A 225,674-nucleotide genomic window follows, 5' to 3' on the forward strand; every position below is an offset into this window, starting at 1 on the left:
GGCTCTACCGGTCGGCTGCGGTGGGATCTCGCCAAATGCAGCCGACTGAAGTCGGCTCTACCGGTCGGCTCTACCGGCCGACGATACCTGCGGGCGATACCCGTCCACCCCGTTCCCTGACGCGCTCAGTACAGGTCCATCGGATCCACATCCAGCGACCAGCGCACTTTGCGTGCTTCCGGCAGGCCGTGCAGCAACGGGGCGACGTGGTCCAGCACGGCGTGCAGCAGCGGCCGTTGTGCGCTGGACAGCAGCAGTTGCGTGCGCTGGTATCCCGCACGCCGGGGCATGGGCGCGGGCATCGGGCCGAATGCTTCCAGATGCGGTTGCTCGCCCAGCAGGCCGCGCGCAGCCAGCAGGAACGCGTTGGCCTGCTCGACCTGCTGGGCTTCGGCCCGTAGCAGGGCGAGATGGGCAAACGGGGGAAAGCCCGCCGCGTGGCGCTGGGTCAGTTCGGCCGCCGCGAACGGGTGGTAGCCGCCGTTCACCAGGGTTTCCAGCAGCGGATGGCCCGGATGGTGGGTCTGCAGCCAGACTTCACCGGGATCGCGCGCGCGGCCGGCGCGACCTGCCACCTGGATCAACTGCTGGGCCAGCTTCTCGGTGGCGCGGAAGTCCGACGAAAACAGGCCTTCATCGATGCCGACCACCACCACCAGGGTCAGCTTGGGCAGGTCGTGGCCCTTGGCCAGGATCTGCGTGCCGACCAGGATGCCGGGCTGGTCGCCCAGCGTGGCCAGTTGCTGCTCCAGCGCGTCGCGGCGCGAGGTGGTGCTGCGATCAATGCGCAGCACCGGCACGTCCGGGAACGCCTGCAGCAGGTGTTCTTCCAGTCGTTCGGTACCGATGCCCTGTGGCTGGAGGGCCAGGCTGGCGCAGGCGGGGCAGGCCAGCGGCGCCGCTTGGCGGGCACCGCAGTGATGGCATTGCAGGCGGCGGCCGGCACCGTGCACGGTCATGGGCGCATCGCAGCGCTGGCAGGGTGCGGTCCACCCGCAGTCGTGGCACAGCAGCACCGGCGCGTAGCCACGGCGGTTCTTGAACACCAGCACCTGCTGGCCATTGCGCAGGTGTTCGGCGATGCCCTCCAGCACCTGCGGCGACAGGCCATCGCGCAGCGGGCGCTTGCGCACATCCAGGATGCGCACGCGCGGCGGCCGCGCCTCGCCGGCGCGTTGCTTCAGCCGAAGATGCGTGAAGCGGCCAGCGTGTGCGTTGTGCAGGGATTCCAGGGCCGGGGTCGCGCTGCCCAGCACAACCGGTACGGCCAGCGCCTTGCCGCGGACCAGGGCGAAATCACGCGCGTGGTAGCGGATGCCGTCCTGCTGCTTGTAGCTGTTGTCATGTTCTTCGTCGACGATCAGCAGGCCCGCCTCGGGCAACGGCATGAAGATCGCCGAGCGCGTGCCGACGATCACCCGTGCCTCGCCGCGCGCTGCGGCCGCCCAGACGCGCGCGCGCTCGTTGTCGTTCAACCCCGAGTGATACGCGTGCACCGCGATGCCGAGGCGACCGCGGAAGCGCGCGAGGGTCTGTGGGGTGAGGCCGATCTCCGGCACCAGCACCAGCGCCTGCCGACCCTGTGCCAGACACTGGATGATGGCCTGCAGGTAGACCTCGGTCTTGCCGCTGCCGGTCACCCCGTCCAACAGGAAAGGCACGAATCCCGTTGAGGTGGTGATGGCCTCGACGGCCGCCGCTTGATCCGGATTCAGCGTCGGGCCGCCCAGCGGGCTGGCCTGCATCGGCGCCACGCTCAGCGCGACACGTTCGGCCAGGCCGCGCTTGCCCAGACTGCGTGCGGCGGGGCGCCAGTCCTCCATCCGCGCACCGATCACGTCCTCGTCAACGATCGCGTCGGCCAGCAGTTCGGCCAGCTGCCGCGGCCGGCTGCCTGCGCGCAGGCCATCACGCTGATCGCGCCCGGCCTGCGTGAGCTGCCAGCCCCAGTGATGGGTGTCCGGCATTGGTTCGCCATGGCGCAGCGGCCCGGGCAGGGCCATCGACAGCACCTCGCCCAACGGGGCATGGGTGTAGCGGGCAAGCCATTGCAGGCTCTGCCACAGCTCGCCCTGCAGCACCGGCTGCGGGTCCAGCCATGCGATGGCCTGACGCAGGGAGGCGCCCTCTTCGGCCGTACCGTGTCCGGCCACGACCCCCACCAGTTCGCGGGGCCCGAACGGCACCCTGATGCGGCAACCCACGACGTCGCCCGCGGCCGCGCCATCGGGCGGCAGATAGTCGAACAACTGCGGCAGCGGGACGGGGAGGGCAACGCGCAGGGTGGGTGACAGAGCGACCATGCACTCAGTGTAGCGGCCGGTTCAGCCGACTCGCGACCCGGGTTCAGCGATCTCACACTTCAGTGAAGACAGCCTAAACACGAGCTAAATATAAGACTCCATTGGATATTCAGGGTTATCCACATCTTCTGTGGATAAGTCTGTGTGTTAGCGGCGGTGTAACGCGCCAAGTCCCGATGCCGACAGCCGCATTGTTCTCTTGGTCAAAAAATAGCCACACAATATTTGTCTTTAAAATCAACGTGATGAATGTAAAATGCCGTGGAAACATGAGCCGGGCTGCGTTTTGGCATCAGCGAACATGACGGTCCATGACGCTGTGCACAACCTGCAGCACGATCCCCGCAAACGCGCAAGCCCTCGGCGGCACCAGTGACGACCCGTTATCATTCCGCGTGAATTCCTGGAGTACCCGATGACGGCTGCGTCCGCCCCTGTTTCCCCCACTGCGGCCGGTGCACTGTCGGCATTCCTTCGAGGCGTCGAGCGCCGGGCGCTGGTCGTCGCTGAGCTGCAGACCGGCGACCCCGCGCGGGCCGAGCAAGCCCTCGTGGCGGTCATGCGGGCCTTCGCCGCCGTGGCCAGCGACCTGCCCATGGCACAGTGGCCGCCGCGCTTCTGGGCGCTGCTGGCGGCCCGCCAGGCCCTGCGTGACACGCCCACCGGCCGCTGGGACGGCGGGGTGGCCCATCTGGGTGAACTCGACCCGCTGGTCCGCTTGGCACTGCTGCTGCGCATCGGCGCAGGCCTGGATGAAGATACCGCCGCACGGCTGTTGGACACGGACGTGGATGGTTATCAGGAAGCGCTTGCCGCCGCCTGTCCCCGCGACGCGGGTGGGCAGCCCGACGCCCACGGCTGGCGGGTCCTGGCCGAAGAGGTGCAGCAGCGCATCCGGGAGCTGCCAGCGCAGCGGCTGAAAGAGCTGCAGCAACCGGTGGCGGGAGGCAAGAAGGAGGCATCGTCGAAGAGCTGGCGCGCGCCGGCCAACGAGCAGCGCAGCACGCCGGTGCCGCCGCGTCGTCGGCCCTCGCAGCAGCGCCGCTGGCGTGGCCCGGCGATCCTGCTGGCCACTGTACTGGTGCTGCTGGTGGCCGGACTCGGCTGGCGCGCGTGGCAGGGCCGTACCCCGGACGCCCCCGCGATCGTGCCGGAGGGTGCCGTGGGCGACGCCGGGCCGGTGAAGGTGGAGGCGCTGGACACGGATGCGCCCAAGGTGGCCCCCGCCGGCACCGACCCGATGGCCACCGAAGATGCCGCGATGCTGGCCGACCCCGATTTCCCGCTGCTTGCCGACGCGGACCTGCATGCCTGGTCAGCCGCGGGTGGCCCGCTGCCGGTGGACGAATCGCAGGCAAAACCGACCCGTCCGGAGCCGGTGGCTGCTGGGCTTGAAACGGCCGCGGCCGATGAATAAGTCGGTCGGGGGGCTGCTGCTGGTTGGGATGATGATGTCGACCGCAGCGCAGGCCGCGCCGGACCGCAATGTGCTGCCGCTTTCGTCATCGAGCGGCCCCGCCGGCGTCCCGGTCACGCCCGCGCCCGCGCTCCCGGCCTGGGACCAGCTCAGCCCCGAGCAGAAGCGTCAGCGTCGCAGTGACTACGCCGCGTGGCGATCAATGAGCGAATCGGAACGGCAACGCGTACGGCAGGCGGCCGGCCAGTTCTCGGCGTTGCCGCCGGCGCGCCAGCAGGCACTGCGGGACAGCTTCACTGCACAGGACCAGGCCTTCCGCGATGGGTGGCGGCTTGGCCCCTTGCTGGGTGAGCACTTTGGTCGGCTGCAGGGCATGTTCGGGTATGTGCCGGAAGATCAGCGCGACGCGACGCTGGCCATGCTGCGGCAGCTGACTCCCGCCCAGGTGTCGCAATTGACGCTGGTGGCACAGCGCACGCCGCCACAACAGCGCGACGCCGTGCGCAGCGAATTCCTGGCGGTCGCCCCCGCACAGCGCGACGCCTGGCTGACCCGCCAGGTAGGCCGGTAAGCAGCGCCTTCATCGCGCGGCCGCTGCGCTCGCCGAGCATGGCTCGGCGCAAGCGGTCTGTCCGTTTTCTGGTAGAGCCGGCTTCAGCCGGCTGGCTCCAGATCGCTGAAGAACAGGTAAGATGGCGCCCCGCAACCCGGTGCCTGTGCCCTTCGCGCGCAGCCGCAGTTGGCGACCTCCGCCGCATCCATGTCCATCGCATCCCCCGCCCCGCGCTTCAGCCAGGAAGTGCGCGCCACCGGCATCCTCGCGCTGCCGCTTGTCCTCGGCCACGTGTCCACCGGATTGATCTCGTTCGTCGACAACGTGATCGCCGGCCACCATGGCACCCATACGCTCGCTGCGGTCACCATCGGCACGGCCCTGCTGTGGCTGCCGATGCTGATCCCGATCGGAACCCTGATCTCGCTCACCGCGTCGGTTTCCCAGCTGCACGGAGCCGGCCGCGAGCGTGAGATCGGCCCGCTGTTCCGCCAGGCCCTGTGGCTGGCGCTCGGGCTGGGACTGATCATGTTCACGTTCCTCAGCGTGGTGCCACCGCTGCTGCCGGCATTCGGCATCGCGCCGGAGATCGTGCCAGGGGCCACCGCGTTCCTGCACGCGGTGCGCTGGGGTGGCCCGGCCCTGACGCTGTACTTCTGCATGCGCTATCTCAGCGAGGGCATGCATTGGACGCTGCCGACCATGCTGATCGGCTTCGGCGGGCTGCTGGTGCTGGCCCCGATGGGCTATGTGCTGGCCAACGGCAAGCTGGGCTTCCCGGAGCTGGGCGCGGAAGGGCTGGGCATCGCCTCGGCGGTGATGATGTGGCTGCAGGCGCTCTGCTTCGGCACCTACCTGTGGAAGACCAAGCGCTTCGAGCACCTGCAGCTTTTCAGCCATTTCGAGGGCCCACGCTGGCGCGCCATCTGGGAGCTGCTGCGTACCGGCCTGCCGATCGGTATCACCGTGCTGATGGAGGGTGGACTGTTCATCGTCACCGCGCTGCTGATCGGACGACTCGGCGCCAACGAAGCGGCAGCGCACCAGATCGCCATCAACGTGGCCCAGCTGTGCTTCATGATTCCGATGGGCGTGGCCGAAGCCACCACCGTACGTGTCGGCCATTCGGTCGGGCGCGGTGACGGCCACGGCGTGCGCCGCGCGGCCTGGGCGGGCTACGCGATCATCATGGGCACGCAGACCGTGTCCGCGTTGGCCCTGCTGCTTGGCCATGACGCCATCGTCGGTGTGTACACCAATGACCTTGCCGTCGCCGGGCTGGCGTCGACGTTGCTGCTGTACGCCGCGGCCTTCCAGTTCCCGGATGGCATCCAGGTGTTGTCCGCCGGTGCGTTGCGTGGCTTGAAGGACACGCGCGTGCCGATGTTCATTGCCATGTTCGCGTACTGGGGCTTGGGCATGCCGCTCGGCGCCGGGCTTGGGTTGTGGCTGGGCATGGGCCCGCAGGGCATGTGGATCGGCCTGATTGTCGGGCTGACGGCGGCGGCCATCCTGATGGGGTGGCGCCTGCACCGCAGTGGCGCCCGGGTGGGGCAGTCGCTGCCGGCCTGAACGCTCGCTGCGCCCACGTTCCTCACGCAGACCCCCTTACTTGTGTCCGATGCTGCGGACAACCACACCCGTTATGCTGATCCCGCAAATTCCTCGGCAAGATGCCAACCGGAGCACCCCATGAACCAAACCGTGCCACCGCTGCCCCCGGCGCGTCGCAATCCTATCGCCGCCTTCTTCGTCGGGCTGTGGGACGTGATGAACTTCACCCGCCGGCTGATCCTCAACGTGCTGTTCTTCGGCCTGTTGTTCTTCATTCTGGTCGCGCTGGTCGTGGCCGCCGGCATGGGTGCAGGCGCCAGCAAGTCGCTGCAGGACCGCACCACGCTGGTCATCGCGCCGGAAGGCCGCCTGGTGGAGCAGTTCAGTACCGACCCGGTCAGCCGTGCCTTCGCCAAGGCAATGGGCGATACCAATGCCGAGGAAATCCAGCTGCGCGACCTGATCCGCGCGATCGACGCGGCACGCGACGACAAAAAGATCGAGCGTGTCGTGCTGGAGCTGGACAAGCTGCAGCCGTCCGGCTTCGCGTCGCTGCGTGAAGTGGCCGCCTCGCTGCAGCAGCTGCGCGCGTCGGGCAAGCAGATCGTGGCCTACAGCGAGAGCATGGGCCAGTCGCAGTACCTGCTGGCCGCGCAGGCCGACGAGGTATACCTGGATCCGATGGGCGCGGTGCTGCTGGAAGGCCTGGGTCGCTACCGCCAGTACTTCCGCACCGGCCTGCAGGACAAGCTGGGCGTGGATGTGCACCTGTTCAAGGTTGGCGAATACAAGTCCGCCGCCGAGCCCTACGTGCTCGACGCCGCATCCCCGCAGGCCAAGGAAGCCGACCTGTACTGGATGAACGATGTGTGGCAGCGCTACCTCGGCGATATCGCCAAGGCCCGTCGCCTGGATCCGGCGCAGCTGGCCGCTGGCATCGATACGTTGCCGGAAGGCGTCGCCGCCGCCGGTGGTGATCTCGCCAAGTTCGCGCTCCAGCAGAAGCTGGTCACCGCGCTGAAGACCCGCGAAGAGTTCGAAGACCTGATGATCGAGCGCGGCGTTGCCGACGGCGATGCAGACGGCGGCTTCCGCAACGTCAACCTGGGCGCCTATCTGGGCCAGCTGGACGCACGCCGCAGCCCGGTGGATTCCCGTCCGCAGGTAGCGGTGGTGGTCGCGGCCGGTGAGATCAGCGGCGGCGATCTGCCGGCCGGTCGCATCGGCGGCGAATCGACCTCCGCGCTGCTGCGCGAAGCGCGCGACGACGACAACGTAAAGGCCGTGGTGCTGCGCGTGGATTCGCCGGGTGGCGAAGTGTTCGCGTCCGAGCAGATCCGTCGCGAAGTCGTCGCACTGCAGGCTGCCGGCAAGCCGGTGGTGGTGTCGATGGGCGACCTGGCGGCATCGGGCGGTTACTGGATCAGCATGAACGCTGACCGCATCTATGCCGATGCATCGACCATCACCGGCTCGATCGGCATCTTCGGCATGGTGCCGAACGTGGCCCGCGCGCTGGACAAGATCGGCGTGCACACCGATGGCGTGGGTACGACCCGCTTCGCCGGCGCGTTCGACATGACCAAGCCGCTGGATCCGGCCGTAGGCCAGGTGATCCAGTCGGTGATCAACAAGGGATATGCCGACTTCACCGGTCGTGTGGCCGATGCGCGCAAGAAGCCGGTGGAAGCCGTGGACGAAGTGGCACGTGGCCGCGTCTGGTCCGGCGCGCAGGCCAAGGAACGCGGTCTGGTCGACGCGTTTGGTGGCTTGAAGGATGCAGTGGCCGATGCAGCGGGCCGGGCCAAGCTCGGCGCCGACGACAAGTACCGCGTGCGTTACATCGAAAAGGCGGCCACGCCGTTTGCGCAGTTCGTCAGCAGCTTCGCCGGCACCCATGCCGGTGGCTGGATGCTGGCCGAATCCGGCGTGGGCCGGATGGTGCTGGCGCGCACGATGCCGGAAGTGAATACCCAGCTGCGCTTCGTCGAAGACGCCGCGCGCGAGCAGGGCAAGGGCACCCCGGTGAAGGCGCTGGCGTACTGCTTCTGCGGCTTCTGAGACACCCGATGGGGGTCGCGCCGATGGGGGTAGAGCCGACTTCAGTCGGCTTTCCTCACCGCTCGCGGCACACCAGCCGACGGGGTAGAGCCGACTTTAGTCGGCTTCCCTCATCGCTCGCGGTACACCAGCCGACTGAAGTCGGCTCTACCGTCGGCTCTACCCGTCGGCTCTACCGTCTGATCATTGTTCGGCGCGCTCTTCCTGGGCGCGCCGTTCTTTTTCTGCGTCATCCACTGTCTGCTGCACGCCGCGTGCCTTCTCCAACGGGGCCTGCACGCTGCGTGTGAGTGCCTTCGGTTCCGGCGGTTTGTCCTGCGCTGGCACCGGCGGCCGTTGGCAGGCGGCGAGCATCAACATCGCCATGGCAGCGGCGGTGATCTTCAAGACAGGCATGCGCGGATCTCCCGGACGGTGAAGTGCGGAGTGTGCCACGCAGAGGGCCGACTGCCGTGACGGGGGCAGCGGCGCTATGCTTGCGTCATCGTTACACGGGCATGGCCCGGCAGGAGATACAGACGTGACTGGGCAGCGTTGGCGGCTGGATGGACAGACCGCACTCATCACCGGCGCAAGTGCCGGCATCGGGCTGGCGATCGCCCGCGAACTGCTCGGCTTTGGTGCCGACGTGATGATCGTGGGGCGCGATCTCGACATGCTGGAAAGCGCGCGCGACGACCTGGCCGATGAATATCCCGCGCAGGCGATCCATGCGCTCGCTGCAGACGTATCCGATGACGAAGACCGACGCGAGATCCTCGACTGGGTGGAAGATCATGCAGACGGGTTGCATATCCTGGTCAACAACGCAGGCGGCAACATCACCCGTCCAGCGATCGACTACACCGAAGACGAGTGGCGCAACATCTTCGAGACCAATCTCTTTTCCGCGTTCGAACTGTCGCGCTACGCGCATCCGCTGCTGGCACGCCATGCCGCATCGGCCATCGTCAACGTGGGAAGCGTGTCCGGCCTGACCCATGTACGTAGCGGGGCGGTCTATGGCATGACCAAGGCGGCGATGCACCAGATGACCCGCAACCTGGCGGTGGAGTGGGCCGAAGATGGCATCCGGGTGAATGCCGTGGCGCCGTGGTACATCCGCACGCGACGCACGTCGGGTGCGCTGGCGGATCCGGATTACTACGAGCAGGTGATCGACCGCACGCCGATGCGGCGTATCGGCGAGCCGGAAGAGGTGGCGTCGGCTGTTGGATTCCTGTGCCTGCCGGCAGCCAGCTATGTCACCGGCGAATGCATCGCAGTCGACGGTGGCTTCCTGCGTTACGGGTTCTGAGCGGCATCATCGCGGGGCAGTGGCGTCGCCGACCCGGGAGGGTCGATCCCTGATCTCAGGGCACCGCGCAATCGCTGGCTTCAAGTACAGCCTGCAGCCGTTCGCGTTCGGCGGTGGCGGCGGTTTGTCCTTCGGCCAGGACGAAGCGCTCGCGACCGCGCGCGTCGCGCAGGCGCTGTTGCCACGCGCCACAGCGCTGGTCTTCGACCAAGGCGGTGCAGGTATCCCGCTGCACCTCGCAGCTCTCGGCATTGCCCGGCGCGAGGCTGCCGCCCAGACCCGTCAGTGCCAGCGGCGCGCAGCGCGGCGGTGCAGGTTCAAGCTCATGCAGGTACTGGTTGCCGTCCTTGCCCACGCACTGGTAGATCTCCGGCAACGGGGGTTTCGGCGGTTGGTCGGTGTTGGCCGCTGCCGCCGCTGCGCGCGCGCGGAACACATCGCTGTCCAGGATGGCGTCGTTGCCATCGCCTGTCGCGGGGGCGGCCTGCAGGGTCGGCAGCAGGTCGCTGTCGAGCACGCCGGCCGCCACGGGCGCCGGGTCGCCCAGCGCGGTGCTGGCGGTCGACGTTGCCGATGCCCCACGACGTTGGATGATCTGCGCGGTGCCAGCGGGGCAGGGGGTGTCCTGCACGTTCACTGCGCCGTCGGCGTCCGTGCAGCGGAACACCACGGCATCGTCGGCCGATGCGGTGAGCGACAGCGCCATCAACAGCACTACGGACGTCAGGAGTTTCATCCGCTGATTGTAGCGGCGTGGCTCAGTAGCGACCGCAATCCTGGTCCAGGCGTGCGTCGATGCCGCGCTGCTCGCGGCTGATGTCCTGGCGCTCGCTCTGCAGGGCGCTGTTATAGCGACGATCCAGGTCCCAGCGCTGGTCGCGCAGGCGGGAACAGACCTCGCGCGGTGGCAGCGCGTTGCAGGTGTCACGCACGAGGATGTTGCCGGCAGGGAAACTGACGCTGTGACCGATGCCGTGCGACGGCGGGTAATGACCGCCGGCGATTCCCTGTCCTTCCGCACGTACGGGGGGCAGGCCGGGACCGCCCTGCCAGGGGCGGTGACCGCCGCCGCCCGGGATCCAGCCGGTGGTCCACAGTGGCACCCAGCGTGGATTGCCTTCGTTGTTGTCGCTGATGTAGCGCCGGCCTTCTTCAGTCACGCATTCGTACATGGGCTGTGGCGGCTGGATGTAGACATGGCGGATCTCGCGCGGCGCTTGGGTGGACGGTGCCGCCGGCGTGGCGACGTCGGCCGTACTGGCGCTACGGGGGGGCGGATCCTGCGGCCGCTGCATGTCCCGGACTTCCTGCCGACCGCTGGTACACGGGCTGTCCTGCAGGGTCACCGCGCCCGTGCTGCCGACACACCGGTAGATCCGCACGTTTTCAGCGGACGCAACAGGCACGGCGTAGGCCCATAGGGGCAGCAGGGACAACAACAGGGCAGGGGGCAGGCGCATGCCCACATCGTGCGGTATCACCGCACCCGGCGCCAGTAGTGACGGCCGCTGGCCGTCAACCACCGCGGCCGTCGGCCCACATCATGAGCGCAGGACGTTGCCGCTCAATGCATCGCGGATGGGGGTGGGCTGCGCCAGTCCACCGGTATCCCCGTCCAGTACGCCGTCCAGCAGCGACAGCAGGCGCGGATCCAGTTCGTCGCGGGTGCGCGCCGGTGGCTCTCCGGCCAGATTGGCGCTGGTGGATACCAGCGGCCCACCCCAGGCGCGGCACAACGCGGCAACCAGCGGATGCGCACTGATGCGCACCGCCAACCCGCTGTGATCGCCGGTCACCCACTTGGGCGCACGCGGACCGGCAGGCAGTATCCAGGTATTCGCGCCCGGCCAGCTGGCCAGGACTTCGCGCTGTCGTTCATCGGGAAGCGCATCCAGGCGCGCCCATCCCTGCAGTTGATGCAGATCGGCGGCGACCAGGATCATCCCCTTTTCCACCGGGCGCTGTTTCAGCTTCAGCAGGGAATGCACAGCCATCTGGTGGCCCGGGTCGCAGCCCAGTCCCCACACGGCTTCAGTGGGATACGCGATCACGCCCCCTGCACTCAGGCGGGCAACGGCGGTCAGCAGGGTGAGTTCTTTCATACCGCCAGTATCCGCCTGTGCAGCACAAACGGATAGCGCCCGGCCCAGCCCGGCGAGTGCGCCACGCAGACGTCGATCTGCCGCGCAGTGCGCGGCGCCAACGCCCCCGTGTCAGCCCGCGGTCTTCTTCGCCGCCGCCTTTTTGGCAACCTTTTTCACCGCTTTCTTGGCGGTCTTCTTGGTGGCTTTCTTGGTGGTCTTCTTCACCGCGATCTTCTTGGCGGCCACCTTCTTGGGCGCGGCCTCCTTCTTCACGGTCTTCTTGGCCGCCTTCTTGCCGAAGCCCTTGCGCACCGGCTTGCCGGTTTCTTCCATGAACTGCTGTGCTTCGGCCAACGTCAGCGAGGCGGGCTCCCGATCCTTCGGGATCTTGCCGTTCATCTTGCCATCGCTCAGGTACGGGCCGAACCGGCCGTTCAGTACCTGGATTTCGCTGCCATCGAATTCCTTGATGATCCGGTTGCGCGCGATCTCTTCTTTTTCTTCAATCAGGAAGACGGCCCGATCCAGGTCGATGGTGTAGGGATCATCTTCTTTCTTCAGCGAGGCGTAGACGCTGCCGCGCTTGGCGAACGGACCGAAGCGGCCGATGCCCACGCTGACGTCCTCGCCCTTGTCCTGGCCCAGCGCACGCGGCATCAGGAACAGCTCCAGCGCGTCTTCCAGGCGGATGGTGTGCATCGACTGGCCGGGACGCAGCGAGGCGAACTTCGGCTTGTCTTCGGCGTCCTCGGCGGTGCTGCCGATTGCCGCGTAGGGCCCGAAACGGCCCAGCCGCACGCTGACCGGCTTGCCGGTCTTCGGATCCGTGCCGAGCTCGCGCGCGCCACTGGCCTCGGCGCGGTCCACCGATTCGTTCTTTTCCTGCACCAGCTTGTTGAACGGGTCCCAGAAGCGGGCCATCAACGGGATCCAGTCTTCCTCGCCACGCGACACGGCATCAAGCTCATCTTCAAGCTTGGCGGTGAAGTCGTAGTCCACGTACTGGGTGAAGTGGCTGGACAGGAACTTGGACACTGCACGCCCCACGTCGGACGGGCGGAAGCTGCGGCCTTCCATCTCCACGTATTTGCGGAACTGCAGGGTCTGGATGATCGAGGCGTAGGTCGACGGGCGACCGATGCCATATTCTTCCAGTGCCTTCACCAGCGCCGCTTCGGTGAAGCGCGGCGGCGGCTGGGTGAAGTGCTGGTCGGCGCTGATGCGGTCCAGTGGCACGCGGTCGCCGGGCTTCATCAACGGCAGCTTGCGGCCCTCGTCCTCGTCGTCGGCGCTCTTGGTGTCCTTGCCTTCTTCGTACACGGCCAGGAAGCCGGCCACCACGACGGTGGTGCCGCTGGCGCGGAACACATGCTCGCTGCCGGCCGACAGGTCCACGCTGACGGTGTTAAGCGTGGCCGGGATCATCTGGCACGCCACCGACCGCTTCCAGATCAGCTCGTACAGCTTGCGCTCGTCGTCGGTGAGGTAGCGCGCCACCTGTGCCGGCGTGCGCAGCGCGGAGGTCGGACGTACGGCCTCATGCGCTTCCTGGGCGTTCTTGGATTTGGTCTGGTAGGTATTGGGCTGGTCCGGCAGCGAGGCGATGCCGAAGTCGCGGGCGATCACGTCGCGGATTTCCGCCAGCGCGTCCTGCGACAGGTTCACCGAGTCGGTACGCATGTACGAGATCAGGCCGACCGTCCCTTCGTCACCGATCGCCACGCCTTCATACAGTTTCTGCGCGACCTGCATGGTCTTGCGCGTGGTGAAGCCCAGTTTGCGCGAGGCTTCCTGCTGCAGGGTGGAGGTGGTGAACGGCGGCGCCGGGCGGCGCTTGCGCTCTTTGCTGACCACGTCGGTGACATGCAGACTGCCCTGTGCGGCCTGCTGGATACGCAGGCGCGCCGCCTCGGCGGTGTCGCCGTCGGTGACGGTGAACTGCTCGAACTTCTGCCCATCGAGCTTGATCAGCTTGGCGCTGAAGGGCTGCGACGGGTGTGCGCACGCGGCGGCGATGGACCAGTACTCGCGGGCGATGAAGGCTTCGATCTCTTCTTCACGCTCCACGATCATGCGCAGCGCGGGGCTCTGCACGCGGCCGGCGGACAGACCGCGCTGCACCTTGCGCCACAACACCGGCGACAGGTTGAAGCCCACCAGGTAATCCAGTGCGCGACGGGCCTGCTGCGCATCGACCAGGTCGGCAGCGATGGCGCGTGGGTGGTTCATCGCCTCCTTGATGGCGCGCGGGGTGATCTCGGTGAAGACCACGCGCTGCATCGGCTTGTCGCCGACCAGGCCGCGTTCGCGCAGGATCTCGGCGATGTGCCAGCTGATGGCTTCACCCTCGCGATCCGGATCGGTCGCCAGAAAGATGTCATCGGCGCCCTTTGCGGCTTTGGCGATGGCTTCGACATGCTTCTCGTTCTTCTCGATCACGTCGTAACGCATCGCGAAGTTGTTGTCCGGGTCGACCGCGCCTTCCTTCGGTATCAGGTCACGCACATGCCCATACGAGGCCAGGACGGTGAAGTCCTTGCCGAGGTATTTGTTGATCGTCTTGGCCTTGGCGGGCGATTCGACGATGAGCAGGTGCTTGGGCATGAGGGTCGGGTTCTGTGCGCACGGCAGGGGTGAGGGCCGCTAGGGTGGAGCAAATGGCCGCATTAGTGAAGCGGCGGTGTCGAGATACATAAACTGAACGCCCGGGGGTGAGCCGGGCGTTCAGCTTTCTCCTTATTAGAGGAATCATGCCGTGAGCGCTCTGTCAAGCGCTGGACACGTCCCGCCGCCGGCTCAACCGGCCATTTTGGCGATCGCGCCGATGGCCACCACCATGGCCACCATCACGCCAGCGGTCAGGATGCCGCCCAGGATCAGGATGACGATGGTGACCGCGCCCAGCTCGTGGCGCTGGCGCTGCGGCTGGTCGGTGAAGGCCCATTTGTCGACGACTACGGTGTCGCAGATCATGTCGTGCAGGGCCTGCTTGCGCTCGGTGAACGCCGCCAGCAGGTAGCCGATCAGCAGGGTGAGGCTGCTCAGCAGGGTCGCGAAGTAGCGGCCGATCGAACGCGCCATGGTGATGCGGTCGCCGTCGCTGCGCACGACCTTGATGCCGATGGCCATCTTGCCCGGCGTGGCGCCGCCGCTGGAAGCGTGGAACCACGCGTAGTAGGCCAGGCTGATGCCGAAGCCGATCAGCGCGCCGATCACCTGGCTCATCACCCCGGCAGTGGTCGATCCGCCGCCCGCCAGGCTGGCCGCACCGCCGATGCCCAGGCCGACGATGGCACCGATCGCCATGGAAGACGCGGTCAGGATCACATAGTCGATCAGGTAGGCCGCGAGGCGCTTCCAGAAGCCGGCGTAGACCACTTCGGCGCCGTGTACCGGCATCGCACCGGCAAAGCCGACGTCCGAAGCAGGGGCGCTGTAGGGCGAGGCGCTGAGCGGCCCGGTGCCCGGCAGCGGCGCGGTGCCGTTGTCGATGGCCGCGTAGTCGCCGCGCAGGTTGAAGCCGGTCGCAGGTTCGGCCGCAACGGCCGCCAGTGACTGCAGCTGCAGCTCATCGACCACGCTGCGCAGTTCCGCCCATTGGCCCATGCCTTCGCGCCAGACCAGCGTGTCCAGGGTGATCTGGCTGCGCTGGAACAACTGGCGTATTTCGGTGTCCGGCACCGGACCCTGGCGCTGCTGGCCTTCGGCGTAATACCACTCGCTCATCGTTTTTCCCTGTCAAATCGTGTTGGTGAAAAGGGTTTTCCCCTGCGCCGGCATCAGCCGCGGCAGTTCACGGGAAGGTATTTATCGGTCGTGTCGCTGCTGCATTCCCAGGCGGAATCAGCCGGGCTGTATTCGAGCCACAGCAGGTCGCCGTCGAGTTGGGGCTTGCCCACGTCCAGCGTCGCTTCGATGCCGCAATGCGCGTTCTCGAACTGGCCCAGCTGCACGCTGGACAGCCCCTGTGCCGTGAACGCGTCGTGCGCCGGGAAGCCGGGGTCGCTGCTGCTCGGGCAGCGGCTGTGGATCTGGTGGAACTCCTGTACCTGCGCCTTCAGCGGCTGCAACGTGGCAATCGACTGCGCCACCTTGGCGCGGATCGTGTAGTCGTTGTAGGCAGGCAGCGCGATGGCCGCGAGAATCGCACACACCGGCACCACCACCAGCAAGGCGGCGCCGCCGATGATGGCCGTCAAAGCGCAGCCGGACAGCCCTTTCTTCGCAGGCTGCATGGCCATGGGCGGTACGCGGCTGACGCCGGGCCCGGCGTACGGGCTGCTGTCAGGCACGATCGACGCCGGCGAGACCGGTGGCGGTATCGTGGGATCAGGCGCCGGTGGCACGGGAGGGGGCAGCGGAGCAGGTGGTACGGCCGTCAGGCCGAGTTCGGCCACGACGCTGCGCAGGGGCTGCCACGCAGGCAAGCCCTCGCGCCACACCAGCGTGTCCAGTCCAATACGGTTGTCTCTGAACAGCGACCCGATTTCCTCACTGGAAACCGGGCCGACCTGCCGACTGCCCTCGGCGTGGAACCACTCGCTCACGTGAACGCCCCCTGTATGCGCAAGGGGTGCAGTGTACGGTCAGTGAAGGGGTTCTGGCTCGTCCATGAACATCTGGGTTTCCATCCACGCATAAGCGGCTTCCGAGCCTGGCTGATTGAACAGCACCATCAACACGACCCACTTCAGGTCGTCGAGATCCAATTCGTCCTGGTCCAGCGCCATCGCCCGATCAAGCACCAGCTCGCGCTGGTCCGCATCGAGGATGCCATGCTGTTCCAGGTACAGGATGAAGCCCCGGCACTCCACGTCCAGCTTGTCGAGCTCTGGACCGTGATAGATGCGCACCGGGCCGTCGACGCGGGTATGCGAAACGGCGGGTCGCTGGGCGGCCAGGGCATCCAGCCAATCAAACGCCTTGGCTGTCTCGGCTGGGCTGAAGCCCGCCTGGATCAGGCCGTTCTGCAGGGAATCGCGGTCACGGATGAGGTCAGCGTCTTCGCTGAAATAGTGTTCAAACAGGTACAGCAGTACATCGAGAATGCTCTCTTTCATTGCCCCTCGGCCTGCGTCATCGACGCTGTGGAGGTTGGGAAACCAGGGTTTCGACAGTAGCGGCCGTGTTCGCACACCACGATACCCGCCAGTTCCATGGCCAGCAGCATGGAGGACAGCCGAGCGGCCGTCAATCCGGACTGTGTGATCAATGAATCGGCAGGGGTTGGGTCGTGGTCGAGCAGTTTCCACAAGCACTGGTAGTCCGGGTCGGAGGCCAGTGTGGGCGGAAGGCGGGCTCGCCGTCCCTGTTCAGTGGGGGTGGCCAGATGCCTTTGCAAGTCGGGGACGGCGTCGGCCAAGGCGGGGGCGATCAGGGCCATGACCTCATCCGCCGACTCCACCAAGGCGGCACCCTCGCGGATCAGCCGATGGCAGCCGGCCGCGCGGGGATTGCGCACCGAGCCGGGCAGGGCGCAGACCTCGCGACCGGCTTCTGCCGCCAGGCGGGCGGTGATCAGCGCGCCGGAGCGGTTTGCTGCTTCGACGACTACCGTGGCCAGGCTGAGCCCGGCGACCAGCCGGTTGCGGGCCGGGAAATAGGCGGGCCGCGCCGGGGTGCCGGGCAGGTACTCGCTGGCCACCGCACCGCGGCTGGCGACGGCAGCCTGCAGGCTGCGGTGATGCAGGGGGAAGACATGGTCCGGCCCGTTGCCCACCACGGCGACGGTGATGCCGTCGTTATCCAGCGCGGCACGGTGCGCGGCGGCGTCGATGCCCGCCGCCAGGCCGCTGGTCACCGCCAGTCCCGCACGGGAGAACGCCGTGCTGAACTCTGCCGCAAGCGCCCGGCCGCTCGGTGTCGGCGAGCGGCTGCCGACCACGGCGATGGCCGGATGCCACAGATGGCTGGGGTCGCCGTCCACGAACAGCGCCAAGGGCGGTTCCGGTGCTGCGCGCAGCAGGGGCGGGAATCCATCATCGTCGGCGGCGATCAAGTGGTGGCCCGGCTGCTGCAGCCATCGCAGGGCGCGTTCGATGGCAGCGTGATCGGGGCTGGCCAGGTGTTGCTGCTGGGCGGCCGAACAGCCGGCCTGCCGCCAGGCGACGGGGCCCGCGTGCAATGCCGCAGCCAATGTTGGTCGGGCAGCGGCCAAGGCCCGCCGCGAGGCCAGGCTGCCCCCGGCCAGGATCAAGGTGAGCAGGGCTGGGGTGTGTTCGTCCATGGCCGCAGCGTGGCGCGGAAACAACAACGGCGCCCTAGGGCGCCGTTGGCATCTGCTGTCGGACGAATCCGGCAGCGGTTACTGCGTGGCGTCCGGGTGGCGCGCGCTGTAGCCCAGCTGCACCGGCTTGATCCCTTCCATCACCAGCGCGTAGCTGACGTTGTCGAAGGTGCGGAACACCATCGCATGCGCCGCGTACTCGTCCGGCAGGCTGACGCGGTTGTTGCCATCGGCACGTGCATCGTCCATCTGCGACGAGTTCGGCGCCTTCATCCGGTCCTTCACGTGGCTGCCGAAGCGCCACATCGAGAACACGGTGCCGTTGTCCACGCCCTGCAGGCGGCCGGCAGACAGCGCGATCACGTCACGCGGGCCGCCGGACAGGAACATGTCCGTAACCGCCAGTACGCGCACGTCCAGCCCTTCGGTGCCGGCAGCGGGCACATGCGGGAAGAACTGCAGGTCGTACGGTGTGGCTTCCACCGGCACAAGGCGGTCACCGGCACGTACTTCGCGGCCATCGCCACTGCCCTGCAGTGCCAGCGTCGCCACGTCCACGCGGCCGGAGGGCACCGCGGTGATGGTGCCGACGTTGACCTTGGCGAGCTCGTAGCCCAGCACCTGGTGCGGACGCTTGTTCGGGACGGTGAAGTCCTTCCACAGGTTCCCGCTGCCCGGCGTGACATGGCCATTGGCGGTCAGGTCCTCGGTCGCCTTCGGCAGCGCATAGCGGACGGTGGGACGCACCACCGCATAACGCTGGCCCACGGCGGCCTGGTCCAGCCCCTTCACATAGGCCACCTGGCCGGCCGTGGCCCGAAGACGGTTGTCTTCCAGTCCAGCGACGTGCGGCAGGTTGTCGATGCGATCGACGACGCTCAACTGCTTCAGGAACGGCTCGACTTCCGACAATGGAATGCCGGTGATCGGTGCCTCCTGGCGCGGCCCTGGCTGCTGGCTCGCGACGACGCGGTCCAGGTACGCCAGGCTGAGTACATCGCCCGGATAGATCAGGTGCGGGTTCGCCACCTGCGGGTTCGCCTGCCAGATTTCCGGCCAAAGCCAAGGCTTTTTCAGGAAACGCGCAGAGATATCCCACAACGTGTCGCCCTTCTGGACGACATAGGTGGTCGGGTGCCCGTTCATTTCAACGGCGGTAGCATAGGCGGCAACGGTCAACATCGCCGCGGCGACGACCGTGCGGATTCGTAGCAACATAAGAGTGGTCAGCCCTGATTCCCCAACAGGTTGCCGCACTATAGTCCAGAAACCGGGGCGCAGGGCAAGCGTTGGCGATAGAATTGCAACGCAGCCCGGCGTTGACCGGCCCCCACCAGACGATTACAGCCATGGCACTGCTTCCCATTCTCGAGTTCCCCGATCCGCGCCTGCGCACCAAGGCCGTGTTGATCGATGCCGCCGAGGTCACCACGCCGGCCTTCCAGACCCTGCTGTCGGACATGTTCGACACCATGTACGACGCCCCGGGCATCGGCCTTGCCGCCAGCCAGGTCGACGTGCACCAGCGCTTCATGGTGATCGACGTCAGCGAGGAGAAGAACCAGCCGATGGTCTTCATCAACCCGGAGATCGTCGCCCACGACGGTGGCCAGGTGTATCAGGAAGGCTGCCTGTCGGTGCCCGGCATCTTTGCCGACGTCACCCGCGCCAACCAGATCACCGTGCGCTTCCTGGATCGCCAGGGCCAGCCGCAGGAGCTGACCACCGAGGGTCTGCTGGCGGTCTGCGTGCAGCACGAAATGGATCACCTGGACGGCAAGCTGTTCATCGACTATCTGTCGCCGCTGAAGCGCGAGATGGTGCGCAAGAAGCTGGCCAAGCAGCGCCGGCACGTCGCCTGACCGTAACAACGGGGCGCCACCCGCGGTGGTGCCCACTGTCCGCCTGCCTGCCAGTGGCGTGCGCGGACGGACCCAGGGGCGCCGCACATCGGCGCCCATTTTCTGCCTGCAGGTTTCCACCTGCATAACGGGGTGACCATGAGGATTGTCTTTGCCGGTACGCCGGAGTTCGCGGTGTCGTCGCTGCGCGCGGCTGCACGCCATCACGAAGTGGTGGCCGTTTACACCCAGCCGGACCGTCCAGCCGGCCGTGGCCGTGGCCTGGCCCCTTCGCCGGTGAAGCTGGAAGCGGTGGCGCGTGGGATTCCGGTGTACCAGCCGGAATCGCTGAAGGACGAGGCGGCCCAGCAGCAGCTGCGTGACCTGCAGCCGGATCTGATGGTGGTGGTGGCTTACGGGCTGATCCTGCCGAAGGCCGTGCTCGCCATCCCGACCCATGGCGGTTGGAACGTGCATGCCTCGCTGCTGCCGCGCTGGCGCGGTGCCGCGCCGATCCAGCGCGCCATCCAGGCCGGCGATGCACAGACCGGCGTCTGCCTGATGCAGATGGAAGCGGGCCTGGATACCGGCCCGGTGTTGTTGCAGCAGGCGCTGCCGATCAGCCCCACCGACACGGGCGGACAGCTGCACGACAAGCTGGCCGCACTGGGCGAGCAGGTGCTGTCCGACGGCCTGGGCCTGCTGCGCGCCGGCCTGATCCCGGTCAAGCAGCCGCAACCGGCCGAAGGCGTGACCTATGCGCACAAGCTGGACAAGGCCGAAGCCCGGCTGGACTGGACGGCCGATGCCGACGCATTGGCGCGCACGGTGCGTGCGTTCAATCCGTGGCCCATCGCCGAAGCGCAGCTGGCGGGTGAGCGCGTGCGCATCCACGGCGCGGTCGCACTGGAGGACAACGGCGGCCATGCCCCGGGTACGGTGATCGCCGCTGCACGCGAGGGCATCGACATCGCGTGCGGCCACGGCGCGCTGCGACTGCGTGTGCTGCAGCGCGAAGGCGGCAAGGCGATCACCGCCGCCGACTACCTCAACGCACGACGCGACCTGCGTGCGGGAGCCTGAGCCGGTGAGCAAGCAAGCTGATCTGTCTGTGTCCAACGCCGCGCCGGGCGCTGCCACGCGCATGCTCGCTGCGCGCGTGCTGGCCCAGGTCTTCACCCGTGGCCGTTCACTGAAGGCCGAGCTCAACTGGGCGCTGCCCAAGCTGGCCGACACGCGCGACCGTGCGCTGCTGGAGGCGCTGTGCTTCGCCGTGCTGCGTCGTCGCAGCACCTACGATGCCGCCTTGGCAAGCTGGATGCAGAAGCCCCTGTCCGCACGCGATGCCGACCTGCGCACCCTGCTGATGGTGGGCTTCGCCCAGCTGGATGTGCTGGAGCTGCCCGCCCACGCGGCGCTGTCGGCCACGGTCGATGCGGCACGTGCACTCGGCCGTGGGCGCCAGGCCGGCCTGGTCAACGCGATCCTGCGCCGTGCGCAGCGCGAAGGCTTTGCACCGCAGCCGCCGCGCGATGCGTTCCCCGCGTGGCTGGCCGACAGCATCGAAGCGGATTGGCCCGGCCAGGCCGATGCCATCTTCGCCGCCAGCCTGCAGCCGGCCCCCTTGTGGCTGCGCGTCAACCGGCAGCAGGGTGACCGTGCGCAGACGCTGGCCGCGCTGGCCGCCGTCGGCATCGAGGCCGAACCCAGTCCTGTCAGCGCCGATGCCGTGCGCCTGGCCGCGTCCACGCCGGTCAACCAGCTGCCCGGCTTTGCCGAAGGCGCACTGTCGGTGCAGGACCTTTCGGCCCAGTGCGCGGCCGATGCGCTGGCCCCGCCTGCCGGCGCCCGGGTGTTGGATGCCTGTGCCGCGCCGGGTGGCAAGTCGGCGCACCTGCTTGAACGCGATCCGTCGCTGCGCCTGTTGGCGCTGGATATCGACGCGCGTCGGCTGGCGCGGGTCAAGGACACATTCACCCGCACCGGCGTCGGCGCCGAAGCACAGGTGCGTGCCGCCGATGCCAGTGATCCGCGTTCGTGGTGGGACGGAACGCCGTTCGACGCGATCCTGTTGGATGCGCCCTGTTCGGCGACCGGCATCATCCGCCGCCAGCCGGATGTGATGTTCCACCGTCGTGCCGAAGACATCGACGTGCTGGTCGGCATCCAGGCCCGCCTGCTTGAAGCGTGCTGGACGATGCTGCGCCCGGGTGGCGTGCTGGTGTATGCCACGTGCTCGATCCTGCGCGCCGAAAACGTGGATCAGGTGCAGGCCTTCCTGAAGTGGCACGCAGATTCCACTGCGGACGCGCTCGATGACGGGTTCGGCATGGACTGCGCAGGGGTTGGTCGCCAGCGGCTGCCGGGTGATGATGGCGGCGACGGCTTTTTCTACGCGCGTCTGCTAAAAAACGCCTGATCCCTTCCTTACCACTGCCGTGCCCATGCTGAAGACACGCGCTTCCCGCGAATCCTGGTTGTTGATCGTCATGGCCCTGCTGGTGCTCGGTGCGGGCCTGGGCCTGCGCGACCCGTGGCCGTCGGACGAACCGCGTTTCGCGCTGGTGGCGCGGCAGATGGTGGAAAGCGGCGACTGGCTGTTCCCGCATCGCGGCCTGGAGCTGTACTCCGACAAGCCGCCGATGCTGATGTGGTGGCAGGCCACGCTGTATTCGCTGATCGGCAACTGGCGCATCGCCTTCCTGCTGCCGTCCCTGCTGGCTGCGCTGGGCACGCTCTGGTGCGTGCATGACCTGGGGCGCCGGCTGTGGACCCGCCGGGTCGGCCTGTATGCCGCGTGGACCCTGCTGTTCGCGTTGCACTTCACTTTCCAGGCGAAGAAGGCACAGATCGATCCGTTGATCGTGTTTTTCATCACCCTGGCCAACTATGGCCTCATCCGGCACCTGTTGCTGGGGCCGGCGTGGCGCTGGTGGTGGCTGGGCTGGTTCGCCGCCGGCCTGGGGGTGATCACCAAGGGCGTGGGCGTGGTCGCGTTGCTGATGATCGTGCCGGCCGCGCTGGCATCGGTGTGGGGCTGGCGTGGCGTGGGCCTGAGCGTGCGCCGCTGGCAGTTCTGGGTGGCACCGCTGGTGTTCCTGCTGGCGATCGCCCTGTGGCTGGTGCCGATGGTGGTCACCGCGCTGTCCACCGGCTCGGCCGAGTACCGCGCCTACATGGACGACATCCTGTTCCGGCAGACGGCCAAGCGGTATTCGCAGTCGTGGGACCACCACCAGCCATGGTGGTACTTCCTCGCCACGATGCCCTCGATGTGGATTCCGGCGTTCCTGGCGGTGCCATGGGCGATCCCGGCCTGGTGGCGGCGCCTGCGTCGGCGCGACCCCCGTTATCTGGTGCTGCTGGGCTGGTGGGCGCTGATCGTGCTGTTCTTCTCCATTCCCGATGGCAAGCGCGATGTCTACATCCTGCCGTCGCTGCCGATGTTCTGCCTGGCCTTGGCACCGCTGGTGCCCGGCCTGCTGCGCAAGCGCAGCGTGCAGTGGATGCTGACCGGCTTCACCGCACTGCTTGCCGTGCTGACGCTGGGCGCGGGCATTGCCATGCTGACGGGCCAGCCGGGCTTTGAAACGAAGCTGATGGGGTCGCGCGGCATCGACAGTTCAGTGACCGCGTCGCTGGCCTGGGCGGCGGTAGCGATGGGCTGCTGGGCACTGGCCAGCCTGCTGGTATGGCAGCGGCCGCGCGCCCACATCGGCGTGGTATCGGCGCTGACGGTGATCTGGGTGCTGTACAGCCTGGTCGGCTACCCACATCTGAACGATTCCAGTTCGGCACGCGGCCTCATGCACCGTGTCGGTGAGCGCATCGGTGTCGACGCCGAGCTGGGCCTGGTGGCATGGAAAGAACAGAACCTGCTGATGGCCGACCGACCCGCCGCGACGTTCGGCTTCCAGAACAAATGGGACCTGCAGTTGCGCGAAGGCGTGGCGTGGCAGGCGCAGGCACCGGCCACGCGCTGGCTGCTGGTGCAGGAAGATGCCCTGCTGGCCTGCGTGGACCGTAGTCGAGCCGAGCTGGCCGGTATCGCCAATCGGCGTCGTTGGTGGCTGGTGCGGGCCGAAGCGGTGACCGCGCCCTGCGAGGCGACCGCCGAGGAGCTGGTGCGCGAGCATGCCATGCAGTCGCGGCAGGCCAACGAGTGAAGGTGACCGCTGACGCCGCCGCGCTGACCGCTGGTACTGCTGGACAGCGCGTGTTGGGCGTTCACTGTGCAGTATCCCTTTCCGTTGCCGACCTGATCCGATGATCCTGCCGTGAGCCTGCCGCCCTACGATTCCTCCACCCCTCGTGCGCTGTTGCCGCAGCCGCTGCGCGCGCGCTTCGCCCAGGGGCTCGGCCACCTGGGGCTGTTGCTGTTGCCGGCGCTGGTGGTCTCCACTCCGGCCAACCTGCTGCCGTTCGGGTTGCTGCTGCTGGTCAGCACAGTGATGGTGCCGGACCTGTTGTGGCGCGCCCGCGCCGATGCGGGGCGCAGCATCCGCGTGCTGGCCTGGCTGATGCTGGCCGTGCTGGCGGCCGGTTTGCTGTCGGTCGTGCTGTTCGAGCATGGATTCCGCGATGTGGACAACCGCTCGCGTTTCTTCGTGATGCCGTGGATCGCGTTGTGGGTGTGCGCGCTGGAACTGCGCCTGCGCTGGCTGTGGCGCGGTGCCGTGGTGGGCCTGCTGCTCGTGTTCGGGCTGTCGCTGCGGCAGGTGTTGGGCGGGGCGCCGCGTGCTGACCTGTTCACCAATGCCATCGTGCTCGCCGACATGGTGGTGATGCTGCTGGTGCTGGCCTTGTTCTGTCGTCCGCACGGCGTGCGGGGCTGGGCGTGGGGCCTGCCGGCGGCGGCGCTGGGCTGCGCCACGCTGGTGCTCACCGGCAGCCGCGGGGCGCTGTTGGCACTGCTCGCCGTGTTCCTGGTGATGGCGCTGACCCTGCGCTGGGGATCGCTGCAGCGGCGCCTGCTGATCCTGGCGGCGCTGCTGGGCCTGTCGGTCGTGGCAGTGGTGAGTGTGCCGGAGCTGCGCCACCAGGTGCGCCTGACCGAGCTGCACAGTGATGTGCAGCGGCTGGAACGCGGTGATGCGGATTCCTCCGCAGGGGCGCGCGTGGAGCGGTTGCAGGTGGCGTGGGACACGTTCCTGGACCACCCGCTGACCGGCGTCGGCGTTGGCCATTTCGACAACGCGATGCAGCGCCTGCCGGTGTGCCGTGACGATCCGCTCGAGCCGCGCTGCCACCTTGGGCACGCGCACAACGATCTGGCCGAGTGGGGCGCAACCCAGGGTGTCCTGGGCGCACTGCTGTTGCTGGCGGTCTACGGCGTGCCGCTGTGGCTGTTCCTGTGGCTGCATCGGCACAGCGGGCGGGCGACCTTCCGCGGTCCGGCGGCCGCAGGCGTGATGATCGTGGTCTGCTACGTGTTGTGCGGCCTGACCCAGTCGATGTTCGCGCACCAGATCACCGCCAGCTTCTATGCGTCCATCGTCGGCGTGCTGGCCGGTCTGTCCCGCGTGGAAGGCCTGCGTCACCAACGCAACCGGGCGTAACAGCGTCTCAACGGATCCGGTTTGCGATACCGTCGAGGTGGAAGGCAGCGCATAGTCCGGCCAAGCCCCAGCCGAACCACTGACATAACGCTGCAGGGCGATCTGTCGTGAGCGGGCGTAGTGGAACTGCTTGATGAGGGTCGTGCGCACGCTGGGCGCGGACCAGGCGCCACCAGGATGCAAGGCACGTGCGGCCGGTTGCAGCAGGCAGCGCCACCCCGCTTCCTGCATGCGCAAGCACAGGTCATCGTCTTCGTAGTACAGGAAGAACGCAGGATCGAACCCGCCGACCGCGGCGAACGCCCGCGCATGAGGCACGTGGTCGCGCAACTGGTGCAACGTGTCGTCGCGGCTGCCGTTGTCTCTGCGACTCCGCCGCACCGGTTACGGTGTCGGCGGGTCGGCCACCGGCTGGCCGTGCTGCAGCATCCACAGCATGATGGTCTTCTGCCGCACGTAGTTGGCGCGCACGTAGGCGTATACCAGCCCGTGCCAGCCATCGCGGAAGCCCCCTCGGAACACAAAACCACGCCAGAAACGCCAAGCGGGTGCGAGCACCAGCTTGGACAGGGTGGCCCGTTTGCCGCGCGCGAACTCATGCTCGGCCATCATCCGCGCGTACTTTTCTGTTTTCGCCAGTTGCTGCTGCAGGGAGCGATAGGGGTAGTGGATGAGGTCGCCACACAGGGTGCCGACGCGGCCGTCCACGCTGGCGGCTTCGTGGATCTCGCGCTTGCCGCGCCAGCCGCCATGGCGACGGTCGAACAGTCGCAACACGCGGTCGGGGTAGGCATTGCCATGCCGCAGGAAGCGGCCGAAGTACTCCGACAGGCGGGCGAAGCGGTAACCGTGGTGCTCCGCGAACCCGCCGTCGCGGGCCTGCTCGATGGCCGCGCGCAAGGCATCGCTGACCCGCTCGTCGGCATCCAGGCACAGCACCCAGTCATGGCGTGCCTGCTCTACGGCGAAGGCCTTCTGGCTACGGAAACCCTGGAACGGGCGCTGCAGCACGCGGGCCCCGGCCGCCTCGGCAAGGGCCACCGTGTTGTCGGTGGACTGGGAGTCGACCACCACCACCTCATCGCAGAATGCCAGCGAGGCCAGGCAGTCGCCGATGCGTCCTGCCTCGTTGAACGCGATAATGCAGGCCGAAATGCGAGGCCGTTCGTTGTGGGCGGTCGTGGAGGACATATGGCCGGGTACCTGTTGTTTGCGACGGAGCGTTACGCGCTGCCTATTCTCGCCCCGTTGGCCGAGGCCTTGCACGCATCCGGGCATGAGGTTGCCGCCTGGTTCGAAGATGGCGCCGCCGGCAGCCGGCTGCCCGGGGTGGCCAGCGTCGGCCTGCGCGAGGCCTTGGCGATGCGCCCGCAGGCCGTGTTCAGTGCCGCCAACTGGGTGCCGACCTTCCTGTCCGGTGCCAAGGTGCAGCTGTTCCATGGCTTCAACGTGCAGAAGCGGGACAGTGCACGGGGACACTTCCGGGTGCGCGGCATGTTCGATCTGTACTGCACACAGGGCCCGGCGACCACCGCGCCATTCCAGGCGATGGCCGCGGAGCAGGGTCATTTCGCCGTGGTGGAAACCGGCTGGCCGAAGCTGGACCCCCTGTTCCGCGATGACGCTGGAGCCAGTGCCGCACTGCGCGCTCCGGCGGCCGGGCGACCGGTGGTGCTGTTCGGCTCCACCTTCACCGAGCGCCTGAGCGCAGCCCCGCATCTGTACCCGCAGATCGCCGCCGACATCGCGGCGGGCCAGCGCTACTGGCTGCTGACCCTGCATCCCAAGTGCGCCCCGGAGCTGTTCGCGCAGTACCGCGCGCTGGCCGGAGCGAATGCCTGCTTCGTCGAGCCGGAGCAGGTAATGGCGGCGCAGCGTGCAGCCGACGTGCTGGTGTCTGATACCTCGTCGATCGTTTCGGAGTTCATCGTCCAGCACAAGCCGGTGGTGACCTTCCGCAACCGCGTGCCGCAGCCGCACATGATCGACTTCGATGAGCCGGCGCAGTTGCCGGCCATGCTGGAGCAGGCCCTGCACCCCACGGCCGCGTTGCAGGCCGAGATCACGCGGTATGCCGATGCGATCCACCCGTGGCGGGACGGACGATCCAGCGAGCGGGTGATCGCAGCCACCGACGCGTTCGTGTCCGGCGCGTTGGGGACGCTGGCACGCAAGCCGCTGGGCAGCTGGCTGCGCAATCTGCAGATCCGCAAGGACCTGGGCTATTGGGGCCCGAAAGGCTGACGCCCAAGGCAGGGTAGAGCCGACTTCAGTCGGCTGCTCCGCACCCCGCGCGATCCCTGCAGTCCGCCGAGCACGGCTCGGCGCTACGGCGATCATCCCGGTAGCGCCGACCCATGGTCGGCGAGCGCAGCGGCCGGCGCGTTACCCGTTCCCTTACCAACGCAACTGCCTCCGCGCCAGCGCGCGGCCCAACTGCTCCAATACTTCGGCGGCCTGCGCCTGCGGCAGGTAGCGCAGGCACAGCGCCACATCACCGCGCGCACCCGCGGTATCCAGCCACACGCTGCTGGTCCCCAGCAGGCGATCCAACGGCGAGCGTGACAACCGCAGCGCCTGCAACTTGTCCAGTTCCGCCCAGCGCCACCAGCGCCGCCACCAGCCGCCGCGCAGCGCGACGTAGCGATCATCCAGATGCCAGCCGATGCGCGCCATCTGCAAGCGCGCTGTCCACAGCGCAACCGGCAACCAGGCCAACACCAGCAGGCCCATCCCGCCCCAGCGCCATGTCAGGCCCGCCGCCAGCAGCGGGGCCAGCCACAGGCTGGTCACGCACAGCCGCCAGCTGCCGCGCAGCGCCACCGGATGCCAGAGCGCTGGTGGCCACTGCACGGTGGGCAGCAGGTGCTGCACCAAAGCGTCGCAGTCAGCCGGTGCGGCCAACGGAGCCAGCTCGCGCAGCCCGCGCTGCTGTTGCTCATCGTTGCCCTGGCTGGCTGCGCTATCGACGCTGAGCTGGCGCCGCCCGGCCCAACGCTGCAGCGTGGTCTCGCTCAGCGTCCAGGCTTGTATGCGGCGAAGCGCCACGCTGCTGCGCACCTTGCTCAGCAGGCCGGTACTCACCGTCAGCCGTCGTTGTTGTTCGCTCAACTCGAAGCCGTAATAGCGCAGCAGCGCCAACAGTACCGAGAGCACGCGCAGTGCTACCCAGCCGGCGAGGAGCAGCGCCGCCGCAATGACCAGCATGCCGGTGATGCCGGGCTGCAGACCGTTGGCGTAGCCGAAGGCCTCGCGCCCGCCGTACTCCACGAACGTATCCATGCGGTCGCGCGGTACCACCTGCACCAGCGCGCCGAGCGCGGCGGCCACCATCACCCAGCCACGGTTGGACAGCATGCCCAGCTTGATGACTTCGATGCTGCTCATGCGCAGCAGCACGTGGCGCGTGTCGGTTTCCGGCAACGGCGGGGGCGTGCCCGGATCGCCGTCCGGTGCGGGGTTCGCCATCACCGGGCCGCGATGGCGCACGCGCTGTTCCAGCGCCAAGGCCTCGTCCATCCGCAGCACCCGCATTTCCGCTTCCGGACGATTGCCGCCGGCGGACTCCAGCCGCAGCTCGGCCACGCCGAACAGCCGGTGCAACGGGTTCTGGTGCACGACCACGTTGTGGATGCGCGCGAACGGAATTTCGCGCCGGTTGCGCGCGAACACGCCGCTGCGGATCGTGATGCCGTCCTCGCCGATGCGGTAGCGGTAGCTCAGGTACTGCAGCACCGACGCCAGCACCAGGCAGGCGATGACAATCAGCGGGATCAGTTGCGCCCATAACGGATCGCGGTCACCGCGCTGGCCGAACACCAGCAGTGCCGCCAGCGGCAGCAGGTACTGCCGGAGCTGCATGATCAGGACGAACAACCAGGACCACGGATGCAGGCGGCGCTCGGTATCGGTGGTGGGAATCGGCGGTGGCACGCTGCTCACAGGGCGTCGGCGTCCTGGTCGAGCTGGCGGGCAAGCGTATCGCGCAGCCGCTCGGCGTCATCCTCGTCCAATCCATCCAGCACCACCGCGCTGAAGCGGCTGCCTGCGGTATGCACCACCAGGGTCGCCAGCCGCGCGCGTCGCTGCAGGGGGCCGCGGCGCACGTCGAGGTGCTGCACGCGTGATGTCGGCACGCGGGTGTCGCGCTGCCACCACAGATCGCGGCGCAGGCCCAGCCCGCTGTCATCCAGCCGCCACCAGGTGCGCCGCACGCGGCGCCAGCTGATGCGCGCGCCGATCAGCGCGCCGACCAGCAGCCACGCTGCAGCGGCGGGCACGCCGCCAGGCAGGTCCAGCAGCCACCACGCAGCAGCGAAAGGCAGTCCGGGGAAAAGGGCGCCCGCAGGCAGGCCGCCCAGTGCTGCGAGCCGCGCGGCGCGCACCGGCAACAGCTGCCAGCCGTCCGGCGTGGCGTCAGGGGAGGGCGATGAGGTCATGGGGGTGTCAGGCATGTGCAGAAGGTAGCAGGTGGCTTGTGTAGCGCAGAAGCTTGCCCGGTGGGGTCGATCCGCGAAGGGCCCGCTGCGCTCGCCGAGCGTGGCTCGGCGCTACGGATGGACGGAGGGCGCGTCGGTTGTCGGGGGAGCCCGCTGCGCTCGCCGAGCGTGGCTCGGCGCTACCGGTGGTCCGCTGGTTACTGTGCGGCCTGGATCAGTGCGTCCACGTCCAGCAGGTGGCCGGCACGTTCGGCCTTGGTGCGCAGGTACTGTTCGTTCTCCACGGTGATGTCGCCGGTCACCGGGATGCAGTCGACCACATCCATTCCCGCGTTGCGCAGGCGCTGGACCTTGGTCGGGTTGTTGCTCAGCAGGGCGATGCGGGCGATGCCCAGCCCTTTCAGCATCGCCACCGCGCTGCCGTAGCGGCGCTCGTCCGCGCCGAAGCCCAACTGTGCATCGGCGTCGATGGTGTCCAGCCCATCGTGCTGGTAGCCATACGCGCGCATCTTCGCGGCGATGCCGGTGCCGCGGCCTTCCTGGTCCAGGTACAACAGCACCCCGCCACCGAGCTCTTTCAACTTGCGCAGACCACGGCGCAGCTGGTCGCCGCAATCACACTTCAACGAACCGAACAGATCGCCGGTCAGGCACGAAGAGTGCACCCGCACCGGGACCACCGCTGCAAGGTCGGGCTCGCCCACGATGATCGCCACCTGATCGCGCTGGGCCACCCCGCCGCGGAACACCGCGAAGGTGGTCATCCCCACCTCGCGCAGCGGTACCGGCGAGCGTGCCACCAGCTCGTAATCGTGGGCGGCATGGGCGGCGCCTTCGGCCAGGTCGCACAGGGCGACCTGCGCGGCGCCGTCGAAACGTGCATCGTCGCTGGCCAAGGGCAGGCCGACCATCGCAGGCAGCAACAGGCCCAGGCGGGCCAGCTCCACGGCGCCGGCATCGAGTGCATCGCCGGGGTTCCACTGCGGCGGCAATGGGCCGGGCTCACGCAGGTAGCCCAGCTGCGGCAGGGCATCGAAGGGGATGCCCGCCAACGGAATGCGGACGCCCTGGGCAGCTTCGATGCCCTCCACCCCCAGCACGCGGGCACGGGTTTCAGTCAGGAACAGGTAATGGCGGTCGTCGGCCAGAACGGCGAAGGTCTCGAAACTACGCGCGGTTGCACTGTCCAGCGCAATCACGGCCATGCGCTGGCCGGTGTCATCGGTGATCACGACCGGCCGCCCGGAACGCAGTTCGGCCACCGCGCGCTCGCAGCGGATGGCCGCCGGATCACCGAACAGGGAGGAGGCAGCAACAGGCATGGCAGGACCGGGCAGGGGAGACATCGTGGTCAATCACATGGGGTTGAGTGCGACGGAATCAATGCGGATGGGTCGCGGTGGCGTACGGGTCGGCCTCGCCGCTGCCATCCGGACGCAGGGTGAAACGCTTGTAGGTCCACTGGTACTGCGCCGGGTCACGGCGCGCGATGCGCTCGATGCCGGCGTTCAATGCGGTGCCGGCGACCAGTGGATCCGGGTCGGCCAGGGCGGGCGCGGACGCTTCGATGTGCAGGGCGAACTGCATGCCCGGCCCGGTGCGCTCGCACCAGCCGTACAGCACGGTCGCACCGGTGCGCGCGGCCAGCCGGTTGACCAGGGTCATGGTCAGCGCCTGCATGCCGAAGAACGGCACGAACACCCCGTCGCCGGCCTTGGGCTGCTGGTCGGGCAGGATGCCGGTCGCACCGCCGTCCTTGAGCACTTTCAGCAACTGGCGCACTGCGGTGCCTTCGGCGCGCACCTGCTGCACGTTGTCACCGCCACGCACCAGTTGAAGGAACGCGTCGCCGGCGGCATCTTCCGGCGGCTTGTAGACGATCGCGATCTGGCCGCGGGACGCCAGCCACTGGTTCAACAGCTCCCAGTTGCCGAAATGCGGGGCCGCCACGATCACCCCTTTTCCCGAGGCCAGCGCGGCGTCGTACAACGCCTCGCCATGGCGCTCGCGCAGATGGTCGCGCAGGTTGTGGGCCGCCGGGCGGGTCCACAGGCGCAGCGTCTCCAGCGCCTGCAGGGCAGTGGAGCGCAGCACGTCACGTTGCAGGCGCGCGCTCTCGGCGCTGTCCAGCGCGGGATAGGCGAGCTCCAGGTTGCGCCGGGTAACCCGGCTTTCGCGGGCATTGAAGGTCATCCACAGCCACGCCAGGCCGTTGGCGAGGGCGCGCAACACGGGCCAGGGCAGGCGGGTGAGCAGGGTGGCGGCACGGTAGGCCAGCCGGGCTTTGCGGTGCGGGTTCATCCCGGCAAGTCTAGCGTGGCCGCTGCTAAGGTGGCCCGTTGCTCCCCTGATCGAGGTCCCCATGCTTGTCCTTATCCAGCGCGTCAGCCAGGCAGCCGTGCACGTCGATGGCCAGCCCATCGGGCAGATCGGTGCCGGTTTGCTGGCCTTGGTGGGCATGGAGCCGGGCGATACCGACGCGCAGTTGCAGCGGATGGCCGATCGGCTGCTGGGTTACCGTGTGTTCGCCGATGACGACGGAAAAATGAACCGCTCGCTGCGCGACACCGGCGGCGGCCTGTTGCTGGTCAGCCAGTTCACCCTCGCTGCCGACACGCGATCAGGCATGCGGCCGAGCTTCACCAGCGCCGCCCCACCGGCCGAGGCTGAACGCGGGTTCAATCGATTTGTCGAGATCTGTCGTGAAAAGCATGCAACAGGGGTGGAAACGGGGCGCTTTGGTGCCCATATGGTCGTCAGCCTGGTCAACGACGGTCCCGTGACCTTCCTGCTCAGGCCCTGACCCCCCGGGACCACCGCCCGGGCAGGCCGGGCGAGGGGCTGGTATAATGCTACGTTCCCTTTTCCTACTCCAGCCGGTGGCGCGAGCATCCATGGCCAACGAACGTCCTGCCCAATCCGAAATCAAGCAACTGATCAGCAAGGGCCTGGAACAGGGCTACCTGACCTATGCCGAAGTCAACGATCACCTGCCCGACGACATGGTCGATCCGGAGCAGATCGAAGACATCATCGGCATGATCAACGGCATGGGCATTGATGTCCATGAAGTGGCCCCTGATGCGGAAACCCTGCTGCTCAATGACGGCAACACCGGCAATCGCGAGGTGGATGACACCGCCGCTGAAGAAGCCGCTGCCGCACTGACCGCACTCGACACCGAAGGTGGCCGCACCACCGACCCGGTGCGCATGTACATGCGCGAAATGGGTACGGTTGAACTGCTGACCCGCGAAGGCGAAATCGCCATCGCCAAGCGCATCGAAGAAGGCCTCGGCCAGGTACAGGCCGCACTCGGTCTGTTCCCGGTGTCGGTCGAATCGCTGCTGTCCGATTACGAGGCCCACAAGGAAGGCAAGAAGCGCCTGGCCGAAGTGATTGTCGGGTTCAACGACCTGTCCGACGAAGTCCCGGCGCCGGCGGTGGTGGAAGACACCAGCGACGACGATGACGACGCCGATGAGGACGAAGAAGACGACGCCGACGACGCCGAGGAAGAAGCCGGCCCGACCGGTCCGGACCCGGAAGAAGTCGCCGCGCGCATGCAGGCGCTGGCTGATGCCTTCAACGCCTTCAAGAAAGCCGCCGCCAAGGGCGAAGGCAAGCACCTGCTGAAGCTCCGCGAGGAGATGTCGGCGGTGTTCGTCACCCTGAAGCTGCCGCTGCCGCTGACCGACGTGCTGACCCGCCAGCTGCGCGACACGATGGCCGGCATCAAGTCGCATGAGCGTCGCGTGCTGAATCTGGCTACGGTCACTGCCCGCATGCCGCGCAAGGATTTCATCCGCTCGTGGGAAGGCAACCAGACCAACCTGGAGTGGGTGGAAGACGCACTGAAGCGCAAGCAGAAGTGGTCCTCGGCCTTGCGTGACGTCAAGGACCAGATCATCTCCGAGCAGCAGGCTACGATCGATATCGAGAAGAGCACGCTGCTGAGCCTGGATGACCTGAAGGAAATCAGCCGCGCGATGGCCTACGGCGAAGCCCGGGCCCGCAAGGCGAAGAAGGAAATGGTCGAGGCCAACCTGCGCCTGGTCATCTCCATCGCCAAGAAGTACACCAACCGCGGTCTGCAGTTCCTCGATCTGATCCAGGAAGGCAACATCGGCCTGATGAAGGCCGTGGACAAGTTCGAATACCGTCGCGGTTACAAGTTCTCCACGTATGCGACCTGGTGGATCCGCCAGGCCATCACGCGTTCGATCGCCGACCAGGCACGCACCATCCGTATCCCGGTGCACATGATCGAAACGATCAACAAGTTGAACCGCATTTCCCGTCAGATGCTCCAGCAGTACGGCCGCGAGGCAACGCCGGAGGAGCTGGCGAAGGAAATGGACATGCCGGAAGACAAGATCCGCAAGGTGATGAAAATCGCCAAGGAGCCGATCTCGATGGAAACCCCGATCGGCGACGACGAGGATTCGCATCTGGGCGACTTCATCGAGGACACCAACGTGGAGTCCCCGATCGAGAACACCACCAACATCAACTTGTCGGAAACCGTGCGTGACGTGCTGGCTGGCCTCACCCCGAGGGAAGCCAAGGTGCTGCGCATGCGCTTCGGCATCGACATGAACACCGATCACACGCTGGAAGAAGTCGGCAAGCAGTTCGACGTCACCCGCGAGCGCATCCGCCAGATCGAAGCGAAGGCGCTGCGCAAGCTGCGTCATCCGAGCCGGTCCGAGCAGCTGCGCAGCTTCCTCGATATCGACTGATTCCGGTCGGTTCCTCGAGGATCTGAAAAACCCCGCCTCGGCGGGGTTTTTCTTTGCGCGGAATATGGATCTGCCGGCTGCGTCTGGTACGTCTGCGCTTGATGCCCCTCCGCTTGGTGCACCTGCGCTTGGTAGTGCGGACTTCAGTCCGCACCGCCCTCCGGGGCAGCCAATTCTGGTAGTGCGGACTTCAGTCCGCACCGCCCTCCGGGGCAGCCAACTCTGGTAGTGCGGACTTCAGTCCGCACCGCCCTCCGGGGCAGCCAACTCTGGTAGTGCGGACTTCAGTCCGCACCGCCCTCCGGGGCAGCCGACTAAAGTCGGCTCTACCGCCCCGTGCCCGTCCCGTGCCCGTGCCAGTGCCAGTGCCAGTGCCGCGCCCCGTGGCAGTGGCAGTGGCAGCGCCCATAGCCACAATTACGTAACATTATTCGTAACCAAATTCCGAAAATGCCATGCGCCGCAATAGGCTGTCCCCACCAAGCAAAAATATTACGTAACAAATCATGTAACACTGCGCGCATGCCCAAGCCTACACCCCCGACCATTCAGACCCTCTTGGCCCAGCTACCACCCGGTGATCCCATCGCAGCCGGCGCCTTGGCTGAGCGCTTGGGTGTGAACCGGATGGCGCTGAGCCGCTTGGTCGCCAAGGCCGGTGACCAGGTTGTCCGTATCGGCCAGACCCGGAGTACGGCGTACGCGGCACGCCAGGTGACACCCGCTGGCAGCCAGTGGCCGCTTTATCGGCTTCGCGCCGATGCAACGCTTGAAGCGCTGGGAGAACTGCACGCGCTGACAGGCGATACCTTCCATTTCCAAGCCAATGCGGTGCGGCCCAACCTCACCCGCTCGCCGGACGGCGACGTGCCTGCGTTTTTTCCCGGTCTGCCGTGGTACCTCGACGAACTGCGGCCGCAGGGCTTTCTCGGGCGCACGTTCGCACACCGCGCGGCGCGCTCGCTTGGCCTGCCGAACGACCTCAACCGCTGGCAGCTGAGCGATACCTTGCTGGCCTTGGTCAATGCGGGGGGCACCCAGTCGGGCGATCTGCTGCTCGGTGGAACGGCCGCGCAGCAGGCCCTTCAGGTCCTTGAGTCGCCACCTGACAGAATGGCGGTGAGTGAGCGCATCCGGGAGTACCCACGCCGCGCACTGGCTGCGCTGGAAGGCGAGGAAGTCGGGTCGTCTCCGGGCGGTGAGCAACCCAAGTTCACCGCAACGCTGGAGCAGGACGGCATGCGTCGCGCCGTGTTGGTGAAATTTGCCCAGCAGGGGGCCGGGGATGCAGCCGAGCGCTGGGCAGATCTGCTGGTCTGTGAGCATCTGGCGTTGGATACGCTACGCGCGGCGGGGGTGGCTGCATCGGCCACTTCGCTACTGACCACAGACACGCACACCTTCCTGGAAGTCGAGCGCTTCGACCGCACGCCCGACCTGCTCGGGCGACACGGATTCGTGTCGTTGTCCGCGCTGTCTTCGGCGTTTACGGGTGAGGCATCACAAGAGTGGACGGGTGCTGCCGGCCTGCTGCAGGCCCAAGGCTGGCTGACGACCGACACCGTGGCGGACATTGGACGCCTGCAGGCATTCGGCCGCCTCATCGGCAACACCGACATGCATCAAAGAAACCTGGGTTTCCATCTGGTCGATAGCGGCCCGCTGTTGCTGGCGCCAGCGTACGACATGCTGCCGATGTCGTTGGCGCCGCCGCGTACCGGCATCCTGCGTCCAGCGTCCGGGCTGCAACCGCCCGCGCCCACCACCAGCCGCGATCTGGTGCACTTGCAGTGGGCGGCACCGCTGGCAGGACAGTTCTGGGAGCGCGTGGCAGCATCCAACTTGATACGCTCATCCACGGTGCACGACCTGGCGGCGGAAAACGCCCGCCGGGTGGGCGTCTTGGGAAGGCAATTCGGAGGCTGAGCGCGTTCATCCTGTTCAGCAAGTGCCTATTAATTTGCCAAAAATGCGTGCTCCGCGTCACACATTTGGGGGTAATCTGCGCGTGACATCCATATCGGATGCAGTCCACAGGGGGACGTCAATGTTGGCTCGATTCACCGGCGACGAAGGTCGCCGCAACCTGCTGTATGCGCTGTCCGAACAGAAACTCGTTCGGGGTGACAGTGCACTTGCTGAAGCATTGGCCAGCAGTGTGACCTTGTTGGAGGCACAGGTCGGTGCCGCCGTCATCCATCAGGGTGGAGTGGACAATGACGTCTACCTCATCGTTACCGGTTCGTTCGATGTCTTCGTCAACGGCAAGCGCGTAGCGCACCGCAAAGCGGGCGAGCATGTGGGCGAAATGGCCGCCGTGCAGCCGACGCAGATCCGCTCGGCCACCGTGGTCGCGGCCGAACCCAGTGTGGTCGCGCGTCTCAGTGCGGCCCGTCTGGACGACCTGGCGCAGCAGTTTCCGCTGATCCATCGTCATGTCGCGCAGGAGCTCGCGCGCCGGCTGTTCCAACGCAATGACTACGTGGGCAGCGCACGCGAACGCACGAAGGTGCTCGTGCTTGCCTCGGCGCAGTCGACCGATGCCGCACAGGTGCTGCAGGAAACATTGGCCAGTGAAGGCTTCACCGTGCGCCTGTGGCAGGACGGTCTGGCGCGCAGTGGTGGGCTGGCGGTGCAGCGGCTGCAGGAAACCGCCGCCGGCGTGGACTTCGCGGTCGTGCTTGCGGGAACCGAGGATGCGCGCACCGCCGGTGATGCGGCATGGCCCGCATCGCGCGATGACGTGCTGCTGGAAGTGGGCGTGCTGCTGGGTGTGCTCGGCGGTGACCGGGTGGTGCTGCTGGAGAGCCACGGCGGTACGGCTGAGCTGGCGGGGGTGGTCAACCTGCGTTGGCAGCCCGATGCCAGCCGTGATCTGGAGACGGTGCTGACGCCAGCGTGCACGCGTCTGCGGCGTTACTTCGAGTCGCAAGGGCCGTACGCGGTCGCGTGATGTGCTGCTGCGCGTGTCGGCCTTGGTGGTCGGCACGCGTGGGCACGCGGCCTTTGACGCACAAGTGTCTGGAGCCCAGTGGCGGGCTTGCATTACACTGACGCCCGCAAGCGGGCCTATAGCTCAACGGTTAGAGCAGAGGACTCATAATCCTTTGGTTCCAGGTTCGAATCCTGGTGGGCCCACCACATTGATGTCTACAGGCGCCCAGCGAAGTCCACTTGCATCCACAAAAAAAGTCAGGCTGTGAGTCGAGGGCTGGCGCTCGCCTCCCTGACTTACAAATCGCCGACTCGAGCTGAAGCCAATAAGCGAGAGCACGCTCAATGCCGCACTCAGGAACTTGGGGTTCGACGGCTCAACGATCGTCGGGCACGGCTTCCGCGCCATGGCGCGCACTTTGCTGGACGAGGTGTTGGGCTACCGTCCCGACTACATCGAGCATCAGCTCGTACACGCCGTAAGGGATCCATTGGTCCGTGCTTACAACCGCGCGACGCACCTGCCGGAGCGCAGCAAGATGATGCAGGCAAGCGCGGATTGGACGGCTGGATGGCGGAGGCCATCGACAGCTCACTGGCTACGGGTGATGCCACGACGCGGCACATGCTGAAGAAGGCCCGCGGTCCGCGCTCTGAGTACGGGCGCCGCTTTGAGGGTGGTGCTGACTCCGACAAGTTAATCTCCGACCTGCTGGATGGTTCACGGACCACGGAAGCGCTGGTGAACATCGCTATGGAGGCTGGACAGGTCAGTAAGACCGGCGGCGTCCGTTTCATCAACCGGCTGCGGCTGGCGGCGAACGAGGATCCGGAGGTGATCGGCGGGTTTAGGGCGGCTCACTTCGCCCGGATGACTCGGGGTGCGGATGGCAGCACTCTTTCGCCTGCCCAGATCGTGCGGAGCTTCAAATCCACTGAGTACAGCAATGAGAGCGTGATCCGGGCCCTGTACACCCCGGGGCAGTGGAACGGGGTCCGGAGGTTCTCCGGCATCTTGGAGCCGATGGTGGCCAAGGGCGAATTTGCCCGGTCGTCAGGCAGCGGTGAGCGGGTGATCCGGGGCTAAATGAACCAGTTCGTTACCACGGTCCCGTTTGTTGGCGGTATGGCCCAGAGCTATAGGGCGGCCCGAGACGCCATCCAGTCGGGCAGTGCGATCAATGCGCCTGCGCGTCGGCCTGCTGCACCTCTGCCCATCCTGCCGGCCGGTACGGCTACCGCAGCTGACGAGCGGGCCCGCCACTAGGGATGGTCTGATCAGATCACCCGCAATACTGGATCCTTGATGTCAGTCATCATCACCTCCACCCGATCGCTGGACCGACGCTGCTGGCGCATCTCCCGCCACACGAAAAAGGGTCAGACGCGCCTTGGACACGCCTTGGTCACTGCTCTGCTGGATATCCGAGAACGTGACCAGGACCGTTCCATCAGCCATCCGATGAGCGGATGGAGCGAACGGGTTGTAGCTGATCGGGTCGGTCAACAATTGTTCCGGACCCTGTGCGCCATGCACATCAATGGCTCGCCTGTAGAGGTTGAAGCCCACCGGAAAGGGCGCCGAACTTCCCTTGAAGGACGGATAGACATAATAGACATCAACACCACCTTCCGGGCGTGGCAGCGCAAACCCGTCGTGCACGTCGGTCTTGTTCGGCGGCGTGGCGGGCGCGAGTTCGATGGGTTCAGCCCACGTCCTGCAGTCGGGGCTGACGCGATAAAGGGTGGTCATGTAGCCGCCCTCAGGAACACGTTGATAACTGAAAAAGCAGCCCCCCCCTCCCATTGGTACCACGCGTGGGTAGGCCACTGCCGTATCGACAAGTGTGGTGACGGCCGCGGGTGAGTGCCCACCGCGTAGGGACAGCCACTGCGGGCCGGACCCGCTGCCTCGGAATGTCAGAAACAGATCTTCACCTGCCCGCACCCAGCGTGGTGACTGCGTGAGCATCTTCAATCCCTGCACATGAGGCAGACGCTGCGGTTGCAAAAACCCTTCGCGGTTTACCTGGGCGCGCCAAAGCTTGAGATTGCGGTAGTCGCCCTCGCTAGCGGCGAAATAGAGCCACGCTTGATCTCCCGAACGAGCGAGTACCGGAGCGTCTTCCAACGTCGACCCGAACGACAACGGTATCGGAGGCGACACGTGCCGCCCGTCCGGAGACCGTATCTGCATCAGGCGGGATGAATCCATGTCGCCACCCGCGTACTGCGCATAGACCAGCAGGAACCCTTCATCATCTTGCGGCAGAACCGTAGCCTGACGGTCCACGCCAGCCGGCGCATCAGATGCCCACGTCGCATGCCGCCCCACGGGCAGTGATGCAGGCTCGGGAAGCGTGCTGGCCTCGGAGGAAGATGGAGCATCGGCACGCTGGGTGCTTGCCAATGCCATGGCAGGATTCGCCAGAATGCCCGCGACCATCCACAGGCGCAGGAAAGAACTGCTGGCTTTATTCATCCGCTGAACACCAGAGGTTGCAGGCATATTTCATACCGCGGATCACCGGCAGACTTCAAGCTTGCCGGCCAGCGCCCGGCACTGGGGCCGGATTTCGCGCATATTTGTTCAGACCATCTCTAGAGGGGAGAGACGTCCTGGCCTGCGCGCCGGAATGCTCTGGCACACCAGTAGCCGGCGACGAACCCTGCTAAGGCGGCTAGCACGATGGCGCCCCCCAGACCTACGTAAAGCAAACGGGAGACCACCATGTCGGAAGTCCGAATAGACGTCCCGTGGGAACTGCGGGCCACAGGCGCTGCTGAGGTCGGGGCGCTGCTCGGCTTGGCCGCGCGCACGGTGCTGGAGACCATCGCCTGCAAGCCTGACTTCCCGATGCGCGTCTCAATGCGGCCGGCCACCTGGGTTGCAGGGGAGGTCCTTGAATGGCGCGATCGGAACAGAGTCGCCATGCCGAAGGTCAGAGCCAAGAAGCCGCGAGACGACTAGCTGCCAGCCGGCCGGAGTTTATGGACGCCCTTACGCGCGAGGCCGCGCCTGAACTAGCGACGCTTACAGGCCGTCTTCTTCCGGCCATTCCCATCAAGCCCAAGTAGCTCAGCGAGGCGCCGGTCGGCATCAAGGTCGGGGATGACTAGCCGCGCAGGCGATAAAGCGATCGCTGTCGCAGGCTTGACCTTCGACCTCTCCCACCAGTCAGCCAGGTCAGCCGCGTGGATCCTGTCGGACTTAGCGCTTACGCCAAGTCTGCAGGCGACTAGCTGCCCCGCATCGATGGCCCTCCGCAGCGTCTTGGTCGAGCACGCCGACTGTTTAGCGGCTTCTGCCAGCGTCATCAGCTTCGGGTTGGAATCCACGCCCTTCTCCTCAAGTCGACCGCTTTCGCTTCGTCGCATTCCTGATCCTGTTCAACGTTGCCAACGCTGTCGGAGAGAGCCCCATTGTCGAGGCCCGGCTTGGCAGGACCACGTTCCCGCCCCACCCGGTAGCGCTGGAGATCGCGGCGTATAGGACTGACTTTTCATAGAGCTTCTTGCCCATGAACTGCCCCGGCTGCAGGTTGTATTCCGCCACCCTGGCGTCGAACTGGCTGCGAGACACGCCGCAGTAGTGCGCGGCCTCGTCCACGGTGAGCCAGTCCTTGCCCGAGAGGTTGATACGCAGGGTCGCCAGTTGCTGACGCAGGGCTGCGATCTCCTCTTCCAAGTTGCTTGCGGGCGAAGAAGTGTCCTTAGGTCCTCCTGGATGCTGTAGCCGAGACTACCGTGCCGCAGGCATGATTGGCAGACTCCCTCATGTGAGTTCACTAGATGGCTGGAGAGACCCTTTCTCGCGACGAAGTCGAAGAGCTCTGCAGGACGCCGATGAGGGTGCGTCAGTTGGCATTCTTCGAACGGAACGGAATCCGCTATCGAATCGACGAGTACAGCAACCGAATCATCGTCCTACGGCAACCGGTCGGGGCTCCGGTACGACCTGACTCGCCCCGTCCGATATGGCGCTCCAACAAGGCGGTAGTCTGATGCCAGACAAGCTCTGCTTGACACGCGACGAGATCAAAGCGCTGGCGCGCAGCCCGCGGAAGGATGGCCAGCTGAGTTTCTTCCGGCAGAACGGCATCCGGCACTACATAGACGGCAAAGGTTGGCCCGTGGTGTTGCTTATAGCTGTTGCATTCGCCCTAGCTGGCTGTGAAGGCGAGCGAGGCGTCCCCGACGAGAATGAGATCATGAGTCCAAGCGATGCGCACATGATTCCGGAGAAGGAGCGTGCATTGGTGGAGGCGGCCGCGAAGAAGGGCAATCTCGAATCCGTGAGGCGATTGATCGCGCACTATGAGGCGCTCTCGGGGAGCGACGAACTTGCCGAGAAGTGGAAGGCAACCGCTCGTGAGCTTGGTGATTCGAACGAGCTGTACTTCTACGCATCAAGTACTGTCTTGGCGGCAAGGCGGGAGAGCGATGCAGCGAAGCGACATGCAATGCTCCTTGATGCCTTGGAGGCGGCCAGGCGATCCGATGCAAGTAAAGCCAATGCAGCTGCACAGCAGCTCATTCTTGAGGTAAGGCGGCAAATGGAGGTCGAGCCGTAGATCCGCAATTGTCCGGCCGCGGCATGCAGAGTCTGCTGGTCAAAGGAACGATCGCGAGGCCTGACACAGAGAAGTCAGCTGTGATGGAAGCACAGGTGGAGCGCGGTGTTGGGGCTGTCCAGGGTCGAAGCGTCGGCGATGCCACGCGTTCCAGCGCAGCTTTCTGTCGCTAGCTTTGCCGCGATGGGTATGAAGGTTACCCCGGCGGGCATGCCTCGGCTCGGGTGCGCTTTGCCAATGAGCATGGACAGGACGTGCCATGGTGGTCGCTGGGCACTCCTCGCGTCCCTGACTTCGATGTAGGCTGTCATGCGGTTCTTGGCGCGCCGCGACCTCATCACCACGTCTTGGCAGACCGGAACACTATGACCACCAGAGTTATCCGAGTCCTGGGCATCGCCGCATTGCTGCTTTCGACCGGCTGCGCCTGGACCAGCAAGGAATCAGTGCTCTCGTCCGACACCTTGAAGGTCGTCGCGGTTACCGAGAGCAGATTGGACATCAACATCAGTGAGTACCGGCACTACACGACGTACGTGCTGTACCTCGATGGCGAAAAGCTGTCCGACAAGGCGTTCGCCTCGCTGCTGCAGGACCCGCAAGCCACCAACGATACGTTCGTGCACAGCGATGTAGTCGTGCTCGCCGATGATGCGATATTGCTGGCGTCGCACAATCGCGATTCGACGCGCTGCTGGACGACGCGACTGCTCGCGGGGAAGGGCAAGGCCAGGGTCGAGACGATCAAGAAAAGCTCGACAGACTGCTCCCCGAGTGAGACAGCGCCTGGCTGGCAGACACTCTATGACGAGGAAAGCAATGTGCTGCTGGTGCGCGAGCGGCCGTTCCATGTCTATCCGATAGCGGGGTACTGGTGGGTGCTTTGGATAGAGGGCGACGTCGTCGCGCTCTACAACGACGACTCGGATAGAGAGCGGCTGATCGTCAGGCTCGTGCGGGTATCCACCGATGAGCTGCTTGCCGAGCAACTGCTGCCCATGCAGACGTACGCCGAGGCCGACCTGCTTCATGCATCGCCCGACGTGCGGCGGAAGTGGCTGTTGGACAACTTCGCCGTCTCGATGAAGACGCCGGTGTCGCTCCAGCTACGCCCTGACAACCAGCTAGAGGTCCTACCGCCTGGCCGCTGGGCGGAATACCAGGAAACTGCACGGCAGAACAGCGAAGCGGATGCCCGTGCACGCGCCGCCGGTGAGGCAAAACTCGAGGCCTTGTACAGGGAAGTGCGGGAAGAAGAAGCCGCGCGGCAACCACCTGTGGAGTGAGTCCGGCAGGAAGAGGGGGACGGCAGCCGACTGAAGTCGGCTCTACCCGGGGCCTGGAAAGGGAGGCTCAGGCGAAATGCCAGAGCGTGGCAACGACGGTGCCCAGGATGCCCAGCACGATCAGAATGCCCATCAGCAGCCAGCAAGCATGTAACAGGAACTGACCTGCACGACCGATCACGTAGGTGCCTGCTGCTACGCCCAGTAGAGACAGGCTGAAGCGGATGGGTTTGGACCAGGCCGCGCCCGGCTCCACGGCGTAGTTGATCAGCGCCACGGCGAGCACGGAGACGAAGAATCCGATGACGGCCCAGAAAACGGAAAACTCGAACATTCCGGGCGCCGGTGGCACGTCGGCCCGCATGGCTTCTTCGGAATCATAGTAGGCGACCGTGCCATCGCCCCGTTGCTTTGAATACCCTCTTGCCATCGCGGCGTCGCTCCTTGCATGCCCTGTTCCGATGCACGACGTTACCCAACGGCGGACCGATTTTCCAGCGGTCCGGCTCGGGATTTCATGTTGGCTTCTCGCAGTGCTTACGGCACACGCTGCAGATTGGGCCCCTCGCGCTGCCGCCTCACTTCACCTGCGGCGGGCGCCCTGACAGACGCACGAGGATCCCACGTTGCTCCAGACCCTGCTCCACTACGCACCCCTGATCACCGCCGTGATGGCAGGCGTGACGGCCCTTATCTGGATCGTCTACCTCAACGTATTCCTGTCCAGCTACCGGCGGCAGCGGCGACCGTCGATCCTGATCACCTCCGGGGCAGGGCGGGGCATGAATGCGCACTGTTTCGTCACCAACCTTGGTCTGGAGCCGGTATTCCTTCTGGACATCATGTTCGACCTCACCCAGCCCGATGGCACCCGCATCCGCGCGATCATTCCCGAGCGTAACGAGCAGTGGGCCAGCGGTGACGAGCCCGATTCGGGCGATGCGCGGCGGGCGACCAACGTGGGGCCGCTGAGCAGTGGCGAGGAGATCGATATCGGGCGATTCTCCACGATGATCAACCGGGCCTGCGCGGAGAATCCGGATATCACTGCGGACATGCCGCTGGCCTCACTGGAAATCACGGTGGTGGTGATTACCGCTGCGCGGGCAGAGCTCTGCGCGGCGTCACGGGGTTACCGCGTGGAGGAAACTGCCGGGAACGGAGTCCGTCTGCGCCCGACCACCATCAAGGCGCGGCAGTTGCAGGGTTTCTTCGCGCGCCGCCGGCTGACGCGCCATCTGGTGCAGCAGCTCAGCCAGGAAAGCTGACCGCCGAAACGCATCAGGCCACCCGAAGGTGGCCTGATGCGATGCAGGTCTGCGATCTCAGAAGAAGATCGCGTACAGGATCAAGAGCGGAATCGGCACGCCCAGGAACCACAGCAGCAAGGTCTTCATGAAAGCTCTCCTTGGTGGGAAATGAAGTTACAGGTCACGGCGACGGCCGCCCCACGTGGCGCTGAGGCTGGCGAAGAACGCGCCGATCAGCAGGGTGATGAACAGCCACAGTGCGGCATAGGCAGATGCCTTGCGGGCGTCATCGGCCGCCTTCATGGCGGTGGTCTTGGCTTCTTCCAGCGCTGCACGCATGCGGGTCTGCACGTCGGTGACGCGCGCCTGTGCTTCAGCCTGGCTCATGCCGGTTTCGCGGGCAATCAGCTGGGCCAGATACTGCGTGTCGGCCGGATTCAGGCCTTCCGAACGCAGGCTGGACACGATGATGCGGTTCACTTCGCTGCGGACTTCGCGGCGATCTGCACCACGCTCGTTGCCCGGCATCGGACGCGGCGGCGGCGGGACGTTACCCGGCGCAGCAGGGGCCGCAGCGGTCGGCGACGGCATGGCACCCGGTGCCAACGGTGCCGGCGGCGGCGGCGCTGCCGGATCGTTCGATGCGTTGCGGAACAGAGAGTCGACCCAGTAATCCAGATCACCTTCCTGGGTGCCCATCGCGGCCGAGCCTGCACCTGCGGCGGCAACGCCGACGGTGGACGCTGCAGCGCCTGCAGTCGCACCGGCGACCTTCGCACCGGCACCGAGGATGCCGCCGATGGCGGAGGTCAGCAGCGCAGCGGTCAGCAGGGTGGCAACGGCCCACGACACGAAGCCGTGTGCGGTATCGCGGAAGTAGGTCTCGTCACCGTGCAGGCCCGCCCACTTGGTGCGCAGACGGCCGGCCAGATAGCCACCGAGCGCCGATGCCGCGATGGCGGTGAAGGTCAGCCACGCGACGCTGGTCCAGCCGAACGTTTCCTTCGACACGCCATCGAATGACCACGGGGAAACCGACGACAGACCGAGGCCGACGCCAAGGATCAGCAGGATCAGTGAGAGCGCGGCAGCACCGATAGCGCCGGCCAGGATAGCGCCCCAGGAGACGGCGCTTTCGTGCGTAGGGGCGACGATCGCCGGTGTGCTGACAACCGTTGCCACATCGGCACCGAGGGGTCTGCGATCTTCGTAATCGCTGCGGGTATTCATGGGATGACGCTCCGTATCTGTGCGCTGCCGATGCAGCGTGCGCCATGAGGCTGCGCGTTTGGTTGTGAAAGTTTTCGAAGGGCCGTTTCACGCTGGTTTCATGGAGTGGGACCGTGCAGCTTCAAGGCCTGTTGCCGTCTTCCACGTCGGCTGCACTGTCACAGCGCTTCTTCGGTGCACACAGCCGATCCAGCAGCGCCAGCGTCACGCCGTTGCTCCAGCCGAAGCCATCCTGCAGCGGGTATTCGCCGCCGCCACCACCGCCGGCGGACCCATCCACGACATATTTTTCCACCAGTTTCTGCTCGCCGTCGTAGACCGATTGCACGGTATGCAGGAAGCGCACACCGACCTGCCGCGCCAGCGTGTCCTGGCCATAGTGCTGAAGCCCGTCCACGGCGACCCACTGCAGCGGCGCCCACCCGTTGGGCGCATCCCACTGTTGGCCGGTCGTGACGGTCGTGGTCAGCAGGCCGCCCTGTTTCACCAACTGCTGTTCGACCGCATCGGCCGTGCGGCGTGCCTGCGGCCGGGTTGCCACCTTCAGCCACAGCGGGAACAGTGCCGCCGCAGTGAGGGCCGGGCGCGTCTGCCCACTGCGCAGGTCACGGTCGACATACCAGCCCTGTTCCGCGTCCCACAGGGCGCTGTTGATGGCGCGGGCGCGGTCGTCGGCCTTCTGCTTGAAGGCGCGGCGGCCCGCACGGTCACCGGCCGCGCCACTGGCACGCGCGATCGTGACTTCCAGGTGGTACAGCAGACTGTTCAGATCCACGGGCACGATATCGGTGGTGCGGATGCTGGACAGCGCCGACGGATCATCCAGCCAGCGCGAGCTGAAATCCCAGCCGGATTCAGCGCCGGCCCGCAGATCGCGGTAGACCTGTGACGGTGCACGCTGAGGCGCCTGCGCGGCCGTCGCCAAGTCGTCCGTCCACGATTCGGTGCGTGGCACCGCGCGGGCATCGTAGTAGCGGTTCAATACGCTGCCGTCGACCAGTTTCACCACGCGGATCTGCGCGGTGCCGGGCGCCATGGCCTCAGCGCCGGTCATCCAGAAGGCATGCTCCGCGCGCAGCTGGGGCAGGTAGCGTCGGTAGGCCTCGTCGCCTTCGTGTGTCGCCAGCAGATCCACCATCAGGCTGAAGAAAGGCGGTTGCGAGCGGCTGAGGTAGTAACTGCGGTTGCCGTTGGGAATGTGGCCGTAGGTATCGATCTGGTAGGCGAAGTTGTCCACCATGTCGCGTACCAACTGCCACTGCTGGCTGCTCGCCAACCCAAGCAGCGTGAAGTAGCTGTCCCAGTAATACACCTCGCGGAAGCGACCGCCGGGCACGACATACGGCTTGGGCAGGGGCAGCAGCGAGCCGTGCGGATCCACCGTGCCAGTCTGCCGGGTCAGTACCGGCCACAGACCGTCGATGTGCGCGCGCAGTGTCTCGCCCGCCGGCGGGGTGTATGCCTTGGCCTCGGCAGGCATCTCAAAGTTGTCGCTGACAAAGGTCTGCAGTGCGTAGCCCGGTTGGAGCTGCTCACGATGCCAGGCACCCAGCACGTCGGCAGGCGCACGGCGGGGTATCGCGTCAGCAAACGTCTTCTGGTCGGGAAACAGATGAGCGCCCTGGACCTGTTGAAACAGCGGCTGCAACTGTTGATCGGGTGGTACCGGATCGGCGGCAGCGGCGATGCCACTCCACAGCAGGGGGGACAGGAACAGGCCAGCCAGGCCGTGGGATGCGCGCATGGGCATGCCTCAGGATGAGCGTGGAAACCACTGTAATACGGGCTGCCGCCAGCGGCGGGTGATGACATGTCGCGCCTGCCGGGTAAAGTGGACAGGGATTGAATCAAGGACGACACATGCGCAGGGATCAACCGCCAAAGGGGCCGCTCAAACGCGCGCTCACCCTCGTTGGGCTTCTGCTGTGTGTGGTTGCCGCTGTCGTCTGGTGGTCAGGGCAGGGCACATCTTCCGTCGAACCCGCGAATGACGGGGACGTAGCGGTCACGAGATCGACTGGAGTGTCCGGGAGCCAGAGCGGTGCGTCGGAGACACCGCGCAGCAATCCAGCGACGGCGGCGTCGCGTGTGCTGGATCTTCGGCGCGACGCGGAAGCCGGCGACCCGGTCGCCATGCGCGAGCTCTCCGAACTGATCCTGACTTGTGGCTTTGGAGTCAACCGGGGGGGCGATTTCTGGAGGGACGTTGAATCCACGGCGTCGCGGTTGAATCCTGTCGATCAGGCCGCGCTGCGCGCTGCCGCAACCCGCATGGAAGCGCAGTGCGAGAACCTCCCACCTGGCACACGAACGGACCTGGCGCTGCGGTACCGTCAGCTTCTTGCCGATGCTGCCGAAAAAGGCGATCTTCTGGCGCGCTTGCGTCAACGCGGCCGCGCCAGCATGCCGGAGATGCAGGCGGCATTGCCGGACGATGCGGACACACTCATCGACGACGCACTGGCTTCCGACGATCCGCGCGCACTGCTTGAGTTGTCGATGATCTACTCACCGGTTTTGCCGAAGGCTCCCCCCCGCTTTGGTGTTGGCAGCAACCCGGACGACCACACGGCGCTGATTCTCTTGGCGTGCGAACGTGGCATGGACTGCGGCGTAGGATCAGCCCATCACGATGCGATATGTGTGGGCGGCCTGATGTGCAGCGATGATTATGAGGAAATGGTGCGCAAGCAGGCCCAGGGGGATGGTGAAATGGAGCGGGTGAATGAGCGCCTTGAGTGGCTGCGCAGACTGCTTGATGAGATGCATTCGGGGCGCTGATGCGGAGCGCGCGCTGCCGTCGAGCATGGCGCGGCGCTACCGGTGTCCGACCGTCTTGTGTTGGATCATCGATGGACTGTATGTGGAAAGGAAAAACTGTGAGCAAGGGAATGGGCCGTGTCGCTGTAAATCGATGGATGATGCTCTGGGGAGTGATGGACCTTGCTGCTCTTCTTTTCTATACGGTGAGCAGCGTTCTGCAAGGATGGATCCCGCTGGCCCATGACATCGCGTCGGGCATGGCGATACAGCAGCGCCACGGCAGCGTGCTGCCGTTACTTGTATCCATTCTTGATGTCACCCTAATGCTGTCGATGCTGGTATCTGGCATCTTGCTGGTGAAGCGGTCCAGGTTGGGGCGTTACGTCGTCATTGCCCAACTGCCTTTCAGAATACTGCTCGTGATGCCGTCGGTATTTTTTCTGGAACACATGGGTTGGACCGGTTTTTCGCCCGCAGTGCTGACGGTCTTGATGGCCCTTGGCGAGATTTTGAAGCTGTGGTCGCTATGGGGGAAAGGCCGTCGAAGCGACGGATCAGGTCGGGATGGCGGGTCAGGGCAGTGAGATGTCGGCGATCGATCTCAAGATTGCAGGAAGCCTGATAGCGGGAAGCGGCGGCGGCTGTGCACGATGACGGGGCTGGGGCCTTCGCTCCAGCCGGAATTGACGTTCCGAATCAAGTTGTTGTCGCTTACCTCTGTTGTGGCCCTCCGGGTACGGCGGAGAATGTACTGCCATGCCGGTTCTGCGGCAGGCGGTGCGCGGGGATCACCCGATCCGCCGGTTTTTCGGCGACAACTTGGCCGGTACGTCAACCCGCATCGCCTGCCACCCTGCGCTTCGGCGCGGGTGGCGCTTCCGTGCTGCGAGAGCCTGCCATGTCACGTCACTATCCGCCCGCCCACCGCCTGCATGCGCTGATCGGCGACGCCGTACTCGACCTGCCTGCGCGTGCCGTCGAGAAACTTGAGGCGCTGCTTGCCGATCACCCGGTGCTGGCGTGTCTGTGCGATCCGGCGGCGCGCGCTGCGTGGCTGCTTGCCGCATCAAGCCGGCGTGCGAACCCGACAGTGGAACAGCGCCGGCTGCATGGGCTGTCGGCCATTCTCGAAATACTCCACGCCGAACACCTGAGTCTGTACGACGGCGGCAGTGAGCCGATTCTTGGACAGGAGCTGGTGGAGGGACTGCTGGTGGCGAGTCGCGAGCTGGTCAAGCCGGTCGATGGGCGGGCGGGTGCTTGAAGCCTGCCGCCGGTCGCGGGTGGCGTCATGCAGAAACTGACGGCCAGCGGCCGTCACTACCCAATGCAGCTGTGCGGGCTCGTTCGGCGTTACGGCGGGTTGTCGTCAGTGGGCGTGCGCGGTGGCAACTGACTCACCGGCGAGCGCTTGTGCGAGATGCGCACGATGAACCAGACGAGCAGCGCGATACCGACCGGGATCGCAAGCAGGATCAACAGGATCAGGACGTGCCAGACGCTGAAACTTCCCATGGTGATCGTCCTTGAGGATGAGCGCCCGATGCTAGCATCCGGTGGTGAACGGACTTGATGCTTAGAAGAGGTGCGCGAGAACCTGCGGATGCGTGGCGAGATGCAGCGCACCGAGGCGCGCATGCAGATGTTCAGCGGGCTGTGAGGAGAGCGCCGCCGAGCATGGCTCGGCGCTACCGTGTGAATGTAAAACGTCGCCGTGCGGAAATAGTGCGCCGCAGAGCATGGCGGCAGGCGTGAGCCGCCGGGTGCTACCGCAGGCGCATGCCTTCGATGCCCGGAATGCTCTCGCGGATGGCATCCAGGAACAGCTGCAGGCGCGCCGGACGATGGCGACCCGCGGGAAACACCAGATGCACCGGCAGCGGTGCGGCTTCCCAGCCGGGCAGTAACTGCTGCAGGCGGCCGCTGCGCAGATCGTCGGCCATCAGCCAGGCCGAGCCGATGCCCACGCCCAGTCCTTCGCGAACGGCCTGGTGCAGGACGAACAGGTTGTCGGTCAGCAGGCGGGGCTGGATGGCGATGCGTTCGCTGGTCTTGCCGGTGCCTGCGCCCTGGCAGCGCTGCAGCTGCACGCTCTCGCGATAGAAACTGGTGAGTGATACCCACGGCAGGGCGGCAAGGGCGGCGGGGTGCGTTGGCAGCGGGTCCGGCATCTGCGATGCAGCGCAGACCACGATGCGCGGTACATCGGCCACATGGACGGCCACCACGTCCTGCTGCTCAAGGGGGCCTACGCGGATGGCGCAGTCCATGCCTTCGGCAACGAGATCAGACGGACCATCGTGCAGCCGCCATTCCAAACTGATCTGCGGGTACCGGCGCAGGAAGGCCAGCATCGGCGGCATCAACTGGGCCTGGCCGAATGCATGCGGGACCATCACCCGCAGGCGTCCGCTGGGCTGCTGGGCCGCGCCACGCAGGTCCTGCTCGATGCCCTCCCAGCTGTCCAGCAATTGGCGCGCGTGCTGCAGGCAACGCTCGCCGTCATGGGTCAGCTGCATGCCATGGGTGGAGCGCTGCAGCAGGCGCAGGCCGAAATGCCGCTCCAGTGCCTGCAGGCGGCGGCTGATCGTGGGCTGGGTGGTGCCGAGTTGGGCGGCCGCTGCGGAAAGGCTGCCGGCATCGACGATGCGCACGAAGGTGCGCAGCAGATCGATGCGGTCGGCATTGAGGGCGGTTATCGGCTTGGTCATGCGTCTGGCGTATGGGGCTGATGCGGCAAAGCCTACTACACGTCGAATCCAGGCAGGAGGAGACTGCGCGGCATCCCCTCCAAGGCATCTTCCCATGTCCACTGCGCATGACATCCCTGCTCCCACCCTGGGCTCCGTTGCACCGGCTTCCTTGCCTGCCATGCTGGTCCCGGTGATGGCCGCCGGCGCCGGTTTCAGCGTGGCGTCGCTGTACTACGCGCAGCCGATGTTGGGCGCGATGGGGGCCTCCCTGGGCGCAGGGGATGCGGCCATCGGCCTGGTGCCGACGGTGACCCAGCTCGGCTACGCCGCAGGTATTGCGTTGCTGGCGCCGCTGGGTGATCGCTTCGAACGGCGGCGGATCATCCTGGTGAAGTCGCTGCTGCTGGGTGCCGCGCTGCTGGCGGCGGGCCTGTCCGGCCACCTGCCGGGTGTGTTGATCGCCAGTCTGCTGGTCGGCTTGATGGCCACGGTGGCGCAGGACGTGGTGCCGGCAGCCGCTACGCTGGCCGCGCCGGAACATCGCGGCGCGCTGGTGGGCAAGGTGATGACCGGCCTGCTGCTGGGCATCCTGCTGTCGCGCGTGGTCAGCGGCGTGGTCGCCGAACAATGGGGCTGGCGGGTGATGTTCCTCGCTGCCGCCGTGTCGGTGGTTCTGATGGGGGTGCTGTTGCGCATCACCCTGCCACGTTTCGCGCCGACCACTACCTTGGGCTACGGCGCGCTGCTGCGATCGATGGGGGCACTGTGGATACAGCTGCCGCCGCTGCGCCGTGCGGTCTTGGCGCAGGCGCTGCTGGCGATGGGCTTCAGCGCGTTCTGGTCCACCTTGGCGCTGATGCTGCATGCCCGGTTTGGTATCGGCAGTGCGGGGGCAGGGGCGTTCGGTATCGCCGGTGCGGCTGGTGCACTGGCGGCGCCGTTTGCAGGTCGCTTCGCGGATCGCCTGGGCACCCAGCGCGTGGCACGCCTGGCCATTGGCATCGCGTTGATCGGCTTTGCCAGCCTGCTGCTGGATGGCGTGCTGCCCACGTCGCTGCGCCTGGTGCTGCTGGCAGTGAGTGCGGTGATCTTCGACTTCGGCTTCCAGGCAGCGCTGGTTTCGCACCAGACGCTGGTCTACGGCCTGCAGCCGGAAGCGCGCAGCCGCTTGAACGCCCTGTTGTTCACCGGCGTGTTCGTGGGCATGGCGGCGGGAGGCGGCCTGGGCGCGGTGGCCTTGGCGCAGGGCGGATGGCATGCGGTGGTGTTGCTGGCCTGCGGCACCAGCGCGCTGGCATTGTGGGTGCGGCGGTAAGCGGTCTCCGGCTGCATCAGGTTGCCGTGTGGGGATGCTTCATCAGCGGGCGAACTCGCCGCGTTGCAGCCGCTCTGCACTGTTGCCGGCGGCATCCTTGAGATCCAGGTCGGCGCCGTGGGCAGCCAACTGCTGCAGGATGTCGCGGCGCTGGAACAGGGCCGCATACATGGCGGCGGTCTGGCCGGCATGGTTGCGCTGGTCGGGTGAGCAGGCGGCACGCATCAGGCGCTGGGCGATGCGCAGCTCCCCTTTGAAAATGGCCCCCATCAGCGCGGTGTTGCCGCGCTTGTCCTGGGCACAGGGATCCGCACCGGCGGCCAGCAGTTGATCCACCGCTTCGGCATGACCGTGGTAGGCGGCGAGGATCAAGGCGGTATAGCCCTTTTCATCGCGGGTCTGCAGGTCGTAGCCGGCGCGGATGAACTCGGCCAGCATCGCTTGCTGTCCGCTGCGTGCGGCATCGAAGTAATAGGTGCGCAGTTGCGCCTGCGCGTCGGCGGCCGACGGTGTGGCCGTGGGTGGAACGGCCCAGGTGGGTGTTGCCAGCAGAAGGGTCAGCAGACCGGTCAGGTAGTAGCGCATTGTGGCTGTCCTTGTGGCCGGGCCCTTTGATGAAAGGGCCCGGCCTTGGCGTTGACGGTCAGTCCTGCAACTGACTGGCGAGCTGCTTTACGCGGTCCAGGTCACCGCCGGCCACGCGGGCTACCCGGGTGCCGTAATCCGGGTCTGCCTTGTACAGGAAGGACAGCATGATGTGCTTGCTTTCATTGTCCGCACCGGCCAGCGACTGGCCAAAGCTGTGCACCAGGTCCAATTGCTCGCGTCGGCTGTAGGACCGGTACAGATCACCGGCCTGCTTGAAATTCTGCTCACGCGCGATGCCTTTCTGCTGGGTAGTGCCTGACAGCGGCAGGTTGCTGTACAGCGCTTGCGCGCTCTGCGGACGCGGCTGCAGCCGGCTGGGCTCGTAGTTCACGCCGCTGTTGCTGTGGCCGGCATTCAGGGCGCCGTCCTGGTTGACGTCGTTGACGGCCACACGGGGCCGATTTACCGGCAACTGCAGGGCATTGGCGCCGATGCGGTACATCTGCGTATCGGCATAGGAAAACACGCGGCCCTGCAGCAGACGATCTTCAGACGGTTCGATGCCGGGCACCAGGTTCGACGGCGCCATGGCCACCTGTTCGGTTTCCTGGAAGACGTTGTCGACGTTCTGGTTCAGCACCATCTGGCCGATCTTCTGTTCCGGCACGTCAGGCCAGATCTTGGTGGCGTCCAGCGGATCGAAATCGAACGTGGTCAGCTGTTCCGGTGCCAGCACCTGGATGTACAGGTCCCAGCGTGGGTAGTCGCCCCGCTTGATGGCGTTCACCAGATCACGGGTCATGTGGCTGTAGTCCTTGCCCTGCACGTCCTCTACCTGTGTCGGATCGAGGTTGCGGGTGCCTTGCAGGCTTTTCCAGTTGAACTTGACGTAGTGCACCTCACCGGCGGCATTGACCAGCTTGTATGCATGCACGCCGTTGCCGTCCATGAAGCGGTAGCCCGCCGGTGTGCCCTCGTTGGAATACAACTGGGTCAGCGTGCGGGTGGCTTCGGGCACGTGCGAGAAGAAATCGAAACGACGGGCGTCGTCATCCAGGTTGGTACGCGGATCAGGTTTGAAGGAATGCACCATGTCCGGGAACTTGATGGCGTCGCGGATGAAGAAGGTCGGGAAGTTGTTGCCGACCAGGTCCCAGTTGCCTTCGCGGGTATAGAACTTGGTAGCGAAGCCGCGCGGGTCGCGCAGGGTTTCCGGCGAGTGGTTGCCGTGCACCACCGAGGAAAAACGGACGAACACCGGGGTGGTTTCGCCCGGGGTGAACAGCAGGGCGCGGGTCAATGCGGACACATCGGCACTGGCGGTGAACTCGCCGCGCACGCCCGTGCCGCGTGCATGCACCACGCGCTCCGGAATGCGCTCACGATCAAAGCGCTGCAGCTTCTGGATCAGCTGCACGTCCTGCAGCAATGCCGGGCCGGTGGCACCGGCGGTCTGGGAGTTCTGGTTGTCGCCCACCGGGGCGCCGTTGTCGCGGGTCAGCGTGGTCTGTGCAAGTAACGGGGCAGCGGGGATGAGCAGGGCAGCTACCAGCAGGCAGGCATGGCGCATAGGGAAGGACTCCGGGAAACGAGTCAGGATCATCCCTGTTGGAATGCGCCGAGGAACAATTGTTTTTTATAATTCAATCAATAGCTTGCTTTGATAATCTGACGCAGGCGTCGCGATTCATGTCGTAAGCGACAGCAGTTGTCAGGCTGAACAATCGGGCTGTCGCTTTTCTGAAAGCGAGGGTGTACAAATGTACACCATGGACCTCAACGACCTCCCTCCCCAACGTGCCGCCGTGCTGGCCTGGTTGCGACAGGCGCTGGCTTCCGGCCAGTCGCCGTCATTGGCCGATATCGCCCATGCCTTCGGTTTTGCCTCGCGCAATGCCGCGCAGAAACACGTGCAGGCACTGGTCGAGGCCGGGTTGCTGGCGCAGGCGGCGGGTCGCAAGCGTGGCCTGGCCTTGCCCGGCGAGCCGGCCGAGCTGCTTCCGCTGGCGGTGCTGGGGCGGGTGGCCGCGGGCCAGCCCATCGGCGCGGATATCGGCCTGGACCAGCAGCTCTGGCTGGACCGGCGCATGTTCTCGCCGCGTCCGGACTACCTGCTGAAAGTGCAGGGCGATTCGATGATCGATGACGGCATCCTGGATGGCGACCTGGTCGGTGTGCACCGCACGCCGAGCGCCCGCGATGGGCAGACGGTGGTCGCGCGCATCGATGGCGAGCTCACCATCAAGCGTCTGCAACAGGATGCAGATGGCGTGCGCCTGCTGCCGCGCAATCCTGCACATGCGCCGATCGTGATCGAAGCCGGGCAGGATTTCGCCGTGGAAGGCGTTTACTGCGGCCTGGTCCGGCAGGGCTGAGATGAACACCGCGCCCGACCTGCAGCAGATGCTGTCCAGCCAGACCCTGTGGCATGCAGGGCGAGGCAGTGCAAAGGAGGGCGTGGAAGGCGAGTCCACCGGGCATGCGGCACTGGATGCGTTGCTGCCGCAGCGCGGCTGGCCACGCCGCGCGCTGACTGAACTGCTGTTGCCGGCCGATGGGGTGGGGGAGCTGCAGCTGTTGCTGCCGACCTTGGCGCGGCTGAGCCAGACCGGCGCGGCGGTGGCGGTGATTGCACCGCCCTACCTGCCGTATGCCCCGGCGTGGCAGGCCGCAGGCGTTTCATTGCAGCACCTGCAGTTGATCGAGGCTTCGCCACGCGATGCCCTGTGGGCGTTCGAACAATGCCTGCGCAGTGGTGCCTGCGGCGCGGTGCTGGGCTGGCCGAAGCAGGCCGATGCGCAGGCACTGCGCCGGCTGCAGGTGGCCGCCGATACCGGCCAGTGCCTGGGCTTCGCGCTGCGCGACCGCAAGCACGCAGCCAATCCATCGCCGGCGGCCTTGCGGCTGGAAGCGGTGCGCGAAGGCCACGCCACGCAGTGGCAGGTGCGCAAGTGCCGGGGTGGCCCTGCGCCATCGCAGGCCTTTGCCCTGAGGGCCGGGTGAGGTACGCCGATGCTCTGGGCCTGTATCGTGCTGCCGCAGCTGGCGCTGGATGCCGTCCTTCGCCGTCACCCTGATCCGGACACGCCGCTGGCGTTGATCGGTGGATCGGCGCAGCTACGCACCCTGCACGCGGTCAACGTCGCCGCCGTCCAGGCCGGGCTGCAGGTCGGCATGCGGCTGACCGCCGCGTTGGCGTTGCTGCCGGATTTCCAGATGGTGGAGCACGATGCGCAGGCGGATGCGCGCTGGCAGCGCTTCCTCGCCGGCTGGGCGTATCGGCACAGTTCCCTGGTGAGTGCCCAGTGGCCGGGCTGCATCGTGCTGGAAGTGCGCGCCAGCTTCCAGCTGCTGGGGCCGTGGCCGGTATTGCAGGCGCGCCTGCGCGAGGAACTGCAGGCGCTGGGTTTCCAGCACCGCATCGCGATGGCGCCCACCGCACGGGCGGCGATGGTATTGGCTGGTATCCGCGATGGCATGGCCGTGGAAGACATCGCGGCCATGCATGCCCTGCTGGATCGCGTGCCGGTGCGCCGCGCGCGGCTGCCCGATGACCACGGTGCACGGCTGCAGCACATGGGCGTGACTACGTTGCGCGCCCTGCGTGCGCTGCCCCGCGATGGCCTGCGCCGGCGCTTCGGCCTGCCGCTGCTGGACCATCTGGACCGGCTGTACGGGCAGGCCGATGAAGCTCTGGCCTGGTATGCGCCACCGGACCATTTCGATTCGCGCGTGGAGCTCGGCTATGAGGTGGAAAACCACATGGCGTTGCTGTTCCCGTTGCGGCGCTTGATCGGCGATCTGTGCACCAGCCTGTCCATCCGCGATGGGGGCGTGCAGCGCTTCGTGCTGCGGCTGGAGCATGAGGAAGGCCATACCGACGTGGAGGTTGGCCTGTTGGCTGCCGAGCGCGATGCGACCTTGTTGTTCGAGCTCTCCCGCAACCGGCTGGAACGCGCCAGCATCGACCGGCCGGTGGTCGCGGTGCGCCTGTTGGCGCGTGAACTGCCGACTTTCGTACCGGCCAGCCGTGATCTGTTCGATACCCGCAACCAGCAGCAGCTGCCTTGGCCGCAGCTGCGCGAGCGCCTGCGTGCCCGGTTGGGCGATGCATCGGTCTTCCGCGTGGGCCCGGCCGGTGACCCGCGCCCGGAACGGGCCTGGCAGCGCTTGGAAGGGGATGGCATGGCCATCGCCCAAGCGCCTGCGCGGCCGCCACGTCCGTGTTGGCTGCTGCCCACGCCGGTGCCGCTGCGTGATGCGCGTGCGCGCATCGTGTCGGGACCGGAGCGGTTGGAGAGCGGCTGGTGGGATGGGCAGGAGGCACGCCGCGACTATTACGTGCTGGAGACCTCGCAGGGCCAGCAGGCTTGGGCCTTCGCCTTGCCGGGCCAGCAGGGTGACTGGATGCTGCACGGCTGGTTCGCATGAGCCGCATCGAACAACACGACGATGCGCCGTGCAAACGCATGCCGCGTGCGTGGGAAACCCGCGAGCGCCTGGCCGCGGCCAATGATGACCTGCCGCGCGAACAGGATCTGCCGGCCTATGCCGAGCTGCATTGCCTGTCCGATTTCTCGTTCCTGCGTGGCGCGGCCAGTGCCGAAGCCCTGTTCGTGCGCGCGAAGCAGTGTGGTTATGAAGCACTGGCCATCACCGACGAGTGCTCGCTGGCCGGCATCGTGCGCGGGCTGGAAGCCTCACGTGCCACCGGCGTGGCGTTGATCGTCGGTAGCGAGTTCGTGCTGGCGTGTGGGCTGAAGCTGGTGCTGCTGGTGGAAAATCAGCGTGGCTATGTGCACCTGTGCGAGCTGATCACCGCCGGACGGCGTGCGGCAGGGAAGGGCAGTTACCGGTTGGCGCGGCAGGATGTGGAGCGGGTGTTGGGCGGTGCAGCCGATGCCGAACTGGGGCTGTTCGCGTTGTGGGTGCCGGGCGCGCAGCCCGATGCCGAACAGGCACTATGGATGCAGCAGGTGTTCGTGCAGCGCACGTGGTTGGCCGTGCACCTGCACCGCGAACGCGACGATGCAGAGCGGCTTACGCAGCTGCTGGTGCTTTCCGCGCAGCTCGGGATGGAGGCGCTGGCCTGCGGCGATGTGCACATGGACGTGCGGCGTCGCCGTGTACTGCAGGACACCATGACGGCGATCCGCCACGTGCTGCCGTTGTCCGAGTGCGGTGGCTTCCTGTTCCGCAATGGCGAACATCACCTGCGCACGCGGCGCGCGCTGGGCAACATCCATCCCCCTGCCTTGCTGCATGCGGCCGTGGCGCTGGCACGGCGCTGCCAGTTCCGCCTGGACGAGGTGCGCTACCAGTACCCCGCTGAACTGGTGCCCGCAGGCCATACGCCCAGCAGCTGGCTGCGCGCGCTGACGCTGCGTGGCATGCACGAGCGCTGGCCGGATGGCGTGCCCGCAGCGGTGGCCACGCAGATCGACAGCGAACTGCTGCTGATCGCCGACATGAAGTACGAGGCCTTCTTCCTCACCGTGGAAGACATCGTGCGTTTCGCCCGTTCCCGCGACATCCTTTGCCAGGGGCGCGGCTCGTCGGCGAACTCGGCGGTGTGCTTCGCGCTGGGCATCACCGTGGTGAACCCCGCCGAGAGTCGCCTGCTGATGGCGCGTTTCCTGTCGCGCGAACGCGATGAGCCGCCGGATATCGATGTGGATTTCGAGCACGAGCGGCGCGAGGAAGTGTTGCAGTACGTGTACGGGAAATACGGGCGCGAACGCGCGGCACTTGCTGCGACCGTCATCCGTTACCGGGGCAAGAGTGCGGTGCGCGATGTGGCCAAGGCGTTTGGCCTGCCGCCGGACCAGGTGGCGCTGCTGGCGGAATGCTTCGGCTGGGGCAACGGCGAGACGCCGATGGAGCAGCGGCTGGCCGAGGCCGGTTTCGATGCGGCCAATCCGCTGCTGCAGCAGGTGATGGCGGTGACGGAACAGCTGCGCGACCATCCGCGGCATCTGTCCCAGCATGTGGGTGGGTTCGTCATCAGCGACGCGTCGTTGAGCACGGTGGTGCCCGTGGAAAACGCGGCGATGGCCGACCGCACCATCATCCAGTGGGACAAGGACGATCTGGAAACGATGAGGATGCTGAAGGTGGACTGCCTGGCGCTGGGCATGCTGACCTGCATCCGCAAGGCAGTGCAGCTGGTGGCGCAGCACCGGGGCCATCGCATCGACCTGGCCCGCCTGCCGGTGGATGACCCGCCCACGTTCGCGATGATCAAGGCTGCCGATACCGTCGGCGTGTTCCAGATCGAGTCGCGCGCGCAGATGAGCATGCTGCCGCGGCTGAAACCGCGGTGTTTCTACGACCTGGTGATCCAGGTCGCGATCGTGCGCCCCGGGCCGATCCAGGGCGGCATGGTGCATCCCTTCCTGCGCCGTCGGCAGGGCCACGAGGCGGTGACCTACCCGTCCGAAGGCATCGAGGAGATCCTGGGCATGACGCTGGGAATTCCATTGTTCCAGGAACAGGTGATGGAGCTGGTGATCCATGCCGGCTACAAGCCGCATGAGGCGGACCAGCTGCGCCGTTCGATGGCGGCATGGCGCAGCGGGGGCGACATGGATTCCCATCGGGAACGCATCCGCGGCCTGATGGAAAAGAAGAATTACAGCTCGGAATTCATCGACCAGATCTTCGAGCAGATCAAGGGCTTCGGTGCCTACGGATTCCCGCAGAGCCACGCCGCTTCGTTTGCCAAGCTGGTGTACATCAGCTGTTTCCTGAAACGGCACGAGCCGGCCGCGTTCGCCTGTGCCCTGCTCAACGCACAGCCGATGGGCTTTTATTCGGCCAGCCAGATCGTGCAGGACGCCCGCCGTGGCAGTGCCGAGCGGGCGGGCGTGCAGGTGCTGCCGGTGGACGTCTGCATCAGCGACTGGGACAACACCCTGGAGGGCGGTGATGCCTGCACGCAGCCGGCGATACGGCTGGGGCTGCGGCAGCTGACCGGCTGCAGCGAAGCGGCGGCGCAGGCGGTGATGGCGGCCCGTGCACAGGCCCCGTTCGCCGATGTGGCCGACCTGTGCCGCCGCGCGCGGCTGGATGGCAAGGCGCGACAGGTGCTGGCCGATGGCGGGGCGCTGGCCGCGCTGGCAGGCAACCGCAATGCCGCGCGCTGGGCCGTGGCCGGCATCGAGCGGGCCATGCCGCTGCTGCAGGGCAGCCCGGATGAGCAGGACATCGTGTTGCCGGCCCCGAACGTGGCCGAAGAGATGCTGTCCGATTACCGCAGCAGCGGGCTGACCCTGGGCGAGCATCCGCTGGCCTTGCTGCGTACCCGCCTGCAGCAGGAGCGCGCGCTGGACTCGCGCCAGTTGCGCGGGCTGGCGCACGGGCGCGGCGTGCACACCATCGGGCTGGTCACCCAGCGGCAGAAGCCGGGCACGGCCAACGGCACGGTGTTCGTCACGCTGGAAGACGAGCACGGCATGGTCAACGTGGTGGTGTGGTCCCACCTGGCCCTGCGGCGCCGCAAGGCGTTGCTGGGATCACGGCTGCTGGGCGTGCGCGGACGCTGGGAATGCGTGGACGGTGTCCGCCATCTGATTGCCGGCGACCTGCGCGATTACAGCCATCTGTTGGCAGGGCTGAACGCCCCCTCGCGCGATTTCCGGTAACACCGGCCGCAGGTCAGGTAGTGACGGCCAGCGATCGTCATTACTCCCTACACACAGTTGACATGGTTTTAAGGTAGGGTGCGCAATCCGCCGGCCCCAGCCCCCTCAGGCCAGGCCCGGCGGATTGTCCTTGGAGGGATGCATGAGCAAGTCCGCTACAGTGGAAACCACTCCCGGTCCGGTGCTGTTGTCCACCCCGGAAGTACAACAGGCACAGCACCTGCTCGCCCGCCAGCAGATCGCGGTGGCGATGGAGCGTGCACGTCATGCCGCCGACGCCGATATCGCCCAGCGCGAAGCCGTACTGTCGCGCTGAGGCCGGGACGACCTCCGGGTCGTCGCCCCCATCCGCATGCCTTGCCCCGTCCGCGCACCTACCGCGCGGCGAACGGATCTGCGCGTCTGGTTCCGCCTCACCCGGCGCATAACCCAGCGGGCTGTACGCCGCATGCGTGCGCGGCGCCCCCTGCGGGAGTATCCTGAATGGGGGGAAACGCTATTGCCCCCCTTTCGCGCTCGACTTACACGCATCGTCCTAGACTGAGGTGCAATTTTTGAATCGACCGGGTGAGCGTTCGTGGGTTCCTGTAAAGAGAGCAAGCATCTGCGGGCCCTGGACAACGTCGTGCGCGACGCTGACGTGTACGGTGCTGCGCCCTGCGCTGACCGTGCACCTGGACTGCGCGTTGACGCGAGGTAACCTGGATGAGTGAGACCCTTGATAGCGTCAGGCTGGATGCAGGCCTGGCGACGCTGCCGGGTGGTTCGCCCTTGCCGATGCCTGAGCAGGAACTGCATCAGGGCGAGTTGAAGATCCGTCGTCACCGCACATCGCCCCGGCTGATCGGCCTGCGCCGTGCCTACCTGTTCGGTGGCACCGCGCTGATGACCTCAGCGGCCACGATCATGATGTGGCGGGTGCTCTCCCCGAACGGGGTGAGCGTGCTGGAGGCCTGCCTGCTGGTCCTGTTCGTCGGCTTGTTCGGTTGGATCGCGCTGGCGTTCGCCAGTGCCGTCGCCGGGTTCCTGACCGCCGTGTTCGATCGGGGCTACCGGCTCGGCATTGATCCGGACGAGCCGCTGCCTGAGCTGCACACGCGCACCGCGCTGCTGATGCCCACCTACAACGAAGATCCGCGCCGCCTGCTGGCTGGCCTGCAGGCGATCTACGAATCGGTGGAAGCGACCGGCCAGATCGCCAACTTCGATTTCTTCGTGCTCAGTGATACCCGTCGCGAAGACATTTCGCATGCCGAAGAGCAGGTGTTCGCTGAACTGCGGGAGGCGCTGGGCGCGCACGACCACCTGTTCTATCGCCGTCGTGCCGACAACAGCGGACGCAAGGCCGGCAATATCGCCGACTGGGTACGCCGCTTCGGCGGCAACTATCCGCAGATGCTGATCCTGGATGCGGACAGCCTGATGACCGGTGACACCATCGTGCGCCTGGCCGCCGGCATGGAGCACAACCCGGACGTGGGCATCATCCAGACCCTGCCCGTAGTGGTCGGTGGCCGGACCCTGTTTTCGCGGATGCAGCAGTTCGGTGGCCGCGTTTACGGCCCGGTTATCGCGCGTGGCGTGGCGTGGTGGCACGGCGCGGAAAGCAATTACTGGGGCCACAACGCGATCATCCGCACCGTGGCCTTCGCCGAGAACGCCGGCCTGCCGGCGCTGCCGGGTCACGAACCGTTTGGCGGCCACGTCCTCAGCCATGACTTCGTCGAGGCAGCGCTGATGCGTCGCGGTGGCTGGGCGGCGCACATGGTGCCGTATCTGAAAGGCAGCTACGAAGAAGGCCCGCCCACCCTGACCGACATGATGGTGCGCGACCGTCGCTGGTGCCAGGGCAACCTGCAGCACGGCAAGATGGTCGGCAGCCGCGGCCTGCACTGGATCAGCCGCGTGCACATGCTGATCGGCATCGGCCACTATTTCACCGCCCCGATGTGGGGGATGCTGATGCTGATCGGCATCGCCATCCCGTTGTTCCAGGAAGGCATCGATCTCAACGGGGTGCTGCATCTTTCCCCCAGCACCTATTGGCGCACGCAGGACGAGATCCATGTCGTGCGGCTGTTCGCCGCCACCATGGCGGTGCTGTTGATGCCCAAGGTGCTCGGCTACCTGGCCACCTTGTTGGAACCGGGCGATCGCCGTGGCTGCGGTGGCACGGTCCGCATGTTCATCGCGATGCTGCTGGAAACCGTGCTGGCCGCCCTGATGGCGCCGGTGGTGATGTACGTGCAGTCCCGCGGTGTCGCCGAAGTGCTGTCAGGCCGGGATTCCGGCTGGGACGCGCAACAGCGTGACGATGGCGGCGTGGACTGGTTCGCGCTGATCAAGGCCTACGGTGGCCTCAGCCTGTTTGGTGCGTTCATGGGCCTGCTGGCCTGGGCCGTGTCGCCGGCACTGGCCGCGTGGATGGCCCCCGTGGTGATCGGCATGATGCTGTCCATCCCGGTGGTGGCGTTGACGTCCTCCCGCGGGCCGGGCAGCTGGCTGCGCCGGCTGCGGCTGATGGACATCCCCGAAGAGCGCGATCCGCCGCAGGTGCTGGTGCGCGCCGCGCAGCTGCGTCGCGAGGCGATGGAAAAGCCGCGGCTGTACTGAGTCGCGCATAATGCGGCCTCGTATTGAAGGAGCCGCAACATGCTGCAGACGGTGGAACAGGAAACCGGCGCATCACCCCAGTGGTCGATCATCTGGCTGCACGGGCTGGGCGCAGATGGCCATGATTTCGCGCCGATCGTGCCCGAGCTGGTACGTCCAGGCTGGCCCGCCCTGCGCTTCGTGTTCCCGCATGCACCGGTGCGCCCGATCACCATCAACAACGGCGTGCCGATGCGCGGCTGGTATGACATCGTCGGCATGGATTTCCGCTCGCGGGCGGACATGGACGGCGTACGCGCATCGGTGGTTGAACTCGATGCGCTGATCGATCGGGAGATCGAGCGCGGCGTGCCGGCCGAGCACATCTTCCTGGCGGGTTTCTCGCAGGGCGGTGCCGTGATCCTGACCGCGGCCCTGCAGCGCACCGCGCCGCTGGCCGGCTTGATCGCGCTGTCGACGTACCTGCCTGAAGCCGAGACGGCCCGTCGTGCTGACAATGCGGTCCAGGTGCCGGTATTCATGGCCCATGGCACGCAGGACCCGGTGATCCCCCTGCAGATCGCCGAACACAGCGCCGCCGCCGTGCGTGCGATGGGGCTGGAGCTGCAATGGCAGTCTTACGCGATGGCCCACCAGGTCTGCGCGGAAGAACTCACTGCCTTGGGCGACTGGCTGCAAGTACGGCTGCAGGCCGCCTGAGCCATGAATGCGCCCGCCGCCACGCCCTGGATGCCCGAGCTGTGCCGGCTGCCGCGGCTGGCGGCGATGTGTGGGCTGGCGCTGCTGGTGGTGGTCGTGTTGGCGCTGGCACCCGACGGCAGCCGCCACTGGAGCATGGCGCGGCTGGTGTCCGCCAGTGGTTTTGCGCTGTGGCTGGCATTGGCGGTCAGTGGGGCGTTGTGCGTGCTGCGCCGCGTGCTTTCGCGGTTGCCTCCCGTGGCCGGATCGTTGGCCGCCATCGGCCTGACGGCGGTGATTGCCGTGCTCGGCGCGGGCATCATCCATGCGTTGTACGCCGTACTCGGCGACAGCTTCACCCGGGGTATCGGGTTCTGGCGTTTCACCTTGGGCAGTGCGGCCACCACGGCGCTGATCAGCGCCGTGGCGCTGCGCTATTTCTACGTCAGTGATCGCTGGGCGGCGCAGGTGCAGGCCAAGGCCCGCGCCGAGGCCGATGCGTTGCAGGCACGGATCCGCCCGCATTTCCTGTTCAACAGCATGAACCTGATCGCCAGCCTGGTGCGCCGCGACCCGGTGGTCGCCGAGCGTGCAGTGCTTGATCTATCCGACCTGTTCCGCGCTGCACTGGGTGCCGGCGACGGCGATTCCACGCTGCAGGGCGAGTGCGAGCTGGCCGAACGCTACCTCTCCATCGAAACGCTGCGCTTGGGGGATCGGCTGCAGGTACGCTGGCAGCGTCCGGACGACCTGCCCTGGCAGCATCCGATGCCGCGTCTGGTGCTGCAGCCCCTGGTGGAAAACGCCGTATTGCACGGCATCTCGCGGCTGCCGGAAGGGGGCACGATTGAACTGGACATTGCCTGCGCGGAGGGGCTGCTGCAGATACTGATCCGCAACCCGGCGCCGGACCCGGAAGCGCCGTCGCTGGCACTGACCCAGGGCGCCGGCCATGCCCTGCACAACATCGCCCACCGGCTGGCCTGGCGCTTCGGTGCCGGGGCGCGGATGACGGCGGGTTGGAGCGGGGGCTACTATGAATGCCGCATCACCATACCGGTCCGTTGATTCCGGTCCACCAGAGGGGAGCCACGTGAGGGTAGTGATCGCCGATGACGAGCCGCTGGCGCGTGAGCGCCTGCAGTCGCTGCTGGCCGAGCTTCCCGGTGTTTCGGTGGTGGCCGAGGCGGCCAACGGTGAGCAGGCCCTGCATGCCTGCGCGGAACTGCAGCCGGACCTGGTGCTGTTGGATATCGCCATGCCCGGCCTGGACGGGCTGGAGACGGCGCGCCACCTGGCCACCTTCGAGCCACGACCGGCCGTAGTGTTCTGCACGGCCTACGACGCGCATGCGCTGTCCGCCTTCGAGGCCGCGGCAATTGATTACCTGATGAAGCCGGTACGGCCCGAACGGCTGGCATCGGCCGTGGAGCGTGCGCGTGTCTTCCTGGCTGGCCGGGGCGAGTCGCAGGGCAACGGCGATGGCCGTGCCCGCACCGTGCTCTGTGCACGGCTGCGCGGCGGCCTGCGGTTGATCCCGGTGGAAGACATCCACTACCTGCAGGCGGAAGAAAAGTACGTCGTGGTGCATCACGCGCGGGGCGAAGACCTGATCGAGGAATCGCTCAAATCGCTGGAGGAAGAGTTCGCCAGCCGCTTCATCCGCATCCACCGCAACTGCCTGGTCGCCCGCCACGAGTTGATCGAGCTGCGCCGCGGCGTCGCCGGCCAGGTGCAGGCGGTGCTGCGGCATGGCAAGCAACCGCTGGAAGTGAGCCGACGCTGCGTGGCGACCCTGCGGCAGGACCTGCGTCACCTGTAAGAACGTCAACGTCAAGGTCAAAAGCGAAGGCTGCAGGGCTGCTTGTTGGCAGGGCGGGGTGGCTTCGCGGGGGACGGCAAAATCCGCATCCTGCGTGCCTCGTTTCGCGCCATCCATGGCGCTCAACGCCCCCGCCAACCCACCCCGCCCCACCTTCGACAGGTCCATGGTGGCTGCGGAACCTGTCGGGGCATGTGGAACGGTAGCGCCGACCCATGGTCGGCGGAATGTTTCCCCCAACGGCCCGCTGCGCTCGCCGACCATGGGTCGGCGCTACCGCTTTTCTTCTTTTTTCATACGCGGCGGGCGGCCACGGAACCTGTCAGGGGCCCGGGCGGTGGGACTGGGCGGGGGCGTCGAGCGCCATGGATGGCGCGAAACGAGGCACGCAGGACGCAGTTTTTGCCGTCCCCCGCGCCGCCCCACCGCCCGGCCCCAAGCACGTAACCTGCTGTCAGAGCCAGCCGCGAGGGGGTCACACCCGTTCGCCCCATTTCCCGATGCGCGATAATGACGGCATGGAAACCCTTCGCATCGCTACCCGCAAAAGCCCGCTCGCCCTGTGGCAGAGCGAACACGTCGCCGAGCGCCTGCAGGCCGCCCATCCCGGCCTGCACGTCGAACTGATACCCATGAGTACCCGTGGCGATGAGGTGCTGGATCGCTCGCTGGCGGCCATCGGCGGCAAGGGCCTGTTCCTGAAAGAACTGGAGTTGGCCATCCTGCGCGGTGAAGCCGACTGCGCGGTGCACTCGCTGAAGGATGTGCCGATGGAACTCGACGCGCCGTTCGTGCTGCCGGCGATCCTGCCACGGCATGATCCCGCCGATGGCTTCGTCTCCAATCTGTACGCATCGCTGGATGCGTTGCCGCTGGGCGCACGCGTCGGCACGTCGTCGCTGCGCCGCCAGGCCCAGTTGCGCGCATTGCGCCCGGATCTGGAGCTGCTGGACCTGCGCGGCAACGTCAATACGCGGTTGGCCAAGCTCGACAACGGCGGCTACGACGCGATCGTGCTGGCGGTAGCGGGGCTGGAGCGCTTGGGGCTGGGGCAGCGCATCATGGCGCGGCTGACGGCACCGCAGTGGTTGCCGGCGCCTGCGCAGGGCGCGGTGGCGGTGGAGTGTGATGGCGGCAAGCCGGCGGTGATGCAGCTGTTCGCAGCGCTGGACGATGCCACCACGCGCAGCTGCGTCGAGGCCGAGCGGGCGATGAACCGCGCGCTGCACGGCAGTTGCCATGTGCCGGTGGCGGCCATTGCCGTGTGGCAGGGCGACGATCTGCATCTGCAGGGGCTGGTCGGCGGTGTGGCCGATGGCCGCGCAGTGCGCGCCGAGGCCGTGGGCCCGGGCGCCGACCCCGAGGCGTTGGGACAGCAGGTAGCGCAGATGCTGCTCGATGGCGGCGCAGGCGAACTGCTAGCGGTGTGATGTGGCGGGTCGCGCGATGTGTCCGGGTCGCGCGATGTGCCCGGGTCATGTGATGCCCCGGCCGCGCAATGCGCCGGTAGAGCCGACTTCAGTCGGCTGCTTCTGCCGCGCTGGAAATACCGATCCGCACGCATGCCGCGCTTCGCGCTCGCCGAGCATGGCTCGGCGCTACCGGGAACACCGGTCCGCACGCATGCCGCGCTTCGCGCTCGCCGAGCATGGCTCGGCGCTACCGGGAACACCGGTCCGCACGCAGCCCGCGCTTCGCGCTCGCCGAGCGTGGCTCGGCGCTACCGGGAACACCGATCTGCACGCATGCCGCGCTTCGCGCTCGCCGAGCATGGCTCGGCGCTACCGGGAACACCGGTCCGCACGCAGCCCGCGCTTCGCGCTCGCCGAGCATGGCTCGGCGCTACCCGAAATCGCAGGCGGGGCTTACTTGAACTTGTAGACCACGTTCATCGTGGTCAGCGTGTCGGTCTTCTGCTTGTCGATGCCGACGTCGCTGTTGTGGCGCGCCTGCCATGCTGCCTTCAGCGCCAAGTGTTCGTTCATGCTGACCGATACGCCGAAATCGTTCTGCGCGAAGGTGTTGTACGAACCCGATTCCACCAGCAGCGTATTGACCAGGTCGGTGTTGGGGGTCAGCGAATACTTGATGTCGAAGAAGCCACGGCCGATCAGGCCCGTGCGGGTTTCATCGTCTTCGGTGCTGTGGGTGCGACGCACACCGGGGCCGATCTGCGCATCCAGCGAGAAGCGGTCGTTGCCCCACAGCCGGGTGCCGTAACCCAGACCGAACGAGCTCTGCCGGTCGTAGGTGGCGAAGTCGTCGCGCTCGTAACGCACCGTCGCGGTGATCTGCCGGTGTTCGCCCAGCTGCAACGCGCTGCCGGCACTGCCGGTGTAGCGGTTGGCGGTGGTATTGCTGACCTTGGTTTCGGTGCCGTCGTCACTGGTCTGGATCGACTCGGAGCGCGAACGCAGGCCGAACAGGTCCATGCTGTGCACCCAGTCGTCGTCGGTGTAACGCAGGCGCAGCCGGCCATTGGCGCTTTCGGTGGTGCTGTTGCCACGTGCGGACGCGAAGCCCAGTTCGCCGCCACTGCCGCTCCACGGGGAGGTCATCGCCGCCAGTTCGGCGGGATCCTGGGCGAATGCCGCAGGGGCGACCAGCAACAGGGGAAACAGCAGGTAAACACGCAGGGACATCAGGATTCTCCGGGGGGCGGGCGTGGAACGCAGGGCGTGATGATAACGTCAACCCGCGCGCGTCTCGACCGCAGTCCAACGCGTGCTTCAGTCAGCGTTTCTGCTGTCGCCCATTCAGTGCCTGCACCCACCCGACGTCAGGGCAGGGGCACCTGCAGCGTGGAATCGTCCAGGCGCGAATAGCGCAGCGTGATCCGGTAGGGCTGGTCCTTGTTGAAACCATCGCGCTGCACCTGCCGCGGCAGGCCATCGGCGCCGATCCAGTACTGCAGGGTCTCGCCGCTACCCGTCGGCCCCTCCACCCGGTACAGGCGCGTGGCCGTGCCGTCGATATCGGCCGTACCGCCCGCTTCGACCGTCAGCCCCTGCAGGCCCGCCTCGGAAGGCAGCGGACTGCGCCACTGCTGCAGCAGGCCGTCGGGTACCGGCACCTGTTCGATGCGGCCCTCAGACTGCAGGAAGAAGGTGTTGCCGATGATCGTCTGCACGCCGCCGGGCCCTTCCAGCCGGTAGCGATCCGGGGCGACGAAGTCCATGGTGGTATGCACCACCTGGCCGGCCTGTGCGCCGTGCAGACGCATCTCAGCGTGGAAGCTGCGCAGCGCAGCAAACCGCTGGCTCGCCCGCAGCACGGCCTGTGCCGGGTCCGCATCCACCGCAGGCGCTTGGGCCGGCGCGGCGGGCACGGCGCCCGGGAGCGCAGCATCGGCAGGCGGCGAGGGCTGCTCACAGCCACTGAGCAGCAGCAGAGCGGCTGCCAAGGACGCGATGAGGGGGAGCGGAGCGCGCATACGGGGCCGGCCGGGGCGTGGGGGACCGACACGATAGCCGATCATGGCCGCCACAACGGCCGCGACTCGGACATAATCGGAGCCATGGACCGATACGAACGCATCACTGCCCTGCATCGTCTGCTGAAGTCTGCCCGCTACCCGGTGACGGTGGCCACGCTGCAGGACAAGCTTGGCTGTTCCCGCGCGACTGTTTACCGCGACCTGGCGTTCCTGCGCGACGCCCTGATGGCGCCGATCGAAGGTGACGGCGAAGCCGGCTTCCGCTACATGGCCGATGAGAGCGACCGGTTCGAGCTGCCCGGGTTGTGGCTCAGTTCGGAAGAACTGCATGCGCTGCTGGCCTCGCAGCACCTGCTGGCGCGTACCGGCGGCGGCGTCCTGTCGTCGGTGCTGGCCCCGCTGCAGCAGCGGATAGAGGGCCTGCTTGCCGCCCAGGCCGGCGTATCCACGTGGCCGGTGGACCGGGTGCGGGTGATTCCGCACCGGGTACGCAAGTTCGATGAAGGCAGCTTCCGCAGCGTGGCCTCGGCGGTACTGGAACGCCGGCAGCTGGCCTTTGAGTACCGCGCCCGCTCCACGGACCAGCCGACCCGCCGCATCGTATCGCCGCAGCGGCTGACCCACTATCGCGACAACTGGTACCTGGATGCCTGGGACCACGACCGCGAGGCGCTGCGCAGCTTCGCTGTGGACCGCATCAACAAGGCGCGGGTCGTGGATGCACCGGCCACCGATGTCGACGACGACGAGCTGGACGCCCAGCTGGGTGCCAGTTATGGCATCTTTTCCGGCGCGCCGAAGGGCTGGGCGACGATCCTTTTCAGCGCCAAGGCCGCCCGCTGGGTGGCCGACGAGCATTGGCACGCCAACCAGCAGGGCCGCTACCTGGCCGACGGACGCTATGAGCTGAAAGTGCCGTACAGCGTTTCCCGCGAATTGTTGATGGATGTGCTGCACTATGGGTCCGATGCCGAAATCATCGAACCGGTGATGCTGCGCGAACAGGCCAAGAGCCTGTTGGCGCTGGCACTCAGCAACTACGAATGACCCTCCCCCCGAGATACCGCATACGATGAAGAAGACCCTGTTGTTGTCCCTTGTCGCCGCGTTGGCCCTGAGTGCCTGTGGCAAATCCGGCGATGCGTCGCAGAAGCTGGTGGTGGCCGCGACGGCCGTGCCGCACGCGGAAATCCTGGACGTAGTGAAGCCGATGCTGAAAGAGCAGGGCGTGGAGCTGGACGTGCGGGTGTTCAACGACTACGTGCAGCCGAACGACCAGCTGGTGCAGAAGCAGGTGGACGTCAATTACTTCCAGACCGAGCCCTACCTCGATGCCTACAACCGCGACCGCAAGACCGACCTGGTCACCGTGGTCGGCGTGCACATCGAGCCGTTCGGTGCCTATTCGCGCAAGGTGAAGTCGCTGGACGAACTGCGTGATGGTGCCGACGTGGTGATTCCGAACGACCCCAGCAACAACAGCCGTGCGCTGATCCTGCTGCACAACGCCGGCGTTATCCAGTTGAAGGATCCGAAGAACGCGCTGGCGACCCAGCGTGACATCACCGCGAACCCGAAGCACCTCAAGTTCCGCGAGCTCGATTCGGCGATGTTGCCGCGGGTGCTGGACCAGGTGGATCTGGCGTTGATCAACACCAACTACGCGTTGGATGCGGGCCTGAACCCGACCCAGGATGCGTTGGCGATCGAGAGCAAGGATTCGCCCTACGTGAACTTCCTTGTCGCGCGCGCCGACAACAAGGACGACGCCCGCGTGCAGAAGCTGGCAGCGGCGCTGACCAGCCCGCAGGTGAAGGAATTCATCGCGCAGAAGTACAAGGGCGCCGTCCTGCCGGCGTTCTGATCGCACCATCGCCGCTGCGTGCGCCGGGCAGGGCTCGGCGCACGCGCGGCATCCGCCGTTACCAGGCCAGGGTCGCGTTGACGGCCCGCTGCCAACCGGCATACAGCGCTTCACGGCGCTGCGGATCCAGCGTCGGTTCGAAGCGCCGGTCCACGCCCCACAGCGCGGCGATCTGCTCTCTGCTTTCCCAGAATCCGGTGGCAAGGCCTGCCAGGTAGGCCGCACCCAGTGCCGTCGTCTCTGCCACCTGGGGCCGCAGCACGGGCACACCGAGCATGTCGCTCTGGAACTGCGCCATGAAGTCATTGGCGATGGCACCCCCATCGGCGCGCAGCTCCTTCAGCTCGATGCCGGCATCGGCCTGCATCGCAGCCAGTACGTCACGTGTCTGGTAGGCCATCGATTCCACCGCAGCACGGATGAAATGTTCCTTGGTGGTGCCGCGGGTAACGCCGAACATGGCGCCGCGTACGTCGCTTCGCCAGTACGGTGCACCGAGGCCGACGAACGCGGGCACCAGATACACCCCACCCGTGTCCGGCACGCGCTCGGCATACGCTTGGCAATCACCGGACTTGCCGAACATGCGCAGCCCGTCGCGCAGCCACTGCACCACTGATCCGGCGACGAAGATAGACCCTTCGAGTGCGTATTCGACCTGGCCATCGACGTTCCAGGCGATGGTCGTCAGCAGGCCATTGCGTGATGCCACCGCCTTGTTGCCGGTGTGCATCAGCATGAAACAGCCGGTGCCGTAGGTGTTCTTGGCCATGCCCGGTTCGAAGCAGGCCTGGCCGAACAGGGCGGCCTGCTGGTCGCCCGCGATGCCGGCGATGGGGATCTGCCGATCAAAGAAGAACTGCGCACGGCTGTGGCCGTAGATTTCGCTGCTGCCGCGCACCTCCGGCAGCATGGCCCGCGGGATGTCCAGCAGCGCCAGCAGTTCGTCATCCCAGCGCAGTGCGTGGATGTCGAACAGCAACGTGCGGGCGGCGTTGGTCATGTCGGTCACGTGCACCGCGCCGCCGGTGAGGTTCCAGATCAGCCAGCTGTCGATGGTGCCGAACAACAGTTCACCGCGTTCGGCACGTGCCTGGGCGCCCTCTACATGGTCCAGGATCCAGCGGATCTTGGTCGCTGAAAAATAGGCATCCACCAGCAGCCCCGTTTTCGCGCGGATCATCGGCTCGTGGCCTTCGGCTTTCAGGCGCTCGCAGATCGCCTCACTCTGGCGCGACTGCCAGACCACCGCATTGTGGATCGGTTGCCCCGTTGCCTTGTCCCATACGACGGTGGTTTCGCGCTGGTTGGTGATGCCGATGCCGGCGATGCGGCGCGGGTCGATCTGCTGGCGATTGAGCAGCTCGGTGATGGTGGTATAGACACTGGTGAGGATCTCGCGCGGATCGTGTTCAACCCATCCCGGCTGCGGGAAAATCTGCGCGAATTCGCGCTGTGCCGAACCGGCGATGCGCCCTTGGCGGTCGAACAGAATGGCGCGCGAGCTGGTGGTGCCCTGATCGATGGCGAGGATGAAATCAGCTTCCATGGCAGGCTTCCTGGTCGAGGCGCGGGAATGGGCGAGGGTGTGCTGGTTTCATTGTGCGCTGCTGTCCGTGCCGACGCCGTGCGCGTCGCGGGCGCGCTGGCGCGCGGGCAGGAACGGCAGGATCAGGCACTGGTAAGCCGCCCCACCGACCGCGCCGCCGGCCAGCGGGCCCAGGATCGGGATCCACCAGTAGTGATCTTCGGCAGGCAACGCGGCGGCGCCCCAGCCGTTCAACCACGCGAACACACGCGGGCCGAAATCGCGCGCGGGGTTGATGGCCCAGCCCTCCAGATAGCCCATTGAGGCCCCGATGCAGGCGACCAGCAGGCCGATCATCAGCGCACCGCTGTTGGCGCCCGGAGCGGCCTCGTTGTAACGCTCGGTGATGGCGAAGATGCCGAACACGAGCAGGGCGGTGAGGATGACCTGGTTGCTCAGCGCATGCAGGGGCGTGACGGCCAGTCCGGGTGCGGTGAAGAAGACGCCGGCCGCGCCCCCCTCCGCACGAGTGAGGCCGTGCAGCGCGTTGTAATGGTCGATCACCGGCGCGTACAGCAGGTAGACGATCGCCGCGCCGACCATCGCGCCCAGCACCTGCGCTGCCCAGTACGGCAGCACGCGCGACCAGGGAAAACCGCGGTAGAGGGCCAATGCGAGGGTGACCGCGGGATTGGCGTGGGTGCCGGAAATGGACGCGGTGGTGTAGATCGCCAGGCTCACGGCAAGCCCCCAGGTGATGCACAGCCCCCAGTAGGCGTTCTGATACGGGCTGGGATCGTACAGCAGGTACATCGCGGCGGCCGAACAGCCGATGCTGATGATGATCGCCACCGCAACGGCTTCGGAAATCAGTTCGCCGATCAACGGTTGTCGGGTCATGGTGTGCTCCTTGTCGTCGGGCCGGGGACGTCGAAGCGAGGGGCGGGTGTGGGGTCGCGCGCCACGCGGGCGGCTAGCCACTGCGCCACGTCGTGCTGCTGCACGGCATCCAGCGACAGCCCGAGCAGCGTGCGTCGCCACAGCAGATCGTCCACGTGGCGGACCCACTCATGCAGGTACAGGTACTCGACCTCGGCTTCATGCAGATCCGCACCGAAGTGCATGCCGAGCGCTTCCAGCGATTCCGCGTTGCCGAGGATGCGCGCCGCGCGGCTGCCATAGCTGCGTGCCCAGCGTGCAGCCAAAGGCGCTGGCAGCCACGGCCAGCGGGTGGCCAACCAGTGCCTCACCTGGGCCGGCGTGCCAAGGTCGCCGCCAGGCAGCACGGGCCCCTCTGCGGTCCATGCCGGCGCATTCGAACCGGCTTCGTGCACCAGCAGGTCCACCGCCTCTTCGGCCAAGCGGCGGAACGTGGTCAGCTTGCCGCCCAGCACGTTGAGCAGGGGAGCGCCCTCGACATCCAGGTCCAGGCGATAGTCACGCGTCACTGCACTGGCAGCGGCATGCGCATCATCCAGCAGGGGCCGCACACCGCTGAAACTCCACAGGACATCGTCTGCACCGATCTGCCGCCGGAAGCTGCGGTTGACCGCCGCGCACAGGTAGTCACGCTGCGCCGGGTCTATCCGCACACGCGCCGGATCTTCGTCGAAATCGACGTCGGTGGTGCCGATAAGGCTGAAGCGGTCTTCGAACGGAACGACGAACACGATGCGCCCGTCCGGCTGCTGCAGCAGGTACGCATGGCCATGGTCATGCAGCGCAGGCACCACGATATGGCTGCCCTGCACCAGCCGTAGCGGCGTGCTGCGACTGAGGCTGATGTCCTCGGTGAAGCGCGAGGCCCAAGGGCCGGTGGCATTGACCAGCATGCGGGCCTGCACGCTATGCAGCTGACCGCGCTCGTCGCGAAGATCGACGCACCATCCACTGGGTTCGCGCCAGGCCTGCAGGCAGGTGGTGCGGGTCCAGATGCACGCCCCGCGTTCGTGGGCATCCAGCGCGTTCAGTACGACAAGCCGTGCGTCGGCGACCTGCGCGTCGGCATACAGGAAGCCCCGGGTGACGCTGTCGCGAAGCGGCGCGCCGAGGGCAGTGCCGCGCAGTGGGACGCGCCGCGACCGTGGCAACGTATCCCCGCGCGGAGCCAGACGGTCATACACCATCAACCCCAGGCGGATCATCCACGCAGGACGCAGGTGCGGCTCGTGGGGCAGCACGAAGGGCAGGGGATGGACCAGATGCGGCGCGAGCCGCATCAGCACCTGGCGTTCGGCCAGCGCCTTGCGGACCATGCCGAATGCGCGGTGTTCGAGGTAACGCAGGCCGCCATGGATCAGCTTCGAGCTGGCACTGGAGGTGTGGGCCGCCAGATCGTGCTGTTCGCACAGCGCCACCTTCAGTCCGCGGCCGGCAGCGTCACGGGCAATGCCCACGCCATTTATGCCACCGCCCACCACCAGCACATCGAACATGATCGGGTGACCTTGCCTGCGCTCCGCCTTGGTGGTGCGAGCCTAACGCACCGGCGGTGGCAGAAACCTCCCATCCGATGGCCAAGGCCTGTACGCGGTGCGCATACGCGTGAGCGTGGCGCATGTGGTCCGGTGCCCTTGACGCGTCATGCCGCAGAAACGACAACGGGCCCCGAAAGGCCCGTTGCGTTGCGACGCTGTCTGGCAGGGAGGCTTAGAAGCGTGCGCCGATGCCGAAGCCGACGGTCCACGGATCCATCTTGGCCTTGCGGCCGCTGTCCACGCCGCTCTCGGTGACCTTCGATCGGGCATTCAGGTAGCGCGCATCAGCGCGGGCGAACCAGGTGGAGTTGATGTTCATGTCGACGCCGACGGTGCCCATCGCACCCTTGGCGGTCTCCAGGCCGACGTGGCCGACAGCACCCGGCACGGCGAGCTTTTCATTGCTGTAGTTCGACTCGAAGTAGCCCACGCCCACGAACGGACGGAACACGTTGTCGGCCTGGCCGAAGTGGTACTGGCCGCTCAGTGCGATCGGCTGCTGCTGCAGCGTACCGATGCGCGTGCCGGCCGGACCCTTCACGGTGTGGTCGAACTTGTCGGCAGCACCCCACAGTTCAACGGCCCAATTGTCATTGACGTAATAGCTGAGGCTGATGGTCGGCGCCGAGCCGCCATCCGTCTTCTGCGAAACGCCCTTGACGGCGTCATTCTTCGGCTGCAGCAGCGCAATGCCACCGACGACGGCGAAGTGCTTGCCGGACGCGGTTTCATTGGCGGCGACAGCGTCGGTGCCGGCCGGGCGCTCCACCGTGGTCGACGGGCTCTGGGCAAACGCCGCAGGGGCCATGGCGGCGCTGATCAGCAGGGACAGCGGCAGGGTGGTAATGGATCGCATGGGGTAGCTCCTGAATCTGGAAGTGGGTGAGCCCCCTTCTGCGGGGCGCGGCGAAAACGGTAAGCCGCGCAACATGAATCGATTCCAAGGAGGATTAAATTTTCGTTCCCCGTGCCGCATGCAGGGGTCAAAGCCGTTGCGCTGCAGGGCTTTTGATATATGACGTATATGGCTATGCGTCGCGGGCCACATCTCAGAAACGACAACGGACCCCGAAGGGTCCGTTGCGTTGTGACGCTTTACTACCGGAGGTGCTTAGAAGCGTGCGCCGATGCCGAAGCCGACGGTCCACGGATCCAGCTTGGCGTCCGCGCCGGTGCCCTGGCCGCCCACCTTCACTTCCGGACGGGAGTGCATGTAACGCGCATCCGCACGGGCAAACCAGGTGGAATTGATGTTCATGTCAACGCCGACGGTGCCGATGGCGCCCTTGGCGGTTTCCAGCCCGATGTGCTGGGTAACGCCCGGTGCGACCAGGTCTTCATTGCTGAAGTTCGACTCGTAGTAACCCACGCCCACGAACGGACGGAACACGTTGTCCGCCAGGCCGAAGTGGTACTGGCCGCTCAGCGCGATCGGCTGCTGTTCGACCGTGCCCAGGCGTTCGTTGCCGACGCCGCGCACGCGGTGGTTGAACTTGTCGGCTGCGCCCCACAGTTCAACGGCCCAGTTATCGTTGATGTAGTAGCTCAGGCTCAGGGTCGGCGCCGGGCCACCATCGAACTTGCGGATGCCGTCGATCGGGTCATTCTTCGGCTGCAGCAGGGCGACACCGCCGACGACGGCGAAATGCTTGCCCGACGCCGTGTCGGTGCCCGTGGTGTAGCTGCTGTCTGCCGGTGCAGCCGTGGTGGTGTAGTCCTGCGCGAACGCGGCCGGTGCAAAAGCGGCGCTGGTCAGCAGGGACAGGGTCAGGATATTGATCTTACGCATGGGGGTATCTCCTTCGATTACTGTTACAAGGCCCCCGTGGCGGGGTGGGCATCAACGTATTCCTCCGCACATGAATCAATTCCTACGGACGTTAAAAAATAGTTGGATGCGTTCAGCCAAGTCGCGTACAGCCTTGCAACTCCGTGTTTTCGGCAGTCAAGTCAGTTCATGCAGATGGTGGAAATGTGATTGAAATCGACGTCTGTACCGGCCTGTCCGCGCAGATCGGGGCGGATTGCCGGGTGCTGGTGCTCGGCTCGATGCCCGGTGTAGCGTCCCTGCGCCAGGCGCAGTACTACGCCCATCCACGCAACCGTTTCTGGCCCTTGATGGCGCTGTTGGCGGGTGTCGAGCCCTCCGCGCCCTACCCGCAGAGGCTGCAGCAGCTGCACAAAGCGGGCATCGGCGTGTGGGATGTGATCGGGGAGTGTCGACGCCGGGGCAGCCTGGATGCGGACATCGTGCGCGGCAGTGAAGTGCCCAACGCGCTGGGGCCGGCGGTGGCGGCACTGCGCGATCTGCGGTTGATCGCGTGCAACGGCGCTGCGGCCCATCGCGCGTTCCTGCGCTTCATCGTGCCGGTGGGTGGGACTTCGCATGTGCCCGTGTTGGCCTTGCCATCGACCAGTCCCGCCAATGCGGCCGCCTCGCTGGGCGCATTGCAGCAGGCCTGGCAGCCCGTGGCCGACGCTCTGCGGTAGCGCGGCTTGGCCCAGGCGAGCATCGAAAACGACGACGTCAGGGCATTGGTCGACTGGCTCGATGCGGACAATACGCCACCGACTGGTGGCGCCGTGCGGCGCGTCGCTGCGACGCAACGGCGCAGGCACAACAGCGTGTCCCGGGACAGTGCGGACTGAAAACGCCATCAACGGTTGGCGAGGGGGGCGTGCTGGCCGCACAATAGAGGATTCCCTACACCAGATTGCCGGAGTTATCCCCATGGCCGAAATCAAGGAAGCCCTCGTCCCCGATATCGGTGACTACAGCGATATCCCGGTAATCGAGGTGCTGGTCGCCGTCGGCGACACGGTCAAGAAGGACCAGGGGCTGGTCACGCTCGAAAGTGACAAGGCCACGATGGAAGTCCCCTCGTCGGTGGCCGGTGTCGTCAAGGAAATCAAGGTGAAGGTCGGCGACAACCTGTCCGAGGGCAAGGTCGTGGCGCTGATCGAAGTGGCTGAAGGCGATACCGCCCCGGCTGCCAAGGCCGCCCCTGCACAGGCCGCTGCCGCGCCGGCGCCGGCCAAGAGCGCTGCCCCGGCCGCTGCTGAAAGCGCGCAGGCCGCTGCGCCCGCACGCGCTGCCAGCGGTGGTGCCGTTGAAGCGCTGGTGCCGGACATTGGTGATTATTCGGATATCCCGGTCATCGAGATACTGGTGGCCGTGGGCGATACGGTGAAGAAGGACCAGGGCCTGGTGACGCTGGAAAGCGACAAGGCGACGATGGAAGTTCCGTCGTCGGTCGCCGGTGTGGTCAAGGAAATCAAGGTCAAGGTCGGCGACAACCTGTCGCAGGGCAAGGTCGTGGCGATCATCGAAGCCGAAGGCGCTGCCAGCGCTGCACCGGCTCCGACCCAGGCCAATGCCGCCGCCAACGAAGCCGCCGAAACCGCCACCAAGGTGGAGCCGGTGGCTGTGCCGGCAGAGCCGGACAAGCTGGCCCAGCGGGAAATGGCCAGCGCGCCGTCTGCCGGTGCGCCGACCAGCCCGCCGGTGCAGTTCAATGCCGACAGTGTGCTGCCGGCCAAGGTGCCTTATGCCACCCCGGCGGTACGCGTGTTCGCCCGTGAACTGGGTGTGGACCTGCTGCAGATCAGCGGCACCGAGAAGGGTGGGCGCATCACCAAGGGCGACGTGCAGAAGTTCGTCAAGGCCGCGTTGACCGGCGGTACTGCTGCCGGCGCCACTGCACCGGCCGCCGCCGGTGGTGGGCTGAACCTGCTGCCCTGGCCGAAGGTCGACTTCAGCAAGTTCGGCGAGGTTGAAGTCCAGCCGCTGTCGCGCATCAAGAAGATCTCCGGCGCGAACCTGGCCCGCAACTGGGCGATGATCCCGCATGTCACCCAGTTCGAGCAGGCCGACATCACCGATCTGGAAGCTCTGCGCGTGGCCCTGAACAAGGAAAACGAGAAGGCCGGCATCAAGCTGACCATGCTCGCCTTCCTGGTCAAGGCCAGTGCTGCGGCGCTGAAGAAATTCCCGGAGTTCAATGCCTCGCTGGATGCCAGCGGCGAGAACCTGACCCTGAAGAAGTACTTCAACATCGGTTTCGCCGCTGACACCCCGAACGGCCTGGTCGTGCCGGTGGTGCGTGACGTCGACAAGAAGGGTGTGGTGCAGATCGCGCAGGAATCCGGCGAACTGGCCAAGAAGGCCCGCGACGGCAAGCTCGGCCCGGCCGACATGAGCGGTGGCTGCTTCTCGATCAGCTCGCTGGGCGGCATCGGTGGCACGGCGTTCACCCCGATCGTCAACGCGCCGGAAGTGGCCATCCTGGGCGTGTCCAAGTCGTCGATCCAGCCGGTCTGGAACGGCAAGGAGTTCGCGCCCAAGCTGATGCTGCCGCTGTCGCTGAGCTACGACCACCGCGTCATCGATGGCGCACTGGCCGCACGCTTCACCACGTACCTGTCGCAGGTGCTGGCCGATATGCGCCGCGTGCTGCTCTGATCGAGCCCGCAAGCCCCCTCCGTGTGGCCGCCGCGATGCGCGCGGCCGCGTGACGAACTGCAGCAGACGCCCGCCGGCCTTCCCGCGCGGGCATGAAGGAAACCACCATGGCCACGATTGAAGTCAAGGTTCCCGACATCGGCGATTACAGCGATGTGCCGGTGATCGAAATACTGGTCGCCGTTGGCGACACGGTGAAGAAAGACCAGGGCCTGCTTACCCTGGAGTCGGACAAGGCGACGCTGGAAGTGCCGTCCTCGGCCGCTGGCGTGGTCAAGGACATCAAGGTGAAGCTGGGCGACACGCTGTCTGAAGGCGCGGTCGTGGTCGTGCTGGACGCCGAAGGCGAGGGCGCAGCACCCGCTGCACCGGCCAAGGCCGCCGCACCCGCCGCCGCCGCCGCACCGAACAGCAAGCCGCCGGTGACGCCGTCGCATCGTGCGCCGGCCGAGCCGACTGCACCGAAGCCGGCCCTGTCCTCGGGCAAGGCCGCCGACATCGAATGCGCCATGGTCGTGCTGGGCTCCGGCCCCGGCGGCTACACGGCCGCCTTCCGCGCGGCCGATGTCGGCCTGGATACGGTGCTGGTCGAGCGGTACACCAGCCTGGGCGGTGTCTGCCTCAACGTGGGCTGCATTCCGTCGAAGGCGCTGCTGCACGCGGCTGCGGTGATCGATGAAGTCGCCCACGCCGGTGATTTCGGTGTCGAGTTCGGCGCCCCGAAGATCACCCTCGACAAGCTGCGCCAGTACAAGGAAAAGGTCGTCGGCCAGCTGACCAAGGGCCTGGCCGGCATGGCCAAGCAGCGCAAGGTGCGCACCGTGCAGGGCGTGGGCCGCTTCGTGTCGGCCAACGAGCTGCTGATCACTGCCGAAGACGGCAGCACGCAGTTGCTGCGTTTCCAGCAGTGCATCATCGCGGCCGGGTCGCAGGCAGTGAAGCTGCCGAACTTCCCGTGGGACGACCCGCGCGTGATGGACTCCACCGACGCGCTGGAACTGGCCGAGGTGCCGGGCTCGCTGCTGGTCGTGGGCGGCGGCATCATCGGCCTGGAAATGGCCACGGTGTATGCCGCACTGGGCAGCAAGGTCACCGTGGTCGAGTTCATGGACCAGCTGATGCCGGGTGCCGACAAGGATCTGGTGAAACCGCTGGCCGACCGCTTGAAGAAGCAGGGTGTCGAGGTCCATCTGAAGACCAAGGCGTCTGGCGTCAGCGCCGACAAGACCGGCATCACCGTGACCTTCGATGCGGCCGCAGAGGGTGAGACGCCCGCGCTGCAGAAGGGCACCTTCGACCGCGTACTGGTGGCCGTGGGCCGTTCGCCGAATGGCGGCAAGATCGATGCCGACAAGGCCGGTGTGCAGGTGTCTGACCGGGGCTTCATTCCGGTGGACCGGCAGATGCGCACCAATGTGCCGCACATCTTCGCCATCGGCGACATCGTCGGCAACCCGATGCTGGCGCACAAGGCCACGCACGAAGGCAAGCTGGCGGCGGAAGTGGCTGCCGGCCACAAGAAGGAATGGGTCGCGCGGGTGATTCCGTCGGTGGCTTACACCAATCCGGAAATCGCGTGGGTGGGTGTGACCGAGACTGAAGCCAAGGCCAAGGGCCTGAAGGTCGGCGTAGCGAAATTCCCGTGGGCCGCCAGCGGGCGGGCCATCGGCATCGGCCGCACCGAGGGCTTCACCAAGCTGATCTTCGACGAAGAGACCCATCGGATCATCGGCGGCGCCATCGTCGGCGTGCATGCGGGCGACCTGCTGGCGGAAATCGGCCTGGCCATCGAGATGGGTGCGGAAGCCGAGGACATCGGCCACACCATCCATGCGCATCCGACGCTCAGCGAATCGGTCGCGATGGCATCGGAAATCTACGACGGCACGATCACCGATCTGTACATGCCGAAGAAGAAGTAGTCTCTCGTTTGATCTGCTCTTCGTCAAAAGGCCCGGGCATTGCCTGGGCTTTTTCTTTGGGCACGATCGCATTGGCGGGTGCCATTACACCATCCAGCGCGCAGGGGGTTGGGACACTCCAATTGTTGTCTTTGTCCCAAGCCCTGGAATTGCGCTCGATGCAGCACGTAATCGCGCGCACACGTCAGCGAAGGTCGCATGTCCATCCGCATGCTCGAAAAGGCGGGTGTCGTGATTCACGGAACATCACGAGGCAGTTTCGCCTACGCGGAATAAGGAGTGCCGAACACGCCCGGTACGGATCTTCCTTATTACGTCATGAATCGACTCAAACGAAGATGGATTCGCTGTCATCGCATGGCAGCCCATTCGTCAACTTGAGGCAGATATGATGAGCAAGTCAATCACCGTCGCGACACTCCTGGCAGCCGCATTGGCGCTTTCCAGCATTGCAGGTACAGCGGCTGCAGCCGCGGGCGGGGCTCAGAATCAGTATCCAGGCGGCCAAAATCAGTACCCGGCGGCCAGAATCAGTACCCGAGCGATCAGAATCAAGTGCCAGGATCCAAGCCTTGGCTATGTCAGGTATCAACCGTCAGCCATCTCGCGCCTTTCAACGTAGTTGTCCGGGCGCGGACTATGCAGGAAGCGATTGAGCGTGCGGCCGCGCGGGCTGGGGACGGTGCACGCGTTCATGGATGCGTGAACGCCAATCAGCACAGCCCTTGAGCACTTGGCGCGCGCTTTCGCCTGAGCGAAGCAGCCGTGCGGCGGGTAGGGCAGTCCGCGGCCTTCCAGCATGTTGAAGTCGACGAAGGCGATCCTGTCGAAAGGGGCTGCCTGGCAGCTGCGACCCCGCGACTGATATCCGACCAACACCCTGCACGCAGCATGCGGTAGAGTGCTCAAACGAAAAACCCCAGGCAGGCCTGGGGTTTTTTATTTCGCCAAACTATCGGATCAGAACGAAAGGCTGACGCCCGCGACCGGACCCTTGAACTCCTGCTTCAGACCGATCACGCCGTCGCTGCCGCGCTGATCGACGTCCAGCTTGAACCAGTCATAGCCAGCGAAGATGCCGAACGTATCGGTCAGGCGGTACTCGACGATCGCGTTGGCGCGGCTCAGGTCGCCCTTGTAGTCGTCGAAGTTGCCCCAGCTGGTGTTGAGGTACTGGCCCTGCAGGTTGATCATCCAACGATCCGCCGGATTGAAGGTCATGCGCGCGCCGACCACCGGGGCCACGCCGTTTTCTTTTTCATCCAGGAAGCGGCCGTTGTAGACGGTGCCCAGGTCCGCGAAGCCCTTGGCGCTGATCTGTGCCCACTCGGCACCGATCTGCAGGCCCAGGTCGAAGCGGTCGGTGTCGACGACGGAGTAGTCATACACCAGGGTGGCGACCTGATACTTCAGTTCGGCCTTGACGAAGCTGCCTTCCGGCACGTTGATGTCGCCGAACGCGATGCCGTCGTTCAGGGTCTCGCGGCGGTCTTTGTCCCACTTGAAGTAGTCGAAGATCAGGCGCTGGCGGTCACTGAAGCGGAACACGCCATCCACGCGCGGCTCCCATTCCTTGCCGCCCATGCCGAAATCTTCGTTCAGATTCACGTCCTGGCCGGCAATGGTGGTGCTGCCGCGGATCGTGTTGTCGGTATCGATGTTCATCGCACCCAGGCGCAGCGTGAAGCGGTCGTCGCCTTCAGCAGCGTGCGCGGTAGATGCGAAGCCGGCGCCGACGGCGACCAGCGAGAGAGCAAGCAGGGTGGGAGCGGAGCGCATCGGCGAAATCCTTGCAGTGGTTCAACGAAAGTTGCGCCACTATCGCTATCGTCGCGTCCACCATTCGTGAAGGTATGGTGGAGAACGCGTCAGAAAAGGCTTAATGCACAGCGCGCCAAGGGGCGCCGGCAGGCACCGATGAAGAGAAAAAAAGTCCCGCCAAGCAGTGGCGGGACTCGGTTACCGACCTGCAAACTGCGCCGACGAGGATGAGAGAGGGCAGGTCGAGGGGTTGGACCCCGGACCGCGACCAAAGTTCAATGGTGCACTGCGACATGGCCACGACCCCCGCTGGGCCTGATTGTCCCGCCCCCGGATGGAAAAATCCCGGCCATCCCGTAACTTGCACCGATCCGGTATGAACACGCAGCGGTTGTCTCGCAAATTGTCCCATTGCTATAATTTGGCGGCTCGACGAGGCACCACGCTGCTGCCTCACGCCTTTCCACTCCAATGTGCGGGACGTCTCTGTGCTGAATTCCGTTGATCCGGGTCGGCGACTGATGCTGCGCGCCGCGGTCTATCCGCTGGCGGCAGTGATTGTCCTGGCCCTTGGCTTCCTGCTGGTGAGTCCGAAGCATGCGCTGGGCGCACTGCTGTCCGGGCTTGCGGTTTCAGCCGGTGGCTGGGTGGCGGCACGGATGGCGCTGGGGGGCGGTGTACAGGCGGCAGGCTCGGCAATGGCACGGCTGATCATCGCGGTGGTGGCCAAGTGGGCAGTGGTGTTTGGTGTGCTGATCGTTGGATTTCTGGTATTCAGGCTGCCCGCGTTGGCACTTCTGGCCGGTATCGCGGTTGGCTTGATGTTTCAGGTCCTGGCTCTGGCCAGGCGTTGATCGAATTTCTAAATAACTAAGGTTCCGGACACATGGCAGGCGAGGCGTTGACACCCACCTCCTACATCCAGCATCACCTGCACAACCTCACCGTTGGGCATGGCAGCCCGTGGGCGCTGCACCTGGATACCATCGCCACGTCGGTCCTGATGGGTCTGGTGATGGTTTTCGCTTTCTGGATGGCGACCCGCAATGCCACGGCCGGCGTGCCGGGCAAGTGGCAGGCCTTCGTGGAAATCTGCCTGGAATTCGTTGACCGGCAGGCCAAGGACACCTACCACGGCACCAGCAAGCTGGTGACGCCGATCGCGATCACGATCTTCTTCTGGATCCTGTTGATGAATCTCATCAAGATGATCCCGGCCGATTTCATCGCCATGCCGCTGGAAGCCCTCGGTGTGCCGTACTGGAAGCCGGTCCCGACCGCTGACGTCAATGCCACCCTTGGCATGTCGATCAGCGTGTTCTTCCTGATGCTGTTCTTCGCACTGCGCTCCAAGGGCATTGGTGGATTCACCAAGGAGTTCCTGACCGCGCCGTTCGGCAAGTGGATGCTGCCGTTCAACCTGATCCTGAACATCGTCGAGTGGCTGAGCAAGCCGATTTCGCTGGCGATGCGACTGTTCGGCAACATGTTCGGCGGGGAAATCGTCTTCCTGCTGATCTGGGTGCTGGGCGGTGCAGGTATCGCCGGCATGTTCGCAGGCGCCTTCGCCGGCTTCGGCTGGATGCTGTTCCACCTGTTGGTGATTCCGCTGCAGGCTTTCATCTTCATGATGCTGTCCATCGTGTACCTGAGCCTGTCCGAAGACAGTCACTGAGTTTCGCTGCACCCTTCATCCGTTAGTTTCCATATCCCTTAGCAATCACGTTCCCGGAGAAAACCATGTACTTCGCCGTCCTGACCAATCTCGCCCAGGTCCAGAGCTCCACCGTCCTCGCCGTCGGCATCATGATCGGCCTGGCCGCGCTGGGCGCAGGCCTGGGTCTGGCCATCATGTCCGGTAAGTTCCTGGAATCGGCCGCGCGCCAGCCGGAACTGATCCCGGTGCTGCAGGTCCGTATGTTCATCACCGCCGGCCTGATCGACGCCGCGTTCATCATCTCGGTCGCCGTGGGCCTGCTGTTCGCCTTCGCCAACCCGCTGGTCGGCGAGTTCGTCTCGCGCCTGCCGGCAGTGGCTGGCTGATCCAGCCTCTGTGAAACGACCGGGCACCGCTGGTGCCTGGTATCGGATGAAGGTTCGGGGGTGCCGCCCACCGGGCGGCACTTCCACCCCGTCACCACCGACTGAGCGAATAAAATGGAAATCGGTTTTACACTCATCGCCCAGGCCCTGGCCTTTGCAGCCCTGATCTGGATCATCGCGACCAAGATCTGGCCGCCGCTGATGAATGCGATCGAAGAGCGCCAGCAGAAGATCGCTGAAGGTCTCGCCGCTGCCGATCGCAGCCAGAAAGATCTCGCCCAGGCCCAGGACAAGGTCAACGAAGCCCTGAAGGATGCACGCGGCAAGGCCAATGAAATCATTGACCAGGCCCACGCGCGCGCCAACCAGATCGTTGAAGCCGCCAAGAATGAAGCGATCGCCGAAGCCAACCGCCAGAAAGAACTGGCCCAGGCTGAAATCGACCTCGCCGCCAACCGTGCCCGCGAGGAGCTGCGCAAGCAGGTGTCCGCGCTGGCCGTAAGCGGTGCGGAGAAGCTGCTCAAGCGCGAAATCGATGCCAACGCCCACAAGGCGCTGCTCGACGAGCTGGCTTCGGAGATCTGATATGAGCCAGGCCCTCACGCTTGCCCGCCCTTACGCCCGCGCCGCCTTTGCGACCGCGCGTGACGAAGGTGCGTTCGCGCCGTGGACGGATGCGCTTGCGTTCTCCGCCCATGTCGCCGCCGACCCTCGCGTGTCGGCCCTGCTCGCCAACCCGGAGCTGGGCCGCGACGACGCCGTCGCGCTGCTCGCCCCGGACCAGCGCAGCGAGACCTTCTCGCGGTTCCTGTCCATCCTCGCCGATGCCCGCCGCTTGCCGCTGCTGCCGGAAATCGCCGGCATGTACGACCAGCTGCGCGCCGAAGCCGAACACGTGGTGAAGGCCACGGTGACCTCGGCCAACGAACTGTCGCCCGGTGAACTGGACGCGATCAAGGCTGCGCTGCGCAAACGCTTCGGCCGCGAAGTGGATGTGTCCACCGCGGTGGATGCGTCGCTGATCGGCGGCGCCGTGATCGACGCCGGTGACGTGGTCATCGACGGTTCGCTGAAGGGCAAGCTTGCCCGTCTGCAGACCGCACTCGCTAACTGAATTCAATTAAACGTCCGGCGTTACCGCCGGCACTAGGACTCGACGATGGCAACCACGCTCAATCCCTCCGAAATCAGCGAACTGATCAAGAACCGCATCGAGAAGGTCAAGCTGGCCGCGGAATCGCGCAACGAAGGCACCGTGACCAGCGTGTCCGACGGCATCGTGCGCATCTTCGGCCTGGCCGACGTGATGCAGGGCGAAATGATCGAACTGCCCAACAACACCTTCGCCCTCGCCCTGAACCTGGAGCGCGACTCGGTCGGCGCCGTGGTGCTGGGTGATTACCAGAACCTTCGCGAAGGCGACGTGGCCAAGACCACCGGCCGCATCCTCGAAGTGCCGGTTGGTCCGGAGCTGCTCGGCCGCGTGGTGAACGCGCTGGGCGAGCCGATCGACGGCAAGGGCCCGCTGGGCACCGAACTGACCGCTCCGGTGGAGCGTGTGGCCCCGGGCGTGATCTGGCGCAAGTCGGTCGATCAGCCGGTGCAGACCGGTTACAAGTCGGTCGACTCCATGATCCCGATCGGCCGTGGCCAGCGCGAGCTGGTCATCGGTGACCGCCAGACCGGCAAGACCGCCCTGGCCATCGATGCGGTGATCAACCAGAAAGACACCGGCATCAAGTGCGTGTACGTCGCGATCGGCCAGAAGGCATCGACCGTGGCCAACATCGTGCGCAAGCTGGAAGAGAACGGCGCGCTGGCCCACACCGTGGTCGTCGCCGCCACCGCCTCTGAATCGGCTGCGATGCAGTACATCAGCGCCTACGCGGGCTGCACCATGGGCGAGTACTTCATGGATCGCGGCGAAGACGCCCTGATCGTGTACGACGATCTGTCCAAGCAGGCTGTCGCCTACCGCCAGATCTCGCTGCTGCTGAAGCGTCCGCCGGGCCGCGAAGCCTACCCGGGCGACGTGTTCTACCTGCATTCCCGCCTGCTCGAGCGCGCCGCCCGCGTGTCCGAAGAGTATGTGGAAAAGTTCACCAACGGCGCCGTGACCGGCAAGACCGGTTCGCTGACCGCACTGCCGATCATCGAAACGCAGGCCGGCGACGTGTCCGCGTTCGTGCCGACCAACGTGATCTCGATCACCGACGGTCAGATCTTCCTGGAAACCGATCTGTTCAACGCCGGTATCCGTCCGGCCGTCAACGCCGGTATCTCGGTGTCGCGCGTGGGTGGTTCGGCCCAGACCAAGATCATCAAGAAGCTGTCCGGCGGCATCCGTATCTCGCTGGCCCAGTACCGTGAACTGGCTGCGTTCGCGCAGTTCGCCTCGGACCTGGACGAAGCCACCCGCAAGCAGCTGGAGCGCGGTCAGCGCGTCACCGAGCTGATGAAGCAGAAGCAGTACGCGCCGATGTCGATCGCCAACCAGGCGCTGTCGATCTACGCCGTCAACGAGGGTTACCTCGACGACGTGCCGGTCAACAAGCTGCTGGCGTTCGAAGAAGGCCTGCACGCCCATTTCGCCAACACCCAGGGCGAGCTGATCGGCAAGGTCAACGCCACCGGCGGTTGGGACAAGGACATCGAAGAGGCCTTCAAGAAGGGCATCACCGAGTTCAAGACCACCGGCAGCTGGTAACAGCGCACGTGGAGCGGGGCCAGTCCCCGCTCTACCGTTGAACATACGGGAATAAGAGATGGCAAGCGGACGCGAAATCAAAACCAAGATCAAGAGCGTGCAGAACACCCGCAAGGTGACGCGCGCGCTCGAGATGGTCTCGGCCTCCAAGATCCGCAAGGCGCAGGAGCGGATGAAGACCTCGCGTCCGTACGCGCAGGCGATGAAGCAGGTGATCGGTCACCTGGCCCAGGCCAGCACCGACTACCAGCACCCGTTCTTGGCCGAGCGCGAGCAGGTCAAGCGCGTGGGCTACATCGTGATCTCGTCTGATCGCGGGCTGGCGGGTGGCCTGAACAACAACCTGTTCCGCAAGACGCTGGGCGAAGCCCGTGCGTGGCAGGAAAAGGGCGCTGAAGTCGACATGGTGACCATCGGCCAGAAGGCATCCACCTTCTTCCGCCGGATCAAGGTCAACATGGTCGGCAGCGTGACCCATCTGGGTGACGTGCCGCGGCTGGAATCGCTGATCGGCGTGATCAAGGTGATGCTCGATGCATTCACCGAGGGCAAGGTCGACCGCGTGTACCTGGTGTACAACCGCTTCGTCAACACCATGACCCAGACCGCCAGCTTCGACCAGCTTCTGCCGTTGCCGGCGGCTGAGAAGCAGGTCGCTCACCACGACTGGGACTACCTGTACGAACCCGATGCCGCGACCGTGCTGGAGCACGTGATGACGCGTTACATCGAGTCGCTGGTGTACCAGGCCGTGCTGGAAAACGTCGCTTCCGAGCATGCGGCACGCATGGTGGCGATGAAGGCGGCCAGCGACAACGCGAACAAGCTGATCGGAACCCTGCAGCTGGTCTACAACAAGGCCCGCCAGGCAGCGATCACCCAGGAAATCTCCGAAATCGTCGGCGGCGCAGCAGCAGTCTGACGCGCACGTCCAAAGCACACATTTAGAGGATGCAGCAATGAGTCAGGGCAAGATCGTTCAGATCATCGGCGCGGTCGTCGACGTCGAGTTCCCCCGTGAGTCGGTGCCGAAGGTGTATCACGCACTGAAGGTCGACAACACCGAAATCACCCTCGAAGTCCAGCAGCAGCTGGGCGACGGCGTGGTCCGCTGCATCGCCCTCGGTTCCACCGATGGCCTGAAGCGCAACCTGGTCGCCACCAACACCAACCGCGGCATCTCCGTGCCGGTCGGCGCGGGCACGCTGGGCCGCATCATGGACGTGCTGGGTCGCCCGATCGACGAAGCCGGTCCGGTCACCGCCAGCGACACCTGGGAAATCCATCGTGCCGCGCCGTCGTACGAAGACCAGTCCCCGGCCACCGAGCTGCTGGAAACCGGCATCAAGGTGATCGACCTGATGTGCCCGTTCGCCAAGGGCGGCAAGGTCGGCCTGTTCGGCGGTGCCGGCGTCGGCAAGACCGTCAACATGATGGAGCTGATCAACAACATCGCCAAGGCGCACAGCGGTCTGTCCGTGTTCGCCGGCGTGGGTGAGCGTACCCGTGAGGGCAACGACTTCTACCACGAGATGAAGGACTCCAACGTCCTGGACAAGGTCGCGATGGTGTACGGCCAGATGAACGAGCCGCCGGGCAACCGTCTGCGCGTTGCGCTGACCGGCCTGACCATGGCCGAGTACTTCCGCGACGAGAAGGACGCGTCGGGCAAGGGCAAGGACGTGCTGCTGTTCGTCGACAACATCTACCGCTACACGCTGGCCGGTACCGAAGTGTCGGCACTGCTGGGCCGCATGCCGTCGGCCGTGGGCTACCAGCCCACCCTGGCCGAGGAAATGGGCGTCCTGCAGGAGCGCATCACCTCCACCAAGAACGGCTCGATCACCTCGATCCAGGCGGTCTACGTGCCGGCCGATGACTTGACCGATCCGTCGCCGGCGACCACCTTCGCCCATCTGGATTCGACCGTGACCCTGTCGCGTTCGATCGCCTCGCTGGGTATCTACCCGGCCGTGGATCCGCTGGATTCGACCAGCCGCCAGATGGACCCGCTGGTCATCGGCCACGAGCATTACGACACCGCCCAGCGCGTCCAGCAGACCCTGCAGAAGTACAAGGAACTGAAGGACATCATCGCGATCCTGGGCATGGACGAACTGTCGGAAGAAGACAAGCAGGCCGTGACCCGCGCCCGCAAGATCGAGCGCTTCTTCAGCCAGCCGTTCCACGTGGCCGAAGTGTTCACCGGCTCGCCGGGCAAGTACGTGTCGCTGAAGGACACCATCCGTGGCTTCAAGGCCATCGTCGATGGCGAGTTCGACCACCTGCCGGAGCAGGCGTTCTACATGGTCGGCAGCATCGAAGAAGCGGTCGAGAAGGCCAAGAAGATGGCCGAGAAGGCCTGATCCGGGACGGGCGGGAGCGATCCTGCCCGACCTGACACCGGCGCCGGGCACCCGCCCGCGCCGTGGCTCCTCCCCGGTGGCATCGTGCCGCCGCGAACAGTGAAGAGATTTGCATGAGCACGATCCGTTGCGACATCGTCAGCGCCGAGCAGGAAATCTTCCGGGGTGAAGCGACCCTGGTCGTGGCCACCGGTGAGCTGGGCGAGCTGGGCATCGCGCCCAAGCACGCACCGCTGATCACCCGCCTGAAGCCGGGCAAGGTCGTGGTCACCCAGGCCAATGGCGAGCAGCTGGACTTCTTCATCACCGGCGGCATCCTGGAAGTACAGCCGCAGGTGGTAACCGTGCTGGCCGATACGGCCATCCGCGCGCAGGACATCGATGAAGCCGCCGTACGCAAGGCCAAGGAAGAAGCCGAGCGCATGCTGGCCAATCGCGGCGAAGGCATGGAGATCGCCGAAGCCCAGCAGAAGCTGGCCGAAGTGACCGCCCAGCTGCAGGCGCTTGAACGCCTGCGCAAGAACTTGAAGCACTGACCGCTGCCGGGCGGCGGCGACCCGATTGGGTGCCGCGGCTGCACGCGACCGCTTCACCTGCGCCGGCCCTGTGCCGGCGTTTGTATTTTCCGTGCGTCGTCCAGGATGCCGGCGCGAACTGTGCGCCGGTTCCTCGTGCTGGCCACCCACCGGGCTCACCCTGTGTGCTTCTTCTTCCGGAAGGTGCGCCATGCCTGTTCTCGATTGCTGCCGGGCAGTGCTGCTTGCGACGTTGCTGCCTGCCGCCGCGCAGGCCACCCCGATGGATCGCTTCGTTGCCGTCGCCGCCGAGCGCAATGCCATCGCGCATGAGGTGGCCGCGTTCAAGTACCCCGCCGCGCGGCCGGTGGAAGATCCCATCCGCGAAGCACAGGTGCTGCAGGACAAGCGTGTCCAGGCGACCCAGCTGGGCCTGGACGCCGAGGCCGTCGTGCACTTCTACCGCCAGCTGATCGAGGCCAACAAGCTGATCCAGCATGTCGCGTTCCATCGCTATGCGGCAGGCGAGGTGCCACCGCCCGCGCCTTCGCTGGAGGCGTTGCGTCGCCTCATCGACGCGGCAGACGAAAAGCTGCTGGCGCTATGGCCCGACATCGCCCCGGAGCGCGGCCAGCCGGGCTGCACGAAGACGGTTGCCGAGGCGGTGGATCGCAGCATGCAGGAGCCCCTCGGGCATGTCGCGTTGGTGCGGGCTATGATTGATCTTTGTCGCCCCGAAACGGGCGGCGCGCGCTGACAAAGCAAGGAAAGCACGGGTGCAGCAGATGATGAGCACGACGGCGGCGACGAGCCGCTGGACCCGACTACGGCAGACGCCGGGATTCGCATGGAGCGCCCTTTGGCTGATTCTCTGCCTGCCCTGGCTGCTTGGCGTATGGACGATTCCCTTCGATGCGGTCCAGCAGTTCTTTCCGGCAGTGAGCTTCACCGCGCAGCAACTGCTGCAGCTCGACCTACCCTGGTGGAATCCCTACCTGCACGGTGGATACCCGCAGTTGGCCGATCCGCAGATGATGACCCTGCAGCCGACCGTGGTGCTGCCGATGCTGCTGGCACCGACGTCCCTGCACTGGTTCACGGTGGTGATCCTGCTGCATGTGCTGGTGGCGGGGATGGGGGCGTTGAAACTGGCGGCGCATCACGGCATGCAGCGCTTGCCGCAGCTGATGTTCGCCCTGGTCTTCCTGTTCGGAGGGGTCGCGGCGGCGCGCCTGCAGCACACCCCGATGATCGTCAGTTACTGCATGCTGCCCTGGCTGTGGCTGGCGCTGGACCAGCTGCGCCGCCATCTGCAGTGGCGGCATGCCGTGCTGGCCGGCGTGGTCGGCGGGCTGTGCGCGCTGCAGCTGACCCAGGTCACGTATCTGATCGTGCTCGCGTGCGCGCTTTATTCGGCGGGCGCGCTCGTCGTCGCTGATCGCCAGCGCGTGCGCCTGTTCCTGCAGTTGGCCGTGGTAGGGGCAGTGGCTGCGCTGATCAGCGCACCGCAGTGGCTGTCGACGTTCGCCTGGCTGGCGCAGACCAATCGCGATGGCGTGACGCTCGACACCGCGCTGCCGGGGGCCATCCAGTGGCAGTCCCTTGCCACCCTGCTTTCAGGCAACATCTTCTCGCAGGGCCGTGGTGACAGCTGGGCATTCGGCGATATCACGACCGACTATCTCTACGTGGGTGCCGTCCCGCTGGCGGTCTGGCTGGCGTGGGGCGGCGAGGTCATTCGTCGCACGCCCACGCAGGCGCGCATCGCGTTGGCGGTCTTCGTTTTTGCGGTCCTGTTCGCCTTGGGGGGCGCGACGCCGGTGTTCCCGCTGCTGTTCGAGTGGCTGCCCGGGCTGGACCTGTTCCGTCGACCCTCCGATGGGCTGTTCCTCGCCGTGCCCGCAGCGGCATGGTTGGCTGCGTCCGCCTTGCAGGTTGCACTCGCCCAGCACGGGCTGCGGCCGCATTGGCCATCGGTGCTGGTGACGGGTCTGCTGGCGGTGGCCAGCGGTTGGCTGATCGTCAGCAGTGGCCGGTTGCCAGGGTTTGCCTGGATCGCGCTGAGTGCGGTGCTGGGGACGCTGGCCGTCCACCAGCTGCGTCGGCATCGTGCGCCCGCACGCTGGGTGCTCGGGTTGGTTCTGCTCGATCTGCTGGTGTTCAACGTCAGCACCTCATTCAACGCACGCAGTGCGACCCGTCCCGTGCTCACCGCCAGTCGCGCTGGCGCGGCGCAGAGTGCGTACCAGCTGTTGTCCGCGCAGCGCACCGCCTCCGGGCCGCAGCGTGCCCTGGTCTTCGGCATCGGTCCGTTGACGAACGGTGCGGCCGTGCACGCGCTGCCGTTGGCCAATGGCTATAACCCGCTGCTGGACGCGCGCTACCTGCGGATGGTCGGCATGCCCGGCGATCCGTTGGAGAACGTGCAGGACAAACCGGACACCCCGTGGACCGCGGACTTCAACGCGCCCCTGTATGACCTGCTGGGTGTGCGGTGGGTGCTCGCGCCGGGTGCCTTCCCCGGCTCGCGCGCCCACGATGATCAACTGCAGTATCTGCGTCGTGACAGCGTGTTGCCGCGCCTGCTCAACCCGCGCCAGGTGCGCTGGCATGAAGAGGACCTGCCGCCCGCGGCGGCCTTCAACGAGACCGACTTCGGTGCCGCGCTGTGGTTGCCGCAAGGCGCGCAGCGGGGCCTCTGCCCGGAGGCCGGAGCCGGTGCGCTGCAGGTGCTGGAACAGCACCATGCGGCGAGCACGATGACGGTGCGGGTGCACGCTGACGCGCCCGCGTGGCTGGTGGTGAACGATGTGATCGCCCCGGGTTGGAGGGCGGAGATCAACGGCGAGGCGACAGACGTGCTGCGCGCCAACGGGTTGTTCCGTGCCGTCTGCGTACCCGCGGGCACGCACGAGGTGACACTACGATTCAGCCCCCTGCAGTTGTGGCGCGAGGGCCTGGCGGCGCGCCTGGGCCGGTAGCAGTCCCGTCTCGGCGTACCGGGCGGGTCTGCGCGTGGGCCTCGCCTTGGTAGCGCCGAGCCATGCTCGGCGGCTGTTGGCGTTCGTGGCTGAAGCACCGCGCGGTGCGCTCGCCGAGCGCGGCTCGGCGCTACCGGACTCTGCGCGTGTGCCTCGCCCTGGTAGCGCCGAGCCACGCTCGGCGGCTGTTGCACGCGGTGCCGGAAGCACGCTTGCTTCAGCGAAACACCAGCCAACGCATCAACAGGAACGACAGCGCGGCCAGCAGGCCTTCCACCAGCGGCTTGGCCAACCAGGCGGACTGCAGTCCCAATGCGTCGTGGGCGGCGGCGACCAGCACGGTGCTCACTGCAGTGACCGCCGCCCACAGGCCGATGAAGCGCACGAAGCGCCGCCACCCCAGCCGCTGCCTGCCCTGATCGGCGAACGTGTAACGCCCGTTGAGCCAGAAGCCCAGCAGCATGCCGCTGGCGCGACCGATGACATTGCCCGGCACCACCGGCATGCCCATCGCGGTCACCGCCACGAACACACACCAGTCCAGCAGAAGCTGGACCAGGCCGACGATGAGGTAGGAACCACCTTGGCGGAGCAGGGACATGGACACGGGATGCAGGGCGCGTGACGCATGTTAACGGGCTGCGTTCTAGAATGTCGGCACACCATTGCGGACTCCGTTATTCCATGAGCCAAGCCCTGCACGTGATCATCCTGGCCGCCGGCGCGGGCAAGCGCATGAGGTCGGTATTGCCGAAGGTGCTGCAGCCGGTCGCGGGCCAGCCCATGCTGGCGCACGTGATCGCGACGGCACGCCAACTGCAGCCTGCTGCGATCCACATCGTCCACGGTCATGGCGGGGACGCCGTGCGTGCGCGGTTCGCCGACCAGCCCGACCTGTTGTGGGCGGAGCAGGCGCAGCAGCTCGGGACCGGCCATGCGGTCGCGCAGGCCATGCCGGACGTGCCTGACGCCGCGCAGGTGCTGGTGCTGTACGGCGACGTGCCGCTGATCCGTGCGCAGACCCTGCGCGACCTGCTGGCGCAGCCAGGCAGGCTGGCCGTGCTGGCAGCGGAGATGGAGAATCCCACCGGCTACGGTCGCATCGTGCGCGACGCGGAGGGCAAGGTCGGCTCCATCGTGGAGCAGAAAGATGCGAGCGAGGAGCAGCGCAGGATCCGTACGATCAACACCGGCATCATCACCGCCGAATCCACCGCCTTGCGGCGCTGGCTTTCACAGTTGTCCAACGCCAATGCGCAGGGTGAGTACTACCTCACCGACGTGTTCGCGTTCGCTGCCAATGAATACACCGCGGCCGACATGTCCCTGGTGGCGGATCCGCAGGATGCCGAAGGCGCCAATGATCCGTGGCAGCTGTCCCAGCTTGAGCGCGCCTGGCAGCAGCGTGCGGTGCGTGCGCTGTGCGAGCAGGGTGCCCGCGTGTTGGACCCGGCAAGGCTGGACATCCGCGGCGATGTGACCGTCGGCCGTGATGTGCAGATCGACGTCAACGTGATCCTCGAAGGACGCGTCGAGCTGGCCGATGGCGTGGTCATCGGACCGTTCACGCGGTTGAAGAACGTGAAGCTGGGCCCGGGTACCGAGGTACGCGCGCACTGTGACATCGAAGGCGTGGTGACCGAGGGCGCGGCGCAGATCGGACCCTTCGCGCGGCTGCGTCCGGGCACCGTGCTGGCCGACGGGGCACACGTGGGGAACTTCGTGGAAACCAAGAACGTCCGCATGGGCGTAGGCAGCAAGGCCAACCATCTGACCTATCTGGGCGATGCGGTGATCGGCAGCAAGGTGAACATCGGCGCGGGCACCATCACGTGCAACTACGATGGGGTGAACAAGTCACAGACGACGATCGGTGACAACGCCTTCATCGGATCCAACAGCTCATTGGTGGCGCCCGTGCTCGTCGGCGAGGGCGCGACCATTGCCGCTGGATCGGTGATCACGCGCACCGCACCGGACGGCCAGCTGACCGTCGCGCGCGTGCGCCAGCAGGTGGTTGAAGGCTGGCAGCGCCCGCAGAAAAAGTAGGCAGGTAGAGCGGACTTCAGTCGGCTGCAGGGCATCCCCGGTAGAGCCGACTTCAGTCGGCTGCAAGGCGCATCCCCGGTAGAGCCGACTTCAGTCGGCTGCAGGCGCACGGCAGCCGACTGAAGTCGGCTCTACCAAGCGTGAAGTCCCACGGTTCACGCCCCACGTCGATGGCCCACGGCCCACGTCCCACGTCCACGTCCACGTCCAACGTCCAACGTCCACGTCCACGTCCACGTCCCACGTCCCACGTCCCACGTCCCACGTCCCACGCTCCCCCACGCCCGCAACCGCTTGCCGTCAGTTCACCGGCAACAGCAGCGACACGCACAGGCCGCCGTCCGTGCGGTTCTGCAGCGCGATACGCCCACCGTGCGCTTCGATGATCTCCCGCGTGAGCGCCAGGCCCAGCCCGGTACCGTTGCGCTTGGTCGAATAGAAGGGCATCAATGCGTTCTGCAGGACGGCCTCGTTCATGCCCTTGCCGCGGTCCAGCACGTCCAGCCGCATCCACTGCGGCAGGCGGGTCAGCTGCACACGCACGTCGTCGTTGGGGGGATCAGACTCGGCACACGCCTCGTGCGCGTTCTTCACCAGGTTCAGCAACGCCTGCCCCAGCTGGGCGATGTCCACGCGGCTGTGCAGGTCGTCGGGAATCTCATCCATCTGGAAGGGGATCTGCTGCTGCAGGCTGGCCAGGAACGGCGCCCAGTGCACTGTCTGCAGCTGCGGGTGTGGCAGCTTGGCAAAGCGCGCATAGCCCCGGATGAAGCCTTCCAGGTGACGCGCCCGATCTTCGATGGTCGAGAAGATCTCCGGCAGGCGGTCGAAGCGTTCGCGCCTGACCAGTTCACCGCCGGAGTGCGCCAGCGAGGCAATGGGAGCCAATGAATTGTTGAGCTCATGGCTTATCACCCGGATCACTTTCTTCCAGGTCTGTACTTCCTGCCGCCGCAGTTCAGCGGTCAGCAGGCGGATCAGCAGCAGGTCGTGTGGTCGCCCATTGAGGTGGAACGCGCGCCGCGACAGATGGTAGATCTGCTCGTCATCGTCGTCATCACTCTCTTCCTCGCGCACGGCGAACAAGCTGTCGCCGCCGCGCGAGATGGCGTCGCGCAGCGCCAGCGGCATCTGCTCCAACAGTTCCAGCAGACGTTGGCCTTCCAGCTTGTACCCGCCGTGCAGCAGCTTGCGTGCGGCCAGGTTGGAGAACACAACACGCTGCACGCCGTCACCGCCTGCGGCAAGCAACAGCATCGCCACCGGCGTGTTCTGCACCATGGTGTCGAGCAGCAGCTCGCGCTGCACGAGTGACTGCCGCTGCTCGCGCAGTACATCCCCGAGCTCGCGGTGCGCCTGCACCAGATGGCCCAGCTCATCCTGTGCGGGCCAGTGCACGCTGAAATTGAACTCGCCGTCCTTGTAGCTGCTGACCACGCCGGACAACGCGCGCATCACCGAACGTACCGGCGCGATGGCGCGGCTGAGGCTGATCCACATCAACGACAGCAGGACGATACCGGAGAGCAGCGCGACGGCCCAGCCGTGGTCCATCCAGTAGGCCAGCAGCCACGGCAGCGCGGCCGCCAGGGCGAGCACAGGCAGCAGGCGCAGGAACAGGCGAACGGTGAGGGAGCGCGGCTTCATTCGCGGGGGATGTCGTAGCGATCCATCCGACGGTACAACGCTTGTCGGCTCAGCCCGAGCTCCGCCGCGGCCTGCGCGATGATGCCGTGGTTGCTGGCAAGCGCGCTTTCGATGCGCTTGCGATCCGGGTCAAGCGCCGCGCTGTTGCTACGCACGTTGGCCGGTGCGCGCGGCAGGTTGAGGTCGGCCACCTCGATGCGCGGACCGGTCGCCAGCAGCTCGGCACGCTGGATCACGTTGCGCAGCTCGCGCACGTTGCCCGGCCATGCATGGCGCTGCAGGGCGCTGAGGGCTGCAGGTGACAGCGGCTTGCCATCGGTCAGGAAGTGCTCGGCAAGCGGTGCGATGTCGCCGGTCCGCTCCGCCAGCGGCGGCAACGCCAGCTCGACCGTATTGAGGCGGTAGTACAGATCTTCGCGGAAGGTGCCGTCGCGGATCATCGCGGCAAGATCCGCGTTTGTCGCACTGACCACGCGCACTTTGACCTGCCGTTCGCGGTTCGAACCCAACCGCTCGAAGCGGCCGGTTTCCAGCACGCGCAGCAGCTTCATCTGGCCGCCCAATGGCAGGTTGCCGATCTCATCGAGGAACAACGTACCGCCATCGGCGGCTTCGAACTTGCCTTCGCGCGCCTTGTTGGCACCGGTGTACGCGCCGGCGTCGGCGCCGAACAGCTCTGCTTCGATCAGATCGGCGGGCAGTGCGCCGCAGTTGACGGTGACGAAGGGGCCCTTGGCCACCGGCGAATTGGCCTGGATGATCTGCGCGATCTTCTCCTTGCCTGCGCCATTGGGACCGGTGATCAGTACCGGCAACGTCGAGCGCGCCACCTGGCAGGCCAGCGCGATGACGCGCTCGCTGGCGGCATCGGCGAACACGGCGTCGCACAGCTGGTAGCGGGCCTGCAGATCGGTGCGCTGGCGTTGCTCACGCTGGCGGCGCTGGTCCAGCTCGCGGCGTGCCTCGGACAGCTCCAGCAGGTTGTTCACCGTGGTCAGCAGTTTGCGGTCATCCCAGGGCTTGGCCAGGTAGTCGGCTGCCCCTGCCTTCACCAGATCCACCGCGCTGCCCAGATGGGTCCACGCGGTCAACAGGATCACCGGCAGGTCAGGGTGCGCCTGACGGATGCGCGCGAACAGGGCTTCGCCTTCTTCGCCCGAGGTCGTGTCCTCGGTGAAGTTCATGTCCTGGATGACCAGGTCCACCGGATGTTCGCGCAGCAGCGCCAGCCCCTGTTCGGGGGAGGTGGCCTGGAGGGTATCGATGTCATGCAGGGAAAACAGCACGTCCAGCGCGGTAGCCACGCTGGTGTTGTCGTCGATGATCAGGATCGCAGGCATTGAGCAGCTTCTGGTAGCGCCGAGCCGTGCTCGGCGGAACGTAGGCGCCGGCCGGGGCGCGGCGCTACGGACATCATGGCAGCAGGATATACAAGCCGCGCCAGCCGTGCCTCAGCTGCCGCGGGTGGCTACCGCCGGCGGTACCGCAGCGGCCCGCCGCGCCGGCCCGAACACCGCGATCTGTCCCAGCAGCCACAGCAGCACGGCGCCGATGGGCAGGTAGATCAGCGGCATGCGGGGCAGCTCATAGGTATTCATCAAGGCCAGGTTGATGGCATACGCCGCCAGCATGCCGAGCACGATGCCGACCGTGGCCAGCAGGAAGTTCTCGGTCTGGAAGTAGCGCAGGATCTGCCCGCGGGTCGCTCCCAGCGCACGGCGGATGCCGATCTGCTTGCTGCGCTGCTGCACCCAGAAGCTGGCCAGGCCGACGATGCCCAATGCGGTCACCACCAGCAGGGCAACGCAGACGGTGATCAACAAGCCGACCATGGCGCGATCGTTCTTGAAGAATTCGTTGCGCTGGTCCTCATAGGTCAGTTTCTCGCGGACCAGGCGGTTGGGATCATTGCGTTCCAACGCGGCCAGCGCGCCTTTCAGCACCTCATCGCGACGCTCCGGGGCGGACCGCAGCAGATAGACGCCTTCGGTGAAGTCGGTCCGCAGCGGCATGATGAGCGACATCGTCGTGTTGTCGCCCCAGCCGGTGGGCGTGGCCAGGTGCTGCACGATGCCGATCACGTTGAGTGGCTGGTCGCCGGAATAGAACGTCTTGCCCAGTGCCGTCTGTCCCGGCGACAGGCCGTCAGCGGCCGCCTGGGTGATGATCACCGGCACCGCCTTACCCGCGCCTTCGCCGCTCTGCGCTTTCTCGCGGTCCACGTACTCACTGGGCAGGAAGTCGCGTCCGGCAATCAGGTTCAGTCCGAGCGTGGACAGCGCACCTTCGTTGAAGTTGTAAATGGCGGCGTGGATCGTGGGGCGCTCCTGTTCGGGTGTACGCGCGATGCCGCTGTTGGAGGAGTTGTTGCGGAACGGCAACTGGTTGGCGCGCGATACCTGGGTGACCCCGGGGACGGCGCGCAGGGCAGCGATGTCCTCGCGCGTGCGGGCCATGGCATCGGTCTGTTTGCCGATACCGCTGACCCGCACCACGATCAACTCTTTTTCGGCCACACCGCTGGGTTGGCTGATCTTGTCGATGCGCTGGCTGACCAGGAACAGCGCGTTGCAGACGATGGCGCAGGTCAGGGCGACTTCGAGCACGATCAGCGAGGCGGCGGTCTTGTGCCGACGCAGGGTACTGAGGATGGGGCGGATGTCCATGCAGGTTCCTTGGGCTCGTGCTTACTGCGATTTAAGCTGGATGGCGGGGGTGACCTGCATGGCGCGCCACGCCGGCAACAGGCCGGCGGCGAGGCTGGCGAACAGGGTCAGGCCGAGTGCAAGCAGCAGCATGGTGCCGTCCAGATGAGCGAGCTTTGCGTACTCCACGGGTTGCTGGCGCACGGCATACAGCCCGGCCAACGCAAGCAGGATGCCGAGCAGGCCACCGGCCACGCCTACCGCGCCCGCCTCCACCACGCACTGGAGGAATATCTGCCCGCGGCTGGCGCCAAGCGCGCGGCGCACGCCGATTTCGCCACTGCGGCGCAGGAACTTGGCCAGCAGCAGGCCGACCGTGTTGATCAGGCACACCACCAGGAAGCCCAGCGCCAGCCACAGCTGCAGCCGCACGTCACTGGGAACGGCTTTCTTGAAATCCAGCCATTCCATCACCGACGACAGCTTGACGTTGGCCGGGCGCTGGAAGCGGCCAGCGGCACGCTGCTGGTCGGAGTAGTTCAGCAGGTACTGCCGGTAGTCATCGACCTTGGCCGGATCCAGTTCCACCCAGTACTGCAGCCACGTACACGGTGCATTGAGGTCCGAGCTGCTGCCATTGGGCGCTCCTTCGCCGAAGCAGTTCATGTTGCCGCTGCTGCCCAGCTTCAACTCGACGGAGGTGGAGAACGGCAGCAGCACGTCTTCTTCGTTGCCGTAGGCGCCGGTGGACAGATCGAAGAACCGCGGCTCGGGCTGCCATTCTTTCAGTACGCCGACCACGCGCATCGAATGCCCGCTGACGTTTATTTCGCGGCCCACGCTGTTGGCCCCGTTGAACAGCTTGTCGTTGAGCGTCTTGGACAGAACCGCGACGCGGCTGCGGCCTTCATCGTCGGTGGCCGTCCACCCATTGCCATACTGGAAGGGCACATCGAACATCGGGAAGAAATCGGCCGAGGTGTAACGCGAGTCCAGCGAGAACGGCTTCAGCGTACTGTTCTGCGGCACGATGGTCGCGCCGCCGGCGGTCATCACCGCCTGATGGATCCCTTTCTTGTCGCGCAACAGCGCTTCGGCATCGAACCGGGTCATCTGCTCTTCGGGCTCTTCACCGGGCACGAAGCCGGCACGCGGACGCGGGTCGACCTGCACGTAGAACAGGCGGTCGCTCTTGCCGGGAATGGGATCGCCGGACAGCACATGGAATACGGTGAGGGTGGTCATCGAGGCGCCGATGCCGAGCGCGATGGCGACCACCATCAGGGCGGTCAGCACCCTGTTACGACGGAAGCTGCGCAGGGCCAGCCGGGTGTAGTAAGCAAACATGGCGGACCTCACTCGTTGACCGCGGCCACGCGCCGGGCGGTGGCCAGGACCGGTTCGCGCAGCAGGTCGGTGACCTGGCCGTCGACGATATGCACGTTGCGCTGCGCGCGCGCAGCCAGCTCTGGATCATGGGTGACCATGACGATGGTGGTCCCGGCGGCGTTGATTTCCTCCAGCAGCTCCATCACGCCACGGGCCATCTGGCTGTCCAGGTTGCCAGTGGGTTCGTCAGCCAGCAGCAGGCGCGGGCTCCCCGCCAGGGCGCGGGCAATGGCGGCGCGTTGCTGCTGGCCACCGGACAATTCGTTGGGATAGTGCTTCATGCGCGAACCCAGGCCGACCTGGCCGAGTGCCTTTTCGATGCGCTCGCGGCGCTCGGCCGAGGACATGCCGCGGTAACGCAGTGGTACGTCCACGTTGTCGAACAGGTTGAGGTCGGGGATCAGGTTGAAGCCCTGGAAGATGAAGCCGATCTTCTGGTTGCGCAGGCGGCTGCGTGCATCGTCACCCAGCTGGCTGACGTCCTGGCCGTCCAGCAGATAGGTGCCGCTGGTGAAGGTCTCCAGCAGGCCGGCGATGTTGAGGAAGGTCGTCTTGCCTGACCCCGACGGACCGGTGACGGCGACGAACTCCCCCTCGTTGACCTTCAGATCCAGCGAACGCAGGGCATGGGTTTCCACCTGTTCGGTACGGAACACTTTGGCGACAGCGCGCATCTCAAGCATGGTTCTCTCCAGGATTCGTAGGGGATGGATCAGTTGATGGAAACGCGCTCGGCGTCCTTGAACAGGTCGCTGCCGGCGACCACGATGCGATCACCCGGCTGCACGCCGGACAGGATCTCCACTTCGCCCAGGCTGCTCACGCCCAGTTCCACGGGGCGGCGCACGGCGGTGCTGCCCTCCATCACGTAGGCGTGTCCGCTGCTTTGCTCGACGAAGGGGCCGCGCTCTACTTTCAGTACGTCCTTGCGGGTGTCCAGCAGCACCCGCACCGACATCCGCTGGCTCTGGCGCAGGCCGGCCGGTTGCTTGTCGGCAAAGCGCACGCGCGCGTTTACCTCACCGCTGACCACTTCGGGCGAGACGGCGGAAATTTCGCCGGGGAAGGGTTCGCCACTGCCGCTGGTCAACTGGGCGGGCATGCCGATCGCCAGGTCGCGTGCGAAGCTCTCCGGCACCTTGATCTCGATCTCGAAGTTGGACAGATCGACCACGCCCAGCACCGGTGCGTTGGCGATCAGGTTGGTGTGTTGCACGGCCTGCACCTGGCCGACCTGGCCATCGAAGGGCGCCCGCAGGGTCAGCGCATCCACCTGCCGTTTCACTTCCGATACCACCGCACGCTGGCGGTCGGCTAGCAGGCGTTTGTTGCGTGCGTCCAGGTCCGCGCCCTGGCCCTGCAGGTTGGCGTCGGTCTGCGCGTTGAGCAGGCTGATATCGGCCTTCTTCAGGCTGTCCTGCGCGCGGGCCAGGTCGATCTGTGGCACCGCGCCGCCATCGAAGCCGCGCTGGTAGCGCTGCAGGTCGCGCTCTGCAGCCACCTTTTCGATACCCGCCTGGTCGGTGTCCTTGCGGGACTTGGCACGGGTCAGCGTGGCATCGAGTGCGGCACGGCTGGACTCCGCTTCCAGGCCCGCCAGGGTGGCCTCTTCCTGGGCAAGCTTGCTGCGCAGTTCGGGGCTGTCGATCACGGCAAGCTCCTGGCCCTGCTTGACCACGTCGCCGGCCACCACTTTCAGGTTCACCGTACCGGCGGAGATGGCGTACAGGATTGGGCTGTTGGCCGCGATCACCCGACCTTCGGCGGCGATGTCGCGCACCAGGTCGCCCCGCTGTACTTCCGCCACGCGCACGCGGCTGCTGTCGAAGGAACGACTGGCGTTGAGCCATCCGTGCACCGCGAAACCGATCCCGGCCAGCACCAGGACGGCGGCCAGTGCCGGCCAGCGGTAGCGGCGCACCAGCGCGGCGCGGCCGCTTGTCGCACGGGTGGAAACAATCTGGTCCTGGGCGGAAGTGTCGCGGATCATCGAAGGGCCTGGGTGGTCGGTCTGCCTTCAGGGAAGCAGAGAGCGTGCCAACTGTTCAGTCCTTTTGGATCAGGGAGTTACGCTTCGTGCCGCGGTGTCCGCCTGTCCGCGGACACCGGGCCGGACACTTTCGTTAAGCGGACACACAGAGGCGCAGGGAGAGCCACGCTAGAATGCGGAGCTCAACACCAAAGGATGTGCGTCTATGTGCGGGATCGTGGGTGCGATTGCGGGTCGCGATGTGGTGCCTGTCCTCATCGAAGGACTGAAGCGACTGGAATACCGCGGCTACGATTCATCCGGCATCGCGGTGCTGCAGCAGGGTGAGCAGCCGGATATCCGCCGCGTGCGCCGGACCGGTCGCGTTTCGGAGATGGCCACCGCTGCCGATGCAGAGGGCTTCAGCAGCGTGCTGGGCATCGGCCATACCCGTTGGGCCACCCACGGCGGCGTGACCGAAGCCAATGCGCATCCGCATATCAGCGAGGGCGTGGCGCTGGTGCACAACGGCATCATCGAAAACCACGAAGAGCAGCGTGAAAAGCTGCGTGCGCTCGGCTATGTATTCGAGTCGCAGACCGATACCGAAGTCATCGCCCACCTGATGCACCACCACCTGAAGGGCGGCGACAGCCTGCTGTCCGCGCTGCAGCGCACGGTGAAGGAACTGACCGGTGCCTATGCGCTGGCGGTGATGAGCCGTGCCGAGCCCGATCACTTTGTCTGCGCACGCATGGGCTGCCCCCTGCTGGTCGGCATCGGCGACGGCGAGAACTTCGTTGCCTCGGACGTGTCGGCGATCATCTCGTCCACGCGGCGGGTGATCTTCCTGGAAGAGGGCGACACCGCCGACGTACGGCGCGACGGCGTGCAGGTGTATGGCCACGACGATGCCCCCGTGCAGCGCGATGTCCACCTGTCCGACGTGTCGCTGGCCTCGCTGGAACTCGGCCCGTACCGTCACTTCATGCAGAAGGAAATCCACGAGCAACCGCGCGCGCTGGGTGACACCATCGAAGCGGCGATCGACGCTGGTGGCTTCCCGGTGGAACTGTTCGGAAAGAACGCGCAGGCGGTGCTGTCGGGCATCACCGGCGTGCAGATCCTGGCATGTGGCACCAGCTATTACGCCGGCCTGACCGCGCGCTACTGGATCGAATCCATCTCCGGACTGCCGTGCAGCGTGGAGATTGCCAGCGAGTACCGCTACCGCGCGGCGTATGCCAATCCCAAGCACCTGATCGTGACGATTTCGCAGTCCGGCGAAACGCTGGATACGATGGAAGCGTTGAAATACGCCAAGTCGCTTGGCCACCTGCATACGCTGTCGATCTGCAATGTCCCGGAAAGCGCGATCCCGCGCGCCAGCGAACTGGTCTGTTACACCCGTGCCGGTGCGGAAATCGGCGTGGCGTCGACCAAAGCGTTTACGACCCAGCTGGCGGCGCTGTTCCAGCTGACCGTGGTGCTGGGCAAGCTGCAGGGTCGCGTGGATGCGGCACAGGAATCGGAGTATCTCGAGCAGCTGCGCTTCCTGCCCGGCAGCGTGCAGCATGCGCTGAACATGGAGCCGCAGATCGCTGCATGGGCCGAACGCTTCGCGCGCAAGAGCAGTGCGTTGTTCCTGGGCCGTGGCCTGCACTATCCGATCGCGTTGGAAGGCGCGCTCAAGCTGAAGGAAATCACGTACATCCACGCCGAGGCCTACCCGGCCGGCGAGCTCAAGCACGGTCCGTTGGCACTGGTGGACGAAGACATGCCGGTGGTGGTGATCGCACCCAACGACAGCCTGCTGGAGAAGGTCAAATCCAACATGCAGGAAGTGCGCGCGCGCGGCGGTGAGCTGTTCGTGTTCGCCGACCAGGACAGCAATTTCGTCGAATCCGAAGGCGTGCACGTGATCCGCACGCCGCGCCATGCCGGCGTGCTCAGCCCGATCGTGCACACGATCCCGGTGCAACTGCTGGCCTACCACACCGCCCTGGCCCGCGGCACCGACGTGGACAAGCCGCGCAACCTGGCCAAGAGCGTGACCGTCGAATAAAAAAGGGGACGGAGGGGATTAAGTCGTTTTCGGCCTAGAGGCCGAAAACGACTTAATCCCCTCCGTCCCCTTTTTGTCGTTCGCTTACTGGGCCGAGGCGCGGCCTGGGCCGCGGTAGCGCGCCAGCCAATGGGCGTACGGGGCGGGAAGGGTGGTCCAGGCCGGGTTCTCGACGCCCAGCTCCTGCGCCAGCTGGTACGGGTAGTGCGGGTTGGCCAGGTGCGCGCGACCGATCATCACCAGGTCGCTCTGCTGCTTCTGCACGATGTCTTCGGCCGCTTCGGCGCCATCCACGCACCAGCCCACGGCCACTGCGATGCCGGCTTCATCGCGCACGCGCTGGGCAATCGGCGCCAAGAAGGACGGCGTGCCCCACGGCACCACGCCGGTCGGGATGACGAAGTTGATGCTGACGTTGAGCAGGTCCAGCCCGCGTTCGCGCATCTGCCGTACCAGTTCAATGGATTCGGCGACGGTCTCTTCATCGCGGCCGTCATACTCGATGACGCCCAAGCGCGCGGTCAGCGGCAGGTCGGCCGGCCACACCGCGCGTACGGCAGCGACCGTTTCCAGCAGGAAGCGGGCCCGGTTGTCGAAGTTGCCACCGTACTGGTCATCGCGCTGGTTGCTGTAGGCGGAGAAGAAACTCTGCGCCAGGTAGCCGTGCGCGAAATGCAGTTCCAGCCATTTGAAGCCCGCATCGCGTGCCCGTTCGGCGGCCGATACGAAGTCCGCCTGTACGCGCTTGATGTCGTCCAGGGTCATTTCCTGCGGCAGCTTGGACAGCCCGCCACCGAAAGCGATTGCCGACGGCGCCAGGGTCGGCCAGCCGCGCGCATCGTCCTCGGCCATATGGTCGTCACCTTCCCACGGCAGGTTGGCGCTGGCCTTGCGTCCGGCATGGCCGATCTGGATGCCCGGTACCGCGCCGGTCTCGGCGATGGCGGCGGCGATCGGGGCCAGTGCGTCAGCCTGGGCGTCATTCCACAGGCCAAGGCAGCCGGGGGTAATGCGACCTTCTGCGGACACGCCGGTCGCTTCCACGATGACCAGGCCGGCACCGCCACGGGCCAGCCCCGTGTAATGCGCCAGGTGCCATGCGTTGGGCACGCCATCGACGGCGGAGTACTGGCACATCGGCGGCACCGCGATGCGATTGCGCAGGGTCACGCCTTTCAGCTGGAACGGAGAGAACAGTCGGGACATGGAAAAAATCCGGGGGAGGAGGGGGAGCAACGGCATCACGTACCGTGCGCTGCCCAGACAATGGGGGCCGGCGGGGGTGTAAACCATGGCGCTGCAGCAGGCGGAGGCAGGACGCTGCATGTCATCGGTGCAGGCACCAGCCGGGTCGAGCCACACGCGTCATGCGGTCCACTGCGCGCGAACTGGGACAGAACAGCACCGTTCTGTCCGCCTGGCGGCAGCGGACGACCAATCTTGAGTGCACGTCACCGCCGATATTCAGCGGCGGTTTCACCCGCGGTGCCATTCTCTGGATTGTTGGCAAGTCTCCACGACATACAGTCCTATCCAAGCCGATAGTGACCGATGGTCGCAGTCGTAGAATCGAGCTGGCCGGGGTGTGGGTCGCGTCGTTGAACCTGCCTCGTTCGCGTTGCACCAGACGTGCGCTGCAAGGTCCGGTCCCGCGGTGGGGCGCACCGGCAGAGCACATTTTTTGAATCAGTGAACTGCAACAGGAAACAAGAATGAACGTTCGCGAGCTTCTGCAATCCAAGAAAGAAACGGTCATCACCATCGATATGGAAGACACCATCGGTGCAGCCGCGCACAAGATGAGTGCGAACAAGATCGCTGCCCTGGTGGTGATGAAGGACGGTGTACCGGTCGGCATCATTTCCGAGAAGGACATCGTGCGCTGCGTTGCCGATGATGGTCCGCAGGCCGGCCGCCGGGTAATCTCGAGCGTGCCCTCCACCGGCCTGGAAGGCATCGCCCCGGAGGCGACCCTGAAGCAGGCCATGTCGCTGATGACGTACTCGCGTCGTCGCCACCTGATGGTCACTGATGGCACGACGCTGGTAGGCATCCTCAGCCTGGGTGACATCGTCAAGAATCTGCTGGGTGAGCTGGAGCTCGAGAAAGCCGTACTGCAGGACATCTACCTGGCGGCGCACTGACGCCACAAAAAAAAGGGGACGGAGGGGATTAAGTCGTTTCTGGCACCGCTATGCCAGAAACGACTTAATCCCCTCCGTCCCCTTTTTCGGGGTCAGGCGTTGGAGATGATTTCGACCCAGTAGCCGTCAGGGTCCTTGATGAACGCCAGGTGCTTCATGCGGCCATCTTCCAGACGCTTCTGGTAGGGCACCTGCAGGTCGTCGAAGCGCTGGCAGGCCGCCTGGATGTCCGGCACCGATACGCAGATGTGACCGAAGCCACGCGGGTCGCTGTTGCCATCGTGGTAGACCGGGCCGGATTGGGTCTCGGTACCGTGGTTATGGGTCAGCTCCAGCACGCCGGACAGGCCAGCCATCCACAGGCGGCGGGCCGCGTCGTCTTCCGGAACCGCCGTGTCGGCGGGCAGCAGGGCCAGGAAGTACAGGCTGAACTGCGCTTCGGCGAAGTCGCGCTTGTCGAGCAGTTGGTAGCCCAGTACACGGGTATAGAAATCCAACGATGCCGTGGCGTCCTTCACCCGCAGCATCGTGTGGTTGAAGACGAAGCCGGCTGTTTCTGCCGGAGGCTGGGCGGCGACGCCGGGAACAGTGCGCAGGGTAGCGAGGGTCATGGGGACTCCTTATCAAGACGGGCCGGTCAGGGCCGAAACGCCCATTCTACCGGCGGGCGGATGACGACGGCCCGGCGTAGAATGTCGGTTCCGCACCGCTCCACTACGGACATCAGACCCCGCCATGTCGCAGCGTGAATGGGTGGCAGCCGCCATCCGCAAGATCGAGGCCGATTTCAATCGTTCGGCCGATACGCATCTGATCCCGATGGATCTGCCCGGTTTTCCCGGCATCGATGTCTATTTCAAGGACGAGTCCAGCCATCCCACAGGCAGCTTGAAGCATCGGCTCGCGCGCTCGCTGTTCCTGTACGCGTTGACCAATGGTTGGCTGCGCGAGGGCCGACCGGTGATCGAGGCGTCCAGTGGCTCCACCGCGGTATCCGAAGCGTACTTCGCGCGCTTGCTGGGGTTGCCGTTCATTGCGGTCATGCCGGCCACCACCTCGCCGGAAAAGATCGCGGCGATCGAGTTCCACGGTGGCCGCTGCCATCTGGTGCAGAGCGCCTGCGGCCTGAATGCCGCGTCGGAGCAGCTGGCGCGCGAGACCGGCGGGCACTTCATGGACCAGTTCACGTTCGCCGAGCGCGCCACCGACTGGCGCGCCAACAACAACATTGCCGAATCCATCTTCAAGCAGATGGCCGAAGAGCCGCATCCCATCCCGGAATGGATCGTCTGCAGCCCGGGCACCGGCGGCACCGCGGCGACCCTGGGTCGCTACGTCAGCTACCGTCGGCACGACACGCGCATCCTCTGCGCCGATCCGGAGGTGTCCGTGTTCTACGACGGTTACTGCGCCGCGCTGGCGGGTGAGCCGTGGAAGCACCTGACCTGCGAAGGCGGCTCTCGGGTGGAAGGCATTGGCCGGCCACGGGTAGAGCCCAGTTTCATTCCGACCAGCGTGGATGCGATGGTCAAAGTGCCCGATGCCCTGGCGCTGGCCGCGATGCGTCAGGTCAGCCGCAGCCTGGGACGTCGTGTCGGCGGGTCCACAGGCACCAATTTCATCGGCGTACTGCAGGCCGCGCAGTGGATGCGCGATGCGGGGCGCGGCGGCAGTATCGTCACCATCCTCTGCGACAGTGGCGAGCGCTACGCGCACAGTTACTACGATCGGGCGTGGTACGAGCGCATGGGTATCGATGTGGTGGGTGCCGATGCCGTGCTGGAAGGCGTCATGGCCGGTGGATCGCTGCCGGTGCTGCCGGTCAGTCATCTGGAATAGCGACGAAGACCTGAAGCACCCAGCCCGTCGGCGGAATGCCGGCGGCGCTCGCCGTGCTCTTGCCATCGGCCCACGGCGATGCCATATGGGAGGGGATGCCACGCTGCGTGGCGCCCGTACCTGGAGCCGTTGATGACCACCACCAACCCATTGCTCGATTTTTCCGGCCTGCCCCGTTTCGACGCCATCCGCCCGGAACACGTCGGTCCGGCGCTGGACGTGCTGCTTGCCGAGGCGGAGGCCGCCGCCGCCGCGGCAGAGAACGTGCATCCGGTGACCTGGGCGTCGTTCGTGGTGCCGCTGGACGATGCCACCGAGAAACTCTGGCGTGCCTGGGGCCAGGTGGGCCACCTGCAGGCGGTGATGAACACGCCGGCGCTGCGCGAAGCCTACAACGAGAACCTGCCGCGGGTGACACGCTTCGGCAGTGCACTCGGCCAGAACCTCAAGCTGTTCCAGCAGTACCAGGCGTTGGCCGTGCCGGCAGTGGCGCAGGGTCTCGATGAAGCGCAGCGCAAGGTGCTGGACAACGCACTGCGAGACTTCCGTCTGGGTGGCGCTGAACTGGATGCGCCATCGCAGCAGCGTTTCAGCGCGATCAAGGAAGAACTGTCTTCGCTCTCGGCCAGGTTCTCGCAGAATGTCCTCGATGCGACCGATGCGTGGTCGCTGCACGTTGAAGATGCTGCGCGATTGGCCGGGTTGCCGGACGATGTACGTGCGGCCGCGCGTGCAGCGGCAGAGAAAGAGGGCCTCGCCGGTTGGAAGCTGACCCTGCAGATGCCGTGTTACCTGCCGGTGCAGACCTACGCCGACGACCGTGCGCTGCGCGAAACGCTGTACCGCGCCAGTGCGCAGCGCGCCTCCGAATTCGGCGATGCGGGGTGGGACAACAGTGCAAACATCGAGCGCATTCTCGCTCTGCGCACCGAGCTGGCGGCGCTGCTGGGGTTCGACTCCTATGCCGACTACTCCATCGCCACCAAGATGGCGCAGGCGCCTGCCGATGTGCTGGGATTCCTGCGTGACCTCGCGGCGCGTGCGAAGCCGCATGCGGCCAAGGATCGTGCCGAGCTGGAGCGTTTTGCCCGTGAAGAACTGGGCATCGACTCACTGCAGGCCTGGGACCTTGCGTACGCTGCCGACAAGCTGAAGCAGGCACGCTACAGCTATGCCGAGCAGGAGGTAAAACAGTACTTCACCGAACCGAAGGTGTTGGCTGGCCTGTTCGCGGTGATCGAACAGCTGTACGGCCTGCGCGTGGAAGCGGACGTTGCGCCGGTGTGGCAGGCGGATGTGCGGTTCTATCGCTTGCTGGATGCCCAGGGTGCCTTGGTCGGACAGTTCTACCTGGATCTGTACGCCCGCGAAGGCAAGCGCGGGGGCGCGTGGATGGATGACGGCCGCAACCGCCGCGTGCGTGCCGATGGCAGCGTGCAGACCCCGCTGGTCTACCTGGTGTGCAACTTCGGCCGTGGTACGGCCGGTAAGCCGGCTACCTTCAGCCACAACGAGGTCACCACGCTGTTCCACGAAATGGGCCATGGCCTGCACCAGCTGCTGACCCGCATCGGCGAGCTGGGCGTAGCCGGCATCAACGGCGTGGAGTGGGACGCGGTCGAGCTGCCGAGTCAGTTCATGGAGAACTTCTGCTGGGAATGGTCACATCTGCAGGCCATGACCGCGCACGTGGACAGCGCTGAACCGCTACCGCGCGCGCTGTATGAAAAGATGCTGGCGGCGCGCAATTTCCAGAGCGGTATGACCACAGTGCGGCAGCTGGAATTCGGCCTGTTCGACATGCTGCTGCACAGCCAGTTCGCACCGGCACAGGACACGGTGCTGGGCCTGCTGGATCGCGTGCGCGCGGAAGTCGCGGTGAACCATCCGCCCGCGTGGAATCGCTTCCCGCATCAGTTCAGCCATATCTTCGCCGGCGGTTATGCGGCCGGCTACTACAGTTACAAATGGGCCGAAGTGCTGAGTGCCGATGCGTATGCGGCGTTCGAAGAGGCGCCAGACGCCTTGGCGGCGACTGGCGCACGTTTCCGCGACGAAGTGCTGGGTCGCGGCGGCAGCCGCAGTGCGGCGGAGAACTTCCACGCGTTCCGTGGCCGCGCGCCGAGTATCGATGCGCTGCTGCGGCACTCGGGGATGGCGTGAGTCCAGGGTGGGCTTGTCAGCCGTTGGCTGCCTGTAGATTCCCCGCCATCTCCAACATCAGGCTGATCGCGGGACTGGTGCTGACGCTCATTGCGGTGCTGCCGTCACTGGCGGTGGCAAGCGGGTCTGCACCGGCTTTGATGAGCAGTGCGACATTGTCCGCATGCGAGCTTTCTGCCGCCGCGATCAGCGGAGTGGCGCCGTTTCGTGGCTGGGCGGCATTGATGTCTACATCGGCTTCAATCATGGCCTTCAGCATGGCAGGGTCCGCGAGGGTTGCCGCCGCGACCACCGGGCTCAAACCCTCGCTATTGGGTGCCGTCGCAGATGCGCCGTCGCGCAGCATCTGTTCCACGTGCTCCACCTGACCGTAGGCCACCGCGATGAACATCAGGTCGCGCGGCGCCGGCACTGGGAATGCTGTGTTGAAGTTGCACGGCAGGGCGTCCATGTCTTCAGCAGACAAGCGCATTCCGCTGGCCATCTTGAAGTTGGCGGTGTTCCAGGCGGATGCAGCCTTCTCGGACATGGGCTGCGGAGCGGCGTTGCTGATCTGGGCAGGAACCGGCATGGCGGTATCCACTGACGGTGCTGGTGTGGCACCGGCCGCACTTTTATCGGGTTGCTGCAACGCGGGCGTTGGCATGCGGGCGACGAATGAGTTGATCGTGTGAGGCATGAAGATGATGCTCTGAGCGGCGGCGGTCTGCGCCGAAGCATATGGTGCAACCGACCAGAGCTGGCGGCTTTCAAGAAAACGCACACCGACCGTCTTCAGTCGACGTAGATCATCTTGCGGGTCATGCCGCCATCGACGATATGGTCCTGTCCGGTGATGAACCCGGCCATGTCTGAAAGCAGGTAGACGGCGAGGGCACCGATGTCTTCCGGTTGGCCGACTCGGCCCACCGCGTGCTGCGCGTGGTCGGCCTTGGAGAGTTTGGCCGTGCGTCGCCGCGCGGGCGCCTGCCATGCGCCCGTGCTGATCCAGCCAGGGCTGATGCTGTTGACCCGCACGGCCGGCCCTGCACTGATCGCCAGGGCGTGGGTGAAGGCCAGCAGCCCGCCCTTGGCTGCGGCGTAGGCTTCGCTGTGCGGTTCGGACTGCTGCGCACGGGTAGAGGCGATGTTGAGGATGGCGCCACCGCCATCGGCTGCCAAGGCGGGCAGCGCGTGTCTGCTGCACAGAAAGGCGCCGTGCAGCGAGGACAGACGCTGCTGCCATTCGCTCCACGTCATGTCGGCCAGCGGCGTGCCGTGCGCGCTGGCGATACCGGCGTTGTTGACCAGGCCATCGATCCGTCCGAAACGCTTCAGCGCCGCTTCGATGAAGCTGCGCACGCTCGATTCGCTGGTGATGTCCAGCTTGCGGAACGCGGCGTCAGCGGGGCGATTCCATTCCGCCAGACATGCCTTGCCGGCGTCCACCTCCAGGTCCCCGATCATCACCTGGCCCCCGGCACCGAGTACCGCTTGGGCGATCCCGCGGCCGATGCCGTTGGCTCCGCCGGTGACCAGCACCACCTTGCCCGCGAGCGGGGCGGTCGGCCACGGCGCAACGGCGGGCACGATGCTCACGACAGGTCTTCGCCGCGCAGGCGCCTCCACCAGCCCTGCACGCCGATCCGATCCAGCGTCTGGATGTTGCGCTCCACGATCACGTCCGGATCGGGGAAGGCATCGACCGCGCGCTCCACGCTGTCTTCGCGCAGCAGGTGCAGGATGGGGTAGGGCGCGCGGTTGGTGTAGTTGCTGGCATCGTCGGCGGCAACGCCCTCGAACTGGTACTGCGGATGGAAGCTGGCCACCTGCAGGATGCCCTGCAGGTCGAGCGCTTCGATCGCTGCGTCGGCGTTGTCGAGAAAATCGTTGTAGTCCAGGAAGTCGGTCAGCACGTCCGGGTGGATGATCAGCGTGGTGTCGATCTGCTCCGGCGAGGCACCGCGCAGCAGCACCAGTTCTTCGGCCAACTGCTCCACCAGCGCCTCTGGCGTGGTCGCATCACTGAGCACGTAGCGGACCTGCTCCTTGACGTACACCGCCTTGGCAAACGGGCACAGGTTCAGACCGATCACGATCCGTTCCAGCCACAGCCGCGTGGCCGCGATGGGATCTTCGGAAGGCTGGCCTTCGGCCGGAAACGCGTACTCGGTCATTGCGGGCTCGACAAGCTGGCGGGGAACGTCATTGTTGCGGAAAAAAGGGGACGGAGGGGATTAAGTCGTTTTCGGCCAGCGTTGTTGGTCGAAAACGACTTAATCCCCTCCGTCCCCTTTTTGTGCGTCAGTCGCGGAAGTTGTCGAACTGCAGCGGCAGGTCGAAGTCGGTCTTCTTCAGCAGGGCCATCGCATCCTGCAGATCGTCGCGCTTCTTGCCGGTCACGCGCAGCTTGTCGCCGTTGATCTGGCTTTCCACTTTCAGCTTGGCTTCCTTGAGCGTGGCAGCGATCTTCTTGGCGATCTTCTGTTCGATGCCCTGCTTGACGGTGATTTTCTGCCGCGCACCGGCCACGTTGGTTTCCACGTCGCCGAATTCCAAGCTCTTTGTGTCGATTTTGCGCGCCGACAGGCGGGCACGCAGGATGTCGGTCATCTGCTGCAGCTGGAAATCGCTGGGAGCGGACTGCGAGATCACCTCGTCTTCCAGGATGTACTTGGCATCCACGCCCTTGAAGTCGAATCGGGTGGTCAGCTCGCGGTTGGCCTGGTCCACCGCATTGGTCAGCTCGTGTGTATCAACTTCGGAAACGACGTCGAACGAAGGCATGGGAATGCTCCTGTAATCAGTGGCGCCCATTCTACCCAACCGACATTGGAAGGCCGTGCAGACTGGCGCGATAATGGGCAATGAACCTCCAACGCTCCCCTTCGCGTGCCGTGGCCTGGATGATCGGCGCGGTCGCCTGTTTCTCGCTGATGGACGCTGGCATGAAGCAGCTCTCCACCGGCTATCCATCGCTACAGGTGACCTTCCTGCGCGGTGCCGCCTCGCTGCCTTTCGTGCTGGTCTGGGTGCTGGCCAGCGCCGGCCCGCGTTCGCTGATCCCGCGCCGCTGGGGCCTGCACCTGCTGCGTGGCGTGCTGGGCATGGTAATGATCGGCTGCTTTGTGTTCGCCCTGCGCGATCTGCCGCTTTCCACCGCTTACAGCATCTACTTCGTCGCGCCGCTGATCATCGCCGCCTTGTCGGTGCCGCTGCTGGGCGAGCGGGTGGGACCACGGCGGTGGGTGGCCATCGGCATCGGCCTGCTGGGCGTGGTGGTGGTGCTGCGGCCGGGCGTGGACGGATTCATCTCCATCCCGGGCCTGATGGTGCTGGTCGCCGCGACGGCCTACGCCATTGCGGCGATCACCGTCAGCCTGTTGACCCGGACCGATACGTCCCAGTCCATGGTGGTGTGGTTTCTGGTCATCATGGCCCTCGGTGCCGGGATGCTGGCCTGGTCGGACTGGGTGCCGATGCGCCTGGCCGATGCGCCGCTGGTGGCGGGGATGGGGCTGGCGGGGGCGCTGGGGCAGATCGCCCTGACCCGGGCATTCCAGCTGGGCGAGGCATCGATGATCGCCCCGCTGGAGTACACCGGGCTGGTCTGGGTGATCGGCTGGGATCTGCTCTTCTGGCAGCAGCTGCCGGACGCATGGACGTGGAGTGGGGCAGCGATCATCGTCGCCTCCGGGCTCTATCTGCTGCACCGGGAGCGGGTGAACCGGCAGTCCCCACCGATGCCGCTGGACCACCCCTGAAGCGGCCACGCAGGCAGCGTGAGCGGGGTGGATCGGGCCAACCCACCGATCAGCGGGATCAGCCCATCGCCGCGAGGATGCGTTGGTTGACCATGTGCAGCGTGGCGACCGTCGTCGTCGACAGTCGTTCGACCCGCTTGATCAGCCGGTCAAGTGCCGCGATACGCGGGATATCGATGCCCGTGGGTGTTGGATCGCGCTGGGCAATGGTCTGCCTGAGCCCTTGCAGTCGCGATTGCATGGTGTTGAGGTTTCTGCGCACTTCAGCAAGGCATCCGCCCAGCGCGCGTAATGGGCGGTCGTGCAGTACGGCGATATCCTCGGGCCGGGCAACGGACACCAACGCGTGTTCCACGTGGGGCAGCGTTTGCTGCAATGGGCGGATCGTCCGGCATTGCTCGATCAGGGGGGCGAGACGCCGGCTGCGCGGGCGCATCGGATGCTGTGCTCCAGACGCGCTGCGCTCCTGCCGGATGCTTCGTAGCGCTGTCGGGACCGGCCCGGGTCGCTGCGTGTCGTCCAGTTCCAGTTCGGCCAGCGCACCCAGCCATGGACCGGGGTCGAGATGGGCACCGACCAAGGTCGCCAGTGGGGCGCTTTCCACCGCGCTGATGGCTTCGGAGACAGCCGACGTGGCGTGGTCGTCGCCCAGGCCATGCCACAGCAGACTGTCCAGCAGCGACTCGCCGTCTGCGCGATTATGCCTTTCCAGATAGTCCAAGGCAGCCGCGACCGCTTGCGGGTCGGCTACGCGCGGCTGCACGAGGGGAAGGGGTTCATCGCCCTCCGGTGCCATCCGCCACTGCGTGGTGGCCGCGAGCAAGGCGGTACCGGACAGGGCGAGCGCACCGCCGATCATGGCCAGCGCCGGCCGCCCGCAGGCCATCGCCGACCCTGACGCCGACGAGGCTGCCTGCACGGCCATCAGGCCGGCCTCCTCGGGTACAGCAGCCGCCGGTGCGACCCGGCTGGCCATCAGCAGTCCGGTGGCCGCCGCCAAGGGTGACCTCAGGCGAAGCATGTTGCTGCGGAGGGGAGCGGGCGCGGCCTCCGGCAGCGTCGGCCGGACCTCCGGCTTCGCATCTTCGCCGCCAAGTGCGCGCGCGTCGGCCCGGCATACGCTGCGATCAAACGAGCGCTGGTCGTGATGCGACAGAAAGCCGGCAAAGACGTCCTGCGTGGCGTGATAGGCGGGGGCCTGGAGCAGCCGACGCTGCAGCATTGCCAACCCGGCTGCACCGAGGGTGCGGAGTCGCTCGTCCACCTGCCTGATCAGCTCGGCGTGCGCAACGAGTAGGTTGATCAGCGTGGAAGGTGGGCTGTCAGGCCCATTATCACGCGCCAGTCCGGCCAGAAACAGCTCCGCTGCGTGCGGATAGCGGTCCATCACCTGGCATGCAGTGGCTAGGCGGATCGAGGGGCGCGCGATGGCCCCGGCGTCGTCGCGGTTGCCTGCCGGCAGGGCCCCATTGAGCAGCCGGACACCCCTGTGAGGGTGCGTCGACACCAGGACGGGGCGCACCGAACGCTCACGGATCGGCGACGCCGAAGAGTTGGGGGCAACGCTCATCATCGGAGCACTCTTTGCGGGACTTGAAGGTGCGCTCACTCTGCGGGAGCGGGTCGCGGCAGCACCATGGCGGTGATCGATTTCCGCAACGACCGGCGAGCGACGCCCAACGCATATCTGCATTGCGGGCGGATCGCCTCCGGCCGTTGACGTACCCGGCAGCGCCGTAAACTACGGTCGATCACGGCTGCTTAGAAGCAGACGGAATATCATTCGATCTGCCGGTACGGGCGCTGCTGCGCCCGTGCTGATAGGCTGCACGCCCCCTGTTCGCCCCTTGGTGAGTCGACCCCGTGATCGAGTTCCAGCGCCTGCACAAATCCTATGTCGTGGCCGGCCGCGCCGTCAGTGCGCTGCAGCCGCTGGACCTGACCATCCAGGCAGGCGAGGTGTTCGGCATCATCGGCCACTCCGGTGCCGGCAAGTCGACCCTGATCCGTTTGATCAACCGCCTGGAAGAGCCTTCCGGTGGGCGCCTGCTGATCGACGGCGAGGACGTCACCGCGCTGGATGCGCAGGGGCTGCGCACGCTGCGGCGGCGCATCGGCATGATTTTCCAGCACTTCAACCTGCTGTCCTCACGCACCGTGACCGGCAATGTTGCCTTTCCCTTGGAACTGGCCGGCACGCCGCGCGCGGAAATCGATGCGCGCGTCGCCGAGCTGCTGCAGACAGTGGGCTTGCAGGATCACGCCGACAAGTATCCCGCGCAGCTGTCCGGCGGACAGAAGCAGCGTGTCGGTATCGCCCGTGCGTTGTCCACCCGGCCGCAGATCCTGTTGTGCGACGAGGCCACCAGCGCCCTGGATCCACAGACCACGGCCTCGGTGCTGGCATTGCTGGCGAAGATCAATCGCGAGCTCGGCCTGACCATCGTGCTGATCACCCACGAGATGGATGTGATCCGCCGCGTCTGTGACCGGGTGGCGGTGCTGGATGCGGGGCACATGGTGGAGACCGGTCCAGTCACCGACGTGTTCCTGCATCCGCAGCACGCGACGACGCGTCGGTTCGTCAGCGAGTCCGAGCACGTGGATGAGGGCATCCTGCACCGTGATTTCGATACCGTGGGCGGCACCATCGTGCGGCTGACCTTTCTTGGCGGGGACACCTACCAGCCCCTGCTGGGCAGTGTCGCCCGGCAGACGGGGGTGGACTACAACATCCTGTCCGGTCGCATCGACCGCATCAAGGACACCCCGTATGGCCAACTGATCGTATCGCTGGTCGGCGGTGACCAAGCGGCTGCGCAACAAGCATTCAGTGCGGCGGGCGTGCACGTGGAGGAACTGCGTCGATGATCATCGCAAGCAACGGCGGGTTCTTCCGCCATCTCGATGCGGGCAAGTGGGCCGACATCGGCCAGGCCACGCTGGATACGCTGCTGATGCTGGCGGGCTCGTTGCCGCTGACGCTGGCCATCGGCCTGCCGTTGGGGGTGCTGTTGTATCTGTTCGGCGCGCCGCGGATGCGCCGGCGCCCCTTTGCCTATGGTGGACTGGCACTGGTGGTGAATCTGCTGCGGTCGGTGCCCTTCATCATCCTGATGATCGTGCTGATCCCGGTCACGCTGGCGCTGATGGGCACCTCGCTCGGCGTGCGGGGCGCGATCGTGCCGCTGGTGATCGGTGCGGCCCCGTTCTACGCGCGCTTGGTGGAAACCGCGCTGCGTGAAGTGGATCGTGGCGTCATCGAAGCGACCCAGGCGATGGGGGCGACGACCTGGCAGCTGGTGACGCGCGTACTGCTGCCGGAAGCCCGCCCAGGCCTGATCGCCGGGGCAACGGTGACTACTGTGGCGCTGATCGGCTTTACTGCGATGGGCGGTGCGATCGGCTCCGGTGGCTTGGGTGACCTGGCCTTCCGCGACGGCTACCAGCGCTCGCACACCGATGTGGCGCTGGTCACCGTGGTGCTGCTGCTGGTGCTGGTGCAGTTGCTGCAGATGCTGGGCGACCGGTTGGTCGCCCATTACAGCCGCAGGTAAGCCCGCGTGCCTGCGTGTCCCGGTGGACACCTTCAGGCCGCTTGAGAATGCAGAAGTGGAGCCCGCGTTCAGCGGTGCAATGACTGGCGCAGCACGATCAGCTCCCAGCGTTCTTGCGCCAACGGCGGGCCCAGGCGTTTCGTTTCGTCCGATACCGGATCGTTGGGACCGATGTCGCCCAACTTCGGGATGAAGTCGGCGCTCCCCGGCTTTTTGGGGTAACTGGACCATGGCTTGAGCAATGCATGGTTGGGGTTGAATGGAATGGGCTGGTACTCCGGCTTGCCGGTCGTGCGCACGCCGACGATGTCGCCCGGCCCGACGAACATGCGCCATTCCGATTCACCCTCCCCGTGTTGGGTGTAGATGCGGTCGGTCTGCCATTCCCATTGCTGGTCGCGGTTGAGCAAACAGTCCTGCATCACGATCTCCCCGCCTCCGCCTGGCGCCGAGCCCGAGGTGAGGATCCGCATGCATTTCTTCGAGCCCCGATTGAAGTAGCGGCCCTGGGTATCCAGTTGCCACTGTGCATGCAGGTCTTCGATCCAGTTGCCCTGTGCAACATCCGGGCACTGGCGCAGGACCACAACGCCGTGTTCATCGCGCAGGCAGCCGCCGTTGCCCGCTTTTGACTGGATGAAGACGGTCACTTCGCGTGTGAGGTAAGGCGAGTCCGCACGGATGCTCACCGAGGCAGTGGGCTGAAGGTATGGATCGGGCTTGTGATCTATGGCAGAGCCGTCGAACCCAAGGTTGTCGATTTTTCCGCCGGCGGACAAGCTCATCGTGCCGGCGTACGTGCCGGGGATCAACCAGACTGCGCTCCCCTCGGCGGTCACCTGCCGCATTGACGCCGTCATTTTGCTTTCACTCGGCGACCTGCCGAAGTAATCCGCCTTGGAGGCGATCGCTGAAGCCAATGGCATCTGCCAGTAGACGCGCGAGGTCTGGGCTGGAGTCTGCACCGCATTGGCGCCGATCGAGTAGTCCTTTACGGTGAAGGACAATGCGTTGGTTGTGCTGTAAGAGCGCGAAAAGTCAAAGCTGAAGGCCGCTTTCGCCCCCACGGAGGGACCCTCTTTGTTCAAGCCTGCGCTCACCTCACGACTCAGTCCGAAACCGTAACTGGTCGTGGTGGTGTGCGACTCGCTGATGTTCAGGTCGGTTGATGGTGAGCTGGCCGGCCGTGATTCACTGAGCTTGGGCAGGGTCCCGGTGTTGTCCGGGGTGAACAGGCGGAGAAAGTACTCGTACTTGCCTGGAACGACGATGCTTGGGCCGGACTTCCCGTTGTCATGGGGCTTCAGGTTGTGAGTCGATTTCGCGCTCACTACCAAGGCGTCGTGGGCGCGGCCGCTATCACGCACGATCTCGCCGCGCACTGTGACGAAGGCGCCATTGCCGGTTGACGCGTACTGAGTTTCGGTGAAGACCATGACGGGCAGGGCGACGAGTTCTGCGCCATCGGTGGAGGGAGCCGCCGTCGACGGCCCAGGTCCGCGCAGCGCCTTGGACGCGGTGTCGATGCTTTCGATGAGGGTGCGCGCAAGCTGCTGACGATCGCCAATCGACTCCGGGAGCTCGGCCACCGTATGCAGGTGGGGTGAACCGTCTGGATGTCGCACGTAGATCGTCAGTGCGGCCGAAGATGACAGGCCAAAGATACCGTGCAGCACGGTATCCACTGCGGCGTCCTGATCCTGTCGCAGCACCGCGACCGGGTGGCCGCGTCGGTAGGCGTCCACTGCCGCGGCACGGCGGTCGGCGTCGGCCAATGCGCTGTCGGTGAACCAGACGATCGATTGGTCCGGGTTGGAGCCCGCAGTCGGGTGCGGATTCTCCAGGCCCAGCAGGACCTGTAACTGCGCCAGGTCAAGCAGACCGTGGTGGGCAGCGACGGGCTCTGTTGCATGGACGGCGTTCGTGGAAAGGACAACAGTGATTGCAGCCGCGAGTAGTAAATGCTTCACGATGGTCTCCAGAAGAAATGTTTTGTCGGGCAGCATCACTGCTCGACAGCCAGATCCTCGGGTTTCGCGTCTGATGCTGTCGCGCACTGCGGCACTTATTACGACAGTGGTGCAGTAGTCCTATGCTTCGCCGCGGCAGTGCGGAGGGCATCGCGCTCGCAAGGCTCAGCGTTGCTGGGTGCCCTTCTTCTTTCTCGTGATCGTGCCGATTCCGCCGATCCCGGCGGTGGTGGGCATCGCGCTGAATCCCGGCCGGATCGACGTCTTTAGGGAAGGCGCACTTGCGCGCGTTGCACATGCCAGCGCCAGTCCGGCCACAAGAAGCACTCGGGTAGCGCTCGGGTAGAGCCGACTTCAGTCGGCTGGTGTCAACGCGGGGCAGCCGACTGAAGTCGGCTCTAACTGGGGCCTGGTGCACAGCAGCCGACTGAAGTCGGCTCTACCTCGGGCTTGGTGCACGGTAGCCGACTGAAGTCGGCTCTACCTCGTGCCTGGTGCGGGGCAGCCGACTGAAGTCGGCTCTACCGGCGGCTCTACCGTGGATCCTGCGGGGGCGCTCAGCGCTTGTTGGGGACCTCGTAACCCAGGCGGTCGACCTGGCTGCGTTGCTGCGGCACGCGCTTGAGCTTGTCCGTGTTCACCCCGTATTCGTCGCGCAGGCGCTCGGCCAGCTGCTTGTACAGGGCGTTTTCCATTTCCGGCTTGCGCGCGAAGATCCACGCCATTTCGCGGCCCGGATACCCGACCAGCGCCCAGGAGTAGTCCGGCGCGACTTCCAGCACCCGCGAATGCGTGGGGACCACGCGATAGAACCAGGTGCGCCAGTTGTGGTTGCCGCTGTCTTCATCGACAGAGGCCCGCGCCTGGATCTCCTGCACGGGTTCGCCGAAGCCATCGCGGTAGCGGTAGGTGATGCCTATCTTCTGCGGCTCGCGCAGGGTGTACTCATTGACGCTGGCCACATGCCCGCGCTCGATGAAATTGGGCACGCGCCCGATCACATACCAGGTGCCCATGAAGCGCTTCAGGTTGATCGGCGCTCCCAACGCGCTGGCGTCAACGGTTTCAGTGGGCTCCGGGGCGCTGGACGCGCTCGAACGGAACATGGCACAACCCGGCCCGACGATCAGGGTGGTGAGCAGGAGGATACAAAGCGGGCGGATCGACGGCATGAGGCAGCGGGCTCCAGGAGGGCTTGCGCAAGCATGGTCGAATGCGCGCGAGGGATTCGTCAATGGTGTCTGACCGATGGATGTCGCAGCCAGTGAGAAACGACACGGGCACAGTCGGCGCCTGGACACCACCCTATGCCGGAGAACGCCATGTCGAAGATGAACCCCGCTCCCCCCCGCCGGAAGGCCGAAGCGGTCGATCCCCGCCTGCTGCGCTGCGTCAGGCATGTGGCCCTGGCCGGTCTGGCGCTGGTGGTCGTCTGGCCCGCAGCGCGCGGCAGCAGCGCGTGGCTGGGTTGGCTGCCGCTCTGGCTGCTGGCCATGCCGCTGACCGCGTGGTGGGCCCTGCTGCGCTTCCCGCTGCCCCGTTGGACGTCGCGCCATCGCCCGCAGGCCCGGCGACGTGGCCACCGCCAGCCGCGGGTGGCCTGACCTTCGACACAGGAGCGGTGGCGCGACGCTGTGCTAGCGTTCTGCAGCTTATGACTGCCTGGAACCGCAATGTCACGACTCGCTTCCGCCTGCCTGCTGGCCGGCATGATGACCACCGCCTCGGCGGGGACCGCCATGGCCGCTGAACCGGCTTCCGACGACCGCTACGCCTGGCTGGAAGACGTCGCCGGCGACAAGCCGCTGGCCTGGGTAAAGGAACAGAACGCGAAATCCGAAGGGCGCCTTGCGCAGACCCCGGCCTTCCGGCAGATGGAAGCCAGCATCCGCGAAGTGCTCGATTCGGACGCCAAGATCCCCGGCGTGGAAAAGATCGGCGAGTACTACTACAACTTCTGGAAGGACGCCCAGCACGAACGCGGCCTGTGGCGCCGTACCACCCTGGCCGAGTACCGCAAGGCGTCGCCGAAGTGGGAAACCGTGCTCGACCTGGACGCGCTGAACAAGGCCGAGGGCGAAAACTGGGTGTGGCATGGCGTCGAATGCCTGCGTCCTGAGTACAACCGCTGCCTGATCGCGCTGTCGCGCGGCGGTGCCGATGCCGATGTCACCCGCGAGTTCGACCTGGGCAACCGCAGCTGGATCAAGGACGGCTTCTTCCGCCCGGAATCCAAGGGCGGGCTGGGCTGGATCGACCGCGACAACGTGTTCGTCTACACCGATTTCGGCGATGGTTCGATGACCAGCTCCGGCTATCCGCGCGTGGCGAAGTTGTGGAAGCGCGGTACGCCGCTGTCCGCTGCGCAGGTGGTGTACGAGGGCAAGCCGGATGACATGTACATCGCGGCCCTCCATGACGATACGCCCGGCTTCGAGCGCAACCTGGTCAGCCGCACACTGGCCTTCTACAACAACGAACTGTATCTGCGGGGCGACGATGGCACGCTGACCAGGATCGATGCCCCGAACTCGGCTGAAAAGGGTCTGCACAAGCAGTGGCTCAGCCTGGAGCTGCGTGAGCCGTGGACGGTGGGGGGCAGGACCTATGCGGCGGGCTCGCTGCTGGCCACCCGCCTGGATGGCTTCCTGGCAGGCAAGCGTGACTTCGACGTGCTGTTCGCGCCGACCGACACCACCTCGCTGGCCGGTGCGGTGTGGACGAAGAACCACGTGGTGCTGAACGTGCTGGACGACGTCAAGAACCGCCTGAGCGTGCTGACGCCGGGCACCGGTGGCTGGAAGACCAGCCCGTTCGTCGGCGCGCCGACCTTCGGCACGCTGGGCGTCGGTGCAGTGGACAGCAACGACAGCGATGCGGTGTGGGTGACCGCCACCGACTACCTGACACCGACCACGCTGGCGCTGGCCGAGATCGGTCAGAAGCCGGAGGTCCTGAAGACGATGCCGGCCTTCTTCAATGCCGAAGGCAAGGTGATCGAACAGCACTTCGCCACCAGCAAGGACGGCACCCGCGTGCCGTACTTCGTGGTGCACGCCAAGGACATGAAGCTCGACGGCTCGAATCCGACCCTGCTGTACGGCTACGGTGGTTTCGAGATCTCGCTGACCCCGAACTACTCCGGTGGCATGGGGCGGGCGTGGCTGGAAAAGGGCGGCGTGTACGTGGTCGCCAACATCCGTGGTGGCGGTGAGTACGGTCCGCGCTGGCATCAGGCGGCACTGAAGCAGAACCGTCACAAGGCGTACGAAGACATGGCCGCGGTGGCGCAGGACCTGGTCAGCCGCAAGATCACGTCGGCACCGCACCTGGGCGTGCAGGGTGGCAGCAACGGCGGTCTGCTGACCGGCAACATGCTGACCCAGTACCCGGAGCTGTTCGGTGCGGTGGTGGTGCAGGTGCCGCTGCTGGACATGAAGCGCTACAGCCACCTGCTGGCGGGCGCCTCGTGGATGGCCGAGTACGGCAATCCGGACACGGCCGACTGGGAGTACATCAAGACGTTCTCGCCGTATCACCTGTTCGATGCGAAGAAGACGTACCCGCCGGTGTTGTTCACCACCTCCACGCGCGATGACCGCGTGCATCCGGGCCACGCGCGCAAGATGGCGGCGAAGATGATCGATGCGGGCAAGGACGTGACCTACTACGAGAACATCGAAGGCGGTCATGGCGGCGCAGCGAACAACGCGCAGGCCGCGCACATGCAGGCGCTGGCTTACAGCTTCCTGTGGGAGCGACTGGGCGGCAAATGATCCCTTGCTGGGGCACTGACTGAAACAACAACGCCGCCGAAAGGCGGCGTTGTTGCAAGTGCGATTATTCCGACGGAGGAGGGCTGGCGGCGCCACCGCCGCCATTGCCGCGGCCGCGACCGCGACGCCGGCGGGGTCCCCGCGTGCGGGTCTCACCGGCCACCGGCTGCCCTTGCGCGGCAGCTTCGCCTTCCTGCGGCTCCTGACGTGCCTGCAACGGCGGCCTCGGCTTGGGCTTGGGCGCACGCGGTGGCCGTGCGCCGGCTACGGGCGCGGGCACGTCGCGGCCCGGCACCTGCACCACGCGCAGTTCATCGGTATCCAGCTGGAGTGCGGTCAACTTGCCGCCCCAGACCGCGCCGGTATCGATGGCGTGCACGCCCTGGGTGATGGTCAGGCCCAACGCGGACCAGTGGCCACAGACGACCTTGAGGTCGCGCTCCACTCGTCCGGGTACTTCGAACCAGGGGTACAGCCCCTGCTCCTGGGTGCCGGGCGTGCCTTTGTCTTCGATGCCGATGCGTGCCCGCGGTGTGCAGTACCGCATGCGGGTAAAGAAGTTGATGATCGCGCGGGAGCGATCATAGCCGGCCAGGTTGGGTGCCCAGATCGGCTTGTCGCCATACATGTTGCGCAGCAGTTTGCGATAGCCGTTGCCGTGCAGCTGCTGCTCCACCTCGCGCGCATGCTTCTCCGCCATCTGCGTGGTCCACTTCGGCGCGAGGCCGGCGTGCACCATCATCCAGCCCAGCTCGCGGTCGGTATGCACCAGTTTCTGCATGCGCAGCCATTCCAGCAGCACGTCGCGGTCTTCGGCGGTGACCACGCGCAGCAGGTCCGGGTTGACCTTGCGCTGTTCCTCTTCGGAACGCGCGCCAACGGCCAGCAGCGACAGGTCGTGGTTGCCCAGCACCACGACGCTGTGTTCGCGCAGGGAATGCACCAGGCGCAGCGTTTCCAGTGACTGGCCGCCCCGGTTCACCAGGTCACCGGCGAACCACAGGGTGTCCTGCGATGGATCGAAGTTGATCTTTTCCAGCAGTCGCTGGGTGACGTCGTAGCAACCCTGCAGGTCGCCGATAGCCCACACACTCATGGCCTGGCCTCCGTGTCAGTGCAGGGTTCGGGGAATGGTCAATACGAAGGGCGCGATGTCGGCGGCGAACTCGGTGCCATCGTCGGCCACCATGTCGTAGTGCCCCTGCATCGTGCCGTGCTCCGTACCGAGCATGACACCGGAGGTGTAACGGAAGTCTTCACCCGGCCGCAGCCGGGGCTGCTCGCCGACCACGCCATCGCCGTCCACGTGTTCGACGTGGCCATTGGCATCGGTGATGCGCCAGTGGCGTGCCACCAGGCGCACGGCGATGCCGCCGCGATTATGGATGCGGATGGTATAGGCGAACGCGAAGCGTCCATCTTCGGGGGCGGACTGGTCATCGAGGAAGCGGGGGGCCACTTCCACGTCCATTGCATAGGGTTCGTCGTGCATCGTGGCAGTGTAATCAGCTTGCATTGGCCAAGGCGACGAATTCCGCCACCTCCAGCTGTTCGGCGCGGGCATCGGGGCGAACGCCGGCCGCAATGAACTGCTCGGCCGAGACCACGTTGTTGAGGGCGTTGCGCAGCGTCTTGCGGCGCTGGCCGAACGCGGCCTTGACCACCTCGGCGAAGCGCTTGCGGTCGTTGATGCCGATCGTGGCCGGATCACGCGGCACCAGCCGCACCACGGCCGAGTCCACCTTCGGTGGCGGGCGGAACGCGCCCGGTGGCACGTCGAACAGCGAGGTGACTTCGCAGTACGCCTGCAGCATCACGCTCAAGCGCCCGAACACCTTGCTGCCCGGGCCGGCGGCCATGCGGTCGACCACTTCCTTCTGCAGCATGAAGTGCATGTCGCGCACCACGCCGGCATGGTCCAGCGCATGGAACAGGATCGGCGAGGAAATGTTGTACGGCAGGTTGCCCACCAGGCGGATCTGCCCACTGCCCCCCTCGGCCTGCGCGAGCGCGGTGAAGTCCACCCGCAGCACGTCGCTCTGGATGATGGTCAACTCGCCCAGCGGTTCGGCGGCGGCGGTGAGCGGTGCGATCAGATCGCGGTCGAACTCGATGACGGTCAGCTTTGGATGCTGGCGCAGCAGCGGCAGGGTGATCGCACCCTGGCCGGGCCCGATCTCCACCAGACGATCGCCGTCCTTGGGATTGACCGCGCGCACGATGCTGTCGATGTAGTGACGGTCGGCCAGGAAGTGCTGGCCAAGCTGCTTCTTGGCCGGGGCGGTGAACGCCGGGCCAGTGGGGGAATGCGGATTCATGTCGTAAGTCTACGTTGCCGGGCGAGCTGCGCACACAGGGTGGTGGCCGCCTGCAGGCTGGAGGGGTCGGCGATGCCGCGACCGGCCAGGTCCAGCGCCGTGCCATGGTCCACCGCGACACGGGGGTAGGGCAGTCCAAGGGTCAGGTTCACGGCCTGCTCGAACCCGGAATATTTGAGCACCGGCAGCCCCTGGTCGTGATACATCGCCAGCACGCTGTCGAAGCCGGCCAGCTTGGCCGGAAGGAAGGCCGTGTCTGCCGGCAGCGGTCCGATGAGTTCCATGCCTTCGCCGCGCAGGCGCTGCAGCAGCGGAATCATCAGGTCCAGCTCTTCCCGGCCCAGATGCCCGTCTTCGCCCGCGTGCGGGTTCAGCCCCAGCACGGCAATGCGCGGCCGTGCGATGCCGAACTCGCGCCGCAAGGCAGCGTGCAGCGTGCGCAGGGCATGTTCGAGGGTGTCGGCGGTGATCGCATCGGCGACCGCGCGCAGGGGCAGGTGGGTCGTGGCAAGGGCCACCCGGACGATGGGGTTGGCCAGCATCATCACCACGCGTACGCCGGCCTGGTCGGCCAGCAGTTCGGTCGTGCCGCTGTAGGCGATACCGCCCTCGTTGATCACGGCCTTGTGCACCGGGCCGGTCACTACGCCCTCCAGGCTGCCGTCGAGGCAGGCCTGGCCCGCGCCCAGCAGGGCGTCGATCACCGCCGACGCATTGCGCGGGTCGGCCATGCCGAACTGACTGGTCGTGGCGTTGGGGATCGCGCGAAGGCGCAGGTCACCGGGCAGGCAGGCGTGCGCCTCTTCAGGCAGCAACTGCAGCGGAAGGGACAGGGCGGTTGCCGCGGCACGCAGGGTGACGGGGTCGGCAAACGCCAGCAGCCGGCAATCAGTGCGCGGCTGCTGGATCAGACGGATGCAGAGCTCCGGCCCGATCCCGGCGGGCTCGCCCGGTACCAGAGCGAGCTCGGGGAGCATGGCTCAGGACTGGGGCGGCGTGGCGGTGCTTTCCGCCCGGTCGCCACTGCGGAAACTCACGTAGGCTTCGCCACGCAGCTCGGACAGGAAGCGGTTGTACTCTTCTTCCAGCTTGCGGCGGCCAATGGTTTCGCGGATCTGCGCACGCTGGTTGTCAACGCCGACATCGGTCTGCCGGGTGCCGACGCGCTGCACGATGTGCCAGCCGGCGTCGGTGCGGAATGCCGCACTGATGCCACCGTCAGCCACGCCTTCGACCTGGCGGCCGAAGTCCGGACCGAAGGCATCGACCGGGAACCAGCCCAGGTCACCGCCCTGGCCGCGGCTGTTGTTGTCTTCGGACGATTCCCGTGCCACGGCCTGGAAATCGGCACCGCCGACGATGCGTGCGCGCAGCGTATCGATCTTCGCCTTGGCGGCGGCATCGTTCTGCTGGTCGGTCACCCGTACCAGGATATGACGCGCCTGATACTCGGTCACGGTCTGGCCGGTAGCGCCGCCGGCGTTGGCATCACGCACTTCCACCAGCTTCAGCAGCTGGAAGCCGCTCGGACCGCGCAGGGGGCCGACCACGTCGCCGGCCTTCATGCCCTGCATCACCTGCAGGAAGGCCTGCGGAATTTCGTCCATCGAGCGCCAGCCGAGGTCGCCGCCCTCCAGCGCATTGGGGCTGTCCGAATACCGGACGGCCGCCGCGTTGAAGTCCAGCTCACCCTTGTCGAGCAGCGACTTCACGCCGTCGGCCTTCTGCTGGCCGGTGGCGATCTGGTTGGCATCGGCACCGTCAGGGGTCGCGATGAGGATGTGCGCCAGGTGGTACTGGGTACCGGCCACGGCCTGCTGCTTGAGCGCTGCGTCCACTTCGCCTTCGCTGACGCTGATGCGGCTCTGGGCATAGCTCTGGCGCAGGCGCTGGACGATGATCTCGTCACGTACCGAACGGCGGAACTCGTCGTAATCGATGTTGTCAGCCGCCAGGCGCGAGCGCAGCTGGTCGACCGTGCCACCGTTCTGCTGGGCGATCGAGTCGACGGCCTGGTTGAGTTCCTGGTCCGATACCCGGATGCCGCTGCCTTCAGCGCGCGTCACCTGCAGCTTGACCAGCACCAGCCGCTCCAGCACCTGCCGGCTCAGCACATCGTCCGGCGGCAGCTGGTTCTCGCGACCCGCGTACTGGGTCTTGATGTTGGCCAGTGCGCGGTCCAGTTCGCTCTGCAGGATGACGTCTTCATCGACGACGGCGGCGATGCGATCCAGTGCCTGGGTCTGCTGGGCCAGTACCTGGAAAGGCACGGACGCAGTGGACACCGCCAGCAGGGAGGCGAGTAGGACGGGAAGGGTTTTGGTCATGGGATCAGATTCGGATCGTAGTCGTCGCGGGTCGCGCCGGTGGTGCTGGGGGGCACGAGATAGAGGTCGTCGCGGTTGTAGCCGAGGATAGCACGGCGCAAGGTGCGGTCCGTGTTCTGGCCCAGCGAGCTCAGGCCCTTCAGCACGAACTCGAGCTGGAAGGAGGTATTGAGTTCGCCTTCGCGATTGCGGACGTAGCGACGGGCCAGTGCACGCACGGCCAGGCAGCAGCTGTCCCACTGAACGCCACCGATGATTTCCAGCGGCTTGCTGTCTTCGATGGAGTAGTAATACCGGCCCACCACGCTCCAGCGCGGATTGATCGGGTACAGGAACGACAGATCGCCCTGCTTGAGCAGGTTGCTGCCATCGGGGTTGATGCGATGACGGTAGGTCAGGTTGACGATGCCGTCGTTGGACATCAGGTAGCGCGCACGCACGCTGGCCAGATCTTCGCGCTTGTTCTTGGGATCCCACTGGTAGGTGGCGCCCAGGTTCCAGCGGTCGTTGATCATGTAGTTGGTGTCGGCGATCCATGCGGACTTGCCCTGCTCCACCGGGGTGGGGCTGCTGGGCAGGGTAACGCGCGAATCGTCGAAGTACAGGATCTGGCCGATGCTGGCCGAGAAGCGCTCGCGACCGCTGGTCTGGTCGATGAAGCGCGTGCTCAGGGCCATGGTCAGCTGGTTGGCATCGTTCTGGCGGTCGGCGCCGGTATAGCGCGAATCGCGGAACAACTGGCCCCAGCTGAAGGTGAAGTCACGGGTATCGAAGACCGGCAGCTCGCTCTGGTCGCGGTAGGGCGTGCGCAGATAGAACAGGCGCGGCTCCAGCGTATGCAGGTACGGCTTGTCGCCGATCGTCGTCTCGCGGTCGAAGAACATGCCCGCGTCCAGGCTGGCGATCGGCACGCTGCGGTTCGGCGAGGTGTTGCCACGCAGCTGATCCGGCGTCGGGTTGGTGATGCCCGCATCGGCCAGGTTGGTGGCCCGGATCTGGTCGGCCAGGCCCTGCTCCAGGTCATAGCCGGTATAGCGCCATGCCAGGGTGGGGGTGACATACCAGGCCGCACCGCTGATCGGCATGGTCACATACGGCTTGATGTCCAACCGCGAGCCGCCGAACGACTGCTTGCTCAGGCCGTTGCGCTCATATTCCTGCTCCGGGCCGAACTTGTAGTTGATGTCATCGCGGTCGAAGCGCACGGCTTCGGCGTACACACCCACTTCCAGCCACGGCAGGATCGGCTGGTCCCAGGTGCCGAACAGGCGCGGCTGCCGGTTGTAGGGCAGCGACTCTTCGGTCAGCGTGTAATCGGTCAACTGCCAGTAGTCGGCCATCAGGCCGGCGGTCCAGTTTTCACCGGTGCCGTAGATGCCGGCCTGGCTCTGCAGGTTGGACGCGGTCACGCCCAGCAGTTTGTTGGCGAAGTCTTCCAGGTAGCGTTCGTCGCTGACCCAGGCCAGCCCGGCGCGTGCCTGCCAGTTGGCGTTGAAGTTGTGGTAACCGGAATACTCGACCCGGCCCCGGTCCTTGTCGCGCAGCTTGTCGTTGGGCAGGTAGGCCGTCCGCAGCTCGCCGCGGCCACCTTCGTAGAGGTAGCGGAACTCGTTGTCCACCATCAGGCCGCGCTTGCTCATGTAGCGCGGGGTCAGGGTGTCGTCGTAGTTCGGCGCCAGGTTGAAGTAGATCGGCTGCGCATAGTCGAAGCCGTTGCGCCCGGACAGGCCGAGCTCCGGGTACAGCAGGCCGGTCTGTCGACGGTCATCGATCGGGAACTTGAAGTACGGTGCCCACAGCACCGGCACCTTGCCGATGCGCAGCACGGCATTGCGCGCGGTACCGAAGCCCGCATCGTTGTCCACTTCGATCTGCGGCGCCGACAGCTTCCAGATGGGCTGGGAGGGATCGCAGGTGGTGTAGGTGGAGCGATGCATCTGCCCGACCGCACCCTGCAGGTCCACCGATTCAGCGCCACCGTTGCCACGGCGTGACACCAGCTGGTACTGGATGTCTGAAATCTTGTGGGTGTCGGCTTCCTGGTTGCCTTCGGCGCGCTTGGCGACCATCCGGATCGAGGAATCCTGGTAGCGCACGTTACCGTCGGCGACGTAGTTGCCGGTTTCGGTATCGAAGCTCAGGTGGTCGGTGCCGAGGAACTGGTCGCCGCGCTTCAGCGCGACGTTGCCCTCGTACTGCGGCACTGTCGAGGTGCCGGACAGCTCGTCACCTTCGATGTCGGTGGGCTGTTCGGTACGGGTTTCGGCGGCAGCCTTGTCCGCCGGCGGCGCGTCGCCAAAGGCGGGCAGCGCGTCGGACGCAGGGCAAAGCCCCCAGTTCAGTGGCTTGTCATCGGCAAATGCCGGCAGGCACAAGGCGATGCCGAGGGGGAGAGGCAGCAGGCGGAGAGCTTTGCGCACGCGTGATGGTTCAGGCGAAAACGATCCGTAGCTTGCCCCATCCCTTGCATAGGGGCAATGAAGGCGACTCATGATCGGCGGCTCGGGTTCATCGGCCGTCCGTTCCGGCACCGTCCAACAGGCTGCCGACATGGGCCACGCTGGACTCGGCCAGGGCCTGCAGGTCGTAGCCGCCTTCCAGCATCGACACCAGGCGGCCGGCCGCATGGCGGCGCGCCAGCGCATGAAGCTCGGTGGTGATCCAGGCAAAATCCTCGGCTTCCAGCATCAGGTCGGCCTGTGGATCGCGCAGGTGGGCATCGAAACCGGCCGAGACCAGGACCAGCTGTGGGCGGAAATCGTCAATGGCCGGCAGCATCTCTTCGACCCAGACATTGCGGAAGCGCAGGCTGCCGCTACCCGGGGGCAGCAGGATGTTCAACAGGTTGCCGGCGCCACGGTCGCGGCGCAGGCCGGATTCCGGGAACAGGCCGGCCTGGTGGGTGCTGTAGTAAGCCACCCGCGGATCAAGCTGGAAGATGTCCTGGGTGCCGTTGCCGTGGTGCACGTCGAAATCGACGACTGCGATGCGTTCCAGGCCATGGCGGTCACGCGCATGGGCCGCGGCGACGGCAATGTTGTTGAGCAGGCAGAAGCCCATCGCCGTCGTGGCGGTAGCGTGGTGGCCCGGCGGGCGTACCGCGCAGAAGGCCAGCGTGTCTTCGCCGCGCATCACCGCATCCACCGCTGCTACGCCGGCCCCGGCGGCATGCAGCGCGGCAGCGGCCGAGCCGGGCGAGGTGCGCGTATCCAGATCGATCTGGCGCAGATCGGCGGTCTGTGGCTGCAGCACCAGATCGATCAGGCTGCTGTCATGTACCCGGGCAAGATCGCCGCGCTTGGCCGTCGGCGCTTCTCGCCAATCGAGCTGGTCGGGGAATGCGCTGCGCAGCGCGTCCAGCACCACGCGCAGTCGCTGGGGGGATTCGGGATGGTCCGGACCGGGGTCGTGCTGCAGGCAGGAAGGGTGGGTGAAAACCAGCATGGGCGAAGGGGTCCGCGTGGAGTCAGGCGTGGCGACGCGCGTGCTGCCAGAGCACTTCGCCGTGGCCATCGGCACGGGCCAGTACACGGGCCATCACGAACAGCAGGTCGGAGAGCCGGTTGAGGTACTGCAGCGCCTGGGGTCTGACGGTCTCGTGGCGGGACAAGGCCACGGTCTCGCGCTCGGCCCGGCGCACGATGGTGCGTGCCAGGTGGCAGCGTGCGGCCGCTTCCCCGCCGGCCGGCAGGATGAACTCCTTCAGCACCGGCAGGTCGGCGTTGAAGTGATCCAACTGCTGCTCGAGCGCGGTGACGTCGTCGTCGGTGATCGCGGCATGACCTGGGATGCAGAGCTCGCCGCCGAGGTCGAACAACTGGTGCTGCAGGCGGACCAGAAGCGACTGCACATCGGTCGGCAGCGGCACGGCCAGCAGGACGCCCAGCGCGGAATTGGCTTCGTCGACCGTGCCGAAGGCGGCAACCCGCGCATCGTCCTTGCCGACCCGGCTGCCATCGCCGAGCCCGGTGCTGCCGTCATCGCCAGTGCGGGTATAGATGCGGGACAGACGATTACCCATCGCCGCCTCAGCCCTGCACGTCGCGCTGGGTCTGGCGCAGCTTGCCAACCTGTTCCAGCGCAAGCTGCAGGGTGGCAGCCAGCCCGACATACAGGGCGGTGGTGCCCAGGTAGGGGCCGAACCAGTCAGCGTAGTTCTTCATCCAGCCGCCCAGCTTCGGCTCGGCCACATTGCGGGTGGTCCAGTAGAAGCCGCCCTGCGCGAACAGGTGGCAGACCGCGACAGCGGCGACCACCAGCAGCATCGTCCTGGCCAGCGCCGGCCAGGTGGCGCCCTGGTAACCCCGTTCCAGCAGCATGCCGCCGGCCCACAGGGCGAAGTACGCCGGCAGCAGCATCCAGTAACCGGGCGATACACAGTAGTGCTGCCAGAAATCCAGCCCGAGGCGGCGGATCACCAGCCAGTCCACCACCACCGCCAGGCCCATCAGCAGGGGGAAGGCCCAGCGCGTCCAGCTGCGCAGGTAAAAGCCTCCGATGAAGAAGGCCGCCCACGACGCATCGGGGATGGCGGCGAAATGATTCACCCGGGTGGCGGCCATCAGCAGCACGAGGCAGGTCAGCGCAAGAGCGCGGTGCACGGTGGGGGTCATGGCAGGGCACGCACGGAAAAGGTGAACGAGGCCCATTCTAGACCGCATGGGCCCCCCGGCGCTGGGGTCGGCCAGCGGCCGGCGGCACCACCCGAACGCGTATCATTGACCCATGAGCGAACGTGTTGATGTCCTGATCGTCGGCGGCGGCCTGGTGGGTGCCAGCCTGGCCATTGCCCTGCAGCGGATCGGCCGCAGTGCCTGCCTGCTGGAAGCCAGTGCGGGAGCGGCAGTGCCGGCGGTATTCGACCAGCGCAACCTGAGCTTCGCCGCCGCCACGGTCAACGCGCTGACCGCGCTGGGCGTCATGCAGAAGCTGGGCAGCGCACCGGGCCCGATCACCCGCATCCATGTCAGCCGCGCCGGGGACTTCGGCCGCGTGCAGCTGGCGGCAGCCGACTACGGTCGGCCGTGGTTCGGCCAGGTCGTGGTCGCGCGTGATTTCGGCAATGCGCTGGAGGCCCGGCTGCAGGAGCTGCCCGGGCTGGTACGCAGGCGTCCGGCGCGTTTCCTCGGGCTGGGCGAGGTGGTCGATGGCCATCGCCAGGTGCGGGTACAGGATGACGACGGCGAACACACACTGCTGGCGCGACTTGTCGTGGGTGCGGACGGCACCGCAAGTGGTGTCCGCGCCGCGTTGGGCATCGGCACGGAAGACCATGATTTCCAGCAGACGCTGTTTGTTGCACGCGTGCGCAGCCAGCGCGCGCCGGACGGCACGGCGTGGGAGCGGCTGACCGATACCGGCCCGACCGCGCTGTTGCCGCGTGGTGACCGCCATTTCGGCGTGGTCCATGGCGTGGCGCGCAACGATGCGGATGCGGTCATGGCACTGGACGATGCGGCCTGGCTGACACGGCTGCAGGCGGCGGTGGGCTGGCGTGCCGGACGTCTGCTGGAGTCCGGTCCGCGGGCGGCCTATCCGCTGCGGCAGGTCCTGTCCGCCGCGCTGGTGGGGGAACGGGCCGTGCTGCTCGGTAACGCTGCGCAGACCATCCACCCGCTCGGCGCGCAGGGCTTCAACCTGGGCCTGCGCGATGCGCTGACCCTGGCGGAGGTGCTTGAAGACGGCGGCGATGCCGGCAGTGACGCGCTGTTGCAGTCCTATGCGCAGCGTCGCGCGGAAGACCGCGCGCAGACCATTGGGTTTTCCGGCGGGCTGGCCCGTCTGACCAGCAACGACGCACCGCTGATGCGGCCATTGCGCAGCCTGGGCCTGCTGGCCACGCAGGCGACCTCGTTGCAGTCGCTGCTGGTGGGGGGGGCGATGGGCTTCCGTGGCGATGTGCCCCGGCTGTGCCGCGGGGAGGCCGCATGAGCCGCCGCCCCCGCACCGATGTGGTGATCGTCGGCGGTGGCGTCGTAGGGGCCGCCTGCGCGCTGGCGTTGGCCGACGTCGGCCTGTCGGTGGCCGTGATCGAGGGGCGTGAGCCGCCCCCCTGGCAGGCGACCGAACCGGATCTGCGCGTGTTTGCCTTCGCCGCGGACAACGTGCAGTTGCTGCAGCGTCTGGGCGTATGGGAGTCGGTCATCCGTGGGCGCGCACATCCGTACCGGCGCATGCAGGTGTGGGATGCCGCTGGCGGCGACGACCTGCTGTTCGATGCGGACCGCTTTGGCCGCAGCGAACTGGGCTGGATCGTCGAGAACGGACTGCTGGTGGACCGCCTGTGGTCGGCGCTTCCTGCTGCGGGGGTGGAGGTGCATTGCCCTGCGCGCGTGGAAGGCATGGAGCAGGACGAGCAGGGCGTGCGGCTTCGGCTGCACGATGGGCGCCGGATCGAGGCGTCGCTGGCGGTGGCGGCAGATGGAGCGGAATCCACGCTGCGGCACCTGGCCGGCATCACGGTGGACCAGCACGATTACCACCAGCGCGGTGTCGTCGCGTACGTCGACAGCGAACTGCCGAACCAGGCCACCGCATGGCAACGCTTCCTGCCGGGGGGGCCATTGGCCCTGCTACCGGTGGCGGCACACCGCAGTTCCATCGTGTGGACGTTGCCGGATGCAGACGCCGAGCGCGTGCTGCAGCTGGACGAGGCCGTGTTCAACCGCGAGCTGACGCGTGCCTTCGGCGGGCGCCTGGGTGAGCTGAGCCTGGTGTCAGCGCGCGCTGCATTCCCGCTGCGTCGCCAGCTTGCCCGTCACTACGTGGCGGGTCGCGTCGTGGCACTGGGCGATGCCGCGCACGTCGTCCATCCACTGGCCGGGCAAGGCGTCAACCTGGGGCTGCGGGACGTCGCCGCCCTGCAGCGATGGCTTGCGCCCTCGGTGCAGCGTCGGGGGCAGCCGCAGCTGTCGCCGCAACGGCTGCAGCGCTGGGCGCGTGAGCGTCGCAGCGACAATACGGTGGCGGCTTACAGTTTCGACGGCATCAACCGCATGTTTTCCAACGATGAGCTGCACCTGACCTTGGCGCGCGGCCGCGTGCTGGGCTGCACGGGCAAGCTGTCGCCGCTGTTGCAGCTGTTCTGGAAGCGCGCCGCGGGTATCTGACGGGTTCGTCCGGCGGCAGACGTCGAGCGCGGCTCGGCGTCACGGCGTCGCCACGGGCGAGCGCATCGTCGGCACGCCATCAATGCAGGCGAACGCCGCGGTAGCGCCGAGCCATGCTCGGCGGCTTCTGCGTCAGTCCAGCAACCAGCCCGCCAGATCGTCCCGGTCCAGCTTCCCGCGCCGCTTCACGTCCAGCGAGATGAACTCGTCGGCCAGCGACGGATTGGCCTGCGCTTCTTCGCGGCTGATGAAGCCATCACCGTCGACGTCCAGTTGTGCGAAATGGATGCGGTACTGCCCCGACGCACTCGCGGGGGTGACCGAGCGTACCGTCACCGGTGTCTCGCCCAGCGGAACGGCGATGTCCACGCTGCCGGTCACGCGTCCGGCGGCCAGCGGCTGCGCGCGTACCACGCCGCTGTCATCGCGCAACGGCTGGCTTTCGGCCGGGGCCGGGCGATTGGATTGAGCAAGCGCGGGGATCGCGGCAAGCAGCAACGGCAGGGCGATGGCACGGGGCAGCATGGTGGTCTGTTCTCCACAACGGATGGGATAGTCACGCCGCGATTCTGAAAGCCGACGCTGCGTGTAGTGGGCATAGTCCCATGATCCTTCTCGCGCATGCGTACGCCGACATGAACATCAATAACCTGTTCCTCCACGTTTTCAAGCCGGCGCTCGCTGCCCGCATGGCCGCCGAAGCGCGCATGGTGGCGGCTCCCGGCTGCGAACAGAAGCCGCTTGCTGCGTTGATCAAGCGCGTGGAGAACGCCGATAGCCTGCGGGGCCTGGTGGTCACAAGCCCTGCGGCGCAGCGGCTGGCTTCCCACGTAGCAAAGACCCATGCGCTGACACCAAGGCAGATCATGAATCACGCGCGCGCCTTGAAACATGAGCAGCAGGACGTCCTGCGCGACCTGATGCAGCGCAGTGCCGGCGCTCGCGGCGGCAGTGCCCATGCACGGCAGATCGCGGCCACGCGTGAAGTCGTCCACGCGGTTCGACACCTCAGCTGGGAGGTGCGTGTGGCGTCTGCGCCCGCCCTGTAAAGAGCTGCCTCGCCCCGCTCCGCGCGCTGAAGCGCCATTGGCCCGGTACGGCCTGTCGGGCCGAGTCGCCGTTGGACACCGGGGCGAAGAAGGCGGTTGAAAGTGTGCTGTTGTCGGTCGTCAATGCCAGCAATGCCGGCCTGGTGCCATCAAGCCGCGCGCAGAAACTGCACGATCGGCTGCAATGCGAGCAGTTGCAGGAATCAGCGCAGCCCATGAGCCGGCGAACGCTCACCCGCAGCCTGGAGCGGCTGCAGGGCGAGTACGAAGCGACGCGCACGGAACTGCAGGCAGAAGGACTGCGCTGGTCCATGGACTGGATGATGGGCGTGGAATGCTGCGCGGCGAATGAGATCGCCGGCGTGTACGCGCGCGTCGAAGCTGCTACTGCGGTGATCCACAGCGTAAGCGCGGCACGCGCTGAGATGCATATGCCACGCGCGCGTCCCGCGTCTTGGTAGCACAGGCCTTGCAGGGGCAGGCAGGGCGCCGAGCATGGCTCGGCGCTACCGGGAGTGCCGGGAGTACCGTAGCGATCAGCGCAGTGGCGAGGCCAGCACGGTGATCTCTTCGCGGTCGTGATAGAGCTGCTTGGCGCGCACGACCAGTGACTTGCCCGCCTGTTGTTCGAACAGGTCCAGGCACAGGCGGGTTTCGTCCCAGCGCTTCTTCATCGGCAGCTTGAGGTTGAAGATCGCATGCTTGCACCAGCCTTCGCGGAACCAGGTGGCCATGCGCTCGGCCACGCGTCGCGGCTGTTCGACCATGTCGCAGACCATCCAGTCCAGCGACTGTTCGGGCTGCCAATGGAAACCGTCGGCACGCAGGTGCTCGACCAGGCCGGTATCCAGTACATGCTGGCGCAGTGGCCCGTTGTCGATGCTCAGCACCTTCAGGTGTTGGCGGGTGAGCACCCACGTCCAGCCACCCGGAGCGGCGCCCAGGTCGGCGGCACGCATGCCCGGCTTCATCAGCGCCTCGCGCTCCTCGGGCGTCAGCAGGGTGAGCAGGGCTTCTTCCAGCTTCAGCGCAGAACGCGACGGCGCGTCGGGCAGCAGCTTCAGGCGGGGAATGCCCAATGCCCACGGTGCGCTGTCGGCGGGTGACGCCGTGCACACGAAAGCATGGGTGCCATCGACGAAGACCACGTGCAGGCGTGTCAGTTTCTCGTTGGGTTTGTCGGTCAGCTTGCCGGCCTTGCGCAGGGCGGGGCGCAGCGCGTTGGCGAACGCGCGCGACAGGCCCGACAGCGGCTTGCCCGCATCCGAATCCGGATGCTCCACCCACAGGTCGCCAAAGCGTGGTGCATCGCCCAGCACCGCCAGCATGGGCGTGATGCGGTCGGCTGCATCCAACTGCGGCAGCTCGGCCAACACGACCAGCTTCTGCCGCGCGAAAATCAACTCGCGCCAGGACAGCATCCGACTGAGTGCGGCGGCTTCGTCGCACATGAAAAGGACGTAGCCATCATTGCGCTGGGTACGGGCATAACCGGCGAAGCCGAATTCCCCTGCGCGTGCGGACAGTTCGGCCGCCAGCTCGGGCTCGAAGCCCTGCCGGCACAGGCACAGCAGGCCGACGCCTGGTGCGGTATTGCCTGCTTCAGTAGCGTGCGCCATCGGCTTCTCCGTAAGCGCGCAGCACGTCGCGCGCGTCGTCGCGGTTGAGGCCCTGCACCACCTCGATACCGCGCTTGTTGAGTTCGCCCACCCAGTCGGCCGGCAGCGGGCCTTCGTCGAAGGGCGTCAGTTCTTCCACGTCGGCCGCGCTGGCGCCGATCAGCAGGCGATCGATGCCGGCCCACACCGTAGCGCCGTAACACTGGCAGCAGGGTTGCGAGGACGTGGCGAGCATGATCGGCGACAGCACATCGTTCAGGCGTGGCGTCTGCAGGCGCTGTTGGGCCAGCATGTAGGCCATGTTTTCGGCGTGCGCCAGCGACGTGTTGTGCGGCATCACGCGGTTCACCCCGGCGGCGATCACCTTGTCATCCGGGCCGAACACCACCGCACCGAAGGGGCCGCCGCTGGCATGATCGACATTCAACCGGGACAGTGTGATGGCCAGTGCGACCTTGGCTTCGTCGCCCGGATAGCGCTGATCCAGGTCGATCTGGTCATGGATCCAGGCGGGAAGGGTCAGGTGGACTTGCGCATACAGCATCGCGGGGTGCCTCTCATCGGGTTACGGGGGTGGAACACAACAACAGCCGCGCGCAGTGTAGCCCGCGTCCGATGAAGCGGGCGGGCAGGGGCGGCGGCAAGGTCGCGCGGTGGTGGCCGCGCGCACGGACGTCGGTGGTGTCAGGCCGACCAGGTGTCGCGAAGGGTCACGCTGCGGTTGAACACCGGCTTGGCCGCTGTGTGGTCACGCCGGTCAGCGACGAAGTAGCCGGTGCGCTCGAACTGGAACGACTGTTCCGGCGTGGCGCTGGCAGCGGCGGGCTCGACATAGCCGGTGACGGTGCGACGCGATTCGGGGTTCAGGTAGTCACGGTACGTCTTGCCCTCCGACTCGTCATCGGGGTTGGCTACCGAGAACAACCGATCGTACAGGCGGACTTCGGCCGGCACCGCATGCGCTGCGCTGACCCAGTGGATGGTGCCCTTGACCTTGCGGTTGGCGCCTTCCATACCGGGGCGCGACTCCGGATCCAGCCAGCCGCGCAGCTCGGTGATGGTGCCGTCGGCGTCCTTGATCACTTCATCGCAGCGGATGATGCCAGCGCCGCGCAGGCGCACTTCGCCACCCGGCAGCAGGCGCTTGAAGCCCTTCGGCGGCACTTCGGCGAAGTCGTCGCGCTCGATCCACAGCTCACGGGCAAACGGCACCTCGCGGCTGCCGAAGGACTCATCCTTCGGGTGGTTGCTGAAGGTCAGCGTCTCTTCGTGCCCGTCGGGCAGATTGGTCAACACCAGCTTGATCGGATCGATCACCGCCATGCGGCGAGCGGCCGCGCTGTCCAGGTCCTCGCGCAGGGCACCTTCCAGCACGCTGAAATCGATCAGCGAGTTCTGCTTGCTGATGCCCACGCGCTCGGCGAACAGGCGCATCGCCGCCGGGGTATAGCCACGGCGACGCAGGCCCTGCAGGGTCGGCATGCGCGGATCGTCCCAGCCATCCACCAGCTGCTCGGTGACCAGCGCCATCAGCTTGCGCTTGCTCATCACGGTGTAGTTGATGTTGAGGCGGGAGAACTCGATCTGACGGGGCTTGGCGGCTTCGCGTGGCAGCCCGGCCGCAACCAGCGGGGCGGTCAGCGCATCGTCATGGGCAAAGTCCACATGATCCACGCACCAGTCGTACAGCGGGCGGTGGTCTTCGAATTCCAGCGTGCACAGCGAATGGGTGATGCCTTCCAGCGAATCGCCCAGCGCATGTGCGAAGTCGTACATGGGGTAGATCGGCCAGGCATTGCCGGTGTTCTGGTGTTCGACGTGCTTGATGCGGTACAGGGCCGGATCGCGCAGGTTGATGTTGCCACTGGCCATGTCGATCTTCGCGCGCACGGTGCGGGCCCCATCGGGGAACTCGCCGGCGCGCATGCGGGCAAACAGATCCAGGTTCTCTTCCACGCTGCGATCCCGGAAAGGCGACGGGCGGCCCGGCTCGGTCAGGGTGCCGCGGTAGGCGCGCACTTCCTCGGCCGACAGGTCGCAGACGTAGGCCTTGCCGTCGCGGATCAGCTTCTGCGCCGCCAGGTAGTAGGCCTCGAAGTAGTCCGAGGCGTGGCGCAGCTCGTTCCACTCGAATCCAAGCCAGCGCACGTCGTCCTGGATCGCGGCCACGTACTCCGGGTCTTCCTTGGCCGGGTTGGTGTCGTCGAAACGCAGGTTGCACACACCGCCGAACTCGCCGGCGATGCCGAAGTTCAGGCAGATCGACTTGGCATGGCCGATGTGCAGGTAGCCATTGGGTTCCGGCGGGAAGCGGGTCTTGATTGCCTGGTGCTTGCCGCTGGCCAGGTCCTCGCGCACGATCTGGCGGATGAAATCGCGCTTCTCGGTGCCGTCGGTGGGGGTTTCGGGGCTGGCAGGGGTGTGCTCGGACATGATGCGGCAATCAAGGGCAGAAAGACCGCCAGTCTAGCGTGTCAGCGCTCCAGCTGCCCGCGGGGTGTCCGTCCTGGGGCTGCTGGACAGGACCACAGGCCCGTTCATGCCGCAAGCGTATGCTCGATGGCAGTCATCCAAGGAAATGTCCATGCACATCGTGTACAAGGCCGACAACCTGTTTGATGCCCACCTGGCCAAGCATGCGCTGGAGGACGCCGGGATCCCCGCGTTCGTCTTCGGCGAGTCGTTGTTGGGCGGCATGGGCGAGCTGCCGTTGTTCGGCGTGCTGCGCGTCGCCATCCCCGACGCCGCGCGTGCGGAGGCAGAAGCCGTGATGGCCGGGCTGGACTTGGGCCACGGCCCGGACGACCCCATTTCAGACATAGACGATCTTGCCGGGCAGCCGGCCTAGGAGCACAGCATGTTGGGACTTGGCAACGGGATTCTCGGTATCGGCGCCTTCAAGCAGCGTCTGCCGCGTGCGGAAGAGGCGCTGCCCGGGCGCGATCAGCCCTTGGCACTGCAGAACAACCAGCACTTCGTGAACAGTCATCCGCTGAAGGATCGCTTTGCGGGATATGAGCGGATCCGCTTTGCCATGGGCTGCTTCTGGGGTGCCGAGCGGAAGTTCTGGACCCTGCCCGGGGTGTACAGCACCTCGGTGGGCTACGCCGGCGGGGTGACGCCGAACCCCACCTATGAGGAGGTCTGTTCGGGTCTGACCGGCCATACCGAGATCGTCGAGGTGGTGTACGACCCGAAACTGATCACCGTGGAGCAGCTGCTGCAGGTGTTCTGGGAAAGCCACGACCCCACCCAGGGCATGCGTCAGGGCAACGACACCGGCACCCAGTACCGGTCGGCCATCCACTGCCTGACCGAGGGCGAATACGCGGCGGCGCTGGCCAGCGAAGAGGTCTATGGCGTGCATCTGAAGGAGGCCGGCTACGGCCCCATCACCACCGAGATCGTGTATCCGGCACCGGAGTACTACTACGCCGAGGACTACCACCAGCAGTACCTGGCAAAGAACCCGAACGGCTACTGCGGCATCGGCGGTACGGGTGTGAGCTGCCCGATCGGTACCGGCATCGCGGCACCCTGACGCTTTTCAAGCCAGGGCAAAGTCAACGGCTGCAGGGCTGTGGGCTCGGCGGGCCCAGGGCGGTGCCCTGGTAGCGCCGACCCATGGTCGGCGAGCGCAGCGGGCCGTCGGCGGAAACATTTCGCCGAGCACGGCTCGGCGCTACCGATGGCAGTAACCCGTCGGGTGGAGGGAGCCCCTGAGTCAGGGGCGGCCGCGAAGCGGCGGGGTGTGGGTGCTGGTGAGACGGGGCCCACGGTTTGCGCAGCAAAGCGTGGGAGCGGCAGCGCGAATGCGATGACGTGTACCCGCGCCATGGATGGCGCGAAACGAGGCACGCAGGAGCGGCCTTTGCCGTCCCCCGACCAGCCCCACCGCCCGGCCCCAAGCAAGCAGTCTGCTGTGAGAGCCCACCGCGAGGGGGTCTTACCCGTTCGACCAGCCCGACACAATTACAGCTCCGCGCGGATCCGCGCCCGCAGGCTTTCCAGATCCTTGGCGAACGCGTCGATGCCGGTGGCAAGCTTCTCGGTTGCCATCGGGTCGGCGGCCAGATCAGCGGCAAAGCGCGCGCTGTCGATCGGCGTGGACGTCACCGATTCGGTCGCACCAGCGACCAGCTTGCGCTCCAGCGCGCCCTGGTCGGCATCCAGCTTTTCCAACAGGTCCGGCGAGATCGTGAGGCGATCGCAGCCCGCCAGTGCTTCGATCTGCGCGGTCGAGCGGAACGAGGCGCCCATCACCACGGTCGACGAGCCACGGCGCTTGAACTCGGCATACACGCCGCGTACGAACACCACGCCGGGGTCTTCTTCGATGGTGGCCGGTGCCTGCCCATTGGCCACGTACCAGTCCAGGATGCGGCCGACGAAGGGCGAAATCAGGAACGCGCCCGCTTCACTGCAGGCCAGCGCCTGGGTCGGGTTGAAGATCAGGGTCAGGTTGCAGTCGATGCCTTCGGCCTGCAGCACGCGGGCGGCTTCGATGCCTTCCCAGGTGGCGGCGATCTTGATCAGGATCTTCTCGCGCGGCACGCCGGCGTCTGCGTACATCTGCACGAACCGACGCGCCTTGGCGATGGTCGCCTCGGTGTCATGCGACTTGTCGGCGTCCACTTCGGTGGACACGCGACCGGGCACCAGGGTGCTCAACAGCGTACCCACGCCCACCGTCAGCCGATCAGCGACGGCGTCGACGACCGCATCGCGTTCGCCGCTCTGCTGCCGACCCCAGTTGAGCGCATCTTCGATCAACGTCGCATAGACCGGCAGGTCCAGCGCCTTCTTCACCAGGGTGGGATTGGTCGTGCAATCCACTGGCCGCAGCTTCTTGATGGCCTCGTAGTCGCCGGTGTCGGCCACCACCACAGACAATTCGCGCAGCTGGGAAAGTTTGGACGGGGGGGTGCTCATTGCAGCTCCATCGTTGCGGGCGCGCGTGGGGCGCGGCCAAAGGGTCTGGGATTCTTCAGGGCTTGTCGTTGTGGACAGCGGTGACACGCAGCTTCAACTTGCGACCACCGGGGGCATCCCACTCGATGCGCTGGCCGATCGCCAGTCCCAGCAGCGCCGTGCCAACGGGCGCCAGCACGGAGACCTTGTGCTCATCGACATTGGCTTCGCGGGGGTACACCAGGGTCAGTACGTGGGTATCGCCGGAGGTTTCATCTTCGCACTCTACCCGCGAATGCATCATGACGATGCCTTCTGGCATTTCCGCCGACGGCAGCACGTTGGCGCGGGTGAGCTCTTCTGAAAGCGCTGCGGCAGTGGGCAGTGCACTCGCCGCAGGCGAGTCCAGCAAGGCCTCCAGCCGGGCAAGATCGTGGGAAGAAACGGTGATGGATGGCGGCAGGCCGCTGGCGGTGGTCATGCAGTACTCCTGGAAAGGGACCATACAAAAGGCGGCACCGGATGGCGCCGCCTCGTTCTATTGTGGGGACAAACGGGGCGGGAATCGACCCGTTGACTGCTTCCAGGGATTTCGCTGTTCCGCTGCGGCTCAGACCAGCCGCGCCGGCGCGGTGCGATCGATGCCGCGTGGCGGAGGCGGCGCCCCGTCCTCCAGCGCGAACAGCGATGCGGGCAGGTGTTTGAACTGATCCGCCAACTGCAGCAGGAACCCACTCATCGCCGAGCTGCGCCGCCACGCCATGGCGATGCGGCGGCTGGGCGGATTGTCACCGATCAGGTCCAGCAGGCGGATGTTGTCCGATCGCGGTACCGGTGGCTTGACCGACAGCGTCGGCAGCAGGGTGATGCCCACATCCGCGGCGACCATCTGCCGCAGCGTCTCCAGGCTGGTGGCGCGGAACTCCGATTTTTCGTTTGCGCCGAACAGCCGGCAGACTTCCAGCGCCTGATCGCGCAGGCAGTGCCCGTCTTCAAGCAGCAGCAGGCGCTGGGCCGACAGTTCCTGCACGTCCAGCCGCTTGCGCCCCGCCAGTGGATGCTGGGCGGACACCGCCAGCAGGAACGGTTCTTCGAACAGGAACTCGGTATGCAGCTGATCGTCCAGCACCGGCAACGCCAGCAGTGCTGCATCCAGTTTGCCTTCGCGCAGTCGGGCCAGCAGGACATCGCTTTTCTCTTCCACCAGCAACAGCTCAAGCTGTGGAAAGCGCTCGCGGATACGAGGGATGACATGCGGCAGCAGGTACGGACCGAGCGTAGGGAAGATGCCCAGCCGCACTGCACCGGCCTCCGGGTCGCGGCTGCGACGCGCGGCCTCCTTCATCTGCTCTACTTCGGCCACGATCACGCGTGCGCGCGCTGCCGCGTCGTGGCCGGCGGGTGTCAGCATCACTTTGCGGGGAGCGCGCTCCACCAGCGACACCCCGAGTTCGTCTTCCAGCTTGCGTATCTGGGTGGACAGCGTGGGCTGGCTGACGAAGCAGGCCGCCGCGGCCTTGCCGAAGTGACGATGCTCCGCCAGCGCCACCAGGTATTTCAGATCACGTAGGTTCATCCTGAGACCTCATTGGATAGATACCGGGTGATGGCGTGGTTGACCCAGTGGACACGTACGGTCCCGGTGGTCCGGGATCTTTTGTCAGGCAGCTTCTGCAACGGTGCTGCTGCTCTTGCTCACGGACGAGCGGATCAGATGGTCGAAGGCACTGAGTGCGGCCGTCGATCCGGCGCCCATGGCGATGATGATCTGCTTGTACGGTACGGTAGTGCAGTCTCCCGCAGCAAACACACCGGGCAAACTCGTCTGGCCCCGATCATCGATGACGATTTCGCCACGCGGTGACAAGGTGATGGCGTCGGCCAGCCACTCCGTATTGGGCAGTAGTCCGATCTGCACGAAGATGCCTTCCAGCTCGACCCGGTGCGAATCGTTGCCGATGCGGTCCCTGTAGACAAGGCCGGTCACTTTCTGCCCATCACCCAGCACTTCGGTGGTCTGCGCGCTGGTCAGCACGGTCACGTTGCCCAGGCTGCGCAGCTTGCGCTGCAGCACCTCATCAGCACGCAAGGTGGTGTCGAACTCCAGCAGGGTCACGTGGGCGACCAGGCCCGCCAGATCGATCGCCGCTTCGACCCCGGAATTGCCACCGCCGACCACCGCCACACGCTTGCCCTTGAACAGCGGGCCATCGCAATGCGGGCAGTAGGCGACCCCTTTGTTGCGGTACTGGTCTTCGCCGGGGACGTTCATCTGCCGCCAGCGCGCGCCGGTGGACAGGATCACCGACTTCGACTTCAGCACGGCGCCATTTTCCAGCTGCACCTGCACCAGCCCGTCGTCGCCGGCGGCCACCAGCCCCGTCGCGCGCTGCAGGTCCATGATGTCCACGTCGTACTCGCGCACGTGCTGTTCCAGCGCCATGGCCAGCTTGGGGCCCTCGGTCTCCTTGACCGAAATGAAGTTCTCGATCGCCATGGTGTCCAGCACCTGGCCGCCGAAACGCTCTGCGGCCACGCCGGTGCGGATGCCCTTGCGCGCGGCATAGATCGCCGCTGCAGCACCGGCCGGGCCGCCGCCGACGACCAGCACATCGAATGCCTCCTTGGCGGCGATCTTCTGCGCATCGCGCTTGGCGGCACCGGTATCCAGGCGCGCCACGATCTGCTCCAGCGTCATGCGGCCCTGGTCGAACAGCTCACCGTTGAGATACACGGTGGGCACGGACATGATCTGTCGCTGCTCCACTTCGTCCTGGAACAGCGCACCGTCGATGGCCACGTGCTGCACGCGCGGGTTGAGCACGGCGGCAAGATTCAGCGCCTGCACCACATCCGGGCAGTTCTGGCAGGAGAGCGAAAAATACGTTTCGAACCTGTACTCGCCTTCCAGGTTGCGCACCGCCTCGATGACCTCGGCGGTCGCTTTGGACGGGTGACCACCCACCTGCAGCAGCGCCAGCACCAGCGAGGTGAACTCGTGGCCCATCGGCAGGCCGGCGAAGGTCACATGGATGTCTTCGCCCGGGCTGCCCAGGTCGAACGAGGGCACGCGGCCCTGGCCGTCGCGCAGGACGTCCAGCGAGATCTTGTCGGACAGGCTGTCCAGCGTGGTCAGCAGTTCCAGCATTTCCTGTGCCTTGGCACCGTCATCCACGCGCGCGGTGATCTGGATCGGGCGGGTGACGCGCTCCAGGTAAGTCTTCAGCTGCGACTGCAGGTTGGCATCCAACATGGTTTTCTCCTGGCTTCAGGCAAACAGGGGGCGTGGCGCCGCTGCACAAGGTAGCGGACCAGCGAGGGGTAGGGGTGAACCCAAGACGCCTGTGGAAGGGGCTGGCGGTGGCTGGCGCCGGCGTCTTGGGTTCACCCCCACGCCCGCACGGGGCGGGCATGGGAGCGAGGGGGCAGCTTAGATCTTGCCGACCAGGTCAAGCGACGGGGTCAGGGTCTTCTCGCCTTCCTTCCACTTGGCCGGGCAGACCTGGTTCGGGTTGGCGGCGGTGAACTGGGCAGCCTTCAGCTTGCGCAAGGTCTCGGACACGTCACGGGCGATCTCGTTGGAGTGGATCTCCATGGTCTTGATCACGCCTTCCGGATTGATCACGAACGTGCCACGCAGGGCCATGCCGTCTTCCGGGATGTGCACGCCAAAGGCGTTGGTCAGCTGGTGGGTCGGGTCGCCAACCAGCGGGAACTGGGCCTTGCCAACGGCCGGCGAGGTTTCGTGCCAGATCTTGTGGGCGAAGTGCGAGTCGGTGGTGACGATGTAGACCTCGGCACCGGCCTTCTGGAACTCGGCGTAATGATCCGCCGCGTCTTCGATCTCGGTCGGGCAGTTGAACGTGAAAGCAGCCGGCATGAAGATCAGGACGGACCACTGGCCCTTCAGCGTGCTGTCGGAAACCTTGATGAACTCGCCATTCAAGTAAGCGTTGGCTTCGAACGGCTGGATCTGGGTGTTGATCAGGGACATGGATATTCCTCTTGGGTGAAGGGGACTGGGTGAATCGACAGGGCCTAGATTACCGGCTCCAATTCAATAAGGACAATCCATTGATCGCATCTATTCAATAGGCTTTGACTATCAAAATGGCCCGTCGTAAAGAGGCTCACTCCACCGGAGCGTCGGGAAAGCCTTGTCGCACGGCGCTCCTGAGGTCCAATGCCGGTTTGTTCGATAGGTCGCGCTTATTTCAGACCCCCACCTGCAGCTGAACGCGGTGGCCCGTCACCCAGGCCATGCAGGACAGGGTGGCGCTGGGTGAGCTGATTGCGTCGCAGCCGCTGGGCTAAGCTGCGCGCCCCTGCAGGTTGAGTCCGATGAGCGCGTCTTCCCCGGTTTCAGTACGTGATGTCCTTGCCGATGCCACCGCTCGGCTGTCCGGCCCGGATGCCCGGCACGAGGCGGAGCTGTTGCTGCTGCATACGCTGCAGTGCGCCCGCTCCTGGCTGTTCGCGCACGCAGCCGATGCGTTGGGTGATGCTGACCGCGCGCGGTTCAGCGCGCTGGTGGCGCGCCGCGCGGAGGGTGAGCCGGTGGCGTACCTGACCGGACGCCGTGGGTTCTGGACCTTGGATCTGGACGTTGACGGGGCGACCCTCATACCGCGTCCGGAAACCGAGCTGCTGGTCGAGCTGGCACTGGCGCGCTTGCCGTTGGACAGGCCACTGGAGGTGGCCGATCTGGGAACGGGAAGTGGCGCCATCGCCCTGGCCGTAGCCAGCGAGCGGCCGAACGCACGGGTGCTGGCGACCGACTTCAGTGAGGCGGCGTTGGCGGTGGCCGCCCGTAATGCCCAGCGCCATGCGTTGACCAAGGTGCGCTTTGCCCACGGATCCTGGCTGGTACCGCTGCAGGGCCAGCGCTTCGACCTGATCGCCAGCAACCCGCCTTACATCCGCAGCGACGATCCCCACCTGCAGCAGGGTGACCTGCGCTTCGAACCCGCCACCGCGCTGGCCTCCGGTGAAGATGGCCTGGCTGACATCCGGCTCCTCGTCGCCGGCGCCATGCAGCACCTGCACGCAGGTGGCTGGCTGCTGCTGGAACACGGCTGGGACCAGGGCGCGGCCATCCGCCTGCTGCTTCAGCAGGCAGGGTGGGACGCGGTGGAGACCGTACAGGACCTGGAGCAGCGCGACCGGGTCACGCTGGGTCGACGACCGGCCTAGAATGGAGGCTCTCCTGCCGCGCGCAGGGCACCACCATGGAGTTCCAAGCATGCGTACGCTGTACCCCGACATCGCCCCGTACGACCAGGGCACGCTGAAGGTCGATGACCGCCACACGCTTTATTTCGAACAGTGCGGCAACCCCGACGGCAAGCCGGTGGTACTGCTGCATGGCGGCCCCGGTGGCGGCTGCAGCGACAAGATGCGCCGTTTCCACGATCCGGCGAAGTACCGCATCATCCTGTTCGACCAGCGCGGCTCGGGCCGGTCCACGCCGCACGCCGATCTGGTGGACAACACCACCTGGGACCTGGTGGCGGACATCGAAAAACTGCGCGAGCACCTGTCCGTCGAGAAGTGGCAGGTGTTCGGCGGCAGCTGGGGTTCCACCCTGGCGCTGGCCTATGCGCAGACCCATCCGGACAAGGTAAGCGAGCTGGTGCTGCGCGGCATCTTCATGCTGCGTCGTTGGGAGCTGGAATGGTTCTATCAGGAAGGCGCGAACCGGCTGTTCCCGGATGCATGGGAGCACTACCTCAAGCCCATCCCCGCCGTTGAACGGCATGACCTGATCTCGGCGTTCCACCGCCGCCTGACCAGTGACGACGAAGCCACCCGGTTGGCGGCGGCCAAGGCGTGGAGCGTGTGGGAGGGTGCGACCAGCTTCCTCCACGTGGACGACGACTTCGTCAACAGCCACGAAGATCCGCAGTTCGCGCTGGCCTTCGCGCGCATCGAAAACCACTACTTCGTCAACGGTGGCTTCTTCGAGGTGGAAGACCAGCTGCTGCGCGATGCGCATCGCATTGCCGACATCCCGGGCGTGATCGTGCATGGCCGCTATGACGTGGTGTGCCCGCTGGCCAATGCCTGGGACCTGACCAAGGTGTGGCCGAAAGCCAAGCTGGAAATCACCCCGGCATCGGGGCACTCGGCGTTTGAAGCCGAGAACGTGGACGCGCTGGTGCGGGCAACGGATTCGTTCGCCTGAGCCAGCCGCGGTAGTGACGGCCGCTGGCCGTCAACGGATGCGGGTGAACCTGCATCCGGTTGGGTGACGGCACCTCGTCGTCACCCACCGGCCGTTCCCGTGTCACCACTCGCCGGCCAACAACGCATCAGCCAGCACCTTCAGCTTCGGTGACGCCTGCCGCGACGGCGGGTAGACCAGCGACAGCGCACGGCTGCGTCCTTCAAAGGGTTGCAGCACGCGCTGCAGCGTGCCGGCCGCCAAGGCATCGGCCACCGCGAAATCCATCACCTGCACGATACCCACACCGGCCACTGCCGCTTCCACCAGCGGGTCGCCGCTGTCGAACACCATCCGCGCCGGGGCGGTGAATTCGCGCAGCCGGCCGTCTTCGCGGAATTGCCAGTCGACCAGCCGTCCGCTGCGCAGGTTGCGCACGGCCAGGCACACGTGGTCATGCAGCGCATCGACGGTGGCGGGTGCGCCGTGCCGGGCGAGGTAACCGGGCGCGGCCACCGTGACCCAGTGCAGTGGACGCAGGGGGCGCGCGACCATGCGCACATCGCTGATCGGCCCGGTGCGCAGTGCGGCATCGAAGCCCTCGTCCACCAGATCGACCAGCCGATCGTTGAGCACCAGCTCGAACTGCAGCAGCGGATGCTCGGCCATCAGCCTGCCGGCCAGCGGCACCAGCACCTTGCGACCGAACATCGACGGCGCGGTGAGCTTGAGGATGCCGGAGGGCGTGCAGGGGCGGTCCCCCAAACGCCGCTCAGCGTCTTCCAGACCGGACAACAATGGCGTGCAATGTTCGACGAACTGACGGCCATCCGGGGTCAGGCTGACGTTGCGCGTGTTGCGGTTGAGCAGGCGCACGCCAAGCTCCGTTTCCAGCCGCCCGATCGCACGCGACAGCCCGGACTGACTGATGCCCAGCTGCCCCGCCGCCACGGTGAAGCTGCGGGCGTCGGCGACCTGCACCAGCATGCGCACGGCGTTGAGATCCATCGCTGACCTTTGATTGATGCCTGTATGCATTACAGAAATCGAAGTATCGGGGTTTCTTTGTCGAGCGTCATCAATGAGACTGCGCACCTTCCCGCAGTCTCCATCGGCATGAATCCACGTATCCCGCTGTTTCCGCCCCGTCTCGCGCTGACCCTGCTGGCCATGGCCCAGCTGATCATCGCGCTGGATGCCACGATCATCTTCGTCGCGTTGCATGAGATGGGCATCCAGCTGGCCATCAATGCGCAGCAGTTGCAGTGGATCGTCAGTGCCTACACCGTGGCGTTTGGCGGCTGCCTGTTGCTGGGAGGGCGGGCGGCGGATCTGCTGGGGCGTCGCCGCCTGTATCGCATCGGCATGGCGCTGTTCGCACTGGCCTCACTGGTCGGTGGGCTGAGCAGCAGCGCAGGCATGTTGATCGCGGCCCGCGCGGTGCAGGGCATCGGTGCGGCCCTGCTGTTCCCGGCCACGCTTTCACTGATCAACACGATCTACGCCGAGGGCGCGGCGCGCAACCGGGCGCTGGCGATCTGGAGCATGGCCAGCGCGGCGGGGCTCGCCCTGGGCACGTTGCTCGGCGGGGTGCTGACGCAGTTCTTTGGCTGGTCATCGGTGCTGCTGGTGATCGTGCCCGTCGCCGCGGCGTGCGCCGGGTTGGCGGGACGCTGGTTGCCGCAGGATGCGGCGGTGCCCTCGGGGCGCTCCTTCGACCTGGCCGGCTGCGCGACGGTGACCTTGGGCGGCAGCCTGCTGGTGACCACGCTGGTGCAGGGGCCCGAGTGGGGCTGGACGGCGCCGCTGACGCTTGCCTGCCTGCTGCTGTCGGTCGCCCTGCTGTGGGTCTTCGTGCAGATCGAGAAGCGCAGCCGCGATCCGTTGATGCAGTTCGCGCTGCTGCGGCTGCGCAGCCTGCGTGCGGCCATGCTGCTCACGATGTTGTTCATGAGCAGCTTCGGCGTGCAGTACTACTTCCTTGCGTTGTACTTCCAGGATGGCTACGGCTGGTCACCGCTGCAGGCCGGGTTGGCGTTCCTGCTGCCCACGCTGGTATGCACCTACGGCATCAGCGTGGCCGAACGCATGCTCAGCCGACGCTCGCCGCGGCAGGTGCTCGCGCTTGGCATGGGCGCGGGCGCGCTCGGCATCGCCGGCGTGGCGCTGGCCTTGCCGCATGGCCAGACCTACTGGGCACTGCTGCCGGGCATCGTGGTGCTCAGCCTGGGCCAAGGCATGACCTGGACGGCGATGTGGATTGTCGCGGGGCAGGGTGTGCCGGCCGCCCAGCAGGGCGTTGCATCGGGCATGGCGGCGACGGCGCAGCAGATCGGGGGCGCGCTGGGGCTGGCGGTGCTGGTGATGGTGGCCAACGCCGGCCGCACCGCGGGTGCCGCCGGTTCAAGTGTGGAGGCGCTGCAGGGCTTGATCAGTGCGCAGTACGGTGCAGCGCTGTTCGCGCTGCTGGGCGTGGCGGTGGCGTTGTGGCTGCGTCCGTCGCGATGACGGGATGATGGACGTGGGCCGTCATGGGACCCGCGGCTGACGGCCAGCGGCCGTCACTACCAAGGCCCCTGGCCGTCGTTGCCGAGGCATTGGATCAGCCGAGCAGTACCGGCTGCAGCGCGGTGAAAATGCGCGCCAGCCTGTCCGCCCATGCCTGCTGGCCGGTGGTATCGGCGATAAGGTCCTGGCGGATTTCCAGTTCCACGTGCAGCAGGCCCCGGCCTTCGCCATGCACAGGCACGGCGTAGTCGCTGGTGCTGCTCACCGCGTACGGCTGGTTGTCACCGACCACCAGGTCGTCCTCGTCGCGCAGCGCGTGCAACAGCGCATCGGCCATGCGCGTATCGCGGTGGTACAGCACGCCGGCATGCCATGGCCGCTCCACGCCGTTCATCCTGGGGGTGAAGCTGTGCATCATCACCAGCAGGGTCGGGCGCGATGCGGCGCGCCGCGCGTCCAGCTCGTCGTCGATGCGCGCATGGTATGGCGTGTGGATGGCATCGATGCGTTGTTGCCGCTCGGCGGCATACAGGGCCGCATTGCCCGGCACCACCGTGTGGTCGCTGGTTTCAGGCATCAGCGTGGGGGACGCCAGCGGGCGGTTGCAGTCGATCACCAGCCGCGAGTACGTCTGTTCGATGGCCCAGGCATCCAGCCGTTCGGACAGCGCACGGGTGGTGCCGGCGATGCCGATGTCCCAGCCGATGTGCCGGTCCAGCTCGGCCTGCGGCAGGCCCAGTGCACGCAATGCGTGCGGCACGCACTGGCCGGCGTGGTCGGCCAACAGCACGTACGGCGAGGTGCCCTGCGGGCGGTGGATGGCGAACACCGGCGGGTCGTCCGCGCCCAGCAGGGACGGCGCTTGGCGCAGATCGGCATCAGCCACGCGGGGTGCCATCCAGATGATGGTCGATCATCCACAGGCCCGCCCACAGCTTGGCATCCAGCTCGTAGCCTTCGCCGATCTTCTGCACCAGCCAGGCAGCGGCGTTGGCGCGTGGGATCTCATGCACGGTGATGTCCTCGCTGTCATCGCCGCCGCCGACACCCACCCGGCTCAGGCCGGTAGCGCGTACGAAGGCGATCTTCTCGCTGCTCGCGCCGGACGACGTCGGCCCGATCATCAGCACCTCGGCATGCTCGGCCGTCCAGCCGGTTTCTTCTTCCAGCTCGCGCACGGCGGACAGTTCAATGGATTCACCTGCGTCGATGTCACCGACCAGGCCGGCCGGCATTTCGATCGTCCTGGCTTGCAGGGGCACGCGGAACTGCTCGACGAACAGCACCGTGTCCTGCGGGGTGACCGCGATGATGATCGCAGCCAGGCCACCAGCGTGGGTACGCTCGCTGTATTCCCAGGTGCCGCGCACGACCATGCGCTGGTACCTGCCTTCGAAGACGACGCGAGGGGCTTCGGTGTTGCGCTGGCTCATGCGAACTCGCTCGATGTGGGATAAGGGGCTGGCGCGCTGGTGTCCCCGAGGCCAGCCACGGCGAACAGCCGCCGGCGGGTCAAGGGGCCGAAGCGCAGCGTGCTGCACAGGCCGTCAAGCAGCTGTGGATCCACCTCGTCGCGCAACAGGCCGCTGACCGTGCCGTCCAGTGGTGCATCCAGTGCGATGGTGGTCAGCTGCCGCCACAGCAGGGCGTGCTCGCGCTGCTCGCGCAGTCGCACCGCCATCTGGGCCGCGCCACGCAAACGCAGGAACGGCACTTCGTCCAGTCGCTCGTACAAGGCGTCCAGACTGCCGAAGTGGGCCAGCAGCACGGCGGCGGACTTGCTGCCCACGCCGGTGATGCCGGGAATGTTGTCGACCGCATCACCGCACAGCGCAAGGTAATCGGCGACCTGGTGCGCATGCACGCCCAGTCGGCCTTTGACGCCGTGCATGTCCCAGCGGACGTTGCGGGCGAAATCCCATTGCTCGTCCTGCTCCAGCAACAGCTGCGACAGGTCTTTGTCTGCGGAGATGATCAACCCGTGGTGGGTGCTGCGATGGGCGTGCAGGGCGCTGCCGATCAGGTCGTCGGCTTCGTAATCATGGTGCGCCATCACCGGCAGGCCGAGGGCCGCGCACAGGGCCTTGCAGTGGACGAACTGCCGGCGCAGGGCTTCCGGAGCCGGATCGCGGTTGGCCTTGTAGGCGGGATACAGCCGGTTGCGGTAGCCGTTGTCCAGCGCTTCGTCGAAGGCGATGGCGATGTGCTTGGGGCGCTGCCGCTCCAGCAGGTCCAGCAGGAAGCGCGAAAAACCGTGCACGGCGTTGGTGGGCCAGCCCTGCGCATCCTGGAACTCGTCCGGCATCGAATGCCAGGCGCGGAAGACGTAGATGCTGGCATCCACCAGATACAACGGCGCGCGCGGCCGCTGAGCCGTTGGCGTGCTCGACGGCAGCGGGTCATCGACCCGCTCGACAGCGCTCACGCCGTGCCCGTCCACTGCTGCAGCAGGGCCTGCGGATCGGGCCGGTCGCGTTCGGGGATCTCGGTTTTCGGGGTGCCGATATGGATGAAACCGGCGATCCCTTCTTCCTCGGTCAGTCCGAGATGGGCGTGCACGGCTGCGTCGAAGGCCATCCAGCCGGTCAGCCACTGGGCGCCGAAGCCCAGTGCCTGTGCGGCCTGCAGCAGGGCGAAGCAGACACAGCCGACCGTCATCAGCTGCTCCTCGGCCGGCACCTTTGCATCCGGGCGGATACGGCTGACGACGGTGATGACCAGCGGGGCATGGTTGAACCGTTGGCGGTCCTTCTCCAGCTGCGCGGACGACACCTGCGGGTCACGTTGCTGCGCACGTTCTACAAGGAATTCGCCCAGCGCCGCGCGTGCGTCGCCGTCGATCTGCAGGAAGCGGAAGGGCACGCGCTTGCCGTGGTCGGGCACACGGACGGCCGATTCGAGCATGCGCAGCACCGTGGCGGCGTCCGGGCCAGGCTCGCCCAGCTGGCGCGAAGGCACCGAACGGCGTGCATCGAGGGCGGTCAGGGCAGCAGAATCGGACATGCGGGGGCCAGTCAGTAAAGCGGAACCCTGAGTATAGCGACGTCATCTGGCGGGGCCGGGAAGGCAGTCAGCTACGGGCAAGGGTAGGGGGCGCCACCCCCGTGTGAACGGAGCCCGGAACCTGTGCTCCCAGTGCCTCGCGGCTTAATCATTCATCACAGGTCGCCGGGTATAGTGGCCTGCGTCAGTCGGCCCGTGCCGGCCTCCCCTTCCCAGTGACAGAATGTGATGTCCATCAGGCTCCATTTTCCCCGTGCCTGCGCCATGGCGCTCGCGCTGCAGCCCCTGCACCGCTTACGATACGTATGTTGTGAGTTGCCCGGTCGTGGGGTTTGGAAGTGAGGACTGATTCACTGTCTGCGGCGGGGCGGACGACGTACCATCGAGCAGTTGACGCCGGGGAGGCGTCAGCTGTCATGTCATCGCTGCAGCATCCAGTTTCGCCGAAGGTGGGGAGCCTTCACGCATGGTGACGCCCAGTCCGATGGGAACGCCGGGACGCGACGTGACCCAGCTCATGCTGGTGCGCGAAGCGACCCTGCCCGCGCTATCGCTTGCATTCACGACCGTGCTCGCACGGTTCGACGACGTGCTGTTCGACCGTGCCGCAACGGCCGGCTCCTCGCAGCTGTTGTTCCTGGATGGCATGCGCGAGCTGCGCCGACGGCGCGACGATATCGGCAATGGCTTCATCGCCCATCTGGAACGCAGCTGGGATGCCTTTGCTGCCGGTACACCGTTGTCGGCCGAGGTGACCTTGTCCGGGCAAGGCGACGAAGTGCTGAGCCTGGTGGGTGAGCATGAACTTGAATCGCGCTTGGCGGCGCGGCAGTTCGCGACCATCCTGTTGCGCGATTTCAAATCCGTGCTGGGCCGCCTTGATCGGCGGCTGGGTTTCATCGGCGGCGGTCTGGAGCTGGATGCGGATACCAATCCGATTAGCCCCGAACATCTGGGCGTTGCGGTGCACGAGGCGTTCGCCGACTGCGAGCTGGCTCCGGAAGTCCGCCTGGTCCTGATCAAGTTGTGCGAGCGCGATCTGCACGGCCCGGTGGGCAAGATCTACGAAAAGGTGGACGACCATCTGGTCAAGGCGGGGGTGATGCCGAACATGGCAACGCCACGCCGGCAGCCACAGCCGCCGCCGCGCCCGCAGCATGCCGCTGCCGCGCAAGGCATGCTGGATGACTTGGTGGAACACCGCCAGGCACCGGGCGCGGACGCCTATGAAGGGCAGGATGATGGCCAGGCCGCACCGGCGTGGGCGCAACGGTTCACGGACCGCTGGGCGCAGCAGCGCGGTTCGCTGCAGGGCATGCCGGGTGACGGTGAAAGTGGACCCTCGGGGCAGGGCGGCGAACAAGGCATGCTGCTGGATGCGTTGCATGAGTTGCTGCGCCAGACCCGCCACGTACGCGAGGACGCTACGTCCGCCGCACAGGTAGCGGTGGGGCAGCAGCGTCCGTTGAGCCAGCGCGAAATGATGTCGGTGCTCTCGCTGCTGCAGGCCACGCCCAGCGCCACCTTGCGCGCAGCCATCGGCGAAGACGGCGAGTCACTGGCGCAACGGTTGAAGAGCGAAGTGCTGTCCAACGCGACCCAGCTGGGCATGGACCCCAGCCAGGCCCGGTTGGACCCGCAGGACGAAGATGCGATCGATCTGGTCGGCATGCTGTTCGACGTCATGCTGGACGAACGTGAGTTGGAAGGCCGCTCACGCGAGCTGATCGGTCGCCTAGTGGTGCCGTTCGTGAAGGTCGCGATGCTGGACCGGCGCATGTTCGTGCAGAAGACCCACCCCGCGCGCAAGCTGCTCAACTCGCTGGCCGAGGCCTGCGAAGGCAATACCGGCGAAAGCCAGGCCGAGCGCGTGTTGATGGGCAAGGTCGAAGAGATCATTGAACGACTGGTCGCCGAGTTCAACGAGAACCTGGCGATCTTCCTCACCCTGGAAGAAGAATTCCGCGACTTCCTGGCCCAACACCGTCGGCGTATCGAGATCGCCGAGCGTCGTGCGGCGGAGACGCAGCGTGGCCAGGAGAAACTCGAACTGGCCCGTGCACGCTCCAGCGCCGAGCTGGATCGGCGCATCGCCGACGCGACGCTGCCGCAGGCGATCGCCGAGTTCCTGCGCCAGCCGTGGCAGCATCATCTGACCCTGGCGCTGCTGCGCGAGGGCGACGATGGGGCATCGGTGGCCGAAGCCCTGGCGCTGGCCGATGGGTTGCTGGATGAAGTCGCCGAGGCGCGGCGCAAGATCGTCGGCAAGCCGTGGTTGCAGGCTTGGCAACCGGCACTGGGGCGGGTGTTCACCAGCGTCGGCGTGCACGGTGACGGCGCGGCACGCGCGATCGATGCGCTGCATGACACGCTACAGAGCATCGCCGAGTCGCGTCCCGAGCTGGAGCGCGCGCTGCCGGATCTGCCGCAGGGCATGCTGCCGCCGCCGCCGCCCACCGACCCCACCTCTGCGGAAGTGACCGCATCGGTGGATGACGACAACTTCGACAATGCCGACGCCGATCGTTTCCGTCGCATGGAGATCGGTATCTGGCTGGACTTCATCGACAAGGACGGCAAGCTGCAGGCCGGCAAGCTGTCGTGGATCAGCCCGATCTCCCAGCGGCTGCTGTTCGTCAACCGCCGCGGCGTCCGCTTCTGCGTCGCCTCCCCGGAAGAACTGGCCGTCATGGTGCGCCTCGGCCGCCTGCGCCCGCACGTAGACAACGGCGCGTTCGACAGCGCCATGCAAGGCGTGATCGACCGCCTGGATCCCCAAGCCAACCGCACCGTGCATTGAAAAAAAAGGGGACGGAGGGGATTAAGTCGTAATCGGCCAAGCCGATTACGACTTAATCCCCTCCGTCCCCTTTTTCGTTCTTCGGACTGAGGTATGGTTCACGGACGTTCACGGTTTGGGTATGGCTTGATGCCATGCACGGCGGGTGGCTGCTCGCTGTAGGTTTACTCAATGGAGGGAGGACAAGGATGCTGGCTGCCCGATTCGCCCCGGCCTGTGTTGTGGCCATCGTGGGTTCATGCTTCTTTTGCAGCGAGGTTGCTGCGCAGGAAGTGATCAAGACGTGGCATGCGCAGATGAGCATGGGCCAGGTCAGAGCGACAGAGAGAGGGGTGCAGCAGGACGTCGAGGCCATACTCGCGCCCTATGCAGGCAACGGGCCTTTCTCTTGGGAGGTTCGTAAACAGACGGTCCTTGGCGCCAAGACGGTTTACGACTATCGCGTGAAGCCGGCTCCTGTCGTTGTCTCCGACTGGATGCACTCATGGAGCGAGCGCCCGCCGCTCGACAGCGAAGAAGCGATGCGCGCTGAAATCATCAGCGTCTTTGCCACGGACGGGTGCCCTGCGGCGAGTGCCTCGCCCGTTTCATGGGATGTTTCGGCAGGCGATGGTGCCGGCGCTGATGGCAGCAATACCCAGGAAGATGGAACGCTTGCGCTTGGGTTCTATACCAAGTCTGAAACTGGTCAGTGCAGTGCCGCCAGCAACACGCTGACCGTCACACGACGGCGTTCGGTGAAATGTCCGAACCCCAGTGTCATGCAGTGGCGTGAGGAGCTTGAAGCCTGTGGAATGCAGACGACATGGGACAATCCGGCATATGCCGCGATGTTCAGTTATTGGAGCAGCCCCCTTACCAATGAATGCAGTGTAGGCAATCCCTGCGATCCCACGACAGGTGACAAGTTCCAAACTGAGGACGACCTTTCCGTCAGCTGGCTGACATTTGAGCGCTACTACCACTCTCAAAGCAGTACGGTCGGTGGTGCCTTCGGTCCGGGTTGGACGCACTCGCACAACATCCGGCTCGCAATGGGCGTGGATACGACCACGATGCCTGCCGGGACCGAACTGAAGGTCGGCCTGGTCGAGGCGGATGGCAGCCACATCGCATTCGTCAAACAGGGCACGGAGTACGAGGCCAACGATGGCAGTGGTGGCCGTGTTTCACAGCAGGGGGCTGACTGGACGCTCCGGCGCCGCGATGAAGTCATGGTCTTCAACGCAGCGGGCCGACTGCAATGGCGCGAGTTCGAGGACGGCACTTGGCTTCAGTACACCCACGACGCGCGCGGCCGCTTGCTGGCCATTACGCATTCAACAGGGCGACAAGTAACGCTCCAGTACGCGCTGCCCGCGGACGATACGGTCATCTCGTCCCTCTCGATCAGTGGCGCCGTCGTCGTCTCCTATCTTTATGACAGCAACGACAAGTTGGTTTCGGCAAGCTACCCCGACAGTGGTGCGCGTACCTATCATTACGAGGACAGTCGTTTCCCGCAACACCTCACAGGCATAACGGCGGAGGATGGACAGCGATTCAGCTGGTTCGGCTATGACGAAAAGGGCCGGGTCACTTGCAGCCGGCATTCGGGCGACCGCACGCAGAGCGACGTCGGTGTGGATGGTGTCAAACTGGCCTATACCGCGACGGGCACCGTCGTGACCGATGCGCTCGGTCGGCAGTCGAACTTTGGGCTGACGGCCTCAGGCACCAGCGGTCTGCCGCGCAAGGTCAATGGCATCACCGATTCCCAGGGAAGCATCAGCCGAACTTACCTGCCGGAAACCACGGATTTCCGCAGACGCGTGCAGAGCGTCACGGACCGTCGCGGCACGGCGACCAGCCACCTGTATGCAGACATAAATGATCCCGCTACGGGTGCGGTGCAGAGCCACACGGTGACCGAAGCGGCGGGCCTGCCCGAGCAGCGCGTATCGACCACCCACGTGGCGGTCGGCAGCAATCGCGTCGTACTGCAGCGCGAAGCAAACCGCGAAACCCGTATTACGCGCAATGCGAGGATGCAGCCGGTCTCGATCACCGTGCAGGACCTTGTCAGCGGGCAGACGCGTGTGACCACCCTTGCCTACTGCGAAACGGTGGGAGACGATTGCCCGGAGATTGGCCTCCTGCGCAGCGTGGATGGGCCGCGCAGCGTCGTGGCCGACACCGTCACCTACGCGTACTACACCGCAGATGATGCCGGCTGCAGCAGCGCTGGTGCGTGCACATTCCGCAAAGGCGATCTGCGCAGCACCACCAACGGTCTCGGGCACAAGGTCGGCGTGCTGGCCTACGACGCGGCGGGACGCGTACTTTCCTCGCGGGACGCGAACAATGTAATCACCGACTATCGATACCATGCGCGTGGATGGCCGACGCAGGTGATCGTCCGTGGCGCAACCACGTCGGACGACCGGGTCACTTCGATCGCGTACTGGCCGACCGGCCAGGTCAAGCAGGTGAACCAGCCGGACGGCAGTGCCATCACCTACGAATACGATGCCGCGCAGCGTCTCACCGACATCGCCGACACGTCAGGAAACACACTGCACTATGTTCTGGATAATTCAGGAAATCGCCTGCAGGAGAAGGTGCTCGACGATGCAGGTACGCTTCGCCGCACGATGGCACGGGTGTACGACACGCTGGGCCAGCTGACCGCGCTCAAGGACGCGGGTAACTACGCTACGACCTATGGCTATGACGCCAACAGCAATCCGACCCTCGTCACCGACGCCTTGCTTCGCCCCAGCACGCAGGGCTTCGATGCGCTGAATCGTCTGGCGCGCTCGCTGCAGGACGGCGCGGGTGTCGCGGCCGAGACCCTGATGCAGTACGACGCGCTGGACAACGTTACGCGCGTCACCGATCCGAAGGGACTGCATACCAACTATCAGTACAACGGCTTCGGTGACCTGCTGGTCCTTTCCAGCCCGGACACGGGGAGCGCCACGATGACCGTCGATGCTGCAGGTAACATGGCGACGCGTACCGATGCGCGTGGCGTCACTGCGACCTATGGCTACGATGCGTTGAACCGCGTTACGTCCATCGCCTATCCCGACCCCATTCAAGACGTGGCGGTGCAGTACGACGTCGCACCGGCGGCATGCGCAACGACAGAGCGCTTCGCCATCGGTCGAGTTGGGCGCGTGGTTCACCCCGGTGGATCTACCCAGTATTGCCACGACCGCTTCGGTCAGGTGACCCGTAAGATCCAGACGATCAACAACGTCGCGACGACTCTGCGGTACACCTACGACAAGGCGGGACGGCTTGCCTCTGTGATCTATCCCGGTGGGGCGGTGGCCGACTACATGCGGGATGCGCAGGGCCGCGTCACCCAGGTAGGACTCAAGCGTGGAACTTTGGCTCGGCAGGTTCTGGTCAAGCAGGTGGGCCACGCGCCGTTCGGTCCCATCACCGGCTGGACCTATGGAAACGAACGTCGCCTGAACCGTCCGCATGATCAGGACTACAGGGTGAGCAGCGTCAGCGATGCGTCGACCGGTGGGCTCAAGCTCGGATTTGGATATGACGCAGTGGGTGCGCTTACCCAGCTGCGTGCCGGTGCATCCGGAAGCGTGCTCGCGACCTACAGCTACGACGGGATGGGGCGCCTGTTGCAGGCGGCGGATGCGGCGGGGATGCCGACGCATACGTACGGCTGGGACGCGACCGGCAACCGGTTACAGGCCGGCAGCGATGCCGGGACGCTGGCGTATCACTACCCGGCCTCCAGCCATCGTCTGACCAGTGTGGGTGGGCAGGCGCGGACGTATGACGCAGCGGGCAATACGACGCAGATGAACGGCCTGACCTACGCGTACAACAGTGCGGGCCGACTGGGGCAGGCCAAGCAGGGGAGCACGTCGCTGGGAATGTACCGCTATAACCACCGGGGCGAGCGCGTGCTGCGGCAGGCGGCCGGTAAGACCACCACGACGCTGTATGACGAATCAGGCCAGTGGCTGGGCGAATACAGCGCAAGCGGGGTGCCACTGCAACAGGTGGTGTGGCTGGAGAACTATCCGATTGCGGTGTTCAGTGAATCCAGCGGGGGTGTGCCGGCGCTGGGCTACGTGCAGCCGGATCACCTGGGCACGCCGCGGGTGATCATCGATGCGACGCGTAATGTGCCGGTGTGGGAGTGGAATCTGGCGGGTGAGGCGTTCGGCGCGGATGCTGCGAATGAGGATCCGGATGGGGATGGCGTCGCGTTTGGGTTTGCGCTGCGGTTCCCGGGGCAGCAGGCTACGCCGGAGAGCGGGCTGAACTACAACTACCAGCGGGATTATGATGCGGGGGTGGGGCGGTATGTGCAGAGTGATCCGATTGGGTTGGCGGGTGGAATCAACCCATACCTCTATGCAAGCGCTGATCCGCTCAGCCTGTTGGACCCGTTCGGCCTCAGATCACGTGATCTCGAGTACATCTACAAGCTATCAGGCGCGGTTCCGCCCACAATAGGGTCTCACCACTACGAAGTTTGGACTCCGCTCTGCTCGGGAGGGTGCACTAAGGCGCAAGCATTTGAAGCCGTGAAGAAATTCTCAGCGCCCGGTGCGCCTCCTGCCCTCGCAGGGACAAGGGATCTGCGACTGGAGGGTGATAATCCAATCCGGCAAACTGTGGATCAATGCAGCATGACCATTACCAATGCTACTTTGCCGGGTCATGTTTTTGGAGGTTCCGTGAATATATCAATAACTGAAAGGCGAGGCGTGATTGGTGCCCAAGTAGTTGGTTCGGGCGTGGGGGCGATGCCTGTAATGAATCAGCTGGCAGGGCCGCTCATATTCCAATATTTGGGCATGAGGGCGTCGTCAACTATAAATGATGCCGGGGTGCCGTAATGAAGGATTTTTTCACCAGGCGCAGAGTGGCATTGACGTTGCCCATCTTTCTCTGGTACGTGGCACTTTCCTACGGAATCGGCGCCTACAAGCGTGGGTCTGAAGCGGGCCTCATCAGCGGCATGCTAACCAGTCGCTCCGCCTTTTGGATAGGCCTACCTCTTGGGATGATTTTTCTTAACTGCTTGGTTTTCTGGTTTTCCAGGTTCATTAATAAGGTCATCCTGATTATTCTAATCATCGCGCAGTTCCCGCTGTTTGCAGCGTTTTTTTTCTACAGTTCTGGTGGGGTGTGACCGGCTGCTTAAGACTATTTCGTTTACAACGGCTTCGGTGACCTGCTGGTCCTTTCCAGCCCGGACACGGGGAGCATCACAATGACCCGAGATGCCGCAGGTAACATGGCGACGCGTACCGATGCGCGTGGCGTCACCGCGACCTATGGCTACGATGCGTTGAACCGCGTCACGTCCATCGCCTATCCCGATCCCATTCAAGACGTGGCGGTGCAGTACGACGTCGCACCCGCCGCATGTGCAGCGACAGAGCGCTTCGCCATCGGTCGGGTTGGGCGCGTGGTTCACCCCGGTGGATCTACCCAGTATTGCCACGACCGCTTCGGTCAGGTGACCCGTAAGATCCAGACGATCAACAACGTCGCGACGACTCTGCGGTACACCTACGACAAGGCGGGACGGCTTGCCTCTGTGATCTATCCCGGTGGGGCGGTGGCCGACTACATGCGGGATGCGCAGGGCCGCGTCACCCAGGAAGGACTCAAGCGTGGAACTTTGGCTCGGCAGGTTCTGGTCAAGCAGGTGGGCCATGCGCCGTTCGGTCCCATCACCGGCTGGACCTATGGAAACGAACGTCGCCTGAACCGTCCGCATGATCAGGACTACAGGGTGAGCAGCGTCAGCGATGCGTCGACGGGTGGGCTCAAGCTCGGATTTGGATATGACGCAGTGGGTGCGCTTACCCAGCTGCGTGCCGGTGCATCCGGAAGCGTGCTCGCGACCTACAGCTACGACGGGATGCGGCGCCTGTTGCAGGCGGCGGATGCGGCGGGGATGCCGACGCATACCTATGGCTGGGACGCGACCGGCAACCGGTCGCAGGCCGGCAGCAATGCAGGAACGCTGGCGTATCACTACCCGGCTACCAGCCATCGTCTGACCGGCGTGGGCGGTCTGGCGAGGACCTATGACGCTGCGGGCAACACAACGCAAATGAATGGTCTGACCTACGCCTACAACAGCGCAGGCCGACTGGGTCAGGTCAAGCAGGGGAGCACTTCGCTGGGAATCTACCGCTATAACCATCGGGGCGAGCGCGTGCTACGGCAGGCGGGTGGCAAAACCACCACGACGCTGTATGACGAATCCGGCCAATGGCTGGGTGAATACAGCGCAAGCGGGGTGCCACTGCAGCAGGTGGTGTGGCTGGAGAACTATCCGATTGCGGTGTTCAGTGAATCCAGCGCGGGTGTGCCGGCGCTGGGCTACGTGCAGCCGGATCACCTGGGCACACCACGGGTGATCATCGACGCGACGCGTAACGTGCCTGTGTGGGAGTGGGCGCTGACGGGTGAGGCGTTCGGGGCGGATGCTGCGAATGAGGATCCGGATGGGGATGGCGTCGCGTTTGGGTTTGCGCTGCGGTTCCCGGGGCAGCAGGCTACGCCGGAGAGCGGGCTGAACTACAACTACCAGCGGGATTATGATGCGGGGGTGGGGCGGTATGTGCAGAGTGATCCAATCGGGTTGGAAGGGGGGACGAATACGTATGGCTACGTCGCTGGAAGCCCGCTCGGGGCAATTGACTCCCTTGGACTGAAGACATGCCTGCTGACGACAGTCGGACATGGCGGTATTCGAGATCACGCAGCGGTCTACACGTCGCGCGGCGATGGTTCAGGCGGTCCTGCCCTATACGATCCTGCGGGAGCATATGGTGCCGCAACCGGGGGCGGAAGCGGTGGGATCGTCACCGGTGATGCTGCAAATATTGTGCAGTTTAGCAAGTTTCATGATGGGCAGAAGGTGGAGTCTTCTTGCAAAAGTACATCGCAAGCAGAAGAGGAGAATGTAATCTCCAACGCCATGGACCTTCCTTCTGCCGGCCCATTCGAATGCGCAATTATGTCGTCTTCCGCTTTGAGTGGGAATCCGTCGTTCCCTTATGTGGAGGCGGGAACATTCTTCCCAGGTAATTTGCTTAGGCAGCTGTTGAGGACTAAATGAGCGTACTCGTCTACGTTATGGGGTTTATAGGGTTGTTCGCGACAGGGGCGATCCCGCTGAGATCGTGGTTCGTCACTAAGGGGGCCGTGAACGAGGGGAGGCGCATTTACCTCTTCCTTGCGTTAATAATCGTCATCGCAGCTTTGGCTATAGATGTGGTTACCATTTCTAGAATTTTCATCTGCCTTACTCAGCCGTATTGCGGGCCTGGTGTGGCGAGTGGATGGATCTATCTGGCAATTCTGGGGTCGGCGTACATTTTGTTTGAGGTTGCAATATTGGTTTTGAAAACCGCGTTGCCGCCGAAGCCGCGTGGCTGACTACGTCGGGAGGTTGAATAAAATCCTTCAAGACGGCGTGTACTGGGGTCGAGATATGAAGCTGGCGATTTTGAGCTTGGCTTTGGCTGCCTTCGCCTTCGCCGTAGGCCTCCTTTTCATGTATAGCCACGCGGGGGTCGATGATAAATCCATCTACGCAGATATCCAGTCTGCGGAGGTCAATGGGCGGGGGATGGTTGGCACGGTTCTGTACCGCACCTCCAATGGACGTCGGGTTGCTGGTGTTGAGACTCGTGAAGGGAGCAGGGTGTGGATCTATCTGGGTGGTGTCGGTAAAGGTGGTGGACTATTGTCCGTTCCTGACATCAGGCGCTTCGTCGTGGAGTGCAGGCTCATTCGGGAGTTGATGCTCAGCCATCCTGTGCATCCCACTGTCGCGTCAGCCCTCAAGAATTCATGCGTCGAATAAGTGGGGCGGCGTGGCAGCGGAGATGCTGGGCGAAAGCCTTGGACTTGTGCTGATTCAAGGAGGATGGTGTAGATGTGCAACTTACAGGAGCAGGGAATGCGGAAGGCACAGGAATGCCTCAAGTCGGTTCGTACTTGCAGAAGAAAGGCGGGCGCGCGATGAAGTCGATGCTCAGCTCTCTCTTCTCGCGTCTGACTCCTCTATCCGATCTGGAGCGTTTGATTCTCGAAGAGGCGAAAGCGTGCCTGAGTCCCGAAACCGCTGTGCTGTGGCAGCGTCAGGTTGATGAAATAAACGATGTCCAGCGTGCAGTAGGGGGTGGCGGTATCGCGCTCCGACGAACACTGCGTGGAAAGCCGGTCTTCAATGAATCCATCGCATTCCCCAATAAAGCCGCCGCGCTGCACGTGGCAACGGTGGTGCTTCAGGTGGACGGCGGTTTTGCGCCCGTGAATGCCTTCGTAAGCAGCTCCGAGGGGTTTCTTTCTTCGATCGTCTACGAGGGGAACGCGGCGTATCTCGAGCAATTGTCCAAGGCGAAGCAGGCGTTTGAGATCAGCGTTGAAGCGCACTGCATCAACGATCCAAGTGTTGTCTGAGGCAGAGGCACGGGGTGGCGGGGGATAGAAGAGCGGTGGAAGCCGCTGGAGCGTCTGCCGCTTCGCTCGCCGGGCGTGGCTCGGCGCTACCCCCACCCCGATGCGCGCGCTACCATCGGGATTCATTCTTCGGCGGGGAATCGCATGTCCGTAGCGTTGCTGGGCGTCAAGGAAACCGCAGCAGGCGAGCGGCGGGTCGCGCTCACGCCGGAGACAACCAAGAAACTCGTGGCCCGGGGCGCAACCGTCTGGTTCGAACCGGGTGCGGGGGTGGCGGCGGGATTCACCGATCAGGCGTATCTGGATGCGGGCGCGCTCAGCGTGGACGACAGCCGGTGGGCGGAAATCGATGTGCTGCTGTGCGTGCAGGCGCCGGACGCGACCAGGCTGCAGCGCCTGAAGTCCGGAGCCAGCGTGGTCGGTCTGTTGAATCCGGCGCGCGATGCAGGTCTGGCGGATCTGGTGGCACAGCCCGGTCTGCACCTCTTCCCGCTGCAGCAGTTGCCACGCACCTCGCGCGCGCAATCGATGGATGTGTTGAGTTCGCAGGCGGGCATGGCCGGCTACAAGGCGGCGCTGATCGCGGCACAGCGTGCGCCGCGCTTCTTCCCGATGCTGACCACGGCCGCCGGCACGGTGCGCCCGGCGAAGGTGCTGGTGGTGGGGGCGGGCGTGGCGGGCCTGCAGGCGATTGCCACCGCGCGTCGGCTGGGGGCGCAGGTTGAAGGCTTCGACGTGCGGCCGGAAACGCGTGAGCAGATCCAGTCGCTGGGTGCACGTTTTCTGGATCTCGGGGTCAGTGCGGCGGGCGAGGGCGGTTACGCGCGTGCGCTGACCGATGAAGAACGCGCGCTGCAGCAGCAGCGCTTGGCCGACCATCTGCGTGGCGTGGATGTGGTGATCTGCACGGCGGCGGTGCCGGGACGGACGGCGCCGGTGATCCTGAGCCAGGCGATGGTGGAAGGGATGGCCCCTGGCAGTGTGATCGTGGACCTGGCAGCGGAGAGCGGTGGCAACTGCGCGCTGACGGTGCCGGGTGAGTGCATCGAGCACGGAGGGGTGATGGTGGATGGGCCGCTGAACCTGGCCAGCCTCGGCGCCACGCATGCCAGTGAGATGTACGCGCGGAATGTGCTGAACTTTGTCAGCCTGTTCGTGCAGGAGGGTGAGGTCCGGTTCGATTGGGACGATGAGCTGCTGGCAAAGACGCGCTGGGTGGCGGCTGGCTGACGGCGCGGTGCCCGGGAGAGCAGCCGACTGAAGTCGGCTCTACCGAGCAGAGGCGAGCAGAGCCGAGCCGAGCAGAGCAGAGCCGAGCAGAGCAGAGCCGAGCAGAGCAGAGCCGAGCAGAGGCGAGCAGAGCCGAGCCGAGCCGAGCCGAGCAGAGCCGAGCCGAGCCGAGCAGAGCCGAGCCGAGCCGAGCCGAGCCGAGCCGAGCCGAGCAGAGCCGAGCCGAGCAGAGCAGAGCAGAGCGGAGCAGAGCAGAGCAGAGCGGAGCAGAGCGGAGCAGAGCGGAGCAGAGCAGAGCGGAGCAGAGCAGAGCAGAGCAGAGCCGAGCGGAGCAGAGCAGAGCAGAGCAGAGCAGAGCCGAGCAGGGCCGAGCCGAGCAGATCAGAGCCCTGCGAGCCAAGCCAGGCCAAGCCTGGCCAAGCCTGGCCCAGGACACGTCAGGTCAGTCGCGGTTGCGCGGGGGCGGCGGGTTGTCCCGCACCCATTGCTGGCGCTGGTCCTGGGTCATGCTGCCCCAACGGGTGCGCAGTTCGGCGCGCTGCTCGGGCGTCATGCCGCGCATCTTGCCGAACAGGGCGCGGGCCTGCTCGCGTTGCTGCGGACTCATGCCGTCGAAGCGACGCATGCCTTTGCGGGCCTGATCGCGCTGGTCGGGCGTCATCGCCTGCCAGCGTTGGCCGTGGTTGAGCATGCGTTGGCGCTGGTCGGGCGGAGCGCTGTTCCAGCGATCACGTAGCGGCGCCACCAGCGCATCGCGCTGGGCAGGGCTCAGCTGTTCCCATGCAGGTGGCGCAGTCTGCGCCGATACCGTCGCGCTGGCCGTCATCATCAGCAGGGCGGCGAGCAGGAAAGAAGGGGAGGGCATCTTCATCGGTTCACTCCATCGCCAGGTCGGTGTTGCCCAGCCACAGGTAGAGGTCGGGGTTTTCATCCAGTGCGCCGCCATCGCTTTCCAGCGCCGCCACCATCGGCGCAACCGTAGAGGAAGGCGCCTCACGCATCTGCAGGCTGAGGCCGATACCCAGCGCGGCGACCCCCGCGAATGCGGTGGCCATCCACCACGCGGGGCTGCGCCGCGACGGGGCCGTGGCGTGCCGTGCGCTGCGAAGGCGGGCCAACGTGGCAGGCGACAGCGCTTGCACGGCATGCTGGTGCAGCGCGTGCAACTGGTTGTCGGGGGGCAGGGTGCGGCTCACGTCGGGTTCTCCATCAGGATTCTCAGCGCGTCGCGGGCGCGCGCCAAGTGGGTTTTTACGGCGCCTTCGCTGCAGCCCATGGCGCGCGCGGTGGTAGCGCCGTCCAGATCCTGCAGCACGCGCAGCGTAAAGGCTTCACGCTGGCGGGCCGGCAACAGGCGCAGCGCCTGCACCAGCGCTTCGTACTGCGCGCGCTGCGCATGCACTTCGGCGGGGCCGGGCCCTTCGTCGGCCCAATCCACCGGCTCGCCTTGGCTATCCACGTTGTCGCGCCAGAACGGCAGGCGGAAGCGGCGCCGGCGCTGCATGTCGATCACGCGGCGACGCAGGATGCTCCAGAACAGCGGTGGCCATTCGGCGGCCGGCCTGTCGCGGTAGTCCAGCATGCGCATGAGGCTGTCCTGCACCGCGTCCAGGGCATCTTCGCGCTGGCGCAGGCCGGCCTCGGCGAAGCGGAACGCACGCGGCCCCACACTGGCCAGGAAAGCGTCCAGCGAAGCAGGTGGCGCAGCAGCGGTGGCAGCAAGCGGACTCACCAGCACAGGGTACGGGTCCTTCATGGGGCGTACCAAGAACAACGCGCGGGCAGCGGCAAGGTTGACCGCAGGCCGCACGCGGTTCAGCGCGTGGTTATGATGGGGCTACATCACAGAGCGGGAGCGTTGCCGGTGAGTGACGGATTCGTAGCGCTGTACATCTTCATGCTGGCGGCCATCGCCGGCCACGTCATCATCTCGCGGGTGCCGGTGATCCTGCATACGCCGTTGATGTCCGGGTCGAACTTCATCCACGGCATCGTGTTGATCGGTGCGATGGTGGTGCTGGGGCATGCCCAGACGCCGCTGGAGAAGATCCTCGGTTTCCTGGCGGTCGTGCTGGGTGCCGGCAATGCGGCCGGCGGCTATGTGGTCACCGCGCGCATGCTGGAAATGTTCAAGCCGAGCGTCAAGCCGGCCGACACCGACGCCAGCAAGGAGTCGCAGTCGTGAACATCAGTACCCCTGAGCTGCTCGACTGGCTGGTCAAGGCCAGCTACCTCGTCGCTGCCACCCTGTTCCTGCTCGGCCTGCAGCGCATGGCATCGCCGGTGACCGCGCGCAGCGGCATCCGCTGGGCGGGCGTGGGCATGCTGCTGGCCACGGTGGCGACGTTCTTCCTGCCCGAGCTGCACAACATCCCGCTGATCCTGGTTGCGCTGGCGTTGGGGGGCGGGCTGGCGTGGTGGTCGGCTGGCAAGGTCGCCATCACCGACATGCCGCAGATGGTGGCGCTGTACAACGGCATGGGCGGTGGCTCGGCCGCGGCCATCGGCGCGGTGGAGCTGCTGCGCTGGTCAGCGCTGGCCAACCGCGATACCACGCACTGGAGCGCGCAGGCGCTGGCCGATCTGGCCGCGCGCCAGCCGTCGGCAATGGTCATCGCCTTGGCGGTGACCGGTGCGGCGATCGGCGCGGTGTCGCTGTCCGGTTCAGTGATTGCCTGGGCGAAGCTGGACGGTCGCCTGGACAAGCGGGTCACCTGGCCGGGGCAGCAGGCGCTGAACCTGATCGTGGCGCTGGCCGTGGTGATCCTGGGCATCGTGGCAGCGACCACGCTGAGCAGCTGGGCGATCGTGGCCTTCTTCGTGCTGGCGCTCGCACTGGGCGTTCTGATGACGCTGCCGATCGGCGGCGCGGACATGCCGGTGGTGATCTCGCTGTACAACGCGTTCACCGGCCTGGCGGTGTCCTTTGAAGGGTATGTGCTGGGCAACGAAGCCCTGATCATTGCGGGCATGATGGTCGGCGCGGCCGGCATCCTGCTGACGCGGTTGATGGCCAAGGCCATGAACCGGCCGATCAGCAACGTGCTGTTCTCCAACTTCGGCGGCAACGCCGGGGGTGAGGCGCAGGAAATCACCGGCGCGCAGAAGCCGATCGATGCATCGGACGTGGCGGCGATGATGGCCTATGCCGAACGGGTGGTGGTGGTGCCGGGGTATGGCATGGCGGTGGCGCAGGCCCAGCACAAGATCTGGGAACTGGCGCAGCGGCTGATCGCACGCGGCGTGAAAGTGAAATTCGCCATTCATCCGGTCGCTGGCCGCATGCCCGGCCACATGAACGTGCTGCTGGCCGAAGCCGGTGTGCCGTACGACCTGATCGCGGACATGGATGACATCAATCCCGAGTTCCCCAACACCGATGTGGTGCTAGTGATCGGCGCCAACGACGTGGTGAACCCGGTGGCGCGCACCGATCCGGCAAGCCCGATCTACGGCATGCCGATCCTGGACGTGGTGAACGCGCGCAACGTGGTGGTGATCAAACGCGGCCGTGGGACGGGGTTTGCGGGGATCGAGAATGCGCTGTTCTATGCGGACAACACGCGGATGCTGTACGGCGATGGCGCAGCGGCGGCGAGCAGCCTGGTCAGCGAATTGAAGGCGCTGGATGGCGGGCACTAAGGGCCCGGAACCGCCCGGCGGTCAGCAAGTCCGGTAGCGCCGAGCCGTGCTCGGCGGAACGTGTCCGGTAGCCGGGGAAAACCGCCCCCGCGTCAGCGGCGGCCGCGCGCGCCCAGCCAGGCGCCGAGCAGCATCGCGACCGGCAGCCACGCCCAGTCCATCACCTCGTTGGCCAGGGTGATCAGGGTCCAGGCCAGGTGAGGTCCCATCCGCAGGGCGGACGCTACCGGTGCCAGGCCCATCGAGCCACCCAGCCAGGCGCTGGCGATGCACCACCACGCCAATGCAGTCACCAGCAACGTGCCGACGGTCACCAGGACGGCGCGCAACGCGCCGCCGCGCAGCGTGCCGAGCTGCAACATGAACACCAGGTCCAAGGCGACCAGCACGGCCATCCAGCCCATCTGGCGGCCGGTCAACAGGGCCAGGAACACCCAGGCCAGCAGGGCGGTGCCGGCCCCGAGCAGATACATCAGGGGCCAGAGCCAGGTTACGGTCCTGGTGCGTACAGCAGCAGAGTGCATGCGGATTTCCCGTTGGTAGCCAACAGGATACTGGGTTTGCCGCAGTGCACGGGCGGGCGCCGGGCCGCTGGGCTAAAATGTCGGCTTGCGCGGCACGTCCGCAGCCCCCACATCGAGCCTCATGTACTCCCGCAGCAGTGAACCAGTCCACTTCGAACGCGACTGCGAGGCCGTCATGGTCCCGCAGGGCGAAACGGTGACCCTGCCCGCCGGCAGCTATGGCTACATCACCCAGGCCCTGGGTGGCAGCTATACGGTGTTCGTCGAAGGCAATCTTTTCCGCATCGCCGGCAAGGATGGCGATGCCATCGGCAAGGAAGCCCCCGCTCCGCTGGAGCTGCCTGACGACGCCAGCGATGAACAGGTCGAACAGCTGGTGTGGCAGCAGCTGCGCACCTGCTTCGATCCGGAGATCCCGTTCAACATCGTGGATCTGGGTCTGGTCTACGAAGTGGACCTGAAGCACCTGGACGACGGCCGCCGCGAGGTGGACGTCAAGATGACCCTGACCGCACCCGGCTGCGGCATGGGCGACATCCTGGTCGATGACGTGCGCAGCAAGCTGGAAATCATTCCGACCGTGGCGCAGGCCGACGTGGAGCTGGTGTTCGACCCGCCATGGGGCCGCCACATGATGTCCGAGTCGGCGCGTCTGGAAACCGGCATGCTCTGACCCGACCGTACCCCGCCCGCGTGGTGGAATCCCGGCAACAACCGCAACCAGAACAGGAAACATCCGGTGTCCCAGTCCAACCTCAGCTTCGACGTCACCCGCTCGGCCCACCCGCGCAGCGCCGATGAGCGCGCCGCCATTCTGGAAAAGCCGGGTTTCGGCCTGCACTTCACCGACCACATGGTGGAAGTGCGCTGGGACAAGGACACCGGCTGGCACAACGCCAATGTGCGTCCGTATGGCCCGCTGCTGCTGGATCCGGCTGCCGCCGTGCTGCATTACGGTCAGGAGATCTTCGAGGGCATCAAGGCGTACCGCCATGCCGACGGCTCGGTGTGGACCTTCCGCCCCGACGCCAATGGTCGCCGCCTGCAGCGCTCGGCGCAGCGCCTGGCGCTGCCGGAGCTGCCGGTCGACATCTTCGTTGAATCATTGAAACAGCTGGTGGCGCTGGACAAGGACTGGGTGCCGTCGGCCGACGAATCCAGCCTGTACTTCCGTCCGTTCATGATCGGCGACGAGGCCTTCCTCGGCGTGCGCGGTGCACACAAGGCCGGCTACTACGTGATTGCCAGCCCGGCCGGCCCGTACTTCGCCAAGGGTGTGGCACCGGTAGCCATCTGGTTGTCCACCGAGTACGCGCGTGCGGCCAAGGGCGGCACCGGCGCCGCCAAGTGCGGCGGCAACTACGCCGCTTCGCTGCTGCCGCAGCAGAAGGCGCAGGCACAGGGTTGTTCGCAGGTGCTGTTCCTGGACCCGACCGAAGGCAAGTACCTGGAAGAGCTGGGCGGCATGAACGTCTTCCTGGTCTACAAGGACGGCACCCTGGTGACCCCGCAGCTGTCGGGCAGCATCCTGGAAGGCATTACCCGCGAAAGCATCCTGCAGCTGGCGCGCGACCGTGGCATGAAGGTCGTGGAGCGCAAGGTCAGCATCGACGAGTGGAAGCAGGGCGTGGCCTCTGGTGAGATCACCGAGGTGTTCGCCTGCGGTACCGCTGCGGTGGTGACGCCGATCGGCCAGTTGAAGGGTGAAGGCTTTGAAGTGGGCGACATCACCGCACCGGCCGGTGAAGTGACGCTGTCACTTCGCAAAGAGCTGACCGACATCCAGTACGGTCGCTTGCCGGACCGCCATGGCTGGTTGGTCAAGCTGGCCTGATGGACTGACGGGACCCGTTCGCCGAGCATGGCTCGGCGCGACCGGTACCGCGCGCCGCCACGGTAGCGCCGAGCCACGCTCGGCGGCCTGCATCCGAAAGCCCGTTCACGCAACGGGCTTTTTGTTGTCCGCAAGGTCACGGCGGGGCAGGCCAAGGACAGTCCGCGATTGTTAACTACAGGTGAAATTTCCTTCACCTTTACAAATTTTACACACCAAAAGTCTCATTTCAGACATTTCATGTCCCTGAAGTGGGGCTGAAACATTGTCGTGAATGGCTCGAAACGACTAGCTTCGAGACGTGGGCAGTGCACGGGGGGCTGCCCGCTCCGGTCATCGGTTCCCGCCATTGTGGTACAGCCTGCGGACCTGACCGGCCATCGCCGAATCCGGCATCCATGCCAGAACAGAAAAGGAAATCCGATGTCCCAGGTTTCGCAACCGCGTTTGCGTCAGCGTGCATTGGTCGTGATGGGAGTGTCCGTGCTTGGCTCCCTGCTCCTCGTCACCCCGGCCTTCGCCGGCGATGTCCATCTCAGCGGGCTGGCCTCCGCCCCCAGCCATAAGCAGTTCATCGTGAAATATCGCGAGGGCAGCGCGCCGCTGGCTACGCGCACCGCGCTGGCCACCTCGCTCAAGACGGCGGCCACTGGCCTGAATGTCAGCCAGGGCCGGGCGCTGGGGCTGCAGGAAGTGCGTCGATTGGCCATCGGCCCAACCGTCGTGCGTGCCGACCAGGCACTGGATGCCGCGCAGGCTGAGCTGCTGATGCGCAAGCTTGCCGCCGACCCCAACGTGGAATACGTGGAAGTCGACCAGATCATGCGCCCGACGCTGGTGCCCAACGATGCGCGGCTCGGCGAGCAGTGGGGCTTCGGCACCTCCAATGCCTCCATCAACGTGCGCCCAGCCTGGGACAAGGCCACCGGCACCGGGGTGGTCGTGGCGGTGATCGATACCGGCATCACCAACCATCCGGACCTCAATGCCAATATCCTGCCCGGCTATGACTTCATCAGCGATGCGGCGATGGCGCGCGACGGCGGCGGCCGCGACAGCAACGCCAACGACGAGGGTGACTGGTACGCGGCCAATGAGTGCGGCGCGGGCTACCCGGCCTCCAATTCAAGCTGGCATGGCACCCACGTGGCCGGCACCGTTGCGGCGGTGACCAACAACAGCACCGGGGTGGCAGGCACGGCCTTCAATGCGAAGGTGGTTCCGGTGCGTGTGCTGGGCAAGTGCGGCGGCTACACCTCCGATATCGCCGATGCCATTGTCTGGGCCTCGGGCGGTACCGTCAGCGGTGTGCCGGCCAACGCCAACCCGGCAGAAGTGATCAACATGTCACTCGGCGGGGGCGGCAGCTGCTCTACCACCTACCAGAACGCGATCAACGGCGCGGTCGGTCGGGGCACCACGGTGGTGGTTGCTGCAGGCAACGACGCCGTCAACGTCTCTTCGGCGGTGCCGGCGAACTGCGCCAACGTGATCGCGGTGGCCGCGACCACCAGCACCGGCGCGAAGGCCAGCTTCTCCAACTTTGGTGCCGGCATCGATATTTCCGCGCCGGGCCAAGGCATCCTGTCCACGCTCAATACTGGCACCACCGTGCCGGCCAGCCCCACCTACGCGTCGTATAACGGCACGTCGATGGCGGCCCCGCACGTGGCCGGCGTGGTCGCGCTGATGCAGTCCGTCGCCCCGACGCCGCTGTCGCCGGCGCAGGTGGAAACCATCATCAAAAACACCGCGCGTGCGTTGCCCGGCGCCTGCTCCGGCGGCTGCGGTGCAGGCATCATCAACGCCGATGCGGCGGTCACCGCTGCACTGGGTGGCGGTGGCGGCAATCCGAATCCGGGCACCGGCACCGTGCTGCAGAACAACGTGGCGGTGAGCAGTCTGTCGGCCGCATCGGGCGCGGCACTGAACTACACCGTGACCGTGCCCAGCGGTGCCACGCAGTTGCGGGTGGCGATCAGTGGCGGCAGCGGCGATGCGGATCTGTACGTCCGCCAAGGCAGTGCGCCGACCGACACCGTGTACACCTGCCGGCCGTACCTGAGCGGCAACAATGAAACCTGCACCATCAACAGCCCCGCAGCCGGGACTTGGCATGTGCGGATCAAGGCCTACAGCACCTTCTCCGGGCTGACGGTGCGCGCGCAGTACTGATCCGTTCCTGTCTGGAAAAAACGTCGTTGACGCCCCGGCCTGTCCGGGGCGTTTTTTGTGGGTGGCACGACATCGGAGGGGGCATGGCGCCATGCCCCGGTGGGCCGACACGCAGAAGCCTGATATCCGCTGCAGGCGTGCGGGCAGAGCATGGAGACCCCACCCAACAACGACGGAACATGACCATGAAACTACCTTCCAAGAAAACGGTGCTGTCCCTTGTCATCTCCAGCCTGCTGGCGGCTGCGTGCAGCGCATCGGCCGTTGCTGGCGATGTGGATACAAGCGGCCTGGAGCAGCCGGAGCCTCAACAGCAGTTCATCGTCCACCTGCGCGGAGGACGCTCACTGCAGCACAGTGAAAGCACGATGCGGGCGGCACTGGACCGTGCCGGATCGCGCCTGCACGTGGGAACCGGGGACATGCGGGTGCTGCGGCAGATGGCCGCCGGGCCCATGGTGGTGCGTGCCGAGCGGGCACTGGATCGTGCCGAGGCCGGCGCATGGATGGCGGCGCTGGCCCGTGATCCTGACGTGGACCATGTGCAGGTGGACCGCATCCTGCAGCCCGCGCTGGATCCCAACGACACGCGTCTGAACGAGCAGTGGGGTTTCTCCAACAGCAACGCATCACTCAACGTCCGCCAGGCCTGGGACAAGGCGACCGGCGCCGGGCAGGTGGTGGCGATCATCGATACCGGACGCACCCGGCATCCGGAGCTGGACGCCAATACGCTCCCCGGATACGACTTCATCAGCAGTCCGAGCATGGCAGGCGACGGCAATGGCCGCGACGACAACCCGGATGACGTCGGCGACAGTCAGTGGGGCTCGCCGTCCAGCTGGCATGGAACCCACGTCGCCGGCACCGTGGCCGCGGCCACCAACAACGGGCAAGGCGTCGCCGGAACGGCGTTCGACGCCAAGCTGGTGCACGTCCGCGTCCTCGGCAAGGGCGGCGGGTACACGTCGGACATCGCCGATGGCATGGTCTGGGCCGCAGGGGGCACCGTCAATGGCGTTCCGCGCAATGCAAACCCCGCCAAGGTGTTGAACCTGTCGCTGGGCGGGCAGGGGGCCTGCGATCGTGCTTGGCAGGCTGCCGTGGACGCCGCGATCCGGAACGGGGCAACCGTCGTTGTAGCGGCAGGAAACAGCAATGCGGACGTATCACGGTTCACTCCGGCCAGCTGCCGCGGCGTGGTAGCGGTAGCGGCCACGACCTCGCGCGGTGCCCGCGCCAGTTTCTCCAACTATGGCGCGGGGATCACCTTGGCGGCGCCCGGGGAGGGCATCCTCTCCACGCTCAATACCGGCACCACGACACCGGAGGGGCCGGGCTACGCGGTCTACAACGGCACCTCGATGGCAGCTCCGCACGTTGCCGGTGTGGTGGCGCTGATGCAATCGGCGGCTGATGGCAAGCTTACCCCTGACCAGGTCGTTGGCATTCTCAAGACGACGGCACGGCCGCTGCCGGGAGCCTGCAGTCAAGGCTGCGGTGCCGGTATCGCCAACGCGAAGGGTGCAGTAGACAGCGCGCTGGAAGCCGCTACCCGCTAGCCGCTGAAGCGTTGCGGTGGGCTGTAGCGGTTGATGAGGGGGTGACGGACGCGATCCGTCACCGCCGTGCCTCTCCAGGAAAATCTCAGGCCGCTTCGAAGCGGTTTTCCGCCACGTTCTTGCGCACGCTCTGCGGATCCCAGATGCGGCCGTTCATCGCGATGTAGACGCCATGGGGCATGGACTGCACCGCGCCGATCGCGCAACCGATGTTGAACTCTGCGTCCGACCCGCGGAAGCGGGCCGGGCTCAGTGCACCGGTCATCACGATGGTCTTGTCCGCAATGGTGGCCAGCACCTTGCCGGTGGCCACCATGGAATCGGTGCCGTGGGTGACCAGCACGTGCCGGGTAGGCTGCGCGGCGATGGTCGCGCGGATCAGCTCGCGGTCGTCGTCACTGATGTGCAGCGAGTCCTTGCGCAGGATCGGGATGACATTGAAGCGGAACGTCACGCCCAGCTCGCGCAGGATCATGCCGATCTGCGGATCGCCGATCTGGTAATCCGACTTGTCATCGAAATAGATCTTGTCGATCGTGCCACCGGTGGTGACGATCAGGAGGTCTTCCATCATGGGTAGGTCTTCGGCGCCTGGAACGGCAGTGCGGGAACAGGAAACAGGATGATACCGGGCGCGACGGGGCGCGTCAGGGACGACGCCGACTGAACCGGGCACGCAGCCCGGGCAGGCTGGCGGCGAAGATGACCAGCAGTGAAAGCAGGATCGCGACCAGCGCCAGCACCCGGGTTTCGGGGTGGCTCCAGGCACTCATCACCCCATGGCTGAACCAGCCCAGGGCGAGTACGGACGACCAGAAGCCGGCCTTGCGCCACCCCAGGCGCAGGGCGATGGCCAATGCCAGCGGCGGGGCGGTGAACACCAATTGCGCCGCCAGCCAATGGCGGTCGTTGATGAACCAGCTGGCATACAGGGCGGCCAAGCCCATCAGCGCCAGCAGCAGGACGATGCGGGCCATCGAGGCGCCCATCATGCCAGCCGCCGCGCGATATCGGCGACACGGCGCCCGAGTGCCCTGGCCAGGATCGCTTCATCCTCGCTGGGCTGCGGATCATCATTGCTGCCGGCCACATGGCTGGCGCCGTAAGGCGTGCCACCGGACGTGGTGTGGCTGAGTGCCGCCTCGGTGAAGGGAATGCCGACGATCAGGCAACCGTGGTGCAGCAGCGGCAACTGCATCGACAGCAGCGTGGATTCCTGCCCCCCGTGCATCGATGCCGTTGACGTGAACACACCGGCCGGCTTGCCGGCCAACGTCCCGTTGACCCACTCCGCGCCCAGCGTATCCAGAAAGTACTTCACTGGGGCGGCCATGTTGCCGAAGCGGGTAGGGCTGCCGAGCAGCAGGCCGTCGCATTCGACGAGGTCGGCGATGCTCACATAAGGGGCGCCCTCTTCGGGCACCGGCGGGCGCGCGGTCTCGGTCACCGGTGCCACGGCCGGTACCGTGCGCAGCCGCGCGCTCATGCCGGCGACCTCGCCGATGCCCCGCGCTATCTGCCGCGCCAGCCGTGCCACCGAACCGCCTCGGCTGTAGTAGAGCACCAGGATCTCGCCCATCATCGACCCGCTTTTTCGTTCAGGAGACGTCAGTATGGCTATCCTGCGCCCATCCTGCATCGGGTACCCTTGCGCCGATGGAACCCTTGAATACGCTCAACCTGTGGATGGAACGCGTTCGCGACCGTCCGCGTGCTGCAAGCTTCGGTCGCTTCCTGTGGCGTCGCTTCCTCGATGACCGCCTGTTCCAGGCCGCCGCTGCGCTGGCCTACACGACGGTGTTCGCGCTGGTGCCCTTGGCCATCGTCGTGTTCGGCGTGCTGTCGGCGTTCCCGGTCTTCGACCGCTGGAGCGATCAGCTCAGTGACTATGTGTTTTCCAACTTCGTGCCCAGTGCGGCGCGTGCGGCAGAGGGCTACCTGCGCCAATTCAGCGCCAGTGCCGGGCAGCTGACCGCGGCCGGCTTCATCGCCTTGGTCATTTCACTGTTGATCACCCTCAACAGTGTGGAAGAAACCTTCAACCAGATCTGGCGGGTGGGCTCAACGCGGCCGAAGCTGACGCGGTTCCTCGTCTATTGGACCGTGCTGACCCTGGGCGCCATGCTGGCCGCCGCATCGCTGGCGGTCTCGGCGCGGGTGTTCGCACTGCCCCTGTTCGGCACGCAGGAGGGGCGCTGGCTGGCCGATCTCTCGCTGACCCTGGCCCCGGTGCTCATCGAATTCGTCTGCATCACGCTGGTCTACCGGGTCGTGCCGCACCACACGGTCAAATGGCGCCACGCCGTGCCCGGCGCGATCCTCGCGGCGGTGCTGCTGGAAATAGTGAAGTGGGGCATCGGCGCCTATCTGGGCAGTTTCCAGTCCTATCAGAAGCTGTATGGCACCGTGGCCTTCGTGCCCATCCTGCTGTTGTGGATCTACCTGTGCTGGGTCGCCGTGCTGCTGGGTGCGTCGCTGGCGTCGTCGATGGCCGCCTTCCGTTACCAGCCGGCCGAGATGCGCTTGCCGCAGGGGTATGAGTTCTATGCGTTGCTGCGCCTGTTGGGCCGCTTCCAGCAGGCGCGTTCGCACGGGCGCGGGTTGGCCGACGATGACATCCTGCAGCACGAGCCGATGATGACTGACTCGCTGCTGCACCAGTTGCTGTGCGACATGGAGCGCATCGAACTGGTCACCCGCGCCGAGAACGGAAACTGGATGCTGGCCCGCGACCTTGATCAGTTGACCCTTTCCGATCTGTACGAATCCACCCAGCTGCGCATTCCCGTGTCCGAGCAGCTGCTGCCCTACCGCCAGGACAGCCTGGGCAAGGCGGCGATGGCCGCGTTGGACGAACTGCGACTGCCGCTGCGTGAGAAACTCAAACGCCGCGTCAGCGACATCTATCCCCCCGGAGAGACCCGATGAAAGTAAACGTACTGGTCGTGGCCTGCGCCGCGCTGCTGCTGGGCGCCTGCAAGCCCGCCGCCGAGCCGGCATCCGATGCAGCGCCTGCCGCGTCTGCGCCGACCGCGCAGGAAACATCCGCCACGCCGCCCGATCCGGACGCGGCGCTGGGTGAAGGGGACGGGGCTGCGCCAGCCGAACGGGTCACCGCCGAGTTCCCCACGCTGAAGGTAAAGACCATCGACGGAGCGGACTACGACCTGGCCGCGCACCGCGGCAAGTGGGTGGTCGTCAACTTCTGGGCGACCTGGTGCGCGCCTTGCCGCAAGGAAATGCCGGAGCTGTCCGCGCTGCATGCGATGCGCAGCCAGATCGAGGTCGTGGGCCTGGCGTACGAAGAGATCGAGCCGGCCGACATGCAGGCCTTCCTGAAGACACGACCGGTGACCTATCCGATCGCCATTGTCGATCCGTACGCCCCGCCGGCCGACTTCGCCACGCCGCGTGGCCTGCCGCTGACCCACCTGATCGATCCGCAGGGCAAGCTGGCGCACTCCTTCGTGGGCCCGGTCACCGCCGCGGATATCGAAGCGCGCATCGCCGGCAAGTCCTGACATCCGGGACGCCCGGGGTCAGGTCCCTTCACGAGGAAGGGCCCTGACCGCATCGCGGTTCAGACCACCGGCGGGATCGGCTTCAACTCGCCGTAGTGCTCGCGATGCAGTTTGCCGTGCAAGGCTGGCAGGTCGGGCAGGGCCTCATCGAGGTGGGTGTCGGGCAGGCGGTCCAGCAGGTCGCGCACCAGGGTCAGCCGACCCGCGCGCTGGTCGTTGAAATCCACCAGTGTCCACGGCGCGTGCGTGCGATGGGTGGCCTGCAGCATGGCCTCACGGGCTTTGGTGTAGGCCTCGTACTTGTCGCGTGACTGCAGGTCCACCGGCGACAGTTTCCAGCCCTTCAGGGGGTCGAGGTGACGCTCGGCGAAGCGCTCCTCCTGCTGTGCCTGGTCGACGGCCAGCCAGTACTTGAACAGTACGATGCCATCGTCCACCAGCAGTTGCTCGAACACCGGTGCCTGTTGCAGGAACTGCCGGTATTGCGCGTCGCTGCAATAGCCCATCACGTGCTCGACGCCAGCGCGGTTGTACCAGCTGCGGTCCATCAGCACGATCTCACCCGCCGCAGGCAGATGGCTGGTGTAGCGCTGGAAATACCACTGCGTGGCTTCGCGGTCGGTTGGCTTCGGCAAGGCAACGACCCGGCATTGGCGCGGGTTGAGATGTTCGCTGATCGCCTGGATGGCACCGCCCTTGCCCGCGGTATCGCGGCCTTCGAACAGCACCAGGACGCGCTGCCCGGTCACCTGGACCCAGCGGGCCATCGTCGCCAGTTCCAGTTGCATCGGTTCCAGCAGGGCGTTGTACGCCTTGCGCTTGAGCTTGCCCATCGGCGGCTCCGCAGTAGAGGGAAACCGCATTCTGCGCGGGTGCCGGTTCAGGCCGCGTGCGGACCCTGCCAGCCGTGTTCAGTGGCGAGCCCGCGGACGAAGATTGCGAAGTCCGCGGCGAACCCGGCCATGTCGAACAGGCCACTGGACGCACGGGCGGCCGCAAGTTCCGCGCGCACCGCGGCCAAGGCCATGGAATCGTTGCCCAGGTGGCTTGCCACGCGGATGAAGGCATCATCGTCCGCCACATTCATGCCGGGCAGTCCAAGGTGGTGGTTGAGGCTGCCGGCCACGCGTGCGGCGAACGTATCGCCGGGGCAGGTCAGCACCGGGCAACCCGCCCACAGCGCATCGGAGGCGGTGGTGTGCGCGTTGTACGGGTGGGTATCCAGGAACAGGTCGGCCAGTGCGAATCGGGCCAGGTACTGCGCGTGCGGCAGCTTCGGCATGAACACCAGGCGCATCGGATCCAGCCCCTGCGCATGGGCTGCCGCACGCAGCCGCGCGTCGGCCTCGCCGGGCCCGGACAGCAGCCACAGCACGCTGCCCGGCACCGCATGCAGTATGCGGAAGGCACGCGCCATGCTGCGTGGATTGAGCTTGTAACTGTTGTTGAAACAGCAGAACACCACGCCGTCCGACGGCAGGCCACACGCACTGCGCGAGGGCGGCGGCGCCAGCGCGCGGGTCGTGTCCGATGGCTGGAACGCCCGTGGCAGGCGCAGTACGCGCTCGCTGAAGTCAGCTTCCATCGTCGCTGGCAGCACGAATTCGTCGGCCAGCACCACGTCCATCCAGGGGGCGCCGGACGTGCCCGGGAACGCCAGCCAATTCACCTGCAGGGGCGCAGGACGCATCGCCAGCACTTCCGGCGTGCCGCCGCCGCCCCAGCCGCGCAGGTCGAACAGCATGTCGATGCCCGCTGCCCGGATGCGCGCGGCGATATCGGCATGGCGCATGCCCGCAACGTCGTGCAGTTCAGTCGCCGTCGCCAGCCGACGACGGATCGGGCTGCCATCGTCGCGGTTGAGGGCGAACAGATGCACCTGCAGCGACGGATCGACGCGCAACTGCTCGAACAGCGCCACCGTCAGCAGGCCGGTCGGGTGCGCACCGAACCCATTGGACAGAAAGCCTACCTGCAACGGGCCCTGCTGCCTCGGCACAGCCGGCGCCATCGGGCGCACGGCAGCGCCGACATGCGCCGCGCGCAGGCGCGCGCAGGCCAGTTGCTCGGTCGCGCTGGCGTCTTCGCTGAGGAAGGCAAAAGGTTCAACCGCGCCGTGCCCGCGCGCCACCGCCTCGCGCACCTGGCGCGACAACACGTCGAGGTCCTGCCAGTCACACAGGCGGCGCTGCCAGGCCAGCCTCTGCGCGGCGATGTACGGTTCGTCCGGTTGCAGAGCGTGGGCGCGGCGATACGCGGCGGCAGCGCCTTCGGCATCGTCCGCATCTTCAAGGGCGTGGCCGAGCCACAGGGCAATACCGGGGTGCTGCGGCGCACGGGCCGAGGCTTCGCCCAGCAGGCGCGCCGCATCGGCATGGGCGCCGGCCATCCACGCCACGCGTCCCAGCCGTGCCAGCGCTTCAGGATGACCCGGACGCAGCTGCAGGGCCTGCCGCGCAGCGCGCTCGCCTGCCGCCAGGTCGCCCGCTTCCAGCTCGGCATCGGCCAGCATCACCCAGGCGATGAAATCGGTTGGTTGGCGGCGCACCGCCTGCTGCAACTGCTGCCGCTGGCTGCCTGCCTGCATCGGTCAGACCGTCGCGGACAACTGGGCCAGCGCGTCGGCCTGGTGTTCCTGCGCCAGACGTTGCAGCAACGCATCCATGTCGCCGGTCATCACGTTGGGCAGGTCATACAGGGTCAGCCCTTCAACCCGGTGGTCGGTGATGCGTCCCTGCGGGAAGTTGTAGGTACGGATGCGCTGGCTGCGGTCGCCGCTGCCCACCTGCAACCGACGCGATTCGGCCTGCGCGGCGTCCTGGCGCGATCGCTCGGCGTCGAGCAGCTGCGCCTTCAGGCGCTTCATCGCCTTGTCCCGGTTCGCGTGCTGGCTGCGCTCGGTCTGGCATTCCACCACCACGCCGGTTGGCATGTGGGTGATGCGGATGGCCGACTCGGTCTTGTTGACGTGCTGGCCGCCTGCGCCGGACGAGCGGTACGTATCCACCCGCAGGTCGGCAGGATTGATCTGCACCTCGTCGATCTCGTCGGCCTCGGGAATGATCGCGACGGTCGCTGCCGAGGTATGGATGCGGCCCTGCGATTCGGTCGCCGGCACGCGCTGCACGCGGTGGGTGCCCGATTCGAACTTCAAGCGCGAGAACGCTCCCCGGCCGACCACGCGCGCCACGACTTCCTTGTAGCCGCCGTGCTCGCCGGGACTGTCCGATTCCACCTCGACCTTCCAGCCTTGGCGCTCGGCGTAGCGTGCATACATGCGGAACAGATCGCCGGCGAAGATCGCCGCTTCGTCGCCACCGGTGCCGGCGCGCACTTCCAGGAACAGGTTGCCATCGTCGCGCACGTCGCGCGGCACCAGCAGCAGGGCCAGTTCCTGTTCCAGCTGCAGCAGGCGGGCCTGCGCGGCGTCGACTTCCTCATCCGCCAGCTCGCGCAGATCCGGATCCGCGCGCATGGCCTCGGCCGTGGCGAGATCGGCCTTGGCGCGGTTCTCATCGGCCAAGGCCAGTGCGACCGGCTCCAGCTGGGCGAACTCGCGGGAAAGATCGCGGAAGCGCTTGTTGTCGGCGACCACCGCAGGATCGGACAGCAGGCGTTCGAGTTCTTCGCGGCGCTCGGCCAGCGCTTCCAGCTTACGGCGCAGGGTCGGCGTCATCAGGTCTCACAGTCGGGTGGTGGTATCCCGGCACGGCCGGGAACAGGCGCTCGGCAGCGCGGGTGAGTTCGGCATCACCGCTCAGCGCAGCAGCGCGCAGCGCCGCCGTGGGTGGATGCAGCAGGCGGTTGGTCAGGCCATGCGCCAACAATTCCAGCACTTCGTCGGCCGGCTTGCCGTGCGCCAGCTGCTGGCGGGCCCGCTCCAGCAACTCGGCGCGGGTGGCTTCGCCGAAGGCCCGCAGCTGCTTCAGCGGCGCGTGGTGGGCACCGGCCTGCTGGGTTTCGATGAAGCGGGCCACCTGCAGGTCGATGATCGCCTCGGCCTCCGCAGCGGCTTCACGACGGCCGCGGCGGTTGTCTTCCACCGCCCGCTCCAGATCGTCGACGGTGTACAGGAAGGCATCGTCCAGGGTGGCGACCGACGCTTCGATATCGCGCGGCACCGCCAGGTCGAACAACAGCATCGGCTTGTGCCGGCGCGCGCGCAGCGCCGCCGCCACGGTGGCGCGATGGATCACCGGCTCGCGTGCGGCGGTGGCGGAGAACACGATGTCGGCCTCGGCCAGGTGCCGGTCCAGTTCGGCCAGTGGCAGCGCGACACCGCCGTGGCGGGTCGCCAGATCCTGTGCATGGGCCAGCGTGCGGTTGGCGATCAGCAGCCGCCGCACCTTGCCGTCACTGAGGTGGCGCGCCGCCAGTTCGATGGTTTCGCCGGCGCCCACCAGCAGCACGGTGGAGTCGTCCAGCCGGGCAAACGAGTTCTGTGCCAGGCGCACTGCCGCCGATGCCACAGACACCGGGTTGGCGCCCACTTGGGTATCGGTGCGCGCACGCTTGGCGACCGAGAAGGTCTGCTGGAACAGCCGGTCCAGGCGCTGGCCGAGCAGGCCATGCTCGCGCGCCACGGTCCACGCCTCTTTCACCTGGCCGAGGATCTGCGGCTCCCCCAGCACCATCGAGTCGAGCCCGGTGGCGACACGGAACAGATGGCGTACGGCCTCCGCGTCGGCGTGCTGGTACAGATAGCCCTGCAGATCGCCGGCCTGGTCGTGCAGCCACTGGTTCAGCGCGGTTTCCGATTCGGCGACGGCGTACAGTTCGGTGCGGTTGCAGGTGGACAGCAGCACCGCTTCGGCGATCTGCGGGGTGGCGCGGAGGGAAAGCAACGCGCGCGGCAGCGCCTCACCGGCGAAGGCTGCGCGTTCGCGCAGATCCACCGGTGCGGTCTGATGATTCAGTCCGAGCACCCACAGGGTCATTGTTCAGTTGCTTGCGATAAGCTGCTGGCCATAGGCACACATTTTAAGGCCCCAATGCCATCGATGCCCGCATTGATTCGCATCTCCAGTGTTCTGCTGCTCAGCCTGATGGCTGGACCGACCCTGGCAGCCCCTTCCACCTCACGTGTGCTGGACCGGGCCGAGGCGGCCCAGGAGCCGTCGCTGGAGCCTGCACTGGTGGGCGAATTCGCCCTGCAGGCAGGCAAACTGGGTGATTCGGCCGCGCAGTACCTGCAGGCCGCGCAGGCCAGCGAGGGCGATGCCGGGTTGGCCGAACGGGCCACCCGCATTGCCATGCTGGCCAACGACGACGCACGCGCCGGGCAGGCACTGGCCCTGTGGCAGCAGCGCGCGCCGACCTCCTTGACCATGCGCAGCGCCGCGGCGGCGTTGGCCATGCGGCAGAACCGGCCGGAGCAGGCCGTGGCCGAACTCAAGGCGCTGCTGGCCACGCCGGGCGACGAAGGCTGGCGCCTGACACTGGCCGCACTGGTTGGCGGTGGGCGCGAACCGACCGTGCCGGCGCAGGTACTGGAAGCGCTGGTTGCCGCCGATGCCATCCCCAACCGGATCGAGGTCTGGCAGGAGTTCGGGCGGGTGGCCATGCGCATGGAAAAACCTGACCTGGCCCAGCGCATGGTCGATCAGGTCGTGCGCCGCTTCCCCGACGACCCCCGCGTGGCGCTGCTGCGCGTCAGCCAGCTGCAGCAGGCCGGCAAGACCGCTGAAGCAATGAGTGTGCTGCAGGCGCTGGAACCGGCTGCCCGCGCCACCCCGGACCTGCGCAATGCGGTGGCTATCGCCTACGACGCGATGAATCAGCCGATGGCCGCCGAACGGGTGCTGTCCGCCGGGCCACAGGACACGCAGACCTACGGCATGCGTGCCTCGCTGCTGGCCAAACAGGAGGATGCCACCGCGCTTGCCGCGCTGTATGCCGAGCTGTCACGCGCGGCCAGCAAGCCGGATCCCGCGCAGCGTCTGCTGCTGGGCAAGATCGCCGAGTACCTCAAGCGTTACCAGGAAGCCGTTGACTGGTACCACAGCGTGCCGGGTGGCGACGAGTTGAGCGAGGCACGCCTGCGTGCCGCCAATGCGCAGGGGCTGCTGGGCAACCAGGCCAAGGCACTGGAAGAAGTGCGCGCGGTGCAATCCGATGCCGTGCTCGCCGAAGAGGCCCGACGTGACGCGTACCTGCTGGAGGCCGAGCTGCGCCTGCGTGCGGGTGATGAGGCCGGTGAGCTGGACGCGCTGGGCCGCGGCCTGGCCGCCTACCCGGACGAAAACGCACTGTTGTATGCGCGCGCCCTGGCCTGGGAGCGTCGCGATGACATCCCGCGCGCCGAGGCCGACCTGCGCAAGGTGCTGGTCACCGAGCCGGAAAACGTGGCTGCCCTGAACGCACTGGGCTACACCCTCGCCGACCGCACCCACCGCTATCAGGAGGCGCTTGAACTGATCGACCGGGCGCGCGTCGCCGATCCGGACAATCCGGCCATCGTCGACAGTCATGGCTGGGTGCTGTATCGCCTGGGTCGCAACGAAGAGGCCGCCGTCCAGCTGCGCCGCGCCTACGCCTTGGCCAAGGACGCGGAAATTGCCGCACACCTGGGTGAAGTGCTGTGGGTGCTGGGTCGCCAGGACGAGGCAAGGCGTTACTTCGATGAAGCCGCCAAGCTGGACCCCGACAACCGCGCGCTGCAGCGCGCCCGCGAGAAGTTCAGCCCATGAAGCCTGCTTTTTTGCGTCCGCTGTTGCTGGCCGCGCTGTCGCTCGCGCTGGCAGCCTGCACCTCGGTGGGCAACCAGAAGACGCCTGTCCCGGATGTGGCCTACACCGTCCCGCCCGCTGCCGAGCGGGCCGAAGCCGCACGGGTGCAGGCGCTGCGCGCGCAGCCGGACTGGACCTTCCAGGGCCGTGTAGCGGTCAGCAAGGGCAAGAACGGCGGCAGCGGGCGGATCGACTGGTCGCAGCAGGGTGCGGACTACCAGGTGCAGCTCAGCGCGCCGGTGACCCGCCAGAGCTGGCGGCTGCAGGGCAACACGCTGCAGGGCGGTGGGCGGCTCGAGGGGCTCGATGGCGGTCCCCGAGAGGGGGCGGACGCGGCGCAGGTAGTGCAGGACGCTACCGGCTGGGAGATTCCGGTCAACCAGCTGCCGGACTGGACACGTGGCCTGGTGCTGCAGGGCACCGATGAAAACGGGCTGCAGCGCGATGCCGAGGGTCGTCCGCGCCGGCTGCAGCAGGCGGGGTGGGTCGTGGAGTATCTCGACTGGCACTCAGGCGAAGGCGGTCAGCAGGTGCTGCCACGCCGGATCGAGGCCACCAATGGGGATGCCAAAGTCAAACTGGTGATCGATCAGTGGGGCACGCCGGGACCATGATGGCGCACCGTGTTGACGCGGCTGGCTGGTCCTGGTGGCCCGCGCCGGCGAAGCTGAATCTGTTCCTGAACATCGTCGGCCGTCGTCCCGATGGTTATCACGCGCTGCAGACGGTGTTCCGCCTGCTGGACTGGGGTGACCGGATCGGCATACGGCTGCGGGATGACGGGGTCATCCGGCGTGAAGGCGACGCGCTGCCCGGTGTGGCCGAGGCGGATGATCTCGCGGTGCGTGCGGCCATGCTGCTTCAAAACGTGACGAACAGCGCCCAAGGTGCGGACATCGTCGTTGAAAAGGCGATACCGGCGGGTGGTGGTTTCGGCGGCGGGTCTTCTGATGCCGCCACGGTGTTGAAGGTGCTCAACGTTCTCTGGCGAACCGGCCTGGATGACGATGCGCTGGCCGCGCTGGGGCTGCGTCTTGGCGCAGATGTTCCGGTATTCGTGCGCGGCCACACGGCATGGGCTGAAGGAATCGGCGAGCTCCTGCGGCCGCTGGAGCTTGCTCCTGCGTGGTATGTGATCGTTGATCCGGGAGTGCACGTGCCGACGCCGGCACTTTTCGCTGATCCGGATTTGACGCGGGACAGCGCAATAGCGAAAATAGAGGACTTCGTTTCCGGATCCCTGTCCGGCAATGCGTTTGAACCGGTGCTGCGCCGCCGTGAGCCTGCCGTAGAGGCCGCGCTTGCTGCGTTGAGCGACATTGGTCTGGCGCGTCTTACAGGGTCGGGGGGCGGGTGCTTCGTCGAGTTTCCATCGCAGCCTGCTGCGATGGCTGCGAAGGCGGAGCTGCCTGAGGAGTTGCGGGCGTGGGTGGTGGAAGGGGTAGCCCGTTCACCGCTGCTGGATGCACTCGAGCGTAACTGATTCATTTGATGCAGGGGCGTCGCCAAGAGGCCCAAGGCACCAGGTTTTGATCCTGGCATTCGGAGGTTCGAATCCTCCCGCCCCTGCCACTTGCGGCTGTGTCCGCGCCAACCAGCGCATGCGTCTGCGCGGGACGTGGAAACCGTCGCGGTGATATCAGCTGCAGGGGCCTCCGGGTGCCTGCAGTCACCCGATCTCCGTCACTCGCCCCCGCTCGAGACAATCATGATGCAAGCGTCGCCCAACCTGCTGGTCTTCTCCGGCAACGCCAACAAACCCCTCGCGCAGAGCATCTGCAAGGAGCTGGGGGTACGTCCCGGCAAGGCACTGGTCTCGCATTTCTCCGACGGTGAAGTCCAGGTCGAGATCGAGGAAAACGTCCGCAAGCAGGACGTGTTCGTGATCCAGCCGACCAGCGCGCCCAGCGCTGAGAACCTGATGGAGCTGCTGGTGCTGATTGACGCGCTGAAGCGTGCATCGGTGGCCAGCGTCACCGCCGTGGTGCCGTATTTCGGTTACTCGCGGCAGGATCGCCGCATGCGCTCGTCGCGCGTGCCGATCACCGCCAAGCTGGCGGCAAAGATGTTCAGTACGGCCGGTGCGGATCGTGTGTTGACCGTGGATCTCCACGCCGACCAGATCCAGGGTTTCTTCGACATCCCGGTGGACAATGTGTATGCCTCGCCGCTGCTGCTCGCCGATATCTGGCGCGCGTACGGCACCGAGAACCTGATCGTGGTGTCTCCGGACGTGGGCGGTGTGGTGCGCGCGCGCGCCGTGGCCAAGCGCCTGGATGATGCCGACCTGGCGATCATCGACAAGCGCCGGCCGCGTGCCAACGTGTCCACCGTGATGAACATCATCGGTGACGTCGAAGGCAAGACCTGCGTGATGGTCGATGACATCGTCGATACCGCCGGCACCCTGTGCGCCGCTGCCGCTGCCCTGAAGGCGCGCGGTGCGCTCAAGGTCGCCGCGTACTGCACCCACGCGGTGCTGTCCGGCCCGGCGGTCGACAACATCAACAACTCCCAGCTCGATGAGCTGGTGGTGACCGACACCATCCCGCTGAAGGACGCCGCGCGGGTGTGCAGCAAGATCCGCCAGCTGAGCGTGGCGGAAATGCTGGCCGAGACGATGCGTCGCATCGCCTTCGGTGAGTCGGTCAGCTCGTTGTACGTGGACTGATTTTTTTTGTTCCTGCCGGCGACGGCGGGGACCTCCAAGGGTACTTCTGGTCGCGGAAGTACCTTCATCCGCCCCGCCACCCGGCAGGGCATCCAACAGGTAGTAGAAAATGTCGAAGACCCATGAAATCAAGGTCACCAAGCGTGAACTGCAGCGCAAGGGTGCGAGCCGCCGCCTGCGTCACGCTGGCGTGATCCCGGCGATCGTGTACGGCGGCAGCGCCGATCCGGTCGCTATCAGCCTTGACCACAACGAAATCTGGCTGGCCCAGTACAACGATTGGTTCTACTCGTCCATCCTGGACCTGAACCTCGATGGCAAGGTCGAGCGCGTGCTGCTGCGTGACATGCAGCGCCATCCCTTCAAGCAGCTGATCCTGCATCTCGATTTCCTGCGCGTGAACGAGAATGAAGTGCTGACCGCTGCCGTGCCGCTGCACTTCATCAACGAAGACACCTCGCCGGCCGGCAAGGCGTCGGACATCGTGGTCACCCACGAAGTGAAGGAAGTGACCGTCAGTTGCCTGCCGAAGGACCTGCCGGAGTCGATCGAAGTCGACCTGGGCGCCCTGGAAGCCGGTGGCGTGATCCACCTGTCCGACCTCAAGCTGCCGAAGGGCGTTGAGCTGCCGGCGCTGGCGCTGGGCAAGGATCACGACGATGCCGTGGTCACCGCCAAGCACGGCAAGGAAGACGCTGCCGACGCCGCCGAAGAAGCACCGGCTGCCGAGTAATGCCTTCGCGGCGCCTGTCCCTTCGGGGGCAGGCGCCGTACCTGCCGGTGCGTGAGGCACGGGCAGCATCTGGAAGAAACAATGGCAGGATTGCGACTGATCGTTGGTCTCGGCAACCCCGGACCAGAGCACGCCCGGACCCGGCACAATGCTGGGTTTCATTTTGTTGAGGCCCTTGCGGAAAAAGCAGGTGCGCGCTGGAGCGTGGACAGCAAGCTGTTCGGCGAGACCGCCAAGGTCGATATAGCGGGCCAGCCGGTCTGGCTGCTGAAGCCGGCCACCTTCATGAACCTCAGTGGCAAATCGGTGACCGCAGCGCAGCGGTTCTGGAAGATCGAGCCGGAAGAAACCCTGTTGGCGCACGACGAGCTGGACCTGCCGCCGGGTGCGGCACGGCTGAAGTTCGACGGCGGCCACGGCGGGCAGAACGGCCTGCGCGATACCATCCGCCTGCTCGGCCACGGCCAGTTCCACCGGCTGCGTGTGGGTATCGGCCATCCAGGCCACAAGGATCGGGTAGTGCCGTGGGTGCTGGGACGGGCGTCGAAGGATGACGACATCCTGATCGCGCGTGCCATCGACGATGCGATCGATGTGCTGCCGCTGGCGGTGCAGGGCGATTTCAGCGAAGCGATGAAGCGTCTGCACACCCCGAAGTAATCCGCGGACCCTCGCGGCAGCGGTAGGTAGCGCCGGGCCATGCTCGGCGGATGTTGGTAGCGCCGAGCCATGCTCGGCGGCCGTACGAAGAGAATGATTAGCCAAACAGCGCGTGCGCTCTTTCGCCAATCACTTTCACCCCAAAGGTTGTCGAACATGGGTATCAAATGCGGAATCGTCGGCCTGCCCAACGTGGGCAAGTCGACGCTGTTCAATGCGCTCACCAAGGCAGGTATCGCCGCGGCCAATTTCCCGTTCTGCACGATCGAGCCCAACGTGGGCATCGTGCCGGTGCCGGATCCGCGCTTGAACGAACTGGCGGCCATCATCAACCCGCAGAAGGTCATCCCGACCGCGGTCGAGTTTGTCGATATCGCCGGCCTGGTTGCCGGTGCGGCCAGTGGCGAAGGCCTGGGCAACAAGTTCCTGGCGCATATCCGCGAAGTGGATGCGATCACCCACGTGGTGCGCTGCTTCGAAAACGCTGACGTGATCCACGTCAACAACAAGGTGGATCCGCTTTCGGATATCGACACCATCGATACCGAGCTGGCCCTCGCCGATCTGGACAGCGTTGAAAAGGCGCTGAACCGGGCCGAGCGTTCGGCCAAGGGCGGCGACAAGGAAGCGGCGGCACGCAAGCCGGTGCTGGCCAAGCTGCAGGCGGCGCTGGCCGACGGCAAGGCCGGCCGTGCGGCGGGCCTGGACGAGGAAGAGAAGGCGCTGGTGCGCGATCTGTTCCTGCTGACCCTCAAGCCGGTGATGTACATCGCCAACGTGCTTGAAGACGGGTTCGAAAACAACCCGCACCTGGATGCCGTGCGCGCGCGCGCGGCTGAAGAGGGTGCGAAGGTGGTGCCGGTGTCGGCGGCCATCGAAGAAGAACTGTCGCAGCTCGACGATGACGATCGCGATACCTTCCTGGCCGACCTGGGCCTGAGCGAGCCGGGCCTGAATCGCGTGATCAACGCGGCCTACCAGTTGCTCGGCCTGCAGACCTACTTCACCGCAGGCGTCAAGGAAGTGCGTGCCTGGACCGTACGCAAGGGCGCGACCGCGCCGCAGGCGGCCGCCGTGATCCATACCGACTTCGAGAAGGGCTTCATCCGCGCTGAAACCATCGCCTATGACGACTTCATCAAGTACAAGGGTGAAGCGGGTTCGAAGGAAGCCGGTCGTCTGCGTCTGGAAGGCAAGGAATACCGTGTGCAGGAAGGCGACATCCTGCATTTCCGCTTCAACGTCTGATCGCGATGGGTGACGACCGAGGGTCGTCACCGCGTCGAACCTGCAACGCCCCGTCCTGCGGGGCGTTGTTGTATCTGGACAAAAAATCACCACGCCCGGAGATGCCTGCGGCGACAGGCTTACGGTGAGTTGTCCACACGTAACCCCCATCGCTTTCCACGCGACATGTGGAAAACCGCAGCGCGCAGGCGATCTTCAGTGGCGAAAAAACAGCCAGTGCTGGAAACGCTTGCCACGCCGCGCTCACACCTACTTGTCCACATCTAACCCCCACGGGTTTCCCGCGTGGGTGTGGAGAACATGCGGGGTGTCAGAATCCATACCGGATGCCGATCAGTGCCCCGTACTGGCGGAAGTTCGATGCGCCGCGCGCGACGTCGAGTTCGCCCCATGCGGCTACCCGTTCGCTCAGCTGCGCCTGCACGCCTGCACGCCGGCACGCACCTGGTACAGCGTGCGTGGATCGCCGCCGGACACCCTCGCATCGTCGAAGCGCATTGCATTGCCTGCGCCGTGACGCGTGATCCAGTCGACGGTGAGGAACGGCTGCACCCCCGCGCTGGCATCGGGCAGCGGACGGCCATGCAGGCGCAGGCCGACCCGCGTCTGCAGGCCGCCGGCATCGGCGACACTGACCCGGGTGCCGTTCCGCTCGATGTGCGTGCCGCCGGTCATGGCCCAGCTGTTCCACGTCACCTGCACCTGCGGCTGCAGATAAAGCGCGTGCGCGCCGGACTGGAACACCGCCAGGCTTTGGCCCACTTCCACTGACGCGCTGGTACTGCGGGCGCGGTAATGCTCGCGTGCCAGTGCCTCGCCCTGCACACTGCCGCGGAAGTCGGCGTGCTGCAGCCAGGTGTCGATGTAGCGCGCTTCCTGCAGCCAGCTGGCATACACGCCCACGCTGCGGCCATCGATCCGTCCGTCCGCGCTGTAGCCGGTGCGCGTGGACATCACCTGCTGATCGACACGCCCGCTGCCGGCCATCACCCCGGCCACTCCGTGGCTGCCGTGGCCCCAGTGCAGCAGGTCCGCACCTGCCTGCACCACGTGCTGCTGGCGTCGACCCTGCAGCTGGTCGGTGACGTCCATGCGCGCGTTTTCGCTGGGCATGCGCAACCACGCCGTGATGCCGTCCTGCGCTGCGGGCAGCGAGGGGTCGCCGCTGCGCTGGTGCAGGGTCATGTCGAACAGATGCAGTGCCGCCGCCTGGTTGGCCAGCCAGGCGCCCACCTCCGGCCGCTGTACGAGCGGGGAGACGGTCGGCGGAATCACCGGCGGCGTGATCGGTGTCACGGGCGGGACAGTCACGGGCGGCGTGATCGGCGGCGTCACCGGCGTACATCCCGGCGCAGCAGGATCCTGCTCGCAGGGATTCACCGGGTCCGACGGCAGCTGCGAGCGCAGGTACCAGTCGCCGTCGCCCGGTGCGGCGGCGCTGCCCTGGTGCAGGAAATATTCGTACGCGCCAGCCACCGCGCGTCCTTCCAGTGCGAAGGCTGCGCCCGAAGTGCCGTCCACCTGCACCACGCGCAGGCCCTCAACCGTCGCCGCGCCGCCGCCGCCGGCATTCTCCACCTGCAGGCGGGTACTACCGCTGCTGTCGCCTTCGATGTGCAGCAGATTGCTGGGGGCATCGTCACCTTCCAGCCGCGTGTTGAGCACGAGCAGTCCGCCGTGCCCCGCGTAGTCGCCATGCACGGTCAGCTGCGCAAACGGCTGCGCGGCGGGCGCGATGAAGGCGATCGTGCCCGCATGGTCCAGCGTCTCCACGGCCGAGTCTCCCGTGACGGTCCAGTGGCTGCCCGCCGCTACGTGCATCGAGCGCGCATGCAGTCCCTCGACCTCGCGCAAGGCGCCGCGCCACAGGCTTGCACCGGCCAGGCTGATATCCACGGCGGCCGTGGGGCTTTCCACGGTGATATCACCGCTCAGGATGCTGTCGAGGGCCGCGACCTGCACCGTGCCTGCCGCGATGCGTGAGCCATCGTTGAACACGGTGTCGCCGACACGCAGCAGCGCGCCCGCCGGGGCCGCTTCATTCACCTGCATGCCGTGCAGTTGCAGCTCGTGGTTTCCGCCCTGCAGCCAGAAGGCGGTGCCGGCCGGTGTGCGCAACGTGCCGTCCTGCAGCAGGGCGCGATTCCAGTAGTCGCCGTCGGCCGTCAGGTACGAGCGCCAGCCGATGGACTGCGCGCCACGCAGGTCGATGTGCAGGCCTTTCGCCAGGTCCAGGGTGGCGGTGTTCACCTGCACCACGCCGGAAGCCCGCAGCCCATCGCTGTCGATGCGCACGTCCTGCAGCGATGCGCGCGTGGCGCCGCCGCCAACGAACACCCCGGTGGCGTCGTTGCCCTGCAGCTCGATGCGGCTGCCGCTGGCCTGCAGGCGCGTACGGGTGCTGCCGGTGGAGCCGGTCGCGCGCAGCCCCTGGCCGCGATCACCGTGGACGTTGATCACGTCGTCAATCAGCAGCGCGTTGCCGCCGAACAGCTCCACGGCGTACCGGCCCTCGCCGAAGACGTCGAGCTGGCTGCCGCGCAACTGCAGGTCGGAACTGTCGCTGGAGAGCCAGATGGCCGCGCTGCCCGTGCCCGGGGCGCTGCGGATGCGGGTGCCTTCGGCCAGCAGGCGGCCGCCACTGTTGATGTTGAAGCCGATATCGCCGCTGGAGTCGTACAGGCCGCCCACGATGTGCAGCGCCGCGTAGTCGCCGGTCGCCGCATTCCCCAGCAGGCGCGCGCTGCCGATGGTGCCGGTAAGGGTGACGTTGTCGGCCTCGACCTGCGCGCCGCTGGCTACGTCCAGAAAGCCGTTGAGATAGTCCACGTTCCGCAGCAGCACCTGGGCGCCCGTCGTCGCACGTAACCCGCCGATGCGCGGATTGCTGCCGCTGGCGTCGAACCGGCTGTCGACCAGCGTCAGCACCGCGCTGTCGTGCGCTTCCAGGCGTCCGCCACCGTGCAGCTGCAGGTCACTGCCGTCGATCCGGCTGCCGGTATCGGTGGCCAGCAGCGCAGCGGCGGTGCTGCCGGGGGAGAGTTCCAGGGTGCTGCGGCCCAGGCTGGCGCGGCCGCCGGCGCTGGCCTGCACGGCTTGTGCGGTGGTCGCGGCGGCGCCCAGCGCAAGGGTGGAATCGACCACGCTGACCTCGCTGCCGGTACCGCGCACGCTTAACGCCGTACCGGCGCGGTCCTGCACGATACGGTCGTCTTCGAAGTGCCGTGCCTCCCCGCCATCCACGGTGATCGGGCCGCTGTAGTCCGCCGCAGCGGCGGGCAGCGCGGCGGCCATCGCCAGGTTGAGCAGGGTAGGGCAGAGAGGGCGGCGCGCACGCGCCGGGGTGGCCGCACGGGGCAGGGTGGGAAGATTCATGGGATCTCGCTTGCGGGGTGGCGCAGGGGTGGGGTGCGGCGGCGCGTGATCGGCCGCAGCGCCCGACGCTAGGGCAGCGTTCCGGTGGGCTCCATCGACTCCGGCTGAAAAGCGTGGCGCGCTCGGCGGGGTGCTTGCCAAGCGAGCCGCACGCGCGCAGCGTGGTCGTTTACCGACCTGTGGGAGATGCCTGGATGACGTTGCGCCTGTGCTGTGCCGTCGTGCTGTTGTCGCTGAGCCTTGCTGCCGTTGCGGCCGCCGCCACGCCCGGCGAACCGGGGGTTGCGCCGGCTGTGATGTCCGATCCGTTGCTGGTGATCCACGGCGGGGCCGGGGTGCAGCGCAAGGATCTGTCCGCAGCAGAAGAGCGTGCCGCCCGTCAGGCGCTGACGGCCGCCTTGCGCGCGGGGCATGCCGAGCTCGCTGCCGGACGCCCGGCACTGGCCGCGGTCACCCGCGCCATCACCGTGCTCGAGGACGACCCCACCTTCAATGCGGGGCGTGGCGCGGTCTTTACCCATGACGGTCGCAACGAGCTGGATGCATCGTTGATGGACGGCGCGAACCAGCGTGCCGGTGCCGTCGCCGGCGTGCAGCGGGTGCGCAACCCGATCCTGCTGGCGCAGGCGGTGATGGAGCACTCTGCGCACGTGATGATGGTAGGTCAGGGCGCTGAGGCCTTTGCTGCCGAGCAGGGTGTCGCGCTGGTCGATCCGTCGTACTTCCGCACGGACAAGCGCTGGCAGCAGCTGCAGCGGGCCTTGCAGGAAGAGCGAGCGGGCACGGCGCATGCCGATCTGGAGACCGCACGGCATTTCGGTACGGTCGGCGCGCTCGCGCTGGATGCGCAGGGCAGGCTGGCGGCCGGCACGTCGACGGGCGGCATGACCAACAAGCGCTACGGGCGCGTGGGCGATTCGCCGGTCATCGGTGCTGGCACCTGGGCCGATGCGCGCTGTGCGGTTTCCAGCACCGGCTGGGGTGAGTTCTACCTGCGCACCGCGGCAGCGCATGAAATCTGCGCACGCGTGCGTCTGTCAGGCACCCCGGCCGCCCAGGCCGGGCGCGAGGTCATCAATGAAATGATCCCTGCCATGGGCGGTGACGGCGGCGCCATCGTCCTGACCGCAGACGGGCAGATCGGGCTGCCCTTCAACACCCAGGGCATGTATCGGGGCTGGATAGGCGCCGACGGTGTGCCGCATGTTGCGATCTTCGCCGACGAGCCACTCGAGGTCCCCGGCCGATAACCTTGCGTATCAACGGGTTTGCGACAGCATGTGAAAAAAAAGAAAAAACGTGTTGACAGACCTGCGGCGGATCAGCAGAATTGCGGGCTCACCACCACACACCGCAACGCTTCGGCGCCACGGCATGGGGTGGTAAGGAGGGATACCCAAGCGGCCAACGGGGGCAGACTGTAAATCTGCTGGCTTACGCCTTCGGTGGTTCGAATCCACCTCCCTCCACCAGTTTCACGTAGTTTCACGTTGTGGCAATTCCCGGTGCGGGAGTAGTTCAATGGTAGAACTTCAGCCTTCCAAGCTGATTGTGCGGGTTCGATTCCCGTCTCCCGCTCCATTGAATGTTTAGAACTTTGAAGATATTTCGGTTCATGCCATAATGCAAAACTCGCTCACGTAGCTCAGTCGGTAGAGCACTTCCTTGGTAAGGAAGAGGTCGAAGGTTCGATTCCTTTCGTGAGCACCATCTTAAGCATCACCCCAAGACGAATTCGAGATAAGCAGCCATGGCCAAGGGTAAGTTCGAGCGCACCAAGCCGCACGTCAACGTCGGCACCATCGGTCACGTCGACCACGGCAAGACCACGCTGACCGCCGCACTGACCAAGATCGGTGCCGAGCGCTTCGGTGGCGAGTTCAAGGATTATTCCTCGATCGACGCCGCGCCGGAAGAAAAGGCACGTGGCATCACGATTTCGACCGCACACGTCGAATATGAATCCCCGAACCGTCACTACGCCCACGTCGATTGCCCGGGCCATGCTGACTACGTCAAGAACATGATCACTGGTGCAGCGCAGATGGACGGCGCGATCCTGGTCTGTTCCGCTGCTGACGGCCCGATGCCGCAGACCCGCGAGCACATCCTGCTGTCGCGTCAGGTCGGCGTGCCGTACATCGTCGTCTTCCTGAACAAGGCAGACATGGTCGATGACGCCGAGCTGCTTGAGCTGGTGGAAATGGAAGTGCGCGAGCTGCTGAGCAAGTACGACTTCCCGGGCGACGACACCCCGATCATCGCCGGTTCGGCGCGTCTGGCGCTGGAAGGCGACCAGAGCGACATCGGTGTGCCGGCTGTCATCAAGCTGGTCGAGGCGCTGGACACCTGGATCCCGATGCCGGAGCGCGCTGTCGACAAGCCGTTCCTGATGCCGGTGGAAGACGTGTTCTCGATCTCGGGCCGCGGCACCGTGGTGACCGGTCGTATCGAGCGCGGCGTGATCAAGGTCGGCGAAGAAATCGAAATCGTCGGTATCCGCGACACCGTCAAGACCACCGTGACCGGCGTGGAAATGTTCCGCAAGCTGCTCGACCAGGGTCAGGCAGGCGACAACGCCGGTCTGCTGCTGCGCGGCACCAAGCGTGACGACGTCGAGCGTGGCCAGGTCCTCTGCAAGCCGGGTTCGATCAAGCCGCACACCGAGTTCGAAGGCGAAGTGTACGTGCTGTCGAAGGATGAGGGCGGCCGTCACACCCCGTTCTTCAACGGCTACCGTCCGCAGTTCTACTTCCGTACCACGGACATCACCGGTGCTGCCAAGCTGCCGGAAGGTGTCGAGATGGTGATGCCGGGCGACAACGTGAAGATGGTTGTCACCCTGATCAACCCGGTGGCAATGGACGAAGGCCTGCGTTTCGCGATCCGCGAAGGCGGCCGTACGGTCGGCGCCGGCGTGGTGTCGAAGATCATCAAGTAATCTGTTAGACTTTGCGCCCCGATGTTGCCTGGGTAGGGCATCGGGGCGCTTTTAAAAGGGAAAAGAAACACAGGACGTGTTTCGTGTTCCCCGGACCAGGATCGGTCGCGCCATTCAGGCTTTGTCAACACACTGTGTTGACAGGCTTTTTGTATGTGCGCTATGCTTCTACGTCTGGGCAGGCCGGGAAACCGACCTGCCTACGTTTTTGAGGTTAATGGATTGACCTTGTCGGCCTGCAGGAGTGCGGGCCGTCTGTATTCAGGATATTCACGGGGCTAGGCAACCCAGAGGCCTGGCTCGTCGCTCTTTTAACGAAGGAACCACCGTCATGGCGGACCAAAAGATCCGTATCCGGCTGAAGGCGTTCGATCATCGTTTGATCGACCGTTCGGCCAGCGAGATCGTAGAAACGGCAAAGCGGACCGGCGCGCAAGTGCGTGGCCCGATCCCGCTGCCGACCAAGATTGAACGCTACACCATCCTCGTCTCCCCGCACGTCGACAAAGACGCGCGTGACCAGTACGAGACCCGCACGCACAAGCGCGTGCTCGATATCGTTGATCCGAACGACAAGACCGTGGACGCGCTGATGAAGCTCGAACTGGCTGCCGGCGTCGACGTTCAGATCAAGCTGACCTGAGGACTACGACCATGACGAAGAAATATTCGTTGGGCTTCGTGGGCCGCAAGGCTGGCATGAGCCGCGTTTTCACTGAAGATGGCCAGTCCATCCCGGTGACCCTGATTGAAGCCTCCCCGAACCGCATCGCGCAGATCAAGACCGTCGAAGCTGACGGCTACAGCGCTGTGCAGGTGACCGTCGGCGCGCGTCGCGCTGCCCTGGTCAACAAGCCGGAAGCCGGTCACTTCGCCAAGGCGAAAGTGGAAGCGGGCCGTGGCCTGTGGGAATTCCGCGTTGAAGACGCGCAGCTCGGCGATTTCGCCGTTGGCGGCGAAGTCAAGGCGGACATCTTTGAAGTCGGCCAGATCGTCGACGTCCAGGGTGTCACCAAGGGCAAGGGCTTCCAGGGCACCATCAAGCGCTACAACTTCCGCATGGGTGACGCTACCCACGGTAACTCGCTGTCGCATCGCGCGCCGGGTTCACTGGGCCAGCGCCAGACGCCGGGTCGCGTGTTTCCGGGCAAGAAGATGTCCGGTCACATGGGTTCCGTGCAGCAGAGCACCCTGAATCTGGAAGTTGTCAAGGTCGACGTCGAGCGCGGTCTGATCGCGGTTCGCGGCGCCGTTCCTGGCGCGGCGGGTGGCGACGTGATCGTCCGTCCGGCGAGCAAGGCATAAGGAGAGATGACGATGGAACTCGTTATCACGGGTAGCAATAACAAGGTCTCGGTCTCCGATGCCGTGTTCGGTCGCGATTTCTGCGGTGATCTGGTCCACCAGGTTGTCGTCGCTTATCGCAACGCCGGTCGCGCAGGTACCAAGGCGCAGAAAACGCGTTCTGAAGTGGCTGGTACCACCAAGAAGTCGAAGAAGCAGAAGGGCGGCGGTGCGCGTCATGGCGCGCTGACGGCTCCGATCTTCATCGGCGGTGGTGTCACCTTCGCGGCCAAGCCGCGTAGCTTCGAGCAGAAGGTCAACCGTAAGCAGTACCGTGCCGCCATGTGCGCGATCCTGTCCGAGCTGAACCGTCAGGGCCGTTTGACGATCGTGGAGGCCTTCGATGTCGAAGCGACCAACACGAAGTCGTTGATCGCCAAGCTGGCCGGCCTGGAAGTGGGCAAGCGCCCGCTGATCGTCACTGAAGAAGCCTCCGAGCACCTGTACCTGTCGGCGCGCAACATTCCCTACGTGGAAGTGCGTGACGTGCAGGGTCTGGACCCGGTGTCGCTGGTCGGTGCCGATACGGTCATCATTACCGCTGATGCGGTCAAGAAGGTCGAGGAGTGGCTGGCATGAGCAGCAACGAGAAAATCTTCAGCGTGCTGCGCGCTCCGCGAGTCTCTGAAAAGACCGCGCGCCTGCAGGAACTTTCCAACCAGTATGTCTTCGAGATTTCGAACGAAGCCACCAAGGCAGATGTAAAGGCCGCGGTAGAGCAGCTGTTCGACGTCAAGGTCGAGGCCGTCAACGTGCTGAACGTCAAGGGCAAGAACAAGTCCTTCCGTAACCGCGCTGGCCGCCGTGGCGATTGGCGCAAGGCGTACGTGCGCCTGGCCGATGGCCAGTCCATCGATGTAACGGCCAAGGCCTGAGGTCCATCCCATGCCATTGATGAAATTCAAACCCACTTCCCCCGGCCGTCGTTCGGCCGTGCGCGTGGTTACTCCCGATCTGCACAAGGGCGCACCGCACGCACCGTTGCTGGAGCCGTTGAGCAAGTCGGGTGGTCGTAACCACCACGGCCGCATCACGGTCCGCCACGTTGGTGGTGGTCACAAGCAGCACTACCGCGTCATCGACTTCAAGCGCAACAAGGAAGGCATTCCGGCACGCGTGGAACGCATCGAATACGATCCGAACCGCACTGCCCATATCGCCCTGCTGTGCTACGTCGACGGTGAGCGTCGCTACATCATCGCACCGAAGGGCCTGAAGGCCGGTGACCAGGTGATTGCAGGCTCGGATGCGCCGATCAAGGCAGGCAACACGCTGCCGCTGCGCAACATCCCGGTCGGTACCACCATTCACGGCATCGAACTGAAGCCGGGCAAGGGTGCACAGATCGCTCGTGCCGCCGGCGCCGCCGTGCAGCTCGTCGCTCGTGAAGGCATCTACGCCACCCTGCGCCTGCGCTCGGGTGAAATGCGCAAGGTGCCGGTCGAGTGCCGCGCCACCATCGGTGAAGTCGGTAACGACGAGCACAACCTGGAAAAGCTGGGCAAGGCTGGCGCCAAGCGCTGGCGCGGTGTCCGCCCGACCGTTCGTGGTGCAGCCATGAACCCGGTTGACCATCCGCACGGCGGTGGTGAGGCGAAGGCCGGCCAGGGTAATCCGCATCCGGTCACCCCGTGGGGTGTTCCGACCAAGGGTTACAAGACGCGCCATAACAAGCGCACTCAGCAGTTCATCGTCCGCGATCGTAGGGGCTAATCGACCATGGCACGTTCACTCAAGAAGGGCCCGTTTGTCGATCACCACCTTGTTGTCAAGGTGGCAGCCGCTGCGGGTAGCAAGCGTCCGATCAAGACCTGGTCGCGTCGTTCGATGATCCTGCCTGACATGGTAGGCGTCACCATTGCCGTGCATAACGGCAAAAACCACATCCCGGTTCTCATCAACGAGAACATGGTCGGCCACAAGCTTGGCGAATTTGCCATCACCCGGACCTTCAAGGGTCACGGTGGTGACAAGAAGTCCGGCAAGTAAGGAGAGATGACAATGGAAGCGAAAGCCATTTTGCGCTCCGCGCGCATCTCTGCGCAGAAAGCCCGCCTGGTCGCTGACCAGGTGCGCGGCCTGCCGGCCGAGCGTGCGGTCAACCTGCTGAAGTTCTCGGACAAGAAGGCTGCACACCTGATCAAGAAGGTGGTGGAGTCGGCTATTGCAAATGCCGAGAACAACCAGGGCGCTGACGTCGACGAGCTGAAGGTCCAGACCATCATGGTAGATGAAGGTCCGACCCTGAAGCGTTTCATGGCGCGGGCGAAAGGCCGCGGTACCCGCATCCTCAAGCGCACCAGCCACATCACTGTGGTTGTGGGCGCCGGCAAGTAAGCGGAAAGGAAAAGACCATGGGTCATAAAGTTCATCCGATTGGTATCCGCCTCGGTATTTCCAAGGATTGGAACTCCAAGTGGTACGCCAACAAGGGCGAGTTCGCTGGTTATCTGGCGGCCGACCTGAAGGTGCGGGAAATGCTGCGCAAGAAGCTTGCGCAGGCCGGCATCAGCAAGATCCTCATCGAGCGTCCGGCCAAGACCGCCCGCGTGACGATCCACACCGCCCGTCCGGGCGTGGTGATCGGCAAGCGTGGTGAGGACATCGAGAAGCTGCGCAAGGAAGTGAGCGAGATGATGGGCGTCCCGGCGCACATCAACGTCACTGAAGTGCGCAAGCCCGAGCTGGACGCACAGCTGGTTGCCGAGTCCATCGCGCAGCAGCTTGAGCGTCGCATCATGTTCCGCCGTGCAATGAAGCGCTCGGTCGGCAACGCGATGCGCCTCGGTGCCCTGGGCATCAAGGTCAACGTCGGTGGCCGCTTGAACGGTGCAGAAATCGCCCGTTCGGAGTGGTACCGCGAAGGCCGCGTGCCGCTGCACACGCTGCGTGCCGACATCGACTACGGCTTCGCTGAAGCCAAGACGACGTACGGCATCATCGGCATCAAGGTCTGGATCTACAAGGGCGAGGTCTTCGATTTCTCCCAGGTTGGCCAGGAAAAGCAGGACGACTCCCCGCGCAACGATCGTAACGATCGCGGCGACCGCGGTGACCGTCAGCGCCCGGCTCGTGAAGCGAGGTAACGACAATGTTGCAACCCAAGCGAACCAAATACCGCAAGGTACACAAGGGGCGTAACGACGGCCTGAGCTGGAGCGCAAACGCTGTCAGCTTCGGCGAGTACGGCCTGAAGGCAACCGCCCACGGTCAGCTGACCGCGCGTCAGATCGAAGCGGCCCGCCGCTCGATCAGCCGCTACGTCAAGCGCGGTGGCAAGATGTGGATCCGTGTGTTCCCCGACAAGCCCATCACCAAGAAGCCCATCGAAGTTCGAATGGGTTCGGGTAAGGGCAACGTGGAATACTGGGTGGCCCAGATCCAGCCCGGCCGCATGATCTATGAAATCGAGGGTGTTACCGAAGACGTGGCACGCGAGGCATTCCGCCTGGCTGCCGCCAAGCTCTCGGTCACCACCACTTTCGTAACCCGGACGGTGCGCTGATGGACCTCAAACAACTCCGTGAAAAGTCGGCTGACGAACTGAAGGCCCACCTGATCGACCTGCGTAAGGAACAGTTCTCTGTCCGTATGCAGCAGGTCACCGGCCAGCTGCCGAAGACTCACGATATCCGCCGGGTCCGTCGCGAGATTGCTCGCACGAAGACCCTGCTCGGCAGCACCAAGTAAGGATGGCCGCTATGAGCGACAACACTGAAAACAAAGCGCTGCGCACGGTCGAAGGCCGTGTCGTCAGCAACAAGATGGACAAGACGGTCACCATTCTGGTGGAACGCCAGGTCAAGCACCCGCTGTACGGTAAGTACATCAAGCGCTCGTCCAAGCTGCACGCCCATGATGCCGACAATGCCTGCAACGAAGGCGATGTCGTGCGCGTGACCGAAATTGCTCCGATGTCCAAGACCAAGAACTGGCGCGTGGTGGAAGTCATCACGCGTGCGGCTGAATAAGGAGATCTGACTCATGATCCAGATGCAGAGCTACCTTGACGCCGCGGACAATTCCGGTGCCAAGGAACTGATGTGCATCAAGGTGCTTGGTGGTTCCAAGCGCCGTTATGCGCACATTGGTGACATCATCAAGGTCACCGTCAAAGACGCGATTCCGCGCGGCAAGGTCAAGAAGGGCGAAGTTTACGACGCCGTTGTTGTCCGTACCCGCAAGGGTGTTCGTCGTCCGGACGGTTCGTTGATCCGCTTCGACGGCAATGCTGCCGTACTGCTGAACAACAAGCAGGAGCCGATCGGCACCCGTATCTTCGGACCGGTGACGCGTGAACTTCGTTCGGAGAAGTTCATGAAGATCGTCTCGCTCGCTCCCGAAGTGCTGTGAGCGACAGGAGATAATCATGGCTAACCGTATCAAGAAGGGCGACCAGGTTGTCGTCACCGCTGGCAAGGACAAGGGTAAGCAGGGCGAAATCGTCCGCGTGGACGGCGACCGTGTGGTCGTCGCCAACGTGAACATCGTCAAGCGCCACACCAAGCCGAATCCGCAGGCAGGCGTTGCCGGCGGCGTGGTCGAGCGTGAAGCGTCGATCCATATCTCCAACGTAAACGTCGTCAACCCGGCAACGGGCAAGGGCGAGCGCGTTGGCTTCAAGGTGCTGGAGGATGGACGCAAACTGCGTGTGTTCCGCTCCAGCGGTGAGGCGCTCGACGCCTGAGGATGCGCTGATGAATACCCGTCTCGAAAAGTTTTACAAGGAAGAAGTAGTCCCGGCGCTGATGAAGCAGTTCGGCTACAAGAATCCGATGGAAGTGCCGAAGCTGGTCAAAGTCACCCTGAACATGGGTGTCGGTGAAGCAGCGACCAACAAGAAGATCCTGGAAAACGCCGTCGGCGACATGACCAAGATTGCCGGCCAGAAGCCGGTCATCACCAAGTCGCGTGTGTCGGTTGCGTCGTTCAAGATCCGCGATGGTTGGCCGATCGGCTGCAAGACCACGCTGCGCCGTGAAAAGATGTACGAGTTCATGGACCGCCTGATCAACATCTCGCTGCCGCGCGTGCGCGACTTCCGTGGTGTGTCCGGTCGTTCCTTTGACGGTCGCGGCAACTTCAACATGGGTGTGAAGGAACAGATCATCTTCCCGGAAATCGATTTCGACGCTGTCGATGCGATCCGCGGTATGGATATCGCCATCACCACCACGGCGAAGACCGATGCGGAAGCGAAGGCGCTGCTGGCAGCGTTCAAGTTCCCGTTCCGTAACTGATACGTCGAGGAATATCCGAAAATGGCAAAGACCTCCATGGTCAACCGCGACATCAAGCGGAAGAAGCTGGCTGAGAAGTTCGCTGACAAGCGCGCTGCTCTGAAGAAGATCGTGTCCTCGCCGACCGCGTCTTACGAAGAGAAGATCGAAGCCTCCACCAAGTTGTCGAAGCTGCCGCGCGATTCGTCGCCGAGCCGCCATCGCAACCGTTGCGAACTGTCTGGCCGCCCGCGTGGCGTGTACAGCAAGTTCGGCCTGGGCCGTAACAAGCTCCGCGAAGCCACCATGCGTGGCGACGTGCCGGGCCTGCGCAAGGCCAGCTGGTAATCAGCCGGTCCTGCGACTGCCCTCCCTGAACGGGGAGGGCAGGTCCAGCCGAGGCGGGTTCGCCCGTCTGCAGAAAAAACCAGAGAGCCCGACGCAAGTCGGGCTCTTTTGGCGTATAATCCCGCGTCTTGCCTTGCGCTGGTTGCGGGGGAGGGGGCCTGGCCCATCCCAGGACTACAAAAACAGAATTCGCGAAAGCGGATATCGGTGCACTCAAAGGTACTCATATGAGCATGACTGATCCCATCGCCGACCTGCTGGTCCGCATCAAGAATGCGGCAGCGGTTGGCAAGCAGACGGTGAAAGCACCGTCGTCCAAGATCAAGGTTGCGATCGCCCAGGTCCTGAAGGACGAGGGTTACATCACCGACCTGCGCGTTACCGCGCTCGAGAACAACAAGTCCGAGCTCGAAATCGTGCTGAAGTATTTCGAAGGCAAGCCGGTCATCGCGACCCTGAAGCGTTTCTCGCGTTCGGGTCTGCGTCAGTACCGTGGCAAGAGCGAGCTGCCGAAGGTCATGAACGGCCTGGGTATTTCCATCATTTCCACCTCCAAGGGCATCATGACTGATGCGCAGGCGCGCCAGTTGGGCGTCGGCGGCGAAGTCCTGTGCTTCGTGGCCTAAGGCGAAAGGAGTAGACCATGTCCCGTGTAGCCAAGAAGCCGATCGACCTGGGTAAGGTTGAGTTGAACGTCCAGTCCGACAGTGTCACCGCCAAGGGCCCGAAGGGCACCCTGTCGCTGGCCAAGCCGGCTGGCATTGCCATTAATGTCGAGAACGGCGTTGCCACCCTGAGCACCGAAGACGCAGCCCTCGTGCCGCTGACCGGTACCGTCCGCGCGATCCTGGCCAATATGGTCAAGGGCGTCACCGATGGCTTCGAGCGCAAGCTTGAGCTGGTCGGCGTCGGTTACCGTGCTTCCATGCAGGGCAAGGACCTGAGCCTGGCGCTCGGTTACTCGCATCCGATCCTGTATGTGGCGCCGGAAGGCATCACCATCACCACCCCGACGCAGACCGAAATTCTGGTGCAGGGTGCTGACAAGCAGATCGTCGGTGAAGTTGCCGCCAAGATCCGTGCGTACCGCAAGCCGGAACCGTACAAGGGCAAGGGCGTGAAGTACTCCGACGAAGTCATCATTCGCAAGGAAGCCAAGAAGGCGTAAGCGCGAGTTCCTTGCAGGAGCCCGCACCTCCGTGTGCGGACTCCCCGGGGAAAAGCCCAACCTTCAGCTTTCCAGGACAAAAAATCATGAACAAGAACATCGCCCGCCTGCGCCGCGCCAAGTCGACCCGTGCCCACATTCGTGTGCTCGGCGTCGCCCGTCTGTCGGTGCTGCGCACCGGTCAGCATCTGTACGCACAGGTCTTCACCGCCGACGGCTCCACGGTGCTGGCTGCTGCCAACACCACCCAGGCCGACGTCAAGGAAGGCCTGAAGAGCGGCAAGAACGCCGAAGCTGCTGCCAAGGTCGGCCGTATCGTTGCAGAGCGCGCCAAGGCCGCCGGCATCGAGAAGGTTGCCTTCGATCGTTCGGGCTACCGTTACCATGGCCGCATCAAGGCCCTGGCTGACGCTGCTCGCGAAGCTGGCCTGCAGTTCTAAGGGATAAGGAAGGGAGCCCATGGGCTCCTTTCCGCCTGCTCGCCGGCCAGAGGGTGGCCGGACGGTCCCGTTCTTATGCAACGGCGTACCGGAACAACGCACCACTCCACAACCATAAGCGGCCTCGAGCCGTACATACCTAAACAACCAAGGAATCAAGATGGCAGAAGAACGTCCGCAGCGGGGTCGCGATCGCGACCGTAACCGCGAAGAAAAAGTCGACGATGGCATGATCGAGAAGCTGGTCGCGGTCAACCGCGTCAGCAAGACCGTCAAGGGCGGTCGTCAGTTCACCTTCACCGCACTGACCGTGGTCGGCGATGGCGAAGGCAAGGTCGGTTTCGGCTATGGCAAGGCACGCGAAGTGCCGGTCGCCATCCAGAAGTCGATGGAGCAGGCGCGCAAGAACCAGGTCAGCGTTGATCTGAACAACGGCACCTTGTGGCACACCATCAAGGACGGTCACGGTGCAGCACGCGTTTTCATGCAGCCCGCGTCTGAAGGTACCGGCGTCATCGCCGGTGGCGCCATGCGCGCCGTGTTGGAAGCCGTTGGCGTGAAGAACGTGCTGGCCAAGGCTGTTGGTTCGCGCAACCCGATCAACCTGGTGCGTGCCACCGTGAAGGGCCTGGCTGCTGTGCAGTCGCCGGCTCGCATCGCGGCCAAGCGCGGCAAGAAGGTAGAGGATCTGAATCATGGCTGATTCGACCAGCAAGACTGTCAAGGTGCGCCTGGTGCGCGGCCTTCGTGGTGCCCAGTCCCGTCACCGCCTGTCGGTGCGTGCCCTGGGTCTGAGCAAGCTCAACGATGTGCGTGAACTGAAGGACAGCCCGCAGGTTCGCGGCCTGATCAACAAGGTTCACTACCTCGTCAAGGTTGAGGAATAATCCAATGACCATGCATCTGAATGAACTGAACCCGGCACCGGGCGCGCGTACCCCGCGTACCCGCGTCGGTCGTGGCATCGGCTCCGGCCTGGGCAAGACCTGCGGCCGCGGCCACAAGGGTTCGTTCGCCCGTAAGGGTGGCGGCAAGATCAAGGCTGGCTTCGAAGGCGGCCAGACCCCCATGCAGCGTCGTCTGCCGAAGATCGGCTTCAACTCGCCGATCGCCAAGGACACCGCTGAAGTGCTGCTGTATCAGCTGGACAAGCTGCCGGCTGGCGAAATCACTTTCGCCATCCTGCGTGAAGCCAAGCTGGTCCCGAGCATCGCGAAGAAGGCCAAGATCGTCGTCAAGGGCGAGCTGACCAAGGCGTACACCCTGAAGGGCATCGCTGCCACGGCTGGTGCCAAGGCTGCGATCGAAGCTGCCGGCGGCAGCGTAACGGAGTAATAGCATCATGGCGCAAGCTGGCATCGGTAACCTCGCAGGTGGAATGGGCAAGTTCACTGAACTTCGCCAGCGTCTGCTGTTTGTCGTCGGGGCGTTGATCGTCTATCGGATCGGGTGCTATGTGCCGGTTCCGGGCGTGAACCCCGATGCCATGCTTGCCATGATGGAACAGCAGGGCGGCGGCATCGTGGACATGTTCAACATGTTCTCGGGCGGCGCCCTGCACCGTTTTTCGATCTTCGCGCTGAACGTCATGCCGTACATCTCGGCATCGATCGTGATGCAGCTGGCGGTCCACATCTTCCCGGCGCTGAAGGCGCTGCAGAAGGAAGGTGAGTCTGGACGCCGCAAGATCACCCAGTATTCCCGCATCGGCGCCGTGTTGTTGGCGGTGGTGCAGGGCGGCAGCATCGCGCTGGCACTGCAGAACCAGGTATCGCCGGGTGGCACGGCCGTGGTGTATGCGCCGGGCATGGGCTTCGTGCTCACTGCCGTGATCGCATTGACCGCAGGCACCATCTTCCTGATGTGGGTCGGTGAGCAGGTGACCGAGCGCGGCATCGGCAACGGTGTGTCGCTGATCATCTTCGCCGGCATCGTCGCCGGTCTGCCGGGCGCGATCATCCATACGTTCGATGCGTACCGCGACGGCAACATCCAGTTCATCCAGCTGCTGCTGATCGCGCTGGTGGTACTGGCCTTCACCTTCTTCGTAGTCTTCGTCGAACGCGGCCAGCGCCGCATCACGGTGAACTACGCACGTCGCCAGGGTGGCCGCAACGCGTACATGAACCAGACCTCGTTCCTGCCGCTGAAGCTCAACATGGCCGGCGTGATCCCCGCGATCTTCGCCTCCAGCCTGTTGGCCTTCCCGGCGACGCTGGCGATGTGGTCCGGCCAGGCGGCCAACCAGAGCGCCACCGGTCAATGGCTGCAGAAGATCGCCAATGCCCTCGGGCCGGGTGAGCCGCTGCACATGATCGTGTTCGCAGGGCTGATCACCGGTTTCGCGTTCTTCTATACCGCGCTGGTGTTCAACTCGCAGGAAACCGCGGACAACCTGAAGAAGTCGGGCGCGCTGATTCCGGGCATCCGTCCGGGCAAGGCGACCGCTGACTACATCGATGGCGTGCTGACGCGGTTGACCGCGGCGGGTTCGGCCTATCTGGTGATCGTCTGCCTGCTGCCGGAACTGATGCGCACCCAGTTGAACGCGTCGTTCTACTTCGGCGGCACCTCGCTGCTGATCGTGGTGGTGGTGGTGATGGACTTCATCGCCCAGGTTCAGGCGCACCTGATGTCGCACCAGTACGAAAGCCTGTTGAAGAAGGCAAACCTGAAGGGTGGCAATCGCGGCGGTTTTGCACGCGGCTGATCTGCCTGTTACACTATCGTCTTCCTGATGTGATGGTCCTCCGCTTCGCGGACTCGGCTATCCAAAGAAGGGCGGCCCCCGCAGCGGTTCCGGGTGGGGGTGAGATCTGGTGGTCCTGCGCAGGAGTAGCGCGGGCGGCCACGGCGGCATGTCTTCGGATATGGCGCCGCGACCAACCTGATCCGGCGCCGGAGCCTGGGCACACTCCCCGGGCCGGGTTTTTGAAACCTCACGGTCTCAGAAACTTCCAGTACACCGGAACCTTGTAAGATTCGCTAGTTCACTTTATTGATCTATCCTGCCGGATTGGCGCGCCTTCATGGTGCGCTGTCGGCCATCACTCAGCTGGAGAACCGCGTCATGGCGCGTATTGCAGGCGTCAACCTGCCAGCCCAGAAGCACGTCTGGGTCGGGTTGCAAAGCATTTACGGCATCGGCCGTACCCGTTCGAAGAAGGTCTGCGACTCCGCAGGCGTTACTTCGACCACCAAGATCCGCGATCTGTCCGAGCCGGAAATCGAGCGCCTCCGCGCCGAAGTCGGCAAGTTCATCGTGGAAGGCGATCTGCGCCGTGAAATCGGTATCGCGATCAAGCGTCTGATGGATCTGGGCTGCTATCGCGGTCTGCGTCACCGTCGCGGTCTTCCGCTGCGTGGCCAGCGTACCCGTACCAACGCCCGCACCCGCAAGGGTCCGCGCAAGGCGATCAGGAAGTAAGGGACAAAAATGGCTAAGCCCGCTGCTAAGACCAAGAAGAAGATCAAGCGCGTCATCACTGATGGCGTCGCCCACGTCCACGCTTCTTTCAACAACACCATCGTGACCATCACCGACCGTCAGGGTAATGCCCTGTCGTGGGCGACCTCCGGTGGCGCCGGCTTCCGCGGTTCGCGCAAGTCGACTCCGTTCGCTGCCCAGGTCGCCGCCGAAAAGGCCGGCCGTGCTGCGCTCGACTACGGCGTGAAGTCGCTGGAAGTCCGCATCAAGGGCCCGGGTCCGGGTCGTGAGTCCGCCGTTCGTTCGCTGAACAACGTCGGTTACAAGATCACCAACATCATCGACGTGACGCCAATCCCGCACAACGGGTGCCGTCCGCCGAAGAAGCGTCGCGTCTAAGGGAGCGATAAGAAATGGCTCGTTATATCGGTCCTACCTGTAAGCTCGCCCGTCGCGAAGGCGCCGACCTCTCCCTCAAGAGCCCGGCGCGCGCGCTGGACTCCAAGTGCAAGCTGGAGCAGAAGCCCGGCCAGCACGGCGCTACCGCCCGTAAGGGCAAGCTGTCCGACTACGCTACCCAGCTGCGTGAAAAGCAGAAGGTCAAGCGTATCTACGGTCTGCTGGAGCGTCAGTTCCGCAACTACTACAAGAAGGCCTCGACCAAGAAGGGCAACACCGGCGAGAACCTGCTGCAGTTGTTGGAAACCCGTCTGGACAACGTCGTCTATCGCATGGGCTTCGCTGTGACCCGTCCGGCTGCTCGTCAGCTGGTCTCGCACCGCGGTGTCACCGTGAACGGCAAGTCGGTCAACCTGGCTTCGTACCAGATCAAGGCTGGCGACGCGGTTGCGCTGTCCGAAAAGGCTGCCAAGCAGCTGCGCGTTCAGGAAGCCCTGACCGTTTCGGCCACGCACGACATGCGTCCGTCGTGGATTGAAGTGGATTCCGGCAAGTTCGCCGGCGTCTTCAAGGCGGTTCCGGATCGTTCGGACCTGCCTGCGGACATCAATGAAGCGCTGATCGTCGAGCTGTATTCGAAGTAATTCACATTGGAGAGCCCCCGGCGACGGCCGGGGGTTCACTAGGAGAACCCGCAACATGACGGTTACCGCCAACCAGGTTCTGCGTCCTCGTGGCCCGCAGATCGAACGCCTTACCGACACACGCGCCAAGGTCGTTATCGAACCCTTGGAGCGTGGTTATGGGCATACGCTGGGCAATGCCCTGCGTCGCGTCCTGTTGTCGTCCATCCCGGGCTTCGCGATCACGGAAGTCGAAATCGACGGCGTGTTGCATGAGTACACCACGGTCGAAGGTCTGCAGGAAGACGTGCTTGAAGTCCTGCTCAACCTGAAGGATGTGGCCATCCGTATGCATTCCGGCGACAACGCCACCCTGTCCCTGTCCAAGCAGGGTCCGGGCGTCGTCACGGCTGCCGATATCAAGGTTGATCATAACGTGGAGGTCCTCAACGGCGACCACGTGATCTGCAACCTGACCAAGGATACGGCAATCAACATGCGTCTGAAGATCGAGCGTGGTTTCGGCTATCAGCCGGCTGCCGCGCGTCGTCGTCCGGACGAAGAAACCCGTGCCATCGGCCGTCTGGTCCTGGATGCCTCGTTCTCGCCGGTCCGCCGTGTCGCCTATGCCGTGGAAGCGGCACGTGTCGAGCAGCGTACCGATCTGGACAAGCTGGTCATCGATATCGAGACCAACGGCACCATCGACGCCGAGGAAGCCGTGCGCACCGCCGCCGACATCCTCAGCGACCAGCTGTCGGTGTTCGGTGACTTCACCCACCGCGACCGCGGTGCGGCCAAGCCGGCCAACAACGGCGTGGATCCGGTGCTGCTGCGCCCGATCGACGACCTGGAACTGACCGTGCGTTCGGCCAACTGCCTCAAGGCGGAAAGCATCTATTACATCGGCGATCTGATCCAGAAGACCGAAGTGGAGCTGCTGAAGACCCCGAACCTGGGCAAGAAGTCGCTCACCGAGATCAAGGAAGTGCTGGCCCAGCGTGGCCTGTCGCTTGGCATGAAGCTGGAGAACTGGCCGCCGGCCGGCGTCGCCAGCCACGGCATGCTGGGCTGATAAGCCCCCTGCAGTACCGCAAAGGCCTCACCGGTAACGGTGGGGCCTTCGCACCGTAGAGCCGAGCTTGCGCGATTGCATCCACTGCAGTCGATCAAGCTCGGCTCTACAACAACCGACGGACGATCAGTCCGCGGACAGGCCGACCAGGAGGGGCGGCCAGGACCATCCGCAGTCCGAATACAGCGCCAGGATGGCGACAACGATCCCCAAAGTCTCAATCTTGCAAAGGAATCATCACCATGCGTCATCAGAAATCCGGTCGTAAGTTCAGCCGTACCAGCGCTCACCGCGAAGCAATGTTCAAGAACATGGCCGCGTCGCTGTTCAAGCACGAGCTGATCAAGACCACCCTGCCGAAGGCCAAGGAACTGCGCCGCGTTGCCGAGCCGCTGATCACCCTGGCCAAGGTCGACTCCGTCGCCAACCGTCGTCTGGCGTTCGCCCGCCTGCGTGACAACGAAGCGGTCGGCAACCTGTTCACCATCCTGGGCCCGCGTTACGCGTCGCGTCCGGGTGGTTACCTGCGTCTGCTGAAGTGCGGCTTCCGCGCTGGCGACAATGCACCGATGGCCTACGTCGAGCTGGTCGACCGTCCGGCCGCTGTTGCCGAGGAAGTGGCCGAGTAATCGGACCGTTCCCTGCAGCACCGTCAGAAGCCCGGCCTTGTGCCGGGCTTCTGCGTTACAGCGCCCGTGCGTAGGGCATCGCGTGCGCCGTCGCATGGGTTACGCTTTGCATCTGCCTGCACTGAGTCCTGCTGATGAACCCGTTCCGTTGGCCGTTCCGCGCCCAGTTCCTGCTGGGGTTCCTGATCTGCGCGGGGCTGCTTGGCTTCGCGATCTACCTGCAGTTGAAGATGGGCCTCGAGCCATGCCCGCTGTGCATTTTCCAGCGACTGGCGTTCGCCGCGCTGGGCCTTGTGTTCCTGATCGGTGCGCTGCACGGTCCCTCCAATCGACCGGGGCGCATCACCTACGGCGTATTGGCCTTCATCGCGGCAGCCGTGGGCGTGGGCATCGCCGCGCGCCACGTGTACGTGCAGATGATCCCGCCGGAATTCGGATCAACCTGCGGCCCGCCACTCAGCTTCCTCAGTGAAACCATGGGGCCGTTCGAAGTGTTCCGCACCGTGCTGACCGGTACCGGCAACTGCGGCGACATCGACTGGGCCTTCCTGGGCCTGAGCATGCCGATGTGGTCGCTGGTGTGGTTCGTGTTGCTGGCGGGCTGGGCGTTGTGGGTGTCCGTGCGCCGTATTCGCTGATGTTGAACGTTGTACTTGATGCGCCGGGCATGGCTCGGTGCGCCCCTGAAGGTCCTGGAGTCCGCCATGTCGTCCGTTGATTCATTGTCGCCCGCTGACTGGTCGCCGGAGAGCTGGCGGGCAAAGCCTGCCCTCCAGTTGCCGACCTATCCGGATCCGGTTGCCTTGGACGCGGCGTTGCACGAGTTGAAGCGGCTGCCGCCGTTGGTCACCTCGTGGGAAATCCTGTCACTGAAGCAGCAGTTGGCGGATGCGCAGGAGGGAAAGCGCTTCCTGCTGCAGGGCGGCGACTGCGCAGAGAACTTCAGCGACTGTGAGTCCGGGATGATCTCCAACCGGCTCAAGGTGCTGCTGCAGATGAGCCTGGTGCTGGTGCATGGCATGCGCAAGCCGGTGATCCGCGTCGGACGCTTCGCCGGGCAGTACGCGAAGCCGCGTTCGGCAGACACCGAGACACGCGATGGGGTCACGCTGCCCAGCTACCGCGGCGATGTGATCAATGCGCCGGCCTTCACCGAAGCGGCACGCCTGCCGGATCCCAAGCGGATGTTGCAGGCGCACGCGCATTCGGCGATGACGATGAACTTCGTTCGGGCGCTGATCGACGGCGGATTCGCCGATCTGCATCACCCGGAGTACTGGAACCTCGAGTGGGTGCGGCATTCGCCGCTGGCGGTGGAGTACCAGAAGATGGTGACGTCCATAGAGGATGCCATCGGCTTCATGGAGACCATCTCCGGCGCGCGCGTGCACAACCTCAAGCGGGTGGATTTCTATACGTCGCACGAGGCCTTGCTGCTGCCGTATGAGCAGGGACTGACACGCCAGGTGCCGCGTCAGCAGGGCTGGTTGAACCTGAGCACGCACTATCCGTGGATCGGCATGCGCACCGCAGCACTCGATGGCGCGCACGTGGAGTATCTGCGCGGCGTGCGCAATCCGATCGCGATCAAGGTGGGGCCATCGGTGCAGCCGGACCAGCTGCTGCGCTTGATCGATATGCTGAATCCAGACGACGAACCCGGCCGGCTGAGCTTCATCCATCGCATGGGCGCGGCGCAGATCGCCGACAAGCTGCCGCCGCTGCTGGATGCGGTGAAGCGCGACGGTCGCCGGGTGCTGTGGGTGTGCGATGCGATGCATGGCAATACGGAGAGCACGGGCAACGGCTACAAGACGCGCCGCTTCGACAACATACGCGGTGAAGTCGAGTTGTCGTTCGATCTGCACGCGGCCGCGGGGACGCGCCTGGGTGGCGTGCACCTGGAGATGACCGGCGAAGATGTGACCGAATGCACCGGTGGCGCGCGGGAGCTCACCGAGCGCGATCTGGAACGCGCCTACCGCTCCAGCGTGGATCCGCGACTCAACTACGAACAGTCGCTGGAAATCGCCATGGCGATCGTGCGCAAGCAGAACGGCTGATCCGATCACTGCTGAGGGGGTTGGTTTCCGCGTGCACAGCGAGCGGGATCTGACCCCTTTTTTACGAACGCCTGACATGACGCTCATGGCTTCTGCGACACGCTGGTCCTTTCGCGTGGTCGTGGAGGTGCAGCAGTGTCGAGGTGGGAACAAGCGCAGGCGTACGTGGTGCCGTTGGGCATCGCGCTGGCAGTGGGGGCGCTCGGCGCCTGGGTGATCCTCGCGCTGTATCGGCGACTGGAAGGTCGCGACCGGCGGCGCGCACGCATCGGGCGCATGCTCGGCCCGCCGCTTGCACTGGCGTTCCCGCTGCTCCTGCTGGTGCCTGCGCTGCAGGCAACGCCACTGCACGACCGCTGGTTGGACCAGGCGCAGCGGCTGGTGCACATCGGGTTGACCGCCTGCTTCATCTGGCTGCTGGTACGAGCCGTCGCCGCCGGCGAGAAGGCGATCCTGCGCAACCATCCCATCGAAGTGGCCGACAATCTGGAAGCGCGCCGCGTGCAGACCCAGACCCGTGTCCTCAGCCGCGTGCTGATGGGCGGGATCATCGTATTGGGGATATCGCTGGTGCTGCTGCAGTTCGACATGGTGGCCAAGATCGGCTCTGCCCTGCTGGCCTCGGCCGGCCTGATCGGCCTGGTGGCAGGTATCGCTGCCAAGCCGGTGTTCGGCAACCTGATCGCTGGCCTGCAGATCGCCGTGACACAGCCGATCCGGCTGGATGACGTGGTGATCGTTGAAGGCGAGTGGGGGCGCATTGAAGAGATCGGCAGCAGCTACGTGGTGGTGCGCATCTGGGACGAACGCCGGATGGTCGTGCCGCTGACATGGTTCATCGAAAACCCGTTCCAGAACTGGACCCGGCGCAGTGCGGACCTGTTGGGCACCGCGTTCCTGTGGCTGGATTACCGTGCGCCGATTCCCGCCATCCGTGCCGAGCTGGAGCGCATCTGCAAGGACGCGCCGCTGTGGGACGGCCGTGTCTGCGTGACCCAGGTCACCGAGACCACCGAACACACGCTGCAGGTCCGCCTGCTGGTCAGTGCGCGCAACTCGGGCGATGCGTTCGACCTGCGTTGCCTGGTGCGCGAGCGGATGCTGGACTTCCTCGCGCGTGAACATCCACAGGCGTTGCCGCGCCTGCGTGCGCAGCTTGAGGAAAGTGCCGATACGCCAAAGCGGCGCGTCGCGCCGGCACCGGAGCAGGAAGTGCGCTCACCCGGTGCCGAGGATGGCGAACCGGCCGTCCAGCCCACGGCAGGGTAGCGCCGCGTCATGCGCGACGGCCCTGTCTGACGCCTCGCAGCTACCCCACTTGGGAGGGCGCGGTCGTTACAGGGGGGGCGGTCGCCGTGCCATGGTGCGCTGCTCATAGGCATAGGCCAGCTCGATCAGGCGCGGCTCGGCCCAGGCCGTGCCCACGAACAGCAGTCCCACGGGCAAGCCATCGACGTGGCCCATCGGTACGCTCAGGCTAGGATAGCCGGCCACCGCGGCGGCGCTGTAGTTGCCCCCCGGGAACGCATCGCCCCCAGGGCTGTTGATCGGCCATGCAGTGCCCGTGGTGGGGGCCACCAGGGCGTCCAGCTGATAGGCGCGAAGCAGGGCATCGATGCCTTGTTCGCCGGCCATGCGGCGTGCCTGGCTGCGTGCCTGGATGTAGGCAGGGTCGCCCAGCGATCCAGCATGTGCTGATGCGACCAGCAGCTCCTGGCCGAACAGCGGCAGTTCCTGCGCGGTGTGTTTTTCGTTGAAGGCGACCAACTGCGGCAGCGTGCGCCACGGGGCCTTCCACTGCCGGAGGTAGCGCTCCATGCCCGCCTTGAACTCATGCCGCAGCACGATCTGTTCGGCATCCGACCAGCCACTCTCGTCCGGCGCTGGCACCGTCACGACGGTGGCCCCGGCGCGCCGCAGGGTCTCGACGGCATGCTGCATCAACGCGCCGATGCCGGGACGTTGGGACAGCGGATTGTCCATCACCCCGATGCGCGCGCCGCGCAGCCCGTTGGGATTCAAGCGCGCCGTGTAGTCATAGACCGCGCGGCCCGGCATCGCGGCGGTGGCAGGGTCGGCTGCATCGCGGCCCGCAATGGCCGTCAGTACCGCCGCCGCATCAGAGACCGTGCGGGCGATCGGGCCTGCCGTGTCCTGGCTGAACGAGATCGGGATGATGCCATCGCGACTGACCAGGCCCACGGTCGGTTTCAGGCCGACCACACCGTTGACGGCAGCGGGGCAGACGATGCTGCCATCTGTCTCGGTGCCGACGGATACCGTTACCAGGTTGGCCGCGACGGCGACGGCGCTGCCGCTGCTCGATCCACAGGGGCTGTGGCTGAGGCGGTAGGGATTGCGTGTCTGGCCGCCGCGCGCACTCCATCCGGAGGTGGATCCGAGTCCGCGATAGTTCGCCCACTCGCTCAGGTTGCTCTTGCCCAGGATCACTGCGCCGGCAGCGCGCAGGCGCGTCACCAGGAACGCGTCGCCGGGGCGGAAGCCGGCCAGAGCCAGCGAACCGGCCGTGGTGCTCATCGGCAAGGCGTTGATGTTGTCCTTGAGCAGCACCGGGATGCCGTGCAGCGGACCGCGCAGGTGGCCACGGCGGCGCTCCTCGTCGCGCTGTGCGGCCTCCTTCAGGGCATTCGGGTTGAGCTCGATCACCGCACGCAATCGCGGCCCTTCGCGGTCCAGCGCGGCGACGCGCTCCAGATAGGCCCGGGTCAGCGTCCCGCTGTCCAGTTCGCCGGCCGCCATACGGGCCTGCAGGTCGCTTATCTCGGCCTCGGCGTAGGGAAACGGCGCCGCCGCAGGAGGTGCGTCATCGGCCGCACGCACGGGTGACGCACAGCCGACCAGCGCCGTGGCGAGCACGGCGGACAGGAAAAGAAGACGCGTTGGTGATGGAGCGTTGCGCATGGTGGGCGGCTTGGGCACCTAACCAGTGTATCGCGGCGCCTTCAGGGTTTCCGCTTCAGGATGTCGCGCGCCAGCACGTAGACCACCAGCAGGTTCAACACCAGCACGGTCCAGGAGGCCCAGCCCGGATGGCGGGAAATGGCGTAGACATCGAAGGGTAGGTAGATGCCGGCAGACACGCAGCCCAGCCACGAGGCCCAGGCCTTGGCCCGCCACAAGCCCCACGCTTCGACCAGGTGGAGCAGGGCATAGCCCAGCATCGCGGCCGCCGCAAGGTGGACGACATCGGGACTGATCATGTTCAACAGGGAGGGCAGGGTGCCGTGATCCGGGTCCAGGCTGAAACGCCGGATCAGGGCATTGATCCCATCACGCAGTGGCTGCGGACCGAGCATTTCCAGCCCGGTCGCGGCCAACAGTGCAAGCACCGCTTTGCCCGTTTCGAGCAGAGCGATGACATGCAGGCCCGGATGCCGTTGCGGATCCGGGTTGTAAGCAGGATGGCTCACGAGTCGGCTCAGCCGCCGCGCGATGCCTTCTTGCGGTCGCTTTCGGTCAGCCCCTTCTTGCGCAGGCGGATTTCCTTCGGCGTGATTTCAACCAGCTCGTCGTCTTCGATGAAGTCCAGTGCCTGTTCCAGCGAGTACTTGATCGCCGGGGTCAGCTGGATCGCATCGTCCTTGCCCGAAGCGCGCATGTTGGTCAGCGGCTTGGTCTTGATGGCATTGACGGTGAGGTCGTTGTCCTTGGAGTGGATGCCGATCAACTGACCTTCATACACGTTGTCGCCTTCAGCAGCGAACAGCTTGCCGCGTTCCTGCAGCGGCCCCAGGGAATACGCCGGGGTGGCACCCGGTGCGTTGGCGATCATGACGCCGTTCTGGCGCTTGGCGATCGAACCCTGTTCCTTCGGACCGTAGTGGTCGAACACGTGGAACAGCAGGCCCGAACCCTGGGTCAGGGTCTTGAACTCGTTCTGGAAACCGATCAGGCCACGGGCCGGGATCTGGTACTCCAGGCGCACACGGCCCTTGCCGTCCGGTTCCATGTTCTTCAGCTGGCCCTTGCGGGTACCCAGCTTTTCCATGACGCCGCCCTGATGCTGTTCTTCGATGTCCACCACCAGCTGCTCGATCGGCTCCATGGCCTGGCCGTCGATCTGCTTGATGATGACTTCCGGGCGCGACACGGCCAGCTCGTAGCCTTCACGACGCATGTTCTCGATCAGCACCGACAGGTGCAGCTCGCCACGGCCGGAGACCAGGAACTTGTCGGCGTCTTCCAGCTGTTCCACCTTCAGGGCCACGTTGTGCACCTGCTCGCGGTCCAGGCGGTCCTTGATCTGGCGGCTGGTCAGGAACTTGCCACCGGACAGGTCCTTGTTGCCGGCGAACGGCGAGTTGTTGACCTGGAAGGTCATCGAGATCGTCGGCTCGTCGACGGTCAGCGCCGGCAGCGCTTCCGGGGTATCCGGATGGCACAGCGTGTCGGAGATGGTCAGTTCCTGGATGCCGGAGATGGCGACGATGTCACCGGCCTCGGCAGTGTCCTGCTCGATGCGCTCCAGGCCGAGGAAGCCCAGTACCTGCGCCACCTTGCCGTTGCGCTTCTTGCCTTCACGGTCGATCACCGCGACCTGCATGTTCTTCTTCAGGGTGCCGCGCTGGATGCGGCCGATGCCGATCACGCCCACGAAGTTGTTGTAGTCCAGCTGGCTGATGCGCATCTGGAACGGACCGTCCGGATCGACTTCCGGCATCGGCGCGTGCTGCATGATCGCTTCGTACAGCGGGGTCATGTCGCCGTCGCGCACGGTGTCTTCCAGGCCGGCGTAGCCGTTCAGGGCCGACGCGTAGACGATCGGGAAGTCCAGCTGCTCATTGGTCGCGCCGAGCTTGTCGAACAGGTCGAACACCTGGTCGATCACCCACTCCGGACGCGAGCCCGGGCGGTCGACCTTGTTGACCACGACGATCGGCTTGAAGCCCATCGCGAAGGCCTTCTGGGTGACGAAGCGGGTCTGCGGCATCGGGCCGTCCATCGCGTCGACGAGGATCAGCACGGTGTCGACCATCGACAGCACGCGCTCCACTTCGCCGCCGAAGTCGGCATGTCCGGGGGTATCGACGATGTTGATCCGGTTCTTGACGCCGGTCTTTTTGTCTTCCCAGGTGATGGCCGTGTTCTTGGCCAGGATGGTGATGCCGCGTTCCTTTTCCTGATCGTTGCTGTCCATCACGCGCTCGGCGAGGACGGTGCGTTCGGACAGGGTGCCGGACTGCTTCAGCAGCTGATCGACCAGGGTGGTCTTACCATGGTCGACGTGCGCGACGATGGCGATGTTGCGAAGATTTTCGATGGACATGCGAAAGGGGGCCAGTCGGCGCCGGATTTGGAAAAAGAAGTCCATCATCATACCTCGAACTGACCGTTTCGCGAAAAACCCGTTTCAGTCTTCCCCAGATGCCCATTCAGCCAAGGCTACCGGCCACCGCAGCACAGGCTCCGCAGCCGTAGCCCTGACCCTCGCTTCTGCTTTCGCGCTGGCCTTTTCCTCCCACCGCAGCGGCCATCTGTCTGGCGGGGTGGGAGGGGGCGGTGCGGGGCCGTTAGAGCCGCATGGATGCGGCGACGAGCCTACAGGGAGGTATTCACGGCGTGCCCCGCACCGGCCCCTCCCACCTCGCCCTACAAGAAGACAGAACCGCTGCAAAACCTTCAACGATCGTCGTACCCGCGAGCGAAACGGGACGGGTGTAAACTTGGGAGCTGGACCTTTCCCACCCGAATTCCAAGGATCTTCATGTCCCTCATCGCTACGTTCGACACCACCCAGGGCCCGATCAAGGTCGAGCTGTTCGCCGACAAGGCACCGCTGACCGTCGCCAACTTCGTGAACCTGGTAAAGCACGGCTTCTACGACGGCCTGGTCTTCCACCGCGTCATTGCCGATTTCATGATCCAGGGCGGCTGCCCGCGCGGCCAGGGCACCGGCGACGCAGGCTACAAGTTCGAAGATGAAAAGAACGGCGTGAAGCACCAGGTGGGTTCGCTGTCCATGGCCAATGCCGGCCCGAACACCAATGGCAGCCAGTTCTTCATCACCCACATCAAGACCGACTGGCTGGACGGCAAGCACACCGTGTTCGGCCAGGTGCTGGAAGGCCAGGCCATCGTGGATTCGGTCAAGCAGGGCGACGTCATCCATTCGATCACCCTGGAAGGCGATACCGATGCCGTGCTGGCCGCCAAGGCCGACCGCGTCGCCGAGTGGAACAAGTCGATTCCCTCGCGCGCCTGATCCCCTTTTGAAACGGCCACCCCTGCGGTGGCCGTTTTCATGATCCCCGCCGCCTGCCAGGCCGCCCGGCCACGCCCGCGGTTCATCTCCAACGCTCGCAAGCTAGAGGAAACCCCCCATGAAAGCACCTGTTCGTGTTGCCGTGACCGGCGCTGCCGGCCAGATCGGCTATGCCCTGCTGTTCCGCATCGCCTCCGGTGAAATGCTCGGCAAGGACCAGCCGGTCATCCTGCAGCTGCTGGAACTGCCCGTTGAAAAGGCCCAGGCCGCGCTGAAGGGCGTGATCATGGAACTGGAAGACTGCGCGTTCCCGCTGCTGGCGGGCATCGTCGGTACCGATGACGCCGAAGTGGCGTTCAAGGACATCGACGTGGCCCTGCTGGTCGGTGCCCGTCCGCGTGGCCCGGGCATGGAGCGCGCCGACCTGCTGCTGGAAAACGCGAAGATCTTCACCGCCCAGGGCGCTGCGCTGAACAAGGTCGCCAAGCGTGACGTGAAGGTGCTGGTGGTCGGCAATCCGGCGAACACCAACGCCTACATCGCGATGAAGTCGGCGCCGGACCTCAACCCGCGCAACTTCACCGCCATGCTGCGGCTGGACCACAACCGTGCCCTGAGCCAGCTGTCGACCAAGATCGGCAAGCCGGTCGGCGGCATGGAAAAGCTGGTGGTATGGGGCAACCACAGCCCGACCATGTACCCGGATTACCGCTTCGCCACTGCCGATGGCGCGTCCATCGGCGAAGCGATCAATGACCAGGACTGGAACGCCAGCACCTTCATCCCGACCGTGGGCAAGCGCGGCGCGGCGATCATCGAAGCGCGTGGCTCGTCCTCGGCGGCGTCGGCAGCCAACGCGGCCATCGACCACGTGCGCGACTGGGTGCTGGGCAGCAACGGCAAGTGGGTCACCATGGGCGTGCCGTCCGACGGCTCCTACGGGATCCCGGAAGGCGTGATCTTCGGCTTCCCGGTGACCACCGAGAACGGCGAGTACACCCTGGTCAAGGATCTGCCGATCGACGACTTCAGCAAGAAGTACATCGACAAGACCCTGGCCGAGCTGGAAGAAGAGCGTTCGGCCGTGGCCCACCTGCTGGGCTGAGCCGTCACTGCGCAGTGAGAAGACGCCGGGCCTGTCCCGGCGTTTTTTTTTGCGCGTAGGTGATGTCGGCGAACGGGTGAGACCCCCTCGCGGTGGGTTGAAAAGCCGAATCTCATGCTGGGGCCGGGCGGTGGGGCTGGGACGGGGGACGGCAAGAGCCGCATCCATGCGGGCCTCGTTTCGCGCCATCCATGGCCCTCAACGCCCCCGTCCCAGCCCCACCGCCCGGCCCCCTGACAGGTTCCGTGGCCGCCCGCCGCGTATGAAAAAAGAGAAAAGCGGTAGCGCCGACCCATGGTCGGCGAGCGCAGCGGGCCGTTGGCGGAGACATTCCGCCGACCATGGATCGGCTCTACCGATGCCCGTAGGGAAAATGTTTACTGCCCCCCGCCCAGCCCCTGACAGGTTCCGTGGCCGCCCGCCGCGTATGAAAAAAGAAGAAAAGCGGTAGCGCCGACCCATGGTCGGCGAGCGCAGCGGGCCGTTGGCGGGAGCATTCCGCCGACCATGGGTCGGCGCTACAGATTCAAAGGCCACCATGGACCTGTCGAAGGCGGGGCGGGGTGGGGTGGCGGGGGTGTTGAGCGCCATGGATGGCGCGAAACAAGGCACGCATGGACGCAGTTTTTGCCGTCCCCCGCCATCCCACCCCGCCCCGCCAACAAGCAGCCCTGCAGCCGTTGACGTTGACGTTGACGTTGACGTTGACGTTGACGTTGCCTCTGCGGGTGCCGGGCGCAGCCCGGCAACCACACCCCCTACGACCAAGGTCGGGGCGTTCGCGCCGCGGCTGGCGCACTATGCTCGATCCCATGACTTCGTCTGGGAGGGCTGTGTCATGGACTACGAAGAAACCTACCGCCGTTCGATCGACGAACCGGAGGAATTCTGGGGCGAGGAAGCCAGTCGCATCTATTGGCACAAGAAACCGCAACAGGTGCTCGACTACAGCAACCCCCCATTCCGGCGCTGGTATGTCGGCGGTGAAACCAACCTCTGCTACAACGCCGTCGATCGCCATCTCGACGAGCGCGGCGAGCAGCTCGCCTTGGTGGCGGTGTCCACCGAAACCGGGGTGACCCGCGAGATCACCTACCGGCAGCTCTATCGCGAGGTCAACGACTTCGCTGCCGTGCTGAAGCATCTCGGCGTGGGCCACGGTGACCGCGTGGTGATCTACATGCCCAACATGGCCGAAGCCGTATTCGCCATGCTCGCCTGTGCCCGCATCGGGGCGGTGCACTCGGTGGTGTTCGGTGGCTTCGCCGCCCATAACCTGGCGCTGCGCATCGACGATGCCGCACCCAAGCTGCTGATCGCCGCCGATGCCGGCATGCGCGGCGGCAAGGTGATCCCGTATAAAGCGCTGGTCGATGCCGCCTGCGCGGAGGCACACAATCCACCACCGCACGTACTGATCGTATCGCGGGGTCTGGACCCGGCCGAGCCGCGCGTACCAGGCCGCGACGTCGACTACGCCAGCCTGCGCGCCGAGCACGGTGGGGCAGAGGTGCCGGTGCAGTGGCTGGAGTCCAGCGAGCCGAGCTATCTGCTGTATACCTCCGGCACCACCGGCAAGCCCAAGGGCGTGCAGCGGGACGTGGGCGGCTACGCGGTCGCCATGGCGCAGTCGATGCAGACCGTGTTCGATTGCCAGCCCGGCCAGGTGATGTTCTCCACCTCCGATGTCGGCTGGGCGGTCGGGCATTCCTACAACGTCTACGGGCCGCTCATCGGCGGCTGCACGTCGCTGTTGTACGAAGGCCTGCCGACCCGTCCGGATCCGGGCATCTGGTGGGCGCTCTGCGAGCAGTACAACGTGCGCACGCTGTTCTCCTCGCCGACGGCCATCCGCGTACTGAAGAAGCACGATGTCGATTTCATCCGTCGCCATGACCTGCAGGCGCTCAAGTACATCTTCCTCGCCGGCGAGCCGCTGGATGAGCCCACCGCGCACTGGGCCAACGATGCGCTGGGCAAGCCGATCATCGACAACTATTGGCAGACCGAAACCGGTTGGC

At 65.7% G+C, this 225,674-nt stretch carries 214 protein-coding genes, 5 tRNA genes and 1 pseudogene (1 of these 220 running past the window's edge); 133 read left to right on the plus strand and 87 right to left on the minus strand.

Going from position 1 to position 225,674, the window contains the following annotated elements; genetic code table 11:
* Positions 1-125: 125 nt before the first annotated feature.
* Complete coding sequence (locus IFT65_RS05885; RefSeq protein ID WP_192080749.1) at positions 126-2,303, minus strand: primosomal protein N'; 2,178 nt, start codon at positions 2,301-2,303, stop codon at positions 126-128.
* A gap of 415 nt (positions 2,304-2,718) precedes the next feature.
* Here IFT65_RS05885 and IFT65_RS05890 point away from each other — a divergent pair, with 415 nt between their 5' ends.
* The 4 genes from IFT65_RS05890 to sppA all read left to right on the plus strand — a co-directional run bounded on the left by IFT65_RS05890 (position 2,719) and on the right by sppA (position 7,888).
* Positions 2,719-3,720: a hypothetical protein gene (locus IFT65_RS05890; RefSeq protein WP_192080750.1), complete on the plus strand. Its 1,002-nt coding sequence runs from the start codon at positions 2,719-2,721 to the stop codon at positions 3,718-3,720.
* Positions 3,713-4,291 (plus strand): DUF3106 domain-containing protein, encoded by a 579-nt coding sequence (locus IFT65_RS05895; protein WP_192080751.1) that lies wholly within the window; start codon positions 3,713-3,715, stop codon positions 4,289-4,291. Before IFT65_RS05890 ends, IFT65_RS05895 begins: the two co-directional genes overlap by 8 nt.
* A gap of 189 nt (positions 4,292-4,480) precedes the next feature.
* Positions 4,481-5,845 (plus strand): MATE family efflux transporter, encoded by a 1,365-nt coding sequence (locus IFT65_RS05900; RefSeq protein ID WP_192080752.1) that lies wholly within the window; start codon positions 4,481-4,483, stop codon positions 5,843-5,845.
* 120 nt (positions 5,846-5,965) lie between these two features.
* A complete protein-coding gene (gene sppA, locus IFT65_RS05905) occupies positions 5,966-7,888 on the plus strand; it encodes a signal peptide peptidase SppA (protein WP_188325142.1) in 1,923 nt (640 codons plus the stop codon).
* A 183-nt stretch (positions 7,889-8,071) separates the two neighbouring features.
* On the opposite strand, the gene IFT65_RS05910 is transcribed toward sppA, so the two are convergent.
* A complete protein-coding gene (locus IFT65_RS05910) occupies positions 8,072-8,284 on the minus strand; it encodes a hypothetical protein (protein WP_188325141.1) in 213 nt (70 codons plus the stop codon).
* A gap of 124 nt (positions 8,285-8,408) precedes the next feature.
* Here IFT65_RS05910 and IFT65_RS05915 point away from each other — a divergent pair, with 124 nt between their 5' ends.
* Complete coding sequence (locus tag IFT65_RS05915) at positions 8,409-9,185, plus strand: SDR family oxidoreductase (RefSeq protein ID WP_192080753.1); 777 nt, start codon at positions 8,409-8,411, stop codon at positions 9,183-9,185.
* Between the two features lie 55 nt (positions 9,186-9,240).
* Here IFT65_RS05915 and IFT65_RS05920 read toward each other — a convergent pair whose 3' ends face one another.
* The 9 genes from IFT65_RS05920 to IFT65_RS05960 form a co-directional block, all read right to left on the minus strand.
* Positions 9,241-9,921, minus strand: a complete 681-nt coding sequence (locus tag IFT65_RS05920; protein ID WP_192080754.1) for a DUF4124 domain-containing protein — start codon at positions 9,919-9,921, stop codon at positions 9,241-9,243.
* A 22-nt stretch (positions 9,922-9,943) separates the two neighbouring features.
* Positions 9,944-10,645: a DUF4124 domain-containing protein gene (locus IFT65_RS05925; RefSeq protein ID WP_249405068.1), complete on the minus strand. Its 702-nt coding sequence runs from the start codon at positions 10,643-10,645 to the stop codon at positions 9,944-9,946.
* Between the two features lie 81 nt (positions 10,646-10,726).
* Complete coding sequence (locus tag IFT65_RS05930; RefSeq protein WP_192080755.1) at positions 10,727-11,287, minus strand: Sua5/YciO/YrdC/YwlC family protein; 561 nt, start codon at positions 11,285-11,287, stop codon at positions 10,727-10,729.
* A gap of 111 nt (positions 11,288-11,398) precedes the next feature.
* Positions 11,399-13,873 (minus strand): DNA topoisomerase I, encoded by a 2,475-nt coding sequence (locus IFT65_RS05935; protein WP_188325137.1) that lies wholly within the window; start codon positions 13,871-13,873, stop codon positions 11,399-11,401.
* A 192-nt stretch (positions 13,874-14,065) separates the two neighbouring features.
* Positions 14,066-14,995, minus strand: a complete 930-nt coding sequence (locus IFT65_RS05940) for an RDD family protein (protein WP_192080756.1) — start codon at positions 14,993-14,995, stop codon at positions 14,066-14,068.
* Positions 14,996-15,048: 53 nt separating this feature from the next.
* Positions 15,049-15,816: a pilin gene (locus IFT65_RS18910; RefSeq protein ID WP_192080757.1), complete on the minus strand. Its 768-nt coding sequence runs from the start codon at positions 15,814-15,816 to the stop codon at positions 15,049-15,051.
* A 39-nt stretch (positions 15,817-15,855) separates the two neighbouring features.
* Positions 15,856-16,329, minus strand: coding sequence for a DUF494 family protein (locus tag IFT65_RS05950; protein ID WP_188325134.1), 474 nt, complete (start codon positions 16,327-16,329; stop codon positions 15,856-15,858).
* The gene (gene dprA / locus IFT65_RS05955; protein WP_192080758.1) at positions 16,326-17,495 is read right to left on the minus strand and encodes a DNA-processing protein DprA; all 1,170 of its coding nucleotides are present in this window, start codon (positions 17,493-17,495) and stop codon (positions 16,326-16,328) included. The genes IFT65_RS05950 and dprA overlap by 4 nt, the downstream gene beginning before the upstream one ends.
* 78 nt (positions 17,496-17,573) lie before the next feature.
* Positions 17,574-18,713 (minus strand): LysM peptidoglycan-binding domain-containing protein, encoded by a 1,140-nt coding sequence (locus IFT65_RS05960; RefSeq protein WP_188325132.1) that lies wholly within the window; start codon positions 18,711-18,713, stop codon positions 17,574-17,576.
* A 131-nt stretch (positions 18,714-18,844) separates the two neighbouring features.
* Between IFT65_RS05960 and def the strand changes: the two genes are divergently transcribed.
* The 5 genes from def to IFT65_RS05985 all read left to right on the plus strand — a co-directional run bounded on the left by def (position 18,845) and on the right by IFT65_RS05985 (position 24,894).
* On the plus strand, positions 18,845-19,357 hold the full coding sequence (gene def / locus IFT65_RS05965; protein WP_188325131.1) for a peptide deformylase: 513 nt from the start codon (positions 18,845-18,847) through the stop codon (positions 19,355-19,357).
* Positions 19,358-19,495: 138 nt separating this feature from the next.
* Positions 19,496-20,419 (plus strand): methionyl-tRNA formyltransferase, encoded by a 924-nt coding sequence (fmt, locus tag IFT65_RS05970; protein ID WP_192080759.1) that lies wholly within the window; start codon positions 19,496-19,498, stop codon positions 20,417-20,419.
* 4 nt (positions 20,420-20,423) lie between these two features.
* Entirely contained in the window at positions 20,424-21,755 is a 1,332-nt protein-coding gene (gene rsmB, locus IFT65_RS05975) for a 16S rRNA (cytosine(967)-C(5))-methyltransferase RsmB (protein WP_192080760.1), read from the plus strand.
* A 25-nt stretch (positions 21,756-21,780) separates the two neighbouring features.
* Positions 21,781-23,502, plus strand: coding sequence for a glycosyltransferase family 39 protein (locus tag IFT65_RS05980; protein ID WP_192080761.1), 1,722 nt, complete (start codon positions 21,781-21,783; stop codon positions 23,500-23,502).
* A 150-nt stretch (positions 23,503-23,652) separates the two neighbouring features.
* On the plus strand, positions 23,653-24,894 hold the full coding sequence (locus tag IFT65_RS05985; protein ID WP_249405084.1) for an O-antigen ligase: 1,242 nt from the start codon (positions 23,653-23,655) through the stop codon (positions 24,892-24,894).
* Positions 24,895-25,278: 384 nt separating this feature from the next.
* Here the strand turns inward: IFT65_RS05985 and IFT65_RS05990 are convergent, their stop codons facing one another.
* Complete coding sequence (locus IFT65_RS05990; protein WP_192080762.1) at positions 25,279-26,085, minus strand: glycosyltransferase family 2 protein; 807 nt, start codon at positions 26,083-26,085, stop codon at positions 25,279-25,281.
* On the opposite strand from IFT65_RS05990, the gene IFT65_RS05995 reads away from it, so the two are divergent.
* The gene (locus tag IFT65_RS05995) at positions 26,086-27,138 is read left to right on the plus strand and encodes a CDP-glycerol glycerophosphotransferase family protein (RefSeq protein WP_192080763.1); all 1,053 of its coding nucleotides are present in this window, start codon (positions 26,086-26,088) and stop codon (positions 27,136-27,138) included.
* A 153-nt stretch (positions 27,139-27,291) separates the two neighbouring features.
* Here IFT65_RS05995 and IFT65_RS06000 read toward each other — a convergent pair whose 3' ends face one another.
* From IFT65_RS06000 to IFT65_RS06015, 4 genes are all read right to left on the minus strand, one after another.
* A complete protein-coding gene (locus IFT65_RS06000; protein ID WP_342365867.1) occupies positions 27,292-28,836 on the minus strand; it encodes a PH domain-containing protein in 1,545 nt (514 codons plus the stop codon).
* On the minus strand, positions 28,833-29,348 hold the full coding sequence (locus IFT65_RS06005) for a PH domain-containing protein (protein ID WP_192080764.1): 516 nt from the start codon (positions 29,346-29,348) through the stop codon (positions 28,833-28,835). The genes IFT65_RS06000 and IFT65_RS06005 overlap by 4 nt, the downstream gene beginning before the upstream one ends.
* 182 nt (positions 29,349-29,530) lie before the next feature.
* On the minus strand, positions 29,531-30,679 hold the full coding sequence (gene ribA, locus IFT65_RS06010; RefSeq protein WP_192080765.1) for a GTP cyclohydrolase II RibA: 1,149 nt from the start codon (positions 30,677-30,679) through the stop codon (positions 29,531-29,533).
* 34 nt (positions 30,680-30,713) lie between these two features.
* Positions 30,714-31,634 (minus strand): lauroyl acyltransferase, encoded by a 921-nt coding sequence (locus IFT65_RS06015; protein WP_192080766.1) that lies wholly within the window; start codon positions 31,632-31,634, stop codon positions 30,714-30,716.
* Positions 31,635-31,695: 61 nt separating this feature from the next.
* Here IFT65_RS06015 and dtd point away from each other — a divergent pair, with 61 nt between their 5' ends.
* The 7 genes and pseudogenes from dtd (at position 31,696) to IFT65_RS06045 (ending at position 38,096) form a co-directional block, all read left to right on the plus strand.
* Positions 31,696-32,136 (plus strand): D-aminoacyl-tRNA deacylase, encoded by a 441-nt coding sequence (dtd, locus tag IFT65_RS06020; RefSeq protein WP_192080767.1) that lies wholly within the window; start codon positions 31,696-31,698, stop codon positions 32,134-32,136.
* A gap of 91 nt (positions 32,137-32,227) precedes the next feature.
* On the plus strand, positions 32,228-34,075 hold the full coding sequence (gene rpoD, locus IFT65_RS06025) for an RNA polymerase sigma factor RpoD (RefSeq protein WP_188325119.1): 1,848 nt from the start codon (positions 32,228-32,230) through the stop codon (positions 34,073-34,075).
* 558 nt (positions 34,076-34,633) lie between these two features.
* Positions 34,634-36,001: a type II toxin-antitoxin system HipA family toxin YjjJ gene (gene yjjJ / locus IFT65_RS06030; RefSeq protein ID WP_249405070.1), complete on the plus strand. Its 1,368-nt coding sequence runs from the start codon at positions 34,634-34,636 to the stop codon at positions 35,999-36,001.
* A gap of 121 nt (positions 36,002-36,122) precedes the next feature.
* Complete coding sequence (locus IFT65_RS06035) at positions 36,123-37,028, plus strand: TIR domain-containing protein (RefSeq protein ID WP_192080769.1); 906 nt, start codon at positions 36,123-36,125, stop codon at positions 37,026-37,028.
* A gap of 112 nt (positions 37,029-37,140) precedes the next feature.
* Positions 37,141-37,216 (plus strand) — tRNA-Ile (locus IFT65_RS06040).
* Between the two features lie 113 nt (positions 37,217-37,329).
* A pseudogene (locus IFT65_RS18675) lies at positions 37,330-37,641 on the plus strand (hypothetical protein); the annotation flags it as partial.
* A complete protein-coding gene (locus IFT65_RS06045) occupies positions 37,581-38,096 on the plus strand; it encodes a hypothetical protein (RefSeq protein WP_192080770.1) in 516 nt (171 codons plus the stop codon). The pseudogene IFT65_RS18675 and the gene IFT65_RS06045, both read left to right, overlap by 61 nt.
* A gap of 222 nt (positions 38,097-38,318) precedes the next feature.
* Here IFT65_RS06045 and IFT65_RS06050 read toward each other — a convergent pair whose 3' ends face one another.
* Positions 38,319-39,491 carry a hypothetical protein gene (locus tag IFT65_RS06050; RefSeq protein WP_192080771.1) on the minus strand — a complete coding sequence of 391 codons (1,173 nt, stop codon included), beginning with the start codon at positions 39,489-39,491 and terminating at the stop codon, positions 38,319-38,321.
* 867 nt (positions 39,492-40,358) lie between these two features.
* The gene (locus IFT65_RS06055) at positions 40,359-40,697 is read right to left on the minus strand and encodes a hypothetical protein (RefSeq protein ID WP_192080772.1); all 339 of its coding nucleotides are present in this window, start codon (positions 40,695-40,697) and stop codon (positions 40,359-40,361) included.
* A 104-nt stretch (positions 40,698-40,801) separates the two neighbouring features.
* Between IFT65_RS06055 and IFT65_RS06060 the strand changes: the two genes are divergently transcribed.
* The 3 genes from IFT65_RS06060 to IFT65_RS06070 all read left to right on the plus strand — a co-directional run bounded on the left by IFT65_RS06060 (position 40,802) and on the right by IFT65_RS06070 (position 42,869).
* Positions 40,802-41,014, plus strand: a complete 213-nt coding sequence (locus IFT65_RS06060; RefSeq protein ID WP_192080773.1) for a DUF4224 domain-containing protein — start codon at positions 40,802-40,804, stop codon at positions 41,012-41,014.
* Positions 41,014-41,583 (plus strand): DUF4224 domain-containing protein, encoded by a 570-nt coding sequence (locus tag IFT65_RS06065; protein ID WP_249405071.1) that lies wholly within the window; start codon positions 41,014-41,016, stop codon positions 41,581-41,583. Before IFT65_RS06060 ends, IFT65_RS06065 begins: the two co-directional genes overlap by 1 nt.
* Before the next feature lie 365 nt (positions 41,584-41,948).
* Positions 41,949-42,869 (plus strand): hypothetical protein, encoded by a 921-nt coding sequence (locus IFT65_RS06070; RefSeq protein ID WP_192080775.1) that lies wholly within the window; start codon positions 41,949-41,951, stop codon positions 42,867-42,869.
* A gap of 67 nt (positions 42,870-42,936) precedes the next feature.
* On the opposite strand, the gene IFT65_RS06075 is transcribed toward IFT65_RS06070, so the two are convergent.
* On the minus strand, positions 42,937-43,233 hold the full coding sequence (locus IFT65_RS06075) for a hypothetical protein (RefSeq protein WP_192080776.1): 297 nt from the start codon (positions 43,231-43,233) through the stop codon (positions 42,937-42,939).
* A gap of 262 nt (positions 43,234-43,495) precedes the next feature.
* Here IFT65_RS06075 and IFT65_RS06080 point away from each other — a divergent pair, with 262 nt between their 5' ends.
* The gene (locus tag IFT65_RS06080; RefSeq protein ID WP_188325101.1) at positions 43,496-44,137 is read left to right on the plus strand and encodes a hypothetical protein; all 642 of its coding nucleotides are present in this window, start codon (positions 43,496-43,498) and stop codon (positions 44,135-44,137) included.
* Positions 44,138-44,293: 156 nt separating this feature from the next.
* Here IFT65_RS06080 and IFT65_RS06085 read toward each other — a convergent pair whose 3' ends face one another.
* Together IFT65_RS06085 and treA are read right to left on the minus strand one after the other, a co-directional pair.
* Positions 44,294-45,349, minus strand: a complete 1,056-nt coding sequence (locus IFT65_RS06085) for a hypothetical protein (protein ID WP_192080777.1) — start codon at positions 45,347-45,349, stop codon at positions 44,294-44,296.
* A gap of 121 nt (positions 45,350-45,470) precedes the next feature.
* A complete protein-coding gene (gene treA / locus IFT65_RS06090; protein WP_192080778.1) occupies positions 45,471-47,093 on the minus strand; it encodes an alpha,alpha-trehalase TreA in 1,623 nt (540 codons plus the stop codon).
* Between the two features lie 278 nt (positions 47,094-47,371).
* Between treA and IFT65_RS06095 the strand changes: the two genes are divergently transcribed.
* The 3 genes from IFT65_RS06095 to IFT65_RS06105 all read left to right on the plus strand — a co-directional run bounded on the left by IFT65_RS06095 (position 47,372) and on the right by IFT65_RS06105 (position 49,376).
* Positions 47,372-48,130, plus strand: a complete 759-nt coding sequence (locus IFT65_RS06095) for a hypothetical protein (RefSeq protein WP_192080779.1) — start codon at positions 47,372-47,374, stop codon at positions 48,128-48,130.
* Positions 48,131-48,228: 98 nt separating this feature from the next.
* Complete coding sequence (locus IFT65_RS06100) at positions 48,229-48,696, plus strand: hypothetical protein (protein ID WP_192080780.1); 468 nt, start codon at positions 48,229-48,231, stop codon at positions 48,694-48,696.
* Positions 48,697-49,010: 314 nt separating this feature from the next.
* Positions 49,011-49,376, plus strand: coding sequence for a hypothetical protein (locus IFT65_RS06105; RefSeq protein ID WP_192080781.1), 366 nt, complete (start codon positions 49,011-49,013; stop codon positions 49,374-49,376).
* Between the two features lie 89 nt (positions 49,377-49,465).
* Here the strand turns inward: IFT65_RS06105 and IFT65_RS06110 are convergent, their stop codons facing one another.
* Entirely contained in the window at positions 49,466-49,627 is a 162-nt protein-coding gene (locus IFT65_RS06110; protein WP_192080782.1) for a hypothetical protein, read from the minus strand.
* Positions 49,628-49,878: 251 nt separating this feature from the next.
* Positions 49,879-50,823, minus strand: a complete 945-nt coding sequence (locus IFT65_RS06115; protein WP_192080783.1) for a LysR family transcriptional regulator — start codon at positions 50,821-50,823, stop codon at positions 49,879-49,881.
* A 94-nt stretch (positions 50,824-50,917) separates the two neighbouring features.
* Between IFT65_RS06115 and IFT65_RS06120 the strand changes: the two genes are divergently transcribed.
* Complete coding sequence (locus IFT65_RS06120; RefSeq protein WP_249405072.1) at positions 50,918-52,120, plus strand: MFS transporter; 1,203 nt, start codon at positions 50,918-50,920, stop codon at positions 52,118-52,120.
* Positions 52,121-52,162: 42 nt separating this feature from the next.
* Here IFT65_RS06120 and IFT65_RS06125 read toward each other — a convergent pair whose 3' ends face one another.
* Together IFT65_RS06125 and IFT65_RS06130 are read right to left on the minus strand one after the other, a co-directional pair.
* Positions 52,163-52,705 (minus strand): ankyrin repeat domain-containing protein, encoded by a 543-nt coding sequence (locus tag IFT65_RS06125; protein WP_192080784.1) that lies wholly within the window; start codon positions 52,703-52,705, stop codon positions 52,163-52,165.
* Between the two features lie 58 nt (positions 52,706-52,763).
* The gene (locus IFT65_RS06130; protein WP_192081043.1) at positions 52,764-54,278 is read right to left on the minus strand and encodes a catalase; all 1,515 of its coding nucleotides are present in this window, start codon (positions 54,276-54,278) and stop codon (positions 52,764-52,766) included.
* A gap of 190 nt (positions 54,279-54,468) precedes the next feature.
* On the opposite strand from IFT65_RS06130, the gene lexA reads away from it, so the two are divergent.
* From lexA to hemC, 10 genes are all read left to right on the plus strand, one after another.
* Positions 54,469-55,083: a transcriptional repressor LexA gene (lexA, locus tag IFT65_RS06135; protein WP_188325090.1), complete on the plus strand. Its 615-nt coding sequence runs from the start codon at positions 54,469-54,471 to the stop codon at positions 55,081-55,083.
* Between the two features lies 1 nt (position 55,084).
* The gene (imuA, locus tag IFT65_RS06140; protein WP_188325089.1) at positions 55,085-55,711 is read left to right on the plus strand and encodes a translesion DNA synthesis-associated protein ImuA; all 627 of its coding nucleotides are present in this window, start codon (positions 55,085-55,087) and stop codon (positions 55,709-55,711) included.
* Positions 55,712-55,720: 9 nt separating this feature from the next.
* Positions 55,721-57,139, plus strand: coding sequence for a DNA polymerase Y family protein (locus tag IFT65_RS06145; protein WP_192080785.1), 1,419 nt, complete (start codon positions 55,721-55,723; stop codon positions 57,137-57,139).
* Entirely contained in the window at positions 57,136-60,351 is a 3,216-nt protein-coding gene (locus IFT65_RS06150) for an error-prone DNA polymerase (RefSeq protein ID WP_192080786.1), read from the plus strand. Before IFT65_RS06145 ends, IFT65_RS06150 begins: the two co-directional genes overlap by 4 nt.
* 142 nt (positions 60,352-60,493) lie before the next feature.
* Positions 60,494-60,667 (plus strand): hypothetical protein, encoded by a 174-nt coding sequence (locus IFT65_RS06155; protein ID WP_188325086.1) that lies wholly within the window; start codon positions 60,494-60,496, stop codon positions 60,665-60,667.
* A 389-nt stretch (positions 60,668-61,056) separates the two neighbouring features.
* Positions 61,057-62,964, plus strand: coding sequence for a glucans biosynthesis glucosyltransferase MdoH (mdoH, locus tag IFT65_RS06160; RefSeq protein WP_192080787.1), 1,908 nt, complete (start codon positions 61,057-61,059; stop codon positions 62,962-62,964).
* 39 nt (positions 62,965-63,003) lie between these two features.
* The gene (locus tag IFT65_RS06165; RefSeq protein WP_192080788.1) at positions 63,004-63,663 is read left to right on the plus strand and encodes an alpha/beta hydrolase; all 660 of its coding nucleotides are present in this window, start codon (positions 63,004-63,006) and stop codon (positions 63,661-63,663) included.
* A gap of 3 nt (positions 63,664-63,666) precedes the next feature.
* Positions 63,667-64,710 (plus strand): sensor histidine kinase, encoded by a 1,044-nt coding sequence (locus IFT65_RS06170; RefSeq protein WP_249405073.1) that lies wholly within the window; start codon positions 63,667-63,669, stop codon positions 64,708-64,710.
* Complete coding sequence (locus tag IFT65_RS06175) at positions 64,679-65,464, plus strand: LytTR family DNA-binding domain-containing protein (protein ID WP_192080789.1); 786 nt, start codon at positions 64,679-64,681, stop codon at positions 65,462-65,464. The genes IFT65_RS06170 and IFT65_RS06175 overlap by 32 nt, the downstream gene beginning before the upstream one ends.
* Before the next feature lie 518 nt (positions 65,465-65,982).
* Positions 65,983-66,894, plus strand: a complete 912-nt coding sequence (hemC, locus tag IFT65_RS06180; protein ID WP_192080790.1) for a hydroxymethylbilane synthase — start codon at positions 65,983-65,985, stop codon at positions 66,892-66,894.
* Between the two features lie 435 nt (positions 66,895-67,329).
* On the opposite strand, the gene IFT65_RS06185 is transcribed toward hemC, so the two are convergent.
* Both IFT65_RS06185 and IFT65_RS06190 read right to left on the minus strand, forming a co-directional pair.
* Positions 67,330-68,106 carry a DUF481 domain-containing protein gene (locus IFT65_RS06185; RefSeq protein WP_188325081.1) on the minus strand — a complete coding sequence of 259 codons (777 nt, stop codon included), beginning with the start codon at positions 68,104-68,106 and terminating at the stop codon, positions 67,330-67,332.
* Positions 68,107-68,243: 137 nt separating this feature from the next.
* The gene (locus IFT65_RS06190; RefSeq protein WP_249405074.1) at positions 68,244-68,867 is read right to left on the minus strand and encodes a hypothetical protein; all 624 of its coding nucleotides are present in this window, start codon (positions 68,865-68,867) and stop codon (positions 68,244-68,246) included.
* 114 nt (positions 68,868-68,981) lie between these two features.
* Between IFT65_RS06190 and IFT65_RS06195 the strand changes: the two genes are divergently transcribed.
* Together IFT65_RS06195 and IFT65_RS06200 are read left to right on the plus strand one after the other, a co-directional pair.
* Complete coding sequence (locus IFT65_RS06195) at positions 68,982-69,947, plus strand: YafY family protein (RefSeq protein WP_188325079.1); 966 nt, start codon at positions 68,982-68,984, stop codon at positions 69,945-69,947.
* A gap of 25 nt (positions 69,948-69,972) precedes the next feature.
* The gene (locus IFT65_RS06200; protein ID WP_192080792.1) at positions 69,973-70,764 is read left to right on the plus strand and encodes a MetQ/NlpA family ABC transporter substrate-binding protein; all 792 of its coding nucleotides are present in this window, start codon (positions 69,973-69,975) and stop codon (positions 70,762-70,764) included.
* A 58-nt stretch (positions 70,765-70,822) separates the two neighbouring features.
* Here the strand turns inward: IFT65_RS06200 and glpK are convergent, their stop codons facing one another.
* The 5 genes from glpK to IFT65_RS06225 form a co-directional block, all read right to left on the minus strand.
* Positions 70,823-72,313: a glycerol kinase GlpK gene (gene glpK / locus IFT65_RS06205; RefSeq protein ID WP_192080793.1), complete on the minus strand. Its 1,491-nt coding sequence runs from the start codon at positions 72,311-72,313 to the stop codon at positions 70,823-70,825.
* Between the two features lie 48 nt (positions 72,314-72,361).
* On the minus strand, positions 72,362-73,192 hold the full coding sequence (locus IFT65_RS06210; protein WP_192080794.1) for an MIP/aquaporin family protein: 831 nt from the start codon (positions 73,190-73,192) through the stop codon (positions 72,362-72,364).
* Positions 73,189-74,727, minus strand: a complete 1,539-nt coding sequence (gene glpD / locus IFT65_RS06215) for a glycerol-3-phosphate dehydrogenase (protein WP_192080795.1) — start codon at positions 74,725-74,727, stop codon at positions 73,189-73,191. Before glpD ends, IFT65_RS06210 begins: the two co-directional genes overlap by 4 nt.
* A gap of 214 nt (positions 74,728-74,941) precedes the next feature.
* A complete protein-coding gene (locus IFT65_RS06220; RefSeq protein ID WP_192080796.1) occupies positions 74,942-75,625 on the minus strand; it encodes an OmpW family outer membrane protein in 684 nt (227 codons plus the stop codon).
* Positions 75,626-75,880: 255 nt separating this feature from the next.
* Entirely contained in the window at positions 75,881-76,558 is a 678-nt protein-coding gene (locus tag IFT65_RS06225; protein WP_192080797.1) for an OmpW family outer membrane protein, read from the minus strand.
* A 185-nt stretch (positions 76,559-76,743) separates the two neighbouring features.
* Between IFT65_RS06225 and IFT65_RS06230 the strand changes: the two genes are divergently transcribed.
* From IFT65_RS06230 to lpdA, 3 genes are all read left to right on the plus strand, one after another.
* Positions 76,744-77,259 (plus strand): DNA-deoxyinosine glycosylase, encoded by a 516-nt coding sequence (locus IFT65_RS06230; RefSeq protein WP_192080798.1) that lies wholly within the window; start codon positions 76,744-76,746, stop codon positions 77,257-77,259.
* Positions 77,260-77,500: 241 nt separating this feature from the next.
* Complete coding sequence (aceF, locus tag IFT65_RS06235) at positions 77,501-79,231, plus strand: dihydrolipoyllysine-residue acetyltransferase (protein WP_192080799.1); 1,731 nt, start codon at positions 77,501-77,503, stop codon at positions 79,229-79,231.
* Between the two features lie 107 nt (positions 79,232-79,338).
* Entirely contained in the window at positions 79,339-81,153 is a 1,815-nt protein-coding gene (gene lpdA, locus IFT65_RS06240; protein WP_192080800.1) for a dihydrolipoyl dehydrogenase, read from the plus strand.
* 960 nt (positions 81,154-82,113) lie between these two features.
* Here the strand turns inward: lpdA and IFT65_RS06245 are convergent.
* Positions 82,114-82,932: a hypothetical protein gene (locus tag IFT65_RS06245; RefSeq protein WP_192080801.1), complete on the minus strand. Its 819-nt coding sequence runs from the start codon at positions 82,930-82,932 to the stop codon at positions 82,114-82,116.
* A 470-nt stretch (positions 82,933-83,402) separates the two neighbouring features.
* On the opposite strand from IFT65_RS06245, the gene IFT65_RS06250 reads away from it, so the two are divergent.
* From IFT65_RS06250 to IFT65_RS06300, 11 genes are all read left to right on the plus strand, one after another.
* Positions 83,403-83,768, plus strand: a complete 366-nt coding sequence (locus tag IFT65_RS06250) for a hypothetical protein (RefSeq protein WP_188325069.1) — start codon at positions 83,403-83,405, stop codon at positions 83,766-83,768.
* Between the two features lie 32 nt (positions 83,769-83,800).
* Positions 83,801-84,589, plus strand: a complete 789-nt coding sequence (atpB, locus tag IFT65_RS06255; RefSeq protein WP_188325068.1) for a F0F1 ATP synthase subunit A — start codon at positions 83,801-83,803, stop codon at positions 84,587-84,589.
* A gap of 65 nt (positions 84,590-84,654) precedes the next feature.
* Positions 84,655-84,957: a F0F1 ATP synthase subunit C gene (atpE, locus tag IFT65_RS06260; RefSeq protein WP_188325067.1), complete on the plus strand. Its 303-nt coding sequence runs from the start codon at positions 84,655-84,657 to the stop codon at positions 84,955-84,957.
* 114 nt (positions 84,958-85,071) lie between these two features.
* A complete protein-coding gene (locus IFT65_RS06265; protein ID WP_188325066.1) occupies positions 85,072-85,542 on the plus strand; it encodes a F0F1 ATP synthase subunit B in 471 nt (156 codons plus the stop codon).
* Between the two features lies 1 nt (position 85,543).
* Positions 85,544-86,071, plus strand: coding sequence for a F0F1 ATP synthase subunit delta (locus IFT65_RS06270; RefSeq protein WP_188325065.1), 528 nt, complete (start codon positions 85,544-85,546; stop codon positions 86,069-86,071).
* 45 nt (positions 86,072-86,116) lie between these two features.
* Complete coding sequence (gene atpA, locus IFT65_RS06275) at positions 86,117-87,664, plus strand: F0F1 ATP synthase subunit alpha (RefSeq protein WP_188325064.1); 1,548 nt, start codon at positions 86,117-86,119, stop codon at positions 87,662-87,664.
* A gap of 58 nt (positions 87,665-87,722) precedes the next feature.
* A complete protein-coding gene (atpG, locus tag IFT65_RS06280) occupies positions 87,723-88,586 on the plus strand; it encodes a F0F1 ATP synthase subunit gamma (RefSeq protein ID WP_188325063.1) in 864 nt (287 codons plus the stop codon).
* Positions 88,587-88,623: 37 nt separating this feature from the next.
* On the plus strand, positions 88,624-90,030 hold the full coding sequence (gene atpD, locus IFT65_RS06285; protein ID WP_188325062.1) for a F0F1 ATP synthase subunit beta: 1,407 nt from the start codon (positions 88,624-88,626) through the stop codon (positions 90,028-90,030).
* A gap of 113 nt (positions 90,031-90,143) precedes the next feature.
* Positions 90,144-90,566 (plus strand): F0F1 ATP synthase subunit epsilon, encoded by a 423-nt coding sequence (locus IFT65_RS06290; protein WP_188325061.1) that lies wholly within the window; start codon positions 90,144-90,146, stop codon positions 90,564-90,566.
* Positions 90,567-90,756: 190 nt separating this feature from the next.
* A complete protein-coding gene (gene aroQ, locus IFT65_RS06295; RefSeq protein WP_192080802.1) occupies positions 90,757-91,302 on the plus strand; it encodes a gamma subclass chorismate mutase AroQ in 546 nt (181 codons plus the stop codon).
* A gap of 28 nt (positions 91,303-91,330) precedes the next feature.
* Positions 91,331-93,526 carry a hypothetical protein gene (locus IFT65_RS06300; protein WP_192081045.1) on the plus strand — a complete coding sequence of 732 codons (2,196 nt, stop codon included), beginning with the start codon at positions 91,331-91,333 and terminating at the stop codon, positions 93,524-93,526.
* A gap of 217 nt (positions 93,527-93,743) precedes the next feature.
* On the opposite strand, the gene IFT65_RS06305 is transcribed toward IFT65_RS06300, so the two are convergent.
* Positions 93,744-94,127 (minus strand): GtrA family protein, encoded by a 384-nt coding sequence (locus IFT65_RS06305; RefSeq protein ID WP_192080803.1) that lies wholly within the window; start codon positions 94,125-94,127, stop codon positions 93,744-93,746.
* 83 nt (positions 94,128-94,210) lie between these two features.
* Here IFT65_RS06305 and glmU point away from each other — a divergent pair, with 83 nt between their 5' ends.
* A complete protein-coding gene (gene glmU, locus IFT65_RS06310) occupies positions 94,211-95,575 on the plus strand; it encodes a bifunctional UDP-N-acetylglucosamine diphosphorylase/glucosamine-1-phosphate N-acetyltransferase GlmU (RefSeq protein ID WP_192080804.1) in 1,365 nt (454 codons plus the stop codon).
* 300 nt (positions 95,576-95,875) lie between these two features.
* Here glmU and IFT65_RS06315 read toward each other — a convergent pair whose 3' ends face one another.
* From IFT65_RS06315 to IFT65_RS06340, 6 genes are all read right to left on the minus strand, one after another.
* A complete protein-coding gene (locus tag IFT65_RS06315) occupies positions 95,876-97,222 on the minus strand; it encodes an ATP-binding protein (RefSeq protein ID WP_192080805.1) in 1,347 nt (448 codons plus the stop codon).
* On the minus strand, positions 97,219-98,562 hold the full coding sequence (locus tag IFT65_RS06320; protein WP_192080806.1) for a sigma-54 dependent transcriptional regulator: 1,344 nt from the start codon (positions 98,560-98,562) through the stop codon (positions 97,219-97,221). Before IFT65_RS06320 ends, IFT65_RS06315 begins: the two co-directional genes overlap by 4 nt.
* A gap of 111 nt (positions 98,563-98,673) precedes the next feature.
* The gene (locus IFT65_RS06325; RefSeq protein WP_192080807.1) at positions 98,674-99,888 is read right to left on the minus strand and encodes an FtsX-like permease family protein; all 1,215 of its coding nucleotides are present in this window, start codon (positions 99,886-99,888) and stop codon (positions 98,674-98,676) included.
* A gap of 21 nt (positions 99,889-99,909) precedes the next feature.
* Entirely contained in the window at positions 99,910-101,214 is a 1,305-nt protein-coding gene (locus IFT65_RS06330; protein WP_192080808.1) for an ABC transporter permease, read from the minus strand.
* Between the two features lie 8 nt (positions 101,215-101,222).
* Positions 101,223-101,939 carry an ABC transporter ATP-binding protein gene (locus tag IFT65_RS06335; RefSeq protein WP_188325052.1) on the minus strand — a complete coding sequence of 239 codons (717 nt, stop codon included), beginning with the start codon at positions 101,937-101,939 and terminating at the stop codon, positions 101,223-101,225.
* A gap of 29 nt (positions 101,940-101,968) precedes the next feature.
* Positions 101,969-103,246, minus strand: a complete 1,278-nt coding sequence (locus IFT65_RS06340; RefSeq protein ID WP_192080809.1) for an efflux RND transporter periplasmic adaptor subunit — start codon at positions 103,244-103,246, stop codon at positions 101,969-101,971.
* A 205-nt stretch (positions 103,247-103,451) separates the two neighbouring features.
* On the opposite strand from IFT65_RS06340, the gene glmS reads away from it, so the two are divergent.
* Entirely contained in the window at positions 103,452-105,290 is a 1,839-nt protein-coding gene (gene glmS, locus IFT65_RS06345; RefSeq protein WP_192080810.1) for a glutamine--fructose-6-phosphate transaminase (isomerizing), read from the plus strand.
* Positions 105,291-105,374: 84 nt separating this feature from the next.
* Here the strand turns inward: glmS and IFT65_RS06350 are convergent, their stop codons facing one another.
* Positions 105,375-106,496: an NADH:flavin oxidoreductase/NADH oxidase gene (locus IFT65_RS06350; RefSeq protein WP_192080811.1), complete on the minus strand. Its 1,122-nt coding sequence runs from the start codon at positions 106,494-106,496 to the stop codon at positions 105,375-105,377.
* Between the two features lie 506 nt (positions 106,497-107,002).
* On the opposite strand from IFT65_RS06350, the gene IFT65_RS06355 reads away from it, so the two are divergent.
* Positions 107,003-107,434: a CBS domain-containing protein gene (locus IFT65_RS06355; RefSeq protein ID WP_188325048.1), complete on the plus strand. Its 432-nt coding sequence runs from the start codon at positions 107,003-107,005 to the stop codon at positions 107,432-107,434.
* A gap of 92 nt (positions 107,435-107,526) precedes the next feature.
* Here IFT65_RS06355 and gloA read toward each other — a convergent pair whose 3' ends face one another.
* On the minus strand, positions 107,527-108,045 hold the full coding sequence (gene gloA, locus IFT65_RS06360; RefSeq protein ID WP_188325047.1) for a lactoylglutathione lyase: 519 nt from the start codon (positions 108,043-108,045) through the stop codon (positions 107,527-107,529).
* A 124-nt stretch (positions 108,046-108,169) separates the two neighbouring features.
* On the opposite strand from gloA, the gene IFT65_RS06365 reads away from it, so the two are divergent.
* Positions 108,170-109,273, plus strand: a complete 1,104-nt coding sequence (locus tag IFT65_RS06365) for a PLP-dependent cysteine synthase family protein (protein ID WP_192080812.1) — start codon at positions 108,170-108,172, stop codon at positions 109,271-109,273.
* Between the two features lie 132 nt (positions 109,274-109,405).
* Positions 109,406-111,436: a M3 family metallopeptidase gene (locus IFT65_RS06370; RefSeq protein WP_192080813.1), complete on the plus strand. Its 2,031-nt coding sequence runs from the start codon at positions 109,406-109,408 to the stop codon at positions 111,434-111,436.
* A gap of 16 nt (positions 111,437-111,452) precedes the next feature.
* Here the strand turns inward: IFT65_RS06370 and IFT65_RS18915 are convergent, their stop codons facing one another.
* The 4 genes from IFT65_RS18915 to IFT65_RS06390 all read right to left on the minus strand — a co-directional run bounded on the left by IFT65_RS18915 (position 111,453) and on the right by IFT65_RS06390 (position 114,202).
* Positions 111,453-112,199 (minus strand): ankyrin repeat domain-containing protein, encoded by a 747-nt coding sequence (locus IFT65_RS18915; protein ID WP_192080814.1) that lies wholly within the window; start codon positions 112,197-112,199, stop codon positions 111,453-111,455.
* 11 nt (positions 112,200-112,210) lie between these two features.
* Entirely contained in the window at positions 112,211-113,014 is an 804-nt protein-coding gene (locus IFT65_RS06380) for an SDR family oxidoreductase (RefSeq protein WP_192080815.1), read from the minus strand.
* Complete coding sequence (locus tag IFT65_RS06385; protein WP_192080816.1) at positions 113,011-113,592, minus strand: DUF1415 domain-containing protein; 582 nt, start codon at positions 113,590-113,592, stop codon at positions 113,011-113,013. The genes IFT65_RS06380 and IFT65_RS06385 overlap by 4 nt, the downstream gene beginning before the upstream one ends.
* Before the next feature lie 127 nt (positions 113,593-113,719).
* A complete protein-coding gene (locus tag IFT65_RS06390; RefSeq protein ID WP_188325040.1) occupies positions 113,720-114,202 on the minus strand; it encodes a YajQ family cyclic di-GMP-binding protein in 483 nt (160 codons plus the stop codon).
* 80 nt (positions 114,203-114,282) lie between these two features.
* On the opposite strand from IFT65_RS06390, the gene IFT65_RS06395 reads away from it, so the two are divergent.
* Complete coding sequence (locus tag IFT65_RS06395; protein ID WP_192080817.1) at positions 114,283-115,179, plus strand: DMT family transporter; 897 nt, start codon at positions 114,283-114,285, stop codon at positions 115,177-115,179.
* Positions 115,180-115,237: 58 nt separating this feature from the next.
* Here IFT65_RS06395 and IFT65_RS06400 read toward each other — a convergent pair whose 3' ends face one another.
* On the minus strand, positions 115,238-116,749 hold the full coding sequence (locus IFT65_RS06400; protein ID WP_192080818.1) for a hypothetical protein: 1,512 nt from the start codon (positions 116,747-116,749) through the stop codon (positions 115,238-115,240).
* Positions 116,750-117,042: 293 nt separating this feature from the next.
* Here IFT65_RS06400 and IFT65_RS06405 point away from each other — a divergent pair, with 293 nt between their 5' ends.
* On the plus strand, positions 117,043-118,050 hold the full coding sequence (locus tag IFT65_RS06405) for an ATP-binding cassette domain-containing protein (RefSeq protein ID WP_192080819.1): 1,008 nt from the start codon (positions 117,043-117,045) through the stop codon (positions 118,048-118,050).
* On the plus strand, positions 118,047-118,736 hold the full coding sequence (locus IFT65_RS06410) for a methionine ABC transporter permease (RefSeq protein ID WP_188325036.1): 690 nt from the start codon (positions 118,047-118,049) through the stop codon (positions 118,734-118,736). Before IFT65_RS06405 ends, IFT65_RS06410 begins: the two co-directional genes overlap by 4 nt.
* Before the next feature lie 68 nt (positions 118,737-118,804).
* On the opposite strand, the gene IFT65_RS06415 is transcribed toward IFT65_RS06410, so the two are convergent.
* Positions 118,805-120,742 (minus strand): hypothetical protein, encoded by a 1,938-nt coding sequence (locus IFT65_RS06415; RefSeq protein ID WP_192080820.1) that lies wholly within the window; start codon positions 120,740-120,742, stop codon positions 118,805-118,807.
* 521 nt (positions 120,743-121,263) lie between these two features.
* Positions 121,264-121,878 (minus strand): lipocalin family protein, encoded by a 615-nt coding sequence (locus IFT65_RS06420; RefSeq protein WP_192080821.1) that lies wholly within the window; start codon positions 121,876-121,878, stop codon positions 121,264-121,266.
* A gap of 150 nt (positions 121,879-122,028) precedes the next feature.
* Here IFT65_RS06420 and IFT65_RS06425 point away from each other — a divergent pair, with 150 nt between their 5' ends.
* Both IFT65_RS06425 and IFT65_RS06430 read left to right on the plus strand, forming a co-directional pair.
* Complete coding sequence (locus IFT65_RS06425) at positions 122,029-122,310, plus strand: hypothetical protein (protein WP_188325033.1); 282 nt, start codon at positions 122,029-122,031, stop codon at positions 122,308-122,310.
* Positions 122,311-122,379: 69 nt separating this feature from the next.
* Positions 122,380-124,482 (plus strand): prolyl oligopeptidase family serine peptidase, encoded by a 2,103-nt coding sequence (locus IFT65_RS06430; RefSeq protein ID WP_192080822.1) that lies wholly within the window; start codon positions 122,380-122,382, stop codon positions 124,480-124,482.
* A gap of 64 nt (positions 124,483-124,546) precedes the next feature.
* Here the strand turns inward: IFT65_RS06430 and IFT65_RS06435 are convergent, their stop codons facing one another.
* The 9 genes from IFT65_RS06435 to IFT65_RS06475 form a co-directional block, all read right to left on the minus strand.
* On the minus strand, positions 124,547-125,578 hold the full coding sequence (locus IFT65_RS06435; RefSeq protein WP_192080823.1) for a symmetrical bis(5'-nucleosyl)-tetraphosphatase: 1,032 nt from the start codon (positions 125,576-125,578) through the stop codon (positions 124,547-124,549).
* Positions 125,579-125,593: 15 nt separating this feature from the next.
* A complete protein-coding gene (gene apaG / locus IFT65_RS06440) occupies positions 125,594-125,974 on the minus strand; it encodes a Co2+/Mg2+ efflux protein ApaG (RefSeq protein WP_188325030.1) in 381 nt (126 codons plus the stop codon).
* Between the two features lie 13 nt (positions 125,975-125,987).
* Positions 125,988-126,800, minus strand: a complete 813-nt coding sequence (rsmA, locus tag IFT65_RS06445; protein ID WP_192080824.1) for a 16S rRNA (adenine(1518)-N(6)/adenine(1519)-N(6))-dimethyltransferase RsmA — start codon at positions 126,798-126,800, stop codon at positions 125,988-125,990.
* Positions 126,797-127,777, minus strand: coding sequence for a 4-hydroxythreonine-4-phosphate dehydrogenase PdxA (pdxA, locus tag IFT65_RS06450; protein ID WP_192080825.1), 981 nt, complete (start codon positions 127,775-127,777; stop codon positions 126,797-126,799). The genes rsmA and pdxA overlap by 4 nt, the downstream gene beginning before the upstream one ends.
* 3 nt (positions 127,778-127,780) lie before the next feature.
* On the minus strand, positions 127,781-129,127 hold the full coding sequence (locus tag IFT65_RS06455; RefSeq protein ID WP_192080826.1) for a peptidylprolyl isomerase: 1,347 nt from the start codon (positions 129,125-129,127) through the stop codon (positions 127,781-127,783).
* Entirely contained in the window at positions 129,124-131,547 is a 2,424-nt protein-coding gene (gene lptD / locus IFT65_RS06460; protein WP_192080827.1) for an LPS-assembly protein LptD, read from the minus strand. Before lptD ends, IFT65_RS06455 begins: the two co-directional genes overlap by 4 nt.
* An 88-nt stretch (positions 131,548-131,635) precedes the next feature.
* Positions 131,636-132,571 (minus strand): histone deacetylase family protein, encoded by a 936-nt coding sequence (locus tag IFT65_RS06465; protein WP_192080828.1) that lies wholly within the window; start codon positions 132,569-132,571, stop codon positions 131,636-131,638.
* A gap of 22 nt (positions 132,572-132,593) precedes the next feature.
* Complete coding sequence (locus tag IFT65_RS06470; RefSeq protein WP_192080829.1) at positions 132,594-133,148, minus strand: cob(I)yrinic acid a,c-diamide adenosyltransferase; 555 nt, start codon at positions 133,146-133,148, stop codon at positions 132,594-132,596.
* Positions 133,149-133,155: 7 nt separating this feature from the next.
* Positions 133,156-133,740, minus strand: coding sequence for a hypothetical protein (locus tag IFT65_RS06475; RefSeq protein WP_192080830.1), 585 nt, complete (start codon positions 133,738-133,740; stop codon positions 133,156-133,158).
* A 112-nt stretch (positions 133,741-133,852) separates the two neighbouring features.
* Between IFT65_RS06475 and ubiH the strand changes: the two genes are divergently transcribed.
* Positions 133,853-135,058 (plus strand): 2-octaprenyl-6-methoxyphenyl hydroxylase, encoded by a 1,206-nt coding sequence (gene ubiH, locus IFT65_RS06480; protein ID WP_192080831.1) that lies wholly within the window; start codon positions 133,853-133,855, stop codon positions 135,056-135,058.
* The gene (locus tag IFT65_RS06485) at positions 135,055-136,236 is read left to right on the plus strand and encodes a UbiH/UbiF family hydroxylase (protein WP_192080832.1); all 1,182 of its coding nucleotides are present in this window, start codon (positions 135,055-135,057) and stop codon (positions 136,234-136,236) included. The genes ubiH and IFT65_RS06485 overlap by 4 nt, the downstream gene beginning before the upstream one ends.
* Before the next feature lie 132 nt (positions 136,237-136,368).
* Here IFT65_RS06485 and IFT65_RS06490 read toward each other — a convergent pair whose 3' ends face one another.
* Positions 136,369-136,761 (minus strand): EF-hand domain-containing protein, encoded by a 393-nt coding sequence (locus tag IFT65_RS06490; RefSeq protein ID WP_192080833.1) that lies wholly within the window; start codon positions 136,759-136,761, stop codon positions 136,369-136,371.
* Positions 136,762-136,841: 80 nt separating this feature from the next.
* Between IFT65_RS06490 and IFT65_RS06495 the strand changes: the two genes are divergently transcribed.
* Positions 136,842-137,285, plus strand: coding sequence for a hypothetical protein (locus tag IFT65_RS06495; protein ID WP_192080834.1), 444 nt, complete (start codon positions 136,842-136,844; stop codon positions 137,283-137,285).
* Positions 137,286-137,356: 71 nt separating this feature from the next.
* Complete coding sequence (locus IFT65_RS06500; protein ID WP_192080835.1) at positions 137,357-137,746, plus strand: hypothetical protein; 390 nt, start codon at positions 137,357-137,359, stop codon at positions 137,744-137,746.
* A gap of 75 nt (positions 137,747-137,821) precedes the next feature.
* Here the strand turns inward: IFT65_RS06500 and rlmM are convergent, their stop codons facing one another.
* The 3 genes from rlmM to IFT65_RS06515 form a co-directional block, all read right to left on the minus strand.
* Complete coding sequence (rlmM, locus tag IFT65_RS06505; protein ID WP_192080836.1) at positions 137,822-138,904, minus strand: 23S rRNA (cytidine(2498)-2'-O)-methyltransferase RlmM; 1,083 nt, start codon at positions 138,902-138,904, stop codon at positions 137,822-137,824.
* Entirely contained in the window at positions 138,888-139,448 is a 561-nt protein-coding gene (locus tag IFT65_RS06510) for a nucleoside deaminase (RefSeq protein WP_188325017.1), read from the minus strand. The genes rlmM and IFT65_RS06510 overlap by 17 nt, the downstream gene beginning before the upstream one ends.
* Positions 139,449-139,588: 140 nt before the next feature.
* Positions 139,589-141,337: a glutamine--tRNA ligase/YqeY domain fusion protein gene (locus IFT65_RS06515; protein ID WP_192080837.1), complete on the minus strand. Its 1,749-nt coding sequence runs from the start codon at positions 141,335-141,337 to the stop codon at positions 139,589-139,591.
* Positions 141,338-141,488: 151 nt separating this feature from the next.
* On the opposite strand from IFT65_RS06515, the gene IFT65_RS06520 reads away from it, so the two are divergent.
* Positions 141,489-141,752 carry a DUF2007 domain-containing protein gene (locus IFT65_RS06520; protein WP_192080838.1) on the plus strand — a complete coding sequence of 88 codons (264 nt, stop codon included), beginning with the start codon at positions 141,489-141,491 and terminating at the stop codon, positions 141,750-141,752.
* 9 nt (positions 141,753-141,761) lie between these two features.
* Complete coding sequence (gene msrA / locus IFT65_RS06525) at positions 141,762-142,445, plus strand: peptide-methionine (S)-S-oxide reductase MsrA (RefSeq protein ID WP_192080839.1); 684 nt, start codon at positions 141,762-141,764, stop codon at positions 142,443-142,445.
* Positions 142,446-142,876: 431 nt separating this feature from the next.
* Here msrA and IFT65_RS06530 read toward each other — a convergent pair whose 3' ends face one another.
* The 5 genes from IFT65_RS06530 to ahpC form a co-directional block, all read right to left on the minus strand.
* The gene (locus IFT65_RS06530; RefSeq protein ID WP_192080840.1) at positions 142,877-143,836 is read right to left on the minus strand and encodes a transaldolase; all 960 of its coding nucleotides are present in this window, start codon (positions 143,834-143,836) and stop codon (positions 142,877-142,879) included.
* A gap of 55 nt (positions 143,837-143,891) precedes the next feature.
* Positions 143,892-144,296 carry a nucleoside diphosphate kinase regulator gene (gene rnk / locus IFT65_RS06535; RefSeq protein ID WP_192080841.1) on the minus strand — a complete coding sequence of 135 codons (405 nt, stop codon included), beginning with the start codon at positions 144,294-144,296 and terminating at the stop codon, positions 143,892-143,894.
* A 129-nt stretch (positions 144,297-144,425) separates the two neighbouring features.
* Positions 144,426-145,391: a LysR substrate-binding domain-containing protein gene (locus tag IFT65_RS06540; RefSeq protein WP_192080842.1), complete on the minus strand. Its 966-nt coding sequence runs from the start codon at positions 145,389-145,391 to the stop codon at positions 144,426-144,428.
* An 84-nt stretch (positions 145,392-145,475) separates the two neighbouring features.
* The gene (gene ahpF, locus IFT65_RS06545) at positions 145,476-147,068 is read right to left on the minus strand and encodes an alkyl hydroperoxide reductase subunit F (RefSeq protein ID WP_192080843.1); all 1,593 of its coding nucleotides are present in this window, start codon (positions 147,066-147,068) and stop codon (positions 145,476-145,478) included.
* A 177-nt stretch (positions 147,069-147,245) separates the two neighbouring features.
* On the minus strand, positions 147,246-147,809 hold the full coding sequence (gene ahpC, locus IFT65_RS06550) for an alkyl hydroperoxide reductase subunit C (protein WP_188325009.1): 564 nt from the start codon (positions 147,807-147,809) through the stop codon (positions 147,246-147,248).
* A 347-nt stretch (positions 147,810-148,156) separates the two neighbouring features.
* Here ahpC and prmC point away from each other — a divergent pair, with 347 nt between their 5' ends.
* Together prmC and pip are read left to right on the plus strand one after the other, a co-directional pair.
* Positions 148,157-149,008: a peptide chain release factor N(5)-glutamine methyltransferase gene (gene prmC, locus IFT65_RS06555; RefSeq protein ID WP_192080844.1), complete on the plus strand. Its 852-nt coding sequence runs from the start codon at positions 148,157-148,159 to the stop codon at positions 149,006-149,008.
* 49 nt (positions 149,009-149,057) lie between these two features.
* Complete coding sequence (gene pip / locus IFT65_RS06560; RefSeq protein ID WP_192080845.1) at positions 149,058-149,999, plus strand: prolyl aminopeptidase; 942 nt, start codon at positions 149,058-149,060, stop codon at positions 149,997-149,999.
* 102 nt (positions 150,000-150,101) lie between these two features.
* On the opposite strand, the gene IFT65_RS06565 is transcribed toward pip, so the two are convergent.
* A complete protein-coding gene (locus tag IFT65_RS06565) occupies positions 150,102-150,986 on the minus strand; it encodes a LysR family transcriptional regulator (RefSeq protein WP_192080846.1) in 885 nt (294 codons plus the stop codon).
* A gap of 108 nt (positions 150,987-151,094) precedes the next feature.
* On the opposite strand from IFT65_RS06565, the gene IFT65_RS06570 reads away from it, so the two are divergent.
* Positions 151,095-152,486, plus strand: a complete 1,392-nt coding sequence (locus IFT65_RS06570; protein ID WP_192080847.1) for an MFS transporter — start codon at positions 151,095-151,097, stop codon at positions 152,484-152,486.
* Between the two features lie 94 nt (positions 152,487-152,580).
* Here the strand turns inward: IFT65_RS06570 and IFT65_RS06575 are convergent, their stop codons facing one another.
* The 4 genes from IFT65_RS06575 to IFT65_RS06590 are packed head-to-tail and all read right to left on the minus strand — an operon-like array spanning position 152,581 to position 155,489.
* Entirely contained in the window at positions 152,581-153,372 is a 792-nt protein-coding gene (locus tag IFT65_RS06575; RefSeq protein WP_192080848.1) for an N-formylglutamate amidohydrolase, read from the minus strand.
* Entirely contained in the window at positions 153,365-153,919 is a 555-nt protein-coding gene (locus IFT65_RS06580) for an NUDIX hydrolase (protein ID WP_192080849.1), read from the minus strand. Before IFT65_RS06580 ends, IFT65_RS06575 begins: the two co-directional genes overlap by 8 nt.
* Entirely contained in the window at positions 153,916-154,881 is a 966-nt protein-coding gene (locus IFT65_RS06585; protein ID WP_192081046.1) for a 5'-3' exonuclease H3TH domain-containing protein, read from the minus strand. Before IFT65_RS06585 ends, IFT65_RS06580 begins: the two co-directional genes overlap by 4 nt.
* A gap of 26 nt (positions 154,882-154,907) precedes the next feature.
* Complete coding sequence (locus tag IFT65_RS06590; protein ID WP_192080850.1) at positions 154,908-155,489, minus strand: nitroreductase; 582 nt, start codon at positions 155,487-155,489, stop codon at positions 154,908-154,910.
* A 517-nt stretch (positions 155,490-156,006) separates the two neighbouring features.
* Between IFT65_RS06590 and IFT65_RS06595 the strand changes: the two genes are divergently transcribed.
* The 8 genes from IFT65_RS06595 to IFT65_RS06630 all read left to right on the plus strand — a co-directional run bounded on the left by IFT65_RS06595 (position 156,007) and on the right by IFT65_RS06630 (position 167,976).
* Positions 156,007-158,289, plus strand: a complete 2,283-nt coding sequence (locus IFT65_RS06595) for a DUF1631 domain-containing protein (RefSeq protein ID WP_249405091.1) — start codon at positions 156,007-156,009, stop codon at positions 158,287-158,289.
* Positions 158,290-158,477: 188 nt separating this feature from the next.
* A complete protein-coding gene (locus IFT65_RS06600; protein ID WP_192080851.1) occupies positions 158,478-163,154 on the plus strand; it encodes an RHS repeat-associated core domain-containing protein in 4,677 nt (1,558 codons plus the stop codon).
* Positions 163,154-163,450, plus strand: a complete 297-nt coding sequence (locus IFT65_RS06605) for a hypothetical protein (protein WP_192080852.1) — start codon at positions 163,154-163,156, stop codon at positions 163,448-163,450. Before IFT65_RS06600 ends, IFT65_RS06605 begins: the two co-directional genes overlap by 1 nt.
* Positions 163,451-163,531: 81 nt before the next feature.
* Positions 163,532-165,397 (plus strand): RHS repeat protein, encoded by a 1,866-nt coding sequence (locus tag IFT65_RS06610; protein ID WP_192080853.1) that lies wholly within the window; start codon positions 163,532-163,534, stop codon positions 165,395-165,397.
* Positions 165,394-165,717 carry a hypothetical protein gene (locus IFT65_RS06615; RefSeq protein ID WP_192080854.1) on the plus strand — a complete coding sequence of 108 codons (324 nt, stop codon included), beginning with the start codon at positions 165,394-165,396 and terminating at the stop codon, positions 165,715-165,717. Before IFT65_RS06610 ends, IFT65_RS06615 begins: the two co-directional genes overlap by 4 nt.
* Complete coding sequence (locus tag IFT65_RS06620) at positions 165,710-166,147, plus strand: hypothetical protein (protein ID WP_192080855.1); 438 nt, start codon at positions 165,710-165,712, stop codon at positions 166,145-166,147. The genes IFT65_RS06615 and IFT65_RS06620 overlap by 8 nt, the downstream gene beginning before the upstream one ends.
* A 158-nt stretch (positions 166,148-166,305) precedes the next feature.
* The gene (locus IFT65_RS06625) at positions 166,306-166,746 is read left to right on the plus strand and encodes a hypothetical protein (protein ID WP_192080856.1); all 441 of its coding nucleotides are present in this window, start codon (positions 166,306-166,308) and stop codon (positions 166,744-166,746) included.
* Between the two features lie 144 nt (positions 166,747-166,890).
* A complete protein-coding gene (locus tag IFT65_RS06630; RefSeq protein ID WP_192080857.1) occupies positions 166,891-167,976 on the plus strand; it encodes an NAD(P) transhydrogenase subunit alpha in 1,086 nt (361 codons plus the stop codon).
* 442 nt (positions 167,977-168,418) lie between these two features.
* On the opposite strand, the gene IFT65_RS06635 is transcribed toward IFT65_RS06630, so the two are convergent.
* Genes IFT65_RS06635 through IFT65_RS06645 form a run of 3 tightly spaced genes read right to left on the minus strand, consistent with a single transcriptional unit; the run spans position 168,419 to position 169,732 of the window.
* Positions 168,419-168,805 carry a DUF3106 domain-containing protein gene (locus tag IFT65_RS06635; protein ID WP_249405092.1) on the minus strand — a complete coding sequence of 129 codons (387 nt, stop codon included), beginning with the start codon at positions 168,803-168,805 and terminating at the stop codon, positions 168,419-168,421.
* A 46-nt stretch (positions 168,806-168,851) separates the two neighbouring features.
* Positions 168,852-169,172: a hypothetical protein gene (locus IFT65_RS06640; protein ID WP_192080859.1), complete on the minus strand. Its 321-nt coding sequence runs from the start codon at positions 169,170-169,172 to the stop codon at positions 168,852-168,854.
* Positions 169,169-169,732: an RNA polymerase sigma factor gene (locus IFT65_RS06645; protein WP_192080860.1), complete on the minus strand. Its 564-nt coding sequence runs from the start codon at positions 169,730-169,732 to the stop codon at positions 169,169-169,171. The genes IFT65_RS06640 and IFT65_RS06645 overlap by 4 nt, the downstream gene beginning before the upstream one ends.
* Positions 169,733-169,840: 108 nt before the next feature.
* Here IFT65_RS06645 and IFT65_RS06650 point away from each other — a divergent pair, with 108 nt between their 5' ends.
* Both IFT65_RS06650 and IFT65_RS06655 read left to right on the plus strand, forming a co-directional pair.
* On the plus strand, positions 169,841-170,161 hold the full coding sequence (locus tag IFT65_RS06650; protein WP_188324987.1) for an NAD(P) transhydrogenase subunit alpha: 321 nt from the start codon (positions 169,841-169,843) through the stop codon (positions 170,159-170,161).
* On the plus strand, positions 170,158-171,618 hold the full coding sequence (locus tag IFT65_RS06655) for an NAD(P)(+) transhydrogenase (Re/Si-specific) subunit beta (RefSeq protein WP_192080861.1): 1,461 nt from the start codon (positions 170,158-170,160) through the stop codon (positions 171,616-171,618). The genes IFT65_RS06650 and IFT65_RS06655 overlap by 4 nt, the downstream gene beginning before the upstream one ends.
* Positions 171,619-171,710: 92 nt before the next feature.
* Here the strand turns inward: IFT65_RS06655 and IFT65_RS06660 are convergent, their stop codons facing one another.
* Positions 171,711-172,142, minus strand: a complete 432-nt coding sequence (locus IFT65_RS06660) for a hypothetical protein (protein ID WP_192080862.1) — start codon at positions 172,140-172,142, stop codon at positions 171,711-171,713.
* A 121-nt stretch (positions 172,143-172,263) separates the two neighbouring features.
* Here IFT65_RS06660 and sufT point away from each other — a divergent pair, with 121 nt between their 5' ends.
* The 4 genes from sufT (at position 172,264) to IFT65_RS06680 (ending at position 177,713) form a co-directional block, all read left to right on the plus strand.
* Complete coding sequence (sufT, locus tag IFT65_RS06665; protein ID WP_188324984.1) at positions 172,264-172,815, plus strand: putative Fe-S cluster assembly protein SufT; 552 nt, start codon at positions 172,264-172,266, stop codon at positions 172,813-172,815.
* Between the two features lie 66 nt (positions 172,816-172,881).
* Complete coding sequence (locus IFT65_RS06670; RefSeq protein ID WP_192080863.1) at positions 172,882-173,976, plus strand: branched-chain amino acid aminotransferase; 1,095 nt, start codon at positions 172,882-172,884, stop codon at positions 173,974-173,976.
* A gap of 423 nt (positions 173,977-174,399) precedes the next feature.
* The gene (locus IFT65_RS06675; RefSeq protein WP_192080864.1) at positions 174,400-176,151 is read left to right on the plus strand and encodes a S8 family peptidase; all 1,752 of its coding nucleotides are present in this window, start codon (positions 174,400-174,402) and stop codon (positions 176,149-176,151) included.
* 179 nt (positions 176,152-176,330) lie between these two features.
* Positions 176,331-177,713, plus strand: coding sequence for a S8 family peptidase (locus IFT65_RS06680; RefSeq protein ID WP_192080865.1), 1,383 nt, complete (start codon positions 176,331-176,333; stop codon positions 177,711-177,713).
* A gap of 85 nt (positions 177,714-177,798) precedes the next feature.
* Here the strand turns inward: IFT65_RS06680 and IFT65_RS06685 are convergent, their stop codons facing one another.
* The 3 genes from IFT65_RS06685 to wrbA all read right to left on the minus strand — a co-directional run bounded on the left by IFT65_RS06685 (position 177,799) and on the right by wrbA (position 179,292).
* The gene (locus IFT65_RS06685) at positions 177,799-178,284 is read right to left on the minus strand and encodes an asparaginase domain-containing protein (RefSeq protein WP_188327360.1); all 486 of its coding nucleotides are present in this window, start codon (positions 178,282-178,284) and stop codon (positions 177,799-177,801) included.
* A gap of 76 nt (positions 178,285-178,360) precedes the next feature.
* Positions 178,361-178,702, minus strand: coding sequence for a DUF2069 domain-containing protein (locus IFT65_RS06690; protein ID WP_192081048.1), 342 nt, complete (start codon positions 178,700-178,702; stop codon positions 178,361-178,363).
* Complete coding sequence (wrbA, locus tag IFT65_RS06695) at positions 178,702-179,292, minus strand: NAD(P)H:quinone oxidoreductase (protein WP_188327359.1); 591 nt, start codon at positions 179,290-179,292, stop codon at positions 178,702-178,704. Before wrbA ends, IFT65_RS06690 begins: the two co-directional genes overlap by 1 nt.
* 77 nt (positions 179,293-179,369) lie before the next feature.
* On the opposite strand from wrbA, the gene IFT65_RS06700 reads away from it, so the two are divergent.
* Together IFT65_RS06700 and IFT65_RS06705 are read left to right on the plus strand one after the other, a co-directional pair.
* Positions 179,370-180,641: a YihY family inner membrane protein gene (locus IFT65_RS06700; protein WP_188324979.1), complete on the plus strand. Its 1,272-nt coding sequence runs from the start codon at positions 179,370-179,372 to the stop codon at positions 180,639-180,641.
* Complete coding sequence (locus IFT65_RS06705; RefSeq protein WP_192080866.1) at positions 180,638-181,234, plus strand: TlpA disulfide reductase family protein; 597 nt, start codon at positions 180,638-180,640, stop codon at positions 181,232-181,234. Before IFT65_RS06700 ends, IFT65_RS06705 begins: the two co-directional genes overlap by 4 nt.
* A gap of 59 nt (positions 181,235-181,293) precedes the next feature.
* On the opposite strand, the gene ppk2 is transcribed toward IFT65_RS06705, so the two are convergent.
* From ppk2 to hemA, 4 genes are read right to left on the minus strand one after another with little or no spacing between them, the layout of a single operon-like run.
* Positions 181,294-182,067 carry a polyphosphate kinase 2 gene (gene ppk2, locus IFT65_RS06710; RefSeq protein WP_188324977.1) on the minus strand — a complete coding sequence of 258 codons (774 nt, stop codon included), beginning with the start codon at positions 182,065-182,067 and terminating at the stop codon, positions 181,294-181,296.
* Between the two features lie 47 nt (positions 182,068-182,114).
* On the minus strand, positions 182,115-183,821 hold the full coding sequence (locus IFT65_RS06715) for a tetratricopeptide repeat protein (protein ID WP_192080867.1): 1,707 nt from the start codon (positions 183,819-183,821) through the stop codon (positions 182,115-182,117).
* A gap of 3 nt (positions 183,822-183,824) precedes the next feature.
* Positions 183,825-184,910, minus strand: coding sequence for a peptide chain release factor 1 (gene prfA, locus IFT65_RS06720; protein ID WP_192080868.1), 1,086 nt, complete (start codon positions 184,908-184,910; stop codon positions 183,825-183,827).
* The gene (gene hemA, locus IFT65_RS06725) at positions 184,888-186,171 is read right to left on the minus strand and encodes a glutamyl-tRNA reductase (protein ID WP_192080869.1); all 1,284 of its coding nucleotides are present in this window, start codon (positions 186,169-186,171) and stop codon (positions 184,888-184,890) included. The genes prfA and hemA overlap by 23 nt, the downstream gene beginning before the upstream one ends.
* Positions 186,172-186,234: 63 nt before the next feature.
* On the opposite strand from hemA, the gene IFT65_RS06730 reads away from it, so the two are divergent.
* The 8 genes from IFT65_RS06730 to ychF all read left to right on the plus strand — a co-directional run bounded on the left by IFT65_RS06730 (position 186,235) and on the right by ychF (position 193,274).
* Positions 186,235-187,923, plus strand: coding sequence for a tetratricopeptide repeat protein (locus tag IFT65_RS06730; protein WP_192080870.1), 1,689 nt, complete (start codon positions 186,235-186,237; stop codon positions 187,921-187,923).
* A complete protein-coding gene (gene lolB / locus IFT65_RS06735; protein ID WP_192080871.1) occupies positions 187,920-188,576 on the plus strand; it encodes a lipoprotein insertase outer membrane protein LolB in 657 nt (218 codons plus the stop codon). The genes IFT65_RS06730 and lolB overlap by 4 nt, the downstream gene beginning before the upstream one ends.
* Positions 188,576-189,445 carry a 4-(cytidine 5'-diphospho)-2-C-methyl-D-erythritol kinase gene (ispE, locus tag IFT65_RS06740; protein WP_192081049.1) on the plus strand — a complete coding sequence of 290 codons (870 nt, stop codon included), beginning with the start codon at positions 188,576-188,578 and terminating at the stop codon, positions 189,443-189,445. The genes lolB and ispE overlap by 1 nt, the downstream gene beginning before the upstream one ends.
* A 12-nt stretch (positions 189,446-189,457) precedes the next feature.
* Positions 189,458-189,534: transfer RNA gene (locus IFT65_RS06745), tRNA-Gln, on the plus strand.
* A 139-nt stretch (positions 189,535-189,673) separates the two neighbouring features.
* Positions 189,674-190,633, plus strand: coding sequence for a ribose-phosphate diphosphokinase (locus IFT65_RS06750; RefSeq protein WP_188327358.1), 960 nt, complete (start codon positions 189,674-189,676; stop codon positions 190,631-190,633).
* 109 nt (positions 190,634-190,742) lie between these two features.
* Positions 190,743-191,366, plus strand: coding sequence for a 50S ribosomal protein L25/general stress protein Ctc (locus IFT65_RS06755; RefSeq protein ID WP_192080872.1), 624 nt, complete (start codon positions 190,743-190,745; stop codon positions 191,364-191,366).
* A gap of 81 nt (positions 191,367-191,447) precedes the next feature.
* The gene (pth, locus tag IFT65_RS06760; protein WP_188324969.1) at positions 191,448-192,026 is read left to right on the plus strand and encodes an aminoacyl-tRNA hydrolase; all 579 of its coding nucleotides are present in this window, start codon (positions 191,448-191,450) and stop codon (positions 192,024-192,026) included.
* A 156-nt stretch (positions 192,027-192,182) separates the two neighbouring features.
* Positions 192,183-193,274 carry a redox-regulated ATPase YchF gene (gene ychF, locus IFT65_RS06765; protein WP_192080873.1) on the plus strand — a complete coding sequence of 364 codons (1,092 nt, stop codon included), beginning with the start codon at positions 192,183-192,185 and terminating at the stop codon, positions 193,272-193,274.
* A 408-nt stretch (positions 193,275-193,682) separates the two neighbouring features.
* Here ychF and IFT65_RS06770 read toward each other — a convergent pair whose 3' ends face one another.
* Positions 193,683-196,649, minus strand: coding sequence for an autotransporter outer membrane beta-barrel domain-containing protein (locus IFT65_RS06770; protein ID WP_192080874.1), 2,967 nt, complete (start codon positions 196,647-196,649; stop codon positions 193,683-193,685).
* Positions 196,650-196,843: 194 nt separating this feature from the next.
* Between IFT65_RS06770 and IFT65_RS06775 the strand changes: the two genes are divergently transcribed.
* The 35 genes from IFT65_RS06775 to IFT65_RS06945 all read left to right on the plus strand — a co-directional run bounded on the left by IFT65_RS06775 (position 196,844) and on the right by IFT65_RS06945 (position 217,594).
* Positions 196,844-197,899, plus strand: coding sequence for an isoaspartyl peptidase/L-asparaginase (locus IFT65_RS06775; protein WP_192080875.1), 1,056 nt, complete (start codon positions 196,844-196,846; stop codon positions 197,897-197,899).
* Positions 197,900-198,035: 136 nt separating this feature from the next.
* Positions 198,036-198,121, plus strand: a tRNA-Tyr gene (locus IFT65_RS06780).
* Between the two features lie 35 nt (positions 198,122-198,156).
* Positions 198,157-198,230 (plus strand) — tRNA-Gly (locus IFT65_RS06785).
* Between the two features lie 53 nt (positions 198,231-198,283).
* Positions 198,284-198,359: transfer RNA gene (locus tag IFT65_RS06790), tRNA-Thr, on the plus strand.
* 40 nt (positions 198,360-198,399) lie between these two features.
* Complete coding sequence (gene tuf, locus IFT65_RS06795; protein WP_192080876.1) at positions 198,400-199,590, plus strand: elongation factor Tu; 1,191 nt, start codon at positions 198,400-198,402, stop codon at positions 199,588-199,590.
* A gap of 331 nt (positions 199,591-199,921) precedes the next feature.
* A complete protein-coding gene (gene rpsJ / locus IFT65_RS06800; RefSeq protein WP_010341589.1) occupies positions 199,922-200,233 on the plus strand; it encodes a 30S ribosomal protein S10 in 312 nt (103 codons plus the stop codon).
* 11 nt (positions 200,234-200,244) lie between these two features.
* Complete coding sequence (gene rplC, locus IFT65_RS06805) at positions 200,245-200,895, plus strand: 50S ribosomal protein L3 (protein ID WP_188324954.1); 651 nt, start codon at positions 200,245-200,247, stop codon at positions 200,893-200,895.
* Positions 200,896-200,907: 12 nt separating this feature from the next.
* A complete protein-coding gene (rplD, locus tag IFT65_RS06810) occupies positions 200,908-201,513 on the plus strand; it encodes a 50S ribosomal protein L4 (protein WP_188324953.1) in 606 nt (201 codons plus the stop codon).
* On the plus strand, positions 201,510-201,809 hold the full coding sequence (gene rplW / locus IFT65_RS06815) for a 50S ribosomal protein L23 (RefSeq protein ID WP_042614228.1): 300 nt from the start codon (positions 201,510-201,512) through the stop codon (positions 201,807-201,809). The genes rplD and rplW overlap by 4 nt, the downstream gene beginning before the upstream one ends.
* A gap of 10 nt (positions 201,810-201,819) precedes the next feature.
* The gene (gene rplB, locus IFT65_RS06820; RefSeq protein WP_188324952.1) at positions 201,820-202,647 is read left to right on the plus strand and encodes a 50S ribosomal protein L2; all 828 of its coding nucleotides are present in this window, start codon (positions 201,820-201,822) and stop codon (positions 202,645-202,647) included.
* A 6-nt stretch (positions 202,648-202,653) separates the two neighbouring features.
* A complete protein-coding gene (rpsS, locus tag IFT65_RS06825; protein ID WP_188324951.1) occupies positions 202,654-202,923 on the plus strand; it encodes a 30S ribosomal protein S19 in 270 nt (89 codons plus the stop codon).
* 12 nt (positions 202,924-202,935) lie between these two features.
* Positions 202,936-203,271 (plus strand): 50S ribosomal protein L22, encoded by a 336-nt coding sequence (rplV, locus tag IFT65_RS06830; protein WP_017355410.1) that lies wholly within the window; start codon positions 202,936-202,938, stop codon positions 203,269-203,271.
* Between the two features lie 17 nt (positions 203,272-203,288).
* Positions 203,289-204,020 carry a 30S ribosomal protein S3 gene (gene rpsC / locus IFT65_RS06835; protein ID WP_038690288.1) on the plus strand — a complete coding sequence of 244 codons (732 nt, stop codon included), beginning with the start codon at positions 203,289-203,291 and terminating at the stop codon, positions 204,018-204,020.
* Positions 204,021-204,025: 5 nt separating this feature from the next.
* Positions 204,026-204,439: a 50S ribosomal protein L16 gene (rplP, locus tag IFT65_RS06840; RefSeq protein ID WP_042614224.1), complete on the plus strand. Its 414-nt coding sequence runs from the start codon at positions 204,026-204,028 to the stop codon at positions 204,437-204,439.
* Positions 204,439-204,624: a 50S ribosomal protein L29 gene (rpmC, locus tag IFT65_RS06845; RefSeq protein ID WP_101098576.1), complete on the plus strand. Its 186-nt coding sequence runs from the start codon at positions 204,439-204,441 to the stop codon at positions 204,622-204,624. Before rplP ends, rpmC begins: the two co-directional genes overlap by 1 nt.
* 11 nt (positions 204,625-204,635) lie before the next feature.
* Positions 204,636-204,905: a 30S ribosomal protein S17 gene (gene rpsQ, locus IFT65_RS06850; protein WP_188324950.1), complete on the plus strand. Its 270-nt coding sequence runs from the start codon at positions 204,636-204,638 to the stop codon at positions 204,903-204,905.
* A 13-nt stretch (positions 204,906-204,918) separates the two neighbouring features.
* Positions 204,919-205,287, plus strand: a complete 369-nt coding sequence (rplN, locus tag IFT65_RS06855) for a 50S ribosomal protein L14 (RefSeq protein WP_042614221.1) — start codon at positions 204,919-204,921, stop codon at positions 205,285-205,287.
* Between the two features lie 16 nt (positions 205,288-205,303).
* A complete protein-coding gene (gene rplX, locus IFT65_RS06860) occupies positions 205,304-205,621 on the plus strand; it encodes a 50S ribosomal protein L24 (protein ID WP_188324949.1) in 318 nt (105 codons plus the stop codon).
* A 10-nt stretch (positions 205,622-205,631) separates the two neighbouring features.
* Positions 205,632-206,174 carry a 50S ribosomal protein L5 gene (gene rplE / locus IFT65_RS06865; RefSeq protein ID WP_188324948.1) on the plus strand — a complete coding sequence of 181 codons (543 nt, stop codon included), beginning with the start codon at positions 205,632-205,634 and terminating at the stop codon, positions 206,172-206,174.
* 21 nt (positions 206,175-206,195) lie between these two features.
* On the plus strand, positions 206,196-206,501 hold the full coding sequence (gene rpsN / locus IFT65_RS06870) for a 30S ribosomal protein S14 (protein WP_188324947.1): 306 nt from the start codon (positions 206,196-206,198) through the stop codon (positions 206,499-206,501).
* Positions 206,502-206,728: 227 nt separating this feature from the next.
* Positions 206,729-207,127 carry a 30S ribosomal protein S8 gene (rpsH, locus tag IFT65_RS06875; protein WP_004145387.1) on the plus strand — a complete coding sequence of 133 codons (399 nt, stop codon included), beginning with the start codon at positions 206,729-206,731 and terminating at the stop codon, positions 207,125-207,127.
* Positions 207,128-207,144: 17 nt separating this feature from the next.
* Positions 207,145-207,669 (plus strand): 50S ribosomal protein L6, encoded by a 525-nt coding sequence (gene rplF, locus IFT65_RS06880; protein WP_188324946.1) that lies wholly within the window; start codon positions 207,145-207,147, stop codon positions 207,667-207,669.
* An 86-nt stretch (positions 207,670-207,755) separates the two neighbouring features.
* On the plus strand, positions 207,756-208,109 hold the full coding sequence (gene rplR / locus IFT65_RS06885) for a 50S ribosomal protein L18 (RefSeq protein WP_188324945.1): 354 nt from the start codon (positions 207,756-207,758) through the stop codon (positions 208,107-208,109).
* A 160-nt stretch (positions 208,110-208,269) separates the two neighbouring features.
* Positions 208,270-208,812, plus strand: a complete 543-nt coding sequence (gene rpsE, locus IFT65_RS06890; RefSeq protein WP_188324944.1) for a 30S ribosomal protein S5 — start codon at positions 208,270-208,272, stop codon at positions 208,810-208,812.
* The gene (gene rpmD, locus IFT65_RS06895) at positions 208,805-208,996 is read left to right on the plus strand and encodes a 50S ribosomal protein L30 (protein WP_188324943.1); all 192 of its coding nucleotides are present in this window, start codon (positions 208,805-208,807) and stop codon (positions 208,994-208,996) included. Before rpsE ends, rpmD begins: the two co-directional genes overlap by 8 nt.
* 4 nt (positions 208,997-209,000) lie before the next feature.
* Positions 209,001-209,444 carry a 50S ribosomal protein L15 gene (gene rplO / locus IFT65_RS06900; RefSeq protein WP_188324942.1) on the plus strand — a complete coding sequence of 148 codons (444 nt, stop codon included), beginning with the start codon at positions 209,001-209,003 and terminating at the stop codon, positions 209,442-209,444.
* A gap of 7 nt (positions 209,445-209,451) precedes the next feature.
* On the plus strand, positions 209,452-210,819 hold the full coding sequence (gene secY / locus IFT65_RS06905; RefSeq protein WP_188324941.1) for a preprotein translocase subunit SecY: 1,368 nt from the start codon (positions 209,452-209,454) through the stop codon (positions 210,817-210,819).
* Positions 210,820-211,179: 360 nt separating this feature from the next.
* Positions 211,180-211,536 (plus strand): 30S ribosomal protein S13, encoded by a 357-nt coding sequence (rpsM, locus tag IFT65_RS06910; RefSeq protein ID WP_188324940.1) that lies wholly within the window; start codon positions 211,180-211,182, stop codon positions 211,534-211,536.
* Between the two features lie 9 nt (positions 211,537-211,545).
* Positions 211,546-211,935 (plus strand): 30S ribosomal protein S11, encoded by a 390-nt coding sequence (gene rpsK / locus IFT65_RS06915; RefSeq protein ID WP_042614211.1) that lies wholly within the window; start codon positions 211,546-211,548, stop codon positions 211,933-211,935.
* A 14-nt stretch (positions 211,936-211,949) separates the two neighbouring features.
* Positions 211,950-212,579 carry a 30S ribosomal protein S4 gene (gene rpsD, locus IFT65_RS06920; protein ID WP_042614210.1) on the plus strand — a complete coding sequence of 210 codons (630 nt, stop codon included), beginning with the start codon at positions 211,950-211,952 and terminating at the stop codon, positions 212,577-212,579.
* Positions 212,580-212,634: 55 nt separating this feature from the next.
* Positions 212,635-213,633, plus strand: coding sequence for a DNA-directed RNA polymerase subunit alpha (gene rpoA / locus IFT65_RS06925; RefSeq protein WP_188324939.1), 999 nt, complete (start codon positions 212,635-212,637; stop codon positions 213,631-213,633).
* A gap of 242 nt (positions 213,634-213,875) precedes the next feature.
* Positions 213,876-214,262 carry a 50S ribosomal protein L17 gene (gene rplQ / locus IFT65_RS06930; protein WP_042614208.1) on the plus strand — a complete coding sequence of 129 codons (387 nt, stop codon included), beginning with the start codon at positions 213,876-213,878 and terminating at the stop codon, positions 214,260-214,262.
* Positions 214,263-214,396: 134 nt separating this feature from the next.
* A complete protein-coding gene (locus IFT65_RS06935) occupies positions 214,397-214,900 on the plus strand; it encodes a disulfide bond formation protein B (RefSeq protein WP_188324938.1) in 504 nt (167 codons plus the stop codon).
* Between the two features lie 66 nt (positions 214,901-214,966).
* Positions 214,967-216,325: a 3-deoxy-7-phosphoheptulonate synthase class II gene (locus IFT65_RS06940; protein ID WP_192080877.1), complete on the plus strand. Its 1,359-nt coding sequence runs from the start codon at positions 214,967-214,969 to the stop codon at positions 216,323-216,325.
* A gap of 135 nt (positions 216,326-216,460) precedes the next feature.
* The gene (locus IFT65_RS06945; protein WP_192080878.1) at positions 216,461-217,594 is read left to right on the plus strand and encodes a mechanosensitive ion channel domain-containing protein; all 1,134 of its coding nucleotides are present in this window, start codon (positions 216,461-216,463) and stop codon (positions 217,592-217,594) included.
* Positions 217,595-217,660: 66 nt separating this feature from the next.
* Here IFT65_RS06945 and IFT65_RS06950 read toward each other — a convergent pair whose 3' ends face one another.
* The 3 genes from IFT65_RS06950 to typA are packed head-to-tail and all read right to left on the minus strand — an operon-like array spanning position 217,661 to position 221,612.
* Entirely contained in the window at positions 217,661-219,247 is a 1,587-nt protein-coding gene (locus tag IFT65_RS06950; protein ID WP_192080879.1) for an amidase, read from the minus strand.
* A gap of 41 nt (positions 219,248-219,288) precedes the next feature.
* On the minus strand, positions 219,289-219,756 hold the full coding sequence (locus IFT65_RS06955) for a DUF2127 domain-containing protein (RefSeq protein ID WP_188324934.1): 468 nt from the start codon (positions 219,754-219,756) through the stop codon (positions 219,289-219,291).
* An 8-nt stretch (positions 219,757-219,764) separates the two neighbouring features.
* The gene (gene typA / locus IFT65_RS06960; RefSeq protein ID WP_188324933.1) at positions 219,765-221,612 is read right to left on the minus strand and encodes a translational GTPase TypA; all 1,848 of its coding nucleotides are present in this window, start codon (positions 221,610-221,612) and stop codon (positions 219,765-219,767) included.
* A 438-nt stretch (positions 221,613-222,050) separates the two neighbouring features.
* On the opposite strand from typA, the gene IFT65_RS06965 reads away from it, so the two are divergent.
* The 3 genes from IFT65_RS06965 to prpE form a co-directional block, all read left to right on the plus strand.
* Positions 222,051-222,548, plus strand: a complete 498-nt coding sequence (locus IFT65_RS06965) for a peptidylprolyl isomerase (protein WP_057687625.1) — start codon at positions 222,051-222,053, stop codon at positions 222,546-222,548.
* 118 nt (positions 222,549-222,666) lie between these two features.
* Positions 222,667-223,653 (plus strand): malate dehydrogenase, encoded by a 987-nt coding sequence (locus IFT65_RS06970; RefSeq protein WP_188324932.1) that lies wholly within the window; start codon positions 222,667-222,669, stop codon positions 223,651-223,653.
* Between the two features lie 838 nt (positions 223,654-224,491).
* Positions 224,492-225,674: the 5' portion of a propionate--CoA ligase gene (prpE, locus tag IFT65_RS06975; RefSeq protein WP_192080880.1), read on the plus strand. It continues 698 nt past the right edge of the window; the window shows 1,183 of its 1,881 coding nt (coding positions 1-1,183); it begins with the start codon at positions 224,492-224,494; the stop codon falls past the right edge of the window.

The sequence above is a fragment of the Stenotrophomonas sp. CFBP 13725 genome (genome assembly GCF_014841935.1).
Classification (GTDB): Bacteria; Pseudomonadota; Gammaproteobacteria; order Xanthomonadales; family Xanthomonadaceae; genus Stenotrophomonas.

Coding starts and splice junctions, on each gene's coding strand:
- IFT65_RS06475 (WP_192080830.1), bottom strand. CDS start 133,740: ATGACCCCCACCGTGCACCGCGCTCTTGCGCTGACCTGCCTCGTGCTG.
- IFT65_RS06685 (WP_188327360.1), bottom strand. CDS start 178,284: ATGGAAGACCTCCTGATCGTCACCACCGGTGGCACGATCGACAAGATC.
- rplQ (WP_042614208.1), top strand. CDS start 213,876: ATGCGTCATCAGAAATCCGGTCGTAAGTTCAGCCGTACCAGCGCTCAC.
- IFT65_RS05940 (WP_192080756.1), bottom strand. CDS start 14,995: ATGAGCGAGTGGTATTACGCCGAAGGCCAGCAGCGCCAGGGTCCGGTG.
- rplO (WP_188324942.1), top strand. CDS start 209,001: ATGACCATGCATCTGAATGAACTGAACCCGGCACCGGGCGCGCGTACC.
- rpsD (WP_042614210.1), top strand. CDS start 211,950: ATGGCTCGTTATATCGGTCCTACCTGTAAGCTCGCCCGTCGCGAAGGC.
- ppk2 (WP_188324977.1), bottom strand. CDS start 182,067: ATGGGCAAGCTCAAGCGCAAGGCGTACAACGCCCTGCTGGAACCGATG.
- rpsK (WP_042614211.1), top strand. CDS start 211,546: ATGGCTAAGCCCGCTGCTAAGACCAAGAAGAAGATCAAGCGCGTCATC.
- IFT65_RS06115 (WP_192080783.1), bottom strand. CDS start 50,823: ATGACCAAGCCGATAACCGCCCTCAATGCCGACCGCATCGATCTGCTG.
- IFT65_RS06065 (WP_249405071.1), top strand. CDS start 41,014: ATGCCAGACAAGCTCTGCTTGACACGCGACGAGATCAAAGCGCTGGCG.
- rplV (WP_017355410.1), top strand. CDS start 202,936: ATGGAAGCGAAAGCCATTTTGCGCTCCGCGCGCATCTCTGCGCAGAAA.
- IFT65_RS06370 (WP_192080813.1), top strand. CDS start 109,406: ATGACCACCACCAACCCATTGCTCGATTTTTCCGGCCTGCCCCGTTTC.
- IFT65_RS06595 (WP_249405091.1), top strand. CDS start 156,007: ATGCTGGTGCGCGAAGCGACCCTGCCCGCGCTATCGCTTGCATTCACG.
- ispE (WP_192081049.1), top strand. CDS start 188,576: ATGGCGCACCGTGTTGACGCGGCTGGCTGGTCCTGGTGGCCCGCGCCG.
- IFT65_RS06015 (WP_192080766.1), bottom strand. CDS start 31,634: ATGAACCCGCACCGCAAAGCCCGGCTGGCCTACCGTGCCGCCACCCTG.
- rpsE (WP_188324944.1), top strand. CDS start 208,270: ATGGCAGAAGAACGTCCGCAGCGGGGTCGCGATCGCGACCGTAACCGC.
- IFT65_RS06035 (WP_192080769.1), top strand. CDS start 36,123: ATGTTGGCTCGATTCACCGGCGACGAAGGTCGCCGCAACCTGCTGTAT.
- IFT65_RS06715 (WP_192080867.1), bottom strand. CDS start 183,821: ATGCAGGCAGGCAGCCAGCGGCAGCAGTTGCAGCAGGCGGTGCGCCGC.
- IFT65_RS06580 (WP_192080849.1), bottom strand. CDS start 153,919: ATGAGCCAGCGCAACACCGAAGCCCCTCGCGTCGTCTTCGAAGGCAGG.
- def (WP_188325131.1), top strand. CDS start 18,845: ATGGCACTGCTTCCCATTCTCGAGTTCCCCGATCCGCGCCTGCGCACC.
- rpsS (WP_188324951.1), top strand. CDS start 202,654: ATGGCACGTTCACTCAAGAAGGGCCCGTTTGTCGATCACCACCTTGTT.
- IFT65_RS06775 (WP_192080875.1), top strand. CDS start 196,844: ATGACGTTGCGCCTGTGCTGTGCCGTCGTGCTGTTGTCGCTGAGCCTT.
- IFT65_RS05935 (WP_188325137.1), bottom strand. CDS start 13,873: ATGCCCAAGCACCTGCTCATCGTCGAATCGCCCGCCAAGGCCAAGACG.
- ychF (WP_192080873.1), top strand. CDS start 192,183: ATGGGTATCAAATGCGGAATCGTCGGCCTGCCCAACGTGGGCAAGTCG.
- IFT65_RS06770 (WP_192080874.1), bottom strand. CDS start 196,649: ATGAATCTTCCCACCCTGCCCCGTGCGGCCACCCCGGCGCGTGCGCGC.
- IFT65_RS06645 (WP_192080860.1), bottom strand. CDS start 169,732: ATGAAGGACCCGTACCCTGTGCTGGTGAGTCCGCTTGCTGCCACCGCT.
- rpmC (WP_101098576.1), top strand. CDS start 204,439: ATGGACCTCAAACAACTCCGTGAAAAGTCGGCTGACGAACTGAAGGCC.
- IFT65_RS06265 (WP_188325066.1), top strand. CDS start 85,072: ATGGAAATCGGTTTTACACTCATCGCCCAGGCCCTGGCCTTTGCAGCC.
- IFT65_RS06730 (WP_192080870.1), top strand. CDS start 186,235: ATGCCCGCATTGATTCGCATCTCCAGTGTTCTGCTGCTCAGCCTGATG.
- IFT65_RS06625 (WP_192080856.1), top strand. CDS start 166,306: ATGAAGTCGATGCTCAGCTCTCTCTTCTCGCGTCTGACTCCTCTATCC.
- IFT65_RS05980 (WP_192080761.1), top strand. CDS start 21,781: ATGCTGAAGACACGCGCTTCCCGCGAATCCTGGTTGTTGATCGTCATG.
- IFT65_RS06515 (WP_192080837.1), bottom strand. CDS start 141,337: ATGTCCGAGCACACCCCTGCCAGCCCCGAAACCCCCACCGACGGCACC.
- IFT65_RS05950 (WP_188325134.1), bottom strand. CDS start 16,329: ATGAAAGAGAGCATTCTCGATGTACTGCTGTACCTGTTTGAACACTAT.
- IFT65_RS06070 (WP_192080775.1), top strand. CDS start 41,949: ATGACCACCAGAGTTATCCGAGTCCTGGGCATCGCCGCATTGCTGCTT.
- aroQ (WP_192080802.1), top strand. CDS start 90,757: ATGCCTGTTCTCGATTGCTGCCGGGCAGTGCTGCTTGCGACGTTGCTG.
- pip (WP_192080845.1), top strand. CDS start 149,058: ATGCGTACGCTGTACCCCGACATCGCCCCGTACGACCAGGGCACGCTG.
- glpD (WP_192080795.1), bottom strand. CDS start 74,727: ATGTTCGATGTGCTGGTGGTGGGCGGTGGCATAAATGGCGTGGGCATT.
- IFT65_RS06085 (WP_192080777.1), bottom strand. CDS start 45,349: ATGAATACCCGCAGCGATTACGAAGATCGCAGACCCCTCGGTGCCGAT.
- IFT65_RS06630 (WP_192080857.1), top strand. CDS start 166,891: ATGTCCGTAGCGTTGCTGGGCGTCAAGGAAACCGCAGCAGGCGAGCGG.
- ubiH (WP_192080831.1), top strand. CDS start 133,853: ATGAGCGAACGTGTTGATGTCCTGATCGTCGGCGGCGGCCTGGTGGGT.
- IFT65_RS05995 (WP_192080763.1), top strand. CDS start 26,086: ATGGCCGGGTACCTGTTGTTTGCGACGGAGCGTTACGCGCTGCCTATT.
- IFT65_RS06520 (WP_192080838.1), top strand. CDS start 141,489: ATGCACATCGTGTACAAGGCCGACAACCTGTTTGATGCCCACCTGGCC.
- IFT65_RS06130 (WP_192081043.1), bottom strand. CDS start 54,278: ATGCGCCATGCCTGCCTGCTGGTAGCTGCCCTGCTCATCCCCGCTGCC.
- IFT65_RS06315 (WP_192080805.1), bottom strand. CDS start 97,222: ATGAAGCCGCGCTCCCTCACCGTTCGCCTGTTCCTGCGCCTGCTGCCT.
- IFT65_RS06935 (WP_188324938.1), top strand. CDS start 214,397: ATGAACCCGTTCCGTTGGCCGTTCCGCGCCCAGTTCCTGCTGGGGTTC.
- IFT65_RS06940 (WP_192080877.1), top strand. CDS start 214,967: ATGTCGTCCGTTGATTCATTGTCGCCCGCTGACTGGTCGCCGGAGAGC.
- IFT65_RS06110 (WP_192080782.1), bottom strand. CDS start 49,627: ATGGGAAGTTTCAGCGTCTGGCACGTCCTGATCCTGTTGATCCTGCTT.
- tuf (WP_192080876.1), top strand. CDS start 198,400: ATGGCCAAGGGTAAGTTCGAGCGCACCAAGCCGCACGTCAACGTCGGC.
- IFT65_RS05930 (WP_192080755.1), bottom strand. CDS start 11,287: ATGAAAGAACTCACCCTGCTGACCGCCGTTGCCCGCCTGAGTGCAGGG.
- hemC (WP_192080790.1), top strand. CDS start 65,983: ATGGAAACCCTTCGCATCGCTACCCGCAAAAGCCCGCTCGCCCTGTGG.
- IFT65_RS06635 (WP_249405092.1), bottom strand. CDS start 168,805: ATGATGACGGCCAGCGCGACGGTATCGGCGCAGACTGCGCCACCTGCA.
- IFT65_RS06225 (WP_192080797.1), bottom strand. CDS start 76,558: ATGCGTAAGATCAATATCCTGACCCTGTCCCTGCTGACCAGCGCCGCT.
- IFT65_RS05885 (WP_192080749.1), bottom strand. CDS start 2,303: ATGGTCGCTCTGTCACCCACCCTGCGCGTTGCCCTCCCCGTCCCGCTG.
- rplP (WP_042614224.1), top strand. CDS start 204,026: ATGTTGCAACCCAAGCGAACCAAATACCGCAAGGTACACAAGGGGCGT.
- IFT65_RS06700 (WP_188324979.1), top strand. CDS start 179,370: ATGGAACCCTTGAATACGCTCAACCTGTGGATGGAACGCGTTCGCGAC.
- atpE (WP_188325067.1), top strand. CDS start 84,655: ATGTACTTCGCCGTCCTGACCAATCTCGCCCAGGTCCAGAGCTCCACC.
- rsmA (WP_192080824.1), bottom strand. CDS start 126,800: ATGAATCCGCATTCCCCCACTGGCCCGGCGTTCACCGCCCCGGCCAAG.
- rpoD (WP_188325119.1), top strand. CDS start 32,228: ATGGCCAACGAACGTCCTGCCCAATCCGAAATCAAGCAACTGATCAGC.
- rpoA (WP_188324939.1), top strand. CDS start 212,635: ATGACGGTTACCGCCAACCAGGTTCTGCGTCCTCGTGGCCCGCAGATC.
- rpsH (WP_004145387.1), top strand. CDS start 206,729: ATGAGCATGACTGATCCCATCGCCGACCTGCTGGTCCGCATCAAGAAT.
- IFT65_RS06615 (WP_192080854.1), top strand. CDS start 165,394: ATGAGCGTACTCGTCTACGTTATGGGGTTTATAGGGTTGTTCGCGACA.
- IFT65_RS06565 (WP_192080846.1), bottom strand. CDS start 150,986: ATGGATCTCAACGCCGTGCGCATGCTGGTGCAGGTCGCCGACGCCCGC.
- IFT65_RS06465 (WP_192080828.1), bottom strand. CDS start 132,571: ATGCTGGTTTTCACCCACCCTTCCTGCCTGCAGCACGACCCCGGTCCG.
- IFT65_RS06045 (WP_192080770.1), top strand. CDS start 37,581: ATGGCGGAGGCCATCGACAGCTCACTGGCTACGGGTGATGCCACGACG.
- IFT65_RS06245 (WP_192080801.1), bottom strand. CDS start 82,932: ATGCGCTCCGCTCCCACCCTGCTTGCTCTCTCGCTGGTCGCCGTCGGC.
- rnk (WP_192080841.1), bottom strand. CDS start 144,296: ATGACCACCGCCAGCGGCCTGCCGCCATCCATCACCGTTTCTTCCCAC.
- IFT65_RS06530 (WP_192080840.1), bottom strand. CDS start 143,836: ATGAGCACCCCCCCGTCCAAACTTTCCCAGCTGCGCGAATTGTCTGTG.
- IFT65_RS06335 (WP_188325052.1), bottom strand. CDS start 101,939: ATGCTTGAGATGCGCGCTGTCGCCAAAGTGTTCCGTACCGAACAGGTG.
- gloA (WP_188325047.1), bottom strand. CDS start 108,045: ATGACCCTCGCTACCCTGCGCACTGTTCCCGGCGTCGCCGCCCAGCCT.
- lexA (WP_188325090.1), top strand. CDS start 54,469: ATGTACACCATGGACCTCAACGACCTCCCTCCCCAACGTGCCGCCGTG.
- IFT65_RS06395 (WP_192080817.1), top strand. CDS start 114,283: ATGAACCTCCAACGCTCCCCTTCGCGTGCCGTGGCCTGGATGATCGGC.
- IFT65_RS06195 (WP_188325079.1), top strand. CDS start 68,982: ATGGACCGATACGAACGCATCACTGCCCTGCATCGTCTGCTGAAGTCT.
- IFT65_RS05925 (WP_249405068.1), bottom strand. CDS start 10,645: ATGCGCCTGCCCCCTGCCCTGTTGTTGTCCCTGCTGCCCCTATGGGCC.
- IFT65_RS06075 (WP_192080776.1), bottom strand. CDS start 43,233: ATGCGGGCCGACGTGCCACCGGCGCCCGGAATGTTCGAGTTTTCCGTT.
- IFT65_RS06490 (WP_192080833.1), bottom strand. CDS start 136,761: ATGCTGCCCCGTGCCATCGCCCTGCCGTTGCTGCTTGCCGCGATCCCC.
- aceF (WP_192080799.1), top strand. CDS start 77,501: ATGGCCGAAATCAAGGAAGCCCTCGTCCCCGATATCGGTGACTACAGC.
- pth (WP_188324969.1), top strand. CDS start 191,448: ATGGCAGGATTGCGACTGATCGTTGGTCTCGGCAACCCCGGACCAGAG.
- IFT65_RS06675 (WP_192080864.1), top strand. CDS start 174,400: ATGTCCCAGGTTTCGCAACCGCGTTTGCGTCAGCGTGCATTGGTCGTG.
- IFT65_RS06690 (WP_192081048.1), bottom strand. CDS start 178,702: ATGGGCGCCTCGATGGCCCGCATCGTCCTGCTGCTGGCGCTGATGGGC.
- rpsJ (WP_010341589.1), top strand. CDS start 199,922: ATGGCGGACCAAAAGATCCGTATCCGGCTGAAGGCGTTCGATCATCGT.
- prfA (WP_192080868.1), bottom strand. CDS start 184,910: ATGACGCCGACCCTGCGCCGTAAGCTGGAAGCGCTGGCCGAGCGCCGC.
- rpsM (WP_188324940.1), top strand. CDS start 211,180: ATGGCGCGTATTGCAGGCGTCAACCTGCCAGCCCAGAAGCACGTCTGG.
- IFT65_RS06050 (WP_192080771.1), bottom strand. CDS start 39,491: ATGAATAAAGCCAGCAGTTCTTTCCTGCGCCTGTGGATGGTCGCGGGC.
- rplB (WP_188324952.1), top strand. CDS start 201,820: ATGCCATTGATGAAATTCAAACCCACTTCCCCCGGCCGTCGTTCGGCC.
- typA (WP_188324933.1), bottom strand. CDS start 221,612: ATGTCCATCGAAAATCTTCGCAACATCGCCATCGTCGCGCACGTCGAC.
- atpB (WP_188325068.1), top strand. CDS start 83,801: ATGGCAGGCGAGGCGTTGACACCCACCTCCTACATCCAGCATCACCTG.
- lpdA (WP_192080800.1), top strand. CDS start 79,339: ATGGCCACGATTGAAGTCAAGGTTCCCGACATCGGCGATTACAGCGAT.
- IFT65_RS06270 (WP_188325065.1), top strand. CDS start 85,544: ATGAGCCAGGCCCTCACGCTTGCCCGCCCTTACGCCCGCGCCGCCTTT.
- rplC (WP_188324954.1), top strand. CDS start 200,245: ATGACGAAGAAATATTCGTTGGGCTTCGTGGGCCGCAAGGCTGGCATG.
- rplF (WP_188324946.1), top strand. CDS start 207,145: ATGTCCCGTGTAGCCAAGAAGCCGATCGACCTGGGTAAGGTTGAGTTG.
- IFT65_RS06410 (WP_188325036.1), top strand. CDS start 118,047: ATGATCATCGCAAGCAACGGCGGGTTCTTCCGCCATCTCGATGCGGGC.
- IFT65_RS06590 (WP_192080850.1), bottom strand. CDS start 155,489: ATGTCCGATTCTGCTGCCCTGACCGCCCTCGATGCACGCCGTTCGGTG.
- IFT65_RS06965 (WP_057687625.1), top strand. CDS start 222,051: ATGTCCCTCATCGCTACGTTCGACACCACCCAGGGCCCGATCAAGGTC.
- IFT65_RS06125 (WP_192080784.1), bottom strand. CDS start 52,705: ATGCGCTACTACCTGACCGGTCTGCTGACCCTTCTGCTGGCAACACCC.
- IFT65_RS06300 (WP_192081045.1), top strand. CDS start 91,331: ATGATGAGCACGACGGCGGCGACGAGCCGCTGGACCCGACTACGGCAG.
- IFT65_RS06600 (WP_192080851.1), top strand. CDS start 158,478: ATGCTGGCTGCCCGATTCGCCCCGGCCTGTGTTGTGGCCATCGTGGGT.
- IFT65_RS06145 (WP_192080785.1), top strand. CDS start 55,721: ATGCTCTGGGCCTGTATCGTGCTGCCGCAGCTGGCGCTGGATGCCGTC.
- IFT65_RS05900 (WP_192080752.1), top strand. CDS start 4,481: ATGTCCATCGCATCCCCCGCCCCGCGCTTCAGCCAGGAAGTGCGCGCC.
- IFT65_RS05910 (WP_188325141.1), bottom strand. CDS start 8,284: ATGCCTGTCTTGAAGATCACCGCCGCTGCCATGGCGATGTTGATGCTC.
- treA (WP_192080778.1), bottom strand. CDS start 47,093: ATGCGCGCATCCCACGGCCTGGCTGGCCTGTTCCTGTCCCCCCTGCTG.
- pdxA (WP_192080825.1), bottom strand. CDS start 127,777: ATGCTCCCCGAGCTCGCTCTGGTACCGGGCGAGCCCGCCGGGATCGGG.
- secY (WP_188324941.1), top strand. CDS start 209,452: ATGGCGCAAGCTGGCATCGGTAACCTCGCAGGTGGAATGGGCAAGTTC.
- IFT65_RS06755 (WP_192080872.1), top strand. CDS start 190,743: ATGTCGAAGACCCATGAAATCAAGGTCACCAAGCGTGAACTGCAGCGC.
- rlmM (WP_192080836.1), bottom strand. CDS start 138,904: ATGGCGCACGCTACTGAAGCAGGCAATACCGCACCAGGCGTCGGCCTG.
- IFT65_RS06570 (WP_192080847.1), top strand. CDS start 151,095: ATGAATCCACGTATCCCGCTGTTTCCGCCCCGTCTCGCGCTGACCCTG.
- glpK (WP_192080793.1), bottom strand. CDS start 72,313: ATGGAAGCTGATTTCATCCTCGCCATCGATCAGGGCACCACCAGCTCG.
- IFT65_RS06950 (WP_192080879.1), bottom strand. CDS start 219,247: ATGCGCAACGCTCCATCACCAACGCGTCTTCTTTTCCTGTCCGCCGTG.
- IFT65_RS06470 (WP_192080829.1), bottom strand. CDS start 133,148: ATGGGTAATCGTCTGTCCCGCATCTATACCCGCACTGGCGATGACGGC.
- IFT65_RS06325 (WP_192080807.1), bottom strand. CDS start 99,888: ATGGACATCCGCCCCATCCTCAGTACCCTGCGTCGGCACAAGACCGCC.
- atpD (WP_188325062.1), top strand. CDS start 88,624: ATGAGTCAGGGCAAGATCGTTCAGATCATCGGCGCGGTCGTCGACGTC.
- IFT65_RS06605 (WP_192080852.1), top strand. CDS start 163,154: ATGAAGGATTTTTTCACCAGGCGCAGAGTGGCATTGACGTTGCCCATC.
- IFT65_RS06400 (WP_192080818.1), bottom strand. CDS start 116,749: ATGAGCGTTGCCCCCAACTCTTCGGCGTCGCCGATCCGTGAGCGTTCG.
- imuA (WP_188325089.1), top strand. CDS start 55,085: ATGAACACCGCGCCCGACCTGCAGCAGATGCTGTCCAGCCAGACCCTG.
- IFT65_RS06390 (WP_188325040.1), bottom strand. CDS start 114,202: ATGCCTTCGTTCGACGTCGTTTCCGAAGTTGATACACACGAGCTGACC.
- IFT65_RS06750 (WP_188327358.1), top strand. CDS start 189,674: ATGCAAGCGTCGCCCAACCTGCTGGTCTTCTCCGGCAACGCCAACAAA.
- IFT65_RS06210 (WP_192080794.1), bottom strand. CDS start 73,192: ATGACCCGACAACCGTTGATCGGCGAACTGATTTCCGAAGCCGTTGCG.
- IFT65_RS06455 (WP_192080826.1), bottom strand. CDS start 129,127: ATGACCAAAACCCTTCCCGTCCTACTCGCCTCCCTGCTGGCGGTGTCC.
- prmC (WP_192080844.1), top strand. CDS start 148,157: ATGAGCGCGTCTTCCCCGGTTTCAGTACGTGATGTCCTTGCCGATGCC.
- IFT65_RS06680 (WP_192080865.1), top strand. CDS start 176,331: ATGACCATGAAACTACCTTCCAAGAAAACGGTGCTGTCCCTTGTCATC.
- rplX (WP_188324949.1), top strand. CDS start 205,304: ATGGCTAACCGTATCAAGAAGGGCGACCAGGTTGTCGTCACCGCTGGC.
- rpsC (WP_038690288.1), top strand. CDS start 203,289: ATGGGTCATAAAGTTCATCCGATTGGTATCCGCCTCGGTATTTCCAAG.
- IFT65_RS06970 (WP_188324932.1), top strand. CDS start 222,667: ATGAAAGCACCTGTTCGTGTTGCCGTGACCGGCGCTGCCGGCCAGATC.
- IFT65_RS06220 (WP_192080796.1), bottom strand. CDS start 75,625: ATGCGATCCATTACCACCCTGCCGCTGTCCCTGCTGATCAGCGCCGCC.
- ribA (WP_192080765.1), bottom strand. CDS start 30,679: ATGTCTCCCCTGCCCGGTCCTGCCATGCCTGTTGCTGCCTCCTCCCTG.
- IFT65_RS06425 (WP_188325033.1), top strand. CDS start 122,029: ATGTCGAAGATGAACCCCGCTCCCCCCCGCCGGAAGGCCGAAGCGGTC.
- IFT65_RS06200 (WP_192080792.1), top strand. CDS start 69,973: ATGAAGAAGACCCTGTTGTTGTCCCTTGTCGCCGCGTTGGCCCTGAGT.
- mdoH (WP_192080787.1), top strand. CDS start 61,057: ATGAGTGAGACCCTTGATAGCGTCAGGCTGGATGCAGGCCTGGCGACG.
- ahpC (WP_188325009.1), bottom strand. CDS start 147,809: ATGTCCCTGATCAACACCCAGATCCAGCCGTTCGAAGCCAACGCTTAC.
- IFT65_RS06340 (WP_192080809.1), bottom strand. CDS start 103,246: ATGATCCGCGACACTTCCGCCCAGGACCAGATTGTTTCCACCCGTGCG.
- IFT65_RS05920 (WP_192080754.1), bottom strand. CDS start 9,921: ATGAAACTCCTGACGTCCGTAGTGCTGTTGATGGCGCTGTCGCTCACC.
- IFT65_RS06705 (WP_192080866.1), top strand. CDS start 180,638: ATGAAAGTAAACGTACTGGTCGTGGCCTGCGCCGCGCTGCTGCTGGGC.
- IFT65_RS06165 (WP_192080788.1), top strand. CDS start 63,004: ATGCTGCAGACGGTGGAACAGGAAACCGGCGCATCACCCCAGTGGTCG.
- sufT (WP_188324984.1), top strand. CDS start 172,264: ATGTACTCCCGCAGCAGTGAACCAGTCCACTTCGAACGCGACTGCGAG.
- IFT65_RS06175 (WP_192080789.1), top strand. CDS start 64,679: ATGAATGCCGCATCACCATACCGGTCCGTTGATTCCGGTCCACCAGAG.
- dtd (WP_192080767.1), top strand. CDS start 31,696: ATGCTTGTCCTTATCCAGCGCGTCAGCCAGGCAGCCGTGCACGTCGAT.
- IFT65_RS06365 (WP_192080812.1), top strand. CDS start 108,170: ATGTCGCAGCGTGAATGGGTGGCAGCCGCCATCCGCAAGATCGAGGCC.
- glmU (WP_192080804.1), top strand. CDS start 94,211: ATGAGCCAAGCCCTGCACGTGATCATCCTGGCCGCCGGCGCGGGCAAG.
- IFT65_RS06510 (WP_188325017.1), bottom strand. CDS start 139,448: ATGCTGTATGCGCAAGTCCACCTGACCCTTCCCGCCTGGATCCATGAC.
- IFT65_RS06430 (WP_192080822.1), top strand. CDS start 122,380: ATGTCACGACTCGCTTCCGCCTGCCTGCTGGCCGGCATGATGACCACC.
- msrA (WP_192080839.1), top strand. CDS start 141,762: ATGTTGGGACTTGGCAACGGGATTCTCGGTATCGGCGCCTTCAAGCAG.
- IFT65_RS06420 (WP_192080821.1), bottom strand. CDS start 121,878: ATGCCGTCGATCCGCCCGCTTTGTATCCTCCTGCTCACCACCCTGATC.
- rplW (WP_042614228.1), top strand. CDS start 201,510: ATGAGCAGCAACGAGAAAATCTTCAGCGTGCTGCGCGCTCCGCGAGTC.
- IFT65_RS05990 (WP_192080762.1), bottom strand. CDS start 26,085: ATGTCCTCCACGACCGCCCACAACGAACGGCCTCGCATTTCGGCCTGC.
- IFT65_RS06660 (WP_192080862.1), bottom strand. CDS start 172,142: ATGCACTCTGCTGCTGTACGCACCAGGACCGTAACCTGGCTCTGGCCC.
- IFT65_RS06435 (WP_192080823.1), bottom strand. CDS start 125,578: ATGAGTGTGTGGGCTATCGGCGACCTGCAGGGTTGCTACGACGTCACC.
- IFT65_RS05895 (WP_192080751.1), top strand. CDS start 3,713: ATGAATAAGTCGGTCGGGGGGCTGCTGCTGGTTGGGATGATGATGTCG.
- IFT65_RS06540 (WP_192080842.1), bottom strand. CDS start 145,391: ATGAACCTACGTGATCTGAAATACCTGGTGGCGCTGGCGGAGCATCGT.
- wrbA (WP_188327359.1), bottom strand. CDS start 179,292: ATGGGCGAGATCCTGGTGCTCTACTACAGCCGAGGCGGTTCGGTGGCA.
- rplE (WP_188324948.1), top strand. CDS start 205,632: ATGAATACCCGTCTCGAAAAGTTTTACAAGGAAGAAGTAGTCCCGGCG.
- IFT65_RS06495 (WP_192080834.1), top strand. CDS start 136,842: ATGATCCTTCTCGCGCATGCGTACGCCGACATGAACATCAATAACCTG.
- IFT65_RS06350 (WP_192080811.1), bottom strand. CDS start 106,496: ATGTCCCGACTGTTCTCTCCGTTCCAGCTGAAAGGCGTGACCCTGCGC.
- IFT65_RS06170 (WP_249405073.1), top strand. CDS start 63,667: ATGAATGCGCCCGCCGCCACGCCCTGGATGCCCGAGCTGTGCCGGCTG.
- IFT65_RS06415 (WP_192080820.1), bottom strand. CDS start 120,742: ATGCTGCCCGACAAAACATTTCTTCTGGAGACCATCGTGAAGCATTTA.
- rplR (WP_188324945.1), top strand. CDS start 207,756: ATGAACAAGAACATCGCCCGCCTGCGCCGCGCCAAGTCGACCCGTGCC.
- rpsN (WP_188324947.1), top strand. CDS start 206,196: ATGGCAAAGACCTCCATGGTCAACCGCGACATCAAGCGGAAGAAGCTG.
- sppA (WP_188325142.1), top strand. CDS start 5,966: ATGAACCAAACCGTGCCACCGCTGCCCCCGGCGCGTCGCAATCCTATC.
- IFT65_RS06120 (WP_249405072.1), top strand. CDS start 50,918: ATGTCCACTGCGCATGACATCCCTGCTCCCACCCTGGGCTCCGTTGCA.
- apaG (WP_188325030.1), bottom strand. CDS start 125,974: ATGCACGACGAACCCTATGCAATGGACGTGGAAGTGGCCCCCCGCTTC.
- IFT65_RS06105 (WP_192080781.1), top strand. CDS start 49,011: ATGTCACGTCACTATCCGCCCGCCCACCGCCTGCATGCGCTGATCGGC.
- lolB (WP_192080871.1), top strand. CDS start 187,920: ATGAAGCCTGCTTTTTTGCGTCCGCTGTTGCTGGCCGCGCTGTCGCTC.
- IFT65_RS06305 (WP_192080803.1), bottom strand. CDS start 94,127: ATGTCCCTGCTCCGCCAAGGTGGTTCCTACCTCATCGTCGGCCTGGTC.
- IFT65_RS06155 (WP_188325086.1), top strand. CDS start 60,494: ATGAGCAAGTCCGCTACAGTGGAAACCACTCCCGGTCCGGTGCTGTTG.
- hemA (WP_192080869.1), bottom strand. CDS start 186,171: ATGACCCTGTGGGTGCTCGGACTGAATCATCAGACCGCACCGGTGGAT.
- fmt (WP_192080759.1), top strand. CDS start 19,496: ATGAGGATTGTCTTTGCCGGTACGCCGGAGTTCGCGGTGTCGTCGCTG.
- rpmD (WP_188324943.1), top strand. CDS start 208,805: ATGGCTGATTCGACCAGCAAGACTGTCAAGGTGCGCCTGGTGCGCGGC.
- rplN (WP_042614221.1), top strand. CDS start 204,919: ATGATCCAGATGCAGAGCTACCTTGACGCCGCGGACAATTCCGGTGCC.
- IFT65_RS06485 (WP_192080832.1), top strand. CDS start 135,055: ATGAGCCGCCGCCCCCGCACCGATGTGGTGATCGTCGGCGGTGGCGTC.
- IFT65_RS06385 (WP_192080816.1), bottom strand. CDS start 113,592: ATGACCGAGTACGCGTTTCCGGCCGAAGGCCAGCCTTCCGAAGATCCC.
- atpG (WP_188325063.1), top strand. CDS start 87,723: ATGGCAAGCGGACGCGAAATCAAAACCAAGATCAAGAGCGTGCAGAAC.
- rplD (WP_188324953.1), top strand. CDS start 200,908: ATGGAACTCGTTATCACGGGTAGCAATAACAAGGTCTCGGTCTCCGAT.
- atpA (WP_188325064.1), top strand. CDS start 86,117: ATGGCAACCACGCTCAATCCCTCCGAAATCAGCGAACTGATCAAGAAC.
- IFT65_RS06290 (WP_188325061.1), top strand. CDS start 90,144: ATGAGCACGATCCGTTGCGACATCGTCAGCGCCGAGCAGGAAATCTTC.
- IFT65_RS06320 (WP_192080806.1), bottom strand. CDS start 98,562: ATGCCTGCGATCCTGATCATCGACGACAACACCAGCGTGGCTACCGCG.
- dprA (WP_192080758.1), bottom strand. CDS start 17,495: ATGGACGAACACACCCCAGCCCTGCTCACCTTGATCCTGGCCGGGGGC.
- IFT65_RS06005 (WP_192080764.1), bottom strand. CDS start 29,348: ATGCCTGACACCCCCATGACCTCATCGCCCTCCCCTGACGCCACGCCG.
- glmS (WP_192080810.1), top strand. CDS start 103,452: ATGTGCGGGATCGTGGGTGCGATTGCGGGTCGCGATGTGGTGCCTGTC.
- IFT65_RS06610 (WP_192080853.1), top strand. CDS start 163,532: ATGACCCGAGATGCCGCAGGTAACATGGCGACGCGTACCGATGCGCGT.
- IFT65_RS06355 (WP_188325048.1), top strand. CDS start 107,003: ATGAACGTTCGCGAGCTTCTGCAATCCAAGAAAGAAACGGTCATCACC.
- rpsQ (WP_188324950.1), top strand. CDS start 204,636: ATGAGCGACAACACTGAAAACAAAGCGCTGCGCACGGTCGAAGGCCGT.
- IFT65_RS06330 (WP_192080808.1), bottom strand. CDS start 101,214: ATGTTTGCTTACTACACCCGGCTGGCCCTGCGCAGCTTCCGTCGTAAC.
- IFT65_RS05960 (WP_188325132.1), bottom strand. CDS start 18,713: ATGTTGCTACGAATCCGCACGGTCGTCGCCGCGGCGATGTTGACCGTT.
- IFT65_RS05890 (WP_192080750.1), top strand. CDS start 2,719: ATGACGGCTGCGTCCGCCCCTGTTTCCCCCACTGCGGCCGGTGCACTG.
- IFT65_RS06185 (WP_188325081.1), bottom strand. CDS start 68,106: ATGTCCCTGCGTGTTTACCTGCTGTTTCCCCTGTTGCTGGTCGCCCCT.
- IFT65_RS06150 (WP_192080786.1), top strand. CDS start 57,136: ATGAGCCGCATCGAACAACACGACGATGCGCCGTGCAAACGCATGCCG.
- ahpF (WP_192080843.1), bottom strand. CDS start 147,068: ATGTTGGATGCCAACCTGCAGTCGCAGCTGAAGACTTACCTGGAGCGC.
- IFT65_RS06060 (WP_192080773.1), top strand. CDS start 40,802: ATGGCTGGAGAGACCCTTTCTCGCGACGAAGTCGAAGAGCTCTGCAGG.